At 68.5% G+C, this 219,084-nt stretch carries 226 protein-coding genes, 1 tRNA gene, 1 pseudogene and 3 riboswitches (1 of these 231 running past the window's edge); of the genes and pseudogenes, 116 read left to right on the forward strand and 112 right to left on the reverse strand.

Translation table 11 applies throughout. The features are described 5' to 3' along the window. Positions 1 to 35, reverse strand: the 5' portion of a protein-coding gene (locus tag KIH31_RS02195; RefSeq protein WP_214425410.1) for a nucleotide exchange factor GrpE. It extends 619 nt beyond the left edge of the window; the window shows 35 of its 654 coding nt (coding positions 1-35); the start codon lies at positions 33 to 35; the stop codon falls past the left edge of the window. Between the two features lie 5 nt (positions 36 to 40). Then, positions 41 to 1,906, reverse strand: a complete 1,866-nt coding sequence (gene dnaK / locus KIH31_RS02200; RefSeq protein WP_214425411.1) for a molecular chaperone DnaK — start codon at positions 1,904 to 1,906, stop codon at positions 41 to 43. Positions 1,907 to 2,125: 219 nt separating this feature from the next. On the opposite strand from dnaK, the gene KIH31_RS02205 reads away from it, so the two are divergent. From KIH31_RS02205 to KIH31_RS02220, 4 genes are all read left to right on the forward strand, one after another. Then, complete coding sequence (locus KIH31_RS02205) at positions 2,126 to 2,941, forward strand: class I SAM-dependent methyltransferase (RefSeq protein ID WP_214425412.1); 816 nt, start codon at positions 2,126 to 2,128, stop codon at positions 2,939 to 2,941. 15 nt (positions 2,942 to 2,956) lie between these two features. Beyond that, on the forward strand, positions 2,957 to 4,459 hold the full coding sequence (locus tag KIH31_RS02210) for an amidohydrolase (RefSeq protein WP_214425413.1): 1,503 nt from the start codon (positions 2,957 to 2,959) through the stop codon (positions 4,457 to 4,459). 78 nt (positions 4,460 to 4,537) lie between these two features. Then, positions 4,538 to 4,882, forward strand: a complete 345-nt coding sequence (locus KIH31_RS02215; RefSeq protein ID WP_214425414.1) for a cupin domain-containing protein — start codon at positions 4,538 to 4,540, stop codon at positions 4,880 to 4,882. 26 nt (positions 4,883 to 4,908) lie between these two features. Then, positions 4,909 to 5,529 carry a LysE family transporter gene (locus KIH31_RS02220; RefSeq protein ID WP_214425415.1) on the forward strand — a complete coding sequence of 207 codons (621 nt, stop codon included), beginning with the start codon at positions 4,909 to 4,911 and terminating at the stop codon, positions 5,527 to 5,529. Positions 5,530 to 5,556: 27 nt separating this feature from the next. Here the strand turns inward: KIH31_RS02220 and KIH31_RS02225 are convergent, their stop codons facing one another. Then, a complete protein-coding gene (locus tag KIH31_RS02225; protein WP_214425416.1) occupies positions 5,557 to 6,768 on the reverse strand; it encodes an MFS transporter in 1,212 nt (403 codons plus the stop codon). Between the two features lie 141 nt (positions 6,769 to 6,909). Between KIH31_RS02225 and KIH31_RS02230 the strand changes: the two genes are divergently transcribed. Both KIH31_RS02230 and pabB read left to right on the forward strand, forming a co-directional pair. After that, positions 6,910 to 7,419: a low molecular weight protein-tyrosine-phosphatase gene (locus KIH31_RS02230; RefSeq protein WP_214425417.1), complete on the forward strand. Its 510-nt coding sequence runs from the start codon at positions 6,910 to 6,912 to the stop codon at positions 7,417 to 7,419. Further along, positions 7,406 to 9,478, forward strand: coding sequence for an aminodeoxychorismate synthase component I (gene pabB, locus KIH31_RS02235; protein ID WP_214425418.1), 2,073 nt, complete (start codon positions 7,406 to 7,408; stop codon positions 9,476 to 9,478). The genes KIH31_RS02230 and pabB overlap by 14 nt, the downstream gene beginning before the upstream one ends. 25 nt (positions 9,479 to 9,503) lie before the next feature. Here the strand turns inward: pabB and cls are convergent, their stop codons facing one another. The 4 genes from cls to KIH31_RS02255 all read right to left on the reverse strand — a co-directional run bounded on the left by cls (position 9,504) and on the right by KIH31_RS02255 (position 15,705). After that, entirely contained in the window at positions 9,504 to 10,979 is a 1,476-nt protein-coding gene (cls, locus tag KIH31_RS02240; RefSeq protein ID WP_374224835.1) for a cardiolipin synthase, read from the reverse strand. Between the two features lie 209 nt (positions 10,980 to 11,188). Next, positions 11,189 to 12,136, reverse strand: a complete 948-nt coding sequence (locus KIH31_RS02245; protein ID WP_214425419.1) for a DMT family transporter — start codon at positions 12,134 to 12,136, stop codon at positions 11,189 to 11,191. 1 nt (position 12,137) lies between these two features. Then, the gene (locus tag KIH31_RS02250) at positions 12,138 to 12,980 is read right to left on the reverse strand and encodes a PhzF family phenazine biosynthesis protein (RefSeq protein WP_214425420.1); all 843 of its coding nucleotides are present in this window, start codon (positions 12,978 to 12,980) and stop codon (positions 12,138 to 12,140) included. 145 nt (positions 12,981 to 13,125) lie between these two features. After that, complete coding sequence (locus KIH31_RS02255; protein WP_214425421.1) at positions 13,126 to 15,705, reverse strand: ATP-dependent Clp protease ATP-binding subunit; 2,580 nt, start codon at positions 15,703 to 15,705, stop codon at positions 13,126 to 13,128. 98 nt (positions 15,706 to 15,803) lie between these two features. Between KIH31_RS02255 and KIH31_RS02260 the strand changes: the two genes are divergently transcribed. Then, on the forward strand, positions 15,804 to 16,700 hold the full coding sequence (locus KIH31_RS02260) for an aminodeoxychorismate lyase (protein ID WP_214425422.1): 897 nt from the start codon (positions 15,804 to 15,806) through the stop codon (positions 16,698 to 16,700). Here the strand turns inward: KIH31_RS02260 and KIH31_RS02265 are convergent. Together KIH31_RS02265 and KIH31_RS02270 are read right to left on the reverse strand one after the other, a co-directional pair. Then, positions 16,697 to 17,767: a putative sulfate exporter family transporter gene (locus KIH31_RS02265; protein ID WP_307857504.1), complete on the reverse strand. Its 1,071-nt coding sequence runs from the start codon at positions 17,765 to 17,767 to the stop codon at positions 16,697 to 16,699. The two genes, KIH31_RS02260 and KIH31_RS02265, sit on opposite strands and share 4 nt — an antisense overlap. A gap of 67 nt (positions 17,768 to 17,834) precedes the next feature. Continuing rightward, positions 17,835 to 18,422 (reverse strand): GNAT family protein, encoded by a 588-nt coding sequence (locus tag KIH31_RS02270; RefSeq protein ID WP_307857505.1) that lies wholly within the window; start codon positions 18,420 to 18,422, stop codon positions 17,835 to 17,837. Between the two features lie 89 nt (positions 18,423 to 18,511). Here KIH31_RS02270 and KIH31_RS02275 point away from each other — a divergent pair, with 89 nt between their 5' ends. From KIH31_RS02275 to KIH31_RS02295, 5 genes are all read left to right on the forward strand, one after another. Continuing rightward, positions 18,512 to 19,528 carry an App1 family protein gene (locus KIH31_RS02275; protein ID WP_374224836.1) on the forward strand — a complete coding sequence of 339 codons (1,017 nt, stop codon included), beginning with the start codon at positions 18,512 to 18,514 and terminating at the stop codon, positions 19,526 to 19,528. Positions 19,529 to 19,666: 138 nt separating this feature from the next. After that, a complete protein-coding gene (locus KIH31_RS02280) occupies positions 19,667 to 19,936 on the forward strand; it encodes a GlsB/YeaQ/YmgE family stress response membrane protein (RefSeq protein WP_214425425.1) in 270 nt (89 codons plus the stop codon). A gap of 170 nt (positions 19,937 to 20,106) precedes the next feature. After that, positions 20,107 to 20,664, forward strand: a complete 558-nt coding sequence (locus tag KIH31_RS02285; protein WP_214425426.1) for an NADPH-dependent FMN reductase — start codon at positions 20,107 to 20,109, stop codon at positions 20,662 to 20,664. A gap of 86 nt (positions 20,665 to 20,750) precedes the next feature. After that, positions 20,751 to 21,218, forward strand: coding sequence for a hypothetical protein (locus KIH31_RS02290; RefSeq protein WP_214425427.1), 468 nt, complete (start codon positions 20,751 to 20,753; stop codon positions 21,216 to 21,218). A gap of 64 nt (positions 21,219 to 21,282) precedes the next feature. Then, positions 21,283 to 21,768 (forward strand): hemerythrin domain-containing protein, encoded by a 486-nt coding sequence (locus tag KIH31_RS02295; RefSeq protein ID WP_214425428.1) that lies wholly within the window; start codon positions 21,283 to 21,285, stop codon positions 21,766 to 21,768. Positions 21,769 to 21,840: 72 nt separating this feature from the next. Here the strand turns inward: KIH31_RS02295 and KIH31_RS02300 are convergent, their stop codons facing one another. The 4 genes from KIH31_RS02300 to KIH31_RS02315 form a co-directional block, all read right to left on the reverse strand. Next, positions 21,841 to 22,413 (reverse strand): copper resistance CopC family protein, encoded by a 573-nt coding sequence (locus KIH31_RS02300; protein ID WP_214425429.1) that lies wholly within the window; start codon positions 22,411 to 22,413, stop codon positions 21,841 to 21,843. 152 nt (positions 22,414 to 22,565) lie between these two features. Then, complete coding sequence (locus tag KIH31_RS02305; RefSeq protein WP_214425430.1) at positions 22,566 to 23,186, reverse strand: hypothetical protein; 621 nt, start codon at positions 23,184 to 23,186, stop codon at positions 22,566 to 22,568. Between the two features lie 79 nt (positions 23,187 to 23,265). Next, positions 23,266 to 25,626: a hypothetical protein gene (locus KIH31_RS02310; protein WP_214425431.1), complete on the reverse strand. Its 2,361-nt coding sequence runs from the start codon at positions 25,624 to 25,626 to the stop codon at positions 23,266 to 23,268. A 6-nt stretch (positions 25,627 to 25,632) separates the two neighbouring features. Further along, positions 25,633 to 26,304 carry a peptidoglycan-binding protein gene (locus KIH31_RS02315; protein WP_214425432.1) on the reverse strand — a complete coding sequence of 224 codons (672 nt, stop codon included), beginning with the start codon at positions 26,302 to 26,304 and terminating at the stop codon, positions 25,633 to 25,635. Positions 26,305 to 26,615: 311 nt separating this feature from the next. On the opposite strand from KIH31_RS02315, the gene KIH31_RS02320 reads away from it, so the two are divergent. The 5 genes from KIH31_RS02320 to KIH31_RS02340 all read left to right on the forward strand — a co-directional run bounded on the left by KIH31_RS02320 (position 26,616) and on the right by KIH31_RS02340 (position 30,272). After that, positions 26,616 to 26,852, forward strand: a complete 237-nt coding sequence (locus tag KIH31_RS02320) for a PLD nuclease N-terminal domain-containing protein (RefSeq protein WP_214425433.1) — start codon at positions 26,616 to 26,618, stop codon at positions 26,850 to 26,852. 119 nt (positions 26,853 to 26,971) lie between these two features. After that, the gene (locus KIH31_RS02325) at positions 26,972 to 28,186 is read left to right on the forward strand and encodes a cobalamin-independent methionine synthase II family protein (RefSeq protein ID WP_214425434.1); all 1,215 of its coding nucleotides are present in this window, start codon (positions 26,972 to 26,974) and stop codon (positions 28,184 to 28,186) included. Positions 28,187 to 28,306: 120 nt separating this feature from the next. Further along, positions 28,307 to 28,419, forward strand: a riboswitch (SAM riboswitch). Between the two features lie 85 nt (positions 28,420 to 28,504). Further along, entirely contained in the window at positions 28,505 to 28,690 is a 186-nt protein-coding gene (locus KIH31_RS02330; RefSeq protein ID WP_214425435.1) for a DUF1737 domain-containing protein, read from the forward strand. Continuing rightward, positions 28,687 to 29,091 carry a rhodanese-like domain-containing protein gene (locus tag KIH31_RS02335; RefSeq protein WP_214425436.1) on the forward strand — a complete coding sequence of 135 codons (405 nt, stop codon included), beginning with the start codon at positions 28,687 to 28,689 and terminating at the stop codon, positions 29,089 to 29,091. The genes KIH31_RS02330 and KIH31_RS02335 overlap by 4 nt, the downstream gene beginning before the upstream one ends. Continuing rightward, positions 29,079 to 30,272 carry an O-succinylhomoserine sulfhydrylase gene (locus KIH31_RS02340; protein WP_214425437.1) on the forward strand — a complete coding sequence of 398 codons (1,194 nt, stop codon included), beginning with the start codon at positions 29,079 to 29,081 and terminating at the stop codon, positions 30,270 to 30,272. Before KIH31_RS02335 ends, KIH31_RS02340 begins: the two co-directional genes overlap by 13 nt. Positions 30,273 to 30,306: 34 nt before the next feature. Here the strand turns inward: KIH31_RS02340 and KIH31_RS02345 are convergent, their stop codons facing one another. The 3 genes from KIH31_RS02345 to KIH31_RS02355 are packed head-to-tail and all read right to left on the reverse strand — an operon-like array spanning position 30,307 to position 33,275. After that, positions 30,307 to 31,122 (reverse strand): energy-coupling factor transporter transmembrane protein EcfT, encoded by an 816-nt coding sequence (locus tag KIH31_RS02345; RefSeq protein WP_214425438.1) that lies wholly within the window; start codon positions 31,120 to 31,122, stop codon positions 30,307 to 30,309. Next, the gene (locus KIH31_RS02350; protein WP_214425439.1) at positions 31,119 to 32,672 is read right to left on the reverse strand and encodes an ABC transporter ATP-binding protein; all 1,554 of its coding nucleotides are present in this window, start codon (positions 32,670 to 32,672) and stop codon (positions 31,119 to 31,121) included. Before KIH31_RS02350 ends, KIH31_RS02345 begins: the two co-directional genes overlap by 4 nt. Next, entirely contained in the window at positions 32,673 to 33,275 is a 603-nt protein-coding gene (locus tag KIH31_RS02355; RefSeq protein ID WP_214425440.1) for an ECF transporter S component, read from the reverse strand. Positions 33,276 to 33,324: 49 nt separating this feature from the next. Beyond that, a riboswitch (TPP riboswitch) is annotated at positions 33,325 to 33,481 on the reverse strand. Between the two features lie 152 nt (positions 33,482 to 33,633). Here KIH31_RS02355 and KIH31_RS02360 point away from each other — a divergent pair. Then, the gene (locus tag KIH31_RS02360; protein ID WP_214425441.1) at positions 33,634 to 33,894 is read left to right on the forward strand and encodes a DUF4235 domain-containing protein; all 261 of its coding nucleotides are present in this window, start codon (positions 33,634 to 33,636) and stop codon (positions 33,892 to 33,894) included. Here KIH31_RS02360 and KIH31_RS02365 read toward each other — a convergent pair. Further along, complete coding sequence (locus tag KIH31_RS02365; protein ID WP_374224837.1) at positions 33,891 to 34,124, reverse strand: hypothetical protein; 234 nt, start codon at positions 34,122 to 34,124, stop codon at positions 33,891 to 33,893. The genes KIH31_RS02360 and KIH31_RS02365 overlap by 4 nt on opposite strands. Positions 34,125 to 34,282: 158 nt before the next feature. On the opposite strand from KIH31_RS02365, the gene KIH31_RS02370 reads away from it, so the two are divergent. The 11 genes from KIH31_RS02370 (at position 34,283) to KIH31_RS02420 (ending at position 43,798) form a co-directional block, all read left to right on the forward strand. Beyond that, entirely contained in the window at positions 34,283 to 34,720 is a 438-nt protein-coding gene (locus KIH31_RS02370; protein WP_214425442.1) for a universal stress protein, read from the forward strand. Positions 34,721 to 34,793: 73 nt separating this feature from the next. Then, positions 34,794 to 35,567, forward strand: coding sequence for a LamB/YcsF family protein (locus tag KIH31_RS02375; protein WP_214425443.1), 774 nt, complete (start codon positions 34,794 to 34,796; stop codon positions 35,565 to 35,567). Between the two features lie 2 nt (positions 35,568 to 35,569). Then, positions 35,570 to 37,192: a 5-oxoprolinase/urea amidolyase family protein gene (locus tag KIH31_RS02380; protein ID WP_214425444.1), complete on the forward strand. Its 1,623-nt coding sequence runs from the start codon at positions 35,570 to 35,572 to the stop codon at positions 37,190 to 37,192. Beyond that, positions 37,189 to 38,409, forward strand: a complete 1,221-nt coding sequence (locus KIH31_RS02385; RefSeq protein ID WP_214425445.1) for a biotin carboxylase N-terminal domain-containing protein — start codon at positions 37,189 to 37,191, stop codon at positions 38,407 to 38,409. The genes KIH31_RS02380 and KIH31_RS02385 overlap by 4 nt, the downstream gene beginning before the upstream one ends. 48 nt (positions 38,410 to 38,457) lie before the next feature. Continuing rightward, complete coding sequence (locus tag KIH31_RS02390) at positions 38,458 to 38,946, forward strand: TspO/MBR family protein (protein ID WP_214425446.1); 489 nt, start codon at positions 38,458 to 38,460, stop codon at positions 38,944 to 38,946. 87 nt (positions 38,947 to 39,033) lie between these two features. Next, a complete protein-coding gene (locus KIH31_RS02395) occupies positions 39,034 to 39,252 on the forward strand; it encodes a hypothetical protein (protein WP_214425447.1) in 219 nt (72 codons plus the stop codon). A 57-nt stretch (positions 39,253 to 39,309) separates the two neighbouring features. Further along, entirely contained in the window at positions 39,310 to 40,665 is a 1,356-nt protein-coding gene (locus tag KIH31_RS02400; RefSeq protein ID WP_214425448.1) for an MFS transporter, read from the forward strand. Beyond that, a complete protein-coding gene (locus KIH31_RS02405) occupies positions 40,662 to 41,144 on the forward strand; it encodes a cation:proton antiporter regulatory subunit (RefSeq protein WP_214425449.1) in 483 nt (160 codons plus the stop codon). The genes KIH31_RS02400 and KIH31_RS02405 overlap by 4 nt, the downstream gene beginning before the upstream one ends. Before the next feature lie 3 nt (positions 41,145 to 41,147). After that, on the forward strand, positions 41,148 to 42,326 hold the full coding sequence (locus tag KIH31_RS02410) for a cation:proton antiporter (protein ID WP_214425450.1): 1,179 nt from the start codon (positions 41,148 to 41,150) through the stop codon (positions 42,324 to 42,326). A gap of 24 nt (positions 42,327 to 42,350) precedes the next feature. Further along, positions 42,351 to 43,235 carry a tryptophan 2,3-dioxygenase gene (locus tag KIH31_RS02415; protein ID WP_214425451.1) on the forward strand — a complete coding sequence of 295 codons (885 nt, stop codon included), beginning with the start codon at positions 42,351 to 42,353 and terminating at the stop codon, positions 43,233 to 43,235. A gap of 131 nt (positions 43,236 to 43,366) precedes the next feature. After that, positions 43,367 to 43,798: an SRPBCC family protein gene (locus tag KIH31_RS02420; protein ID WP_214425452.1), complete on the forward strand. Its 432-nt coding sequence runs from the start codon at positions 43,367 to 43,369 to the stop codon at positions 43,796 to 43,798. Here the strand turns inward: KIH31_RS02420 and KIH31_RS02425 are convergent. After that, positions 43,795 to 45,216, reverse strand: a complete 1,422-nt coding sequence (locus tag KIH31_RS02425; RefSeq protein ID WP_214425453.1) for a CAP domain-containing protein — start codon at positions 45,214 to 45,216, stop codon at positions 43,795 to 43,797. The two genes, KIH31_RS02420 and KIH31_RS02425, sit on opposite strands and share 4 nt — an antisense overlap. 95 nt (positions 45,217 to 45,311) lie before the next feature. Here KIH31_RS02425 and dcd point away from each other — a divergent pair, with 95 nt between their 5' ends. Further along, the gene (dcd, locus tag KIH31_RS02430; RefSeq protein ID WP_214425454.1) at positions 45,312 to 45,893 is read left to right on the forward strand and encodes a dCTP deaminase; all 582 of its coding nucleotides are present in this window, start codon (positions 45,312 to 45,314) and stop codon (positions 45,891 to 45,893) included. Between the two features lie 10 nt (positions 45,894 to 45,903). On the opposite strand, the gene KIH31_RS02435 is transcribed toward dcd, so the two are convergent. Continuing rightward, positions 45,904 to 48,045, reverse strand: coding sequence for an MMPL family transporter (locus tag KIH31_RS02435; RefSeq protein WP_214425658.1), 2,142 nt, complete (start codon positions 48,043 to 48,045; stop codon positions 45,904 to 45,906). A 62-nt stretch (positions 48,046 to 48,107) separates the two neighbouring features. Here KIH31_RS02435 and KIH31_RS02440 point away from each other — a divergent pair, with 62 nt between their 5' ends. The 3 genes from KIH31_RS02440 to KIH31_RS02450 all read left to right on the forward strand — a co-directional run bounded on the left by KIH31_RS02440 (position 48,108) and on the right by KIH31_RS02450 (position 50,214). After that, positions 48,108 to 48,635: a MarR family winged helix-turn-helix transcriptional regulator gene (locus tag KIH31_RS02440; RefSeq protein WP_214425455.1), complete on the forward strand. Its 528-nt coding sequence runs from the start codon at positions 48,108 to 48,110 to the stop codon at positions 48,633 to 48,635. Positions 48,636 to 48,668: 33 nt separating this feature from the next. Further along, a tRNA-Gly gene (locus KIH31_RS02445) sits at positions 48,669 to 48,742 on the forward strand. Positions 48,743 to 48,867: 125 nt separating this feature from the next. Further along, positions 48,868 to 50,214, forward strand: a complete 1,347-nt coding sequence (locus KIH31_RS02450; protein ID WP_214425456.1) for an HNH endonuclease signature motif containing protein — start codon at positions 48,868 to 48,870, stop codon at positions 50,212 to 50,214. Here KIH31_RS02450 and KIH31_RS02455 read toward each other — a convergent pair. Beyond that, a complete protein-coding gene (locus tag KIH31_RS02455) occupies positions 50,211 to 50,693 on the reverse strand; it encodes a MarR family transcriptional regulator (protein WP_250545438.1) in 483 nt (160 codons plus the stop codon). The two genes, KIH31_RS02450 and KIH31_RS02455, sit on opposite strands and share 4 nt — an antisense overlap. Positions 50,694 to 50,828: 135 nt before the next feature. Between KIH31_RS02455 and KIH31_RS02460 the strand changes: the two genes are divergently transcribed. Further along, the gene (locus tag KIH31_RS02460; RefSeq protein WP_214425457.1) at positions 50,829 to 51,323 is read left to right on the forward strand and encodes a hypothetical protein; all 495 of its coding nucleotides are present in this window, start codon (positions 50,829 to 50,831) and stop codon (positions 51,321 to 51,323) included. A 31-nt stretch (positions 51,324 to 51,354) separates the two neighbouring features. On the opposite strand, the gene KIH31_RS02465 is transcribed toward KIH31_RS02460, so the two are convergent. Together KIH31_RS02465 and KIH31_RS02470 are read right to left on the reverse strand one after the other, a co-directional pair. Next, positions 51,355 to 51,585 carry a hypothetical protein gene (locus tag KIH31_RS02465; protein WP_214425458.1) on the reverse strand — a complete coding sequence of 77 codons (231 nt, stop codon included), beginning with the start codon at positions 51,583 to 51,585 and terminating at the stop codon, positions 51,355 to 51,357. 79 nt (positions 51,586 to 51,664) lie between these two features. After that, positions 51,665 to 53,017: an MFS transporter gene (locus KIH31_RS02470; protein WP_214425459.1), complete on the reverse strand. Its 1,353-nt coding sequence runs from the start codon at positions 53,015 to 53,017 to the stop codon at positions 51,665 to 51,667. 147 nt (positions 53,018 to 53,164) lie between these two features. Between KIH31_RS02470 and KIH31_RS02475 the strand changes: the two genes are divergently transcribed. Beyond that, entirely contained in the window at positions 53,165 to 54,016 is an 852-nt protein-coding gene (locus tag KIH31_RS02475) for a LysR substrate-binding domain-containing protein (RefSeq protein WP_214425460.1), read from the forward strand. Positions 54,017 to 54,047: 31 nt separating this feature from the next. Here the strand turns inward: KIH31_RS02475 and KIH31_RS02480 are convergent, their stop codons facing one another. The 3 genes from KIH31_RS02480 to KIH31_RS02490 are packed head-to-tail and all read right to left on the reverse strand — an operon-like array spanning position 54,048 to position 57,182. Beyond that, complete coding sequence (locus KIH31_RS02480) at positions 54,048 to 54,335, reverse strand: MoaD/ThiS family protein (RefSeq protein ID WP_214425461.1); 288 nt, start codon at positions 54,333 to 54,335, stop codon at positions 54,048 to 54,050. Then, positions 54,335 to 55,435, reverse strand: coding sequence for an exo-alpha-sialidase (locus KIH31_RS02485; protein WP_374224838.1), 1,101 nt, complete (start codon positions 55,433 to 55,435; stop codon positions 54,335 to 54,337). The genes KIH31_RS02480 and KIH31_RS02485 overlap by 1 nt, the downstream gene beginning before the upstream one ends. A 55-nt stretch (positions 55,436 to 55,490) precedes the next feature. Then, positions 55,491 to 57,182, reverse strand: a complete 1,692-nt coding sequence (locus tag KIH31_RS02490; RefSeq protein ID WP_214425462.1) for an alpha-amylase family protein — start codon at positions 57,180 to 57,182, stop codon at positions 55,491 to 55,493. A gap of 153 nt (positions 57,183 to 57,335) precedes the next feature. On the opposite strand from KIH31_RS02490, the gene panD reads away from it, so the two are divergent. Then, a complete protein-coding gene (gene panD, locus KIH31_RS02495) occupies positions 57,336 to 57,761 on the forward strand; it encodes an aspartate 1-decarboxylase (protein WP_214425463.1) in 426 nt (141 codons plus the stop codon). 15 nt (positions 57,762 to 57,776) lie between these two features. Here panD and KIH31_RS02500 read toward each other — a convergent pair whose 3' ends face one another. From KIH31_RS02500 to KIH31_RS02520, 5 genes are all read right to left on the reverse strand, one after another. Beyond that, complete coding sequence (locus KIH31_RS02500) at positions 57,777 to 58,622, reverse strand: NAD(P)-dependent oxidoreductase (protein WP_214425464.1); 846 nt, start codon at positions 58,620 to 58,622, stop codon at positions 57,777 to 57,779. 104 nt (positions 58,623 to 58,726) lie between these two features. Next, complete coding sequence (locus KIH31_RS02505; protein WP_214425465.1) at positions 58,727 to 60,268, reverse strand: alpha-N-arabinofuranosidase; 1,542 nt, start codon at positions 60,266 to 60,268, stop codon at positions 58,727 to 58,729. 35 nt (positions 60,269 to 60,303) lie between these two features. After that, a complete protein-coding gene (locus KIH31_RS02510) occupies positions 60,304 to 61,815 on the reverse strand; it encodes an alpha-N-arabinofuranosidase (protein ID WP_214425466.1) in 1,512 nt (503 codons plus the stop codon). 10 nt (positions 61,816 to 61,825) lie between these two features. Continuing rightward, positions 61,826 to 62,722, reverse strand: coding sequence for a carbohydrate ABC transporter permease (locus tag KIH31_RS02515; protein WP_214425467.1), 897 nt, complete (start codon positions 62,720 to 62,722; stop codon positions 61,826 to 61,828). After that, on the reverse strand, positions 62,719 to 63,576 hold the full coding sequence (locus KIH31_RS02520; protein WP_307857506.1) for a sugar ABC transporter permease: 858 nt from the start codon (positions 63,574 to 63,576) through the stop codon (positions 62,719 to 62,721). Before KIH31_RS02520 ends, KIH31_RS02515 begins: the two co-directional genes overlap by 4 nt. Here KIH31_RS02520 and KIH31_RS02525 point away from each other — a divergent pair. Continuing rightward, on the forward strand, positions 63,560 to 63,697 hold the full coding sequence (locus KIH31_RS02525) for a hypothetical protein (protein ID WP_214425678.1): 138 nt from the start codon (positions 63,560 to 63,562) through the stop codon (positions 63,695 to 63,697). The two genes, KIH31_RS02520 and KIH31_RS02525, sit on opposite strands and share 17 nt — an antisense overlap. Before the next feature lie 91 nt (positions 63,698 to 63,788). On the opposite strand, the gene KIH31_RS02530 is transcribed toward KIH31_RS02525, so the two are convergent. Continuing rightward, the gene (locus tag KIH31_RS02530; RefSeq protein ID WP_214425468.1) at positions 63,789 to 65,138 is read right to left on the reverse strand and encodes an extracellular solute-binding protein; all 1,350 of its coding nucleotides are present in this window, start codon (positions 65,136 to 65,138) and stop codon (positions 63,789 to 63,791) included. Positions 65,139 to 65,341: 203 nt separating this feature from the next. Further along, entirely contained in the window at positions 65,342 to 66,355 is a 1,014-nt protein-coding gene (locus tag KIH31_RS02535; protein ID WP_214425469.1) for a LacI family DNA-binding transcriptional regulator, read from the reverse strand. A 168-nt stretch (positions 66,356 to 66,523) separates the two neighbouring features. On the opposite strand from KIH31_RS02535, the gene KIH31_RS02540 reads away from it, so the two are divergent. The 3 genes from KIH31_RS02540 (at position 66,524) to KIH31_RS02550 (ending at position 70,184) form a co-directional block, all read left to right on the forward strand. Next, on the forward strand, positions 66,524 to 67,447 hold the full coding sequence (locus KIH31_RS02540) for an AEC family transporter (protein WP_214425470.1): 924 nt from the start codon (positions 66,524 to 66,526) through the stop codon (positions 67,445 to 67,447). Positions 67,448 to 67,533: 86 nt separating this feature from the next. Then, positions 67,534 to 69,126: a helicase HerA-like domain-containing protein gene (locus KIH31_RS02545; RefSeq protein WP_214425471.1), complete on the forward strand. Its 1,593-nt coding sequence runs from the start codon at positions 67,534 to 67,536 to the stop codon at positions 69,124 to 69,126. Positions 69,127 to 69,194: 68 nt separating this feature from the next. Beyond that, positions 69,195 to 70,184, forward strand: coding sequence for a hypothetical protein (locus KIH31_RS02550; protein WP_214425472.1), 990 nt, complete (start codon positions 69,195 to 69,197; stop codon positions 70,182 to 70,184). A gap of 70 nt (positions 70,185 to 70,254) precedes the next feature. On the opposite strand, the gene KIH31_RS02555 is transcribed toward KIH31_RS02550, so the two are convergent. The 6 genes from KIH31_RS02555 to rpmB form a co-directional block, all read right to left on the reverse strand. Next, the gene (locus tag KIH31_RS02555) at positions 70,255 to 72,174 is read right to left on the reverse strand and encodes an NHL domain-containing thioredoxin family protein (protein WP_214425473.1); all 1,920 of its coding nucleotides are present in this window, start codon (positions 72,172 to 72,174) and stop codon (positions 70,255 to 70,257) included. Continuing rightward, a complete protein-coding gene (locus KIH31_RS02560; RefSeq protein WP_374224839.1) occupies positions 72,174 to 74,249 on the reverse strand; it encodes a cytochrome c oxidase assembly protein in 2,076 nt (691 codons plus the stop codon). The genes KIH31_RS02555 and KIH31_RS02560 overlap by 1 nt, the downstream gene beginning before the upstream one ends. Positions 74,250 to 74,435: 186 nt before the next feature. Continuing rightward, positions 74,436 to 74,720 (reverse strand): HU family DNA-binding protein, encoded by a 285-nt coding sequence (locus KIH31_RS02565; protein WP_214425474.1) that lies wholly within the window; start codon positions 74,718 to 74,720, stop codon positions 74,436 to 74,438. Positions 74,721 to 74,944: 224 nt separating this feature from the next. Further along, on the reverse strand, positions 74,945 to 75,250 hold the full coding sequence (rpsN, locus tag KIH31_RS02570) for a 30S ribosomal protein S14 (RefSeq protein WP_214425475.1): 306 nt from the start codon (positions 75,248 to 75,250) through the stop codon (positions 74,945 to 74,947). A 4-nt stretch (positions 75,251 to 75,254) separates the two neighbouring features. Continuing rightward, the gene (gene rpmG / locus KIH31_RS02575; RefSeq protein ID WP_214425476.1) at positions 75,255 to 75,422 is read right to left on the reverse strand and encodes a 50S ribosomal protein L33; all 168 of its coding nucleotides are present in this window, start codon (positions 75,420 to 75,422) and stop codon (positions 75,255 to 75,257) included. After that, complete coding sequence (gene rpmB, locus KIH31_RS02580) at positions 75,422 to 75,658, reverse strand: 50S ribosomal protein L28 (RefSeq protein ID WP_214425477.1); 237 nt, start codon at positions 75,656 to 75,658, stop codon at positions 75,422 to 75,424. Before rpmB ends, rpmG begins: the two co-directional genes overlap by 1 nt. Before the next feature lie 421 nt (positions 75,659 to 76,079). Between rpmB and KIH31_RS02585 the strand changes: the two genes are divergently transcribed. From KIH31_RS02585 to KIH31_RS02595, 3 genes are all read left to right on the forward strand, one after another. Then, complete coding sequence (locus KIH31_RS02585) at positions 76,080 to 77,492, forward strand: ferric reductase-like transmembrane domain-containing protein (RefSeq protein WP_250545348.1); 1,413 nt, start codon at positions 76,080 to 76,082, stop codon at positions 77,490 to 77,492. Between the two features lie 89 nt (positions 77,493 to 77,581). Next, entirely contained in the window at positions 77,582 to 78,076 is a 495-nt protein-coding gene (locus tag KIH31_RS02590) for an FMN-binding protein (RefSeq protein ID WP_250545349.1), read from the forward strand. 1 nt (position 78,077) lies between these two features. Then, positions 78,078 to 78,875, forward strand: coding sequence for an FAD:protein FMN transferase (locus KIH31_RS02595; RefSeq protein ID WP_250545350.1), 798 nt, complete (start codon positions 78,078 to 78,080; stop codon positions 78,873 to 78,875). Here KIH31_RS02595 and KIH31_RS02600 read toward each other — a convergent pair. The 4 genes from KIH31_RS02600 to KIH31_RS02615 form a co-directional block, all read right to left on the reverse strand. Then, positions 78,872 to 79,684, reverse strand: coding sequence for an SGNH/GDSL hydrolase family protein (locus KIH31_RS02600; protein ID WP_214425479.1), 813 nt, complete (start codon positions 79,682 to 79,684; stop codon positions 78,872 to 78,874). The genes KIH31_RS02595 and KIH31_RS02600 overlap by 4 nt on opposite strands. Before the next feature lie 95 nt (positions 79,685 to 79,779). Beyond that, positions 79,780 to 80,271 carry a MarR family winged helix-turn-helix transcriptional regulator gene (locus KIH31_RS02605; RefSeq protein WP_214425480.1) on the reverse strand — a complete coding sequence of 164 codons (492 nt, stop codon included), beginning with the start codon at positions 80,269 to 80,271 and terminating at the stop codon, positions 79,780 to 79,782. A gap of 36 nt (positions 80,272 to 80,307) precedes the next feature. Further along, positions 80,308 to 81,222, reverse strand: coding sequence for an SGNH/GDSL hydrolase family protein (locus KIH31_RS02610; protein WP_307857507.1), 915 nt, complete (start codon positions 81,220 to 81,222; stop codon positions 80,308 to 80,310). A 70-nt stretch (positions 81,223 to 81,292) separates the two neighbouring features. Beyond that, a complete protein-coding gene (locus KIH31_RS02615; protein ID WP_214425481.1) occupies positions 81,293 to 82,330 on the reverse strand; it encodes a glutathione S-transferase family protein in 1,038 nt (345 codons plus the stop codon). A gap of 120 nt (positions 82,331 to 82,450) precedes the next feature. Between KIH31_RS02615 and KIH31_RS02620 the strand changes: the two genes are divergently transcribed. Both KIH31_RS02620 and KIH31_RS02625 read left to right on the forward strand, forming a co-directional pair. Then, entirely contained in the window at positions 82,451 to 83,341 is an 891-nt protein-coding gene (locus KIH31_RS02620; RefSeq protein WP_214425482.1) for a hypothetical protein, read from the forward strand. 156 nt (positions 83,342 to 83,497) lie between these two features. Continuing rightward, positions 83,498 to 83,863 carry a hypothetical protein gene (locus KIH31_RS02625; protein ID WP_214425483.1) on the forward strand — a complete coding sequence of 122 codons (366 nt, stop codon included), beginning with the start codon at positions 83,498 to 83,500 and terminating at the stop codon, positions 83,861 to 83,863. Positions 83,864 to 84,207: 344 nt separating this feature from the next. On the opposite strand, the gene KIH31_RS02630 is transcribed toward KIH31_RS02625, so the two are convergent. Then, complete coding sequence (locus KIH31_RS02630) at positions 84,208 to 84,747, reverse strand: GNAT family N-acetyltransferase (protein ID WP_214425484.1); 540 nt, start codon at positions 84,745 to 84,747, stop codon at positions 84,208 to 84,210. Positions 84,748 to 84,929: 182 nt separating this feature from the next. Here KIH31_RS02630 and KIH31_RS02635 point away from each other — a divergent pair, with 182 nt between their 5' ends. Next, complete coding sequence (locus KIH31_RS02635) at positions 84,930 to 85,367, forward strand: VOC family protein (RefSeq protein WP_214425485.1); 438 nt, start codon at positions 84,930 to 84,932, stop codon at positions 85,365 to 85,367. Between the two features lie 147 nt (positions 85,368 to 85,514). Here the strand turns inward: KIH31_RS02635 and KIH31_RS02640 are convergent, their stop codons facing one another. The 3 genes from KIH31_RS02640 to KIH31_RS02650 form a co-directional block, all read right to left on the reverse strand. After that, positions 85,515 to 86,084, reverse strand: coding sequence for a dienelactone hydrolase family protein (locus KIH31_RS02640; RefSeq protein WP_214425486.1), 570 nt, complete (start codon positions 86,082 to 86,084; stop codon positions 85,515 to 85,517). A 95-nt stretch (positions 86,085 to 86,179) separates the two neighbouring features. Next, the gene (locus KIH31_RS02645; protein WP_214425487.1) at positions 86,180 to 86,947 is read right to left on the reverse strand and encodes an EAL domain-containing protein; all 768 of its coding nucleotides are present in this window, start codon (positions 86,945 to 86,947) and stop codon (positions 86,180 to 86,182) included. A gap of 87 nt (positions 86,948 to 87,034) precedes the next feature. Continuing rightward, the gene (locus KIH31_RS02650; protein WP_214425488.1) at positions 87,035 to 87,598 is read right to left on the reverse strand and encodes a dihydrofolate reductase family protein; all 564 of its coding nucleotides are present in this window, start codon (positions 87,596 to 87,598) and stop codon (positions 87,035 to 87,037) included. 143 nt (positions 87,599 to 87,741) lie between these two features. On the opposite strand from KIH31_RS02650, the gene KIH31_RS02655 reads away from it, so the two are divergent. From KIH31_RS02655 to KIH31_RS02690, 8 genes are all read left to right on the forward strand, one after another. Beyond that, positions 87,742 to 89,001: a phosphatidylserine decarboxylase family protein gene (locus KIH31_RS02655; protein ID WP_214425489.1), complete on the forward strand. Its 1,260-nt coding sequence runs from the start codon at positions 87,742 to 87,744 to the stop codon at positions 88,999 to 89,001. A gap of 76 nt (positions 89,002 to 89,077) precedes the next feature. Next, positions 89,078 to 89,791 carry an HAD family hydrolase gene (locus tag KIH31_RS02660; protein ID WP_214425490.1) on the forward strand — a complete coding sequence of 238 codons (714 nt, stop codon included), beginning with the start codon at positions 89,078 to 89,080 and terminating at the stop codon, positions 89,789 to 89,791. A gap of 10 nt (positions 89,792 to 89,801) precedes the next feature. Continuing rightward, complete coding sequence (locus KIH31_RS02665) at positions 89,802 to 90,632, forward strand: enoyl-CoA hydratase/isomerase family protein (protein ID WP_214425491.1); 831 nt, start codon at positions 89,802 to 89,804, stop codon at positions 90,630 to 90,632. Positions 90,633 to 90,793: 161 nt separating this feature from the next. Next, the gene (locus tag KIH31_RS02670; protein WP_214425492.1) at positions 90,794 to 90,997 is read left to right on the forward strand and encodes a cold-shock protein; all 204 of its coding nucleotides are present in this window, start codon (positions 90,794 to 90,796) and stop codon (positions 90,995 to 90,997) included. A 100-nt stretch (positions 90,998 to 91,097) separates the two neighbouring features. Continuing rightward, positions 91,098 to 92,492 (forward strand): phenylacetate--CoA ligase family protein, encoded by a 1,395-nt coding sequence (locus KIH31_RS02675; protein ID WP_214425493.1) that lies wholly within the window; start codon positions 91,098 to 91,100, stop codon positions 92,490 to 92,492. A gap of 102 nt (positions 92,493 to 92,594) precedes the next feature. Beyond that, positions 92,595 to 93,569: an aldo/keto reductase gene (locus KIH31_RS02680; protein ID WP_214425494.1), complete on the forward strand. Its 975-nt coding sequence runs from the start codon at positions 92,595 to 92,597 to the stop codon at positions 93,567 to 93,569. A gap of 78 nt (positions 93,570 to 93,647) precedes the next feature. After that, positions 93,648 to 94,097 (forward strand): pilus assembly protein CpaE, encoded by a 450-nt coding sequence (locus tag KIH31_RS02685; protein WP_214425495.1) that lies wholly within the window; start codon positions 93,648 to 93,650, stop codon positions 94,095 to 94,097. 119 nt (positions 94,098 to 94,216) lie between these two features. Continuing rightward, positions 94,217 to 96,160, forward strand: a complete 1,944-nt coding sequence (locus tag KIH31_RS02690; protein WP_214425496.1) for an acyl-CoA dehydrogenase family protein — start codon at positions 94,217 to 94,219, stop codon at positions 96,158 to 96,160. 52 nt (positions 96,161 to 96,212) lie between these two features. Here the strand turns inward: KIH31_RS02690 and KIH31_RS02695 are convergent, their stop codons facing one another. After that, positions 96,213 to 96,908 carry a gamma-glutamyl-gamma-aminobutyrate hydrolase family protein gene (locus tag KIH31_RS02695; protein ID WP_214425497.1) on the reverse strand — a complete coding sequence of 232 codons (696 nt, stop codon included), beginning with the start codon at positions 96,906 to 96,908 and terminating at the stop codon, positions 96,213 to 96,215. Between the two features lie 164 nt (positions 96,909 to 97,072). Between KIH31_RS02695 and KIH31_RS02700 the strand changes: the two genes are divergently transcribed. After that, positions 97,073 to 98,509 (forward strand): DUF5129 domain-containing protein, encoded by a 1,437-nt coding sequence (locus KIH31_RS02700; protein WP_214425498.1) that lies wholly within the window; start codon positions 97,073 to 97,075, stop codon positions 98,507 to 98,509. Here KIH31_RS02700 and KIH31_RS02705 read toward each other — a convergent pair. Beyond that, positions 98,506 to 99,171 carry a metalloregulator ArsR/SmtB family transcription factor gene (locus KIH31_RS02705; protein WP_214425499.1) on the reverse strand — a complete coding sequence of 222 codons (666 nt, stop codon included), beginning with the start codon at positions 99,169 to 99,171 and terminating at the stop codon, positions 98,506 to 98,508. The two genes, KIH31_RS02700 and KIH31_RS02705, sit on opposite strands and share 4 nt — an antisense overlap. A gap of 92 nt (positions 99,172 to 99,263) precedes the next feature. On the opposite strand from KIH31_RS02705, the gene KIH31_RS02710 reads away from it, so the two are divergent. After that, the gene (locus tag KIH31_RS02710) at positions 99,264 to 99,695 is read left to right on the forward strand and encodes a hypothetical protein (RefSeq protein ID WP_214425500.1); all 432 of its coding nucleotides are present in this window, start codon (positions 99,264 to 99,266) and stop codon (positions 99,693 to 99,695) included. Positions 99,696 to 99,786: 91 nt separating this feature from the next. Next, positions 99,787 to 100,335: an Hsp20/alpha crystallin family protein gene (locus KIH31_RS02715; RefSeq protein ID WP_214425501.1), complete on the forward strand. Its 549-nt coding sequence runs from the start codon at positions 99,787 to 99,789 to the stop codon at positions 100,333 to 100,335. A gap of 74 nt (positions 100,336 to 100,409) precedes the next feature. Here the strand turns inward: KIH31_RS02715 and KIH31_RS02720 are convergent, their stop codons facing one another. Then, positions 100,410 to 101,186, reverse strand: a complete 777-nt coding sequence (locus tag KIH31_RS02720; protein WP_214425502.1) for an MBL fold metallo-hydrolase — start codon at positions 101,184 to 101,186, stop codon at positions 100,410 to 100,412. A gap of 130 nt (positions 101,187 to 101,316) precedes the next feature. Between KIH31_RS02720 and KIH31_RS02725 the strand changes: the two genes are divergently transcribed. Continuing rightward, positions 101,317 to 102,102: a sigma-70 family RNA polymerase sigma factor gene (locus KIH31_RS02725; RefSeq protein ID WP_214425503.1), complete on the forward strand. Its 786-nt coding sequence runs from the start codon at positions 101,317 to 101,319 to the stop codon at positions 102,100 to 102,102. Between the two features lie 6 nt (positions 102,103 to 102,108). Here KIH31_RS02725 and KIH31_RS02730 read toward each other — a convergent pair whose 3' ends face one another. Beyond that, positions 102,109 to 103,068, reverse strand: a complete 960-nt coding sequence (locus tag KIH31_RS02730; RefSeq protein WP_214425666.1) for a glycosyltransferase family 9 protein — start codon at positions 103,066 to 103,068, stop codon at positions 102,109 to 102,111. 111 nt (positions 103,069 to 103,179) lie between these two features. Here KIH31_RS02730 and KIH31_RS02735 point away from each other — a divergent pair, with 111 nt between their 5' ends. The 7 genes from KIH31_RS02735 to KIH31_RS02765 are packed head-to-tail and all read left to right on the forward strand — an operon-like array spanning position 103,180 to position 109,897. Continuing rightward, positions 103,180 to 103,767, forward strand: coding sequence for an HAD-IIIA family hydrolase (locus tag KIH31_RS02735; RefSeq protein ID WP_214425504.1), 588 nt, complete (start codon positions 103,180 to 103,182; stop codon positions 103,765 to 103,767). Then, a complete protein-coding gene (locus tag KIH31_RS02740) occupies positions 103,764 to 104,822 on the forward strand; it encodes a glycosyltransferase family 9 protein (RefSeq protein ID WP_214425505.1) in 1,059 nt (352 codons plus the stop codon). The genes KIH31_RS02735 and KIH31_RS02740 overlap by 4 nt, the downstream gene beginning before the upstream one ends. After that, positions 104,819 to 105,817: a glycosyltransferase gene (locus tag KIH31_RS02745; RefSeq protein ID WP_214425506.1), complete on the forward strand. Its 999-nt coding sequence runs from the start codon at positions 104,819 to 104,821 to the stop codon at positions 105,815 to 105,817. Before KIH31_RS02740 ends, KIH31_RS02745 begins: the two co-directional genes overlap by 4 nt. Further along, the gene (locus KIH31_RS02750) at positions 105,814 to 107,118 is read left to right on the forward strand and encodes a glycosyltransferase (RefSeq protein WP_214425507.1); all 1,305 of its coding nucleotides are present in this window, start codon (positions 105,814 to 105,816) and stop codon (positions 107,116 to 107,118) included. Before KIH31_RS02745 ends, KIH31_RS02750 begins: the two co-directional genes overlap by 4 nt. Then, positions 107,115 to 107,759 (forward strand): SIS domain-containing protein, encoded by a 645-nt coding sequence (locus tag KIH31_RS02755; protein WP_214425508.1) that lies wholly within the window; start codon positions 107,115 to 107,117, stop codon positions 107,757 to 107,759. The genes KIH31_RS02750 and KIH31_RS02755 overlap by 4 nt, the downstream gene beginning before the upstream one ends. Beyond that, a complete protein-coding gene (gene rfaE2 / locus KIH31_RS02760; RefSeq protein ID WP_214425509.1) occupies positions 107,756 to 109,144 on the forward strand; it encodes a D-glycero-beta-D-manno-heptose 1-phosphate adenylyltransferase in 1,389 nt (462 codons plus the stop codon). Before KIH31_RS02755 ends, rfaE2 (KIH31_RS02760) begins: the two co-directional genes overlap by 4 nt. 54 nt (positions 109,145 to 109,198) lie before the next feature. Then, positions 109,199 to 109,897 carry an SDR family oxidoreductase gene (locus KIH31_RS02765; RefSeq protein WP_214425510.1) on the forward strand — a complete coding sequence of 233 codons (699 nt, stop codon included), beginning with the start codon at positions 109,199 to 109,201 and terminating at the stop codon, positions 109,895 to 109,897. On the opposite strand, the gene KIH31_RS02770 is transcribed toward KIH31_RS02765, so the two are convergent. After that, entirely contained in the window at positions 109,886 to 111,022 is a 1,137-nt protein-coding gene (locus tag KIH31_RS02770; protein ID WP_214425511.1) for a glycosyltransferase family 9 protein, read from the reverse strand. The two genes, KIH31_RS02765 and KIH31_RS02770, sit on opposite strands and share 12 nt — an antisense overlap. 141 nt (positions 111,023 to 111,163) lie before the next feature. On the opposite strand from KIH31_RS02770, the gene KIH31_RS02775 reads away from it, so the two are divergent. From KIH31_RS02775 to KIH31_RS02790, 4 genes are read left to right on the forward strand one after another with little or no spacing between them, the layout of a single operon-like run. Then, the gene (locus tag KIH31_RS02775; protein ID WP_214425512.1) at positions 111,164 to 112,585 is read left to right on the forward strand and encodes an aldehyde dehydrogenase; all 1,422 of its coding nucleotides are present in this window, start codon (positions 111,164 to 111,166) and stop codon (positions 112,583 to 112,585) included. Then, entirely contained in the window at positions 112,582 to 114,156 is a 1,575-nt protein-coding gene (gene rfaE2 / locus KIH31_RS02780) for a D-glycero-beta-D-manno-heptose 1-phosphate adenylyltransferase (RefSeq protein WP_214425513.1), read from the forward strand. The genes KIH31_RS02775 and rfaE2 (KIH31_RS02780) overlap by 4 nt, the downstream gene beginning before the upstream one ends. Next, entirely contained in the window at positions 114,153 to 115,049 is an 897-nt protein-coding gene (locus KIH31_RS02785) for a glycosyltransferase family 2 protein (protein WP_214425514.1), read from the forward strand. Before rfaE2 (KIH31_RS02780) ends, KIH31_RS02785 begins: the two co-directional genes overlap by 4 nt. Next, positions 115,042 to 115,236, forward strand: a complete 195-nt coding sequence (locus KIH31_RS02790; protein ID WP_214425515.1) for a DUF2795 domain-containing protein — start codon at positions 115,042 to 115,044, stop codon at positions 115,234 to 115,236. Before KIH31_RS02785 ends, KIH31_RS02790 begins: the two co-directional genes overlap by 8 nt. A gap of 3 nt (positions 115,237 to 115,239) precedes the next feature. Here the strand turns inward: KIH31_RS02790 and KIH31_RS02795 are convergent, their stop codons facing one another. Both KIH31_RS02795 and KIH31_RS02800 read right to left on the reverse strand, forming a co-directional pair. Further along, a complete protein-coding gene (locus tag KIH31_RS02795; RefSeq protein WP_214425516.1) occupies positions 115,240 to 116,496 on the reverse strand; it encodes an MFS transporter in 1,257 nt (418 codons plus the stop codon). Continuing rightward, complete coding sequence (locus tag KIH31_RS02800) at positions 116,496 to 117,176, reverse strand: FadR/GntR family transcriptional regulator (protein ID WP_214425517.1); 681 nt, start codon at positions 117,174 to 117,176, stop codon at positions 116,496 to 116,498. The genes KIH31_RS02795 and KIH31_RS02800 overlap by 1 nt, the downstream gene beginning before the upstream one ends. A 238-nt stretch (positions 117,177 to 117,414) precedes the next feature. Between KIH31_RS02800 and KIH31_RS02805 the strand changes: the two genes are divergently transcribed. The 6 genes from KIH31_RS02805 (at position 117,415) to KIH31_RS02830 (ending at position 123,692) form a co-directional block, all read left to right on the forward strand. Beyond that, positions 117,415 to 120,291, forward strand: a complete 2,877-nt coding sequence (locus KIH31_RS02805) for an FAD-binding and (Fe-S)-binding domain-containing protein (protein ID WP_214425518.1) — start codon at positions 117,415 to 117,417, stop codon at positions 120,289 to 120,291. A gap of 101 nt (positions 120,292 to 120,392) precedes the next feature. Next, on the forward strand, positions 120,393 to 121,205 hold the full coding sequence (locus tag KIH31_RS02810) for a formate/nitrite transporter family protein (RefSeq protein WP_214425519.1): 813 nt from the start codon (positions 120,393 to 120,395) through the stop codon (positions 121,203 to 121,205). Between the two features lie 149 nt (positions 121,206 to 121,354). Then, on the forward strand, positions 121,355 to 122,587 hold the full coding sequence (locus KIH31_RS02815) for an MFS transporter (protein ID WP_214425520.1): 1,233 nt from the start codon (positions 121,355 to 121,357) through the stop codon (positions 122,585 to 122,587). Between the two features lie 35 nt (positions 122,588 to 122,622). Further along, complete coding sequence (locus KIH31_RS02820; RefSeq protein WP_214425521.1) at positions 122,623 to 122,817, forward strand: DUF6766 family protein; 195 nt, start codon at positions 122,623 to 122,625, stop codon at positions 122,815 to 122,817. An 82-nt stretch (positions 122,818 to 122,899) separates the two neighbouring features. Beyond that, positions 122,900 to 123,181: a hypothetical protein gene (locus tag KIH31_RS02825; RefSeq protein ID WP_214425522.1), complete on the forward strand. Its 282-nt coding sequence runs from the start codon at positions 122,900 to 122,902 to the stop codon at positions 123,179 to 123,181. 10 nt (positions 123,182 to 123,191) lie between these two features. Next, entirely contained in the window at positions 123,192 to 123,692 is a 501-nt protein-coding gene (locus KIH31_RS02830) for a DUF6328 family protein (RefSeq protein WP_214425523.1), read from the forward strand. On the opposite strand, the gene KIH31_RS02835 is transcribed toward KIH31_RS02830, so the two are convergent. Further along, positions 123,689 to 124,498, reverse strand: coding sequence for an SGNH/GDSL hydrolase family protein (locus tag KIH31_RS02835; protein WP_214425524.1), 810 nt, complete (start codon positions 124,496 to 124,498; stop codon positions 123,689 to 123,691). The genes KIH31_RS02830 and KIH31_RS02835 overlap by 4 nt on opposite strands. Positions 124,499 to 124,689: 191 nt before the next feature. Here KIH31_RS02835 and KIH31_RS02840 point away from each other — a divergent pair, with 191 nt between their 5' ends. Next, entirely contained in the window at positions 124,690 to 125,019 is a 330-nt protein-coding gene (locus tag KIH31_RS02840) for a hypothetical protein (RefSeq protein ID WP_214425525.1), read from the forward strand. A 38-nt stretch (positions 125,020 to 125,057) separates the two neighbouring features. Here KIH31_RS02840 and KIH31_RS02845 read toward each other — a convergent pair whose 3' ends face one another. From KIH31_RS02845 to KIH31_RS02855, 3 genes are all read right to left on the reverse strand, one after another. Then, positions 125,058 to 126,329 carry an MFS transporter gene (locus tag KIH31_RS02845; RefSeq protein WP_214425526.1) on the reverse strand — a complete coding sequence of 424 codons (1,272 nt, stop codon included), beginning with the start codon at positions 126,327 to 126,329 and terminating at the stop codon, positions 125,058 to 125,060. Between the two features lie 80 nt (positions 126,330 to 126,409). After that, the gene (locus KIH31_RS02850; protein WP_214425527.1) at positions 126,410 to 127,684 is read right to left on the reverse strand and encodes an MFS transporter; all 1,275 of its coding nucleotides are present in this window, start codon (positions 127,682 to 127,684) and stop codon (positions 126,410 to 126,412) included. Beyond that, the gene (locus tag KIH31_RS02855) at positions 127,681 to 128,136 is read right to left on the reverse strand and encodes a MarR family transcriptional regulator (RefSeq protein ID WP_307857508.1); all 456 of its coding nucleotides are present in this window, start codon (positions 128,134 to 128,136) and stop codon (positions 127,681 to 127,683) included. The genes KIH31_RS02850 and KIH31_RS02855 overlap by 4 nt, the downstream gene beginning before the upstream one ends. A 95-nt stretch (positions 128,137 to 128,231) precedes the next feature. Here KIH31_RS02855 and KIH31_RS02860 point away from each other — a divergent pair, with 95 nt between their 5' ends. Together KIH31_RS02860 and KIH31_RS02865 are read left to right on the forward strand one after the other, a co-directional pair. Next, complete coding sequence (locus KIH31_RS02860; protein ID WP_214425528.1) at positions 128,232 to 129,155, forward strand: hypothetical protein; 924 nt, start codon at positions 128,232 to 128,234, stop codon at positions 129,153 to 129,155. 334 nt (positions 129,156 to 129,489) lie between these two features. Beyond that, a complete protein-coding gene (locus KIH31_RS02865; RefSeq protein ID WP_214425529.1) occupies positions 129,490 to 129,783 on the forward strand; it encodes a hypothetical protein in 294 nt (97 codons plus the stop codon). A 25-nt stretch (positions 129,784 to 129,808) separates the two neighbouring features. On the opposite strand, the gene KIH31_RS02870 is transcribed toward KIH31_RS02865, so the two are convergent. Then, a complete protein-coding gene (locus KIH31_RS02870) occupies positions 129,809 to 130,030 on the reverse strand; it encodes a hypothetical protein (protein WP_214425530.1) in 222 nt (73 codons plus the stop codon). A gap of 106 nt (positions 130,031 to 130,136) precedes the next feature. Here KIH31_RS02870 and KIH31_RS02875 point away from each other — a divergent pair, with 106 nt between their 5' ends. From KIH31_RS02875 to KIH31_RS02890, 4 genes are all read left to right on the forward strand, one after another. Next, positions 130,137 to 130,943, forward strand: coding sequence for an IclR family transcriptional regulator (locus tag KIH31_RS02875; protein WP_214425531.1), 807 nt, complete (start codon positions 130,137 to 130,139; stop codon positions 130,941 to 130,943). A gap of 195 nt (positions 130,944 to 131,138) precedes the next feature. After that, on the forward strand, positions 131,139 to 132,185 hold the full coding sequence (locus KIH31_RS02880) for a zinc-binding dehydrogenase (protein ID WP_214425668.1): 1,047 nt from the start codon (positions 131,139 to 131,141) through the stop codon (positions 132,183 to 132,185). After that, entirely contained in the window at positions 132,182 to 133,363 is a 1,182-nt protein-coding gene (gene rhmD / locus KIH31_RS02885; protein WP_214425532.1) for an L-rhamnonate dehydratase, read from the forward strand. The genes KIH31_RS02880 and rhmD overlap by 4 nt, the downstream gene beginning before the upstream one ends. Before the next feature lie 46 nt (positions 133,364 to 133,409). Then, a complete protein-coding gene (locus KIH31_RS02890) occupies positions 133,410 to 134,264 on the forward strand; it encodes a fumarylacetoacetate hydrolase family protein (RefSeq protein WP_214425533.1) in 855 nt (284 codons plus the stop codon). On the opposite strand, the gene KIH31_RS02895 is transcribed toward KIH31_RS02890, so the two are convergent. The 3 genes from KIH31_RS02895 to KIH31_RS02905 form a co-directional block, all read right to left on the reverse strand. Further along, the gene (locus KIH31_RS02895) at positions 134,258 to 135,367 is read right to left on the reverse strand and encodes a serine hydrolase domain-containing protein (RefSeq protein WP_214425534.1); all 1,110 of its coding nucleotides are present in this window, start codon (positions 135,365 to 135,367) and stop codon (positions 134,258 to 134,260) included. The two genes, KIH31_RS02890 and KIH31_RS02895, sit on opposite strands and share 7 nt — an antisense overlap. A gap of 50 nt (positions 135,368 to 135,417) precedes the next feature. Beyond that, on the reverse strand, positions 135,418 to 135,885 hold the full coding sequence (locus KIH31_RS02900) for an acyl-CoA thioesterase (protein ID WP_214425535.1): 468 nt from the start codon (positions 135,883 to 135,885) through the stop codon (positions 135,418 to 135,420). Between the two features lie 63 nt (positions 135,886 to 135,948). Further along, positions 135,949 to 137,505: an alpha-amylase family protein gene (locus KIH31_RS02905; protein WP_214425536.1), complete on the reverse strand. Its 1,557-nt coding sequence runs from the start codon at positions 137,503 to 137,505 to the stop codon at positions 135,949 to 135,951. Positions 137,506 to 137,710: 205 nt separating this feature from the next. Between KIH31_RS02905 and KIH31_RS02910 the strand changes: the two genes are divergently transcribed. Beyond that, a complete protein-coding gene (locus KIH31_RS02910; RefSeq protein WP_250545352.1) occupies positions 137,711 to 138,106 on the forward strand; it encodes a VOC family protein in 396 nt (131 codons plus the stop codon). Positions 138,107 to 138,243: 137 nt separating this feature from the next. Here the strand turns inward: KIH31_RS02910 and KIH31_RS02915 are convergent, their stop codons facing one another. Further along, on the reverse strand, positions 138,244 to 138,597 hold the full coding sequence (locus KIH31_RS02915) for a TraR/DksA C4-type zinc finger protein (RefSeq protein WP_214425538.1): 354 nt from the start codon (positions 138,595 to 138,597) through the stop codon (positions 138,244 to 138,246). Positions 138,598 to 138,794: 197 nt separating this feature from the next. On the opposite strand from KIH31_RS02915, the gene KIH31_RS02920 reads away from it, so the two are divergent. After that, positions 138,795 to 139,805: a CapA family protein gene (locus KIH31_RS02920; protein WP_214425539.1), complete on the forward strand. Its 1,011-nt coding sequence runs from the start codon at positions 138,795 to 138,797 to the stop codon at positions 139,803 to 139,805. Here the strand turns inward: KIH31_RS02920 and KIH31_RS02925 are convergent, their stop codons facing one another. Further along, on the reverse strand, positions 139,806 to 140,195 hold the full coding sequence (locus KIH31_RS02925) for a DUF5997 family protein (RefSeq protein ID WP_250545353.1): 390 nt from the start codon (positions 140,193 to 140,195) through the stop codon (positions 139,806 to 139,808). It lies immediately after the preceding gene. 39 nt (positions 140,196 to 140,234) lie between these two features. On the opposite strand from KIH31_RS02925, the gene KIH31_RS02930 reads away from it, so the two are divergent. From KIH31_RS02930 to KIH31_RS02945, 4 genes and pseudogenes are all read left to right on the forward strand, one after another. Continuing rightward, a complete protein-coding gene (locus tag KIH31_RS02930; RefSeq protein ID WP_214425540.1) occupies positions 140,235 to 140,921 on the forward strand; it encodes a LysR family substrate-binding domain-containing protein in 687 nt (228 codons plus the stop codon). Between the two features lie 157 nt (positions 140,922 to 141,078). Further along, positions 141,079 to 143,516, forward strand: a pseudogene (gene ppsA, locus KIH31_RS02935) (phosphoenolpyruvate synthase). 75 nt (positions 143,517 to 143,591) lie between these two features. Next, on the forward strand, positions 143,592 to 144,446 hold the full coding sequence (locus KIH31_RS02940; RefSeq protein ID WP_214425541.1) for an IclR family transcriptional regulator: 855 nt from the start codon (positions 143,592 to 143,594) through the stop codon (positions 144,444 to 144,446). After that, positions 144,443 to 144,943, forward strand: coding sequence for a GNAT family N-acetyltransferase (locus tag KIH31_RS02945; RefSeq protein WP_307857509.1), 501 nt, complete (start codon positions 144,443 to 144,445; stop codon positions 144,941 to 144,943). The genes KIH31_RS02940 and KIH31_RS02945 overlap by 4 nt, the downstream gene beginning before the upstream one ends. Here the strand turns inward: KIH31_RS02945 and KIH31_RS02950 are convergent. After that, positions 144,940 to 145,896, reverse strand: a complete 957-nt coding sequence (locus KIH31_RS02950; RefSeq protein WP_214425542.1) for a hydroxymethylglutaryl-CoA lyase — start codon at positions 145,894 to 145,896, stop codon at positions 144,940 to 144,942. The genes KIH31_RS02945 and KIH31_RS02950 overlap by 4 nt on opposite strands. Then, positions 145,893 to 147,158 (reverse strand): CaiB/BaiF CoA-transferase family protein, encoded by a 1,266-nt coding sequence (locus KIH31_RS02955; protein ID WP_214425543.1) that lies wholly within the window; start codon positions 147,156 to 147,158, stop codon positions 145,893 to 145,895. The genes KIH31_RS02950 and KIH31_RS02955 overlap by 4 nt, the downstream gene beginning before the upstream one ends. Before the next feature lie 250 nt (positions 147,159 to 147,408). On the opposite strand from KIH31_RS02955, the gene KIH31_RS02960 reads away from it, so the two are divergent. Both KIH31_RS02960 and KIH31_RS02965 read left to right on the forward strand, forming a co-directional pair. Continuing rightward, complete coding sequence (locus tag KIH31_RS02960) at positions 147,409 to 148,779, forward strand: MFS transporter (RefSeq protein WP_214425544.1); 1,371 nt, start codon at positions 147,409 to 147,411, stop codon at positions 148,777 to 148,779. Between the two features lie 100 nt (positions 148,780 to 148,879). Beyond that, positions 148,880 to 149,953 (forward strand): alkene reductase, encoded by a 1,074-nt coding sequence (locus KIH31_RS02965; protein ID WP_214425545.1) that lies wholly within the window; start codon positions 148,880 to 148,882, stop codon positions 149,951 to 149,953. Between the two features lie 418 nt (positions 149,954 to 150,371). Here the strand turns inward: KIH31_RS02965 and KIH31_RS02970 are convergent, their stop codons facing one another. From KIH31_RS02970 to KIH31_RS02990, 5 genes are read right to left on the reverse strand one after another with little or no spacing between them, the layout of a single operon-like run. Beyond that, complete coding sequence (locus KIH31_RS02970; protein WP_214425546.1) at positions 150,372 to 151,100, reverse strand: SDR family NAD(P)-dependent oxidoreductase; 729 nt, start codon at positions 151,098 to 151,100, stop codon at positions 150,372 to 150,374. A 7-nt stretch (positions 151,101 to 151,107) separates the two neighbouring features. Continuing rightward, positions 151,108 to 151,875, reverse strand: coding sequence for an SDR family NAD(P)-dependent oxidoreductase (locus tag KIH31_RS02975; protein ID WP_214425547.1), 768 nt, complete (start codon positions 151,873 to 151,875; stop codon positions 151,108 to 151,110). Beyond that, a complete protein-coding gene (locus KIH31_RS02980; protein ID WP_214425548.1) occupies positions 151,865 to 153,250 on the reverse strand; it encodes an MFS transporter in 1,386 nt (461 codons plus the stop codon). The genes KIH31_RS02975 and KIH31_RS02980 overlap by 11 nt, the downstream gene beginning before the upstream one ends. Beyond that, a complete protein-coding gene (locus tag KIH31_RS02985; RefSeq protein ID WP_214425549.1) occupies positions 153,250 to 154,134 on the reverse strand; it encodes a polysaccharide deacetylase in 885 nt (294 codons plus the stop codon). The genes KIH31_RS02980 and KIH31_RS02985 overlap by 1 nt, the downstream gene beginning before the upstream one ends. A gap of 56 nt (positions 154,135 to 154,190) precedes the next feature. Further along, the gene (locus KIH31_RS02990) at positions 154,191 to 155,207 is read right to left on the reverse strand and encodes an asparaginase (RefSeq protein ID WP_214425550.1); all 1,017 of its coding nucleotides are present in this window, start codon (positions 155,205 to 155,207) and stop codon (positions 154,191 to 154,193) included. A 263-nt stretch (positions 155,208 to 155,470) separates the two neighbouring features. On the opposite strand from KIH31_RS02990, the gene KIH31_RS02995 reads away from it, so the two are divergent. Further along, positions 155,471 to 156,505 carry a LacI family DNA-binding transcriptional regulator gene (locus KIH31_RS02995; protein ID WP_214425551.1) on the forward strand — a complete coding sequence of 345 codons (1,035 nt, stop codon included), beginning with the start codon at positions 155,471 to 155,473 and terminating at the stop codon, positions 156,503 to 156,505. Here the strand turns inward: KIH31_RS02995 and KIH31_RS03000 are convergent. The 5 genes from KIH31_RS03000 to pxpA are packed head-to-tail and all read right to left on the reverse strand — an operon-like array spanning position 156,502 to position 160,715. Further along, complete coding sequence (locus tag KIH31_RS03000) at positions 156,502 to 157,494, reverse strand: biotin-dependent carboxyltransferase family protein (RefSeq protein WP_214425552.1); 993 nt, start codon at positions 157,492 to 157,494, stop codon at positions 156,502 to 156,504. The genes KIH31_RS02995 and KIH31_RS03000 overlap by 4 nt on opposite strands. Continuing rightward, positions 157,484 to 158,386, reverse strand: a complete 903-nt coding sequence (locus KIH31_RS03005) for an allophanate hydrolase subunit 1 (RefSeq protein WP_214425553.1) — start codon at positions 158,384 to 158,386, stop codon at positions 157,484 to 157,486. The genes KIH31_RS03000 and KIH31_RS03005 overlap by 11 nt, the downstream gene beginning before the upstream one ends. After that, on the reverse strand, positions 158,383 to 159,738 hold the full coding sequence (locus KIH31_RS03010) for an acetyl/propionyl/methylcrotonyl-CoA carboxylase subunit alpha (RefSeq protein WP_214425554.1): 1,356 nt from the start codon (positions 159,736 to 159,738) through the stop codon (positions 158,383 to 158,385). Before KIH31_RS03010 ends, KIH31_RS03005 begins: the two co-directional genes overlap by 4 nt. Positions 159,739 to 159,741: 3 nt before the next feature. Next, entirely contained in the window at positions 159,742 to 159,981 is a 240-nt protein-coding gene (locus KIH31_RS03015) for an acetyl-CoA carboxylase (RefSeq protein WP_214425555.1), read from the reverse strand. Between the two features lie 23 nt (positions 159,982 to 160,004). Next, positions 160,005 to 160,715: a 5-oxoprolinase subunit PxpA gene (gene pxpA, locus KIH31_RS03020; RefSeq protein WP_214425556.1), complete on the reverse strand. Its 711-nt coding sequence runs from the start codon at positions 160,713 to 160,715 to the stop codon at positions 160,005 to 160,007. On the opposite strand from pxpA, the gene KIH31_RS18280 reads away from it, so the two are divergent. Together KIH31_RS18280 and KIH31_RS03025 are read left to right on the forward strand one after the other, a co-directional pair. Further along, positions 160,714 to 160,839 carry a hypothetical protein gene (locus tag KIH31_RS18280; RefSeq protein ID WP_284675919.1) on the forward strand — a complete coding sequence of 42 codons (126 nt, stop codon included), beginning with the start codon at positions 160,714 to 160,716 and terminating at the stop codon, positions 160,837 to 160,839. The two genes, pxpA and KIH31_RS18280, sit on opposite strands and share 2 nt — an antisense overlap. Further along, positions 160,839 to 162,392 carry a PucR family transcriptional regulator gene (locus KIH31_RS03025; protein ID WP_214425557.1) on the forward strand — a complete coding sequence of 518 codons (1,554 nt, stop codon included), beginning with the start codon at positions 160,839 to 160,841 and terminating at the stop codon, positions 162,390 to 162,392. Before KIH31_RS18280 ends, KIH31_RS03025 begins: the two co-directional genes overlap by 1 nt. Before the next feature lie 100 nt (positions 162,393 to 162,492). Here the strand turns inward: KIH31_RS03025 and KIH31_RS03030 are convergent, their stop codons facing one another. From KIH31_RS03030 to KIH31_RS03050, 5 genes are all read right to left on the reverse strand, one after another. Then, positions 162,493 to 162,792 (reverse strand): DUF4193 domain-containing protein, encoded by a 300-nt coding sequence (locus KIH31_RS03030; RefSeq protein ID WP_214425558.1) that lies wholly within the window; start codon positions 162,790 to 162,792, stop codon positions 162,493 to 162,495. 133 nt (positions 162,793 to 162,925) lie between these two features. Beyond that, positions 162,926 to 163,903: a HAMP domain-containing sensor histidine kinase gene (locus KIH31_RS03035; protein WP_214425559.1), complete on the reverse strand. Its 978-nt coding sequence runs from the start codon at positions 163,901 to 163,903 to the stop codon at positions 162,926 to 162,928. Next, positions 163,903 to 164,574, reverse strand: a complete 672-nt coding sequence (locus KIH31_RS03040; RefSeq protein ID WP_214425560.1) for a response regulator transcription factor — start codon at positions 164,572 to 164,574, stop codon at positions 163,903 to 163,905. Before KIH31_RS03040 ends, KIH31_RS03035 begins: the two co-directional genes overlap by 1 nt. Before the next feature lie 6 nt (positions 164,575 to 164,580). Then, positions 164,581 to 165,192 carry a DedA family protein gene (locus KIH31_RS03045; RefSeq protein ID WP_250545354.1) on the reverse strand — a complete coding sequence of 204 codons (612 nt, stop codon included), beginning with the start codon at positions 165,190 to 165,192 and terminating at the stop codon, positions 164,581 to 164,583. Further along, positions 165,185 to 166,039, reverse strand: coding sequence for a phosphatase PAP2 family protein (locus KIH31_RS03050; protein ID WP_214425562.1), 855 nt, complete (start codon positions 166,037 to 166,039; stop codon positions 165,185 to 165,187). The genes KIH31_RS03045 and KIH31_RS03050 overlap by 8 nt, the downstream gene beginning before the upstream one ends. 175 nt (positions 166,040 to 166,214) lie before the next feature. Between KIH31_RS03050 and KIH31_RS03055 the strand changes: the two genes are divergently transcribed. Beyond that, on the forward strand, positions 166,215 to 166,736 hold the full coding sequence (locus KIH31_RS03055; RefSeq protein WP_214425563.1) for a hypothetical protein: 522 nt from the start codon (positions 166,215 to 166,217) through the stop codon (positions 166,734 to 166,736). 14 nt (positions 166,737 to 166,750) lie between these two features. Here KIH31_RS03055 and KIH31_RS03060 read toward each other — a convergent pair whose 3' ends face one another. Beyond that, complete coding sequence (locus KIH31_RS03060) at positions 166,751 to 167,233, reverse strand: thioesterase family protein (protein ID WP_214425564.1); 483 nt, start codon at positions 167,231 to 167,233, stop codon at positions 166,751 to 166,753. Positions 167,234 to 167,321: 88 nt separating this feature from the next. On the opposite strand from KIH31_RS03060, the gene KIH31_RS03065 reads away from it, so the two are divergent. Both KIH31_RS03065 and KIH31_RS03070 read left to right on the forward strand, forming a co-directional pair. Further along, positions 167,322 to 168,911: a Na+/H+ antiporter gene (locus KIH31_RS03065; protein WP_214425565.1), complete on the forward strand. Its 1,590-nt coding sequence runs from the start codon at positions 167,322 to 167,324 to the stop codon at positions 168,909 to 168,911. Between the two features lie 17 nt (positions 168,912 to 168,928). Next, positions 168,929 to 170,443: a S10 family peptidase gene (locus KIH31_RS03070; protein WP_214425566.1), complete on the forward strand. Its 1,515-nt coding sequence runs from the start codon at positions 168,929 to 168,931 to the stop codon at positions 170,441 to 170,443. Between the two features lie 132 nt (positions 170,444 to 170,575). Here the strand turns inward: KIH31_RS03070 and KIH31_RS03075 are convergent, their stop codons facing one another. Then, positions 170,576 to 171,607, reverse strand: coding sequence for a LacI family DNA-binding transcriptional regulator (locus tag KIH31_RS03075; protein WP_307857510.1), 1,032 nt, complete (start codon positions 171,605 to 171,607; stop codon positions 170,576 to 170,578). Positions 171,608 to 171,839: 232 nt separating this feature from the next. Here KIH31_RS03075 and KIH31_RS03080 point away from each other — a divergent pair, with 232 nt between their 5' ends. The 4 genes from KIH31_RS03080 to KIH31_RS03095 are packed head-to-tail and all read left to right on the forward strand — an operon-like array spanning position 171,840 to position 176,885. Next, positions 171,840 to 173,135, forward strand: coding sequence for a sugar ABC transporter substrate-binding protein (locus KIH31_RS03080; protein ID WP_214425568.1), 1,296 nt, complete (start codon positions 171,840 to 171,842; stop codon positions 173,133 to 173,135). Between the two features lie 15 nt (positions 173,136 to 173,150). Next, positions 173,151 to 174,086 carry a carbohydrate ABC transporter permease gene (locus KIH31_RS03085; protein WP_214425569.1) on the forward strand — a complete coding sequence of 312 codons (936 nt, stop codon included), beginning with the start codon at positions 173,151 to 173,153 and terminating at the stop codon, positions 174,084 to 174,086. Further along, entirely contained in the window at positions 174,086 to 174,916 is an 831-nt protein-coding gene (locus KIH31_RS03090; RefSeq protein WP_214425570.1) for a carbohydrate ABC transporter permease, read from the forward strand. Before KIH31_RS03085 ends, KIH31_RS03090 begins: the two co-directional genes overlap by 1 nt. Positions 174,917 to 174,965: 49 nt before the next feature. After that, complete coding sequence (locus KIH31_RS03095) at positions 174,966 to 176,885, forward strand: glycoside hydrolase family 127 protein (RefSeq protein ID WP_214425571.1); 1,920 nt, start codon at positions 174,966 to 174,968, stop codon at positions 176,883 to 176,885. A gap of 113 nt (positions 176,886 to 176,998) precedes the next feature. Here the strand turns inward: KIH31_RS03095 and KIH31_RS03100 are convergent, their stop codons facing one another. The 11 genes from KIH31_RS03100 to KIH31_RS03150 all read right to left on the reverse strand — a co-directional run bounded on the left by KIH31_RS03100 (position 176,999) and on the right by KIH31_RS03150 (position 186,266). Further along, positions 176,999 to 177,742 carry a dienelactone hydrolase family protein gene (locus KIH31_RS03100; RefSeq protein ID WP_214425572.1) on the reverse strand — a complete coding sequence of 248 codons (744 nt, stop codon included), beginning with the start codon at positions 177,740 to 177,742 and terminating at the stop codon, positions 176,999 to 177,001. Between the two features lie 190 nt (positions 177,743 to 177,932). Further along, positions 177,933 to 178,814, reverse strand: coding sequence for a type II secretion system F family protein (locus tag KIH31_RS03105; protein ID WP_214425573.1), 882 nt, complete (start codon positions 178,812 to 178,814; stop codon positions 177,933 to 177,935). 10 nt (positions 178,815 to 178,824) lie between these two features. Next, on the reverse strand, positions 178,825 to 179,793 hold the full coding sequence (locus KIH31_RS03110) for a type II secretion system F family protein (RefSeq protein WP_214425574.1): 969 nt from the start codon (positions 179,791 to 179,793) through the stop codon (positions 178,825 to 178,827). Between the two features lie 5 nt (positions 179,794 to 179,798). Then, the gene (locus tag KIH31_RS03115; protein WP_214425575.1) at positions 179,799 to 181,289 is read right to left on the reverse strand and encodes a CpaF family protein; all 1,491 of its coding nucleotides are present in this window, start codon (positions 181,287 to 181,289) and stop codon (positions 179,799 to 179,801) included. Next, complete coding sequence (locus KIH31_RS03120; protein WP_307857511.1) at positions 181,286 to 182,455, reverse strand: AAA family ATPase; 1,170 nt, start codon at positions 182,453 to 182,455, stop codon at positions 181,286 to 181,288. Before KIH31_RS03120 ends, KIH31_RS03115 begins: the two co-directional genes overlap by 4 nt. A 44-nt stretch (positions 182,456 to 182,499) precedes the next feature. Further along, entirely contained in the window at positions 182,500 to 183,138 is a 639-nt protein-coding gene (locus KIH31_RS03125; RefSeq protein WP_307857512.1) for an RcpC/CpaB family pilus assembly protein, read from the reverse strand. Between the two features lie 129 nt (positions 183,139 to 183,267). Then, positions 183,268 to 184,302, reverse strand: coding sequence for a pilus assembly protein TadG-related protein (locus tag KIH31_RS03130; protein WP_307857513.1), 1,035 nt, complete (start codon positions 184,300 to 184,302; stop codon positions 183,268 to 183,270). Beyond that, entirely contained in the window at positions 184,197 to 184,571 is a 375-nt protein-coding gene (locus KIH31_RS03135; protein WP_214425579.1) for a TadE/TadG family type IV pilus assembly protein, read from the reverse strand. The genes KIH31_RS03130 and KIH31_RS03135 overlap by 106 nt, the downstream gene beginning before the upstream one ends. 105 nt (positions 184,572 to 184,676) lie before the next feature. Next, the gene (locus KIH31_RS03140) at positions 184,677 to 184,877 is read right to left on the reverse strand and encodes a Flp family type IVb pilin (RefSeq protein WP_214425580.1); all 201 of its coding nucleotides are present in this window, start codon (positions 184,875 to 184,877) and stop codon (positions 184,677 to 184,679) included. 135 nt (positions 184,878 to 185,012) lie between these two features. Beyond that, complete coding sequence (locus KIH31_RS03145) at positions 185,013 to 185,927, reverse strand: slipin family protein (RefSeq protein ID WP_214425581.1); 915 nt, start codon at positions 185,925 to 185,927, stop codon at positions 185,013 to 185,015. Between the two features lie 39 nt (positions 185,928 to 185,966). Then, on the reverse strand, positions 185,967 to 186,266 hold the full coding sequence (locus tag KIH31_RS03150; RefSeq protein ID WP_214425582.1) for a hypothetical protein: 300 nt from the start codon (positions 186,264 to 186,266) through the stop codon (positions 185,967 to 185,969). 164 nt (positions 186,267 to 186,430) lie between these two features. Here KIH31_RS03150 and KIH31_RS03155 point away from each other — a divergent pair, with 164 nt between their 5' ends. Then, entirely contained in the window at positions 186,431 to 186,946 is a 516-nt protein-coding gene (locus KIH31_RS03155; RefSeq protein ID WP_214425583.1) for a GNAT family N-acetyltransferase, read from the forward strand. Between the two features lie 145 nt (positions 186,947 to 187,091). Here KIH31_RS03155 and KIH31_RS03160 read toward each other — a convergent pair whose 3' ends face one another. Further along, positions 187,092 to 187,457, reverse strand: a complete 366-nt coding sequence (locus KIH31_RS03160; protein WP_214425584.1) for a metalloregulator ArsR/SmtB family transcription factor — start codon at positions 187,455 to 187,457, stop codon at positions 187,092 to 187,094. A gap of 148 nt (positions 187,458 to 187,605) precedes the next feature. Here KIH31_RS03160 and KIH31_RS03165 point away from each other — a divergent pair, with 148 nt between their 5' ends. Continuing rightward, a complete protein-coding gene (locus KIH31_RS03165) occupies positions 187,606 to 187,824 on the forward strand; it encodes a DUF1508 domain-containing protein (RefSeq protein ID WP_214425585.1) in 219 nt (72 codons plus the stop codon). A 2-nt stretch (positions 187,825 to 187,826) separates the two neighbouring features. Here KIH31_RS03165 and KIH31_RS03170 read toward each other — a convergent pair whose 3' ends face one another. Next, entirely contained in the window at positions 187,827 to 189,485 is a 1,659-nt protein-coding gene (locus KIH31_RS03170; RefSeq protein WP_214425586.1) for an AarF/ABC1/UbiB kinase family protein, read from the reverse strand. A gap of 237 nt (positions 189,486 to 189,722) precedes the next feature. Between KIH31_RS03170 and KIH31_RS03175 the strand changes: the two genes are divergently transcribed. After that, positions 189,723 to 191,432 (forward strand): MDR family MFS transporter, encoded by a 1,710-nt coding sequence (locus KIH31_RS03175; RefSeq protein ID WP_214425587.1) that lies wholly within the window; start codon positions 189,723 to 189,725, stop codon positions 191,430 to 191,432. A gap of 93 nt (positions 191,433 to 191,525) precedes the next feature. Here KIH31_RS03175 and KIH31_RS03180 read toward each other — a convergent pair whose 3' ends face one another. Together KIH31_RS03180 and rraA are read right to left on the reverse strand one after the other, a co-directional pair. Then, positions 191,526 to 191,906, reverse strand: a complete 381-nt coding sequence (locus tag KIH31_RS03180) for a hypothetical protein (protein ID WP_214425588.1) — start codon at positions 191,904 to 191,906, stop codon at positions 191,526 to 191,528. A 171-nt stretch (positions 191,907 to 192,077) separates the two neighbouring features. Next, on the reverse strand, positions 192,078 to 192,539 hold the full coding sequence (rraA, locus tag KIH31_RS03185; RefSeq protein WP_307857514.1) for a ribonuclease E activity regulator RraA: 462 nt from the start codon (positions 192,537 to 192,539) through the stop codon (positions 192,078 to 192,080). Positions 192,540 to 192,714: 175 nt separating this feature from the next. Here rraA and KIH31_RS03190 point away from each other — a divergent pair, with 175 nt between their 5' ends. Both KIH31_RS03190 and KIH31_RS03195 read left to right on the forward strand, forming a co-directional pair. After that, positions 192,715 to 194,160 (forward strand): sugar porter family MFS transporter, encoded by a 1,446-nt coding sequence (locus KIH31_RS03190; protein ID WP_214425590.1) that lies wholly within the window; start codon positions 192,715 to 192,717, stop codon positions 194,158 to 194,160. A 131-nt stretch (positions 194,161 to 194,291) separates the two neighbouring features. Further along, on the forward strand, positions 194,292 to 195,011 hold the full coding sequence (locus tag KIH31_RS03195; protein ID WP_214425591.1) for a hypothetical protein: 720 nt from the start codon (positions 194,292 to 194,294) through the stop codon (positions 195,009 to 195,011). Here the strand turns inward: KIH31_RS03195 and KIH31_RS18035 are convergent, their stop codons facing one another. Further along, positions 195,012 to 195,173: a hypothetical protein gene (locus KIH31_RS18035; RefSeq protein WP_250545356.1), complete on the reverse strand. Its 162-nt coding sequence runs from the start codon at positions 195,171 to 195,173 to the stop codon at positions 195,012 to 195,014. A 264-nt stretch (positions 195,174 to 195,437) separates the two neighbouring features. On the opposite strand from KIH31_RS18035, the gene KIH31_RS03205 reads away from it, so the two are divergent. Further along, positions 195,438 to 196,289, forward strand: coding sequence for an SDR family oxidoreductase (locus tag KIH31_RS03205; RefSeq protein ID WP_307857515.1), 852 nt, complete (start codon positions 195,438 to 195,440; stop codon positions 196,287 to 196,289). Between the two features lie 51 nt (positions 196,290 to 196,340). On the opposite strand, the gene KIH31_RS03210 is transcribed toward KIH31_RS03205, so the two are convergent. The 5 genes from KIH31_RS03210 to gcvP all read right to left on the reverse strand — a co-directional run bounded on the left by KIH31_RS03210 (position 196,341) and on the right by gcvP (position 203,484). Beyond that, positions 196,341 to 197,738 (reverse strand): L-serine ammonia-lyase, encoded by a 1,398-nt coding sequence (locus tag KIH31_RS03210; protein ID WP_214425593.1) that lies wholly within the window; start codon positions 197,736 to 197,738, stop codon positions 196,341 to 196,343. Positions 197,739 to 197,759: 21 nt separating this feature from the next. Continuing rightward, positions 197,760 to 199,070, reverse strand: a complete 1,311-nt coding sequence (gene glyA / locus KIH31_RS03215; protein ID WP_307857516.1) for a serine hydroxymethyltransferase — start codon at positions 199,068 to 199,070, stop codon at positions 197,760 to 197,762. After that, positions 199,067 to 199,450: a glycine cleavage system protein GcvH gene (gene gcvH / locus KIH31_RS03220; protein ID WP_214425594.1), complete on the reverse strand. Its 384-nt coding sequence runs from the start codon at positions 199,448 to 199,450 to the stop codon at positions 199,067 to 199,069. Before gcvH ends, glyA begins: the two co-directional genes overlap by 4 nt. 68 nt (positions 199,451 to 199,518) lie before the next feature. After that, entirely contained in the window at positions 199,519 to 200,634 is a 1,116-nt protein-coding gene (gene gcvT / locus KIH31_RS03225; RefSeq protein WP_214425595.1) for a glycine cleavage system aminomethyltransferase GcvT, read from the reverse strand. A gap of 12 nt (positions 200,635 to 200,646) precedes the next feature. Next, a complete protein-coding gene (gcvP, locus tag KIH31_RS03230) occupies positions 200,647 to 203,484 on the reverse strand; it encodes an aminomethyl-transferring glycine dehydrogenase (protein ID WP_214425596.1) in 2,838 nt (945 codons plus the stop codon). 151 nt (positions 203,485 to 203,635) lie between these two features. Next, positions 203,636 to 203,736: riboswitch (glycine riboswitch) on the reverse strand. A gap of 339 nt (positions 203,737 to 204,075) precedes the next feature. Between gcvP and cycA the strand changes: the two genes are divergently transcribed. After that, positions 204,076 to 205,560, forward strand: coding sequence for a D-serine/D-alanine/glycine transporter (gene cycA / locus KIH31_RS03235; protein WP_214425597.1), 1,485 nt, complete (start codon positions 204,076 to 204,078; stop codon positions 205,558 to 205,560). Positions 205,561 to 205,711: 151 nt separating this feature from the next. Beyond that, positions 205,712 to 206,557, forward strand: coding sequence for a serine/threonine-protein kinase (locus tag KIH31_RS03240; protein WP_214425598.1), 846 nt, complete (start codon positions 205,712 to 205,714; stop codon positions 206,555 to 206,557). 23 nt (positions 206,558 to 206,580) lie between these two features. Here KIH31_RS03240 and KIH31_RS03245 read toward each other — a convergent pair whose 3' ends face one another. After that, complete coding sequence (locus KIH31_RS03245) at positions 206,581 to 207,423, reverse strand: universal stress protein (RefSeq protein ID WP_214425599.1); 843 nt, start codon at positions 207,421 to 207,423, stop codon at positions 206,581 to 206,583. A gap of 2 nt (positions 207,424 to 207,425) precedes the next feature. Next, positions 207,426 to 207,941: a universal stress protein gene (locus KIH31_RS03250; protein ID WP_214425600.1), complete on the reverse strand. Its 516-nt coding sequence runs from the start codon at positions 207,939 to 207,941 to the stop codon at positions 207,426 to 207,428. 241 nt (positions 207,942 to 208,182) lie between these two features. Here KIH31_RS03250 and KIH31_RS03255 point away from each other — a divergent pair, with 241 nt between their 5' ends. Continuing rightward, the gene (locus KIH31_RS03255; RefSeq protein WP_307857517.1) at positions 208,183 to 208,869 is read left to right on the forward strand and encodes a response regulator transcription factor; all 687 of its coding nucleotides are present in this window, start codon (positions 208,183 to 208,185) and stop codon (positions 208,867 to 208,869) included. Here KIH31_RS03255 and KIH31_RS18375 read toward each other — a convergent pair. Then, complete coding sequence (locus tag KIH31_RS18375) at positions 208,769 to 210,007, reverse strand: sensor histidine kinase (protein WP_307857518.1); 1,239 nt, start codon at positions 210,005 to 210,007, stop codon at positions 208,769 to 208,771. The genes KIH31_RS03255 and KIH31_RS18375 overlap by 101 nt on opposite strands. Positions 210,008 to 210,041: 34 nt before the next feature. Beyond that, positions 210,042 to 210,653: a GAF domain-containing protein gene (locus KIH31_RS18380; protein ID WP_307857519.1), complete on the reverse strand. Its 612-nt coding sequence runs from the start codon at positions 210,651 to 210,653 to the stop codon at positions 210,042 to 210,044. A 181-nt stretch (positions 210,654 to 210,834) separates the two neighbouring features. Here KIH31_RS18380 and KIH31_RS03265 point away from each other — a divergent pair, with 181 nt between their 5' ends. The 4 genes from KIH31_RS03265 (at position 210,835) to KIH31_RS03280 (ending at position 214,958) form a co-directional block, all read left to right on the forward strand. Continuing rightward, positions 210,835 to 212,784 carry a heavy metal translocating P-type ATPase gene (locus KIH31_RS03265; protein ID WP_214425601.1) on the forward strand — a complete coding sequence of 650 codons (1,950 nt, stop codon included), beginning with the start codon at positions 210,835 to 210,837 and terminating at the stop codon, positions 212,782 to 212,784. A 20-nt stretch (positions 212,785 to 212,804) separates the two neighbouring features. Then, positions 212,805 to 213,248, forward strand: coding sequence for a pyridoxamine 5'-phosphate oxidase family protein (locus KIH31_RS03270; RefSeq protein ID WP_214425602.1), 444 nt, complete (start codon positions 212,805 to 212,807; stop codon positions 213,246 to 213,248). A gap of 65 nt (positions 213,249 to 213,313) precedes the next feature. Then, positions 213,314 to 214,369, forward strand: coding sequence for a zinc-dependent alcohol dehydrogenase family protein (locus KIH31_RS03275; protein ID WP_214425603.1), 1,056 nt, complete (start codon positions 213,314 to 213,316; stop codon positions 214,367 to 214,369). Between the two features lie 34 nt (positions 214,370 to 214,403). Continuing rightward, a complete protein-coding gene (locus tag KIH31_RS03280; protein ID WP_214425604.1) occupies positions 214,404 to 214,958 on the forward strand; it encodes a flavodoxin domain-containing protein in 555 nt (184 codons plus the stop codon). Here KIH31_RS03280 and KIH31_RS03285 read toward each other — a convergent pair. Beyond that, the gene (locus KIH31_RS03285) at positions 214,955 to 215,818 is read right to left on the reverse strand and encodes a universal stress protein (protein WP_307857520.1); all 864 of its coding nucleotides are present in this window, start codon (positions 215,816 to 215,818) and stop codon (positions 214,955 to 214,957) included. The genes KIH31_RS03280 and KIH31_RS03285 overlap by 4 nt on opposite strands. Positions 215,819 to 215,972: 154 nt before the next feature. Between KIH31_RS03285 and KIH31_RS03290 the strand changes: the two genes are divergently transcribed. Next, positions 215,973 to 216,698 (forward strand): VIT family protein, encoded by a 726-nt coding sequence (locus KIH31_RS03290; RefSeq protein WP_214425605.1) that lies wholly within the window; start codon positions 215,973 to 215,975, stop codon positions 216,696 to 216,698. A 21-nt stretch (positions 216,699 to 216,719) separates the two neighbouring features. Here the strand turns inward: KIH31_RS03290 and KIH31_RS03295 are convergent, their stop codons facing one another. From KIH31_RS03295 to KIH31_RS03310, 4 genes are all read right to left on the reverse strand, one after another. Continuing rightward, on the reverse strand, positions 216,720 to 217,097 hold the full coding sequence (locus tag KIH31_RS03295; RefSeq protein ID WP_307857521.1) for a DsrE family protein: 378 nt from the start codon (positions 217,095 to 217,097) through the stop codon (positions 216,720 to 216,722). Positions 217,098 to 217,119: 22 nt separating this feature from the next. After that, positions 217,120 to 217,440, reverse strand: coding sequence for a metal-sensitive transcriptional regulator (locus tag KIH31_RS03300; protein WP_374224840.1), 321 nt, complete (start codon positions 217,438 to 217,440; stop codon positions 217,120 to 217,122). A gap of 5 nt (positions 217,441 to 217,445) precedes the next feature. After that, on the reverse strand, positions 217,446 to 217,760 hold the full coding sequence (locus tag KIH31_RS03305; protein WP_214425606.1) for a rhodanese-like domain-containing protein: 315 nt from the start codon (positions 217,758 to 217,760) through the stop codon (positions 217,446 to 217,448). Between the two features lie 116 nt (positions 217,761 to 217,876). Continuing rightward, positions 217,877 to 218,494 carry a bifunctional 2-polyprenyl-6-hydroxyphenol methylase/3-demethylubiquinol 3-O-methyltransferase UbiG gene (locus tag KIH31_RS03310; protein WP_214425607.1) on the reverse strand — a complete coding sequence of 206 codons (618 nt, stop codon included), beginning with the start codon at positions 218,492 to 218,494 and terminating at the stop codon, positions 217,877 to 217,879. Between the two features lie 67 nt (positions 218,495 to 218,561). On the opposite strand from KIH31_RS03310, the gene trxA reads away from it, so the two are divergent. Both trxA and KIH31_RS18040 read left to right on the forward strand, forming a co-directional pair. Then, positions 218,562 to 218,924, forward strand: a complete 363-nt coding sequence (trxA, locus tag KIH31_RS03315) for a thioredoxin (protein ID WP_214425608.1) — start codon at positions 218,562 to 218,564, stop codon at positions 218,922 to 218,924. A 35-nt stretch (positions 218,925 to 218,959) separates the two neighbouring features. Continuing rightward, positions 218,960 to 219,084: FAD-dependent oxidoreductase (locus tag KIH31_RS18040; protein WP_214428365.1), on the forward strand; the 125-nt coding region annotated here is incomplete at its 3' end.

A 219,084-nucleotide genomic window follows, 5' to 3' on the forward strand; every position in this document is an offset into this window, starting at 1 on the left:
CGGGGCTCGGACTGGGATTCGTCTTCGTTGGCCATGGCTGCTACTTCTTCGGCTCGTCTTCGTCAACGATTTCGGCGTCGACGATGTCTTCCTCCGGCGCACCGGACGCTGCCTGCTCGCCGGCCGCACCGGGGGCGGCGCCCTCGGCACCGGACTGGGACTGGGCGTAGATGGCCTCGCCGAGCTTCTGCTGGGACGTCTGCAGCTTCTCGAAGGCGGTCTTCACCGCGGCGTCGTCGGTTCCCTCGAGGGCGGACTTGAGGGCGTCGACGTCGGCCTTGACCTCGGTCTTGACTTCCTCCGGCAGCTTCTCGTCGTTGTCTGCCAGCAGCTTGCCGACGTTGTAGGCGAGCTGCTCGGCGGAGTTGCGGGTGTCGGCGGCCTCGCGGCGTGCCTTGTCCTCAGAGGCGTGCTCCTCGGCCTCGCGCACCATCCGGTCAATGTCCTCCTTGGAGAGGGCGGTGCCGCCGGTGATGGTCATCGACTGCTCGGTGCCGGTGCCCTTATCCTTCGCGGAGACGTGCACGATGCCGTTGGCGTCGATGTCGAAGGTCACCTCCACCTGGGGGACGCCGCGCGGGGCCGGGGCGATGCCCGTCAGCTCGAACGTGCCCAGCGGCTTGTTGTCCCGGGTGAACTCGCGCTCGCCCTGGAAGACCTGGATGGCCACGGACGGCTGGTTGTCATCCGCCGTGGTGAAGGTCTCGGACCGCTTGGTGGGGATGGCGGTGTTGCGCTCGATGAGCTTGGTCATCACGCCGCCCTTGGTCTCGATGCCCAGCGACAGCGGGGTGACGTCGATGAGCAGGACGTCCTTGCGCTCGCCCTTCAGCACGCCGGCCTGCAGTGCGGCGCCGACGGCGACGACCTCGTCCGGGTTCACGCCCTTGTTGGGCTCCTTGCCGCCGGCCAGTTCCTTCACCAGCTCGGAGACGGCAGGCATACGGGTCGAGCCGCCGACGAGCACGATGTGGTCGATGTCGGAGACCTTGATGCCTGCCTCGGCGATCACGTCGTGGAACGGCTTCTTGGTGCGGTCCAGCAGGTCCTTGGTCAGTTCCTGGAACTTCGCACGGGAGAGGTGCTCGTCCAGGTGAACCGGACCGTCCGGGGTCACGGAGAGGTACTGCAGGGAGATGTTGGTGCTGGAAGCCGAGGAGAGTTCCTTCTTGGCCTGCTCGGCGGCCTCACGCAGACGCTGCAAAGCGATGCGGTCCTTGGACAGGTCCACGCCCTTGGACTTGGTCTGCTGCAGCAGGTAGTCCACCACCCGCTGGTCCCAGTCGTCGCCGCCGAGGCGGTTGTCGCCGGCGGTGGCGCGCACCTGGATGGTGGAGAAGTTGTCCTCATCCTTGCCGACTTCGAGCAGGGACACGTCGAAGGTGCCGCCGCCGAGGTCGAAGACCAGGATGAGTTCGTCTTCCTTGCCCTTGTCCAAGCCGTAGGCCAGTGCGGCGGCGGTGGGCTCGTTGACGATGCGCAGCACGTTCAGGCCGGAAATTTCACCGGCCTCCTTGGTGGCCTGGCGCTCGGCGTCGTTGAAGTAGGCCGGAACGGTGATGACCGCATCCGTGACCTTCTCACCCAGGTAGCTCTCGGCATCGTGCTTAAGCTTCTGCAGGATGCGGGCGGAGATTTCCTGCGCGGTGTACTTCTTGTCATCGATCGCGATGCTCCAGTCAGTGCCCATGTGGCGCTTGACCGAGGAGATGGTGCGCTCGATGTTGTTGACCGCCTGGCGCTTGGCGATCTCGCCGACGAGGACTTCGCCGGTCTTGGAGAACGCGACGACGGACGGCGTGGTGCGGCCGCCTTCGGCGTTGGCGATGACGGTGGGCTCGCCGCCTTCGAGCACGGACACCACGGAGTTGGTGGTTCCGAGGTCAATACCTACTGCACGTGACATATTGCTTCCTTCTTTCCGGGAAACGGGATCCTTGCTCTGTCCAGCAACGCCGTCCAGCTGTGCCGGATTGAGCGTTCTGCACTCAACTTTACCCGCACCCCGGACGATGTCAAGCCAAAGTTGAGTGGACCAGACTCAACTTACTGATAGAGCCGGCCGATTCCCGGTGAACCGGCGTTGTGGGTTCCTGCGGTTACGCCCAGGGCGTACGCTCCCCCTATGTCGGAGCCGAACACTGAAGACGTTTACACCCACGGCCACCATGAAAGCGTGGTCCGCGCCCATGCCTCCCGCACCGCGGCGAGTTCCGCGAGCTACCTCGTCCCGCAGCTGCGCCCCGGACTTTCCGTACTCGACGTCGGCAGCGGCCCGGGAACCATCACGGCCGACTTCGCCGCACTGGTCGCCCCCGGCCCCGTCATCGGGCTGGACCGCTCCGCCGACGTCGTCGCCCAGGCGCGCGATCTCGCTGCCGAGCGGGGGCTGGAAAACCTGAGCTTCCGCACCGGGAACATTTACGATCTCGACTTCCCCGATGACGAGTTCGACGTCGTCCACGCCCACCAGGTGATGCAGCACCTGACGGATCCGGTGGAGGCGCTGCGCGAGATGCGCCGGGTCGCCAAGCCCGGCGGGATCGTCGCCGTCCGCGACGCCGACTTCCACGGCATGAGCTGGTTCCCGGCGGTCGCGGAGCTGGACGAGTGGATGGACCTCTACCAGCGGCTGGCCCGCGGCAACGGCGCAGAACCCGACGCCGGCCGGCGGCTGGTCTCGTGGGCGCTCGCGGCGGGATTCACAGACGTCGAACCGTCCTCGGCGAACTGGCTCTACGCCACGCCGGAGCAGCGTGACTGGCAGGCGGGTGTCTGGAGCGAACGCGTGCTGCATTCGGCGTTCGCGGAACAGGCGCTGGAGCGGCAGCTGGCGGACCGGGCCGCGCTGGAGCGGATCGCAGCCGGCTGGCGGCGCTGGGCGGCGGCGCCCGACGGGTGGTTCCTGATCCCCAACGGGGAGATCCTCGCCCGCGCCTGACGGTAGCCTCATCGCATGCCCCCCATCGCAACCGGCGGCCCGAGGCCGGACCTTGTGCTCACCTCTGCGCGCCAGCCCGGCGACACAGAGCTCTCCACCGTGCACCTCAGCGGTGGCCTCATCACCCGCATCGGCGCCGCCAGCGATCGTCCCGCGGGCGTGGCGGCGGTGGATCTCGGGGGCCGGTTCGTCATCCCGGGACTGTGGGACGAGCACGTGCACATGACGCAGTGGGCCCTGGGAACACAGCGCATCGACCTCTCCGGAGCGGCCTCCGCCGCCGCCGCGGCCGGGCTCGTCCGTTCGGGCCTGGAGCAGGCGGACAGGTCCGTGACCGCCGTGGGTGTCGGCTTCCGGGATGCCACCTGGCCCGACGAGCCCAGCGTGGAACTCCTGGACGAGGCAACCAGCGGGCATCCGACGGCCCTGATCAGCCACGACCTGCACTGCGTGTGGCTGAACAGCGCGGCCGCGCTCCGCTACGGCGTACCGTTGGACCGCTCGGGACTGCTCCGGGAGGAGGCCGCCTTCGCCCTGACCCGGGAGCTGGGACGGCTTCCCGACGACGTCGTGGACGGCTGGGTCAGGCAAGCCGGCGTGCGGGCCGCCGCACAGGGCGTCGTCGGCGTCGTCGATTTCGAGATGGCCTGGAACCGGGACCCGTGGCTGCGGCGTATCGCAGGCGGCTTCGGCTCGGTACGGGTGGAGGCAGGGGTCTATTCGCAGGATCTCGACCGGGCCCGCCGCGAGGGACTCTCGACCGGCTTGCCCCTCCCCGGAGGTGCGGGCCTGCTGCGGACCGGGCCGCTCAAGGTGCTGATCGACGGCTCCCTCAACACGCGCACGGCGTACTGCGTCGACCCCTACCCGCACGGCGGACACGGCCTGCTCACGGTGAGCGAAGAGGACCTGCTGGCCCTGCTGAAGGAGGCTGCGGCGGCGGATTTCCTGCCCGCGGTGCACGCGATCGGGGACGCGGCCAATGCGGTGGCGCTCGATGCTTTTGCCGCCGCGGGTATCAGCGGCCGGATCGAGCACGCCCAATTCGTCCGGCAAGAGGATTTCGCGCGCTTCGGCACGCTGGGCCTGACCGCGAGCGTGCAGCCGGCCCATGCGCTCGACGACCGCGACACCGCGGACGCCAACTGGGCCGGCCGGACCGGCCGTGCCTTCCCGCTCCGGTCGCTGCTGGACGGCGGCGCCGTCCTCGCCCTCGGTTCCGACGCCCCCGTCGCCAGGCTGGACCCCTGGCTGGCGATGTCGGCAGCCACCACCCGCTCGGGCCCGGACGGGCGGGAACCGTGGCATCCGGAACAGGCCCTCACCCGGAGCGAAGCGCTGGCGGCCTCGAGCCGCGGCAGCGGCCGGCTGCGGCCCGGCAGCCCCGCGGATCTGGCCGTGCTGGACGTGGACCCGCTCACCGCGCCGGATGACGTGTTTGGAGCGATGCCGGTGGCCGCCACGCTCGTCGCCGGCGTCTTCCGGCACCGCGACAGCGCCCTGGCAGGTCTTTCCTAAGTTTTCGCCCCAGGGGCTGTTGGGCAGCTCGCACCCGGTGTTAAGTTCCTCTGCAACAGGCTGACGAGGAGGAGCAGCATGAGCAACGATCAAACGGCCCCGGAGACCAAGGGCGTCTCCGTGGAGCTGCTCTCAACAGTGGACCTTGCCGGTGAAATCGAGGGGCTGGCGGGGCACCAGCTTCGCATGCGCATGGTGACCCTGGAACCGGGCGGCGTTTTCGGCCCGCTGCATGACCACAAAAGCCGGCCCGGCACGGTGTACATCGTGCAGGGGACAATCACCGACCACCGGGACGGGACCGCCACCGATTACGGCCCTGGGCCGGGCTGGCCGGAGGACCGGAACACGCTCCATTGGCTCGAGAACCGGGGGACCGTACCGGCGGTGGAGATTTCGGTCGACATCGTCAGCACGGAGTGAGCCGCCGCGCTGGCTAGGATGATCGGGTGGAATTCTCGCTTTGGCTGGCGCTCGTCGGCGCCGGTTGCCTCATCAGCCTCACCCCCGGCGCCGGTGCCGTCAACACGATGAACAACGCACTGAACACCGGCTTCCGCCGCGCCATCTGGGGCATCCTGGGCCAGCAGCTGGCATTGGTGGTGCACGTCGTGATCGTCGCGGCGGGCGTGGGCCTGCTGGTGGCCGGCTCGCCGTTGGCGTTCGCCGTCATCCGCTACGCGGGTGCTGCGTACCTGGTTTACCTCGGGGTCCGGAAGTTCCTGGCCCGGCCTGAGCTTGACGAAGGGCAGGCCGCGGCACTGCGGGGCGAAGGTGCCTGGTCGATGTTCCGCCGCGGGCTGTGGGTGAACCTGCTCAACCCGAAGGCGATTGTGTTCTTCCTGGCCTTCATGCCCCAGTTCATCCGGCCCTCCTTGCCGCTGCTGCCCCAGTACGCGGTGCTGACCGCAACGATTGTCGGCATCGACATCCTCATCATGTGGTTCTTCTTCGCCGCTGCCGCCCGCCAGTTCCGCAGGGTCACGGCCAGCGAGCGCGGGCAGGTCACCCTCAACCGCGTCTTCGGAGGGTTGTTCGTGGGGGTCGGCGCGCTGCTCGCCTTGGCGTAAGTGGCCCGCGCCGTAAGTGGCCGGCGCCTAGGCGGAACGCGAGCGGCGGGCGTGCACCGCGTCCACCGTGATGCTCAGCGCCAGCCCCGCGGCCAGGAAGCCGATCTCGACAACCGGCAGCACCCCGATGCCGGCCCGGTCCAGCAGCACCCCGCCCAGGACGGCGCCGCCGCCGATGCCCACATTGAACGCGGTGGTCTGCAGCGCCGCCGCCAGGTTCCGCAACCGGTAGGAAGCGGTGCGCAGCATTCGGGTCTGCAGCATGGCGGGAACGCCGCCGAAGGCCACACCCCAGATGACGAACGCCGTCACGACGACCACGGAGTTCGCGGAGACCAGGGACAGCGCCAGCACGGACGCCATCACAACCAGCACCGCCGCGGCGAAGCCGCGCTTCGGGAACCGGTCCGCCGCGAACCCTGCCAGCACCAGCCCGACGGCCCCGGCTCCGCCGAAGAGGAACAGCAGGAAAGCGATCGACGTCGGCTCGAAGTGGGCCTGCTGGATGAGCCACGGCGCGATGTAGGTGTAGAAGGTGTTCTGCCCGGTGATCAGGATAACGATGACGGCGCAGACCACCACCACCCAGGCCAGGTTGCGGTCCTTGTGCAGCGGCAGCGGAATCTCGCCGGTGGAGAGCGTGACCTGGTGATTGACGGGAGGCAGGAACTTTACGACGACGACGGCCAGGACCAGGACGACGACGCCGATCACCGTGAACGCCGTCCGCCAGCCGAGGGAGTGCCCCAGCGCCGTGCCCGCGGGCACGCCGAGCACGAAGGCCGCCGAGCCCCCGCCGGCGGTGATGGCAACGGCCCTGCCCAGCTGCTGCTTCGGCACGAGATGGGCGGAGTAGGCCGCGACGACGGCCCAGAACAGACCGTGCGCGAGCCCGCCCAGGATGCGGGCGCCGACGAGGAACTCGTAGCTCGGGGCGAGGGCGGCCAGCACGTTGGCGAAAGCGATGATGAGCAGCACCACCACGATCAGGGCCTTGCGGGAGTACCGACGGGTGAGCGCCGCGAGCGGAGTCGTCGCCACGACCACGGTGCCCGCGAAGATCGTCACCAGCAGGCCCGCGGTGGAAAGCCCGACCCCCAGCTCGTGCGCCATATCCGGCAGCAGGCCGGTGGGCAGGAATTCGCTGGTGACGGAGACGAAGATCGCCCCGGCCAGGGAGAGCAGGCCAATCCAGGGGAACGACGGGGACGCGGACGTTCCGGGCACAGGCGTGGACACAGGCGGAGACCAATCTGACGGGCGGGAGGAGGGACGCAGCAGAGCGCGGGCGGAGCGGGCCATGCGCGGCCGGACAGCTTCCCCGTCATTCTACCGAGCGGCTCCCTGCCTCGGCCGGCGGCGCGTGGCTAGACTGAACGCATGGCCGCTGCGTACCGCATCATGACCGTTTGTACCGGAAATATCTGCCGCTCGCCGATGGCGGCGCTGATGCTCACCGAGGCGGTCCGCGAAGCCGGGCTCGACGCGGAGGTGGCCGTCGACTCCTCGGCCACGAGCCACTGGGAGATCGGCAACCCGATCGACAAACGCGCCGCCGCCAAGCTGCGCCGCCACGACATCGACAGTTCCTCGCACACCGCGCGGCAGTTTGAACTCGCCTGGTTCAGCGAGCGGGACCTGATCCTGGCGCTCGATGTCGACCACTACGAACACCTGCTCGGCCTCGCCCCGGATGAGACGTCGCGGTCCAAGGTCCGGATGCTGCGCGAGTTCGATCCGGCCGCGGCCGGGAAGCCTGCCCGTGAGCTGGGAATCTACGATCCCTGGTTCGGCGACGAGGACGACTTCGACGCAACCTGGGACCTGATCCTCCCGGCCATCCCGGGAATCATCGACCACGCCCGCAAGGCCCTGCGTGCCAGCCGCTAACGGCGGCCCGGGCCGGCCGGTGATCATCGCCGTCGACGGCCGCTCGGGTTCGGGCAAGACGACCCTCGCCGTCGAACTGGCCGCCCGCCTGCGCGAGCACCGCTCGGTGTCCGTGTTCCATCTGGAGGACATCTATCCCGGGTGGAACGGGCTCGAGGCCGGCGTGGAACGCTATGTCAGCACGGCCCTGGCACCGCTGAGCCAGGGCCTGGCAGCCGAATGGCTTGCCTGGGACTGGTCCCTGAGCCACGACGGCGAGCGCCGCACCACCCGGCCGGCCGACGTCGTCGTCGTCGAAGGGGTCGGTGCCGGCGCGCGGGCCGCCCGGGAGCTGTTGGACGCTGTCATTTGGCTCGACGCCGCGGAGGATGAACGCAAGCACCGGGCCCTCGACCGCGACGGGGACACGTTCGCCCCGCACTGGGACGAGTGGGCCTGGCAGGAAGCGCAGTGGCTGGCCGCCGACGACGTCGCCGCTGCCGCCGATGTGACCGTCAGCTCCGGCGCCGACGCCGGAAATCCCGAGCAGGTACTCCGGGCGCTCGCCTCGCTTCCCCAGCTGGAACTGCTCCTTGCGCCCGAGCGCACGGCCAACAGGGCGGTGTCCCTGCAGGTGGAGCGCGTGGATGCGTACCCGGCCGCCGAGGAGCTCTTCCGGGCCCTGTACGGCGGCTCGGAGCACGCCGCGTGGCTCGACAGCTCGGACGCGGACCACCCGGGCACGCCGGGAGTCCGAGGGGAGGACGCGCGCAACCGTTTCAGCATCCTGGCCGACGACGGCGGACAGTTCGGCCGGCGGCTACAGCACCGGGGCGGCCTGTCCGAGCTGCAGTGCGGACCCGCCTGCGCCAGGATCCCGCTGCCGTTCTTCCGCTGGCTGGATTCGGCCTGGGGCCAGCCGGCCTTCGATGCTCCGGACGGGTACCCCTGCGAATTCACCCTCGGCTGGCTCGGCTACCTCGGCTACGAGCTCAAACGCGAGACCGGCGGAGCGGACCTGCCCACGCCCGGAGCCGACGCCGACCTCATCTTCGCCGGGCGCGCGGCCGTGCTGGACCATGCCGAGCGCTGCCTCTACCTGCTCGTGCTGGCGGACGCCTCCGGGAACCTCGACGAGGACGCCGCCGGCTGGCTGCAGCGCGCCCGCACCGCGGCGACGGGGACAGCTGCCGCCGGCGTCGCGCCGGAGGAAACCGGCCCCGCTGTGCCCTCCCAACCGCCGGCATTTACCGTCCGCGACGACGCGGCGCGGTACCAGGAGCGGGTGCGGGAGGCGCAGGAGGAGATTGCGGACGGTAATTCGTACGAGATCTGCCTGACCACGCAGCTGCGTGCCACTGTCCCGCAACCGCTGGACCCCTGGTCCACCTACCTGCGGCTGCGGCGCGGCAACCCCGCGCCGTTTGCTGCCTACCTGCGCTCCGGCGGCCGCACCGTCGCCAGCACCTCGCCCGAGAGGTTCCTGCGGATCGACGGCGAGGGCTTGATGACGGCCGAGCCCATCAAGGGCACCCGGCGCCGGCTGCCGGACCCGGAGGCGGACCGTGCCGCGCGGGAAGAACTGCGCACCTCGGCCAAGGACCGGGCGGAGAACACGATGATCGTTGACCTGCTCCGCAACGACCTGAGCCACTATGCACTCCCCGAGTCCGTGTCCGTCCCCAGGCTGTGCGCTGTCGAGAGCTACGCGGGCGTGCATCAGCTGGTCAGCACCATCCAGGCCACGCTGCGGCCGGGGGCGTCGAGGGCCGAGGCGGTCGCCGCGGCCTTCCCTGCCGGCTCAATGACAGGGGTTCCCAAGATCAGCACCATGGCGATCCTCGACCGGCTCGAGGGGGCGCCCCGCGGCGCCTACTCCGGGGCAATCGGTTACTTCTCGCTCAACGGGGCCACTGATCTGTCCGTCGTGATCAGAACCTTGGTGATGGACGGGACCGCTCTCTCGCTCGGCGTCGGCGGCGCGGTGACCGCGGATTCGGATCCGGCAGCGGAGTGGGACGAGGTGCGGGCCAAAGCCCAGGGGGTGCTTTCGGCGCTGGGAGCCGTGTTCCCGGAGTAGCGCCGGTGCCCGCTCCGGGAGGCCGCTACTGGACGGTCGCTGTGAGCCGCGCGACGTTGTCCACGTAGCGGTGTAGCCGCGGGCGCTGGCGCCACTCGTCGAGGTGCAGCTCGCGGGAACGCGACCGGTACAGGTCCTCCGTTTCGCGCAGCTGGCGCACGATCGGCTCGCCCAGCATCATCATGGAAACCTCGAAGTTGAGCGAGAAGGACCTCATGTCCATGTTGCTCGAGCCGAGCACCGCCACCTCGTTGTCGATCGTGAAGTGCTTGGCGTGCAGCACCATCGGGGCCGGGTAGAGGTAGATGCGGATCCCGGCCGCCATCAGCGCCTCGTAGTAGGAACGCTGCGCGTGGTCGACAAGGAACTGGTCGCCCTTCTCCGACACGAAGAGTTCGACGTCGACGCCGCGCTCTGCCGCCGTCGTGATGGCGTAGAGCAGCGAATCGTCCGGGACGAAGTACGGGCTGCAGATCGAGATGCGTTCGACGGCGGAGTAGATCAGGCTGTTGAACAGGCGCAGGTTGTTCTCCGTCGCGAACCCGGGGCCGCTGGGCACCACCTGGCAGGTCACGTTGCCCGCCTTCGTGCGCCACTGGTCCCCGACCAGCTCCTCCTGGAGTGTCTCGTCGGTTTCCGAGTTCCAGTCCGTGGCGAAGAGCACGTTCAGCGCGGCCACCGCAGGTCCTTCGACCCGGGCCATCATCTCGACCCACTTGCGGCCGACCTTCCGGTGCCGCTTGTTGTTGTAGGAGGGCTCTGTCAGGTTCTGCGACCCGGTGAACGCCACCCGCCCGTCCACGACCAGGATCTTGCGGTGGTTGCGCAGGTCCGGCCGGCGCCACTGCTTGTAGATCGGGCGCACCGGCAGCATCCGGTGCCATTCGATGCCGCTGCTGTTGAGCATGGCGACCAGCTTGCGGTAGCCGGGGATGCGCAACGTGCCGATGTGGTCGAAGAGCAGCCGGACCTTCACGCCTCGGCCCGCTGCCTCGCACAGCGCATCGAAGAAGTCCCGCGTCATGAAGTCGTACGCCATGATGTAGAACTCCACATGGACGTATTTCTCGGCTTCGCGGACGGCCGCCGTCATCGCCTTGATCGATTCTTCGTAGTCGCGGTGGAACTCGACCTTGTTGCCGTCCAGGACGGGCATTGCGCCCAACCTGCGGTTCAGCTCCGTCGCGGAGTGCACCCAGTCGGGCCCGGTGTAGCAGCTGGTTTCGGCAAGATCCTGGGTGTTCGCCATCACCGCCCGGTTGATGGCCTCCTGCTTGTGCTTGCGCCGGCCGGAAAGGCTGAACTTGCCGAACAGCAGGAACAGCGCGAGGCCGAGCAGCGGGATGAAGAAGATGGCCAGCAGCCAGGCCATCGCAGTGGTCGGGCGCCGGTTGCCGGGGACGATGCCCAGGGCGGCCACCCGGATGACCAGGTCCACGACGCCGAGAATGGTCGCGAGCCACGGCGGGGCCCAGCCCAGCCCCTCAATGGGCAAGAACACCTTGTTTGTCCCTCCAGCACGAAAATGATTGCCCCTAAGCGTAGCCGCCGAGGGGCCCGGGCCGAGCGCAGCGAGGTTTGGGAGGCGGCAAGCGGTAGCCGCCGAGGGGCCCGGGCCGAGCGCAGCGAGGTTTGGGAGGCGGCCCGCGGTAGCCGCCGAGGGGCCCGGGCCGAGCGCAGCGAGGTTTGGGAGGCGGCCCGCGGGGAGACCTACGATCGGCGCGGGCGTCGGAAGGATCGCGCATTCGTCACGATCACCCCGCCAATCACGATGGCGCCGCCGATCATCTGGGCTGCCGTGTAGGAGTGGCCGGCGAGGATGGTCAGGATGGCGGTGAAGACCGTGATGAGGTTGAGGAAAACTCCGGCTCCGCCTGCGGGCAGCACCGTCAGGGCCCGGTTCCACAACAGGTAGGACAGCACTGACGGGAAGACGGCAATGAACAGCAGGGAACCGAGGCCGGCATCCGTCGCCGGCAGCGTGGGACCGCCGGTTGCGAAGCTGATGGGTGCCAGGATCGCCACCGCCACCAGTGCCTGGACGGCGGTGGCGGTGATCGGCGGAACCTTCGGTGCGAGCCTCCCGGTGATGGTGTAGGCCGTCCAGACGCAGATCGCTCCCACCATGAGGAGTTCACCAGGGCCGAAACCCGCGCCGAGGAGCTTGGTGATGTTGCCGCCGCTGAGCACGATCAGGACGCCGACAAGGGCGGCGAGCACGCCGGCGATCGATACCGGTGTAAGCCGTTCCCTCAGGAAGACGGCGGCAGCCAACGTGATGAGCGCCGGGTTGAAGGCGTTGATCAGGGACGCATTGAACGGGTCGGTGTGTTCGAGCGCGACGTACAGCAGGAGGTTATAGCCGAGCAGCCCAAAAACGCCGAGCGTGGCCAGCCACGGCAAAGCGGCCAGCACCAGCCGCCAGGATGGCCTTTCCACCAGTTGCGCTATCACCAGCAACGGGACGACGGCGATCGCCCACCGTAGCAGCACCAGGCTCAGCGGGTCGATGCTTTGGACCGCACCGGCCCCGACGACATAATTACCGGCCCAGAACAGCGTTGCGCCCAGCAAGGAGAGGACGGCCACCGCCCGTCGGCGGGCGTGGCTGGAGGGCGACGCCGCTGGTGCGTCCGGTCCCGCCTCAAGGGATGGCATCCTAGAGGACCGCCGTGCCACGGAACAGGGTCGCTGTCGCGCCGCCGACCCACACTCTTCCGTCACGGTCCGCACTGATCGTGATGTCTCCGGCGCGGCCGAGCTTGGCCCCCTGGGAGACCCGGTATCCGCCGGTGACGGCCCCCGAGCCGAGGAGCCACTGCCCAACGGAGGCGTTCATGCTCCCGCACACTGGGTCCTCGGCCACCCCGATAGCGGGGGCGAAAGTGCGCATCTCGAAGGCGTGCTCCGATCCGTCCGGGTATGCGCCGATCGCGCCGACCATCACCGTCGGGATCAATGACAGGTCCGGTTCCAGGTCAAGGACTTCCTCCGCGGTGGCCAGACGTACCACGGCCCATCCAGGTCCGTTGTCCACCCACTGGTGGGAGAGCACCTGGTCGCGGCGGATGCGGAACGCGGCCACGACTTCGTTCAGGAAGCCTTCCTCCAGCTCTCCCGTCCTCCGCAGGAGCGGGGCAGCAAACGAAAAGAGGCCGTCGTGATGTGCCACCTCGATCAAGCCCGCAGCGCACTCCTGCACAATGAGGGACTGATCACGCGGGACGCCGACGTTTTCGACCCAGGCGTGGGCCGAGCCCAGCGTCGGATGCCCGGCGAACGGCAGCTCACCGCCCGGGGTGAAGATCCGCAGCCGGTAGTCAGCCTCCTCCGTGGTGGCGGGAAGCACGAAGGTGGTTTCGGACAGGTTGGTCCACCGGGCCACGCGAAGCATGGCCTCCTCGTCCAGCCCCTCACCGTCAAGAATCACGGCCACCGGGTTGCCTTGGTAGGGGCGGGCGGAGAACACGTCGACTTGGGCGTAGGGCCGCGAACGGGTCACTGGCAAAGCCTTTCATGGCTGGCGAGCAGGTACTGGGCCATTTTAGGGCGGCCGTTCCGCGGCTGGACGCCGACGGCGAGCGGCCCGGCGGGGTCGGCACCAAGGGTGCGTCGTCCGCCGGGCCGCCCGCAGGGTGGCCGGAAGGTTACGCGGCCGCGGGCACCTCTTCGCGGCCGGCTTCCACGATCAGCTCCTGCCCGTGAGCAGTGACGATCACCTGTCCGCCGTCGGCCAGTTTGGACGCAACCAGCAGGTCGGCGATGCGGTCATCCAGCTCACGCTGGATCACCCGGCGCATCGGCCGCGCGCCGTATTCGGGCTCGTACCCGCGCTCGGCAATCCAGTCCACGGCCTCTTCGCTGACCGTGAGCCCGTACCCCTGGGCCTGAAGCCGCGCTTCGGTGTCCGTGAGCATCAGGCGCACGATCCGGCGCAGCTGCGTCCGGTCCAGCTTGCGGAACAGCACGATCTCGTCGATCCGGTTGAGGAATTCCGGCCGCATCGACTCGCGCAGCCTGCCCAGGACGCGGTCGCGCAGGGCCTTTTCGGAGCCGAAGCCGTTGCCGTCCTCGGCCGGGGCGGCGAAACCGGTGGGGCCGGTCTTGCTGGCCAGGAACTCCGAGCCGAGGTTCGACGTCATGATGATGACCGTGTTGCGGAAGTCCACCGTGCGCCCGTGTCCGTCGGTCAGCCGACCGTCGTCGAGCACCTGCAGCAGCAGGTTGAACACGTCCGGGTGGGCCTTCTCGATCTCATCGAGCAGCACAATCGAGTACGGGTTGCGCCGCACCCGCTCGGTCAGCTGGCCCGCCTCGTCGTAACCGACGTAGCCGGGAGGCGCCCCGACGAGCCGGCTGACGGTGTGCCGTTCGCCGAACTCGCTCATGTCGAACCGGACCATGGCGTCTTCGCTGCCGAACAGCGAGTGGGCAAGGGACTTCGCGAGCTCGGTCTTGCCGACGCCGGTGGGGCCGAGGAACAGGAAGCTTCCAATCGGCTTGCCCTCGGCACCCATCCCCGTGCGGTTGCGCCGCACGGCCTTGGCAATCAAGGTCACGGCGTCATCCTGCCCGATGACCCGCTCGTGCAGCTCCTCCTCCAGCCTCGCGAGGCGTTCACGGTCGCCTTCGGTGATCCGGCTGGCCGGAATACCCGTGGCGCGCGAGATGATCTCGGCAATCTCCGCTTCGTCGACGACGTCGGAGACCTCGCTGGAAGCTGCTGAAACATCCGGGCTGCCCGCGGCGTCGATCTTCTCCTTCACGGAGATGATCTCGTCGCGCAGGCGGGACGCTTCCTCGAACCGCTCGGCGGAAACGGCGGCGCTCTTGGCTTCCTCGAGCCCGGCGAGCCGCTCCCGCAGGACGCCGACGTCGTCGCCCGAGCCTCGCTTGAGGTTCAGCCGTGCCCCGGCTTGGTCGATCAGGTCGATCGCCTTGTCTGGAAGGAAGCGGTCCGTCACGTACCTGGCGGAGAGCTCGACGGCGGCCCTGATCGCGCCGTCCGTGTAGCGGACGCCGTGGTGCTCCCCGTACCGCCCGCGCAGTCCTGTCAGGATCTGCACTGCGTCCTCAATGCTCGGCTCCCCGACCTGGACCGGCTGGAACCGCCGCTCGAGGGCAGGGTCCTTTTCGACCTTGCGGTACTCATTCAGGGTCGTGGCGCCCACAACATGCAGTTCACCGCGCGCCAGGCGCGGCTTGAGGATGTTGCCGGCGTCCATGCCGCCTTCTCCGGCACCACCGGCACCGATCACGGTGTGCAGCTCATCGATGAAGAGGATGAACTCGCCCGGGTGGGCGCTGACCTCGTCCATCATGGTGGTCAGGCGTTCCTCGAAGTCGCCGCGGTACCGAGTGCCGGCAAGCATGGCCGGCAGGTCCAGCGAAATGACCCGCTTGCCGCGCAGCTGCTGCGGCACGGAACCGGCCGCGATGGCCTGCGCCAGCCCTTCCACGATCGCGGTCTTGCCCACGCCGGCCTCCCCGATCAGCACCGGGTTGTTCTTGGTTCGGCGGGCCAGGATCTCAATCGCCTGGGCGGTCTCATCGGCCCTCCCGATCACCGGATCGAGCTTGCCGTCCCGGGCGCGGGCCGTCAGGTCGGTGCCGTAGGTATCCAGGGTGGGCGTCTGCGAAGAACCGGATGCTGCCGGCCGGTTCCCGGAGGCCGGGGCAGCCCCCGCCTCACCGGCGCGCGCCTCACGGCCACCTGCCTGGAAGGATTCCGGGGTGACTCCCGCGGCGGCGAGCACCTGCCCGGCCGGGGCTTCCTGGTTGAGCACCAGGGCGAAGAACAGATGCTCGGGATCGATATAGGTGGAGCCGAAAGCCCGTGCCACCTGGTACGCGTCGAGGAGGGCACGCTGCGCGGACTGCGTGAGCGCAGGTGCCGCTTCAGCCGTGCGGCCGGACTTCTCCGGCAGCCGTTCCTCGGCGGCCCTGGCCACTGCTGACGCGTCCGCCCCGGCCCGCTGCACGTAGCCGACGGCGGGTTCCGTTTCCGCCATCACGCGCAGGAGGTGCAGGGCGTCGACGTCGGCATGGCCGTGGTCGACGGCGAACTGCGCTGCGAGCGTGAGCACGTCGTGGGTACGGCGGCTCAGCAGCCGGGTGATGTCCGTGGGGCGCCCGGACCGGGCGGCGCGCTGACCCTGCAGATAGCGCGCAAGGAACTCATCGAACGAACCGCTGCCGGATCCGGCAGGCCCGAAAAATGTAGGCATTAAACCTCCGTAGAAAACTTGAGTGCATCTGACTCAAGTCTTTCGCATGAAGGATTATTCCCCCGAGCGGCGCTGGACCTGCTCACTATGCTGGGGACATGACCGCTGCCTCCCCCGTCCTTGTGTTCCTTGACCCCGCCCATCCGGAAGGCCGGATCGCCGATGCCGGGCAGCCGCAGCTGATGGCGACTGATCTGGGCGCCACCCGCGGAGACGGGGTCTTCGAATCCCTGCTCGCCGTCGACGGGCGCCCGCGCAAGCTGCAGGCACATCTGGACCGGCTGGCGCGCTCGGCCGCGACGATGGAGCTGGACATCCCGCCGGCTGCGGACTGGCGGGCAGCCATCGCCACCGCTGTCGCAGCCCACCCGGCCGCCGAGGAGCTGGTCATCAAGCTGCTGGTGACCCGCGGCGTCGAAGGTGCCGGCCGGCCCACCTGCTGGGTCAGCGCCGCCCTGCCCGGCCCGGCAGGCAGGGTCCAGCGCGAGAACGGCATTGATGTGCTGCTGCTGGACCGCGGCTACGACAGCACCATCGCCGAGCGCGCCCCCTGGCTGCTGATGGGCGCCAAGACCCTCTCCTACGCCGTCAACATGGCCGCCCTGCGCTACGCCCACGAGCACGGCGCCGACGACGTGATCTTCCTCAGCAGCGACGGCAAGGTTCTCGAGGGCCCCACATCAACAGTGCTGCTGGCCCACATAGAGGACGGCGTCAAGCGGCTGATCACTCCGCAACTGGACACGGGGATCCTGCCGGGCACCACGCAGGGGGCCCTGTTCGCCGCGGCCCGCAACGCCGGATGGGAACTCGGCTACGGACCGCTCGAACCCGAGGACCTCCTGGACGCCGACGCGGTCTGGCTCGTTTCCAGCATCCGGCTGCTGGCCCGCGTCAACCACATCGACGGCAAGCCCATCGGCAAGGACCCGGCGCTCGCGCAGGAACTCACCCGTGAACTCGCGGCCATGCTCGCCGAGGAGGACGGGATCTAGGACCCGGACAGTGCCTGCAGGCCGAGGCTCGTCAGCGACACCACCACCCACAGGGCCCCACCGAGCAGCAGCGGCTTCGCCCCTGCCCTGCGGAAGGCCCGAAGGTTGGTCGAGAGCCCCACACCGGCCATGGCCACCGTGATCATGAAGGTTGCGGCCTCCCTGAGCGGACCCTGCACCGGCGCCGGGACCAGGCCTGCGCTGTTCAGTGCAGCGACGACCACGAAGCCGATCAGGAACCACGGCACCAGCCGCAGCAGGCGGGGCTTGCGCGGAGTGTCGGCTGCAGCCGCGCCCTCCCCGACTGCGGCCGCGATCCGGGCGCGCCGGGCCACGAGGACACTCAAGCCCAGGCAGATCGGAATGATCATGAGCGTCCTGACCAGTTTGACGACGACGGCGTAGTTGGCCGCCTCCGGTCCGAAGGTCGTGGCCGCCGCAACAACGGAGGACATGTCGTTCACCGCGGTGCCGGCGAAGAGTCCGAACGCGTGTTGGCTCATTCCGAGCAGATGGCCGAGGAGCGGGAACAGGACGACAGCGGCGACATTGAACAGGAAGATCGTGGAGACCGCATAGGCGACGTCGGCGCCCACGGCCCCGATCACCGGGGTGGCCGCGGCGATCGCGGACGCCCCGCAGATGCCCGTGCCGACGCCGATGAGGGTGCGCAGGTCCCCTGTCACGCCCAGCAGTCGGCCGAGCCAGAAGGCGGCCGCAAGGCAGACCGCCAGGGTGCCCAGCATGACGGGCAGCGATTCAAGCCCCACCTGCGCCACCTGCGGGAGGGAAAGCTGCGAGCCCAGCAGGACGACGGAGAGCTGCAGGACGAAGCGGCCCGCGACGCCGATCCCGGGCAGCAGCCGTCCGCCCGGCTTAAGGAGCGCGGCAAGGAGCACACCGAGCACGATGGCGGCAACCGGGCCGCCGAGGACCGGCACCAGCCGGCCCGCCAACGTAGCAGCAATGGCGATGCCGACGGCGAGCGCGAGTCCCGGCAGGACAGCCGGAAGCCCGCGACCCGGGTTGCCGGCGCCCGTGTGCGCGTCCACAGTCTGAGTCTTCACCCCCATAACGTTGCCTGAGTGAACCATGCGCCGGTAGCCCCTGGTTTTCGAGCAGCCCATATCGAACTTATATGGGCTCGTCCCGCCATTCGGAGGCGAGCGCGGCCATCAGCGTGGCATCCACCCAGCCGTCATCGAACCGGAGCGCCTGGCGCAGCACGCCCTCCGCCACGAAGCCGGCTTTGTCGTAGACGCGGCGTGCACGCGGGTTGAAATCGTAGACCTCCAGGGACACCCGGTTGAGGCCAAGAACCGTGAACGCATGCCGGAGCATGAGCCTGGTCGCATCCGTTCCGAGGCCCTGGTCCCGCCCCGCCCGACCGATCAGGATCCTGAAGTTGCAGCTGCGGTTCCGCCGGTCCCAGTCGTTGAGGACGGCTTCGCCGACGCACTGCCCCGTGCGCCGGCTCACCACGGCCAGGTCCAGCCGGTCCGTCTGGTCGTTACGGCTGAGGTACCACTCCCGCAGCTTCGCCGCATCCGGCGCGGAAGCCTCCGCCTCGGCAGTGCTGTTGTAGCTCCCGGTGAGGCGCCCCACGTCCGGGTCCGAGAGCGCTTCAGTCATTGCGGGAAGGTCGGCGGCCCGGAAGGGGCGCAGCACCACCCTGGCCGAGTGCAGCGTGGGTTTGCGGGAGAAATCCGGGACCTGATCCACAATCTGCATCCTAATCCGCCGCCTCCAGGCGGGGCGCCGTGGGTAAGGTGGGAGCTGCATACCGCCGTCGAGCCCGAGGGAGCAGTTGCGTGCTCAAGCTCATCGCCCGCATTTCCGCCGCCATCCACGGCTTCCGCATGCAGCGGGCGCTCGCGGCCGGTTACGTGCCCACGATCCTCCCCTACCCCGGCTACGGGTCACCCGACACCATCCGGGTACTGGGACGGGTGCTGCTGACCAGGCGCCAGCCCCGGCAGACGGAGGCCGAGGAGGCGCAGGCGGAGCGACAAAGCCTGCGTGGTTGGCGCAGCTTCACCAGCGTCCCGGTCGGCGGAGCCGAGGTGGAGGTGCGCGCCGCCGGCCAGTCCTTCCGGATCCAGGCCGACCAGGGCGGCGTGTTCGACGCCCTGGTGGACGTGCACCTGCCCGCCGGCTGGCACCAGATCCCGCTCTCCACCGGATCCTCGGCGCCAGCGGAGGCACCTGTGCGGGTCGTGGACGGGGCAAGCACGCTGGGGGTGGTCTCGGATATTGACGACACGGTGATGGTGACGGCCCTCCCGCGGCCCTTCCTCGCGGCCTGGAACACCTTCGTGCTCAACGAGCACGCCCGCTCTCCGACCCCCGGAATGGCTGTGCTCATGGAACGCCTCGCGGTGCGGCACCCCGATGCCCCAGTCATCTACCTTTCGACCGGCGCCTGGAATGTCGCGCCCACGCTCACACGGTTCCTCTCCCGCAACCTCTACCCGGCGGGGGCACTCCTGCTGACAGACTGGGGCCCGAGCCGGGAGCGGTGGTTCCGCAGCGGGGTGGAGCATAAGCGGAACAACCTGCTCAGGCTCGCGCACGAGTTCCCCGCCATGCGCTGGATCCTGATCGGCGACGACGGCCAGCACGACGAACAGATCTATGCCGAATTCGCACGCACCCACCCCGAGCGCGTCGCCGCCGTCGCCATCCGGCAGCTCTCGCCAACCGAGGCCGTCCTTGCCGGCGGCCGCTCCGGCGCCTCGGACCGCGACGGCACCGGAGGCGTCCCCTGGGTGTACGCACCCGACGGCGCCGGTCTCTCCACCCAGCTCGAAGCCCTGAAACTGCTTTAATCTACCCGATTACTAAGCTGGCTGATCATTGGTATGCTGGGCGCCTGAACACCCCGAGGGGAGCGCTCGTCGCTGGGGTGTGCACAACGCCCGGGGCTCCCGGCCACGGGCGCTCGCATCAATGAAAGAGGCACCGTTATGGGATTTATCGCTTTTCTGATTCTGGGACTCATCGCCGGCGCCATCGCCAAGCTGATCCTTCCGGGCCGGCAGGGCGGTGGATGGCTGATCACCCTCGTGCTCGGCGTCATCGGCGCTTTCCTGGGCGGATGGATCGGCTCGCTGCTGTTCGGCGGCGGCCTGGCTGACTTCTTCTCGATCCGGACCTGGCTGCTGGCCATCCTCGGCTCGGTCATCGTGCTGCTCGTCTACGGTGCCCTCACCGGACGCAGCCGCCGTCGCGTCTGATCAGACGATCCGGGCGAGGGTCCCTGCTGCCACGGGCGGCGGGGGCCCTTCGCTTTAAGCAGCGCGTTAACCAGCCGCGGGAAGAACGGCGGCGATCGCGCTGTTAAAGTCTATGGACGCTTAAGTTCGATGACGCGCCAATGGTTCTTCCGGCAAAGGAGGCGGAGCACATGTTGCGCATCGCCGTGATTGTCGGCAGCACCAGGCCGGGCCGGCACGGCCGGCAGGTGGCCGAGTGGGTCCTCGACCGCGCCCGCAACAGGCCGGACGCCGAGTTCGAGCTCATCGACGTCGCTTCCTTCGAACTGCCGCTGCTCGACGAGCCGCTGCCGCCGTCGCGCGGCCACTACGAGCACAAACACACGAAGGCCTGGGCGAAGGCCATCAGCGCGTACGACGGGTACGTCATCGTGACCGCCGAGTACAACCATTCCGTTCCGGGGGCCCTGAAGAACGCGCTGGACTTCCTCTACGCCGAGTGGAACAACAAGTCGGTGGGGTTCGTCAGCTACGGAAGTGCCGGCGGAACCCGGGCCGTGGAGCACCTGCGGACGATCGCCGGTGAGCTGCAAATGGCCGACGTGCGCGCCCAAGTGGCCCTTCCGATGGCGACCGAGTTTGAGCAGTACACCACCTTCACCCCCTCCCCGCGGGCCGAAGAGGCGCTCCGGCTTCTCCTCGAACAGGTCACGGCCTGGGCAGGGGCACTGCGGGTGCTACGCACCTGAGCCGTATACAGCGGCGTCGTGTACATCGGGGGCATGCGCTGACACACTGAATTCCACCCCAACTCCAGCGGACCACGGAGGGCAAGATGGACGACCAGGCCGAAGCGCGCCGCGAGCTGTCCGCGCGGATCGACGAGCAGCGGGCGTCAATCCGGGAATTCCTGCGCCGCGCCCGGCCGCGCAGAACGCGCCTGACCAACATCAGCATCATCGGCAGCTCACTCGCCGCCGCCCTCACCGTCGGACCCGCGACCGGGGGGAAGAAGTTCACCGAAGCCATCCAGGGCCTCTTCTCACTCTCCGACGACTCCGTCGTGTGGCGGCTCCTGTGCCTGGCCGCCGTCGTGCTCTCTGTCGCGGCCGCTGTGGCGACCAACCTCGCGAACTCCACCAATGTTGCCGCCCAGGTTACCGCCGCGGAGACCTGCAACGCCGAACTGGAAGGACTGCAGCTCTCCCTCTCACTCGGCCAGCTTCCGCTCGAGGACGCCATCCAGGCCTACCGGCAGTCCGTGGCCAAGGTTTCCTTCCTCGACAGCGCCGGCGTCCGCTGACCTCCCGTCCGGCGGGGACCAACGGCACTGGCGCCCGGGCGCCGGGCCCGGCCAGCATCGAGGAATGGAGACTGACCCTGCCAAGGACACCGCCGCGGAAGCAGTGGCGCTGGCCACCGTAGAGCACCACCACGCCGGAATGCTGACGCGGCTTCATTCCCTGACCGGTGCCCTTGTCCGCGCCGTGACCGAGCACGACCAGTCCGCGGAACACGACGCCCACGCGGTGCTGGTGGAGTGGTGCGAAGACGACCTTCTTCCGCATGCCCTCGCCGAGGAGTCCTCGCTGTACCGGCCCGCTCAGCAGAAGGCGGAAGCGCGGTTGCTGGTGGAAGGGATGCTGAGGGAGCACCAGGCGATCGCGGACCTGCTCGAGGAACTGCGAGGGTCCGAGGGAGTGCGCGCTGCCGCCGCGGCGTCGACCCTTGAACGCATCTTTGCCCTGCATCTGGAGAAGGAAAACCGGCTGCTGCTGCCCTTCATTGCCGGCGCACCGGACCTCTCGCTCGCCGCCGCCGTCGAGGGCCTGCACGAGCTCACCGGGGAGTAGCCCTTGCCGAACGGCCGCTAACGGCGGCCTTTCGCGCCCTGAAGCCGCCGTTGGCGGCCGTTCGGCCGGGGACTACGCGCCGCGTTTGAGTTGCCGGCGGGCAAACAGGGCGAGGGCGGCCACCAGCAGCACGACGACGACGGCGCCGGCGATGATGCCCCAGGGGACGCCCTGCCCGTGCGGTTGGGCCGGAGCGGCTGCAGCAGGCGGGGACGAGACCGGCGCCGCGGCTGCCGCCGTCTTTCCGGAGGAGGCCTTCGCGGTGAAGGTGAAAGTGCCGTCGATCGGGTGCGAGTCGGAGGAGACAACGCGCCAAACCACGGTGTACTTGCCGGCCGGTGCGCCCGGCTTCAGCGGCTGGGACGCGACCTTGTCCGCCACCTTGACGGCGCCGTCGGCCCAGTTGGTGCCGCTGCTGTCGGTGACTTTCACCTCGGAGCCGATGGCCAGCGGAGTCTCCTCGAAGGTGAGGTCGACGTGCCCGGGCACGGTGGCGACTGTTGACCCGTCCGCAGGGCTGGTGCCCTCGACCGTGTCGTGGGCCTGGGCAGCAGCACCGGGCAGCAGCAGCGCCGCGAGCAGCCCGAGGACGCTGAGGACGCGCGGCAGCGCGGAGGAGGGTCGGCGGATGGCGGGAGTCTTCATGGTGAACCTTTCGGGTGCGCCGGCCCCGGACGTGTTCGGTCGACGGTGCGGGCGCTGGGTTTGTGGGTGCGCGGCTCCGGCACCCGGCAACAGCCTTGCTCTCACAAGGGACATTCGGGCGCGGCGGCAGCGCGGATGGGTGGGGCAGGCGCTCAGACGGCGACGGCGGCGGGTGGTCCGCGCCGTGCGGGAAGGCGCAGGGATCGCCAGGGCTGGGCGGTGAACCCCGCGCCGGGTGTGGCCGTCGGCCGGGGAACACCGGGCACCAGGAGGGCGCGGAACAGCTGCGCCAAGGGACGCAGCCACGCGGCCAGTGCCCACAATGCTGCCTCTCCCCTGGTCAGGAGCAGCGCGGTGATCAAGGTGGCGGCAGCGTGCAAAGCCAGCATGGCGAACCCGCTTCCCGCGGCGGGGTGTTCCAGGGCGCCGGGGGACGCCAGGTCCATGCCCGGCATGGAACCGGAAACGGGCATCGCCGTGTGCAGGTGGCCTCCGGCGGAGGGCGTGAAGCTCCTGGCCGAGGATAGCCGGTCCAGGCCCGCGTGGAGTGCGAACTGGCTGGCGCCGAGCAGGCACACCATCACGGCCGGACCCAGTTTGGCCCGGGTCAGGATGATCACCGGGAAGGCTGTCAGGGCGAGCATGGCGGCGACGACGGGAAGCGCAGGAAGTGCTCCGCCGGCAAGCATGTGGGCGCCCGCGGCCAGCAGGAACATCGGGACGGCGACGGCGGCGGTGCGGAGCAGGCGGAAGGGGCTCCGCTGGTGCTGCACGGCTCCTCCGACCTCTCGATGGTTCTGCCGTCTACCTTAAGGAGAAACCGCCGCCGGGCCAAACGGCAGCGGTTTCTCCTTATCCCCCAGCCGGGGTTGCCGTGCCCACGGGCGTTGCCGGCGCCGTGGGTTCAGCCGGGACCGGCGTGGCGGGCGCTGTCGCCTGTTCAGCAGGAGCCTGCTCGGTTGCCGGCATTCCGGCCGCCGGGGTTCCGGGCGCGGGGGTGCCGTCGGCAGGCGCGGCGGAGCCCGCTGGGGCGGAAGTGGCACCGGCAGGCTCTGTTGACGTCCCTGGTGACGGTACCGCCGTCGATGCTGCCGGATGCGCCGAGGGATCGTGCTCGATGATCTGCAGTATCTGCGCTTTGAAGGCGCTCAGCCGGGCTTGAATGTCCGACAGCGGGACGTTTTGAATGTTCGCGCCGAACGCCCGGATTTCGTTCCACAGCTTGGTGAGCTGCTCAGTACCGGCCGGGCTGAGCGGGCCGTCCAGGGTGAGGACCAGCTGGCTGGCGAGGGCGTAGGTCAGGCAACTGGCGCAGTTGTAGTTCGCCGCCGCGGAAAGGTTCTGCGGCACGACGACGTCGGCCTGCCCGGCTATCAGAATCACTTGGAAGCCGACGGCGACGGCACCACAATCCTTGCAGCTGGCAAAGGCGTAGGCCTCGTTGGTGTTCAGGGCTGATCCGTCCTCCACCCAGACGAGGGCCAGGGCGACGTCGTACACGATGGAACCGTCTTTCGTGTTGACGGCCAGCGCCTGGTTGTCACCCGCACCCGGAGGCAGGGGCTTGTCGAACGGGAACACCCAGGCCGGTGCGTGGGCCCCGGACGTCACTCCGTCACGCGTCCGCGTACCCCGGGGAGCCAGGACCATCGCCAGCTCAGGCTTGTCCGCCGTGGGGTGCGCGCTGCCCTGCGGCCACACGGCGGCGACACGGCCCTGCCGGCCCTCCTGCAGACCGCTCGAGAGCGGAGCGACAGAGCCCACGGCATCGATAATGGTGCCGCGCTCATAGGACTGGATGGGACGGTATTTGTCCCCGTTCGGCCATAGCATCGCAGCCAGGACCGCAATGACGGCCACGGCGGCGACGACGGCGGAAGCGCGCCGCAGCGGGCGCCCCTCGGTCCTTCGCCAGAGAGCCGCGGCCCCCTGGCGGATCATCCGGAACAGAATCAGCGCGGTTCCAAGGATGGGCAACGCCGCCGCCAGGATCAGCAGGGCACCGGCCGCGCCCCCGGCCAAGTCCCCATGGGTCCAGCTCTCCGCGACGGCCGCTTCCCGTCGGCCTATGCTCACCCAAGCCGTCGCGATCACCCGCGGAAGAGTCAGGACCATCATCACAAAACTGCAAAGAAGCATCGGCACGACGATCAGGACCCACAGGCTCACAACCGCCCGCGCCCACGGCTTGAGGATCTTTGCGTCGGCCGACCCCCACCTCCACGGCAGCAGCCCGAGCAGGGTCGGCTTGATGCGCTGGAACAGATCAGGAACCCCTGTGACATCAGCCAGAACGTGGTAGCCGTCGAACCGCACCAGCGGAGTAAGCTGCCGGAGCATCTGCAGGATCTGGGTCAGGACCACCAGCAACAGTGCGTCCCAACCCGTCGCCAGCCACGCCCCGGCGATCACCACGGTCAGCAGCGCGTTGAAGTAGAGGCCGCCCAGGTCGGTCCGGACCCGGCCCGCACGCCCGAGGCGGTATGAGTCGGTGACGTCTGTGTAGAACGCGGGCCAGAACAGATAGAGGCCCGCTCCCATCACCCCGGGTGTCGCTCCGCCGTAGCGCGCAGCCGCCGCGTGGCCGAACTCGTGGAAACCGGCTGACAGCACGGTCACTGCCACCACCAGCAGTAGCAGGACCGGATTCGCAAAGGCGTCGTGCGTCGCCGATGCCAAACCCTTCTGCGTCAGCACCCACCAGCACACCAGCGCGAAGACCGCGAGTACGGTCACTACGACAACGGGGTGAAAGAGGCGCGCGAAGGGGTCGGTCAGACGGCGAGTCTTCGCGGCATCGGTCACCGCATATTTGAAACGCAGGCTGAGCAGAGGGCTGGACCTCTTGACCTCCGGCTGCGAGCCGTCGGCGAGTTCCAACAGTCCCAGCGGCCTGAGCTGGGCGTCAATCAGGGACGCGACATTCCCGGCGGTAATCAACCTTCCGAAGCGCGCACTGGCTCGTTCGGCAATCCGCGCTTCGGTGCTCTGCCCGTCGATCTCGGACAGCACAGCATAGAGCAGCCGGGTGAGCTGGAGCGTCTGCCCGTCCGCTCTGCGGACCAAGGCCGGCGGCTCGCGGTATCCGGAGCCCTTCATCTCGCCGATCAACTCGACGCCCTCCGCCCGGGCCGGCAGCAGGCCCTGCGCGGCCGGTTCCCGCGGCGCCGTCAAACCGGCGGAGTCCGACGCGCCGCCGGGAATGACCGTCATCGCCGGTTAGTTCTGCTGCAGGTTGGACTGCTGGTTCGACGCCGCGCTCGCTGCGCCGTCGATGTGCTGGCTGATGACCGCGTCCTGCTGCGACACGGCGACCGCGTTGCTGTCGATCGAGCCGATATTGGCCGCGACGCTGGCGTCGATCGGTGCGGCAACATTCGCGTTGGCCGCAACCGCGCCGTTGATTGGCGCAGCAATGCCGGCGTTCGCATCCACGTTCACGTCCACGTTGAGCAGATTGCCGTTCACCGCAGCTGTCGGGTCGGTGGTCGCCGTGCCCGACGTCGGGTCGGTGGTCGCCCCTGCCGTAGGGTCGGTGGTCGCCCCTGCCGTAGGGTCCGTTCCCGCCCCCTGCCCCACGGTGCTGTCCTGCACCGAGTTGGCGGTGGCGTCGGCGTTGATGCCCTGGTCGATGAGCACCCCTTGGTCGGCCATGCCGGCAGCTGCAGAGCCGGCGGAAAGCACGTTGGCGGACGCACTCGCGTCAATGGGAGCGGCCACATTGGCGTTCGCTGCAACTGCCAGGTCGATGGGTGCTGCCGCATCAATGCCCAGATTCAGGTCAGCGTTCAGGTCCAGGATCGAGGCCACTTCCTTGTCCGGCAAAGCGGTCACCCCCTCGGCGGCCAGTTCCTCGTCAGTCAAGGGGGTAAGTTCCTGATCGTTGCTCACGACGTAGCTCCATTTCAGGGCGGAGAGTCAACTCACGCCCGCTCGGGTACCAATGACAAACACTGAACCCCGGACAGCAGCCGTTCCGGCCCGGGTACTACACGAAAGGTGATGCCGGGGCCCCGCAACTGGAACTTGCGACAAGAAAGAGCTCACCCCAGACATCTCGCTCCCGCTAAATAGTAAGGGTACTGTGCGATTTTGCGCGACCCCCGCTCTTCACGTGTGAAGAGCGGGACCTATGACGCTGGCCCGGGAGCCGCCGCAGCGGGAAAATCGGGTATCCATCAGGAAAGAGGAGGCGTCGGACCATGCGCAGGAAACGGATCGCACAGCGGAGGAAATCATGGAAGGACCTCAGCGGACAGCAGCGCAGGACCGTGGTGCTCGCCGGCACCCTTCAGCTCTCGCTGCTTGTGGCGGCGTTACGGGACATCGCCCGGCGTCCCGCGGAGCAGATCCGTGGACCCAAACCTGCCTGGGCAGCCGCCTGCTTCGTCAATTTCGCCGGGCCGATTGCCTATTTCCTGTTCGGCCGGCGCCGCTAAGCATGCGCCGCTGACCATCGCGCCGAAGCACCTACTCCACCGGACGCCGCATCGCCTCCGGCATCCACATGGCGGACGCGACAGGGCCGCCGCTGCCGTGGATGGGTAAGACTAAGCCCATGTTCAAAAGCACTGACTTCATCCGCACCACCCACGCCGGGTCCCTGCCCCGCACCCCCGAGCTGCTGGCGGCAAACGCCGCACAGGCGGAGAACCCGGAGGATTCGGACGCCTTCAACAAGCTGCTGACCGCCTCCGTGGTCGACATCGTCCGGAAGCAGGTCGACGTCGGGCTTTCCACGCCGAACGACGGCGAATACGGGCACACCATGTCCAACTCGGTGGACTACGGCGCCTGGTGGAACTACTCCTTCTCGCGGATGAGCGGGCTCACCCCCGGCGGCACCGACCGCTGGCAGCAGACGGAGCAGCGGCGCTCCTCGCCCGGGAACGTGGTGCTGACGACCTTCACCGACCGGCGTGACCGGCAGCGGTTCCGCGAGGCCTACAACGATCCGACGTCGGGCATCCTCACCGGCCGCAAGCCCGGTTCCCAGCCCACTGTCACCGGCCCGGTCACCTACACCGGCCAGCAAGCGGTGCAGCGCGACATCGCGAACCTCAAGGAGGCCTTGGCGGCCACCGGTGCCACCGAGGGCTTCCTGCCCTCCCTCTCCCCCGGGTCCGCGTCCCGCATTTCCAACGAGTACTACGGATCGGACGAAGAGTTCATCTACGCCTGCGCGGACGCCATGCGCGAGGAATACAAGGCGATCACCGACGCCGGCCTCGTCGTGCAGATCGACGATCCGTCCATCGCCGAGAACTGGGACATGATCAACCCCGAACCCACGGTTGAGGACTACCTGAAGTTCACCCAGCTGCGGGTCGAGGCGCTGAACTACGCGCTGCGCGGACTGCCGCAGGAGCAGATCCGGTTCCACCTGTGCTGGGGCAGCTGGCACGGGCCCCACACCACCGACCTGCCCTTTGCCGACCTCGCGCAGACCATGCTCTCGATCAATGCCGGCGCCTACTCCTTCGAGGCCGGGAACGTCCGGCACGAGCACGAGTGGAAGGTCTGGCGCGATTTGGACCTGCCGGAGGACAAACTGATCCTGCCGGGTGTGGTCAGCCACGCGACCAACGTCGTCGAGCACCCGGAACTGGTGGCGGACCGGATCGAGCGGTTCGCCCAGATCGTCGGCCGCGAACGAGTGGTGGCGTCCACGGACTGCGGCCTGGGCGGCCGGATCCACCCGCAGATCGCCTGGGCCAAGCTCGAAGCGCTGACCGAGGGGGCACGCCTGGCGTCCGAGCGGCTCTGGAAGTAGGCCCGAGGGTGTGCCGGCCCGGGCCGGCACACCCTCTTCCCGCGGTTACGCATTCCCGCGGTTACGCAACATTTCCGGCCCCCGCCGGAGGGCCCGGAACCCTGTGCTACGTTGGCAGGGAGTAATGAGTACCAGCACCAAGCCCTGACTTGCTGGTCGGCAACCCTCCGGTCCGGCGGGGTGCCTCAGGTGAATACTCGGCATAACGTTTCGACGGATTGCAAGCGTGAACCACCCGGCCCCGGCCGACGTTCCCCGGGGGACGGACGAGCCCCGAGGCCTTCCCGCTTGGTTCCGGCATGGACTGAGGAGCCCGCTTTGGCTGAAGACACCAGCAAACTCCGGTACCGCCTGCTGACGGGCCCGGACGACCGAACTTTCTGTGAGCGCATCAGCGCTGCCCTCGACGAAGGCTACGAGCTGCACGGCAGTCCCTCCGTCACTTTCAACGGGGAGCGCGTCATCGCAGCCCAGGCCCTCGTGCTCAAGGGGACGGGCGAATGAGCTACGTCGAGGATCTGACCCCGCAGCAGGCGTGGCAGAAGCTCGCTGACGGCGCCCTGCTGGTGGACGTCCGCAGCGTTTCCGAGTGGAAGCACATCGGTGTGCCGGACACCAGTGCGCTGGGCCGAAAGCCGCTCTTCGTGCAGTGGAACCTCAACGGCGGCGTGCCCAACAACGCGTTCCTGGACCAGCTCAAGGATGCGCTGGGCGAGGAGGACCGCGGCCGCGATCTGGTGTTCCTGTGCCGGTCCGGAGCCCGTTCGGCGGCGGCGGCGCAGGCTGCCGCGGCTGCCGGGTACACCGCCTACAACGTGCTGGAGGGCTTCGAGGGCGACGCCGACGAATACGGCGTGCGCAACGTCGCCGGATGGAAGGTCAGGGGATTGGCATGGACGAAGTGACCCGCGAAGACGGTGCCTGGGGGGCAGCCACGCAGGCGGTCCGCGGCGGCCTGGACCGCACCAACTTCCATGAGACCTCCGAGGCCCTGTTCCTCACCTCCGGGTTCGTCTACGAGTCCGCCGAGGCGGCCGAGGCGGCGTTCACCGGTAAGTCGGAACGTTTCGTCTACTCCCGCTACGGCAACCCGACCGTCGCGGCGTTCCAGGAACGTCTGCGCCTGCTCGAAGGCACCGAGGCCTGCTTCGCGACGGCCAGCGGCATGTCCGCCGTGTTCACCGCCCTCGGCGCCCTGCTGGGGGCCGGAGACCGGGTCGTGGCCGCCCGGTCCCTGTTCGGTTCCTGCTTCGTGATCCTGAACGAGATCCTCCCCCGCTGGGGCGTGGAGACCGTGTTCGTCGACGGACCCGACCTGGACCAGTGGCGCGAAGCGCTGGCGACGCCGGCAACGGCCGTCTTCTTCGAAACGCCGTCCAACCCGATGCAGGAAATCGTGGACATCCAGGCAGTTGCGGACCTCGCGCACGCCGCGGGGGCCACCGTCGTCGTCGACAATGTCTTCGCCACTCCGCTGCTGCAGCGCTGCGGGGATTTCGGCGCGGACGTCATCGTCTACTCCGGGACCAAGCACATCGACGGCCAAGGCCGCGTGCTGGGCGGCGCGATCCTGGGCACGAAGGAATTCATCGAAGGCCCGGTCAAGACGCTCATGCGGCACACGGGGCCTGCCTTGAGCGCCTTCAACGCCTGGGTGCTGCTCAAGGGGCTCGAAACGCTCTCGCTGCGGGTCAACGCCTCCTGCGGCTCGGCACTGAGCCTTGCGGAGTTCCTTGAGCAGCAGCCCGGGATCAACTGGGTCAAGTATCCGCTGCTGCCCTCCCACCCGCAGTACGAGCTGGCCAGCCGGCAGATGAAGGCCGGCGGGACCGTGCTGACATTCGAAGTCGCCGGCGGCAAGGAAGCGGCTTTCAAGCTGCTCAACGGCCTGCGCGTGATCGACATTTCCAACAACCTGGGCGATTCCAAGAGCCTGATCACGCACCCTGCCACCACCACGCATCGCGCCATGGGCGAGGAGGGCCGGGCTGCGATCGGCCTGTCCGACGGCGTCCTTCGGCTTTCCGTGGGCCTGGAGGATCTGGCAGACCTCACCGGGGACCTCGCCAAAGCCCTCGCCGGCTGACGGCCGCGGGCCCGGGTTTCAGTCCGGAGACGCCCTAGACGAAGACGAAGTTCCAGGTGCCGGCGGCAACGGCGGCCGCGACAGCGAGCGCGGCGATCGCCGTGCCGCCGGCCAGGACCCACAGGTCCCGCCTGGTGAAGACCGATTCCCGCGCCCATGTGCGGGGGGCAGCCTTGCCGTCGACGACGCCGCCGAAGCCTCGCGCCTCCATCGCCACCGCCAGCCGGGTGGCCCGCCGGATGGCCTGCACCATCAGGCCGAAGGCCTGGCCGGCGAAGGACTTCAACCGGGCCACCGGGTTGTTCCCGGCACCCACCCCGCGGGCCCGGCGGGCCAGGCCCAGGACGCGCCACTCGTCCACCAGCAGGCCCGCCAGCCTCATCCCGGCCAGGGCGCCAAGCACGAACCGGTGCGGCAGCCGCAGTTTCTGGGCGAGCCCGTCGGCGAGGTCGGTCGGATCGGTGGAGAGCAGCAGGAACACCCCGGGCAGGGCGATGGCCAGGCCGCGCAGCCCGATTGCCGCCCCGGACGCTACCGATCCGGCGGTGAAGATGACCGGACCGAGAGCGAGCAGCACCGCCCCGGTCTTCGGTGCCAGCAGCGCCGTCCCGTAGGCGGCCACTGCGGCGGCCACCACCAGGGGCCAGATGCGCTTGAGCAGCTGGAGCGGCCCCACCGCCAGCAGCGGCAGCAGGCACAGTTCGCAGGCCAGTGCTACGGACGCCGACACCCAGTCGACGCTAAGCAGCAGGGCCACGGTCAGCACGAGGGCGGCGAGCAGCTTCGACACCGGGTTCGCCCGTGCCAGCACGGAGTCCGCGATGGAAGGACCAAGGATGTCGACGCTCACCGGTCCGCTCCTGCCAGGGCCGCCTGGCCGCCATCGATGCGGATCACGGAATCGCTGAGCACGGCCGTGTAGTCCTCGTCGTGGGTCACGGACACCACTGTCCGTCCTTCCATGACCAGCCCGTCGAGCAGGTCCACCAACTCCGCCCAGGTATGCGCGTCCTGGCCGAAGGTTGGTTCGTCGAGCATCAGGATGTCCGGGCCGGTGGCGAGCATGGTGGCCACCGAGAGCCTGCGCTTCTCGCCGCCGGACAGCGTGAACGGGTTGGCTTGGAGCAGGTGACCAAGCCGCAGCCGGACAATCAGCTCCTCCACCTTCGCCCGCGCGTCGGCGGCCGACAGCCCGGCGACACGGCGCGGGCCGAATTCGAGCTCGTCGATCACCCGCGCGGTCAGGAACTGGTGTTCGGGTTCCTGGAACACGGACCCGATCCGTGTCACCAGCTCGGCGGAGCGCCAGCGGTGCGGCGCAGGTCCTGCCCCGCGGTCCAGCGGAGCGAGCGCCTCGAGCCTGCCGCGGGACGGCGGCAGCAGTCCGGCAAGGGTCAGGGCCAGCGTCGACTTGCCGGCGCCGTTGGGACCCACGATGCTCAGTGCCTGTCCGCGGCGGAGCTGCAGCGACACGTCCTGCACGACCGCAGCACCGCGGCGCAGACGCGCCACGGTCAGCTGCTCCGCCTCGAGCAAGGCTTCCCCGTGCGCCGCCGGCCCGGCGGAAGGCACCGGGGACAGCACGGCGCCGCTCCGGCGCTGCTCAGCTCGCGTCGCCGGCCGCACGCCGGGGACCCAGATGCCCGCACGTGCCAGTTCGTCCCGGGACGCGGCACGGCCGAGCACCTGCTGCGGAGTGCCGTCGGCCAGGATCCCGCCCCCGGCCGCCAGAACGACCACCCGGTCCACCACGTCCGCCCAGACCGCCACCCGGTGCTCGACGACGACGAGGGTGGCGCCGGTCCGGTCCACGACGCGCCGGACGGCGTCGCGCACCTCGGTGACACCATCCGGATCGAGGTTCGCCGTCGGCTCGTCCAGCAGGAGGAGCCCCGGTTCCATGGCCAGCGCCCCGGCCAGGGCCAGCCGTTGCTTCTGGCCGCCCGAAAGGGCGCTTGTGGAGTGGTCCAGCGGCAGGTCCAGCCCGACGTCGCCCAGCGCCGAGCGCACCCGCGGCCAGATCTGTTCCCGCGGCACCGCGAGGTTCTCCGCGCCGAAGGCCACTTCGTCCCCGACGCGGGCGAGGACCGTCTGGCTGTCGGGGTCCTGCAGGACCAGGCCGGCCCTGCCGCGCACACCGGAGGCCGGGGCGCCGTCGAGGGTCAGGGACCCGCGCTCCTCCCCCTCCTCGGCCGCACCGAGGACCCCCGCCAGGGCGTGCAGCAGCGTCGACTTTCCCGCCCCGGAGGCGCCCAGCAGCAGGACCCGCTCACCAGGGGCGATGTCCAGGTCGAGTCCGCTGACGGCAAAGGCCTTCCGTCCGGCATGCCGCCAGCCCCACCCGCGCGCGCGGATGGCGGCCGGCCGTCCCGGCGCCGGCGGGGCTGGGCGGGAGGTCACTTAGACGTCGGCGCTGCGGCCGGCGGCGAAGGCCGAGAGCGCGCCGGTCCGGGCGAGTCCGCGCACCGCGAGCCACGACAGCAGGCCAGCGATGATGACGCCCGAGACGGCGGCGAAAATGACGTACAGCAGCTGCCAGCCGAACTCCCACTCCACGAAGTAGAGCAGGACCTCGCTGACGCCGAGCGCGAGCCCCGACCCCAGGCCGGCCAGCAGCGCGACCGGCAGGGACCACCGGCGGTAGCGGAAGATTGCGAAGACGACCTCCGCACCGAGGCCCTGGACGAGCCCCGAGAGCAGCACCGCCACACCGAACTGGGACCCCAGCAGGGCCTCCACGACGGCGGCGAGGATCTCGCAGAAGATGGCGGCTCCCGGCTTGCGGATGATCAGGGCGCCGAGGACGCCGGCGATCAGCCAGCCGCCGGAATACAGCCCGCTCAGCGGCGGGAAGGCGGCCGTGACGGCTTCGACGCCGACGTAAATCTGGTCCCAGATCCAGAAGATGACGCCGACCGCGACCGCGACGACGGCGGCCACGACGATGTCCACCACGCGCCACTGGTAGGTGGGCTTCTTGGGAGCTGCTTCCTGGGCAGTCATTGGATTCCTCCTGAGCTACAGGAGGGGAGAGTTCCGCGCGGTGCGCGGCAGCTCTGAGAACTCGACTCCCTTCGCCGGTACTAGCCGGAGCAGGTTCGAGGGTCTGCGGTGGGCCGCACTCTCAGCGCCCAGTGTCTTTCCGGCCGTGACGGTCCTGGCGGATCCGTTCGGCCGGGCGGTGACCCGGCGCTCCCCTGTCGTTGATGCGCTGATTTTTCAGCACGCTCAGTCTATACCGGGCAGGTCAGCGCCGGGAGGGCCCGCAGCGCACGGACGTGGCTGAACCCTCACCCGCGCCGGCCGGCCTCTGGGTTACGCTGGAACCCGGATTGTAAGCCGGCTGAGGAACGGAGCAACAATGAACCTGCTGTTTAAGCTGCTGAGCACGGGGCTCACCATTGGCGCCGGTATTGCCGCCAACAAGGTGCTCGACGCCGCATGGGAGCGGGGCACGGGCAAGCGTCCGCCGAAGGACCTGGACGACCCCGAGAACAGCCTGCGCGCAGCACTGACGTTCGCGGTCGTGTCCGCCGCCGTCGCCGCCGTCATCCACGTCCTGGCCGGCCGGGGCGCCTCGCACGCCGCCGCCCGGTTCAAGAAGAACCGCGACGAGGTTTAACTGTCCCGGCCGTCGGCGTCGCGCCCCGCGCGCGCCCCGGCCTCGGACCGTGCTGCAGCTTCAACGACCTGGTCCAGGTCGTCGGCCGTAAGCAGGTCCTTGCGCAGCCGCTTCGTCCGGTAACCGGCGCGGCCGACCATGTGGGCGGACACCGGCACGGTGCCGAACCAGCGGAACAGGAAGGGCGCCCCTAGCGCCACCATGAAGTGGATGGTGAGCACTATCAGCACGATGGTCTCCGCACGCTTGGCCAAAGATGGTCAGGGGCTAGGAACACATTCCAGTAAAGGCATAGACGGCGGACCGGCCCGGTGACCTTCGGCCCTGCCGCGCTCTCCGGGGTGCGGGCGATGCTGAGGACGAAAACCCAGCACGGAGGAGCCCGGCCATGGACGAGCCAGCAGCGGCAGCCCGCGTCGTCGTCGGCGTCGACGGTTCCGCCGCGTCCGTGCAGGCGCTGCGGCTCGCCAGCCGGCTGGCGCCGGCGCTCGAGACGACGATCGAAGCCGTCGCCTGCTGGGATTCACCGCGTCCCCTCCCCCTCGGCCGCCTAGAGGAGGAGATGGAGCGCGTGCTCGGGGAGGCAGTGGAGCGCGCATTCGGCAGCAGTCCGCCCGCGGCCCTGACCTCTTCGGTGGTGCGCGGGCATCCCGCGGAGGTCCTGCTGGAGAAGGCCCGCGGCGCCCGCCTGCTCATCCTGGGCCGGCGCGGCCAGGGCGGCTTCCGCGGGCTACTGCTCGGGTCGGTCAGCTCGGCCTGCGTCGAGCACGCGGCCTGCCCCGTGCTGGTGGTGCATGACCAGCCGACGGAGCCGGCCGCGAAGTAATCAGCCATGATTGTTGAACAATCTCTGGAAATGCGTCATGCTGGATCCAAGTCCGTACGAGACGAGGATCACAATGAGTTCTACAACCAGCCACGGCATCGACCTTAACAGCGACGTAGGCGAGTCCTACGGCCGCTGGACCTTGGGCGACGACGCCGCGATGTTCTCCTCCGTTTCCAGCGCCAACGTCGCCTGCGGGTTCCACGCCGGGGATCCGGGAACGCTCCGGCGCACGGTGAGCGCCGCGAAGGCCGCCGGCGTGACCGTCGGAGCGCATGTGGGCTACCGCGACCTGGCCGGATTCGGCCGCCGCTTCATCGACATGGACCCGGTGGAACTGGCCGACGACGTCGTCTACCAGCTCGGTGCGCTCGCTGCGATCGCTGCCGTCCAGGGCGAAGCCATCCGCTATGTGAAGCCGCACGGCGGTCTCTACAACGCCATCGTGCACCATGAGGCGCAGGCCCGCGCCGTCGTCGACGCGATCCGGGCGTTCGATGCATCCCTGCCCCTGCTCGTGCTTCCCGACTCGGTGGTCGAGCGGCAGGCGGAGGCAGCCGGGCTGCGCACTGTTCCCGAGGCGTTTGCCGACCGCGCCTACAACCCGGACGGCACCCTGGTCTCGCGCAGTGTCGCAGGCGCCGTGCTGCACGATCCGACGCAGGTGGCCGAACACGTGCTGCGGATGGCCACCGACGGCAGGATCAGGGCCGTGGACGGGAGCATCATCCCGGTGCGGGCGGAGAGCATCTGCGTGCACGGCGACTCGCCGGGCGCCGTCGCCATGGCCGGCAGCGTCCGCGAAGCGCTGCTCGATGCCGGCCTGACCATCCGCAGCTTCGTCTAGCCATGGACCGCAGGATCCGCGGGGTGCGCCCGGTCGGCAACCGGGCGCTGCTCGCCGAGGTCGACGGACTGGCCGGCGTGCTGGCGCTGAAGGCCGCCCTGGCCGAACGGCCTCAACCCGGACTGGTTGACGCGGTGCCCGCCGACAGCACGGTGCTCCTGAAACTGTCCTCGCCGGCGGCCGCGGCGGCCATGGCGGGCTTCCTCCGCTCGCTGGAACTCGACGAAGTCTCCGCCGGGGACGGAAGCCTGGTGGAGATCGACGTCGTCTACGACGGCGAAGACCTCGACGCCGTCGGCGAGCTGACGGGCCTTGGCCGCGACGGCGTCGTCGCCGCGCACACCGGGCAGCTGTGGACGGCGGCGTTCTGCGGCTTCGCTCCGGGCTTCGCCTACCTCGTGGGAGAGGACGCCCGGCTGGAGGTGCCGCGGCGCCCCAGCCCGCGCACCGCTGTGCCTGCCGGGTCCGTCAGCCTGGCGGGCACCTACTCGGCTGTGTATCCGCGAACCTCGCCCGGCGGCTGGCAGCTGATCGGCCGCACCACGGCCGCGATGTGGGACCTGGACCGCCAGGACCCGGCCCTCGTGCGGCCGGGCAACCGGGTCCGCTACCGCGCCGTCCGGGCCACGGCCACGCTGGCGGCGCAGCCGTCCTCCGGACAAGCCCCGGCACAGACGGGTTCTGCTGCCGGCCCGGGTTTACTGGTGCACTCCCCAGGGCTTCAAACGCTGGTGCAGGACCTCGGACGCCCCGGCTTTGCGGACCTCGGCGTCGGCGCCTCCGGCGCCCTCGACCGCGCCGCGGCGGCCCGTGCCAACAGGATTGCCGGCAACCCCCCGGCTGAAGCCGTGCTGGAAACGGTCTACGGCGGCCTCCGGCTCGAAGCCTCCGGGGACCACGTCCTCGCGGTCTCCGGCGCCGTGGCGGACCTGACGGTCAGCGGCGACGACGGCGAGCGGACCGCGCCGCTGGATACGGCATTCGTGCTGCGCGACCGGGAGGTGCTCACTCTGGGCAGCCCGGCCGCGGGGATGCGGAGCTACGTCGCCGTGCGCGGGGGGCTGGACCTTCCGCCGGTGCTCGGCAGCCGGGCCACCGACACACTGTCCGGTCTCGGACCGGCCCCGGTGTCCGAGGGCACCCTGCTGGGCGTGAAGCCTGCCGGGCTCGGCGCCGTCGTGGGCGCCCCCGAGCCCCAGCCCGCCCCCGCAGCGGGACCGGTCGTGCTGCGGATCGTGCCGGGGCCGCGGCAGGACTGGTTCAGCCCGGACATGCTGGACCGGCTGTGCAGCCAGGACTGGACGGTGACGCCCCAATCAAACCGTGTGGGCCTGCGCCTGGAGGGAGTCGCCCTGGAGCGCCTGTCCGGTGCCGGGCTGCCCGCCGAGCTGCCCAGCGAGGGCACCGTCGCCGGGGCGGTCCAGGTCCCGCCGAACGGCCTGCCCGTCCTCTTCCTTGCCGACCATCCCGTCACCGGCGGCTACCCGGTCATCGCGGTGCTCGCCGACGAGGATCTGGACCGGGCGGCACAGGTTCCGCTTGGCGGCCAGGTGCGCTTTACCGTCGCCGACCACGACGCGGCAGCCGGAGCCACGGCACCGGCCATGGCAGGAGTACGCGCATGAGGACAGTGCTGGTGGCCGACCATGGCACCGCCGCCGTCCGGATCATCCGCGCCTGCCGCGCCCGGGGGCTGTGGACGGTCGCCGTGTACTCCGACGCCGACGCCGATGCCCCGCACGTCCTTGCTGCGGACGAGGCCTTTGCTCTCGGCGGGCCGGCCGCACAGAACGCCTATCTGGACCGCCGGCGGCTGCTCGCCGTCCTGCGCCTGAGCGGTGCCGACGCCGTGCACCCGGGAACCTCGGGGCTCGCGGCGGACCCGCTCTTCGCCGCAGCCGTCACCCGGGGCGGCCGGGTCTGGATCGGAGACCCATCCGGCAGACGCCCCCTGCAGGAAGACACCGCCCCTCTGGACGATGCCTGCTCACCGGACAGCCCCGCACCGCTGGCCGTCCAGGTGCAGCTCGCCGCGGACCGCACGGGCGCTATCACCAGCCTGGGCACGCGGAACGTCTCACTGCAGCGACGCGGCGCGGTGCTCGCCGCGGAGGCGCCCGCCGCGCTGGGCACCACCGCCGGAGCCCGGCTGCTGGACCTGGCGACCGGAGCCGCCCGGGGCCTGACCGGCCTCGCCACGGTGGAGGCGCAGGTCCATTGGGACCGGATCGTGCTGACGGGCGTCCGTCCGGGCCTCGACCCGGTCTTCGCACTCACCGAAGCGGCCGCGGGGGTGGACCTGGTCGGCCTGCAGCTGGACCTGGCCGGGGGCGCCCTGCTGGAGGCAGCGCTTCCCGAACCGGCGCACCGGCACGCGTTCCTGTTCGACATCTTCGCCGAGGACGCGGGCCGGGGGTTTCTTCCCGCCGCCGGCACCGTGGAGAGCATTGAGGGCGCCGATGAGGAGGCTGTGACCTGGGCGGTGCAAGCCGGGTCACCGGTCGTGCTCAGCCGTCCCGGGCCCGTGGCGCAGCTGGTCACCGCCGCGGGAAGCCGCGGCGCGGCCCTGGCGTCCGCCCGCCGCGCGCTGACGGGCGTGCGCCTAGCCGGCGTGGCGACATTGCTTCCGTTCTTCCGGGCGCTCGCCGCGGACGGTGCCTTCAGCGCCGCTCCCGCGGACACCCGCTGGCTGCAGGAAACGACCCTCCCGGTGCTTCCCGATCCGGCCTATTCCGACGTCGAGCCCGACACCGGGCGCCGCCGCCTCACCGTGGAGCTGGACGGCAGGACGGTCACTCTCGGCCTGCCCGCCGCATTGCTGGGGTCCTGGGCCCACGGCTGAAGCGGCTGAGGGCTGACGCGGGCGGCAGTGCGGGACTAGACTGCCCGCATGCGCCCAGCCACCCGCCATGCCGCCGCTGCGGCCGCGGCCGTCACCGCAACCGCCGTGGTAGGTTCCCTTGGCACCGACCCCGGGTCCCACTGGTACCGGCGCCTGGACAAGCCGTCCTGGCAGCCGCCCGGCTGGGCCTTCGGACCGGCTTGGACCACCCTCTACCTGCTGATGGCCGTGGCAGCGGCCCGCGCCCTGAACCGGGCGGACGCGGACTCCAGGCGACGGTTCGCTGCTTCCTTCGGGGCGAACCTGATACTCAACGCCGGCTGGAACTGGATTTTCTTCAAGGCGCGGAAACCCTCGCTGGCCTTGGCCGAGCTCGGAGCCCTGAACGCCTCCAACCTCGGGCTGGTCCGCCGCGCCGCGCGGATCGACCGGACGGCAGGCTGGCTGCTAGCGCCGTACGTGGCCTGGACAGCGTTCGCCACTGCCCTGAACGCGTCGATCGTCCGCCGCAACCCTGGGCTGCGAAAGTGGCCTTAAGCCGCCGGTGCTAGTGTTGCGCACTGGCGGAGCCGGTCCCCAGTCGTTAAGAATTTTCGGTACGGCTCCCCGGAATTGAGGGTTCCTATGAACTCGAATGAAAATGATGTCTGGCTGGCAGCTGCCCAGCTGGAATCGGCAGAACACGCAGCGGACCAGGCCAAGGAGGATCTCAGCATCGTCATTGGCAGTGCCATTGGCAGGGGCGAATCCGTCGCCGCTGTCGCCAGTGCGGCGAACATGACCTCCATTGAAATCCTTGCCTTGAGCGGAAGCTCGGCTGCAACCGAAAAGACCGCTTCGTAACACGCAGCCTCGCGCCCGGGGCCGGTGGGGGCCCCGGGGGCCGCTAGCATTCACGGTATGAGCGACGTCGCCCCGCCTGCCGGACCAGCCACCGAGCCGGTCGGCTTTTCCCCGGCCCCGCGCGCCGTGGCCACCAAGGCCCAGATTGCGGCATGGGCCGCCTGGGACTGGGGGTCCGCCGCCTTCAACGCGGTCATGACCACTTTCGTGTTCACCGTGTACCTGACCGGAGACCCATTTGGCGGCGCGGACCATGCCTCGGCCGTTCTCGCGTTCGGCCTCGGGCTCTCGGGCCTGGCGATCGCCTTGTTCGCCCCGGTCACAGGTCAGCGCTCGGACCACAGCGGCCGGCGCAAGTTCTGGCTCGGCGCCAATTCGGTGATGGTGGCGCTGCTGACGGCCGGCTGCTTTTTCGTTCAGCCGTCCGAATCCTTTTTGCTCCTCGGTGTGGCCCTGATCGCCGCCGGCCATGTGTTCTTCGAATTCGCGTCGGTCAACTACAACGCGATGCTGCTGCAGATCTCCACCGCGCGCACCATCGGCAAGATCAGCGGGCTCGGCTGGTCCATGGGCTATGTCGGAGGCATCGTGGCGCTGCTGGTCGTCTACACAGGGTTCATTTCCCCCGCCGTGGGCTGGTTCGGCGTCACCCACGACGACGGCCTGAACATCCGCGTCGTCGCGCTCTTCTCGGCCCTCTGGTTCCTGCTGTTCGCCATCCCCGTACTCATCGCCCTGCCGGAGAACCCGCGGGATCCCTCGCACCCGAAGCTCGGCTTCTTCGAGTCGTACCGGGAGCTGTGGCGGACGATCCGCCGGCTGGGCCGCACGGACCCGCGCACGCTCTTCTTCCTGCTCAGCAGCGCCATTTTCAGGGACGGCCTCGCCGCCGTCTTCACCTTCGGCGCGGTCATCGCCGTCGGAACCTTCGGCTTCAGCCGGGGTGACGTGCTGATCTTCGCCATCGCGGCGAACGTCGTGGCTGCCGCCGGCGCGGTCAGCGCTGGCTTCCTCGATGACCGGTTCGGACCGAAGACCGTGATCGTCGGCTCGCTGCTCGGCCTTCTGGTCTCCGGTACGGCGCTGCTGTTCCTGCGCGGAAGCGCCTCCTTCTGGGTCTTCGGCTTGCTGCTCTCACTGTTTGTCGGACCAGCCCAGTCCTCCAGCCGCACCTTCCTGGCCCGGCTGGCGACCCCGGGCCAGGCGGGGGAACTCTTCGGCCTGTACGCCACCACCGGCCGGGCCGTCTCCTTCCTCGCCCCGATGCTGTTCGCCCTGTTCGTGAGCGTTACCGGCGCCCAGCGCTGGGGCATCGTGGGCATCCTGGTCGTGCTCCTGGCCGGCCTGCTGGCTCTGCTTCCGGTGCGCTCTCCGCTGCGCGGCTCCGGCGCCGGCACTATGGTGGAGGGATGAACGTGGAGGAGACGCCGCTGCCCGGTATCGGGACGCGCAAGGACCTGGTCACCGAATCGGGCCGGCGGGTTGGCGTGGTGGCCTACCGCGACGGCGACACTGAACTGATCGTCTCCAAGCCCGATGACCCGGACGCGTGCGTCGCGTCGATCCCGCTCACCCGCGAGGAAGCATCCGCCCTGGGGAACCTCCTCGGCGGCCACCAGATCGTCATGCAGCTCACAGAGGAGCACTCCGAGTTTCCCGGCGTGGTCACACGCCAGTTTTCCATTATGGCCGGCTCGCCGTTCGACAACCGGCCCATGGGGGACGCGCACCTGCGCACCCGCACCAAGGTCTCCGTGGTGGCCGTGATGCGGGCCGGCCAGGTACAGCCCTCCCCCAGCCCGGACTTCGTGCTGCGCGCCGGGGACCTTCTCGTCGCCGTCGGCACGCTTGACGGCCTCGACGCTGCGGCCGAGATACTGCGGAACGGCTGAGCCATGGGGACCACCGCGCTCGCCCTGATTGAGCTTGGCGCGGTCATTTTCGGGCTGGCGCTGCTGGCCCGGCTGGCCGGTCGGATCGGCATGTCGCCGATCCCGTTCTACCTGCTCGGGGGGCTCGCGTTCGGTTCCGGCGGCCTGATGAAGCTCGAGGGCATGGCCGCCTTCAGCCACCTCGCCAGCGAGATCGGCGTCATCCTGCTGCTGTTGATGCTCGGCCTGGAATACACGGCGCGTGAACTGGTCACCGGGCTGCGCCGCTCCTGGCAGGCGGGGCTGCTCGACGTCGTCCTCAACGCTGCGCCGGGCGCCGCGGCAGCATGGCTGCTCGGGTGGGGCCCGGTGGGTGCGCTCGTCATGGCAGGAGTCACCTACATTTCCTCTTCCAGCATCGCGGCCAAGGTGCTCACCGACCTGGGCCGGATCGGCAACCGCGAGACGCCCGCGGTGCTGGCGGTGCTGGTGTTCGAAGACCTCGCTATGGCCGTGTACCTGCCGATCCTGACCGTCGTGCTGGCCGGGGTGAGCTTCGTCGGCGGACTGCAGGCCGTCGGGGCATCCCTGCTGATGATCAGCGCCGTGCTACTCGTGGCCCTGCGCTACGGCCGGCAGGTCTCCACGATCGTGGACAGCGAAAACGCCGAAGTCTTCCTGCTCAGCATGATCGGGGCAGCCCTGCTGATCGCCGGAATCTCCTCCGCGATGAACGTCTCGACCGCTGTGGGTGCCTTCCTGCTCGGCATCGCCATCTCCGGTGCCACCGCTCACAACGCATCGCTGATGCTCACGCCGCTGCGGGACCTGTTCGCGGCGATCTTCTTCGTAGTGTTCGGCCTCAGCACCGACCCCACCAGCCTGCCGCCGGTGCTGGGCTGGGCGGCACTGCTGATGGTCGTCACCACGCTGACCAAGCTGGCAACCGGCTGGTGGGCGGCGAAGCGGGCCGGCGTCGCCAAATTCGGCCGGGCCCGGGCCGGGGCCGCCCTGGTGGCCCGCGGGGAGTTCTCGATCGTGATCGCCGGCCTCGCCGTCGCCTCCGGCGCGGTCCCCGGCGAACTGGCCGCCCTCGCCACGACCTATGTGCTGCTCATGGCTGTCCTGGGACCGGTCGCCGCACGTACCGTGGAGCCCGTGATGCGCGCCCTGCAGCCGGGGCCGCGGACCAAGACAGCGTAAGCCCGCATCCGGACGGAGACATCAATGCCGATTGACCGCAACACCCGCGCGCTTGAGGACGGCATCGTGACCGACCTCGCCGGCAGAATGACCTATGGCGGTTACCTGCAGCTGGACCGGTTGCTCTCCGCCCAGCAGCCGGTGAGCAACCCGGAACATCACGACGAACTGCTTTTCATCATCGCGCACCAGACCAGCGAACTATGGCTCAAGCTCATGCTGCACGAACTCCGGGACGTCCGCGGCTCGCTGGCACGGGACGACCTGCGCCGGGCCATGAAAGGCGTCGCACGCATCAAGCACATCCAGCGGTCCATGACCGAGCAGTGGTCGGTGCTCGCCACGCTAACCCCGACCGAATACGCCGAATTCCGCGGCGACCTCGGCTCCTCCAGCGGCTTCCAGTCCTACCAGTACCGGGCCGTCGAATTCCTCCTGGGCAACAAGAACGCCGCCATGCTCAAGGTGTTCGACGCGGACCCCGCCGCCCGCGCCCTGCTCGCCGAACTGCTGGAAGCGAGCAGCATCTACGACGAGTTCCTCCGCCTGCTGGGCCGCCGCGGCTTGGACATTCCGCGGACTGTCCTCGGCCGGGACGTGACGGTGGCCCACGAATTCACCCCGGAACTCGTCCCGGTCTTCAAGCTCATTTACGAGCATGCCCGTGAGTACTGGGACCTCTATGAGGCGTGCGAGGAACTGGTGGACCTCGAGGAGAACTTCCAGTTCTGGCGGTTCCGGCACCTGAAGACGGTCCAGCGCACCATTGGCAGCAAGGCCGGCACCGGCGGGTCCAGCGGAGTCGGTTTCCTGCAGAAGGCGCTGGAGCTGACCTTCTTTCCCGAATTGTTCGCCGTGCGCACCGAAATCGGCCTCCCTGCCGGGGACGACCGCGCGACCGACCGGTAACAACTTGGCAAAGCCCGTGGCCCGGATGACGCCGCTGGGGGTGCCTCCCCCTACTCTTGGTGCTTGAGGCCGGCGTCCGGGGACCGCAGCGGCCGCAGTTGGTGTTGGTGTTTTGATCCTGGAGGTCGCGAATGGCTCATGCCGAATACGAGGTTCTGGTTGCCCGCGATGCGCTGCAGGTGTTCGGCTACCTGGCGGATGGCCTGAACAATGCCGAATGGCGCGACAGCGTCCGGAGCATCGCCTTGCGGTCCGGGGCGGCCGGGAGCGTTGGCGCCGTCTACTCACAAAAGGTGACAGGCGCCAGCGGACGTGAGGTGCCGGCCGATTACGAGATCACCGTGGCCAAACCCGGCGCCGAACTGCAGTTCAAGATCGTGGCGGGGCCCATCCGCTCGACCGGCGCCTACTACCTGAGCACCGAGGGTTCCTGCACGCGGGTCCGCTTCGTCCTCGACCACCAGCCGAAGGGGCTGCTGTGGCTGATGTCCGGCGTGATCCAGAAGGCCATGGAATCCGAGGTGGCCCGGCTCGAGGATCTGAAGCGGATCCTCGAAACCTAACGCGCCAGGCCCAGACCGGACCAGTTGCCGGGCAGCCTGCTCGGCGCGCCGAAGGCTCCCGCCCCGATCGGGTAGTAACTCACAGTTCCGTCCGGCGTTGCGAGCATGAGACCGCGAGAGGAGGGCCCGGTGAATCCGCTGACCGAGGCCACCGTCCCTTGCCAACCGGAGCCGACCGCGCGGCGGCTTTCGGCCACGAGCGCCAGGTTGCCCTTGGAGCGGTAGAGCGTCAGGGTCCCCGTGGCCGAACGGGCCAGAATGTCCTGGAAGCCGTCGCCGTCGAAATCCACCATCGTGATCGTCGCGCCGGCCAGCCCGGAGGCAAGCAGCTGCCGCGTGTTCAGATCCTGGTCCTGGCGGTTCGGGTAGAACCACAGGTTGCCCGCCGGATCCAGGGCTGCGATCTGCGGGAGCCGGTTCATCATGCACCATTGCCCGACGGCGAGCTGCATCGAGTCCCAGCCCGACTGCCCTAGGACGACGGCGGCCTGGAAGCCTCCGGACAGCAGACCGTACTGGACCGCGAGACGCCCGTCGGAGTACTGGATGAGCAGGTCGAACACGCCGTCGCGGTTCCAGTCGGTGGTGAAAATCTGTTGGACACCGGTATAACCGGTCCCGATGACGCGGGCGGCGCCAAGGCCTCCGCTGCCGGTGGCCGCTTGGTCGCGGAGGGTTCCGCCGGCGTCGACCGTCACCACGTCCGCTCCGCTGCGGATCGACGCCGTGCGCAGGTTCGCCGTCGGCGGCATCTGCTTGGCGGGCGGCTGGCAGGCGGGGTCGCCGGGACTGTAGCCGGGGTTGTTGCCCGAGCCGGAGGTTCCGGCAAAAGCTGCCGAAGGGTTCGCGAAGGTGGTTGCCGGCAGCGAGGAGTAACCGTAGAAGTTCACGACGCCGTACATCGCGTACCGGTTGGGCGTGGTGGAGGGGTTCCCGTCCGTGAAGGTGATGCCGATACCGACCACGTTCATCTTCGGGTTCGTCAGGATGGCGTTATGGGCCGGGGAGTTCTTCCACCAGTCCACCAGCCCGGCGGCATTGCGGTCCCAGCGGACCGCGATCACTTCGCCCGCGGCGTTCCAGCCGGCTGCCCGGCTGTCCGTGAGGAAGTTGGGATTGTGGTTGAAGGTCTCCTGGGCCGCGATTGTGTCCGACCACTGCTGGGTCATGCCCGAGACGGTGACGTTGTACTTGACGGCGGCCAGCCCGAGCGAGGCGCGGTAGGAGTTGATGGCGGCGAAGACGTCGATGATCTGCTGCTGGTTGTTGTCGGGTACCAGGTCACGGACGGACATTGGGGCCGCCCCCGCCCGGGCCGGCGCCAGCGCGGCAGAAGGGGCGGCCGCCCCGGTGAGACCCACTGCGGCCGCGAGCATGCCCGCGGCAAGGACGGCGGCAGCGCGCCGCACGATGCGCATCAATGTTGCCCCCCGGCGTTCAACGATCTACGCAGAAGACTAGCCCACCCGGCGGCCGTGGCGAAGGGCAGGGGCCGATAGGCTATTTTTAGAGGGTGCTGATCTCCGACCGCGACATCCGAGCCGAACTCGACGCCGAGCGGATCGTGCTCGATCCCTACGAGCCGGCCATGGTGCAGCCCTCAAGCGTGGACGTGCGTATTGACAGGTTCTTCCGACTGTTCGACAACCACAAATACGCCCACATCGACCCGGCCGAGGAACAGCCCGAGCTCACGCGCCTGGTTGAGGTGGATCCGGATGAGCCGTTCATCCTGCACCCGGGCGAGTTCGTGCTCGGCTCCACCTACGAAGCGGTGACCCTGCCGGACAACATCGCCGCCCGGCTGGAGGGAAAATCCTCCCTCGGCAGGCTGGGGCTGCTGACGCACTCGACGGCGGGCTTCATCGACCCGGGCTTCTCCGGCCACGTGACCCTGGAACTCTCGAACGTCGCCACCCTGCCGATCAAGCTCTGGCCCGGGTCGAAGATCGGCCAGCTGTGCTTCTTCCAGCTGTCCTCGCCCGCCGAACATCCCTACGGCTCCGGCGCCTACGGGAACCGGTACCAGGGGCAGCGCGGGCCGACGGCGTCGCGCAGCCACCTGAATTTCCACCGCACCGAGATCGAGCGCTGAGCAGCGGCCGTCAAGCCTTTCGACGCAGCTTCGACGGCCACCAGATCACGGACCCGGCGTCGTAGGCGAGCGCCGGTACCAGCAGCGAGCGCACGAGCACCGTGTCGAGCAGCACGCCGAACGCCACGATGAAGGCGATCTGCGCCAGGAACAGGATCGGAATAACCCCCAGCGCCGCGAACGTCGCCGCGAGGACCACGCCGGCCGAAGTGATGACGCCGCCGGTGGCGCCCAGACCGCGCAGGATCCCGCGGCGCGTCCCCAGGGCCAGGCTCTCCTCCCGGACCCGGGTCATCAGGAAGATGTTGTAGTCCACGCCCAGGGCCACCAGGAAGACGAACCCGAACAGCGGCACGGACGCGTCCGCGCCGGGGAACCCGAACACGTGGTTGAAGACCAGCGCCGAGACGCCCAGCGCCGCCCCGTACGACAGCACCACGCTGGCGATCAGCAGCACCGGGGCCAGCACCGAACGCAGCAGCAGCATCAGGATGAGCAGGATGACGCCGAGCACGATCGGGATAATCCTGGCCAGGTCCCGCTGCGCCGTCTCGTTGGTGTCCAGCGCGGTCGCAGTGACCCCGCCGACCAACGCCCCCGGGGCCGCGTCAGGAACCGAACTGCGCAGGTCCCTGACCACCTGTTCCGCCGCCGCGGAATCCGCCTCGCTGGCGAGCGTCGCGTTGATCAGCACCCGGCCGTCCTTGACGACCGGCGGCTGGGCGGCGCTCCCCGGCGCCCCGGAGGCCGGGCCGGTGTAGAACGATGCCGCCGCCACGCCCTTCGTGGCCTTGACCTTCGCCAGGGCTGCGTCGGCGTCGGCGGAGGGAACGATGACAACGGCCGGGCTGCCGGTTCCGGCGTCAAAGTGCTCGGCCTGCGCCTTCTGGCCGTCCACCGCCTCGGACTGGCGCAGGATCAGGTCCGTCTGGGCGACGCCGCTGGCCTTGAGCTGCAGCAGTCCCGCACCGCAGGCAAGCAGGATGACCAGGGACACGGCCCAGACCGTGCGCGGGCGGCGGGAAACCAGCAAGCCGGTGCGGCGCCAGAGCGGGCTCAGCCCCTCCAGCCCGGTCGCCGGTTCCTGCCGTGCGGTGTCGGGCTGAAGCTTGGGACGGAACGGCCAGAAAGCCGCCCGGCCGAAGACGGCGAGCAGGGCCGGCAGGAAGGTGAGCGCGCCGAGGAGGGCAAAAAAGATGCCGATCGCGGCAATCGGACCCAGGCTGCGGTTGGAGTTCAGATCCGAGAACAACAGGCACAGCAGCGCCAGAATCACCGTGGCGGCGGAGGCGGCGATGGGCTCCACCGCCGTCCGGAGCGCGCCGCTCAGGGCCACCCACTTTGACGGGGTGTGGTGCAGGGCCTCCCGGTAGCGGGACACCAGCAGCAGGGCATAGTCCGTGGCCGCGCCGATGACGAGGATTGAAAGGATGCCCTGGCTCTGTCCGCTGAGCTTGATCCAGCCCCAGCTCGCGAACGCGTAGACGACCAGGATGGAAGCCGTGAGCGCGAAAACCGAGGTGAGCAGGACCAGTACCGGCAGGATGATCGAGCGGTAAACCAGCAGCAGGATGACGAACACCGCCACCAGCGCCACCAGCAGGAGGATGCCGTCAATACCGGCGAACGCGCTCACCAGATCTGCTGTCAGGCCCGCGGGACCGCTGACGTAGGCGGTCGCGCCCGCAGGAAGGCTCCTCTGCACCGCACTGCGCAGGGACGCGACGACGGTCTTGATGTTTTCGGTGTCCGCGACAGGGACGATGAATTCGACGGCTTTGCCGTCCTTGGACGGAATCGGACCGGCGACGGTGGGCTGGTCGCCCTGCTGCACGCCGTCGACCTTCTGCAGCGACTGCCCCAGCGCGGCATACCTGGGAAGGTCCCGCCGGGGGATCCCGGCCTCATTCACCAGCAGGACGATGGCCGGGAGCGCCTTGGAGTCCGTGAACTTCTGCTGCCAGTCCCGCGCCTCGGTGGACTCCGCGCTGGCCGGCAGGAAGGAGGCCTGGTCGTTGCTGGAGACGCTTGAGAGCTTGCCGAAGGTGGGGCCGCCAAAGGAGGCGGCGGCCAGCCATGCCAGGATCAGCACGAGCGGCAGGAGGACACGCACTGGACGCGGCGGGATGCCGGGCGAGCGGCGGGACCCCATGCGCTCCCGACGCTTCTTTAGATCATCAAGTATCTCCATGATGGAGATACTACAATGGGTTCATGGCAGATCCAACAGACCGACCGGAAGGAACTGCAGGGCGCCTCCTGCTGCTCCTGCGACAGTTCACGGTCGAGACCGAGCGTTTCGTCGAGGACATGAGCAAACGCCACGGCCTGCACCGGACGGACCTCAATGCGCTCAACGTGCTCTCCCAGGCAAGCCGGAGCGGGCAGCCGATCACGCCGGGCCGGCTTGGCGAGGAGCTGCGGCTGAGTTCGCCGGCGACGACGGCGCTCATCGACCGCCTCGACCGTGCCGGGCATGTGCACCGGGAGCGGAATCCCCGGGACAGGCGGCAGGTGTCCTTGGCCATGACCGATTCAGCGCAGTCAACCGGGGGCGCCATGTTCGCGCCGCTCGCGCGCGAGATCGGGGCTGTGATCGCGGGCCACACCGAGGATGAGCTGGCGGTGGTGACCCGGTTCCTGGAGGAAGCAGTGGCAGCCACTGAACGCGCACGAAAGAGCGGCACCGCCGCAGACCCGAGCGGCCGCGCCGATATGCAGCCACCCGCGCCACTCATGTAAGCTGATTCCCGGTGACGGCGCAGGCCGTCCCGCGCGGCTGTAGCTCAATGGTAGAGCGCTAGCTTCCCAAGCTTGATACGCGGGTTCGATTCCCGTCAGCCGCTCCACTTCTTCCGCGCCGGGCACGGCCATTTTCCCTCCACAGGGCCTCCGGCTGGCACGATCATCCACATCTTCATCCCCGGTCTGACCCCGTCCTGAAACCGTCGGTGGCGGATGGCAGAGTGTGGTCATGGACGGTTCATTCGTTCCCCGGCACCCGGCATCCTGCCCGCCATCGGAGGCGGCGAGGGCCTTCGCCGCGGCGCTGGCCGTTGCGGGCCCGTGCCCCGATGACGCGGCCGTGATCGAGGAACTGCGGGCCTTGGAGGACCTGAAATCCGCGGCCGCGGCCCGGCAGGCCCGGATCACCGCCGCGTTCGACGCCTCCCAGCGCGGGGCCCAGGCCGACGCTGGGATCCCCGCCGTCCGGGCCGGCAAGGGCATCGCCACCCAGATCGCGCTCGCCCGCAGGCAGTCCCCGGCCCGCGGGAACATGCTGCTGGGGCTGGCCAAAGCCCTCACCACCGAGATGCCGCGTACCCTGACCGCCCTCGCCGGCGGGGACCTGAACGAATGGCGGGCAGCCCTGCTGGTGCGCGAAACAGCGTGCCTGTCAGCCGCGGACCGGTGCGCCGTCGACGCTACCCTCGCCCCCGATCTGGGCACCCTCGCCGGACACGGTGACGGGGCCCTCATCGCCGCGGCCCGCACGGCCGCCTACCGGCTGGACCCCCGCTCCGTGACGGACCGCGCCCGCAAAGCTGAGACCGAACGGTTCGTAAGCCTGCGCCCGGCCCCGGACACCATGGCGTGGCTCACCGCCCTGCTCCCCGTCTCCGCCGGAGTCGCCGCCTATTCAGCCCTGACCCGCGAAGCGGACTCCGCCCGCGCCGCAGGGGACCCGCGCAGCAGGGGCCAGCTCATGGCCGACACCCTCGTCCAGCGCCTCACCGGCACCCCCGGCGGGGCCGCCGGCATCGAAATCCAGCTCATCATGACCGACCGCACCCTGCTCCAGGCCGATAGCGAACCTGTGCGCCTGCCCGGCTACGGCATCCTCCCCGCCGCCTGGGCCCGCGCCCGCGTCAACAACCACCACCGGTCCGACGGCGGCGGGGACCGGGACGGCGAAGACAGCTTCCGGGTCTGGGTTCGCCGGCTCTACACCGCCCCCGGCACCGGAGACCTGATCGCCATGGACTCCCGCGCCCGGCTCTTCCCGCCCGGCTTGCGCCGCCTCATCCAGGTCCGCGACAACATCTGCCGGACCCCCTACTGCGACGCCCCCGTCCGGCATCTGGACCACGTCCGGTCCTGGCACACCGGAGGACCCACCACCCTCGCCAACGGCGCGGGACTCTGCGAAACCTGCAACCACACCAAGGAGACCCCCGGCTTCACCAGCCAACCGGTCCCCGGCCCACGCCACACCATCCGGCTCACCACGCCGACCGGCCACGCCTACCACTCCACCGCACCGCCCCCACCCGGAACACCACCAGCGGCTCCGGCAGCGGTTCCGGCAGCCGTTCCCTAGTGGGGAAGGTCCAAGGCGAAGCGGCCGTCCTCGGTTCCGGCCTCGCCCGCCGCCGCCGCGAAGGCATCCATCGCGCCGGCCACGGAGGCCCGCAGACCGGCGGGCATGCCGGCGAAGACCTCCGCAACCGCGTTCCTGCGGTGCGCCAGCACGGAGTTGACCAGGTTCGCGCCCCGCTCCGTCAGGTCCAGCCGCACATAACGCCTGTCGCGCGGATCGTCCGTGCGTTCGATGAGGCCGGCCTTGACCAGCCGGTCGGTGGTCCGGGTGGCGTTGGACGCGTGCACCCCAAGCTCCGCTGCGACCTCGCCGAGGTTTCGCGGCCCGTGCGAGGCAATCAGCACGAGGACCCTTAGCTGCGGGCTCGTGACGACGTCCTCAACCTCCACCACCGACCTCGCGGCAACCCGCAACAGGACGTTCGCCGCCCGCAGCACGGCATCGATCTCACCCTCGGCCCCCGGCCCGGTCGTATCCATCACACCGCCAAGTATCCCCGGACCATTGCGCCAAGGCAACGTTTGCGCACCATACCGCGGGCCTCTGGCGCGAACCGCTCCGGGAACGCATAAAGTAGCGAACAAAGGATCTGCCCGGCGCGCGAAAGGACCGAAGTGGAAGAGTTCGACCAGAAGGACAGACACAATCTGCTCAGGCAGCTCGCCATCCTCGAGGTCGCCAAGCGGGCCGAAGGAAAACGCACGCCGGAAATCCGCGCCATGCTGCGCGACGCCTTCGCCGAAAGAGGCGCGCCGGAAGGGCCCGACGGCTGGATGAACGCCGTCGCCACCGCGGCAGCCGGAGGCGAGCCCTACATCATCAGCCAGGAAGCAGCGGCCGCAGCCGCCGAGGAGCTGAACCCGCGGCCCAAGCCGCCCCGGCAGGTTCGGCAGGCGTCGCCCAAGCCGCTTCCGGGGCCGCTGGACCGCAAAGGACTGCGCAGCGCCGCGGGCACCTCGGCCCCTGACCGGCGGGCTCAGGCCGTCCGGAACCCCGTGCTCCTGGCTTTGGCTTGGCTCCCGGCGAAGATTGCCACCGCGGTAGTCCGGGTCGCAGCGGTCATCATGGCTAAGCTCCGGGCGTCCGGCAGGCGCGCGGGCCGCCCTTAACAACCGGCCTCGACAGCCGAGCGGGGGCCCGTCAGGTCACGCCGACGCGCATGGCGATCATGGCCGTGATGAAGCCTGCGAGGGCGGCAGCAGTGGCCAGCACCCACAGGCCGGTCAGCAAGCCGCTTTTGCGGCGCACGCCCGGCGCGTTCCCGGTGGTGATCGACTCGGCGCGGAACAATGCCGCCGCCGCCGAGATGATGGCCACCACCCAGAAGAGCCATTCCAGCACCCCGAAGATGAGTCCCTGAACCGGTTGCATCAGCTTCCCTCCCCTTCACGGGCGGCACCCGGCGGTGCCGTACCCGTATCTTGGCGCTGAAACGGCGCTCTGGCAAGGTTCAGGCCGCGTAAGAGCCCGGTGTGCTCCTGCGTTCGACGATCCGCACCAGGCCTCGCGGGCGCCGGAGGTTGAACGTCAGGGTCAGGTGCCCCTTGCGGGAGAGCACGAGGGCGACGACGACCGCCGCGACCGCGGGCACTCCCCCGGCGACCAGCAGCGCGGCGTGGGGGTCGATACGTTCCGCGAGGGACCCGATCAGCGGGCCACCGAGCGCCTGGCCGCCGAGCAGCACCATGATGTACAGGCTCATGACCCGGCCGCGGATTGTCAGGTTCGACGAAACCTGCACCAGCTGGTTGGCCGCTGTCAGGAACAGCAGGCTCGCGCAGCCGGCCGCCACCATGACGAGGCAGAACGACAACTCGTTCGGCGCAAAAGCCGCCAGCGCCATCAGGAACCCGAAAGCGCCGGCCGAACCCACGACAGTGCGCAGCCGCAAGGTCGTGCGGCGCGTGGAGGTCACGGCACCGGTGAGCGCGCCCACGGCGAGCAGCGTGTTGAGCAGGCCGTAGCCGCTGGCGCCGGAGTGGAACACATGGTCCGCGAAGGCCGCCATCAGCACCGGCGTGCTGAGCGCGAAGACCGCCACGAAGGCGGCCATGATGGCCGGGTAAAGGATCGTCGGCTTGGAGACTGCGTAGGCGAACCCTTCCTTTAGCTGGCCCTTGGCGCGCGGCGCCGCCGGGGTCGCCACGAGGCGTTCAGCCTTCAGCGAGCCAAGGCTGAACACGGTCACGCAGCAGGCTACGGCGTTGATCGCAAACGCCCAGCCTCCGCCCACGGTCGTGAGCAGGATGCCGCTGATCGCGGGGCCGAGCATGGACCCGACCTGGAAGATGGAGGAGTTGACGCTGATGGCGTTGCGCAGGTGCTGGGGTCCGACGAGCTCATGCACAAACACCTGCCGCGACGGGTTGTCGACGACGGTCACCAGGCCCAGGACGAGGGCCACGGCGTAGACATGCCAGACCTGGATCACCCCGGTGAGCGCGAGCACGGCCAGCACCGCCGCCATGAGAGCGGCAACCGACTGGGTGATCATCAGCAGCCGCCGCTTGGAGTAGCGGTCAGCCACCACTCCGCCCAGCGGACCGAGCAGGAGCATCGGGGCGAACTGCATGGCAACGGTGACACCCACTGCGGTCACACTGCCGGAGAGCTGAAGCACCAGCCAGTCCTGCGCGATGCGTTGCATCCAGAGGGCGACGACGGCGACCAGGTGCGAAGCGGCGAAGATGCGGAAATTGGGGACCTTCAGCGAGAGGAAGGTGTGGCGCCAGGGAAGACGCTCGGAGACGAGGGGGACGGGAGCGGTGGCGGTTTCAACGGCAGGTGCGGGCGGGGGTGTCACGGTCAGTCCTGTAATCAGTGGTGTCGGGAGTCGGGCGCTGCGGTTTCGTTCGGATGCCTCGGTTTTTCACCCTACGCGCCGCCTCTCCTATTGCGGCGGGCTATGGTGTCTATAAGTCTCATTGGGATTCGTAATAGGAGGGTGCGCATGTTCGACCCGGTGCTGCTGAGGTCCTTTCTCGCCGTCGCGGATACCCGCAGCTTCACGAAGGCAGCCGAACGCCTCAAGCTGAGCCAGCCAACGGTGAGCCAGCACCTGCGCAAGCTTGAGCAGGCCGCCGGGCGCATCCTGGTCACCCGCGACACCCGGGAGGTGCGCCTGACCGACAACGGGGACGCGATGGCGGGTTTCGCCCGGACCATCCTCGCCGCGCACGAAGCCGCCACCGCGTACTTCACCGGCACCGCCATGCAGGGCCGGCTCCGCTTCGGGGCGGCGGACGACCTGTCCATCACCCGCCTGCCCAACATCCTGCGGCACTTCCGCCAGCTCTACCCGCGCATCAACCTCGAACTCACGGTGAACCAAAGCGGGCAGCTGTACCGCAAGCTCAAGGCCGGACAGCTGGACATGGTCTTCATCAAGCAGAAGGCGGGCGACGGCGAGGGGACCCTGGTCAAGCGCGACTCGCTCGTGTGGGTCGGCCAGGAGAAGACAGTCCTTGAACCGGGCTCCCCGGTGCCGCTGATTTCCTACCCGGCTCCGAGCCCGAGCCGCCAGATGGCCATCGAGGCGCTCGAGCGGGCCGGCCGCACCTGGCGGATCACTTGCAATGTCCGCGAGGTGAACGGCATCCTGGCCGCCGTCCGTGCTGGTATCGGGGTCGCCGTGTTCAGCCAGTCACTCATCCCGGACGACCTGGTCATGGTGAACCAGCGCTTCGACCTTCCCCCGGTGGGCGACGTCGACATCACCCTCCTGAGCAACCCGGTGGCGAACCAGGAACTGGTGGAAGCTCTCACCTCGGCCATCCTCGGCAGGCCCCTGCGCAAGAGCTGAGACGCAAGCCGCCCGTGAAGCAGCCGTCGGGTCAGCCGCCGGCGACCGACTGGATAATGTCCACCTGCTGGCCCGGCCCGACGGCGGTATCCGTGCCCGCGAGCCGCCGGACGTCCTCCCCGTCGAGGTACAGGTTCACGAAACGCCGGATCGCGCCGGTCTCGTCCCGGATCCGGCGCCCCAGCACCGGGTAGTCACGGGCGAGGACATCCAGCAACTGCCCCACCGTCGCCCCTGCCGGGCAGTCGACGGCGATGGTGTGCTGGTTCCCGGCCGCCGGCTCCAACACCCCGGGCAGCCGAACCAACACGTCGCCCATCAGCCGGACACCACCGCTGCCCGGACGCAGAGGACGTCCGGCAGGTGCTCTGCCACCGTCATGAAATTGTCGCCTTCATCGGCGCTCGCGTAGACGTCGCCGCCCCGGGTGCCGAAGTAGACGCCGGCGGGCTCCGCCGTGTCCACCGCCGCCGCATCCCGGAGCACCACGTTGAAGTCCTGCGCCGGCAGGCCGGAGTCGAGCCGACGCCAGTTGCTGCCGCCGTCGTCCGTACGGTGCACGGCGAGCCTGCCCTCCGGAGGGATGCGTTCGCCGTCGGCCTTGATGGGGACCACCCAGGCGGTGCCGGAGCGCCGGGGGTGGGTGAGCATCACGAATCCGAAGTCCGACGGAAGGCCCTCGGCGATGGATTGCCAGGAGTCCGCGTTGTCGTCGGAGCGGTACACCCCGTGGTGGTTCTGCGCATAGAGCGTGGCCGGTTCCTCCGGGTCCCGGGCGATCTTGTGCACGCACTGGCCGAACTCCGGGTTCGGGTCCGGCATGAAGTAGGCGCTGATTCCCGCGTTGCGGGCCTGCCAGGAAGCTCCGCCGTCCGTGGACCGGTAGACACCTCCGGTGCTCATCGCCACGTGCACTGTGTCCTCGCCGTCCGGCGCCGGGAGGACGGAATGCACCGCCGCTCCGCCGTAACCGGCGCCCCACTGGTCGTGGTGGGGGTGGTCCCAGAGGCCGCGGTTGAGTTCGAAGTGTTCGCCGCCGTCGACGGATTTCCACACCGAGATGGGTTCGCAGCCGGCCCAGACGACGCCGGGACGCCCGGCGGTGTCCGGCTGGATCTGCCACACCCGTTCCAGGGCTGAGCCGGTGTCCTCGGGGAACCTGATGGCGCCGTTTTCCGGCTCGGTCCAGGTCCGGCCCAGATCATCCGAGTGGAAGACTGTCGGTCCCCAGTGCTCCGAGCGTGCGCCGACCATGATCCTGGTCCGGCCGCCGCGGGTGTCAATGCCGATGCTGGGCACCTCGTGCATGAGGAAAAGCGGCTGGGACAGCGACCAGCGTTGCCGGTCCCGGCTTTGCGCAAGCCAGAGTCCCTTCTTGGTTCCGATCGCGAGCAGCACTGATCCGTCGTCGGCCATCATGCCCCCCATTCGACCACCGAGCCGCAGCCGCCGCAATGGGTAGTTCCAGGAAACCTCAGGGGAGGCGGGAATCGTTGGGGTTGGGGACACGCAGCCACCGGTAGCCGTAACCGTCCAGCTGGAGTTCGATCCGTCCCTGGGCGGACACCGTGATGTCCTCCGTGCCGAGCAGGTCCAGCAGCACGACGCCGTCCAGCGCTTCGGCGGTCCGGTCCGGGGTGGCGAGGTCGAGCGTGACGGTGGCCGGCTGCGGGCCCAGATTGTGGGCCAGCACGACGCTGTCGGCATCCCAGACGCAGCGGTGTGCCAGCACCGCAGTCACGGGCTGTTCCAGCATTTCGAACCGGCCCCAGCCCAGCTCCGGGCATTCACGGTAGCGGCGGATCAGTGCCGCCATGAAGTTCCAGAGCGAATCGGGCTCGCGCCGCGCCCGCGCCGCGTTCACGTGCTCCGGCCCGAAGCCGCCCTGGACCACCGGCGAGATGAGCCGGGAAGCCGGCGCCGTCGAGAACCCGCCGTTGGGCCCATCGGTCCATTGCATCGGGGTCCGGACCGCCATCCGGCCTTCGGCATCGAGGTCCTCCCCCATCCCGATCTCCTCGCCGTAGTAGAGCACGGGTGTTCCCGGCAGGGAGAAGAGCAGCGAGTAGACCATCCGGATCCGCCGCGGATCGCCGTCGAGCATTGGCGGGAGCCGGCGTTTGAGCCCCCGCCCGAACAGTTGCATCCGCTCTTCCGGCCCGAAGGCGGCGAAGACCTCCGCCCGCTCGTCCTCCGAAAGCTTGTCCAGGGTGAGCTCGTCGTGGTTCCGCACGAAGGTTGCCCACTGGTTGTCGGGGTTGATCGGCGGGCGCCCGGCCAAGGTCTCGGTCAGCGGTCCGGCATCCTGGCGTGCCAGCGAAAGGTACATGTACTGCATCGTGTTGAAGTCGAACATCATGCTCAGTTCGTCGCCGCTGTCACCGCCGAAGAACTCCAGCTGCTGCTCGTAGGGCAGGTTCACCTCTCCGAGCAGGACGGCGTCACCCTGCCGCCTGCCTTGGAACCGCCGGAGGGCTTTGAGGTACTGGTGCGGGTCCGGGAACTGCTTGTCCGGCTTCTGGCCGATGGTCTCGAGCAGGAAGGGAACCGCGTCCACCCGGAATCCGTCCAACCCCAGATGCAGCCAGTACCCCATGGTTTTGGCGATCTCGTCGCGGACCTGCGGGTTCTCAACATTCAGGTCCGGCTGGAACTTGTAGAAGCGGTGCAGGTACCACTCCCCCGTGGCCTCATCCTGGGTCCAGATCGAATTCTCTTTGTCCGGAAAGACCACTTCGGCGGAGGTGTCCGGCGGCGGGTCCGCCCGCCAGACGTAGAAGTCACGGTACGGGTTGTCCACCGACTTCCTGGCCTCCTTGAACCATGGATGCCGGTCGGATGTGTGGTTCACCACGAGGTCCGCTATCACCCTTAGACCGCGGTCCTGCGCCGTCCGGATGAATTCCACCAGGTCCCCCGGACTGCCGAGCCGGTGGTCGACGCCGTAGAAATCCGTGATGTCGTACCCGTCGTCGCGGCGCGGCGACGGGTAGAAGGGCATCAGCCAGATGCAGGTCACCCCGAGTTCGCTGAGGTAGTCCACGCGCTGGGCAAGGCCCGCGAAGTCTCCGCAGCCGTCGCCGGTGGAATCGAAGAACGTCTCAACGTCGAGGCAGTAAATGACGGCGTTCTTCCACCACAGGTCCGAAGTGTCGGTGATCTTCATCTGGTGCTCCTCTCCACGACTGCGCCATGTCTACCGCGGATGCCACCGCGGTGTCGAGGATCCGGCAGGCCTGCGGGAATAAGCCGCACCCCCGGAACGCTGGAAAATGGTGAAACCGGCCCGCGTTGACCGGCTGGCTAAACTGGAGTCGTTATGAATCGAACAATGTTCAAGTCCAAAATCCACCGTGCCACCGTCACCCATGCGGACCTGCACTACGTGGGGTCAGTCACCGTCGACGAGGACCTGCTGGACGCCGCCGATATTCTCCCCGGCGAGCTCGTCTCGATTGTGGACATCACCAACGGCGCCCGGCTGGAGACCTACACCATTGCCGGCGAGCGCGGCTCGGGCGTGCTGGGCATCAACGGCGCCGCAGCCCACCTCGTCCACGAAGGGGATCTGGTCATCCTGATCACCTACGCTTCAATGAGTACCGCGGAGGCAAAGGACTACGTGCCCACAGTGGTCCACGTCGACGAGCGCAACCGCATCGTGAGCCTGGGCGACGACCCGGCCGAGGCACTGACCCCGGGCGTCATCACTCCCCCGTTCGCTACCCTCAAGCACTCCGGCTAGGCCAGTCCGGCAGGTTCAGTAGTCGTTGGGCAGGTTGTCCCGCCACGAATGCTCCGGCCGGTACCCCAGAATGTCGGCTGCTGCGCCGATCTCCAGCAGGGTTTCGTTGCCCCTGAGTTCGCGCGTGATCCGGACCCGCGGAAAGACCTCGGCCATCAGGTCCGCCGACGGGCGTTCCATGATGGTGTCCGCCGCGGCGATGATGAAGTTCTGCGAGCCGTGCGTGTCCGCCTCCAGCGCGAGCCGGAACGCCTGCGCGACGTCGCGGACGTCCACATAGCCCCAGAGATTCCACCGCCGCAGCTCGGCGTGGTGCTGGAAGCCGGGTACGCGGGCATAATCCGCGCCGCTGAAGATGTTCGAAAGGCGCAGCCCCACGAAAGGGATCCCGGACCATTCACAGACGTGGTGCGCCGTCTGCTCGCCCAGCACCTTCGAGAGCGCGTAGGTACTCGTGGGATGCGGAAAGTGGGCCTCGTCGATCGGCGCGAACAACGGGTCGACGTCGAACGGCAGTCCCAGCGTCGTCTCCGAGGATGCCCACGCCACGCGGTGCAGCTTCAGGTGCGCCGCGGCGAGGAAAACGTTGGAGTTCATCGCGGTGTTCCGGTTGATCGTCACGGCCGGCGGGTAGAGTCCGTCGGCCGGGATGTTCGCCAGATGCACCACAGCGTCCGCCCCCGCCAGCGCCTCCACTGCCTGGCCGTAGTCGGTGAGGTCTGCCCGCAGGAAGCTGCACCCCGGCGGTTCGGACGGAGCGTTCAGGTCCGAGGCGAGGACGTCGTAGCCATGCGCGAGCAGGTCCGCCACCACCGCTCGCCCGGCCTTGCCTGCGGCACCGGTAACGGCAACGGTCTTCATCTGCGCTCCTAGAGGTCGGCACGTGCTGAGCTAGCGTCCTCTAAAACGGTAGGGCCGCAGGGACGGAAACAACACGGTCTTCCGTCCCTGCGGCCCTTGCAGCTTCAGTTCTTGGCCACGTCCAGTTCGATCACGGCCCAGGACAGCGCCGGCAGGCTGGCCCGGAGCTCGCCGCCCTCGGCCTTCACGCCGTCGAGCGCCTGCAGGCCCACGCTGTTCTGCCCGGATTCGGTGTTGGTGAGGAAACGGTCCTTGCCGTCGGGTACCTGCAGCACCTCGGCACGGACCACCTGCCGCGCGTCGAACCCGCGGAGCGCCACCTCGACGTCGGCTGCGTCCTCAAGGCCGCGGTTGGCCAGGAACAGGGCCAGCCTGCCGGTCTCCTCGTTCCACGTCGCGGAGACGTCCACCAGGTCGGTGCTGCCGAAGCGCGCATTGTCGTACTGGTCCGAATCAACCGACAGCCGCAGGATCTGCCCGGTGGCCAGCTCCGCCATCCGCGCGAACGGGTGGAAAATGGTCTGCCGCCAGGCAGGACCGTTCTCCTCGCTCAGGATGGGGGCGATCACGTTCACCAGTTGGGCCTGGTTGGCGATCTTAACCCGGTCCCCGTGGCGCAGCAGGGAGTTCAGCAGCGTGCCGACGACGACGGCGTCCGTAACGTTGTAGTTGTCCTCGATGAGCCGCGGGTGTTCCCGCCACTTGCCGGCAGCCGTGATCTGCGCGAGCTGATCCTCGGTGTCGCGTCCGCGCTGGTACCAGACGTTCCACTCGTCGAAGGAGAGGTTGATGTGCTTCTTGTGCTTGCCCTTGGCCCGGACCGCGTCCGCCGTGGCAACCACGGATTCGATGAAGTAGTCCATGTCCACCGCGCTGGCGAGGAAGCTCTCCGCGTCGCCGTTGTGCTCCTGGTAGTAGGCGTGCAGCGAGACGTAGTCGACGACGTCGTAGGTGTGGGTGAGGACCGTCTGCTCCCAGGCGCCGAAGGTGGGCATGCGCGAATTGGAGCTGCCGCAGGCGACCAGTTCGATGCCCGGATCCACCAGGCGCATGGCCTTCGCTGCCTCCTGGGCGATGCGGCCGTACTCGTCCGCTGTCTTGTGGCCGATCTGCCACGGTCCGTCCATCTCGTTGCCCAGGCACCACAGCTTGATGTTGAACGGATCCTTGTGGCCGTTCTTCGCCCGCAAGTCCGACAGCTCGGTTCCGCCGGGATGGTTGGCGTATTCAACGATGCTGCGTGCCGCGTCCACGCCACGCGTACCGAGGTTGATCGCTTCCATCACCTCCACTCCGGCCTTGCGGGACCAGTCGACGAATTCATGCAGGCCGAAGGCATTGGTTTCAATCGTGTGCCAGGCACCGTCGATCCGGCGGGGACGGCTTTCCTGCGGGCCGATACCGTCTTCCCAGTTGTAGCCCGAGACGAAATTGCCTCCCGGGTAACGGACGACGGTGGCACCGAGCTCCTTTACGAGCCTGAGCACGTCCTGGCGGAACCCGTGTTCATCCGCTTCGGGATGGCCCGGTTCGTAGATGCCGGTGTAGACGCAGCGGCCCATATGCTCCACGAAGGAGCCGAAAAGGCGGCGCGGTACTTCACCGATGGTGAAGTCGCGGTCAAGCGTGATGCGTGCGCGGGACATGGTGGATCCTCCTTCAATGACGTTTCATCAAGTGTTCAGCCCAGGCTCAAGGCCGTCCAGGAGACCGGCGGAAGCGTGACGGTGACCGAACCGTCCCGCACCTCGGCGCTCTTGTTCCGGGACAGGCCGACCCGTTCGGGCTCCTCCAGCGTGTTCTTCGCGTAGAAGTCGGCATCGGAGAGCGTCTGCGCGTCCAGCAGGATCACGCCCTCCAGGGCGCCCAGGTCCACGGTGATGGTGGCTTCCTCGTCCTGCGACCGGTTGACGAGGAACACCGACGTCGTGCCCCTGTCGGCGTCGTGCGTGGCCACCGCGTCAATCAGCGGGACCGTGCCGTAGACGGCGGTGTCGTAGCCGGGCGACTCCAGTTTGGTGGCCAGCACCTCGCCCGCTGCCAGGCGGGAGGTCAGCGCAAACGGGAAGAAGGTGGTCTGCCGCCAGGCCGGGCCGCCAGGCTCGGTCATAATCGGGGCGATGACGTTAACCAGCTGGGCCAGGGAGGCGGAGGTGACCCGGTCCGCGTGCTTAAGCAGCGAGATCAGCAGGTTGCCGAAGACGACGGCGTCCGCCACCGAATAGACGTCCTCGAGCAGCCGCGGGGCGACCGGCCAGTTGTCCAGGCCCTGGATCTTGTCGACCTTTTCGAACCTCTCGAGGTACCAGACGTTCCACTCGTCGAACGAGATGTTGATCGTCTTGTCGCTGCCGTTGACAGCCTTCACGTGGTCCGCCGTGGCCACCACCGACTCGATGAACCTGTCCATGTCCACGGCGGAGGCCAGGAAGGACGCGAGGTCACCGTTCTTTTCCTCGTAGTAGGCGTGGCAGGAGATGTAGTCCACGTCCTCGTAGGTGTGCGTGAGCACCTCGCGCTCCCATTCGCCGAAGGTGGGCATGTGTGCACCGGAGGAGCCGCAGGCGACCAGTTCCACCGAGGGATCCATCTGGCGCATTGCCTTGGCGGTCTGCGAGGCGATCTTGCCGTAGTCCTCCGCTGAACGGTGGCCCAGCTGCCACGGCCCGTCCATCTCGTTGCCCAGGCACCACATCTTGATGCCGAACGGCTCGGCGCGGCCGTTCGCCGCGCGCTGCTCGGAGAGCGCCGTCCCGGAGCGGATGTTGGAGTACTCGAGCAGGTCCAGTGCCTCCAAGGTTCCGCGGGTGCCCAGATTCACCGCGAGCATGAGTTCGCTCCCGACCTTCTCCAGCCAGCTGCCGAACTCGTGCAGGCCGACTTCGTTGGTCTCGGTGGAGTGCCAGGCCAGGTCGAGCCGGCGCGGACGCTCTCCGCGGGGGCCGACGCTGTCCTCCCAGCGGAAGCCGGAGACGAAGTTGCCGCCCGGGTAGCGGACCGTGGAGACCCCGAGTTCCTTGACGAGTTCGATGACGTCCTTCCGGAAGCCTTCAGCGTCGGCAGCGGCATGGCCGGGCTCGTAGATACCGTCATACACGCAGCGTCCGAGGTGCTCGACGAACGAGCCGAACAGGCGACGGTTGACGGGGCCGACCGCGAAATGCGGGTCGATCGTGAGGCGTGCGGTAACCATGGTGATCTTTCTACTTGAGGCTGCCGAGGGAGAGGCCGCCCTGCCAGTACTTCTGCAGGGTCAGGAAGGCCACCACCAGCGGGATGATCGAAACGAGGGAGCCGATGATGATCAGGCTCCAGAGCGAGTGGCCGCCGCCGTTGTTGCCGGAAGCAAGCTGCTCCCACAGCCCGATGCCCACGGTCAGCGGGTAGAGCCTTGACGTGGAGAGCATGGCCAGCGGAAGGAAGTAGTTGTTCCAGGTCCCGACGACGGAGAGCAGCAGGACCGTCACGACGGCCGGCCGGAGCAGCGGCAGCGAGACCTGGAAGAACATCCGGTACTCGCCGGCGCCGTCCACGCGGGCGGCGTCGAGCAGTTCGTCGGGCACGGCGTCGGCGGTGTAAACGCGCATGAGGTACACCCCGAACGGGCTGAGCAGGGAGGGCAGGATCACGGCCCAGACGGTGTCCGTGAGCTTGAGGTTGGAGAGCAGGATGAATGTGGGGATGACCAGCGCGGTCAACGGGACCATGACCGAACCGAGCAGCAGGGCGAAGGCGAAGTTCCGGCCACGGAACCTGTATTTCGCGAAGCCGTAGCCGGCCAGCACCGAGATTGCGGTGGCGCCGAGGCCGCCGCTGAGGGCATACAGGAAGGAGTTGCCCAGCCAGTGCAGGTATTCGCCGCCGTTGTAGGTGAACAGGTCCTGCAGGTTCGCCACCAGGTTGAAGTTGCTGTCGAACCACAGCGCGCCGGCGGAACCGGAGAACAGGCCGTGGGCGTCTTTGGTGCTGGCCACAATCAGCCACCAGATGGGGACCAGGAAGTAAAGCACCAGGACCGCAAGGAACAGATGGGCAACGACATTCCGCCGCGGCCGGGGCCGGCGGGCCAGCTCCGGCGCAGTAGTGGTCAAGGCGCTCATGACAGGGAACTCCCTCGCTTGCGGGTGGCGAACATGAAGACGTAGACGGCGATGAAGACGATGATGCCGAGGGCGAACGAGATCGCGGAGGCGTAGTTGAACTGGGCGTAGCTGAACGCGAGGTTGTAGGCGTAAATGTTCGGAGTGAAGTCCGGGGTGATGCTGCCGTTGGCGATCGGCGCAAGGATCTGGGGTTCGGAGAAGAACTGCAGCGTGCCGATCAGGGCGAAGACCAGGATCAGCACCATGGCAGAGGACACCATGGGCACCTTGATCCGGAGCGCGATCTGCCAGACGTTCGCGCCGTCGATCCGGGCTGCCTCGTAGAGCGTGGGATCAATGCCCTGGAGCGCGGCGTAGATGATGATCATGTAGTACCCGGCCCACTGCCAGGTGACCGCGTTGAGCAGGCCGTAGAACACGTTGTCCTGGCTGAGCAGGAACGGTGCCTGGGCGTGCACGAGCGAGGCGATCTGCTGCAGGGGGCCGAACGTGGGGCTGTAGAGGAAGCCCCACATCAGCGCGCCGATTACCGCGGGGATCGCGTACGGCAGGAAGATCATCAGCCGGGAGAACCGGGCCAGCCGGGTGGTGAGGCTGTCCAGGACGAGGGCCGCCCCGAGGGACACCGCCATCTGCACCGGGATCAGCACCAGGGAGAACCTGAGCACGAACCAGACGCCCTTGAGGAACGACGGGTCGCTGAAGGCCCGCACGTAGTTGTCCAGGCCGCTGAACTTCGTGCCGGTGGCGAGTCCCTTCGTGAAGAGGCTCAAGTAGAGCGCGTACGCCAGCGGGGCGAGGAGGAAGGCAACGAAGACGACGGCGAAGGGGGCTATGAAAACCCATCCCACCCGCGCCCTGCGCGCCACCATCTTCTCGCTCCCCGATGCTGCCTTCCGGCGGGGCGACGGGGGTGCCCCCGCCGGCGCGGCGACGGCGGGGGGCGCCGACGTCGTCGTCATTGACCCGTGATCTGCCATGGTCTTTCCTGCATTTCCTTGTCGAGGTGTCCCTGCCGGCCCGGACCGTGCGCGTTGCAGCGCACGGCCCGGGAGCTGTCCGGCTACTTGACGGTGAAGCCCTGGCTCTTGGCGTAGGTCACCATGGTGTTCTGCAGCTCGGTCGCTGCCTGCTCGCCAGTGATCTGGCCCGCGTTGATCTTGACGGTCTCCGCCTGCAGCTGCGCGTAGTAGTAGACCGTGAACGGGCTGTAGCTGAAGCCCTTATAGGCCTTCTCCGCGGGGATGTAGATGTCCTTGTTGGCCGTCTGGCCGCCGAAGAAGTCCACATGGTTGCCGATGAACTCCTTGGAATTCAGCACACCCTGGTTCAGCGGGAAGATAGTCTGCGTCTTCCAGCCGTCCGTGAGCGAGGCGTCATCGGCGTAGAGCCCCTTGGCGACCTCCGCTGCGAGCTTCTGGTCCTTGGCCTGGGTGGTCACCGCGAAGGTGGAACCGCCCCAGTTGACCGAGACGGGGCTGCTCTTGTCCCACTGCGGGAGCGGGGCGACGGCGAACTGGCCCTTCTCGCTGCCCTTGCCCACGCCGGCACCGGTCAGGTAACCCGGGGCCCATGCCGCGGAAACGTAGGTGGCGTACTTGCCGCCGACGACGCCGGAGATGTAGTCCGTGGTGAACTGGTCCTGTTTGCCGACCAACCCCTTCTTGGACAGTTCGGCCCAGTAGTTGAGGACGTCCTTGGCCGGCTGGCTGTCCAGGTTGATGGAGATGTTCTTCTGGTCCGCCAGGTCGTATGTGAACGGAACCGCACCCTTCTGGGCCATCAGCGCGGTGAGCCACGCCGGCACATTGCTGCCGAGGTCGCCGAAGACGGGGCCGCCGGCATCCTTGACCTTCTGCGCCGCGGCCTCGTATTCGGCCCAGGTGGTGGGCGGGGTGATGTTGTACTTCTCGAAGATGTCCTTGCGGTAGATCATCGCCATTGGGCCGCCGTCGACGGGGATCGCATAGACGGCGTCGCCCTGGGAGACGTCCTTCCAGGCACCGGCGCTGAAGTTCTTCTTCACGTCGTTGGCGCCGAACTTGCTCAGGTCCACGAGCGCATTCTGGATTTCGTAGCCGGTCAGGTGGTCGGCCTCGAGCATGATCACGTCGGGCGCACCCTTGCCGGCCTCGATTGCGGTCTGGAACTTGGCGTACTCCGGGGAGCCCTGGCCCGCGACGGACCAGCAGACCTGCACATCGGTGTGCGCGTTGTTGAAGTTGTCCACGACCTTGTTCATGTTCGGATACCAGGCCCAGACGGAGACCTTCGGGGCATCCTGGTGGACGATCTTGTTGGTGCAGTTCTGGGCGGTGTCCGCCGAGGCATTGTCACCGCCGCCGCTGCAGCCCGCCAGCGTGGCCGCCAGCGCCGTGGCTGAAAGCGCTGCAACAAGTGCTTTCTTTCTCACTGTGTTCCCTTCGGTGGAGTTTCTGTAGGACTTCGTTGTCGGACAATCAGCTGCCGCTGCGGCAGGGGGAGATCAGCGTTGTGAACGCTAACAATGGCACCGGAACGATGTGTACATCGTTGTAGGTAATCGTTGTAGACCTATCTTGGTGAGAGCCACATCACAATGTCAAGGGTTGTCTGTAAAAAGGCCGGAGGCGCAGGTCAGTGCGCTGCAGTCCCCGTGGACTCCCGCGGAACGAGGCGGAATTGCGCTTCGTGCTCGCGCGGGGGGATGCCGCCGCTTTCGATCCGCTCCAGCAGCATGCGCACTGCGGTTTCGGCGATCTCCTCCCGCCCTGGATCGATAGTGGAAAGAGTAGGAAGGGTGTAGCGGGTCTCGTCGATGTCATCGAATCCGATGAGGGCGACATCCTCAGGAATGCGGCGCCCGGCCTCCTGGAGCACCCGCATCGCTCCGAGCGCGATCACGTCGTTGAACGCAACGACGCCGTCGAAGTCGAGCCCGGAGTCGAGCACCCCCCGCATGGCGGCCGCCCCGTCCGCACGGTGCCAGCTCTGCACGTTGACGGCGAGCGCTTCGTCATAGGAAAGGCCGCGGGCCTCGAGGGCGCGCCGGTAGCCGGCCAGACGCAACCCTGCCGAACCGATCACCTCGTTGGGGTGCGTACCGAAGGCCAGGACCCTGCTCCTGCCCAGCGAGAGCAAATGCTCCGTGGCCGCCTCGGCACCCTCAGTGTTGCGCATCGTTACGTGGTCCGTGGGCCCGTTGAAAATCCGCTCACCGAGCAGCACCATCGGCGTCGGGATCTCGATCAGAGCTGCATCCTCCTGGCCGAGGCCCAGGACGCTGTAGAGCACGCCGTCCACCATGCGCATCCGCGGTCCGTGCAGGATTTCCAGCTCCCGCTCCCGCTTGCCGCCGCTCTGCTCGATAATCACCACGAGGCCGTGCTTGGCCGCAGCGCGCATGACGGCGTCGGCAAGTTCCGCGAAGTAGGCGTTTTTGAGGTCCGGGATAATGAGGCTGATGACGCCGGTCCGCCCCGAGCGCAGGCCGCGGGCCGAGAGGTTGGGCTGGTAACCGAGCTCCTCGATCGACTTCAGCACCCGCTCACGCGTGTCCGGGCGGATGTAGGGGTAATTGTTGATGACGTTGGAGACCGTCTTAATCGACACCCCCGCGGCAACCGCCACTTCGCGCATCGTGATGGCCATGGCACCCCTTCTTTCGTGCCTGCCCCGCTGGCGGCATTGCTTGAATGGACAACTCTACAACGTTGGAAAGTTGAGCGGAACTGCCCTCGGCCCCGCGCGGCCTGCGGCCCGTCCGGCTGCTGTGGCAATTAGGGTAATGAGCATGACAAAACCGTCCAACAAATTCGCATGATCGGAGTCATCACCGGCTTTTCCGTCATCTGGGCCGTCATCCTGGGCGGGTACGTCATCGGCCGTTACAACCTGCTCGGCCACCATGCGCCCGTGGTGCTCAGCCGGCTCGTTTACTTCGTTGGCACGCCGGCGCTGATGCTGGTCAATCTGAGCCGGACCGACGTGCATGCAGTCTTCTCCTCCTCACTGGTTGTGGCGGCCGTCAGCGCAATCGCCTCTGCCGGGCTTTACCTGCTTATCGCCCGCGTGTTCTGGAGGCGCTCCGGGATCAGCGCCGTCGTCGGCTCCATGGGCGCCTCGCTGGTGAACGCCTCCAATTTGGGAATTCCGATCGCGGTCTACGTCCTAGGGAGTGCCTCGTTCGCTGCGCCCGTGCTGATTTTCCAGCTCGCCTTCTTCACCCCGTTGTTCTTTACCCTGATGGACGTTACGGCCAGCGGCCGGCCGGCTTCCTTGCGCGGCGTGGGGCGGCAGCTCGCGCGCAACCCGATCCTGATTGCCTCGCTGCTGGGCCTGACGCTCGCCATCACCGGCTGGCACCCGCCGGATCTCGTGCTGGAACCGTTCCAACTCCTGGGCGGCGTGGCGGTGCCCGGCGCCTTGCTCGCGTTCGGTGTGTCGATGTACGGCTCAAAGGTGCTTGAGGCCGGTGACTCCCGGCCCGATGTGCTGCTGGCCGCGATCTCGAAGCTCGTCTTCCAGCCGCTCGCGGCCTTCCTCGCCGGCCACTACCTGCTCGGGCTGGAGGGTCACGCACTCTTCTCCGTCGTCGTCATGGCAGGCCTTCCGAGCGCTCAGAATGTGTTTGTCGCGGCGGCCCGGTTCGAAAGCGGCGTCGCGATGGCCAAGGACATCGTATTGATCACCACGGTCGTCGCCATTCCGGCTCTGATGGGGGTCGCTGCGCTGCTCGCCTGAGCAGCCCCCGACTTCCTGCGGCCGGACCTTTCTGCGCGCAGATTTTTCCTGCGGCCAGGCCGGGGCGCCGTGTGTACGCTAACGGCATGGCGAACAACGCAACCAACGCCGCGGAGAAGCTCGCAGCGATCCAGCAGGGCTACACGTTCACGGGAGCCACGATCGAGCTCGGCGTCGCGGTGGTGGACGGCGAAGCGCACCCGGACGCCGGGGTCCGGCTGCCGTTGGCCATGATGAACCGGCACGGGCTCGTGGCCGGGGCGACCGGCACGGGCAAGACCGTCACCCTGCACATGATTGCCGAGCAGCTGTCCACCGCCGGCGTGCCGGTCTTCCTTGCCGATATCAAGGGGGACCTGACAGGGCTGGCCACGCCGGGGACCGCGAGCGAGAAGCTCATGGCGCGGGCGCAGAGCCTCGGCCAGGAGTGGTCCGCCATGAATTTCCCGGTGGAGTTCCTCTCCCTCGGCGGCGACGGCAACGGCGTCCCGGTCCGGGCCACGATCAGCTCCTTCGGCCCCATCCTGCTCTCGCGCATCCTGGAGTTGAACGAGACCCAGGAATCGAGCCTGCAGCTCATTTTCCACTTCGCCGACACCAAGGGCCTGGAGCTTTACGATCTCAAGGACCTGCGCGCGGTGATTAGCTACCTCACCTCGGAGCAGGGCAAGCCGGAACTGGAGGCGCTCGGCGGTCTTTCCAAGGCGACGGCGGGTGTGATCCTTCGGGAGCTCATCACCCTTGAGGCGCAGGGCATGGAGAAGTTCTTCGGCATGCCCGAGTTCGACTCCAGCGAGCTGATCCGCACGGCACCGGACGGCCGAGGCGTCATCTCCTGCCTGGAGCTTCCGACGCTGCAGGACAAGCCGCTGCTGTTCTCGACTTTCCTGATGTGGCTGCTCGCGGACCTGTTCCACGATCTGCCGGAGGTCGGCGACGCGGACAAGCCGAAACTGGTGTTCTTCCTGGATGAGGCCCATCTGCTGTTCAACGGCGCCTCAAAGGCGTTCCTCACGGCCATCACCCAGACCGTCCGGCTCATCCGCTCCAAGGGTGTGGGCATCTTCTTCGTGACGCAGACCCCCAAGGACGTGCCGGCCGATGTGCTTGCCCAGCTGGCCAACCGCGTCCAGCATGCCCTGCGCGCCTTCACCCCCGACGACGCCAAGGCCCTGAAGGCGACCGTGTCCACCTTCCCGGTGAGCGGATACGACCTCGAAGAGGTCCTGACCTCCATGGGCATCGGTGAAGCGGTTGTCACCGTGATGAACGAGAAAGGCGCTCCGACGCCGGTCGCCTGGACCCGGCTGCGGGCCCCGGAATCGCTGATGGGCCCCAGCGCCGAGGACCTGGTGAAGGGGACCGCCGCCAACTCGGCCCTGCTGCCCAAGTACGGGACCGCCGTCGACCCGGTCTCGGCGTTCGAGAAGCTCGCGGCGCCGGCCGTGCCTCCCACCGGCCCGGCGGCCCCGCCGCCCCCGCCTGCTCCGCCACTTCCACCGGCGCCCGCACCCACCCAGGGACCCGTTGGCGGCGGCATGGCAGGCGAGATCGCGGACGTGCTCGGCGGCGCGGTGGGCGGAGGTCTGCGGAGCATGGCACGGTCCATGGGCACCCAGCTTGGACGCGAACTGCTGCGCGGAATGTTCGGCACCGCGCCGCGCCGCAGGAGGCGCTGACCCCCTCCCCCGGGCTCCCGTTGCTCGTCACGGGAAAGGGATTGCGGCTGCCAGCAGGTAACGTAGATATGGTGCAGACGAGCCCCGCCCTCATTAAGATCGCAGCCGCCTGGCTCCTCGGTCTGATGCTCGCCATCGCCGCCGCGGTCATCGCCATTGTGGTCATCAACAACACCGTGGCCGGCCCGCAGCAGCCAGTCCGGGACTACCTCCAGGCGCTCAGGGACGGCGACGGATCCAAAGCCCTCGGCCTGCTCCACGCCAAGGTCCCCCGGGCCAACGCGGCCATGCTGGACGGATCCGCCCTGAAGAAGTCGGCGGAACGCATCAGCGACGTGAAACTGGGCAGCCCGCAGCAGCAGCCCGACGGACAGTCCAAAGTCACGGTGTCGTACACCATCGACGGAAGCCAGCTCAGCTCCGACTTCTTCCTCCAGCGCACCGGCACCGACTGGCTCTTCTTCAGCCGCTGGTCCATGGTCCCGACCACGCTGCCCACCCTCAACGTCTCCGTGGTCAACGAGAGCCAGGCCTCGCTCAACGGCGTGCCGGTCAGCATGCCGTCCGGCAGCAACTCCTTCAGCGTCTTCTACCCGGGCGAATTCCAAGGCTCCTACGAGGGGACGTTCTTCAAAGCCGACCCCTCCCGCGCCACGGTGACGGGCCCGCAGTCCCCGTCCGAGCCCCTTGCCATCGCGACCAAGGCAACCCCGGCCCTCGTGCAGCAGGTCGACAGCCGGATCCATGAATTCCTGGACGGGTGCGCCAAGCAGCAGGTCCTCCAGCCGGCGGGCTGCCCGTTCTACTTCAGCACCAACAACCGCATCATCGCGCCGGTCCAGTGGAGCATCGCCCAGTACCCGAAAGTCACGATCGATCCCTACAACGGCAAGTGGGTCATCGCTCCGCTGGCCGGCAAAGCGCAGCTCTCCACCAAGCAGATGGACCTGTTCACCGGGGCTGTCTCAGATCTGAAGCCGCTGCAGAACTTCAACTTCACTGCCCGGCTCGACGTCAGCGGTTCGGCCATCACCGTCACGCCCGTCGTCGACTACTGATCGAAACGCGGTCACTCGCCTCCGAGGGGAAGGGGGGAAGTGACGGCACTTTGAAGGCACTCGCCGCCGGTTAGTCCATGCCGCGCAGGTCCAGCGTCAGGCTGGTCTCCCCCGTTGCGTCAAGGAGCACCGGAATGCCCCAGTCCTGCTGGTACAGGTGGCAGGCCGCGTGGTCCGGGATCTCGCCGTCGGCATCGGCAGGACCGTCGCAGGCTGCGGCCCGGGCGGTGATGTGCAGGACGCCCTCGGGGATGTCCTGCGAGAGCGTTAGGGTGCGCTGCAGGCCCGTAGAGGTCCCGCCGCCGTCCGTCAGCAGTTCCGGCGGCGTCGAGGAGATCTTCAGTTGGGTCGGGTCCCCCCAGCGGTCGTCAAGCTTCTGGCCGGTGGGCGCGGTGAACCGCACGGTCAGCTCGAACTGCCCTGCCGCCACGGCGGTCCGCGGGCGCTGGGTCTGCGCGGCGCCTTCGTCCACCTGCTGGGCTTCCTTCGGGATCGGAAGGCGCACCAGCTGGTGCCTGTTCGCTTCCACGACAATGAGCAGCGGCTCCGGGCCGCTGGCGTCCAGCAGCACGTCGGACGGTTCGGCCAGGCCGCGGGCCAGCGTCGAAAGGGTCCTGGTCGACGGGTCGTACCGGCGGACGGCGCCGTTGTAGGTGTCGGCCACGGCCACGGACCCGTCGGGCAGCACCGTCACACCAAGCGGGTGCTGCAGGCGGGCCTGGCCGGCAGCGCCGTCGCGGAAGCCGAAGTCGAACAGCCCGGTGCCGACCGCGGTCTCCACGGTGGCCCCATCCTCGCCGAAGCGCAGCACGCGGACCGCGGACGTCTCCGAATCCGCCACCCAGATGTTGCCGTCGGCGTCCTCGGCAAGGCCGGATGACTGGGCGAACCAAGCCTCCGGGGCCGGGCCGTCGAGCAGGCCCTCCAGGGCGGTCCCGGCGATGATTTCCAAGGCCCTCGCCGCGGGGTCGTAGCTGAAGAGCTGGTGCACGCCGGCCATCGCGACGACGACGGCGTTCGCCTTGCGGGACCAGACGACGTCCCACGGGGAGGACAGGGCCACTTCCAGGGGATTGTGGTGGCGGTGGACCTCGACTGCGGGTTTCTCATCGAGCGGGGCGTCCGGGGAGGCAATGAGCCGCTGGACGCCGTTTCCGGCCACGGTCTGCACCTGGCCGGAGGAGAGCGAGACGGCGCGCAGGCGGTGGTTGACCGAATCGGCGACGATCACGTCGTACCCGAGCTGCCAGGTCAGCTCCGCGGGCAGCAGCACCAGACCCTGCGGCTCGTTGAACTGCGCAACCTCCGCCTGCCCGTCGCGGAAGCCCTTCGTGCCGGAACCGATCACCCGCTCCACCGTGGCCAGGTCCGGCCCAAGCTCCACGAGACGGTGGTGGCCGGTGTCGGAGACGAGGAAGTTGCCGTTGGGCAATGCGAGGACCTTGCCGGGGAACCGCAGGTCTCCCGCCGTCGGCTCCGGGGCAACGTAGGGGCCGGACCCGCGGTGCAGCGTCCCTTTCGCGTCGTGTTCGGCGACCAATTCCTCCACGAGGGACTCCAGCCCGTTGGCATGGCCCTCACCGGAGAGGTGCGCCACGATGTACCCCTCGGGGTCGATCACCACGAGCGTGGGCCAGGCGCGGGCGGCATATGCCTGCCAGGTTGCCAGCTCGGGGTCATCCAGTACCGGGTGGGTGATTTCGTAGCGCTCGACGGCGGCCGCAAGGGCCACCGGGTCCGCTTCATGCTCAAACTTCGGCGAGTGCACGCCCACGGTGACGAGCACGTCCGAGTACTTCTGCTCAAGCGGCCGCAGCTCATCCAGGACGTGGAGGCAGTTGATGCAGCAGAAGGTCCAGAAGTCCAGCAGCACGATCTTGCCGCGCAGGTCCTCAAGGGAGACCGATTTTCCTCCCGTGTTCAGCCAGCCGCGGCCCACGAGCTCGGAGGCGCGCACACGGTAGTTGGTTCGAACGGTTTCCTGGGGCACTAGGGGCGCTCCTTCAGCTTCTCGTCGCGCTGGGCGAGTTGGGCAAACATATCGTTGTAAGCGGTCAGGTCGGCGTCGTTATTCCGGTCCGCTGCACGGTCCCGGCGCTTGGTTTCCCGTGCGTCGGAGCGGGACCAGGACACGGCGACCCCGATTGCGACCAGCACGGTGGGGATTTCGCCGATGCCCCAGGCAGCGGCGCCGCCGAGCTGTTGGTCCGCGAGGGCCGAGGGCCCCCAGGGTCGGCCGAGGTTTCCGAAGTACGAGGCCTCGAGAAGGGTGGTGGAGCCCATGATGGCGACGCCGAAGAAGGCGTGGAACGCCATGGTGGCGAGCAGCAGCACCAGCCGCAGGGGGTACGGCGCCCGGCGCGGGACCGGGTCGATGCCGATCAGTGAGAGCACGAAGAGGTACCCGGTGATCAGGAAGTGCAGGTTCATCAGCTCATGGCCTACGTGCTCGCGCATCGCGAAGCCGAAGGCGTCCGAGTAGTAGAACAGAATGATGCTGCCCGCGAAGTTCGCAGCGGCGAACAGCGGATGCGTGACGACGGCGGAGAACCGTGAGTGGACGATGACCAGGACCCACTCGCGCAGGCCGCGGGAACCGTCGCTGCGCGGAGTCAGGGCGCGCAGCGCCAAGGTGATCGGCGCACCGAGCACCAGGAAGATCGGGGCGACCATGGTCAAGGCCATGTGGTCCACCATGTGCGCGCTGAACAGTATCCGGCCGTACACCGCCGGGGGCCCGGACGTGATGTAGGTGAGCGCCACGAGGCCCACCAGCCACGGCACGGTGCGCAGCCACGGCCAGCTGTCCCCGCGCCGTCGGACCTTGGCGACGCCGGCGAGGTAGCTGGCGGCGGCGAACACCGCGAAGGCGACCCACAGCCAGTCCAGCCGCCACTCGGTCCACCAGCGGCTGGCCGTCAGCTCCGGGGGCAGCGGGTAGCCGCTGAGCAGCACCGCCGGCGGGGTGTCCGGAGCGAACGTGGCCGGCTGCGGCGGCGCGGACCGGCTCAGCGCGACGGCGATGCCGCTGGTGGCCCCCATGACGGCAAGTTCGACGAGGATGAGCTGCCAGAGCACACGCGCGGCCGAGCCGTTCGAGCCGCCGAGCTGCGGGATCACCCACTGACGGTGCATGAACCCGACGGCGCCAAGCACCAGGGTGGCGACCGTCTTGGCCAGGACCAGCTGGCCGTAGGAGGTGTTGAACAGATCGTCCCAGCTGGTGATCCGGATGGCGGCGTTGACGACCCCGGAGGCGAAGACCGTGAAGAACGCGGCGAGGGCGAGGCTCGAGAACCGCTGCACCACCGGCCGGGTGTGCTCGCCGAGGGTCCGGGACACCGCCGCGAGCGCGATGATGCCGCCCACCCAGAGCGCAACGCCGACCAGGTGCAAACCAAGCGAGTTGATGGCACCCTCGTGGTCCGCGGCACTGGCCGAGTGCCCGATCAGGGCCATCGGCACCAGGCCCCCGACGGCCAGCAGCAGCGTCAGCCCGAGCCCGGTGAGGCTGCGGACACCGAAGACCAGGGTGGTGACGATGGCGGCGATGATCACGATGGAGAGCCAGGCCCGGCCGGTCGGCAGGTCCGTCATGTAGTACACCAGCTGGCCGGTGTACTCCTGGCCGCCGCTCAAGGGCTGGCCGGCAATGTCCGAGTAGGTCAGGACGAGCACTGCGATGGCCGAGACGGTCCAGACGGCGGCGGCTGCCGCGGCCAGCGAGAGCGCACGGGTGAACGCGGGGTGCTCGGGCCCGTCCTCGCGCCCGGCGCGTCCGCTGCGGGCGCCCCGGGCATTGCGCGGCAGGATCACAACCGCGAAGACGAGGGCGCCGATTACGCCGGCGACAGCGATGTTGTGCACGGCCTGGGCCACGGGAAGGCCCCAGCGCACCAGGGCGCCCGGGTCGGACACGGCGCGGGCGGCAGCCGCCCCCGAAAAGAGCAGTCCGCCAACGAGGCCAAGGACGAGTGCGGCGAGGCCAAGCAGCAGCCACGGGTTGGAGATCCCGGGCCGGGAGCTGCGGGCAGGGAGTTTTCGGTCGGCTACTGCTGAGGGCACCTCTCCATTGTCCGCCAGCGGCGCGCACGCACCCAATCGCCCCGGCCCGTTGGGCGGCCGAGCGGCCAGTTGCGGTGGCCTGCGCGCGCAGGAAGCCGCCGCGACTGGCCGCTCGCGCTCCACCGCGGAGACGGCAAAGGGCGGTGACCATGCGGTCACCGCCCTTCGAAGTTCGCGGAAGAAGAGTTACTTCTTGGCGACAGCAGCCTTCAGCTTGGAGCCGGCGGTCAGCTTGACGCTGTGGCCCGCGGCGATCTGAATGGTCTCACCCGTCTGCGGGTTGCGGCCGGTGCGTGCAGCGCGGTCGGTGCGCTCGACGGCAAGCCAACCCGGGATGGTGATCTTCTCACCCTTGGCGACGGACGTCTCGAAAACCTCGAACAGGGCGTCGAGCACACCGTTGACGGCAGCCTGGCTGTTGCCGGACTTCTCGGCGACGGAGGCGACGAGTTCGCTGCGGTTGATAGCCATATTTGTCCTCCTGGACTTTCAGGTTGGATGAGCCGGCACGCAAGCCGCGTACAGGCCACTGGTCGAAAACTTACCAGCTTGGCACCCATAATCCGGCAAATTTGGCGGAATTTGGGGGTTTTTCCCGTGATTTCCCGCCCACGGGGCCCCAACCGAGCCCTGCCGGGAATGCAAAAGGGCGGCAACCGTATGGTTGCCGCCCTTTTGGAATCCGTTGCCGGGATTTACCAGCTGGACTTGGTCACGCCGGGGAGTTCGCCGCGGTGGGCCATCTCACGGAAGCGGACACGGGAGATCCCGAACTTCTGGAAGGTGCCACGCGGGCGGCCATCGATCTGGTCGCGGTTGCGCAGGCGGACCGGAGAAGCGTTGCGGGGCAGCTTCTGCAGGCCCAGACGGGCAGCTTCGCGGGCCTCGTCGGTCGCGTTCTCGTCGACCAGGGTCTTCTTCAGCTCGGCGCGCTTCGCGGCGTAGCGCTCCACGATGACTTTACGCTGTTCGTTCTTAGCGATCATTGACTTCTTAGCCATGTGCTTAGCGCTCCTCTCGGAATTCGACGTGCTTGCGGATCTTCGGGTCGTACTTCTTCAGGACCAGGCGGTCCGGGTCGTTACGACGGTTCTTGCGGGTGACGTAGGTGTACCCGGTGCCCGCGGTAGACTTCAGCTTGATGATCGGACGGACGTCCTGCTGCTTTGCCATTAGAGCTTCACCCCGCGTGCCAGGATCTGGGCGACGACGGCGTCAATTCCGCGCACGTCGATGGTCTTGATGCCGCGCGCGGAAACCGTCAGCGTGACATTGCGGCGCAGGGACGGAACCCAGTAGCGCTTCTTCTGGATGTTCGGATCGAACCGGCGCTTGTTGCGGCGGTGCGAGTGCGAAATGCTGTGTCCAAAGCCCGGCTCGGCTCCGGTCACCTGGCAGTGTGCTGCCATGACGACTCTCCTCTAAAGAATGAATAAATAAGTGCAGAGCTACCTGCGGTTGGTTGCGGCCAGGGGCGTCCTGTCACCAGAGGTGGACCCGTTGCTGCCGCAGCTTGGCTGCGGGAAACGGCGGAAGTCGGAAAGCTGACGAGCTATGCTGCGAAAGTCTCTTCACTCCAAGGCAGACGGAAGCACGCAACCTGAGCCCCTAACTACCGGCCCGCGGGACGTGAGTCACCGCCAACCGGAGCAATTGCGCACGCTCCGCGCCACCTAGCGCCCTCCTATCCTAGATTCCCGGGCCGATTAAGGCCAATCCGGACGGTTCGGGAGGGCGGCGGCACCGCACGACGACGGTGAATTATCAGTCATGCGGGCACTACAGCGCATTCACAGCAAGTAAACAGGATCCGTCAGCAAGATTTAATCCATGAGCACCCGTCTACTGCAGCAGCCCGTACGCAGCAGCGCCGTCGAGCACCGGATCCGTAACCGGTTCCGCGTTCGCATGCTCCGCACCGATTTCCTCACCGTCCTGTGCTGGGGTTCGGTTGCGGCGGCCCTGGCGCTGTTCCTCGCCGACGGCGGAGCACGCAAGTTCGCGACGATCCCGGACGCCCTGACCTCCATCGGGATCGTCGCCGGCCTCGTGGGCACCGACCTGGTGTTCGTCATGCTCCTGCTCGCTGCCCGGCTGCCCTTCATCGACCACACCATCGGCCACGACAAGGCCATGGCGTTCCACAAGAAACTCGGGAAGCCCTCGCTGTACTTCCTGCTCGCGCACGGCGCGTTCCTGCTGCTGGGCTACGGCGCCGCCGCCAAAATGAACCCGCTCGCGGAGGCCGTAGACCTGTGGAACACGGTCGGAGACATGCCGCTGGCATTCATCTCGATGGCGCTCTTCATTGCCGTCGTCGTGTCCTCCCTGGTGGCGGTCAGGCGCAAGTTCCCGTACGAGTTCTGGTACGCCATTCACCTGCTGACCTACGCCGCCGTCCTGACGGCGCTTCCGCACCAGTTCAGCGTCGGCAGCCTGTTCGCTGAAGGAACGTGGCAGCGCTGGTACTGGATCGGGCTGTATGTAATAACCGGTTCGGCCCTGGTCATCTTCCGGGTGATCGCCCCCATCGACCTCACCCTGCGTCACAAGCTCACGGTGTCCCGGGTCACCCTGGAGGCCCCCGGCGTCGTCAACATCGAGATGACCGGCCTTGACCTCGCCTCCCTGCAGGCGGAGGGCGGACAGTTCTTCATCTGGCGCTTCCTCGCCCCAAGGCTGTGGTGGCATGCCCACCCGTTCTCGCTTTCGGCCGCGCCCGGGGCGAACAGCTTGCGCATCACCGTCCGCGACCTGGGCAGGGGTTCGGCGAAACTGGCAGGACTGCGGCCCGGAACCCGCGTCGTCGTGCAGGGACCCTACGGGCTCTTCACCGAACGGGCCCGAAGCCGCCGCCGGCTGGTGATGATCGGCGCCGGAATCGGCATCACGCCGATCCGTTCGTTGCTGGAGCGTTCAGCGTTCGACCCCGGCGAGGCCGCAGTGGTGCTGCGCAGCGGCAGCGACGAGCACCTCTACCTGTACGACGAGATCTATAACCTGTGCGCCAGCCGCGGCGCCAGGCTCTACGTCGCGATGGGCCAGCGGGCCCGCGGCGTCGACTCCTGGCTGCCCGAAGAGGCACTGCGCGCCGGTTACGAGCTCCGCTCCTACGCCCCGGAAGTGGCCGATGCCGACGTCTACGTCTGCGGGCCGCGCAACTGGGCGGACCTGGTGGTCCGGGACGCGAAGCTGGCCGGCGCCTCCGACGAACAGATCCACTACGAAAGGTTCGACTGGTGAGAAGACGAGGAATAGCAGCAGCAACACTGGCTTCCGCAGGCATCCTCGCCGCCGGATTGCAGCTCGGCGCACACTCAGGGACGTCAGTATTGGCCGGACAGGCCGCCAGCAGCAACGGCGGCGGAGAAAAGCCCGGCACGGGGCCCGCCACCGGCAGCAGCTCCTCCGGTTCCGGGGCAGCATCCGGTTCCGGGTCCGCCTCGACCGGCTCCTCCGCCGGTTCGGGCAGCACGGGTTCGGGCAACGCCAGCTCGGGAAGCAGCGGGTCGGGAAGCAGCTCATCGTCAGGCTCGACGGCGAAGAGTGGCACCTTCACAGGCCAGAGCGTCTCCACCCCCTACGGGAACGTGCAGGTACAGGTGACCATTGCTTCCGGCAAGATCGCCGAGGTTACCCCGCTTCAGCTCACGGACGCGGACGGCCGCTCCCAGATGATCAGCTCCCAGGCCGCACCGATGCTGCGCTCCGAAGTCCTCCAGGCCCAGTCCGCCAATGTGCAGTCCATCGGCGGGGCCACCTACACCAGCGAGGGCTACCTGACGTCGCTGCAGTCGGCGCTGGACGCCGCAAGCTACAAGGGCTGAGATGGAGCAACCCGACGGCGGCGGGACGCCCCTCTCCACCAACACCTTCAGTTCCATGGGAACGGTCGTGAGCCTCTCGTTTCCGGCCGCCGTCGACCCGCTCTTGCAGGACGCCGCACTCGCCGCGGCCGACGAAGTCTTCCACGCCCTGGATGAACGGTTCAGCCTCTACAGGCCCGCATCCGAGCTGAGCCGGCTCAACGAGGGCACGCTGCGGCTGGCCGAGGCGTCCCCCCAGCTGCGCGCCGCCTACCAGCAGGCCGCGGACTGGCGTCTCAGGACGGACGGGGCCTTCACACCGGACCGCCCGGACGGCGCGCTGGATCTGTCCGGCATCGTCAAGGCCCTCGCCATGCAGGACGCGGGCAACGCCGTCCGGTCCTTGGGGCTGGCGGACTGGTGCCTGAACGCGGGAGGCGACGTGCTTTGCGCCGGCCGCCCGGCCGAGGGCTCGGACTGGACGGTCGGCATCGTGGACCCGGCGGACCGTTCCGCGCTCGTCACCGTTGCCCCGCTCGACCCCGCCGCCGGACGCGCGGCGGTGGCAACGTCAGGCACTGCGGAGCGCGGCGAGCACATCTGGGCGGCCGGTGCCGGCGCCGGGGCGCGAACGTTTGCCCAGGTGAGCGTGGTCGCGGCCGACATCGTCACGGCGGACGTTCTCGCCACGGCGGTGATCGCCGGGGGCCAGGCCATGCTGGACAAGGCCGTCGGCGGCTGGGACGTCGAGATCTTCGCCGTCGACCGTTCCGGCCAGTTGCTGGCGACGCCACTCTTCCGCGCGCCGGCGGCCGGCTAGTCCCCCGCCGGGGCGCCCTGCGGCTGAACGGCCGGGCGGGCAACCGGATCGAATCGTGTCAGCCGGGGATACCGGGGCGACAGCGCGTCCCCCGAGGACACGCCGCGCAGCCGGCGCCCCAGCCATGGCCCCACGTACGTGCGCGCCCAGTCCGCGTTCGCCCGGATGCTCTGCAGCGCCGTCAGCACGGGCAGGTCCGGCAGTGCCGGGTGCTCGGTGAGGTCCTCGGCTTCGATCAGCGCCAGCACCTTCTTCGCCATCAGCAGATGCCCGGCCGCGGACATGTGCATCCTGTCCTGGCCCCACATCCGCCAGTCGCGGAACTCCCTCATCCGCCAGTAGTCAACGATCAGGGCGCCGTGGTTGTCGGCGATTTCGCGCACCAGCTCGTTGTAGATCGCTGTCCGGCCGCGCATGGTCCCGAATACGGCGGAGGCGCTCGCGTCAAAGCCTGTGAAGAGGAGCACCGTCGCGCCCGAGGCCCGCAGCCGGCGCACGCCGTCGTCGTACCGGGCCATCAGGGCGTCGATGTCGATCCGCGGCCGCAGGATGTCGTTGGCACCGGCATAAAGGGTCACCAGGGTGGGCGCAAGGGCCAGCGCGGCGTCCACCTGCTCGTCCATGATTGCGCGGAGCTTCCGGCCCCGGATGGCCAGATTGGCGTAGCCGAACGCCGGATCGGCCAGCATCAGCTGCTCGGCCACCCTGTCGGCCCAGCCCCGGACACCGTTGGGCAGCGAGGCATCATCGTCCCCCACGCCCTCCGTGAACGAGTCGCCCAGTGCCACGTATCTGGCCGAGAATTCCATCGCTTTGCTCCTCACGCGTCCGTCGTCCGGCGTCAATTGTTCCACGCCGCTGACAATGGGCCGGCGGTCCGTTCGTTGTGCCCGGTGGCGGAGAGTCAGGATTCCTGGTCCGCCGGGCGCAGGATCCAGTGTTTCGGATCGAGGCCGGCGACAATCCGCTCGCCGATGCGGCGCAGGTCCTCGACGTCGCCCTCCTCCAAGGTGTCAAAGACCAGCTGGCGAACGTTCTCGACGTGGTCCGGCGCCAAGGAGACGATGGCGTCCATGCCCGCCTGGGTGATCGACGCCGTCGTCACCCGACCGTCCCCGGGACTGGACTGCCGCTCCACCCAGCCGCGGCCTCCGAGTTTGGTCACCACATGGGAGAGCCGGGACAGTGACGAGGAGGTGCGTGCCGCCAGCTCGGTCATGGGCAGGGCACGGCCGTGCGCCTCGGAGAGCATCGCGAGCACGGTGTAGTCGAAGAGCGTGATCCGGGCGGCCCGCTGCAACTGCGCATCGAGCGCACCGGGCAGGACTGTCATAACGGACAGCAGCGCGAGCCAGGCCTTGCGTTCCTCGGGGGTGAGCCAGCGTGCGTCCGTCATGGGCACGAGTCTAATGTCACCGCCGGCGGCGTTCCCTCACGCCTGTCCGGCGACGACGGGCCGCAGCAAGGCCGCTGCCGGCACCGGAACCGCGGCGGGCGTGACGGCGGTTTCCGGCACGGCAGCCGGGGCGACGCGGGCGGCAGGAGCGGACAGCCCCGCGAAGCCGGTCGTAAGCCGCGGATCGACCGGGCCCAGTACCGGCCAGCGAGCCGAAAGCCCGTCCCCCGATGTCCTGCCCCGGGCGCGGCGCACCAGCCAGGGCCGCACGTCGCGGTAGAGCCACGTCGCCCCGTCGGCCGCGCCGCGCCACCCCGAAGCGCCGCGTTCGGCTCCTTCAAGTGCAGCGGCGACGGCGTCGTCAAGAGCATGCGGCACGCGGAGCACCTCAAGGACCTTCGCCGCCAGATACAGATGGCCAGCCGTGGACATATGCAGCCGGTCCGCGGACCAGAGCCGCCAGTCCTGGAACTGCTCGAAGCACCACGAGTCCACCAGCAAGGCACGGTGCCGGGAGGCGATGGCACGGATGTGGCGGTTGTAACTCTGGTTGCGAGCGCGCAGCGGCGCCAGGCCAGCGGAGAGCGGTGCGTCGAAGCTGGTGAAGAGCAGCATGCGCGCCCCGCCCGCGGACAGCCGGGCGACGGTGTCCTCGAACTGCGCGGCGAGCGCACCCAGGTCGACGCGGGCATGCAGCAGGTCGTTGCCGCCGGCGCACAACGTCACCAGGGTCGGCTCCATCGCTACCGCAGCGTCCACCTGCTCTCCCACGATCTGGCCCAGCTGCTTGCTGCGCACGGCGAGGTTGGCGTAGCTGGTGTCCGGGGCGAGCTGGGCGAGCCTGGCGGCGACGAGGTCCGCCCACCCGCGGACGCCGTTCGGCAGGCCGGGGTCGGCGTCACCGACTCCTTCGGTGAACGAGTCGCCCAAGGCCACAAAACGCGTGTTCACGGCATCAGGGTAGACCCGGGGGAGGGCGGACGGGAGAGTATTCGGTAACGCCGCGCTGAACAGCGGATGACTAGGCCGCTCCGTGGCCCTCGGCCACTTCTTCGCCGGGCTTGACCGGGCCTGGTGGGGTTCCGTCGCCGAAAGGCCTGCCGCCGAGTTCTTCCCGCCCGTGCGGGGTCAGCCAGCCGCTCAGAGCCGGGCCCTTGGGCACGATCCCGGTCGGATTGATGTCCTCGTGCACGATGTAGTAGTGCTGCTTGATCTGCACGAAGTCGGTCGTGTCGCCGAAGCCGGGCGTCTGGAACAGGTCCCGGGCATAGGCCCACAGCACCGGCATTTCGGAAAGCTTCTGCCGGTTGCACTTGAAGTGGCCGTGGTAGACGGCATCGAACCGGGCGAGCGTGGTGAACAGGCGCACGTCGGCCTCGGTGATCGTGTCCCCCAGCAGGAAGCGGCGTGTGCTGAGCCGGTCCTCCAGCCAGTCCATGGCGGTCCAGAGCCGGTCGTACGCCTTGTCGTAGGCTTCCTGGGAGCCGGCGAAACCGCACCGGTAGACGCCGTTGTTCACTTCGGTGAAAACCCGGCGGTTGACGCTGTCAATTTCCTCGCGCAGCGGTTCCGGGTACAGCTGCGGCGCTCCGTCCCGGTGGAACTCGGTCCACTCGGTGGAGAAGTCCAGGGTGATCTGCGGATAGTTGTTGGTCACCACGGCGCCGGAAGCGATATCGACGACGGCGGGCACGGTGATGCCGCGCGGGTAGTCGGGGAATCGCTTGAAATACGCTTCCTGCAGGCGTTCGATGCCCAGCACAGGGTCCCGTCCGTCCGGGTCCAGATCGAAGGTCCAACTGCGGGCGTCGTGCGTGGGTCCCGGCATCCCGACCGAAATCGCGTCCTCGAGGCCGAGCAACCGGCGGACGATGAGCGTCCGGTTAGCCCACGGGCAGGCGCGCGCCGCGATCAGCCGGTAGCGGCCGGGCTCGACGGGCCAGCCGTCCCTGCCGTCGCGTGTGATGCGGTCTTCGATGTAGTTCGTGTCCCGGTTGAACTCCTGGCCGCCGGTGACGTAGGCGCCGCGGGTGCTGTGTTCGCTCGACTGGGTTGCCATGCCCCCACCCTATGCCCGCCGTTGCGGGGACAGGCAACACCGGCCATTCTCTTCCTAGGGCGCCGTCTTGTTGGGCGCGGCCTTGTTGCGGCGCCGTCGGGCGCATGTTTTCCTGATCCCGTGAGCACCGACCAGCTGTCCGACGCCGCGCGGGAGCTGTATGCGCTGCCCCCGGACGAGTTTGTCGCCGCCCGCAACGAGCGGTCCAAGCGGGCTGCGCGGGAGGGGGATAAGGAGTCAGGCGCCAAGATCAAGGCGCTGGCAAAGCCCTCCGCCGCCGCCTGGGCCCTGAACATGCTGGCACGGCAGGAGCCGGGCCTGGTCGGGTCAGTCGTCGCACTCGGCGCCGAGCTTCGGGCCGCGCAGGAGCACCCGGACCGGAAAAAGCTGACCGAGCTGGGCCGACGACGTCACGAGGTACTCAAGCAGACGGTCGACCGGGCGGGAGAGCTGTCCAAGGAACTGGGCCACCCGCTCAGCGCTGCGGCGGTCTCCGACGTCGAAAGATCACTCTGGGCCGTCCTGGCCAGCGCGGGAGCGGCCGCCGCAGTGAGTGCTGGCTCGCTCGTCAAGACGCTCTCCCCCACCGAGCTCGAGCCGCCGGACGTGCAGGCCGCGGTGGCGGTCCCCGGGGTGCTGGAGTTCAGCGCACTGCAGACAGAGCCGTCGGCCGCGCCGGTTGAATCGAAGAGCCGCCGCAGCAGCGCGGAGGCGGCCCGCCGGGCCAAAGCTGAGCGCCGGGCCGAGGACTCGGAACGCCGGGCACACGACGCGGACGCCGAGCTGGCCGCCGCCGACCATCATCTGGAGGACCTTGAGCGGCGCCGCGACGGGATGACCGCCGAACTTGAGGAACTGGAGGCGAAGATCGAAGCCGCCGAGCGCGACCTGCTCGACATCGACCGGCGTGTGCGGGCCCTCCGGCGCGACCGCGAGCGCGCAGCCCTCACCGCCGACGACGCGCGGGCGGCCGCCGACCGTGACCGGGACGAGCTGGACAGGCTTTCCTGAGCTCGTTGATGACGGCGCCCAAAGGTTCCGTGCACGGTAAGGGACCGGCTAACGGGCATCGCGAGAAAGGCATACCTATATGCCTTGTCCGTGGATGCAAGGAGTATGTCCGGTGAAGCTGGATCGGCGCTGAGCCCAACGGAGTAGAAGACAACCATGAGATACCGGCAGACAGATGAATTCACTGTTACGGCGGCACGGGCCAGCGCCGTCGAGACTCTCAGTCGGCGCCTCCAAACGTCCGGATATCGCGTTGAAGAAACCGAGTGGGGACTCGCGGCACGAACCGGCTCCGACCTTATTTTTCGCATCATGGGCCTGTTCAGCCCAAACACCGTTCCAGTCGGGCTTGAGGTTGTGCTTGAGGATGCGGGTTCCGGGACGAGGATCCAGTGCACGGCTTTTGACCGCATGGGGTGGTACATCAATGCGAAACCGGCCTTAGGGGCAGACAGAGTTCTGGACTGCAAGCTTTCGGCGGCGTTGAGCGAAGTCAGGGATGCTTTTGGCAATACGCACTAGTCCATGTCACAGTCGAGCGCCCGTCCTACGGGTTAGAGAGGATCCGCGATGAGCTTGCGATGGCCGCCCCCCTTAGTTTTCGAAATTGTCGGAACCATCGCGCTGACATTCGCTGTACTGCTTCTTTCTAAGGGAGCGGTTTCCCGAGCGGTTTCCCCCCCCCCGAAACGTAGGGAGCAGGGCGCCGAGGTGATCGAAGCTCCGCGCCACGACGTCGTACGCCTTGCGCGTCATCGACAAGTGTTCCTCATCCACGAATCGACGGTACCGCGCCGTGTTGCCTCATCCCTTGTGACGCGCACGGAACGGGATCGGCTATCGGGCACCGTTGCGGCGGACTGGAGTCACAGTTTCCTTCTTGTGAACAGAGAATCGCCGTGGACTTCGTCAGGTACTACTTGCCCGGTTTCGACAAACCCGAGTTTGGCCAGTACACGGCGTGAAGCGGTGTTCCAGTCACGGACCGTGGCCCATAGGCATCGATACCCCGACGCCTGCGCCCGCTCGAGGACGGCCCAGGAGGCCTCAGTCGCAAACCCCTGGCGCCAGACTTTGCGGAGGAACTCGAACGCCAGTTCCGGCTCTCCTTCCTGGCCGTATCCGTTGGGAATCAGTCCGCAGTATCCGATGACCTCGCCCGAGCTCTTCTGCTCTGCGGCCAGCAACCCCGGGGAGAGGTCACGGTCGCCACGACGGATCCATTCCTCGATGTCTTCCAGGGTGGGGTGTCCGTCGGGACTGATGCGACGATGCGGAAGCACCCGCGGATCACGCTCGCTCCACAACTTGCGCCGGGTGGCCGCGTCAGACACGCGCCATGGCCGCAGCAGCAGCCGCTCAGTTTCGAGGACGATCTCGAGGCGAGGTACGGATCCCTGGTCCATAGCGACAAGTATGGCGGAGCCGCCTCATCATCCTGTATCCCGTCGGGCTAAAGGGCATCGTTCCATGCACGCTGAGCGACCGGCATACGGGATACGGGCAACACGCTAACCAGGGTCAGTACCGAGGACTAGTGGTGCCTGCACCCTGGAGCCGATGGTGCCGCCTTGGTAGCTTTCAACACATGGCCATCAAACTGGAGAATGTCGGTATCGCCGTTCGCGACATCGAAGCAGCAATCGCCTTCTTCACCGATCTCGGTCTTACGGTCATCGGCCGTGACACAGTCAGCGGCGACTGGACCGATACTGCCGTCGGGCTCGACGGAAACCACGCCAACATCGCGATGCTCCAAACCCCGGACGGTCATGGTCGACTTGAGCTCTTCGAATACATCCATCCCGCGGCGATTGAGACGAACCCGACGCGCCCCAACGACATTGGCATGCACCGCGTGGCCTTCTCGGTAGACGACATCGATAAGGCGCTTGAGGTGGCTGTAAAGCACGGGTGCTATCCGCTACGCGGCGTGGCGACCTACGGCGACGTCTACAAACTCACGTACCTCCGCGGGCCCAGCGGGATCCTCGTCATGCTCGCCGAGGAACTGCAGAAAGACTGACGCCGAATCGGCCCAGTCGGCACGTATCGGTGTACGAGACGAACCATGACCTCAGGCTACCCAGACCACGACCAACGGAACGGAACGACCGACCTCCCCACCAGCCAACCGGTGCACGCTGAGGGATCCGCCGGTGTGCAGCGCCGGTCAGACGGAAGCGAGGAACGCGTGCACCCGTTCCCTGAGCAGCGCTGACGCCTCCGGGTCGTAGGCGCCGAGCGAGGAGTCGGCGAAGAGATGCTCATCGCCGGGATAAACGAAAAGCTCCGCGGCATCTGCGGACCGAACGAGCTCGCGCGCGGCAGGCAGGTCCTCGTCGAAGAATTCGTCGCCCTCTTTGCCGTGGACCTGCACCGGCACGTCCTGCGGCCATGCCTCCCCGAACTCCGAGACCGGGATGCAGGAGTACATCAGCAATGCGCCGCGGGCGCCGGGCCGGGTCTGCGCAAGCCGCTGGGCGATCGTCACGCCAAAGGAGAATCCTGCGTAAACGAGTCCGGCGTCGAGCTCGTCGGCCGCGGCGGCGCCGCGCTCCCGGATCGCGTCGAACCCCGTGCCACGCGCGAATTCGAACCCCTCCTCGATGCTGCCGAACGTGCGGCCGGCGAACAGGTCCGGGGTGTGCACCGTGTGCCCGGCTTGCCGCAGGTCGTCGGCAAAGGCCCGCACTCCGTCCGTCAGACCCTGAATGTGGTGGTAGAGCAGCACCTCGGCCATGCCGGCAATCCCCCCTGTTGGTCGATCCCCTTTGAACGTTCCGTGATGCTAGCCCGTCCCGCCGTGACAGACAACCGCCTCGACAGCCATCCCTGCTAAGCGATGGCGGGGACGCCCACAACAGATCCGGAAGATATCTGCGGAAGCTCCTCGAATGCCGGCTTCGCGAACCAATATCCCTGGAACAAACGGATGCCCATTGCTTTCAAGACCAGAAACTCCGCCTCAGCCTCGGTGCCTTCCGCGAGTACCGTAATGCCAAGCTCCCTGGCGATACCGGCGACGCCGGCAACCACGGCTTGCCGGGCCGGGCTCGTGTCGATTCCCCGGATGAGCTTCATATCAATCTTGATCAGGTCCGGCTGGAAATCGACCAAGAGCCCCAGTCCGGCATGGCCGGCGCCGAAGTCGTCGACGGCGGTGGTGAAGCCATGCTTGCGGTATTCGGTGATGATGTCGGTGAGATGGGCGGTGTCCGAGACCTCCTCATTCTCCGTGAACTCGAACATGATCGACGACGTCGGAAAGCTGCAGCGCTCGGCGGCCCGCAGCGTCGCACGAAGGCATGCAGCGGGTTCGTAAACGGCGTTGGGCATGAAGTTGATCGACAGCTTCAAGTCCTCATCCGCAGGGAACAGCTGCGATGCCAGTTCGATTGCCTTGACGCGGCAGGCCTGGTCGAAGCGGTACTTCTGCTCCGGTGAAACCTTGGACAGGACGTCAAAAGCGCCCTCACCCGACAAGCCTCTGACCAACGCTTCGTAGCCCCATACCCGGCCGGCAGCGGCGTCATAGATCGGCTGGAACGCCATGCTGAAGTCGAAGTCGAGCTTGGAAGCCGCCGTGCAGCCTTCGCATGACATATGTGGTCCTCTCGCTGGTTAGGTCCACCGTATGGCACGCGCGTTGCCGACTCCGGCATGCCGGGCCGCCCGAATACGAGATCCTGCTCAGCGTCTCTTCCGGTATCTGGTCAGCACCACGCCGCCAGGAAAGGTCCGTGTCTCCACCAGGTCCAGGTCCACCCAGCCGTCCAGCGCGGTGAAGAACGGCGTGCCGCTGCCCACCAGCACCGGACAGACGGCGAGTACGTACTCGTCGATCAACCCGGCCCGCATGGCGGCACCGGCGAGTGTAGCGCCGCCGATGCTCATCGGGCCGCCGTCCTCGGCCTTGAGCCTGGTGATCTCGGCGATCGCGTCGCCGCTGACCAGGCGGCTGTTCCAGCCGACCTGATCGAGCGTCGAGGAGAACACGACCTTCGGTGTGTCCCGCCAGTTCCGCGCGAACTCGATTTCCGCCGGAGTGGCGTCGGGCTGCTTATCACCGGTCGGCCAGTAGGAGCTCATCGTCTCCCACAGTTTGCGGCCGTACAGCGACAGGCTGTTCGCCCGCTCCTGGTCGAGCCACCACTGGAACAGTTCCTCGCTCGGCGTGCTCCAGCCGATGTCGTCGCCGGCCGCGGCGATGTACCCGTCCAGAGTCAGGTTCATGGCGTAGATCAGTTTCCGCATGGCGCCACCGTACCGGCCAGTGGTCCTGATGCCAGAGCCTTCGGTCCTCGTTTATCCGGGCGGTCCGGTCAAGGATGCCCAGCCGCCTCGTCGGGGCCGAGGCCTCTCTGGTCGGCGCTGACGAGGCGGGTAGGCTCGGGGCTATGACCTTAAATTCTTCGTCCGACCGTGTCCGACGTCCCGGAGGCTGGCTGCCCGAGCAACAGGACGAACTCGAGGAATGGATCGCCGGACACCGGGAGCGGGTGGAAGCACGTGGTGAGGATGTTCGGCTGCATCCCGTGATCGTGGAGTTCCAGGAGCTGATTGCCAGCGATCCCGTTGTCCGTTTCTACATGACGGAGATGATCGAGCAGGTTCCGAAGTCGAAGCCCTACCGCAAACGGCACCTCACGAGCGTTGACCAGCTGCTCCGGCTGATCAACGAGGTCCTGACGATGGCGCCGGAGTTCAGCGAAGGCGGCATGGTCACCACGCCGCTGACTGCGATCCTCGACTGGACCATGGGTACCGAGGCCGGTTTCGCGGCACACCGCGATCCGCGGATTGTCGCCATGTTCCGCAAGGTTCTGGATGCCTGGTGCGAATTCCTGACCAGCGAGGAGTCGCTGTATGTGCTCAATGACTCGCCCTCCGGATGGATGTCCGAGAAGGCGCAGCAGGTTGTCGGGATCGACGACTACCAGCACGACCCCCTCGCCGAGCACTGGGGCTTCACCTCGTGGAACGACTTCTTCGCCCGCCGTCTCACCCCGACGTCCAGGCCCGTCGCTGAACCCGGCGACGACAAGGTCATCGTCAGCGCCTGCGAGTCGACCCCCTACAAGATCAGTTCCGACGTTGAGCGCAGCAGCCGGTTCTGGGTCAAGGGCCAGCCCTACTCGCTCGATGACCTGCTCGCCCGGGACGAGTCAGTGGACCAGTTCGTCGGCGGAACGGTGTACCAGGCGTTCCTCAGCGCGTTGAACTACCACCGGTGGCACGCTCCCGTCGCCGGGACCATCGTCCGCGCGTACCTCAAGGACGGCACCTACTTCTCGGAGGCGGAATCGGAGGGGGCCGAGGCGGTCGAGCCGACGGTCTCGCAGTCGTATTTGGCCCACGTGTCGGCCCGGGCAATCATCCTGATCCAGGCGGACGACCCCGTCATCGGGCTGATGGCATTCGTCCCCGTGGGCATGATTGAGGTGTCTTCCTGCGTCATCAATCCGGAGATCGTCCCGGGCCACCATGTGAACAAGGGCGACGATCTCGGGTACTTCCAGTTCGGCGGGTCAACGGAATGCCTCGTCTTCCGGCCCGGGGTCATCGACCAGTTCGCCTTGGACGCCATCCCGCAGCCGCAAAATCCGCACGCACGCGCCGTGCGGGTCCGGTCGAAGCTGGCGACCGCCAGGCACTGAGGACGACGGCGCCTTTCCGGTCATCGTGCCTATGATGGCCGGGGACGGTCCCACGACGGCTCCCGGAAAGGCAGTCATGGCCAAGCTTCGCGGCGTGCTCTTCGACATGGACGGCACCCTGGTGGATACGACTTACCTGCACACCGTCGCCTGGTGGCAGGCCTTCCGGCGGGCCGGGCACGACGTCGCCATGCACGCGATCCACCGCGGCGTGGGCATGGGATCCGACAAGCTGCTGGACCACCTGCTTGGCGAAGACCGGGACACCGACCAGGACGAGGTCCTCAGCCAGACCCACGACGGGGTCTTCTCCACCTACTGGCCCGCACTGCGCAGCTTCGACGGCGCCCGGGACCTGCTGCGACAGTGCCACGACGCCGGGCTCACCGTCGTGCTGGCCTCCTCCGCCAAGGACGAGGAGCTCCAGGCGTTGCGGGCGGCTCTGGACGCGGATTTCGCCGTCGACGCTTCCACCAGTTCCTCCGACGCCGAGGAATCGAAGCCCTCGCCGGACATCCTGGAGGCCGCGCTGAAGGCGGCCGGGCTGGGCTCCGACGAGGTACTGTTCGTCGGCGACGCCGTGTGGGACGTCAAAGCCGCTGCCAAGCTGGGCATTCCGACCGTGGGGCTGGTCTGCGGCGGCTACAGCGACGCCGAGCTGCTGGACGCCGGAGCGGTCGAAGTCCACAGGTCCCCGCGTGAGCTGCTTCAGGACTTCGCGGCGAGCGCCATCGGCCGGGGACTCACCCAGGGGTGGCCGCTCGGCGGGGCTCCGGCGCCGCGAGACTGAAGCACCGGCGATGGACACACACGCAGGGCTCGGCCGGTTCGATACTCTCCTGGTGGAGGTGCTCGACGGCGTCGCCACCGTCTCGATCAACCGCCCGGATGCGCTCAACGCCCTCGCCCGTGCCGTCATCGACGACCTGGCCGAACTGGTGCGGCGGCTCCGGCACAACGTGAACCACGCGCCGGACACCGGCTGGCCGGTCCGCGCCGTGCTGCTCACCGGAGCCGGAGAGAAAGCCTTTGCCGCCGGCGCCGACGTGCGCGAGATGGCCGGCATGACGCCCGAGCAGGCGTTCGACTACAGCCGGAGCATGCAGGAGGTCACCCTCGCGCTCGAGGAACTTCCGCTGCCCGTCATCGCCTGCGTGCACGGCTACGCCCTCGGCGGCGGCTGCGAGCTCGCCATGGCCTGCGACTTCATCTACGCCTCATCGTCCGCGGCGTTCGGCCAGCCGGAGGTTGACCTCGGGCTGGTGCCGGGCTTCGGCGGCAGCGTCAGGCTGCAGCGGCTCGTGGGGCCCGCCCGCGCGCGCGAGCTCATCCTCACCGGGCGGCGCATCGGCGCAGAGGAAGCCGAGCGGATCGGGCTGGTCAACGCGGTGCTCGGCTCCAAGGAGGAGCTGCTGGCGGCTGCCCGGGCGACGGCGCTGAAGATTGCCGCCAAGTCCCCGGTCGCCGTCGGGCTCGCCAAGGAGGCGGTGCGCACGGCGCAGGGCCTGGACACCGCGGCCGCGCTGCAAGGCGAGGCAGCCGTGTTCCGGCGCGCCTTCGGCACGGCCGACATGCGCGAGGGAACGGCTGCCTTCCTCGCGCGGCGGCCACCCGAATTCCCCGGACGCTGAAGACCGTGTAGACTGAACGCAGTTGTAGTGTTGCGCATTTAGTAATTCGGACGGCTGGACCCAACCGGGTCGGGCCGTTGTTTTCTGTAAAGCGGGAAATGAACGCCGCGACTGAGACCCCCGAAAGTCGGGGAGCGCCTCACCCAGAAGGATGAATAAAAATGGCAACAGGTACTGTCAAGTGGTTCAACGCGGAAAAGGGCTTCGGCTTCATTGAGCCGTCCGACGGCTCGGCCGACGTTTTCGCTCACTACTCCGCGATCAACTCCAGCGGCTACCGCTCCCTCGAAGAGAACCAGACGGTCAACTTCGAGACCGAGCAGGGCCCCAAGGGTCTGCAGGCCGTGAACATCACGATTGCATGATCTAAAGTCCACGTGACTTTGGCAGGGCGGGAAGCAATTCCCGCCCTGTTTGCGTTTAACGGGCCTTCCCGAGGCGACCGCCAAGGTCCAGAATGAGCGCATGCGTGCATCCGGCCGCCTGAGCGCCCTCGGCGTCGCGTGGGACGCCCGTCGGACAGCGCGCGGCGGCGTCCCGGCAATCGAGGCCCGCCGCGCGGAGCGGCTGGCCGCCCTGGTGCAGCACGCCCGGACGCATTCGCGCTTCTACGCCCAGCGCTACGCGGGTTTGGATCACGACGCGGCGCTGGAATCCTTGCCGGCTGTCACCAAACCCGAGCTGATGGCGCATTTCGACGACTGGGTAACGGATCCGCAGGTCACCCGAGAGTCACTGCTGCGCTTCACGGCCCGGGCGGACACCATCGGGGAACTGTTCCTGGGCCGCTACGTGGTGTTCACTACCTCCGGATCCACCGGTGAACCCGCGCTGCTGGTGCAGGACAAGCGTGCGCTCGCCGTCATGAACGGTCTGGCCTACGGCCGGCCGCCCCATCTGAGCCGGCGGGCCGCAGGCCGAATGCTGACGCACGGAATCCGGGCAGCACTGGTTTTCGCGACCGGCGGCCATTTCCTCACGACGGTCATGTTCGCGCGGAGGGTGCGTGCGGCGCCGTTCCGCCGCCGCTACCTCCGGTTCTTCTCGGTGCTGGAGCCGCTGCCGCAACTGGTAGAGGAGCTGAACTCCTACCGGCCGGCACTGCTGGCCTCCTACACCAGCGGCCTTGAGGTGCTGGCCAACGAGCAGGCTGCGGGACGGCTGCGCATCGCTCCCGTCCTGGTCGCCAGCGGCGGCGAACAGCTGCTGCCCGCCGTCCGCCGGCGGATCGAGGAGGCGTTCGGCTGCGCCATGATGGATCTGTACAGCGCCTCCGAGGCGACTCCCCTGGCGCTGCCCTGCCGCTACGGCGAGCAGCACCTGAATACGGACTGGTTCATCCTCGAGCCGGTTGACGCAAACGGCAACCCGGTTCCCGCCGGGGTCCAGTCCCACTCGGCGCTGCTCACCAACCTGGCCAATTTCGTCCAGCCTGTCATCCGCTACGAGCTCGGCGACGCGATACGCATCGATGCCGAACCGTGCCGGTGCGGCAGCCCGCTGCCTACTGTGCAGGTGGAGGGACGCACCGACGAGATCCTCCGGCTCGAATCTCCGTCGGGGACAGTGGCTCTGCTGCCAATGGCCCTGAGCACGGTGGTGGTGGGAACCACCGGCGTGCACCGGTTCCAGGTGCTGCAGACGGCGCCGGCCGCTCTGGCCGTGCGCATCGAGGTGCTGCCGGGCCAGGACCAAAGCGGTGTCGAGGCGCAGGTCCTTGACCGCCTTCGCCGGTACCTGGGCGCGCAGGGCCTTCCGGACGTCGCCCTCGCCGTCGACCCTGAACCAGTGCAGGTGCAACCGACCGGCGGGAAGCTGCGCCATGTGCTCCGGGCGGCGGGCACCCCCGGATCAGCCTAGGACTGGCAGGACCACCCTTCCGGCGGGGAACGGGCCACACTGTGGCATAGGTTGGAAGCAGCGCACGCTTCCGATCCGCACGCTACCTTCCGGAGGACAACCATGGACTACATCAAGCTGGGCAACACCGGCCTGGACATTTCTCCGCTGGCCTTGGGCTGCATGACCTACGGCGAGCCGCAGCGCGGTCCGCACCCGTGGACGCTCCCCGAGGAGCAGAGCCGGCCGCTGATCCGGCAGGCCGTCGAGGCCGGAATCAACTTCTTCGACACCGCGAACGTCTACTCGAACGGCTCCAGCGAGGAAATCGTCGGCCGTGCCCTGGCCGAGTACACCCGCCGTGATGAAACGGTGATCGCCACCAAGGTGCACGGCGTCATGCGCCCCGGCCCGAACGGCAAGGGGCTCTCCCGCAAGGCCATCTTCACAGAGATCGATGCGAGCCTGAAGCGGCTGGGCACCGACTACGTCGACCTCTACCAGATCCACCGCTGGGACCCGTCCACCCCGATCGAGGAGACGCTCGAAGCCCTGCACGACGTGGTGAAGGCGGGCAAGGCGCGCTACATCGGCGCCTCGTCGATGTACGCCTGGCAGTTCAGCAAAGCCCTGTACCTGCAGCAGCTCAACGGCTGGACCCGCTTCGTGACGATGCAGGACCACTACAACCTCATTTACCGCGAGGAAGAGCGCGAGATGTATCCGCTCTGCGAGGACCAGAAGATCGGCGTCCTGCCGTGGAGCCCGCTGGCGCGCGGCAAGCTCACCCGAGACTGGGACGAGAAGACCAACCGCTCGGAAACCGACGAGTTCGGCAAGACCCTGTACACCACCGAGGACAGCGACAAGGCGGTGGCCGAAGCGGTGCGCGTCATCGCCGAGCGGCGCGGCGTGCCCCGCGCGCAGGTCGCCCTCGCCTGGGTCTCGGCGAACAGCGTGGTCAGCGCCCCGATCGTCGGCGCGAGCAAGGCCGGACACCTCGAGGACGCCGTGGCCTCCCTGCAACTGACCCTGTCGGCAGATGAGAAGGCCGAGCTCGAGGCGGCCTACGTGCCGCATCCGGTCGCCGGGTTCTAGGGGTCTTCGGACACCGTCCTGCGGCCCCGCCCGTGCCGGCCCATGGCTTTCCGGGGGCGGCACGGGCGACAATGGGGAATGATCTCCACCGAGCTTGCCCGTGCCCTTTACCGCTCCGGTCTGCGCTGGACTCCGGCCGCCGGGGACAACTTCTGCATCGAACGCCTCATCGACAGCGACGACGTCATGGACTCCAACGAAGTCTTCACCGTCAGCGATATGACCATTGAGGCCCATGCCTACCCGACAGGAACAGTGCTCGGCATGAACGGCACCACCGAGTGGGCCTTGGACTCGGTGGCTTTGGAGGATTCGCTCTGGCTCCCGCGCGAGGACCAGCTCCGGGACCTGCTCGGGGGCACCTTCCGGTCGCTTCGCCGCGAAACCGGCGACGACGGCGAGCCCGTGTACCGCGTGGAGCTGCGGATCCAGGGCACCGCACAGGTCTTCGAGGACGCGGACCCGGCGGAGGCGTACGGCCATGCGCTCTTCGCACTCATGGCGGCGGCCGGCACCTCCGGACGCTGACCAGCCCCGCTCCGCCAGCACTGCTGAAAACACCGTCGACCGAACGGCTACCACGGAGTAACATTCGAGCCATAGTCGACGGGTCCGCACCCTCGCGAGCCCCGGCGGAAGGGGTTCCCATGAGCGCCGATCTGAGCAACCAGCCAGCCCCCGCGGATGTCTCCGAGCGGGAGGCTCGTGCCGTGGCCGAAGCAGCCCGGGAAAAGGAATGGAACCGGCCCAGCTTCGCCAAGGGCCTCTACCTGGGCCGGCTCGACCTGGGCCTGATCCACCCACACCCGCTTCCGGCACCGGAGGACGTGGCGAAGGGCGAGGCCTTCCTGGAGCAGCTGGCTTCCTATTGCAGAACCCTGGACGGGGCGCGCATCGAGCGCGAGGCCCTCATCCCGGACGAGTATCTGGCCGGGTTCGCCGAGCTGGGGGTCTTCGGAATGAAGATCCCGCAGGAGTACGGCGGGCTCGGCCTGTCTCTGGCCTATTACGGCCGGGCCCTGATGCTGCTGGGGTCGGTCCATCCGAGCATCGGCGCCCTGGTCTCGGCCCACCAGTCGATCGGCGTGCCGGAGCCGGTGAAGGTCTTCGGCACACCGGAGCAGAAACTGCGCTTCCTGCCGCGCTGCGCCGCCGGTGCCGTCACCGCCTTCCTGCTCACCGAGCCCGACGTCGGCTCCGACCCGGCCCGCATGGGTGCCTGTGCGACCCCCGTCGAGGACGGGGACGCGTACCTGCTTGACGGGGTGAAGCTGTGGACCACCAACGGGGTGATCGCCGAGATCATGGTGGTCATGGCCCGGGTCCCCGCGCACGACGGGCGCACGGGAGGGATTTCCGCGTTCGTCGTGGAGGCCGACTCCCCCGGCATCACCGTCGAGAACCGCAACGCGTTCATGGGCCTGCACGGCATCGAGAACGGGCTCACGCGTTTCGACCGGGTCCGGGTCCCCGCGCAGAACCGGCTCGGCAACGAGGGCCAAGGCCTGAAGATCGCTCTGACGACGCTGAACACCGGGCGGTTGTCGATCCCGGCGCTCTGCGCGGCTGGCAGCAAGTGGGCGCTGAAGATCGCCCGCGAATGGTCGGCCGAGCGGGTGCAGTGGGGCCGGCCGATCGGCCGGCACGAGGCGGTATCCCGGAAGCTGGCTTTCATGGCCGCGACCACGTTCGCCCTCGAGTCGGTGTTCGAGCTCTCCGCAGCCCTCGCGGACGCCGGGCTGCGCGACATCCGGATTGAAGCCGCCTTGGCCAAGCTCTTCTCCAGCGAAATGGCGTACCAAGTGGCCGACGAACTGGTGCAGATCCGCGGTGGCCGCGGCTTCGAGACGGCGGATTCGCTGGCCGCGCGGGGCGAACGGGCCGTTCCCGCCGAGCAGCTGCTACGGGACATGCGCATCAACCGCATTTTCGAGGGTTCGACCGAGATCATGCACCTGCTGATTGCCCGCGAAGCGGTGGACGCGCACCTCGCCGCGGCGGGCGACCTCGCCTCCGCGGATGCCGATCTTGCCGCCAAGGCACGCTCCGCTGCGAAGGCCAGCGGTTTCTATGCGCGCTGGCTCCCGCACCTGGTCTCCGGCAAGGGGGATCTGCCCGGATCCTTCGCGGAGTTCGGCGAACTGGCGCATCACCTGCGCTTCGTTGAACGCTCGTCCCGGAAGCTGGCCCGGCAGACCTTCTACGCCATGGGCCGCTGGCAGGCAGGGCTTGAACACCGCCAGGTGTTCCTGGGCCGGATTGTGGACATCGGGGCGGAATTGTTCGCCATGTCGGCCGTCTGCACCCGGGCCCAGCTCCTGCGCCAGCAGGAACCGGCGGAGGCGGAATCAGCCGCCGCCCTCGCCGCGGCCTTCTGCGCCCAGTCCCGACTGCGCATCGAGGCACTCTTCCACGAGCTGTGGAACAACAACGACGAGGCCGACCGGGCGCTGGCGTCCAAAATCCTCGACGGCAGCTTCGAATGGCTCGAGGCGGGGATCATCGACGTTTCGGAAGGCACCGGGCCGTGGATCGCCGACACGGCCGCCCGGGCCGCGCCCGCGGAAAACCGGCACCGCACGTACCGCTAGGACTCCCGACAGGCTCGGAGGCCGCTAGGAGTCCCGGCAGGCTCGGAGGCCGCTAGGAGTCCCGACAGGCTCGGAGGAACGCAGCGAGGAGGGCCTGCAGCTGGCCCGGGGGCGCGGCTACATCTTCGGGGTGGAACTGCACGCCCAGCAGCCAGGCGGTTTCATGCTCCACCGCCTCGATGACGCCGTCGTCCGCCGTCGCGACGACCCGCAGCCCGCGGCCCAGCCGGCGGACGGCCTGATGGTGGCCCGAAGCCACGGGGACGCGGGTGGCGCCGAGGGCGGCGGCAAGCCGGGAGCCGGGAACGATGTCGACGTCGTGCACGGCCATCGGTGCCGCGTCGACGTGGATGCGGTGAAAGGAATCCTTCCCCAGGTCCTCGATGAGGCTTCCCCCGAAGGCGACGTTGGCCAGCTGCAGCCCACGGCAGATGGCCAGCACGGGGGTCCCCGCGGCCGCGGCGTCCTCGATCAGGCGGATTTCGAACTCGTCGGCCGGCCGGTGGACCCCGTCCAGGGCCGGTTCGTCCGTATCCCCGGCATACAGCGCAGGGTCCACGTCACCGCCGCCGAGCAGGAGCACGCCGTCGAACGCCGCCGGATCAGCCGGCCCGGTCTGGGCCGAGGCATCGAGGACCTCGCTCTCGGCTCCGGCGTCGGCCAGGCCGCGCAGGGCCCCGGCTGCCAGTTCCCGCAGCTCGGCTTCGAAGGCGGGAGTGTGGCAGGGGGCTGCCCGAGAGTCGCTCACCAGGATACGCAAGGGAATCGGGTTCTCCTTTGATAACTGCTGATAATTGCGCGGTCTGCTTTAGATGCTAACCGGCCCGGCGTGCCCCGACGGCAGGTACGTACCGCGCCGGACGGATGCGGGAGTAATCTCGGTGCACTGACCCACGCCGCCGAGGGGGAACTATGCAGAAAGCACTCGGCATCTTGTTGCTGCTTGCCCTGGGGCTGCTCGGCGCCGCCCCGGCCGCATCGGCACTCACGCCGGCCGCCGTCGTGGTCGAGGACGGCGCCGGAGTGCTGGATACGAACACGCTGCTGCCTGCGGTCAGGTCGGTGGACTTCTACCAGCCCACCACGGTCGCAATCTTCACCTACCGGGGCAGCGCCGGCGACAACCTCAACGAGGAGGTGCTGCGGTTCGCCCGGGCCAAGCACCCGGAGTGGATCAGCCCGGACGGGCAGAAGTGGGCCGACGGCCTGTTCATCTTCGCCCTGGATCCGGTGGGCCGGCACGTGGGCACCTACTTCGGCGAGGACCGAAAGGTACCCCTTGACCAGCAGCAGAAGATCCAGGACGCCACGAAACAGCTTTTCCGCGAGGCCCAGTGGACCGAGGGCACGATAGCGGGCATCCGCGCCGGGGCGGAGCTGATCAACCAGCCCTGGTACCGCTCCGCCGCGTTCATCGCGACCGTCGTGATCGGCGCCAGCTGCCTCGTGGCCGGCGCCGCGGCGTGGCTGCTCGTCCGGCTCCGGACACGCACGGCCAGCCGTGCGGCCTTGGCCCGCGGGGACCGCGGCTACGCAAACGTCAGCATGGACCTGGATGTGACCGAGCTTAACGCGCGCACCATACCTGCAGCGTCCAGCTACGGCTCGATGGTCCTGGAGAAGTACCGCACCTTCCTCAGCCGGTACAACGCCGCTACCGCGCTCTCCGCCCAGGTCCACGCCCTCACCGGGCGCGAACTGAGCCGGCGGAGGAACCTGAAGCTCACCCGCCAGTACGCGGACTCGACCGCCGAGCTGGATTCGCTCGACGATGTCATTGCGGACAGCAACGCGCTGCTCAACCTGGCCAGCGGCTGGCCGGAAGCCTGGGACAGGCAGGTCGCCCCGCTGCGCAGGGAGTTGGACGGGCTTGAGCAGTTCTTGGCCGACGGCGACGCGCAGGGCGGCTCGGCAACGGCTGCCGCCCTGCGCTCGTTCCGCGACGGCACGTACAGCCGGTGTGAGCAGTGGGCGGCGGAACTTCAGTCCGGGTCCCTCACCCCGGAGGCGGCCCTGGACCGGCTCCGGGATGCCCGCGAGGAGTTCTCGACGTTGCTCCGACGCCACAGCGAGACGGTGACCGCGGCCTATGCCCGGAACGACCGGGAAGCGGAGCTGCTGCGCAAGGGCATGGCCGGCGCTGCGGCACCCAGCGACCGCAAGACCGGAAGGAGCTTCGAACCGAGCATCATCGGCACCGTCTATCCGGCGAACACTTTCTTCTCCGTGCATGCCTTCACCGCCGGGTGGACCGCCGGGCAGCACAGCGTCGCCCGCGCCCGGGGCACCACGGGTTACGGCAGCAGCGGCGGCAGCTTCTCCGGAGCCGGCAGCTCCTCGGGCTTCTAGGAGCGGCGGATCACCACACAGCACCGGCCCGGCGCCGGGTCCAGGTCCGCACGCAGTTGCGGATCACTTTCGACGGCAGCGCCCAGCAGGTCGCGGTTGAGTCCGCAGACGACGTCGGTGTGCGCCCGGGCGAGCCGGTGGAACGGGCAGTTGCGCAGCACGATGTTCCCGCTGCCGTCGGATTCCGGCTCGTAGCCGTAGTCGCGCAGCACGGCGTGCAGCTCCCCCGCCGCCGCCATCCGCCGCCCTGCTGAGGCTGCCTCCCGGCCAAGGCAGGCCGCTACGGGAGAGCCCGTCGCCAGGCTTTCCTCGACCGCCGCAGCAAGGACCTCGGCTGCGACGTCGTAGCGGCGCTCCGGCACGCTGACCGAGAATTCTCCGGCAGCCGCTGAGTACAGCTTGGTCGGGCGTCCCGATCCAGGGCCGGTGCGGCCGGTGAGCCGCTGGTAGGAGACAGCCAGCAGGCCTTCCGCGGCAAGGCGGTCCAGCTGGAACGCAGCCGTGGCGCGCACCAGCCCGAGGGCCTCGGCGGTCCGGTCGCGGCTGACCGGCTCCCCCTCGGCGAGGACGAAATCGTAGACGGCACGCCGCGACGGGTCGGCCAACGCCGCGACTGCCGCCAGCGCACCGGACCGGTCCTGGGGGCGGATTTCTGCGCTCATGCCTCCAGCGTACTCTAAAACGAAAAACTATTGATGGAAGAACTCTTCCGGTTCTAAAATGGCGCTCACCTACTTTTAGAAAGGCACCCGCCATGGTTACCCACCAGCACCGTTCAGCATCCCCGACCCTCCCGCAGGTCTCCTCACGCCAGGCCTTTTTCCTGCTCCGCACTGTCTTCACCCTCGCCCCCGCTCTCTTCGGCCTCGACAAGTTCACCAACCTGCTCACGCACTGGACCATGTACCTTGCCCCCGTCGCCACCCAGGTGGTTCCCGTCCCGGCCCAGCAATTCATGTACGGGGTCGGGGTGGTGGAGATCGCGGCCGGCCTGCTGGTCGCGTGGCGGCCGCGCATCGGCTCACTTGTGGTCGCCCTGTGGCTGGCCGGCATCATCGCGAACCTGCTGCTCCTGCCCGGTTTCTACGACGTCGCACTGCGCGACTTCGGCCTCCTCATCGGCGCGCTGGCGCTCAATCGGCTCTCTCCCGGCGGACGGGACCTAAGGCCTCTTGCGCACGCGTAACGAGGGTGGTATCAAGGAAGTTGAGCGGGGAACGCTCAACTTGGATGGCACCGCACCCTAAGGGGCGGCCGACGTGAAGGAAGTGACGACAATGGCCATGAATTTCGATCCGTTCCGTGAACTGGACCGCGTCGCCTCTGCGCTGCTGGAGAACCGGCAGGGCCCGCGACAGATGCCGATGGACCTGTACCGCGAAGGCGACAGGTACATTCTCAACGCCGAACTGCCCGGCATCGATCCGGGTTCCGTGGACATCGACGTCGACGGGGATCTCCTGACCATCCGCGCCGAGCGAAACGTGCGCGGCAGCGAGGGCGTGCGCTGGCTCGTGCGCGAGCGGCAGAACGCCCAGTTCCTGCGGCAGCTCAACCTGGGCCGGGACATCGATATCGAAGGCATCACCGCGCACTACGACAACGGGGTGCTGAATGTGGTGATCCCGGTCAGCGAACGGGCCAAGCCGCGCCGGATCGCCGTCAGCGAGGGCTCGACACAGTCCTCGGTGGAGGCAGGGTCCGCGGAACAGCAGGCGGCCGGCACCCAGGCCGTCACCGGCGGCCACACAGCCGCCCGTGGCCAGACCGTCACCGGCGGCGAGGCCTCCGTGGACGAGCAGACCGGCAGCCAGAACGCAGACTGAGCCGGCCGTGGACCAGGCGCCAGGGCTTCGCCGCAGGGCGGGCCCTGGTGCCGCGCCTTGGCCCGGGCCGGAGCTTAGAGTCCCCGCAGGTACTCCAGCTGCGCCCTGACGGACTTCTCCGCCGCGCCCCGCAGCGCCGGCTCAATGCCGCGGTAGACCACCGAGGAAACCTCTTCGACGCTGGCCTCCGCTCCGATCTCGGCCAAGGCGCCCCGGATCTCCTCCAGGCGGTGGTGGCGGTGTTCCCGGTACCGCTGGCAGGCCTCGGCAAGGTCAGGCAGCACAGGCCCGTGCGCGGGCAGGACCGTGGCCGGACCCAACCGGCTGAGCCGCTCCAGCGAGGCCAGGTACTCCCGCAGGGTCCCGTCCGGATGGTCCAGGACCGTCGTGCCCCGGCCGAGGATGGTGTCCCCGGTCAGGACCGATCCGGCCGGCCCGTCCTCCGGGAGCCGGAAACAGACCGAGTCCGAGGTGTGGCCCGGGGTCGCCAGCACCTGGATCTGCAGCCCTGCGGCCTCAATGAGCTCGCCGTCGACGACGGGAGACCCGCCGAGACAATGATCGGGGCTGAAGGCGCGCACGGGCGCGCCGGTGAGCCGGTGCAGTTCGGCGCTTCCGGCGGTATGGTCCGCGTGCCGGTGCGTGATGAGGATCAGCTCAACGGCTTCGGCTGCGAGGGCGCGCAGGTGCCCGCCGTCCAGCGGCCCGGGGTCGACGACGACGACGCGGTCCAGCCCCCCGAGCAGGTACGAGTTCGTGCCCTCGAGGCTCATCACACCCGGGTTGGGGGCCAGCAGGGAGCGGGTCAGCGGGCTGGTCCGGACGATGCGGGCAGCGGCGGTCGGTTCCATGGGCACATCCTATGGCGGGGCGCAGGGCGGGCTGCCACCCGGGCGGCCCCCATTGCTTCTCTCGAGCACTTCTGCTTCTCTGGGAGAAGTGCTCGAGTCAAGGGCCGGAAGTTATCCGCAAGGACCTCCGATGAACCGTCAACCCCGTGTCCCCCCAGCCGCCCGCCATGGCGGCCGCACCAACCGGCGGCCCTTGGGGCATGCCCCCGGCCCCCGCCCGACGGGCATCAGACCAGCGCAGCAGCAGCTCGTCGTCGAGCATCTCAGCCTCGCGGATTCGGTCGCCTGGCGCTACCGCGGGAGCGGCCGCGACTGGGCCGACCTGCGGCAGGTGGCCCGGCTGGGACTGGTCAAAGCAGTCTCCGGTTTCGACGCGGCGAAAGGTGACAGCTTCGCCGCCTACGCCCTGCCGACCGTCTCGGGTGAGGTGAAACGGTACCTGCGGGACCACGGCTGGATGATCCGGCCGCCGCGGCCCCTCCAGGAGCTGCGCGCCCGGGTCAATGTGGCGAAGGCGGAGCTGGCGCACACGATGGGGCGCGAGCCGTCCGTTGCGCAGCTGGCAGACGAGCTGGAGGTGGACCGCAAGGACGTGGAGGAAGCCCTCCAGTGCGAGGGAGCACTGCGCCCTTCCTCCTTCGAGGCGCGGACCTCCGAGTCGGACCTGCGGAGCCTCTCCGACACCCTCGGGGCACATGATCCCAACTTGGACCGGGCGGAGCAGCGGGCGAGTCTCGCGTCCGCGCTGCGGGAACTCACAGCCTGGGAACGGCGCCTGTTGTTCCTGCGCTATTTCGAAGAGCGCAAGCAGCAGGACATCGCCGATGAGCTGGACATCAGCCAGATGCAGGTGTCACGGGTCCTGGCGAAGCTCCTTCAGCGGCTGCGCGCGCAGCTTGAGGAACCCGCCGGCTAGTCCGTCTCAGAAGACCCCAAGGGAGCCCAGGGCGTCGAGGACGTCGGCCGGCTGCACAGCGAGCAGGGCCGGATCCGGCTCTGCCGAAAAGGTTTCGCCCCGGCGCTGGGCGGCGTCGGTGAGCACCACGTGCGGTCCGGGCGGAGGCCCCCACTCCTCCGGCGGAGCGGGGCCAAACAACACGACGGACGGTACGGCGTAGGCAGAGGCGAGGTGTGCGGCCCCGGTGTCGGCGGAGACGACGAGCCGGGCGTGCGCGATGACCGCGGCAAACTCCTGCAGGCCCAGTCTTCCGGCCAGGATGCTTTCCGCAGGCAGCCGCGCGGCCTGCGCCACCGCCTCGGCCCGGGGCCGTTCGGACTCGCTGCCGGTGAGCACCACGTGATGCCCGGCAGCCGTCAGCGCGGCGGCCACCTCAGCGAATCGGCCCACCGGCCATTGGCGGCTGCCGTAGAAGGCCCCGACGTGAACGACCGCAGCTCCGGGTGCCGCGCTGGGAACCTCCGGGGTCCGCAACGCGAAGTCAGCCGGATCGGCGTCGATGCCGTGCCCCTGCAGCAGCCGGGCCCAGCGCACGCGCTCGTGGATGCCGTCCTGCCAGACGGGACCGTCCCACCCCGCTGCGCGGTGGCCGATCCGCCGCCGGGGCCGGAGTGCTTCCAGGGCGCCCCTGCTCTCGGGCCCGTTGCCGTGCAGGTTCACCGCCACGTCCGCACTGCCCGGCGCCAGCGCCAGCGGACCATCGAGCCCGGGCGTGGGCAGCAGCTCGTCGACGCCTCCCACGAGTTCCACGATCGGTGCGAGCCACACCGGCGCGGCGAAGACAAGATCATGATCGGGGAAGGCACGCCGCAGACCGCGCAGCGCCGGAACCGCGACGAGCAAATCGCCAAGCTTCAGCGCGCGCAGGGCGACGACGACGGGCCGGCTGTAGCCCGCGGCGGCCGCCCCAAGGCGCCCGGACATACCTGGCTGCACCACTTCAGCCTGCCTTTCCTGCCGCGCGGGACCGCCGCAAAGCCCGCCGTCCCGCAACCCGATGTTTATGATCAGCATACTGAGGGAACAGTTCTTCATATGGAAGCGCAAACCTCCCGCCCGCCCCTGGGCATGCTGTTCGATCGGGACGGCACGCTGGTCACCGATGTGCCGTACAACGGTGATCCTTCGCTGGTGAGCCCCCTCCCGGGCGCGAAGGAGGTGCTCGCCGCGCTGCGTGCCGCCGGCATCCCGACGGGAGTCGTGAGCAACCAGTCCGGCATCGCCCGCGGACTCCTCACCGCCGGACAGGTCGAGGCTGTCAACGCCCGGGTGGACCAGCTGCTGGGCCCTTTCGATGCCTGGTGCATCTGCCCGCACGGCCCCGACGACGGCTGCGAATGCCGCAAACCGAAGCCCGGCATGATCTTCCATGCGGCGCGCCAGCTGGATATCGCGCCCTGGGACCTGGCCCTGGTCGGCGACATCGGGGCCGACGTCGAGGCGGCCGCGGCAGCGGGCTGCAGGTCCGTGCTGGTTCCTACGGCGGTGACGCTCCCGCAGGAGGTCGCCGACGCGCCCGAGGTCGCGGCCGACCTCCGGGCAGCTGTGCTGGCGCTCTTCCCGGAGGGCACCGCCGTGCACCATCTTCTCGATGCGCCTGTCCCGGCCGAGGCGCGGCGATGAGCCGCCGCGTGCTGGTTGCCCGGCTCGACAGCCTCGGCGACGTTCTCGTCACCGGCCCTGCTGTGCGCGCCGTGGCCTCGGGCGCCGACGAGGTGGTCATGCTGTGCGGGCCCGAGGGCACCCCCGCCGCGGAAATGCTGCCCGGGGTCGACCGCGTCTTCACCTGGGCGGCGCCCTGGATTGTGGACCCGAGCCCGGCCGCCACCCCGAAGCATCTGGAGCCGCTGCAGGCCTTCCTGGCGGCAGAGCAGTTCGACCAGGCCGTCATTTTCACCTCGTTCCACCAGTCGCCGCTGCCCCTGGCCTTGCTGCTCCGGCTGGCCGGCGTGCCGCTGACGGCCGGCGCGTCGGTCGACTTCGCCGGCTCGCTGCTCGACGTCCGGCTCAAGCCCGGCGAGGACCTCCCCGAGGATCTGCCCGAGCCCGAGCGCGCGCTGGCCATCGCGGAGGCGGCAGGCTACGAGCTTCCCGCCGGCGACGACGGCCGGCTCGCCGTGCAGGCACCGCCCCCGCCGCCGGCCTCCGTCGGCGGCCAGCCGTATATCGCGGTCCATCCCGGCGCCTCGGTGCCGGCCCGGGAGTGGCCGGCGGCGCACCACGCGGCAGCGGTCGAGCTACTGGCGCAGGCAGGCCACCGCGTGGTCGTGACAGGCGGCCCCTCTGATGCCGGGCTCACGGCCCAAGTCGCCGGCAGGGCAGGGCTCGACCTGGGCGGCCGCACCGGCATGCGGACCTTGGCCGGCGTGCTGGCCGGAGCCGAGGTGGTCATCACCGGCAACACCGGCCCGGCGCACCTGGCCGCAGCCGTCGGCACTCCCGTGGTCAGCCTCTTCTCCCCCGTGGTGCCCGCGGTGCGGTGGGCACCGTACGGCGTGCGCAGGGAGCTGCTGGGCGACCAGGACGCGCCCTGCCGGAACACCAGGGCGCGCGTCTGCCCGGTGCCCGGCCATCCCTGCCTGGCCTCGGTCACGCCCCGGGAGGTGGTCGACGCCGTGGAGCGCATCCTTGCCGATCCGGGGCGCCCGGCTGCCCCCGAACGGAAGGCCCAGCGGTGAGGGTCCTGTTGTGGCATGTGCACGGAGGTTGGACCGACGCGTTCGTGCGGGGACCGCACGAATACCTGCTGCCGGTCGGCGGAGGCGGCGCCTGGGGGCTCGGCCGCGGCGGCCGGGACTGGCCGGCGAGCGCAGTCGAGGTTCCGCTGGAGCGCCTGCGCGACGCCGAACCGGACGTCGTCGTCCTGCAGCGCACGGAGGAACTCGCCGCCGTCGAGCGGCTGCTGGGACGGGTGCCGGGCCGGGACCTGCCCGCGGTCTTCCTGGAGCACAACACCCCCAAGGGCGACGTGCCCAACAGCGTGCACCCGCTGTCCGGCCAGTCGGAGATTCCCATCGTGCACGTCACCCACTTCAACGAGCTGTTCTGGGACAACGGCAGGGCGCCGACCACCGTCATCGAACACGGCATCGTCGATCCGGGCCCGCTGTACACCGGAGAACTCCGACAGCTGGGCGTGGTCGTGAATGAGCCGGTGCGCCGGTGGCGGGTCACCGGAACGGACCTGCTCCCGCGCTTTGCCGCCGCCGGAAGGCTTGAGGTGTTCGGCATGGGCGGGGACGGACTGGCCGGGAAGCTGGGGCTGGGCGAGCAGGAGCTCTCCATCGGAGGGGACCTGCCCACCGGCCTGCTGCACTCACGCCTGGCCCGGAACCGCGTGTACCTGCATCCGCTCCGCTGGACGTCCCTGGGGCTGTCGCTGCTGGAGGCCATGCACCTGGGGATGCCGGTCATCGCCCTTGACAGCACCGAGGCCCGCCGGGCGGTACCTCCCGAGGCAGGGGTCGTTTCCACCGACATCGAAGAACTGTGCCGCGCTGCCCGGCGGCTGCTCGAGGACCCTGACGAGGCGCGGAAGCGCGGCCAGGCGGCCCGCGAGACCGCCCTGCAGGGGTACGGCCTCAAACCGTTCCTGACCCGGTGGGACGACGTACTTGAGCACGCCCGCTCCCCGCGGGTGTTCCCCGCATCCACAGAAAGGAGGACGCAGTGAAAATCTCCATGGTTTCCGAACATGCCAGCCCGTTGGCCGCCCTGGGAGGGGTGGACGCAGGTGGCCAAAACGTCCATGTTGCGGCCCTCTCCACTGCGCTCGCGCGCCGCGGCCACGACGTAACCGTCTACACCCGCCGTGACAGCCCCGACCTTCCCCGGCGGGTGGAGGTCGCGCCCGGCGTCGCCGTGGTGCACGTCGACGCGGGCCCTGCCCGTCCCGTCCCGAAGGATGACCTGCTGCCGTACATGGGCGCCCTCGCCGACGGCATCGCCGCCGACTGGGGCTCCGCCCCGCCCGACTTGGTGCACAGCCACTTCTGGATGTCCGGCCTGGCCGCCCTCGACGCGGCCCGCCGGACCCCGGCCTGGGTGCCGGTGGTGCACACCTTCCACGCCCTCGGCACGGTGAAGCGCCGGCACCAGGGCAAGGAGGACACCAGCCCGGCGGACCGGACCTGGCTCGAGCCGTGGGTGGGCGCCAACGCGGACCGAGTCCTGGCGACCTGCTCTGACGAAGTGTTCGAGCTCAAGTCCATGGGGGTGCCGCCGGGCCGGATCGCTGTCGCTCCCTGCGGGGTCGACCTTGGGCTGTTCGAGCCCGTCGGACCCGCGGAGCCCCGGACACATACCTACCGGGTCGCCACCGTCGGACGGCTCGTGCAGCGCAAAGGCGTGGGGACCACCATCAGCGCGCTGGCACTGCTGGCGGACATGGGGCTGGACGACGTCGAACTGCTGATCGTCGGGGGCGCCGGTGCCGCCGAGGACCTGGCCGACGACCCCGAGGCGTGCAGGCTCCGGAAACTGGCGCAGGCGCTGGGCGTCGCGGACCGCGTCGTGCTGCGCGGCCAGGTGCCCCGGGATGAGATGCCGCAGGTGCTGCGCGGCGTCGACGCCGTGGTGTGCGCCCCTTGGTACGAGCCCTTCGGCATCGTCCCGCTGGAGGCGATGGCCTGCGGCGTCCCGGTGGTGGCAGCCGCGGTCGGCGGCCTGATCGATACCGTCGTCGACGGCGTAACCGGCGTGCACGTGCCGCCGCGGGACCCCGAAGCCATCGCCAGCGCGCTCGAACTGCTCCTCACCAAGCCCGAGCTGGCGCGCCGGTTCGGCGCCGCCGGCAGCAAACGCGTCCGGGCGCGGTATTCCTGGGACCGCGTCGCCGCCGACACCGAGAAGACCTATGCCTCCCTGCTGTACGGCCGCGCCTCCATGGCCTCCGGCACCCCGCGGCTGGACGTGGCGCGTGCGATGCGCAGCAGCGAGCCGCTGACCGGAGCCTCCGGAGGGTCGAACTCATGACCATTGAACACACTCTCGAAGGCGATCCGCGGCTCCCGGAGCCCGCAACCGTCGCGACGCCATCGTCCCGGGCGGTGACGGACCACTTGCGCAACGTCCTGCCCGCGCTGGCCAGTCTCCAGCGCGAGGCGTCCCACCTGGCTGCCTGGGGCGACGAGCTGGCCGAGCGCATGCTGCGGGGCCAGCGGCTGCTCGCGGCCGGAAACGGCGGCTCGGCGGCCGAAGCCCAGCACCTAACGGCCGAGCTCGTGGGCCGCTTCGACGGCGAACGCCGCCCGTTCTCGGCGATCGCGCTGCATGCGGACACGTCGGCCTTGACCGCCATCGGCAATGACTACGGGTTCGATGAACTCTTCGCCCGACAGGTGCACGGACACGCCCGCGCCGGCGACGTGCTGGTGCTGATGTCCACCAGCGGCCGCAGCCCGAACCTGCTGCGCGCCGCCGAGGCCGCCCGCGACGCAGGTGCGGTGAGCTGGGCGCTGACCGGGCCCGGTCCGAACCCGCTGTGCCGGGCCGTGGATGACTTCGTCACCGTCGAGGCACTCAACGCCAACGTGCAGGAAGCACACCTGATCGCCCTGCACGGCATCTGCCGGGCGTTTGACGCGGCAGTGGCCAGGGCGGAGGGCCAGAAATGAAACAGCCAACGATCGTGGTCGTCGGCGACGTCCTCCTCGACGTCGACCTCGGCGGGGAGGCCACCCGGCTGTGCCCCGACGCGCCCGTTCCGGTCGTGGACGTCTCCTCGGTTCAACGGCGTGCCGGCGGCGCAGGGCTCGTCGCGGCGATGCTGGCCGCCGACGACGTCGACGTGCGGCTGGTGACGGTGCTGTCCGACGACGAAAACTCCGAACTGCTGCGCGAGGCGCTGGCCGGCATCCCGCTCACCGCGGGACCCTCGGGCGCACCGACACCGGTCAAAACCCGGGTGCGCGCCCACGGCCAGCCCGTCGTCCGCTTCGACGAAGGCTGCGCCCCCGCGCCCCTTCCCAGGGTGACGGACGAGATGCTCGCGGCGCTCGCCGCAGCCGACGCCGTCATCGTCGCCGACTACGGGCGCGGCCTGCCCGCCAACCCCGAGCTGCGGTCCGCGCTGGAGAGCCTCACCGCGCGAGTCCCCGTGGTCTGGGACCCCCATCCGGCCGGCGCCGAACCCGTGGCCGGCGTCCGCGTGGCCACCCCGAACCAGGCGGAAGCGGGACGCGCTGCCGGTGCGGGCACCGCCGGACCCGACGACGCGGCAGTCGCCGCAGCGGCGCTGCTGAGCCGCTGGGGCAGCCTGAGCGTCGCCGTCACGCTCGGAGCGGACGGTGTGCTGCTCCTCGACGAGGGCGGTGCCGCGCCCCGTCTCCTGCCCGCCCCGAAGGTACCCGCCGGTGACACCTGCGGTGCCGGGGACCGGTTCGCCGCGACCCTCGCACTCGGCCTGGCAGCCGGCGCCGGCCTGGACGCCGCCGCGGGCGGAGCGGTGGAGGCGGCGGCGGCCTACCTCGCTGCCGGCGGAGTCAGCGCGCTGCGGCCGCCGGATGCGCTGCCCGGTCCGCAGCCCGCCGCGCTCACCAGCGACCGGGTGGATGCCCGGCGCCTGGTACGCCAGGTCCGGCAAACCGGAGGCTCGGTGATCGCCACCGGCGGTTGTTTCGACCTGCTCCACGCCGGGCATGTGCGGACGCTGGCAGCCGCACGGAAGCTCGGCGACTGCCTGATCGTCTGCCTCAACTCGGACTCCTCGGTCCGCCGGCTGAAGGGCCCGCAGCGCCCGATCATCGCCGAACACGACCGGGTCGAACTCCTGGAAGCCCTCGAATGCGTTGACGCCGTCGTGCTCTTCGATGAAGACACGCCGGAGGCCGTGCTCGAGTCCCTGCAGCCCGACGTCTGGGTCAAAGGCGGCGACTACTCCCCCGAGGACCTTCCGGAGGCCGCCCTGATGAAGAGTTGGGGCGGCCGGACCGTGACCGTCCCGTACCACCCGGCCCGCTCGACGACCGGCCTGGCCTCCGCACTCGCCCGCGTCGGCTGACCGCCGGCCGGCCCCTCCAGCCACCACAACCCGAAGAACGAGAGGAAGTTCCCCGTGAACCAGTCCCAAAACCCCCGCCGCATCCTGGTGACCGGCGGCGCGTCAGGCCTTGGCGCCGCCGTCGTCGAGGCAGCCCTCAAGGCAGGCGACCAGCCCATCGTGATTGACCTCGACACGAGCGCTGTCACCGGCGCCAAGGCATACCAGGCGGATGTCTCCGACACCGCTTCGGTCACCGCCGCGGTGACCGAAGCGGCCGAGGCTGCCGGAGGCCTCGACGCGGTCGTCACCGCAGCGGGCATCGACCGGTGCGGCAAACTCGAGGACGTCGCGGCCGAGCAGTGGGAGAAGGTGATCGGAGTGAACCTGCTGGGCACCGTCTCCGTCGTCCGCGCTGCACTCCCCTACCTGAAGCAAACGCACGGCCGTGTGGTCACCGTTGCCTCTTCCCTGGGCATCCGGGCGCTGCCGGAGGCTACCGCCTACTGCGCCTCGAAGTTCGCCGTGGTCGGGTTCAGCCGCTCGCTGGCCGCCGAAACGAAGGGCGAGATCGGAGTGACCACCCTGATCCCGGCCGGCATGAAGACGCATTTCTTCGACGACCGGGACGAGAAGTACAAGCCGCAGGACGATTCCCGGCTCAACGATCCCGCCCGCGTGGCCGAGGCTGTGCTGTTCGCCCTTTCACAGCCCCGCGGCTGTGAAGTGCGCGAACTCGTCATTTGCCATGAGGAAGAGGATTCATGGCCGTAGGCCCTCCAGCAGGGCTTTGGCATCCTCGTAGACCGGTCCCGGCTGGATGGCCGCAACGAACGAGTCGTCGTGCTCGCACCGTTCGGCCGTCCAGCCCACCTGCGTCACGTCCACCCCGCAGACCGGGCATTCGCTCTGCCACGACATCTGCAACCGGTGGCGTGCGCGGCTCAAAGGCCCGGCGTTGACCACGTTGCCGAACCAATAGACACCGACCGTAGCGGCTCCCACGGCCTGGGCCAGATGCCGGGGGCCGCTGTCATTGCCCACCACGACATCGCAGCGGGCAAGCAGCCCGGCGAGCCCGCCCAGGTCCAGCCTCCCGGCGGTGCTCGTCACCAGGGAGGCCCCCGGATTGCCGGCGCCATTGACCCGCGCCAGGATCTCTTCTGCCGCTTCCTCATCCGACCGGTCGCCGACCACCAGCACCTGGTAACCGTCTGCTGCCAGCCGCCCGGCTACGTCCGCGAAGTGCCGTGCGGGCCACCGGCGGCGGGGATCCGTCGCGCCCGGATGGATGCCGACCACCCCTTTGACGCCGTCGAGCAGGAACCGGGCCGCGGCAGCGCGTTCCGCCGCAGTGGTTTCCAGCACCGGCTCCAGCATGGCCGCAGGGGCGCCGGCAAGGGACACCACCTCGAGCGCCCGCAGGACTTCGTGCTGGTAATAGACGTAATCGAGATTGCGTTCCAGCGGTTCCGCGTCCGGTGTCCGGCAACCGACGGAGTGGGTGGCCCCCAGTTCCTTGACGAACGGGTTTGAGAACCTGCCCCCGCCGTGCAGCTGCACGGCCAGATCGAAACGGTTCCCCCGCATCCGGGCGAGGAACTCCCGCACCGCTGCCGGGTCCTCCGCGACGCCGCCCGGTGCGGGCCGGACTCCCTCCGCGAACGGCAGCACCTCAACCGTGCTGACCGGGCCCGGCCTGCCGTCAAGCAGGGCCGCATGCAAGGGCGTGCCCAGCAGCGTGATGTCGGCTCCTGGGTAGGCAGCGGCCAGCGAGTGGATGGCCGGGACCGCGAAGATCAGGTCCCCCAGGCCGCCGCCGCGAAGCACGGCGATGCGCCGGACCCCGTCGAACACAGGTGCGGGAACCCCCAGGGCCGGAACAGGTGTGCCGTGCATGATCCTCCTTCCCCGGGCCGGGCCCGGACCTCATCCCACTCTATTTTCCGCGGCCGCTCTGTGTAAGCACCTCCCGCAGTGGGTACGGACAAGTCAGAACGCAAAACAAACGTCAGTGCCGAGGCCACCGTGAGGAGCCCCATGACCACCACCACCGATCCGAGCACCATTGCCGCCCCCGCGAACGCCGACGGCGGCTCCATCAGCATCTTCGATCCCTCCGACGGGAGCCTGGTGGGGACGGTGGCCGCAGCCGGCCCGGAAGAAGTGGCGAACGCGGTCGGGCGTGCCCGTGCAGCGGCGCCGGACTGGGCTGCCACCTCCCCGCAGGATCGCGGCACCCTGTTGAAGCAGGCTGCCCGCGCACTGGCCGCCCGCGCCGGGGAACTGGCCGAGTGGAACCAGCGGGAGACTGGCAAACTCCTCGAGGAGGCCCTCGGGGGCGTCCTCGCCGGGGTCGCCACACTGGAGCAGTACGCCGAGCTCGGGCCGGTGCACCGCGGCCGCAGCCTGCGCGGGGCGCCCACGGCAACCGACTACACCGTGGCCGGGCCCCGCGGGGTGGTCGCGGCCGTGACACCCTGGAACGACCCGGTGGCAGTGGCCTGCGGCCTGCTCGGGGCGGCAGTGGTTACCGGAAATACTGTCGTGCACAAGCCCAGTGAAAGGTGCCCGCACACCGGGGCCCTGCTCGGCAGTGTCCTCGCCTCCGCGCTGCCTGAGAATATCCTGGTCACCGTGACCGGCGGCGCGTCCGCCGGCGCGAGCCTGGCTGCGGGTGACGTCGACGTCGTCGCCCACGTCGGCTCCAGCGCGACCGGAGCAGCGATCCACCGCGCCTGCGCGCAAACAGGCGCCCACACCGTGCTCGAGAACGGCGGCAACGACCCGTTGCTGGTCGACGGCGACGTCGACCCCGCCTGGGCAGCCGGCCAGGCGGCGCTCGGCGCGTTCGCCAACACCGGCCAGATCTGCACCTCGGTGGAACGCATCTACGTGCACGAGGCGGTTGCCACGGACTTCATTGCGGCGCTGGAGACTGAGGCACGCCAGCGAAACGAGACCGGCTCGCTGGGCCCGCTGGTGGACGAGCGGCACCGGGCAGCCGTGCACGCCCACGTCGCCGACGCCGTGTCCGCCGGCGCCAGGGCGACGGTCGGGGGGACGGTCCCCGACCGGCCGGGCACGTGGTACCCGGCCACCGTGCTGCTGGACTGCACCGAGGACATGGACGCCATGCGCGAGGAAACCTTCGGCCCGGTGGCCCCGGTCCGGGTCGTCGAGAGTTTCGAGGAAGGACTGCGCCTGGCCGCTGCCGGGCGCTACGGGCTGGCTGCTACGGTGCTCACGGGCAGCCTGGCCCACGCCCAGCAGGCCGTGGCCGCGCTCCCGGTGGGAACGGTCAAGGTCAACCATGTCTTCGGCGGAGCCCCCGGCGGCTCGGCCCAGCCCCGCGGAGCAAGCGGCCGCGGGTTCGGGTACGGACCGGAACTGCTGGACGAGATGACCACTGTCAAAGTGGTGCACCTGGAGGCTCCCGGTGGCGGGACGGCAGCGCCGTGAGCGGCGAAAACCTTGCCGGGCTGCGCGCCCTTACCGCCGATGTGCCGGGCCGGCTGGCCGCGCTCGCACCCCGGGTCGCCGTCGTCGGGGACGTGATGCTGGACGGCTGGTGGGCCGGCACCGTCGACAGGATGTGCCGGGAGGCTCCGGCCCCGATCGTGGACCTCAAGCGCCGCGACTTCGCCCCCGGCGGCGCCGCCAACACCGCCATGAACCTCGCCGCGATGGGCGCCCAGGTCAGTCTCGTGGGAATCGTGGGCCGCGACGAAGCGGGCACGACGCTGCGCAGCCTCTTGGACGCCGCCGGCGTCGACACTTCGGGTCTGATCGAGCACCCCGCTGCGCGGACCGTGACCAAGTACCGCATCATCAGCGGCGATCAGGTGATGATGCGGCTTGACGACGGCGGCGATGCGCCGGTTCCGGAGGAGGCCGCCCACGCCCTGGCCCGCGCCGCCGCTGCAGCAGCGGCGCGCGCCAATGCCGTCGTCGTCTGCGATTACGGATCCGGCGCTTTGGCACGCGGGACCGCCGATGCCCTGCGTGCGGCGCGGCGGCCGGAGCGGGGCGCTCCCGGGCTCCTCATCGTTGACGCCCACGACCCGCGCCCCTGGGCCGCGCTTCGGCCTGACCTCGTCACGCCCAACGCGGCCGAAGCGGCCACCGCCCTCAATCTCCCGGCCCAGACCTTCACGACGGGCCCCCGGCGCGCGGAAACAGTGCGCGGGCACGGCCCGGCGCTCCTGCAGGCGACCGGCGCGGAAGCCGCCGTCATCACGCTCGACAGGGACGGCACGGTGCTGCTCCCGCGCGCGGCCTCCCCGCACCGGACCTGGGCGCGTCCGGCCTCGGAAAAACAGGCCTCCGGCGCCGGGGACACGTTCGTCGCCGCGCTGACCATGTCCCGGGCGTGCGGCCTGCCGCTGACCACCAGCCTGGACCTTGCCCAGGCAGCGGCGGACATCGTGGTGCAGCGCTTCGGCACTTCGGTCTGCTCCCGGGAGGACCTCGCCGCGCACCTTGGCAGCTTCAGCGACAGGGCGGTGGAGCACGCCGAACTCGCCCGCAGGATCGCGGCCGACCGTGCCGCGGGACGTCGCATTGTGCTGACCAACGGCTGCTTCGATGTGCTGCACCGCGGCCACACCAGCTACCTCAACCAGGCCAAGCAGCTCGGCGACGTCCTCATCGTGGCGGTCAACGGAGACGAGTCCGTCCGCCGGCTCAAGGGGCCCGGGCGGCCGATCAATCCGGCCACGGACCGTGCCGGCGTGCTCGCCGCGCTCAGCTGCGTCGACTACGTCACCGTCTTCGACACGGACACTCCCATCCCGCTGCTGGAAGCCCTCCGCCCGGACGTCTACGCCAAGGGAGGGGACTACACCGCGCAGATGCTTGAGGAGAGCGAGACGGTGTTCGGCTACGGCGGCGAAGTCCGCATCCTCGACTACGTGCCCGAGCGGTCCACCACAGCGGTAGTGGACCGGATCCGCCGCGGCGACGGGCCCGCAGCTCCGTCGCCGGAACGCCCGGCCGGAGACCCCGCACCGCTGCCGGGAGGCGGGCCGTGAGCAGGCGCTGGTCCGGGGACTGGGGCCGTGAGGCGGCGGCCCTGCCGGCCGCGGTGGACGTCCTGGTCCCGACCCGGAACAGGCCGGCCGAACTAGCCGTCACGCTCGCGGGGCTGGCGGCCCAGGACGAGCCCGATTTCGCCGTCGTCGTCAGCGACCAGTCCGACGGGACGCCCGGCTGGGAGCACCCGGCGGCAATGGCAATGGTCCGCGTGCTCCGCGCCGAGGGGCGACAGGTACGGCTCGAGCAGCATCTGCCCCGCCGCGGGCTGGCCGAGCACCGGGCCTACCTGCTGGGGCTGGCCTCGGCGGAGGCCGTGCTCTTCCTCGACGACGACGTCTGGCTCGAACCCGGCGCACTCGAGCGGCTTCACGCAGCCCTCGACGAGCTGGGCTGCGGTTTCGTCGGCTCGGCCGTCCAGGGGCTGTCCTACCTCGGCGACGACCGCCCGCAGGAGCGCGCCGGCTTCGAGCCGTGGGAGGGCCCGGTGCAGCCCGAGCGCGTGCGCCGCGGCTCGGAAGCTTTCGACAGGCACCGCTTGCACAACGCCGCCAACCCCACGCATCTGGCCGCCGGGACCGATCTGCGGCCAGGCCAGTGGCTGCCGTACAAGATCTCCTGGTTGGGCGGCTGCGTCCTCTACGACCGGCAGGCGCTGCTGGAGTGCGGCGGCTTCGACTTCTGGGACCAACTGCCGGCCCAGCACTCCGGGGAGGACGTCGCCACCCAGTGGCGGGTGCTCGAACGGTTCGGCGGCGCGGGCATCCTGCCGTCGGGAGCGGTCCATCTCGAGGCGCCGACGACCGTGCCGGACCGTCCCGTGGACGCCTTCGACGTGATTCTTCCCTCCACCGACGAGGGAATCCCCAAGGAAAGGAAAGACAGTGAGTGACACACCCAACCCCATCCAGCTGCAGAAGTTCCTCGGCGGCATCGACTACCCGGCAGGCAAGGACGAGCTGGTCAAGAAGGCCGAGGAGTCCGGCGCGGACGAGAATGTGCTCAACGCGCTGCGGAACCTGCCGGACAAGAAGTTTGAGGGACCAACCGGCGTCAGCGAGGCCGTCGCCGGCGGCTGACCGCTACCGCCCCTGCCGTTCCTCCCCGACGAACCGGTCTCGGCCGGCACGGAACCCGAAGACGGCCCCCAGCACTCCCACCAGCAGGAACATCGCCCCGGCGGCAGTGAAGGAACCGGTGGAGCTATGCAGCTGCGCCACCAGCAGGGTGCCGGAGGACCCTAAGCCGTAGCCCACGCCCTGCATCATGCCGGAGAGGCGGGCGGCGACATGGCTGTCCCGTGTCCGCAGCACGATCATGGTGAGGGCGACGGCGGTCAGGGCGCCCTGGCCCACGCCGAGCATCCCGGTCCACACCCAGATCCCGGACATCGGACCGAAGATGCTCAGCGCGAAGCCCGTGCCCGTCAGCAGCGCCACAAACGCATTGATGAAGCGCTGGCGGCGCATCCGGACCGCTAGCGCCGGGCCCACGAAGGAACCGGCCATCTGCAGCACGATGCACACGGCCACGATCACCCCGGCCGTGCCGCCGTCGACGCCGCGCTCACGCAGGATCGGCGCCAGCCAGGCAAAAACGCTGAAGGACATCATGGACTGGAACACCATGAACAGGGTCACCTGCCAGGCGGTGCCCGAACGCCAGACGCTCGGTCCGGCGTGGGCCACTGCCCGGCGCTCGTGCTGCTGGCGGACCGCGGCCGGCGCCCACAGCAGCGCGACGAGCGCCGCGGGGAACGCCCAGAACAGCAGGGAGAACTGCCAGGAACCGGAGAGCTCGAACAGCGGGTGGGTGAAGCCGGCGCCCATGGCGGCAGCCGCACAGATCGCCATCGTGTAGAGGCCGCTCATCAGGCCCAGCCGGTGGTGGAAGTCCCGCTTCACCAGTCCCGGCAGCAGCACGTTCACGACGGCGATCGCCGCGCCGCTGGCGAAGGTGCCCGCCAGCAGCGCCGGTACCGCGCCGATGCCGCGGACGGCGAGCCCGGCCGTGAGCAGCAGCATGGCTCCGAGGATCACCCGTTCGGCCCCGAACCGCCTCGCCAGCGCCGGAGCCGCGGGCGCGAAGATCCCCAGGAACGTCACCGGGACCGTGGTCAGCACTGTGACGAGCAGCGGGCTCAGGCCGCTGTCGGCGCGGATCTCGGTGAGCACCGCCGAGAAGCTGGAGAACACGGTGCGCAGGTTCAGCCCGATCAGCACGATGCAGACCGCGACGTAGATGAGCCCGCGGCGGCCGCCAAGCCGGGTGGAGTCGGGCGCGGGCACTTCCTCGTCTTCGACGTCGACCAGCAGGTCCACGTTGTTGCGGGCCGCCATCAGCCCTGGTCTCCCAGCGCCTGGAGCATCGGGGCCATGAACCGCCGGACGGCGGCATCAGCATCGTCCGGATTTCCCGCGGCGATGGCGTCCACCAGGCCGAGATGCTCGGCCAGATCCGGCTCCGGCACCTCCACGCCAAGGGTCGAGGCGATGGTCTGCTGGATCGCGTCCGCGAGGAACCGGTAGGTCGCGGCCAGCGCCGGGTTGTGCGAGGCGGCGACGATGCCCTGGTGGAAGCGGAAGTCCGCGGCCACGAAGCTGTCGTGGTCCTCGGACCGGCCGGAATAGACGCCGCGCTCACCCAGCAGGGAGCGCAGCTTCTGCAGCTCCCCGGGCTCCGCGCGCACAGCTGCCAGCCGCGCCGCCTGCGCTTCCAGGGCGCAGCGGACCTCGAACTGGTCCCGGAGCGCGCTGCGCCGGATCCGCCGGCCCGTTTCAGCGGCGTCGACGGTGCCGCTGACGAAGGTCCCCGCTCCCTGGCGCACAGCCAGCAGCCCGGAGGCCGCGAGCGCAGCCACGGACTGGCGCACGGTGCCCTTGCTCACCCCGAACCGCTCGGCGAGGGCGGCCTCCACGGGCAGCTTGGCCCCCACCTTCCAGGTCCCGGCCGCCAGTTCGGCGCGCAGGCCCTCGGTTACGGCGTCGACCAGCGACACCCTCCGGACGGTCTGCTCCACGGCGCTCCTCCCCGGGCCACCCCGGGCCACCCCGGGCCACCCCGGGATAAAGATTGAATGATTGAATGAATTGTTCCCGGCGCAGATCACGGCGTCAAGAGCCGGCCCTGGCGGCGGCCGGGCCGCCGGGACCGGCCGAGCGGCCGGTTGTGGCGGCTTCGCGGGCGCCGAGGCCGCCGCAACTGGCCGCTCGCGGGGCAGGAACCCCGCCGGGCGGGCGCGTGGCTACACTGCAAAGGTGCAGACCAACACCCGTGAGGCCGGCAGCGCCGAAGCTGCGGAACTTGCCCGCCGGCTCAGCCGTGCCGGCGTCCGACACGTCGAATCCTCGGAGCTCTACCGCTCCCTCTACTCCGCCGACGCGTCGATCTACCGGGTGCGGCCGCAGGCCGTCTTCTTTCCGCACGACGCCGGCGAGGTCCTCGCCGCGCTTGAGGTCTGCCGCGAACTCGGGGTCCCGCTGACCGCCCGCGGTGCCGGCACCTCGATCGCCGGCAACGCCGTCGGCCCCGGCCTGGTGATGGACTCCAGCCGGCACTTCAACCGGTTGCTCGAACTCGATCCGGAGGCGGGCACCGCCGTCGTCGAACCCGGGCTGGTCCAGGTCGACCTGCAGCGTGCCGCCCTCCCGCACGGGCTGCGGTTCGGCCCGGATCCGTCCACGCACAATCGGGCCACGCTCGGCGGGATGATCGGCAACAATGCGTGCGGCAACCGTGCCATGGGCTACGGGCGCACCAGTGACAACGTGCTTTCCCTCGACGTCGTCACGGGAACCGGCGAGCGCCTGCGCGCCGGCACCGGACAGCAGGCCAGCCCGCTGCTCGACGGACTCGAACGGCTCATCGCCGGGAACCTGGGGACTGTGCGCACCGAGTTCGGGCGTTTCGGACGGCAGGTCAGCGGGTACTCCCTCGAGCATCTGCTGCCGGAGAACAAGTTCAACCTGGCCGGCACCCTCGTCGGCTCCGAAGGCACCCTGGCTGTCACCCTCGGCGCCACCGTGCGGCTGGTGCGGGACGCCCCGGTCCGGCTGCTGGTCGTCCTGGGCTACCCGTCCATGGCAGATGCCGCCGACGCCGTGCCCACCGTGCTCCCGTTCCGCCCGATCGCCTGCGAGGGCCTGGACTCGCGGATCACCGACGTCGTCGCCCGCAAATTCGGTTCGTCCGCGCTGCCGCCGCTGCCGCGCGGAGGCGGCTGGCTGATGGTCGAGCTAGCCGGCGACTCGCTCAATGCCCTCACCGCGGAAGCAGCACGGCTGGCCGCGGACACCGCCCCGCTCGACTTCCTCGTCCTCACCGACCCTGCCGCCATGGCACGGCTCTGGCGCATCCGCGAGGACGGCGCGGGCCTGTCCGCCCGGACGGCCGCCGGGCACCCGGCGCACGCGGGTTGGGAGGACTCGGCCGTGCCGCCGGAGAACCTTGGCCGCTACCTGCGGGAGCTGGATGCGCTGCTCGACGGCTACGGCCTGACCGGGCTGCCCTATGGGCACTTCGGCGACGGCTGCCTGCACATCCGCCTCGACTTCCCGTTCGAGCGGCCCGGCGGCACCGGCGTGTTCCACGACTTCCTGCTCGACGCCGGCCGCCTCGCTGCCCGGCACGGCGGCTCCATGTCCGGCGAGCACGGCGACGGGCGTGCCCGCAGCGAACTGCTGCCGCTGATGTACAGCCCCGCGGCGCTGGAGCTGTTCGGCGCCGTCAAGGAGCTCTTCGACCCGCAGGACCTGCTGAACCCGGGCGTGATCGTGCGGCCCGCACCGGCCACGGCGGACCTCATCCCGGCAGCCGCTCGTCCGGTCACCCGCCGCTCCCTGCCCTTGGGATTCGGCTACCACGACGACGACGGCGACCTCTCCAAAGCGGTGCACCGCTGCACCGGCGTCGGCCGCTGCCGGGTGACGACGGGCAACGCCGGGGTGATGTGCCCCTCGTTCCAGGCCACACGGGACGAAAAAGACTCCACCCGGGGCCGCGCCCGGGTGCTGCAGGACGTGGTGACCGGCAACCTGGGCCCGGACGGCTGGCGGTCCGAGGCGCTCCACGACGCCCTGGATCTGTGCCTGTCCTGCAAGGGCTGCGCCTCCGACTGCCCGACCGGGGTGGACATGGCGCTCTACAAGTCCGAGGCGCTGCACCAGAAGTACCGGGGCCGGCTCCGCCCGCTCGGCCACTACGCCATGGGCTGGCTGCCCCGCTGGCTCTCGCTCGCCTCATCAGGCCCGGCCGCCCGGCTGGCGAACGCCGTACTGGGCTCGCGCCTGCTGCACCCGCTGCTCACGGCAGCAGCCGGCATCGACCGGCGGCGCCCGCTGCCCGTGCCGGCAATCCGGACCCTCCGTGCCTGGTTCGAAGGCCGAGCCGCCCCGAAGCCGGCCCCCGACGCACCCGAGGCCGTGCTTTTCGTGGACACGTTCACCAACGCGTTCTCCCCTGAGGTCGGGCGCGCCGCAGTGGCTGTCCTTGAGGACGCCGGCTACCGCGTCAGTATCACCGGCCGGGACGTCTGCTGCGGAATCACCTGGATCACCACCGGGCAGCTCGATGAGGCGCGGCGGCGGCTTGCACGCTCCGCCCGGGAACTGGCCGCCCACGCCGCCCGCGGCGCCGTCGTCGTGGGCCTGGAACCGTCCTGCACGGCCGTGCTGCGCGGGGACGCCCTGCACCTGCTGGAGGACAACGACCTGGCCAACGCCCGCGCCGCGTCCGCGGCCACCCGGACCCTGGCCGAAGCACTCCGGGAGGCGCCGGCCTGGCAGCCGCCGGACCTGGCCGGCTACGCCGCCGTCGCCCAGCCGCACTGCCACCACCACGCTGTGCTGGGCTGGGAGCCGGACCGTCAGCTGCTCGCCGACGCCGGCGCGGAGGTGACCAGAGTCCCTGGCTGCTGCGGCATCGCCGGCAACTTCGGCATGGAGAAGGGGCACCACGATGTTTCGGTCGCCGTCGCCGAAGTGAACCTGCTGCCGGCGCTGGCCGCTGCCCCCGACGCCGATGTCCTCGCCGACGGCTTCGGGTGCCGCACCCAGCTGGACCACCTCACCGACCGGCAGGGGCGGCACCTGGCGCAGCTGCTGGCCGACGCCAAGGGGCTCGACGCCGGCGCCTGAGGCGGCACGGCAGCATGGCGGTGCGCGGCGCTGCGGCGCTAGATTGGACTCTCCGCCGCAATGACCGCAGCGGCGGAGAGTCCGACGCGGAAGGCTGAGGCATGAGCGACGAGGACCGCCGACGGCAGCTCGGCAGCAACGACGCGCCCGTCGAGGAGGAAATCGAGCAGTCGTTCGACCGGATCGTGGCCGAAGGGGCGCAGCGCCTGCACCGCACCTGGCGCTCGGTGCTCATCACCGGGTTCTTCGGCGGCCTGGAAGTCGGGCTCGGCGTCATGGCCTACCTCGCCGTCGAGCACGGCACCGGCAACAAGCTCCTGGCCGGACTCGCCTTCGGCATCGGGTTCATTGCCCTCCTGCTGGCCAAGAGCGAGCTGTTCACGGAGGGGTTCCTGGTGCCCATCACCGCGGTGGCGGCACGGGAGGCGCGCCTGGGGCAGCTCGTCAAACTATGGACGGGGACGCTGGCGGCGAACCTGGTCGGCGGCTGGTGCTTCATGTGGCTGGTCATGCAGGCCTTCCCCGAATGGGGCCCCGCCGTGATCGAATCCGCCCGTCACTTCGCACTGGCACCGCCCACCCTTCAGTCCCTGTGCCTGGCCGCCCTCGGCGGTAGCACGATCACCCTCATGACGCGCATGCAGCAGGGGACGGAATCGGTTCCCGCCAAGATCGTTGCCGCCGTCGCCGGAGGCTTCCTGCTCTCGGGGCTGCCGCTGTTCCATTCCGTGCTGGATTCCCTGCTGATCTTCGGCGGCCTGCTGGCGGGTGCGCCCTTCGGCTACGCGCAGTGGCTGGGCTGGTTCGCCTACACCGCCGTTTTCAACGTGCTGGGGGGCTTGCTGCTGGTGACTGCGCTCCGGCTGCTCCGCAGCAAGGAGCTGCTCCACGAACGGCGCGCCGGCTCCTCCTGACGCGGGCGGCATCAGCGGGCGGCACCGCGGCCGCGTCACGGCCGTGAGCAGGGGGCGTCATCCGGGGACGGCGGGACAGGCTGCTGGTAACGTTGCGCGAAAACGATTTCCCCGGTCCGTGCACCGGTTCTCCCTCCCAGGTCAGGCGCATGAGTAGAAGAACCCGAGAAGATCCGCTCCCGCTGCCCGCGCTGGTGACGCTCGCCGCCGTCGGCTTCACGGCGATCACCACCGAGCTGCTCCCGTCGGGCCTGCTCCCCCAAATCGGCCAGGGTTTCGGCGTGAGCGAAGCCGAGGTGGGCCACCTCACGGCCGGTTATGCCCTGGTGATCGTCGTCAGCGTGATCCCGCTGACCAAGTTCCTGGGCAGGGTTCCCCGCAAGGCCCTGCTTTTCGCACTCATCCTGATGTTTGCGCTCAGCAACGTCCTCATCGGCGTCAGCCCCAGCTTTCCACTGGCCCTCACCGCCCGGCTGGTCGGCGGCGTCGCGCACGGACTTCTTTGGTCCACCATGGCACCGTTCGTTGCGCGCATCGTGCCGGCGCGGAAGATGGGCCGCTCGATGGCGATCGTCTTCAGCGGCAACAATCTCGGGCTGGCGATCGGGGCACCGGTCGGCACAGCACTGGGAACCTTTCTTGGCTGGCGCGCCTCGTTCATCCTGCTCGCGGCCGCCGGAGGCCTCCTGGCCCTGCTGGCCCTGTGGCTGCTGCCGGCCGTCCCGGCGGGGGAAGCCTCCGAGCGCCCCTCGGTCCGCAAAGCGATCCGCCAGCCCGGGGTGAAGACGGTCGTGACGGCGTGGCCGCTGCTGCTGCTGGCGCGTTTCTCCCTCTTTACCTATATCGCCCCGTTCGTCATCGCGGCCGGGCTTCCCGCCTACACCATCGGCCTCTCCCTGTCGGTCCTGGGCATCGCCGGCCTGCTGGGGATCTGGCTTGCCGGCTTGTCCGTGGACAGGAGGCCGCGCCGCTCGATGCTGATTGCGACGTCGGTCATCCTCGTGTGCTACCTGCTGCTGCCCGTGGCCGGCCGGAACCTGGCCACGGCTTTGGTGCTCCTGTGCCTGTGGGGCGCCGGACTGGGAGCGGCGGGAATCTACAACCAGTCGGCCATCCTCCTGGCCGGGGACAAGCAGCGCGACGCGGCGAACAGCCTGATGGTGCTGACTACCCAGCTGGGCATCGCCGTGGGAGCCACGTACGGCGGGTTCGCGCTCAACGGCGTGGGGGCACTGCTCATCCCGCTGGCGGCGGCTGTGCCGTCGGCGGTCGCCCTGGCCATGGTGGTCGCCGGCCGCAGGGCGGGCTATCCCGCAGGGCCGGGCGAAAAGCGCCAAAGCGGCAAACCCGCCCCCGCGGAACCGGCACGCGACGCCGGGTAGGCGCAGGGCCGCGCAGGGAGTCGGAGGTCCTCCAGATGGGCACGTACGTCGTGCTCACCGCGGGGCGCCGCCGCCTACAGCGACGAGCAGGCAGCGCATGGCCAGCCGCCCGTGACGGTCTGGCAGTACCTCTCGTGGCGCTGCTCGTTCTCGGTTCTGTCTACCTGCGCCAACGCGGCTCGGCCAAGTCCAAACCGGTGACCGCGTCCAACCGCGAGACCGGCGCGTGAGGCCTGCCCCCTGTACTATGGGGAATCACACCAGGGCTTAAGACGCTAGGTCCATCAGTGGCGAAAGAATTGAGTGCTCCCGATGGAAAATGTTGAGAACCCGATGGACGGTCTCGAAAAGGACATTTGGCTTGCGGCTGCTGAAGTCGAGCAGCGCCAGTTCGCGTTGGATGAGGCGACGTTGACGTTGCGCAACACCGTCCTCCAGGCGCTGGATGCCGGCGCGGATATCACCACAGTCGCGGAGGCCGCCGGAGTCACTCCGTCGGATCTGGTCTCCACGGTCGGCTCCGCGGACCCGGTGCTGCCCGCCGTGGCGCCGGAGGGCGCCAGCGAGGGCGACGACGCCTCCCTGGTTTCCTAGTTCGGACGGCATGGCAAGCAAGGACGGGGAAGCCGTCGTCGGGGACGGCCGTGAGGAGACCGACGCCGAGCGGGCGGACCGGAACTGGAATGAGCTGCTGCAGGAGATGCGGGTCATGCAGACGGGCACCCAGATCCTGGCGGCTTTCCTGTTCACGCTGCCGTTCCAGCAGCGCTTCACCAGCCTCGACGACGTGCAGCGGACGGGCTACCTGGTACTCGTCGCCCTCGCCGCGGCAGTAACCGCCCTGATCCTGACGCCGATCAGCCTGCACCGGTTCCTGTTCCGGCACGGGCTCAAGAAACGGCTGGTGGACAACAGCACCTGGTTCGTCCGGGCCGGATTGGCGGGCGTGGCCCTCCTCGTTGCCGGCACGGCGGCCCTCGTGTTCGACATTGTGCTGGGCAGGACGGCTGGCACGGTGGTTCTGGTTGCCCTGCTGGCGCTCGTCTTCTCGCTGTGGTTCGCCTACCCGAAGCTCGTCGAGCGCCGCGGGCGGGAAGAGCGCTAGCCCGCCTCCGTCCGGCGCCATGCAACGAGTTTCTTCAGGCCGCCCTTCGGCGGCACCCGGACCGGCGCCGGCCAGCGCGGCGGCAGGTTGTCCCCCAGGGTGACGCCGCGCAGCTTGCGGCCAAACATGGGCAGCACCCATTCCCTGGCCCATTCCCTGTTTTCCCGCAGCACCTGGCGCAGCGGCCGCGGCTCCAGCGGCCCGAGGTCCTTCGGCGTGAGGGAATGCCCGACGTCGAGCAGGTCCAGCACCCGGGCCGCCAGGTAGCGATGCCCTGCCTTGGACATGTGCAGCCGGTCCGGCCCCCACATGCGTCGGTCGCGGTAGGCGTCGAACGCCCAATAGTCCACCAGCAGCGCCCCGTGCCGCAGCGCTGCCGCGCGGACCCGCTCGTTGTAGTAGGCGTTGCGACGCCTGAACGGCGTCAGCAGCGGGGACACGTTCACATCGAAACCGGTGAACAGCAGTAGTGTCGCGCCGGTCGCGGCGAGCCGGGCGACGGCGTCGTCGTAGCTGTCCATCAGCCGTTCCATGTCGGTGCGCAGGTCCAGGATGTCGTTGCCGCCGGCGTAGAAGGAGACCAGGGTGGGGCCCATCGCCTCGGCTGGCTCAAGCTGGTCCGCCACGATCTGGCGCAGACGCTTGCTGCGCACGGCAAGGTTGGCGTACTCCCAGCCTGGCTCCGCGCGGGCCAGCCGCTCAGCTACTCTGTCGGCCCAGCCGCGCACGCCGTTGGGAAGCTTCCGGCTCGGGTCACCCACCCCTTCGGTGAAGGAGTCCCCGAGTGCCACGTAAAGTCCTGCCATGGTTCCACGCTAGGGGCGGCGGACAACGTACCGGCGAACGGCAGGTGAACAGGCCCACGGTGGCGTCGGATGGGTTATACCACAGGGTGTTATCCCTGTCACGGAAATCGTCCCCAGAGGAGCCCGCGAGATAAAATCGTTACCGGAAGCAACGGTGCTGCTGACCTAGAACGACTCTCACGGAGGTACCGGTGCGTATCCGGCAAATGCATGTAGGCGAAGACATCCTGCTGGCCCGCCACGGGCAACGCATCGAACGGCTCAGGCTGGACCGCCGCACCAATTCCATGTTCGCAACCCTCACGGACGGCAGCTGGGACTTCGCCTCCAACGTGATCCTGCCGCCCGCAGCGGCCGCCGACGACTCCGTCTTCAGCGCCTCCGACGCCAGGATCCTCGTCCGCCTGATCCTCGGCTGGGTCGCCTTCAGCGCCCTCCTGATGATCGTCGGTTTCTATGTTGCCAGCTCGGTGAAGGACCCGTCGCTGCTGGACTCCTCCCTGATGTACAGCGCGTACTGACCGTTCCCGGCACAGCGGACCCCGGCTAGCGGACCCAGCTAGCGGACCCCTTTGATCTTGTAGACGAACACAGCGCCCAACAGGCCGACGACACCGGCCACCACGTACAGCGTGATGTAACCGCCCAGCAGCACCAGAGGAGCGGCCAGCGCCGGTGCCACCACCTGCGGCAGCGAATTGGCCACGTTGATCACGCCGAGGTCCCGGGCGCGGCTGCCGGCGTGCGGCAGCACCTCGGTGAGAAGCGCAAAGTCCACCGCCAAATACGCTCCGAACCCTATGCCGAGGACCGCCGCGGCAATGAGCGCCGCGGGCCAGGTCTGGAACAGCCCGAGGGTGAGCGCAGCCAGCGCAATGATCGTTGACGACGCCGCCACCAGCGGCTTGCGGCGGCCCATTCTGTCGCTCCACGGCCCGCCAAGGACTGCCGTGATAATCACCATGACCGCGTACAGCCCGGTCAGGACCAGGACCCCGGTGGCCGGCTGGTCGTAGTGGACGGCGTCCTGGAGGTAGAAGAACAGGTACAGCGTCACCATGTGGTTCCCGAGGTTGACCAGGAACCGGGTCAACCAGGCCCAGCCGAAGTCCGGGTAGCGCCGGGGACTGATGTAGAACCCCCGCAGGAAACGGCCCGGGCTGAACGGCTCAACCGCCGCACACGGCAGCCTGCCGTCCTGGCTCCGCAGCGCGTACGGCACCACGCTCAGCCCCAGCACCGCGGCGCTGATGAGATAACCGGCCACGAACCCGCCGGCCGCTGCGGCGATCACCGCCCCCAGAAGCACGCCCGCCGTCTGGCCCATCGCAGCCAGGCCGCCGACCGACCCGCGCTGGCGGCGAGGTACTTGGTCCGGGACGGCCGCGGTAATGGCGGCGTAGGCGGCATTACACCCGGCCTGCACCAGGCACCACAGCAGCGTCATCAGGGCTACGCCGGGTGCCCCGGCGAGGGCGATGAGCGCGGCCGCGCCGACGCCCGTGCCGCCGACAACCCAAGGTACGCGGCGCCCCCAGGCCGACGTCGTCCGGTCACTGAACGCGCCGAAGAGCGGATTGGCGACCAGGGACACAGCGGCGCCGAAGCCGGTGACGAGTGCCAGGATGGCTTCCTTGTGCCCCGGGTCGAATTGCTGCGCCTGTTGCGCGAGCATGACCTGCAGGGGCCCGAAGAAGGCGGCATTGATCCCAAGGTTCACCAACACGACGCCGATGATCCAGCGCGACCGGACCGGTGAGTGGGGTTCGGCGTCCGGAGCCGCACTGGAGGGAATACCGCCGGGCGCGGACGCCGGATCGGAAATGGCCACGCCTCCCCCTTCGATGACGCAGACACCGGTGCGCCTGCCGTGCTGCAAGGCTACTGCGTCACACCGACAAACACCGGGGATCAGGCGGTGCTTCGGCGCGTGAAGCGGCCGACGGAAACCCGGGTCACCGTCCGCACCTGGTCCCGCAGCCCGACGCCATTGCGCCGATTGACCGCGACCACCGCCGCCAACCCGGCGACCAGGACAATGGCGCCTCCAAGCCCCACAGCCCAGCGGGGGCCCAGGGCGGTGCCGATCCAGCCGATCAGCGGCGCCCCGATCGGCGTGCCGCCCTGCATGATCGCCATGTACAACGCCAGGACGCGGCCACGCATCGCCGGCTCCACCGACAGCTGAATGCTGGTGTTGGCGGCGTTCATGAAGGTCAGCGATGTTAGGCCGACCAGTACCAGCGAGACCGCGTACAGCAGGTAGCTCGGCATCAGGCAGGCCACCAGGGTGAAGATTCCGAACCCGATGGCGCCCCCGAGCACATAGCGCAGCCGGGTGCCTTGGCGGCGGGCGGCGAGGAACGCGGCTGCGAGGGTCCCAATCGCCATGATCGAGCCGAGCAGGCCGTACTCGCCGGGGCCCTTGCCGAAGACGCTGGTCGCCATCAGCGCGTTCGTCACCTGGAAGTTGAGCCCGAAGGTGCCGACGACGCCGACCAGCACCAGGATCAGCACCAGGTCCGGGCGGCCCTTGACGTAGCGGACGCCCTCCCGGAGCTGGCCCTTGCCGCGCGGCACCCGGGTAGTGGGCCGGAGCTCGGCCTCGCGCATCCCGAGCAGAGAGAGGATGACGGCGGCGAAGCTGGCGGCGTTGAGCAGGAACACAGGGCCCGTTCCGATCCAGGCGATCAGCAGGCCCGCCACGCCCGGACCGGCCAGGCGCGCCATGTTGAAGGAAGCGCTGTTGAGCGCCACGGCGTTGGGCACGTCGTCGCGCGGCACCACCTCGGAGACGAACGCCTGGCGGGAGGGTGCGTCGATCGCGCTGGCGACGCCGAGCGCGAGGGCGAGCAGGTAGACGTGCCAGAGCTGCACCGCATTGGTCACGACGAGCAGGCCGAGGACCAGTGCGGTCAGGCCCATCGCGGTCTGGGTCCAGAGCAGCAGGCGGCGCTTGGTGACCCTGTCTCCCAGCAGTCCGGCGTAGGGGCCCAGGAAGAGAATCGGCAGGAACTGCAGCCCGGTGGCAATGCCGACCGCTGTGCCGGAGTGGTTGGTGAGCACGGTGAGCACGAGCCAGTCCTGCGCGACCCGCTGCATCCAGGTGCCGATGTTGGAGACGAGCGCTCCGCTGACCCAGAGCCGGTAGTTGTAGATCTGCAGCGCGCGGAAGGTCCGCCTCATTTGGCGCTCATCCGCTGCAGGATGGCCGTGGCCTCGCGCAGGGTGTCCTGCTCGTCCGGCGGCAGGGCCGCGAGGCGCTCGGCGAGCCATTCCGTGCGGCGCGTCCGCGCGTCGTCGAGCGTCTGCCGGCCGTCCTTGCTCAGATGGACCAGCACCTGGCGGCCGTCGGTCGGGTGTTCGGACCGGGTGACGAAGCCCAGCTCAGCCAGCGCGTTCACGATCCGGGTCATCGAAGGCGCCTGGACGTGCTCACGGTCCGCCAGCTGCCGGAGCGTCAGCGGCCCCTGCTGGCTCAGACCGGCGAGCACCGAGTACTGGCCGGGGGTGACGGCGTCACCGCTGGCTTCCACCCGCAGCTTCCGTGACATGCGCATGACGGCGATGCGGAGTTCGACGGCGAGGGCGGGCACTCCGCCTTCGGCAGGTATCAGGGTTTCAAGGGCAGCATCCACAAGTACTTAGCATAAGTCATTAACTTTGCTAAGTAAACTTTGAAGTAAGCTTACTTACGAACAATCAATGATTGCGACAATGAGGGAGACCCCCGATGAGCGAGAACCAGCACTCACCTCTTCACCGCGGCGAGGGGCCGGCGGACGGCGCCTCCCCCGCAGAGCCGGCGCCGACCGAAGCGATCCGCTCCGAGAACGTGCGCGAGGACGCGGCCCGCAGCGAGTCGCCGCGCACCGAGGCGCTGCGGCGCGACACCGCCGCCGAGCCGGGCAACGAAACCCGCGTGATCCGGCGCCAGGTACCCGCCGAGGGCGTCGGCGCGGAAAACGCCGCTGGCGGCGGCAGCACCATCCGCGGGGAACGGTCCGGGCGCGCCGCCGGAGCGCACAGCCCCGCCCCGTACGCCGGCGATGCGGCCCCGGTGCTCGACCGGGAGACCTTCAACGCCCGCGCGAAGGAGCGCTTCGGGGGCGTGAAGGCGGGGTCGGCGTTCTTTGGCTGGGTCACTGCCATGGGCATGGCTGTGCTTCTCACCGCCCTTGCGGCGGCGGCAGGGATGGCGGTCAGCCTTTCCACGAACACCTCGATCAACCAGGCTGCCACCGGGAGCAACGCCGGTTCGGTCGGCATCACGGGAGCGATCGTGCTCGCGGTCATTCTCTTTGTGGCCTACTACTGCGGCGGCTACGTCGCTGGCCGGATGGCCCGGTTCAACGGCCTCCGCCAGGGCCTCGCAGTCTGGCTGTGGGCCTTGGTGGTAGCCGTGCTGGTCGCCATTCTTGGGGCCTCGCTCGGCAGCCGGTTCAACGTACTCGCCAACCTGAATTCCTTCCCGCGCATCCCGGTGAACGAAGGTGATGTCACCACCGTCGGCATCGTCGCCATCGTCATTGCCGCCGTCGTCGCGCTTGTCGGCGCCATTCTTGGCGGCCTGGCCGGGATGCGCTTCCACCGCCGGGCGGACCGCGCCGGCTTCGAAGACCGCTACGACGAGGACGGATACGAGGAACGGGCCTAACCCCTCCCGACGTCCTCAGCGTCATTCCAGCCGAAGAGGGCTGCCGTTCCCGCCGGAACGGCAGCCCTCTCTTCGCATGCAGCCCTGGTGCCGCCGGCGTGACGGTTCCGAGACCACGGTCACGGAATCATTCCAATGACGTGGCTCGCCGCGTCACATGACCCTGCCGGCGCCGGACACCCGTAATCTGCTGGAACAACTGGTAGTCGATCAACGGCGATTCCGCCGCGGAAGGACAGACCTATGGCGACGGCGTTCTAATCCCACCGACCCGGGCGGGTTGCGGCAGGACGCTGCGGACCGCCAAGCTTCCCTGAGTCCCTGAGGGAGATCCATGTTGTCATCATTCAATCCCGCCAACGAGACGCTCGTGTTCCTGGGAACCCTTGCCATCGCTGCGGTCCTGTTCGCATTCATTGCCACCGCCTTCCTCGGCGCCCTCGGCATCCTGGGCATCGCGAGGCTGCTGGTCTTCGGGGTGGGTTCGTTGCTGCGCAGTGCGCCGCGCGCGGCCCGGAAGGTTCCCGGCGTGCTTCACCTGAACCGCCGCCGGGGCGGCACCACGGCCGACGTCCTGCCTGAGTTTGATGCCCTCCCGGATCCCGGAGCGGTCCGCAGGACCGCCTAGCCGCGGCGGCTGATCGGGCGCAGGGTCAGCGCCGCCGCCGCAGCAGCCCCGCAATCAGGAGGCCCAGGCCCGCCAACAAGGCCAGGAGGGTGTACAGCGTGTGCGTACCGCCGATCAGGCCCATCACGATGATGAACACGAAGACGACAGCCAGGATGACAAGGCCCGCGAGCATCAGGCCCTTACCCCGCCGCGGCGGCGGGGGCAGGGGCGGAAGCCACGGGGGTACCTTGTCGGTCCAACTCACCGGGTTATTCTAAGCCTGGCCGCCGGGGCTGGCCCGTGGGCATGCCGGCTGACGGCCGTCTCCCCCAGGGGCAAGCGTAGGATTCCGCACGATATGAGGAGCGTCCATGAGTGTGCAAACCGAGCGCCAAAAGGTGAAATCCGCCGATCGCGCCCTTGCGGTAGTTGAGTTCGTTGCCGCAAAGGGATCAGTCAGCTTCACCGAAATTCTGGACGGTCTCGCGCTGCCCCGCTCCAGTGCCCACGGCCTGCTCAGTACGCTGTGCACGGCCGGCTGGCTCGATCACAATGCCGCCAGCAAACAGTATTCCCTGGGCCTGCGCGCCTGGCAGGTGGGGCAAATGTATACCGGCCATGAGGATCTGGCGAACGTCGCCAAGCCGGTAATGGATCGGCTGTCCCGGTCACTGGGCGAAACGGTGCAGCTGGCCCGTCTGGACGGAGTGGAGAACGTCTACATCGCCATCAGCCACTCCGGCGGCATGCGCCTGGGCTCCTCCGTGGGGATGCGCCTGCTCGCCCATGCGACCGGGATCGGAAAAGCACTGCTCAGCACCCTCGAGCCAGGGGAAGCTGCCCGGCGACTCAACTCCGTCGCCTTGCCCCGGTTGACGGACAAGACGGTCACGGACGTTGCGAAGCTGTCCGAGCTCGTGGCCGCGGCCAAGACCCGCGGGTACGCCCTCGACGACGAGGAATACCTCGACGGCTGCCGCTGCGTCGCCGTGCCTCTGACCACCGAGGCCGGCGGCGGTATGGCGACTGCACTGTCGGTGACAATGCCCAGCGCCCGCACGGGGGCCGGATGGCCGGGAAATATCGTCCGGCCGCTCGCCGCTGCCGCCCAGGAGATCAGGGCGGTCCTCGGGGTGCGAGAACCGGGAATTGTCCTCCCGTCCGAGGTCCGCAGCTAGAAGCGGGCCAGCCTTTGCGCGCCTTGCCACGCGCGCGGGACAGATGCCATACTCCTCTTGTTCGCGTGCGTGAACTCCGAATTCACACTTATGAACTCGATGGGGAGTTATTGTGTTCCATTCAGCGCCAACGGCCTCCAGCGAAGGGCTTCTACCCGCCACCGCAGAAGAGGCAGAAGAGAAGGTACATCCGTGATGCAGGCCCTAGAACTGAAGGATTTCGGCCAGTTGGCGGTCGTGGACCGGAAGAACCCGACCGCCGGGCCGGGCCAAGTGCTCATCGATGTGGTGGCGACCGGCATCTGCGGCTCCGATATCCACGGTTACACCGGTGAAAACGGCCGACGGCACCCCGGGCAGGTGATGGGCCACGAATCGGTCGGGCGCATCGCGGCCCTCGGCCCCGGAACGGAAAACGGCGGCCTGGTGCTGGGCCAGCCGGTCACTTTCAACCCGCTGATCAGCTGCACCAAGTGCGAAGCGTGCCGCGCCGGACAGCAGCAGCACTGCCCGGAAAGAACCGTCATCGGAGTGGACCCGTCCATCGTGTCGGCCTTCGCTCAACAGCTGGCCGTCCCCGCAGCCAACGTGGTCCCGCTCTCACCCGGGACCCCGATCGTCTACGGCGCGCTGATTGAGCCCCTCGCCGTCGCGTTCCACGCCGTGCGCAGGGCAAGAGTACACACCGGACAAAAAGTCCTTGTCATCGGCGGCGGCCCCATTGGCCAGTCGGTTATCCTCGCTGCCCTCCAGGAAGGGGCTGCACAGGTCCTCGTCTCGGAAATGGACCCCGAACGCCGCGCTCTTTGCGCACTGCTGGGAGCCACTCCCCTTGACCCGTCCACAGCTCCGTTGGAGGAGCAGGTCAGAGCGGCCTTCGGGTCCCTGGCCGACACCACCGTGGACGCCGTCGGAATCAAGCCCACGATTGCCTGCGCATTGGCTGCCACGAGATTCGGCGGCGTCGTGTCCCTTGTCGGGATGGGGTCACCGGAACTGGTGATCAACGCGTACCGTGTCTCAACCGAGGAACGCGAGATCGTGGGCAGCTTCTGCTACACCAACCAGGACTTCCGGGATGCTGCCGCGTGGGTCGATCAGGGTTCCCCGGTGCTTGCCGAACTCATCACCCGCGAGGTCTCGATGGAGGACGCCAACGCTGCGTTCGCCGGGCTTGCGGCGGCTGACGGTACGCCCGGAAAAGTACTTGTCCGACTCGACTCCTCAAGGAACAGCCAGTGAGCATCGAAAACCGCATCAGCCAGGTCCGTGCCTACACACTTCGCGGCGGGGGCGCCGACTACCACGACCAAGACGCCGGTCACTGGATCGATGACCACATCGCCACTCCCATGTCTGTCTACCCGGATTTTCGGCAGTCGCGCCAAAGTTTCGGCCTGAACGTCCTCGGCACGCTGGTGGTCGAGATCGAGGCCGACGACGGCACAGTGGGCTTCGCCGTCACCACCGCCGGCGAGCTGGGCGCGTTCATTGTCGAAAAACACCTCGCCCGGTTCATCGAAGGCGCTCGGGTCACGGACATCGAAAAGATCTGGGACCAGATGTACAAGTCCACCCTCTTCTACGGCCGTAAAGGCGTAGTGCTCAATGCCATCAGCGCTGTGGACCTGGCTCTCTACGACCTGCTCGGCAAAATCCGGCAGGAACCCGTCTATGCCCTCTTGGGGGGTCCGGTGCGGGACGAACTGACCATGTACGCCACGGGTGCCCGGCCCGACATCGCGAAGGACCTCGGGTTCATCGGCGGAAAAATGCCCCTGCACCACGGACCCGCCGAAGGCGAAGAAGGCCTCCGCAAGAACCTGGACATGATCCGGGACATGCGGGAGAAAGTCGGCGATGATTTCTGGCTCATGCTCGACTGCTGGATGTCCCTGGACCTCGAGTACGCCACCCGGCTGGCCCACGGCGCCGCGGACTACAACCTCAAATGGATCGAGGAAGCGCTTCCCCCGGACGACTACTGGGGGTACGCCAAGCTCAAGAAGCAGGTCCCGCCCAAGATGCTGGTGAGCACCGGCGAACACGAAGCAACCCGGTGGGGTTTCAAGCTGTTGCTCGACATGGACTGCGCAGACATCCTCCAGCCCGACGTCGGATGGTGCGGAGGGATCACCGAACTCACCAAGATCTCCGCCATGGCAGACGCCAACGGAGCGCTCGTCGTTCCCCACGGATCCTCGGTGTACTCCTACCACTTCGTCATCACCCGGACGAACAGCCCCTTCGCCGAGTTCCTCATGATGCACCCCGCTGCTGAGGAGGTTGTGCCCATGTTCTCGCCCATGCTGCTGGGCGAACCGGTCCCCGTGAACGGCAAACTCAAGCTTCCCGATACGCCCGGCTTCGGCGTCGAGCTTAACCCGGAGCTGCCCAAGCACCGTCCCTACTCACACTGACGATTCGCCACCGCGCACAGATCAAATCCAGAAGGAACCCTCACACATGGAACTCATGCGTCTCGGCGAGGCCGGCAAGGAAATTCCGGTCGCCACAGCAGACGGCAAATTCTTCGACCTCCGGCCCGTCACGGCCGACATCGATGGCGGTTTCCTCGCCCGCGGAGGCATCGCCCAGGCCCGTGCCGCGCTCGCCGCGGGGCTGCCCGAGCTCCACGGCGCAGAACAGCTGCGCGTCGGAGCGCCGGTCGCCAAGCCCGGAGCCGTGCTCTGCATCGGACAAAACTACGCTGCACATGCAGCGGAATCAGGTGACGTTCCCCCGTCGACGCCAATTCTCTTCTTCAAACACCCGAACACCGTCGTCGGACCATATGACAAGGTGGTCATCCCGCCGAATGCGGACAAGGTCGACTGGGAAGTCGAGCTGGCTGTGGTCATCGGGAAGCGGGCCTCCTACCTTTCGTCGCCGGAAGAGGCCCTGGACTACGTGGCCGGCTACGCCGCAAGCAACGATGTGTCCGAGCGCGCCTTCCAAGTGGAGCACTCGGGTGGCCAGTGGTCCAAAGGGAAATCCTGCGAGACCTTCAACCCCCTAGGTCCCGCGCTGGTGCCCGCCGAGGAAGTCGGCGACCCCCAACAGTTGCGCCTGCGGTCAGCCGTCAACGGCGAAGTCCGGCAGGACTCCAGCACGTCGGACATGATCTTCAGCGTCGCCCACATCGTCTGGCACCTCTCCCAGTACCTGGTGCTCGACCCGGGCGACATCATCAACACGGGCACACCTCAGGGTGTGGCGCTTTCCGGAAGGTTCCCCTACCTGAAACACGGAGACCGAATGGAGATCTCGATAGAGAAGCTTGGCCACCAGGAACAGGAACTGGTGGGGGCCGGTCAGTAGTTGGCCAGCACGGCACGGCGGACCGCGGCGGTCAGCGCATGGCTGCGGGCTGCCCCGTCCTCGACCCGCTGCGGGACATAGCCGAATCCGATCCCGTACACCGGGTCCGCCAGCCCGAGCGAGCCGTTGGCGCCGTCGTGCCCGAAGGCGCGGTAGCTGCCAAACGGTTTGCGCTCGATCGGCCGCATGAAGACGACCCCGAAGGCGCCGGTCAGGCCGGAGGCGCGGTCCAGGCCGTAGACCTGTTCCTCGGACATCCGGGCTACCGTGTCCTCGGTGAGCAGCGGGGACGAGCCTTCCACTCCGGTGACCGCCGCGGCGTACAGCCGGGCCAGTCCCCCGGCGTTGCCCACTCCCCCGGCGGCCGCCATGCCCGCGGCGCGCACCTCGCGGATGTTGGGCAGGTCAAGGATGGACCCGTGGCCGGCGTTGACGGCCAGGCCTGCCAGGCTCGAAGGGTCCAGCCATGGCTCGGCCGGATCCGCGGACCAGAGGACGTCCCGGTAGCGCGGCTCCAGCGCCTCGGGCAGCCCCAGATAGAAGTCCGCCCCGAGCGGTGCGCGCAGCCGCTCTTCGTAGACCTGCTGCAGTGTGCAGCCGGTGATCCGGCGGCACAGTTCCTCCATGAACACGCCGATGGTCAGCGCGTGGTAGCTGAAGGCGCGCCCCGGCTGCCAGCTCGGGCGCGCCAGGGCCAGGCGTGCGGCGGCCAGCTCGGAACGGTGGTACTCCTCCGTGCTGAACCCGCCCTCGACGCCCAGCAGGCCGGCCTGGTGCGAGAGCAGCTGGCGGACGGTGACGGCTTCCTTGCCGGCCGCTCCGAACTCGGGCCAGTACCGGATGACCGGCGCGTCGAGGTCGAGGAGCCCGTCCTGCACCAGCAGGGCCAGGACGAGGGCGCTGACCCCCTTGGAACAGGAATAGAGGCCGGTGAGCGAGTCCGCGGCCATGTCGGGACCCCCGACGACGTCGACCACCTTGGTGCCGCGGTGGTAGACCGCCAGCTGGGCGGAGTAGTCGGGGTCCTCCGCCAGGAACCTGTCGAACAGCTCGACGACGGACTCGAAGCCGGGCGCCACGGCACCGCTGGAAAGTGAGGTCATGCCTGGCACTCTACCCAATCCCCCTTAACCCGCATCCGGCCCCGGCCTGGTCAGCCCCGGTCGGGGGTCGGATGCGGGCGGACGTGCGTCGTCGGGATCCGGTCGCGCACATAGGTGGTCTCGGTGTAGCCGTGCGGCAGCGGGTTGCCGTCCTGGTCCAGGTTGACGAACACGATCTTGTCGATGGTCAGGATGCTCTTGCGGGTGATCATGTTGCGCACCTCGGCCCGCATGGTCAGCGAGGTCCGGCCGAAGTGCACCGCACGCAGGCCCATTTCGATCAGGTCCCCCTGCTCCGCTGAACTGACGAAATTGATCTCCGAAATGTACTTCGTCACCACGTAGCCGTTCCCGAGCTGCAGGATGGCGTAGATGGCCGCTTCTTCGTCGATCCAGCGGAGCAGGCTGCCGCCGAACAGGGTGCCGTTGGCATTCAGGTCCTCCGGACGCACCCATTTGCGGGTGTGGAAATTGATGTCCGTCGTGCCGCTGGCCGTACTGTCGTCAGCAATGGTCATGGGGGCCTCCCGCGGGTGCTCAGGCTTTTGGCGTCGTCTCCGCCAGCCTAGCCCCGGTGCCGGTTACTGCCGAGTCAGCCGGGTGCCGGCGTCGAACGCCACGGCATCCTTGGCCGGCACCGTGACGGTCGCCGTGCCGTGGGCGTCCACCCGCACGCCCGGTCCCGAGCAGCGGCCGCGCAGGTCGGCACCGTGAATGATGTCGCAGTACGTGCCCGGAGCCATGCCGGTGGCGAACGTCCTCGTCTGCGCCTGGGCGCCGTTGTTGAGGGCGATCCATGCCTTGTTGCCCCGGCTGAACGAGACCAGGTTCGCGCCGTCGTCGAACCAGTTGGCGAGCTTCGCGTCCCCGGCGGCGTTGTGCCAGGCCACCATCCGGGCGACCGACGGAATGCGGTCCGTGCAGACCCAGGTGGTAGCGCAGTTCGTGTCGGTCACGTACCCGTTGGCGTCCGACGGCGGGGAATCGTCGCCGCCGGCGAACCGGAAGCCCGCGTACACCTGGGGCGTGCCGTGGCCGCGGGCGAGCATGAATTCGGCGGCCAGGGTGTTGGTCGCGCCGTCCTTGTAGCTGAGCGTGGAGCCGTTCCGCTCGGTGTCATGGTTCTGCGCGAAAACGAGTTCCTTGCTACCGGGTAGCAGCTGCGAGTCCATTGTCTTCAGCTGCGCGATGTTGCCGTCGAAGGCGCTCTTGAGCTGGTCGGCGTAGTCAAAGCCGAGCAGGCTCCCCTGCCCTTCGAAGGCTTCCGGGGCCAAGGGGCCTGTGCCGCCGGGCATCACCTCCAGCGCCACGTAGGGGGCTTCGCCGTCGACCGTCCTGTGCAGTTTCGCCTCGATGGCGGCCAGGTCCGTCTGGCCGATGTGCTTGGCGGCGTCGACCCGGAAACCCGAGACGCCGTAGCCCAGCAGCTTGTTCAGATAGCCGGCGAGGGTGCTGCGGACCTTGTCGGACTCGGTGCGCAGGTCGGCCAGTCCGACCAGCTCGCAGTGGGTGACCTCGAGGTAGCTGTTCCAGTCGCTGATGCCGCCGTCGGGCCGAGGGCAGTCCGCCGGGTAGTGGTGGAAGTCCGCGTCGCTGTACAGGCCGGGGTAGTCGTACTTGGAGTAGCTGACCCCGCCGTAGGACAGGTCTCCCTGCCCGGTGGTGTGGTTGATCACCGTGTCCACGTAGACCTTCACGCCCGCCGCCCGGCAGGTTGCCACCATCTGGCGGAACTGCGCCTCGTTGCCCATCCGGCTGGTGAGGTTGTAGTCCACCGCCTGGTAGACCTCCCACCAGGGGTGGCCGTCGCGGGTGAGCGAGTCCTGCGGAGGGGCAACCTGCACGCCGCCGTACCCGGCGGGGCCGAGCACGGTGGTGCACTCGTTGGCGACGGATTTCCAGTTCCATTCGAAGAGGTTGGCCATCACGTCCTTGCGGTGCTGCGCCGAACTCGTGTCGGCAGCGGCATGGAGCGGCGGCGCGGATGGTGCGGGCCCCGGTTCCCGGGCCGCGGCGGCCGGGGGCGAGCCGAGGAAGGGCAGGGCCGCGCAGACCGCGGCGAGGGTTCCCAGCGCGCGCAGCCTTTCACGGGCACGCCGGGCAGAGGACCGCGGGGCGGAGGACCGCGAGGTGGACATAGGGGTGGTGTTCCGGAGCATCATAGTGAGACCTATCTGGCCCGCCGCATTGCGGGCCGATACTTGCTGGACGGCTTCCGCTCTCCTTCTTAGTGATGCTGATCACCTTGTGTCAATGGATGTGTCAATTGGATGGCGGGGCCGCCGGGACCGGTTGGCCGAATCGCGGCAACCGGTTTTTGGGAGCGGAATGCCAGGAGGCACCTTGATCAAGATCGCAGTGACCAGCGTTTACGTGGACGACCAGGAAAAGGCCCACCGGTTCTACACGGACATTCTGGGCTTCGAAACCCGGCAGAACATTCCGCTCGGTGCCGCCAGCTGGCTCACGGTGGGGGCGGCAGGCGGGCACGACGACGTCGAGCTGCTGCTCGAGCCGGGCGACAGCCCGATCGCGCAGGGCTACCGGCAATCGCTGCACGCCGCGGGCATCCCGGCCATCGTGCTCTCGGTCGACGATCTGCGCGCCGAGTTCGAGCGGCTGACGTCGCTGGGCGTGAAGTTCACCCAGGAGCCGGTGGAGGACGGCCCGGTGATCTCCGCGATCCTGGACGACACGGTGGGGAACCTGATTTCCCTCATGCAGCCCGTCACCCGGTAGGCGGCATCAGTCCGCGCCGTCTCCCTCGGCGAGAGGGCACTTACGGCGGGCTCCGGGCGGAAAAGGCCGCCACGAGTGGCCGTTCGCGGGGAGGGAAGGAACTCGGGACGGAACCAGCGGACGAGCCTAGGCCGTGCCTACGCCCTGCCGCGGGCGTGCTCGATGCAGTACGGCGTCCAGGGCCGCGCCTCGAGGCGCCCCTCGGCAATGGGGCCGCCGCAGACCGCGCACACGCCGTAGCTGCCGTCCTCGATCCGGGCGAGCGCCGCGTCGATTTCCTCAAGCCGGGATGCGCTGCCCTTGGCCAGCGTGGTTGCCTGCGAGAGCTCGAACGCAATGGTGGACCCTTCCGGGTCATGCTCGTCGTCGACGTTCGAGTCGCGCCGGGCTTCGCTCACCGAGGCGATGGCGCCGCGCTGGCCGGCGATCAGCGCGAGCGTCTCACCGCGCACCGCCAGCAGCAGCGCACGGAAGCGGTCGACGTCGGGCATGGCCCCACGCTAGCGCACCCGGGCTCCCCACCCAGTGCGACAGGGCTCCTCTCCTCAGCGCGAGCGGCCAGTTGTGGCGGCTTCGGGCGCCGGAAGACCGCCGTTGGTGCCCGTTCGGCGGGGTTGAAGGCCCGGACCAAGTCCCCTTGCCGGCGACGCCGGGGCCGGAGCAGCATGGTCCCGCGAAGGAGCGGACAGTGAAGATAGTCCTGATCGGTGACGTCATGCTCGGCCGGCTCGTCAATGAGCAGCTGCGGAGCGCCGACGCCGCCTTCCCATGGGGTGACACGCTCGAGCTGCTCCGCGGTGCGGACCTGTGCGTCGCCAATCTTGAGTGCGTCCTCGCCGACGACGGCGCGCCCTGGCCGCACAAGGTGTTCCACTTCCGCTCCGACAGCAGGAACGTCGCCTGCCTTGAAGCCGCCGGGATCGACGTCGTCACCCTGGCCAACAACCACGTGCTGGACTTCGGCAGGCAGGCCCTGCGGGAGATGCTCCCGCTGCTGGACGCGCACGGCATCCTGCACACCGGAGCCGGCATGGACCGTCCGGCCGCGCGCCGCGCAGCCTTCTTTGCCCCGGCGGCGGGCAGCGGGGGCAAAGGACCAGTCGCCGTGCTGGCGTTCACCGACAACGAGCCGGGCTGGGAGGCGACCGCCGGCGCGGCCGGCGTGCACCACGTGCCGGTGGAGCCGGCGGACCCCCGCGCCGCCGCGCTCTTCGACCTAGTCCGGCAGACGGCGGCGGCGGAGGGGCGCCTGCTCATCGTCTCCGCGCATTGGGGGCCCAACTGGGGCTCGGAGGTTCCGCCCGTGCACCGGGAATTCGCCCGGGCGCTGGTCGATGCGGGCGCCGACGTCGTCTTCGGCCACTCGGCGCACATCTTCCGCGGCGTCGAGGTGTACCGCGGCCGGCCGTTGATCTTCAGCGCGGGCGACTTTGTGGATGATTACGCCGTCGACCCGTACGAACGCAACGACGAGTCCTTCATCTTCGAGCTGGAAGTCCACGGCGGCGTCCCGCAGCTGCTGCGGCTGCACCCGACGGTGATCGAGGACTTCCATGCGGCGCTGGCAGGCCCCCGCGCAGCGCGCATCGGCGGCCGCATGCAGCGGCTCAGCGCCGAGCTCGGGACGCCGTGCCGCTGGCTGGAAGAGGAGTCGGTGCTGGAGGTCAGGCTCGCCGGCACCGGGCCCCCGGCGCGCTAGTCAGCGCTGGGCAGACTCCTGTGCGTCCTGTTCCTTGACGCGCCTGGCCTCTTCGCGGACCTTCGCCTGGGTGGCCCGTTCCGCCGTAAGCCACTCGGGCCGTTCCTCGAGCAGCCGGTCAATCTCCGCCGTCGTCAGCGCGTCGGTGATGCCGCCGCGTGCCAGGCCGGAGTTGGAGATGTTGAGCTTGTGCGCAATCACCGGCCGCGGGTGCGGCCCGTCGCGGCGCAACTCCAGCAGCCATTCCGGCGGGTTGGCCTGAAGCTCATTGAATTCCTCACGGGTGATTTCCCTTTCCCGGAAGGCCGTAGGCGTCGCGGGCAGGTAAATGCCCAGCTTCTTCGCAGCCGTCTCGGGCTTCATCGTTTGGGGTTTCTTCGCGGAACTCATGCCCCAAGCGTAGCCGGGCGGGTGGGTTAGGGTGAGTGCATGGACGCCGGGACCGGCCCGGAAGGGCAGCTGAAAGTCGCGTTCGTCGCCGGCGTCACCCCGGGCAAGTGGTTTCGGCGGTGGGAAGAACGCCAACCGGGCATCCCGCTCTCCTCCTTCGAGTGCGACGCCGCCGCCCAGGTCCAGGTGCTGCGCGACGGCCGCGCGGACGTGGGGTTCGTCCGGCTCCCGGTTGACCGCGAGGGCCTGAGCGTCATCCCGCTCTACGAGGAGCAACCGGTCGCGGTGGCATCGCGGGACCATGAACTCAAGGTCTTCGACGAGGTCTCGCTGGCGGATCTGTCGGAAGAGAACCTCTTGGACGACGGCGGGGACGTGGCGGCCGCACTGGACCTGGTGGCCGCGGGTGTGGGCCTGCTCATCCTGCCGATGGCCGTGGCCCGGCACCACAACCGCAAGGACGTGCTCTACCGGCCGGTCACCGGGGCGGAGCCGACACGGGTCGCCGTCGCCTGGCTCAGCGACCGCACCAACGAGCTGATCGAGGAATTCATCGGGATCGTCCGCGGTCGGACGGCGAACAGTTCCCGGCAGCCCTCGGCCCAGGAGGCGAAGCCAAAGACGGCGAAGAAGCCCCGTCCGGCCGCCCAGCAGGGCCGGCCCCGCAAGCCGGCAGGCAAACAGCAGGGCAAGCAAGCCGGCAGGAAGCCCGGCCGCCGCCGCTGAGCCGGCCGCCGAGCCCGCCCGGCCGCCGCCGCCGCCGAGCCTGCCCCGCAGCCCGCGGCGGGACCTTCGGCCATAGTTCCACCGGGAAGCCGGACGCTAGCATGGCGGCGGACCGTGGCGGCACGCCGCCGCTGCGCTCGGCGGAGAGGCGGGGACCATGGACCAGCGGCACGTGGTGTGGTTTGAAGACATCGGCATGCAGGACGTGCCCCAGGTGGGCGGCAAGAACGCCTCCCTGGGCGAGATGGTCCGCACGCTCCGCGCCGAAGGAGTCCGCGTGCCCGACGGGTTCGCCACGACGGCGGCCGCCTACCGGTCCTTCCTCGCCGCCAACGGCATCGAGGAGGCCATCCGGGCCAAGGTCGAGCAGTACCAGGCCGGGGACGAATCGCTGCGCTCCGCCGGGGAGGCGCTGCGCGAACTGTTCCTGGACAGCGAATTCCCTGACGAGCTGGCGGAGGCCATCCGGGCCGCCTACCGGGCCCTCGGCGAGCGCGAAGGCCGCAGCAACGTGGCGGTGGCCGTGCGCAGCAGCGCCACGGCGGAGGATCTGCCGGACGCGAGCTTCGCGGGCCAGCAGGAAACGTTCCTGAACATCACGGGTGAGCGCGACCTGCTGGATGCCTGCCGGCGCTGCTACGCCTCGCTGTTCACGGACCGCGCGATCAGCTACCGGGAGGTCAAGAACTTCGACCATCTGGACGTGGCGCTCTCGATCGGCATCCAGCGCATGGTCCGCTCCGACGTCGGCGGATCCGGGGTGATGTTCTCCATCGACACCGAGACGGGCTTCCCGGGTTCGGTGGTGATCAGCGCCGCGTGGGGGCTGGGCGAGACAGTCGTCCAGGGCACGGTCAACCCGGACAAGTACCAGGTCTTCAAGCCGCTGCTGGACTCCCCCGGCTGCTCGCCCATCATCGAAAAGAGCCTCGGTGAGAAGGCCCGGAAGATGGTCTACAGCCAGGGGGGCAGCGCGCGCACCCGGATGGTGGACGCCTCCGTTGCCGAGCGGCAGTCCTTCGTGCTCGACGACGCCGACATCCTCCGGCTGGCGCGCTGGGCGGCGCTGGTGGAGCGGCACTACGGCCGGCCGATGGACATGGAGTGGGCCAAGGACGGCGAAACCGGCGAGCTGTTCATGGTGCAGGCACGTCCGGAAACCGTCCAGGCCCGCAAGAGCGCGAGCCGTTTCACTGTCCACCGGCTTATCGGCAGCGGGCCGCTGCTGGCCACCGGCGCCGCCATCGGGGACTCGATTGCCTCCGGGCCTGCCTGCGTGATCCGCGACCCGGCGGACATCGCCGGTTTCCGGCCCGGTTCCATCCTGGTCACGGAGATGACCGACCCGGACTGGGTGCCGGTGATGAAGCTCGCCGCCGGCATCGTGACCGACCATGGCGGCCCCACCAGCCACGCCGCAATCGTCAGCCGTGAACTCGGCGTGCCCGCCGTCGTCGGCACCGGAAATGCGACGGCGGTGATCGCCGACGGCGGTGCCATCACGCTCTCCTGCGCGGAAGGCGACCTCGGCCACGTCTACGAGGGCGAACTCCCCCACGAAACCGAGGAGATCGACCTCGGCGAACTGCCGCACACGCGCACCGCCGTGATGGTGAACATTGCCAGCCCCGCCGCCGCCTTCCAGTGGTGGAGGCTGCCGGCGGACGGCGTCGGCCTGGCCCGGATGGAGTTCATCATCAACAACCTGATCAAAATCCATCCCATGGCGCTGGTCCACCCCGAACGGGTGACGGACGACGGCGCCCGCCGGCAGATCGCCGACCTCACCAGGGGGTACGCGGACCCGCAGGAGTACTTCGTGGACACGCTCGCGCTCGGCATCGCCAAGCTCACCGCCCCTACCATCCGCACCCGGTGATAGTGCGGCTGAGCGATTTCAAGACCAACGAATACGCACACCTGGTGGGCGGGAGCGCCTTCGAGCAGGCCGAGGAGAACCCGATGCTCGGCTTCCGCGGCGCCTCGCGCTACTACGATCCGCGGTACCGGGAAGGTTTCGCCCTTGAGTGCCGGGCGCTTAAGCGGGTGCGCGAGGACATCGGGTTCGGCAACGTGATCGTCATGGTCCCGTTCTGCCGCACCCCGGCGGAGGCGGACAAGGTGCTGGAGGTGATGGCCGAGAACGGGCTGGTGCGCGGCGAGAACGGCCTGCAGGTCTACATGATGTGCGAGATCCCGGCCAACGTGGTGCTCGCCGAGCAGTTCGCGCGGCGCTTCGACGGGTTCTCCATCGGCTCCAACGACCTGACCCAGCTGGTGCTCGGCGTGGACCGCGACGCGGGGGATCTGGCCGGGCTGTTCGACGAACGCGACGAGGCCGTGAAGCGGATGATCCGCGACGCGATCCGCAAGGCGCACGCTGCCGGCATCAAGATCGGCATCTGCGGTCAGGCCCCCAGCAACTACCCGGACTTCGCGGCCTTCCTCGTCGAGGAGGGCATCGACTCGATCTCGCTCAACCCCGACACCTTCCTCAGGACGCTCCGGAGGATTTCCGAGGCGGAGCAGCAGACCGACGCCCGGGTGGCACAGGAAGCAGCGGAGGTTGCCCCCGCCAGCGTGACGTCGCTTTAGCGTTGCCCCACCGAGGGGCCCCCGGAGCGTCGCGCGCCGAGGGGGACGGAGCGGGCAGCAGGGCATAATCGTCCTATGCCAACCGAAGAGAACGCTGCCGCCGGCCTGGATACGGCGCTGTCCCCGGACGTGGACCGCTTCCAGGACACCGGGCGGCGCCTCTCCCCAGGCGTCAAACCGCTCCTGGTGCTCTCCAAGATCCGCGGCATCCTCGATTCGTTCACCCTCGCCGAGCCGGCGCTGACGCTCTCGGAGATCCGCGCACGCACCGGCTACCCCACCTCCACTGTTCAGCGGCTGGTCGCAAACCTGGTGGCGGAGGAGTTCCTGGACCGCGAGGCGGACCGGTTCCGGCTGGGCGTGAATTTCGCCTACTGGGCAGCCGCCGCAACGCAGCAGTTGGACATGCTGGACGTCGTCGCTCCCATCCTGAAGAAGGTCCGGGACGAGACCGGCGAAACCACATCCTTGTTCCGGGTGGAACGGACCTTCCGCGTGTGCGTGGCAATGGCCGAAACCCGGCACGCGATCCGCCGCGAGATGCACGTGGGGAAGATCCTGCCGCTGCATGCCGGCTCTTCAGGCAAGGTCCTGATGGCTTGGGACGATGCGCTAGCGGCCCGGGTGGCGGCCGAGCCGTTGGAGAAGCTCACTCCGGCCACGGTGACGGAGCCTGCCGCGCTGCTGGAAGAGCTCAAGGAAGTGCGCAGGACAGGATACTCCGTTTCCCGTGACGAGCGTGACGACGGGGCGGCGGGAGTGTCGGCGCCGGTCTTCAGCGTTTCCGGCGAAGTGATCGGGGCACTGGGCATCAGCGGCCCGGGGTCCCGGATCAGCGAAGCGCAGTGCCATGCGTGGGCGGAGAACCTCGTCGCGGCCGCACAACAGGTCACCCGGCTCCTCAGCGGCCGCTTCGGCGTCGCCGGGTGAACGCTGCGCCCGTCATCGAACTCGAGACGCCGCCCGGCGACGACGTTCGGCAGTTGCTCACTGAACACCTCGCGGACATGCACGCCACCTCGCCGGCAGGAAGCGTGCACGCCTTGGAGCCCTCCGCGCTGACGCGCCCCTCCCTGAGCTTCTGGACAGCACGGCAGGCCGGGGAGCTTCTGGGCTGCGGAGCGCTGCAGGAGCTGGGCGCGGCTGAGGGGGAGATCAAGTCAATGCGCACCGGGGCCGCGGCCCGGCGGCGCGGGGTGGCTGGTGCGCTGCTTTCCCGGCTCGTCGCGGCCGCTGTCGAGCGCGGCTACATCCGGCTCTACCTCGAAACCGGGTCCCACGACTACTTCGCACCCGCGCGGCGGCTCTACCTCCGGCACGGGTTCACCGAGTGCGCGCCGTTCGGTCCCTACCGGCCGGATCCGAACAGTGTGTTCATGACGCTCGACCTCGCGGCGCCGGGCGCCGACCGGGGCACCGCATTTTAGGAACCCAGCCCCCAGCGGAACGGCCCTGCCGTGGCGAGCGCCGCGTGCGCGGCCCGGGACTGGTTCGGCTCGCCGACGTCGCGCAGCAGGCCTGCTGAAAGCTCCACCAGCGAGGCCAGCGTTGCCGGGGTGAACCACTCCGGCTGCAGGGCGAAAAGAATGTCTTCGGTGGCGGTGTTGCCGCTGGCTCCCGGCGCGAACGGGCAGCCGCCGAGCCCGCCGAGGGCCCCGTCAACCGTTCCCGCGCCCGCGCCGACCGCCGCGAGGGCGTTCGCCGCTCCAAGGCCCCAGGTGTCGTGGCCGTGGAAGACGATGTCCCTTTCCTGCGGGGTTTCGGCCGCAACCCGGCCGATCAGCGCCGCGACCTGGCCCGGCGTGGCCTGGCCGAGGGTGTCGCAGATGACGATGCTGTCCGTGCCGTCCGCCCGCCGGTCGTTGGCGATGGCGATGACCCGGTCCGGGTCGATGGCGCCGTCGAACGGGCAGGTGAAGGAGGTGGCGATCGTCAACTGGATCCGGGCGCCCGCAGCCCGGACGGCTTCGACCGCCTCCGGCATCGCCGCCAGGCTCTGCTCCGTCGTGCGTCCCACGTTGGCGAGGTTGTGGGCGTCACTGGCCGAGAAGCAGTACTGAAGGTTCCGCGCACCGGCTTCCAGCGCACGCGCCGCGCTGCGCGGGGTGGCCACCCACACCCAGCACTTCTCCCTTTCCTCGGGGGTCAGGCCGGAGATCACCTCGAGGGTGTTCGCCATCGGAGGCACCTTGTCCGGCCGTGCCATCGCGCCGATCTCGACCGAGTCCACGCCGAGAGCCAGCAGTGCACGGGCAATCTCGATCTTGCGGGCGGCCGGAAGCAGCTTGCCGGTCAGCTGTAGCCCGTCGCGGAGGGTGACATCGCGGAGCGCGAACCGCGGGGGCCCGCCGGGCCGCTGCGGCTCTGCCGGGGCGGTCATCGTGCAGCCTCCGCCGCGGCGCGCCCGGGCTTGGGCTGCCCGGGCGCGCCGGGCGGCGTCGGTCTGCGGCCCAGGAGCCCGGCGAGCACCTCGTCGGTGTGCTCGCCCAGGTCGGGACCCAGGTTCCGGATCCGCCGCGGCTGCGCGCCGATCTGCGGCACGACGCCGGGAAAGGCGACGTCGTCGATCACCTTTTCCCCGGTCGATACCGGCAGCCGCTGGACCATGCCGCGTTCGAGGTACTGCTCGTCGGCGCAGATGTCCTCAGCGGTGTAGATGGGCCCGCACGGCACCCCTACGGCGTCGAGCACCGCCACGACGTCCTCGACAGTGCGGTGCGAGGTCCATTCGGTGATCGCGGCATCCAGTTCTTCGCGCGCGGCCCACCGCAGGGCGTTGGAGGAGAGGTCTTCGCGGGCCGCAAGATCCGGCCGCCCGATCGCCGCCATGAGCCGCTGGTAGATGCCGTCGCCGTTGCCGGCAATCACCACGGAGCGCTCCCCCTCGCACAGATAGGCGTTGGAGGGCGCGATTCCCTGCGTGCGCCCGCCCAGGCGTTCGCGCGAGACGCCGTACGCGCCCAGGTCCGGCAGGAGGGATTCCATCACCGAGAGCACGGACTCGTTGAGGGCGACGTCGATGGTGCGGTCGGCCAGCGGTAGCGGCTGCTCCGCGGCCTGGGCACGGACCCGGGCCTGGTAGAGCGCCATCACCACGCCGTAGGCCGCGTACAGCCCGGCGATGGTGTCGCCAATGGAGATTCCCACACGGACCGGTGCCCTTCCGGGCTCCCCGGTCAGCTCGCGCAAACCGCCCAGCGCCTCCGCGATGGCGCCGAATCCCGGGGTCCTGCTGCGCGGCCCGGTCTGGCCGAACGCCGAAATGCGCGCGAAGATCAGCTCCGGATTGCGCTCGGACAGCCGCTCCGGCCCGAGGTTCCATTTCTCAAGCGTCCCGGGGCGGAAGTTCTCCAGCACCACGTCGACCTGGCCCGCGAGCTCGGCAATGGTCTCCTGGCCCTCCTCGGTGCGCAGGTCCACGGTGATGGACTTCTTGTTGCGGTTGATGGTCCGGAAAAGCATCGACGTAGTGCCCTCATAGAGCCGCCAGTTGCGCAGTTCGTCGCCCACTTCGGGACGTTCCACCTTGATGACTTCGGCGCCGAAATCCGCCAGCAGCCGTCCGGCCGTGGGGGCCGCAATGAAGTTGCCGAGCTCGAGCACCCTGATCCCGGCCAACGGTTGGGACTGGTCGTGTTCCATGGAGTCCGCCTTTCACCCGCCGGGGAGTCTTCCCCGCCTCATCGGTAACCACAATATAGTCAGCAGCCCACATCGTAAGCAATGACAACGACGTCGAAACATTGCCGAAGGGTTTCTCCGGTCTCTTGACGAACTCCCCGGCATCCCTTAAAAGTGGTGTTAGCCAAATCACACAATGGTTTACAACTCACATCGTGGATCAGGTTCTCCGGCCGGTCCGCGGCACGATCCGCCCGACAAAGGAGTCCCCATGGAATCGTCGACGCCCGCCCGCGTGGGCCACCGGGAAGCGCTGTCTTCCCAGCTCGACCGGCTGCCGGTCGGCAGGCTGCACCGGAAGATTGTCGTCGCCGTCGGGCTGGGCCTCTTCTTCGACATGTACGAGGTCTTCCTGTCGGGGTCCATCGGCACCGCACTGACCAAGGACTTCGCCGTCTCCGGGCTGCAGCTGAAGCTCCTGCTGGCCTCGGCCTTCATCGGCATGTTCTTCGGCGCCGCCTTCCTGGGCAGCCTCGCGGACCGGCTCGGCCGGCGCAAGGCCTTCCTGTTCAACCTGCTCTGGTATTCGGTCTGGTCCCTCATCGGAGCCTTCTCCCCGAACGCCTGGTTCCTGGTCTTCGCACGGTTCATGGCAGGAATCGGCGTCGGGGCCGAGTACCCGGTGGCGGACGCCTACCTCTCCGACACCATGCCCAAGGACAAGCGGGGACGCATGGCGTCCTGGGCCTACACCTGCTCGTTCATCGCGGTGCCGGCGGTCGGCTTCCTGGCACTGTGGCTGAACAGCTACAGGATGCTGGACATTTCCGGGTGGCGCTGGCTGCTGGCCTTCGGCGCGATCGGAGCCGTCGTCGTGCTCTTCCTGCGCCGCGGGCTGCCGGAATCGCCGCGGTGGCTGCTGTCCGCCGGCCGGCACCAGGAGGCGCAGACCACGCTTGAAGCCTTCGCTGCAGGCAGCGGCGTCGAAGTGAACCCGATCGAGGAGGAAGCAGCACCGGCCGAGTCCAACATCGCGATCCTGCGCCGGGAGCCGTACCGCAAGCGCCTCGGGATGCTGGTGATCTTCCACCTGCTGCAGACGTTCGGCTACTACGGGTTCGGCACCCTCGCCGCGCTCACCCTGGTCCAGCGCGGATACGACGTGCCCTCGTCGCTGCTGTTCACCGCGCTTTCGTTCCTTGGCTATCCGCTCGGTTCGCTGATCTCCACGCCGCTGATCATCCGGTTCGAGCGCAAGTACCTGCTGATGTCCTCGGTGGTCCTGCTGGCCCTCTCCGGCATTGCCTTCGCCACCTCCACGGCGCCGGTGGCCATCGTCCTCTTTGGCTTCCTCACGACGATCGTGAGCAACATCTTCTCCAACGTCTTCCACATCTACCAGGCGGAGATCTTCCCCACCTCGGTGCGGGCGACGGCGGTCGGGTGGACGTATTCGCTCTCCCGCATTTCCAGCGGGGCGCTCCCGTTCGTGCTGCTCCCGGTGCTCGATGCGTTCGGCGCCGCCCCGATGTTCATCGTGGTGGCCGTGGCACTGCTGATCATCTGCGCCACGGTAGGTGCACTCGGGCCGCGCACCACACGCCGGAGCGTGGAGGAGATCAACTCCCTCCGGCCGGAGTGAAGTTCCTCTCACACCGCCGGGGACCGAAATAGTATGGCCCTTCCCGCGGTTGGCGCCTAGTGGAACAAGTTTCCCAGCCGACCGAAAGAAGGACCTGCTTGTGAACCTCTTTTCCCCGTTGACCCTTGGCGACCTCGAACTGTCCAACCGTGTCGTGATGGCGCCGCTGACCCGCGTGCGCGCCGGCGTCGAGGGAGTCCCCGGCCCGCTGGTGGTCGAGCACTACCGGCAGCGCGCGTCGTTGGGCCTGATCGTCAGTGAGGGCACCTACCCCAGCCACGCCGGCCAGGGATTCCCCGGCCAGCCCGGACTGGTGGAGCCCGAGCAGTTCGAGGGTTGGAAGAACGTGGCGGACGCGGTGCACGCCGAGGGCGGCCGCATTGTCGCCCAGGTGATGCACGCGGGACGGGTGACCCACGAGGCCACCACCGGCGGGTATGAGGTTGTCGGGCCGAGCGCCATCGCGATCGACGGCGAGACCCGCACCTACGAGGGCAAGAAGCCCTTCCCGGTCCCCCGCGCGCTGGGGACCGGCGAGCTGGCCACGGTGGTTGAAGAGTTCGTTCAGGCGTCGAAGAACGCCGTGGCCGCAGGACTCGACGGGGTGGAGCTCCACTCCGCCAACGGCTACCTGCTGCACGAGTTCCTGTCGCCGGCCTCCAACCAGCGCACCGACGCCTACGGCGGCTCGCCCGCGAACCGGGCCCGCTTCGTCGTCGAGGTTGCGTCCGCCGTCGCCGAGGCGATCGGCGCCGGACGCGTCGGGATCCGGATCTCCCCGGAGCACAACATCCAAGGTGCCCTGGAACTGGATGCCGCCGAGACCAAGGCCACCTACGATGCCCTGGTCGACGGCATCGCGCCCCTGGGGCTGGCATACCTGAGCATCCTGCACAAGGAGCCCGCCGGCGAACTCGTGCAGGACCTGCGGACCCGCTTCGGCGGCCCGGTCCTGATCAACAGCGGTTTCGGTGTCATCACCACCCGTGAGGAAGCCCTGGCGCTGATGGAGGCCGGCCACGCGGACGCCGTCGTCGTGGGCCGCCCGGCCATCGCCAACCCGGATCTGGTGCGCCGCTGGAAGGAAGACCTGCCGCTGAACGCCCCGGATCCGCTCACCTTCTACAGCGACGGAGCCAAGGGGTACACCGACTACCCCGCCCTGCAGAACTAGGCGCCTGCGCACGAAACTGTGCCCCGTTCCGGTCCGGAACGGGGCACAGTCTCGCTAAGGGACGGATTCTGAAGGTTGGAGCCCGGCGAGCACTGCACCTCTTGCGCGTACTCTCCCTGCGAGGCCCGTCCCGTCGTCGGCAGGAGCGGGACGGCGAAGCCGGTCGGCCACTGCAGGGCAGCCGCTAAGTGCTGCTTCCCACAGCTCGTCCACCGTCAGGCACAGCTGCACGCCGCCGGTGGCCCGGGAGACCGACCAGCCGTCGCCGGACCTCGCGACCTTTGGGGCTCCCGGAACGCCGCAACAGGCCTCGTTCACGGCCGCCGCCACCTCCACAAGGTCACGCGTGGTCCGGGTCCGGCCCAGCACCTCATCCGGCACCACCTGCCTGCCGCACGCTCCGCACATCCCCGCCTCCTCAGGGCATCACGTCGCCGGAATTGGGCCCCAGCGTCTGCCCGACGAAAAGGTTCCCGCCCGGGTCGCTGGCCAGGAGCAGGGCCGCCGGGGCCACCTCCTCCGGGCGCCCGAACCGGCCCAAAGGCAGCTCTGCACGCTTGGCTGCCTTCCAGTCTTCCGAAATGCCGTCGACCAGCGGCGTCTCGATCGGTCCGGGGGCTATGGCGTTGACGAGGACATTGTCCTTGGCCGCTTCCAGTGCCAGGGACTTCGTGAGACCGACCACGCCCGCCTTCGCCGCACTGTAGTGGCTCAGCCCCGTACCTCCCTTGATGCCCAGTTGGGAGGCGATGTTGATGATTCGCCCCCACTGCCTGTCCCGCATGCCGGCCACCACTTCACGGCAGCACAGGAACACGCCCGTGAGGTCCACCGCGAGGGTCTCGTTCCACATCGCCAGGCTCATGTCCTGCAGCGGAGATTCGGTGAGCAGGCCCGCGCTGTTGACCAGCACGTCGACCGGACCCACCTGGCCAGCGGCGGCTGCGAACGCTTCCCGCACGCTCTCCTCGCGGGCGACGTCTACCGGCACCACCCCCTCGCCAGGGGTCCTGTCCAGCACCACCACCCTGTCCCCGTTGCTGCGGAACGCCTCCGCAATCGCCAGGCCGATGCCGCTGGCCCCGCCGGTCACCACGACGGCTCGACCGGTGCTGAAGGGCGCGCTTCCTGCCGCTGTATTCCCCATCCCGGCCTCAGGCACGCATCTTGACGGTCAGGCCGCCGTCCACGACCAGGGACTGGCCGGTGACGTAACCGGCCGCCGGGGACGTTAGGAACCCGATCACGCTCGCCACTTCCTCCGGGCGTCCCACGCGGCCCCACGGGATGTCGTGGCCCGCCCGTTCCAGACCCTCCGGGCCGAGCGAGTTCACCGGGTCCAAGGACTGCGGGGTCTCGATGAGGCCGGGAATGACGGCGTTGGCCCGGATGCCGCGCGGGCCAAGCTCGACGGCGACACTGCGGACCAGGCCCAGCACCCCGGCTTTCGCGGCTGCGTAGTGGGCGTGTTCCTCCCAGCCGTATACGCCGCCCGCGATTGACGACACAGCGACCATCGCGCCTCCGGATCCCATGTGCGCCGCGCCCGCACGCAGCGTGCGCAGCACCCCGGTGAGGTCGACGTCGAGCATGTCCGCCCACTTGTCGTCGCTGAGCTCGGGCAAGGAAGCGTTGCGGAGGATACCTGCGTTGGCCACGGCGTAGTCGAGGCGGCCGAATTCGTCCACGGCGCGCCGGGCGAAGGCGTCCACGGAGTCGGTGCTGCGCACGTCCACCTCGTGGATGACGGCGTCGCCGCCGGACTTCTTCACGAGCATGAGGGTTTCTTCGGGATCGTGCGGGTCGCCGGGGAAGGTCCCGATGACGGTCTTCACCCCGCGGCCGGCATAGTGCACGGCGAGGGCCCGCCCGATCCCGCTGGCTGCGCCCGTGATGATCGCTACCTCGGTCTCAGACGGCATGCGGGTCCTCCAGGGCAGCTTCGGCTGCCGGCTTTGCGGCGATCATCAGAATGCCCGAAAGCAGGGTCCCCAGCGCTCCGACCCAAAGGGCGGCTGTGCCGGTGCCTGAGGCGGCGGCGATTCCGGTGAAGAGCGCGCCGCCGATGATCGTGCCCGGCTGGCTCATCGCACCGATGAAGGACGTGCCGGTGGCCCGGCAGCTCACCGGGTAGCACTCCGCCATGAAGTACTGGATCGCTGCGTACGGCCCGACCAGGAAGAACAGCCCCGCACCATAAGTGAGAATGATCAGGAACGGATTGGACGCGATCGGGCTCAGCATGACAGCAAAGGACAAGCCCGAGATGATCCAGCCCGCAATGATCGTGCGCTTGCGCCCGATCCGGTCACCCAGCCAGCCGTGGAAGACGTAGCCGAAGTAGGCCAGCAGGTTGATGACAATCAGCATCCAGAAGGCGTCGGAAAGCTCGACGCCCTTCGCGTTCTTCAGCACAGAGCTGCCCAGGACGCTGAAGACGCCGATCCCGAAGAAGTTCACGATCCATGCCAGCGAAAAGACGATGGTGTTGCGGCGCAGGTGCGGCTCCCAGATGCGCTTCAACGGAGCAGCGGAGGAGTGTTCGACGCCGTAGGAGCGTGCGAGGGCGTGCGCCTCGTCAGACCTGTTGTCCTTCTCCAGTTCGGTCAGCTTGTGATGGAGCTCGAACTGCGGAGTCTCCTTCAGCTTGCGGGCAATGACCCAGACGATGATTGCGGCCGGGACGGTTGCCATCAGGTAAAGCGCCCGCCAGCCAAGGGAAGGCAGGAATGCGAGAGCGAGAGCGCTGGCGAGCAGGAAGCCAAGCGGCCAACCGCCCTGGATGAAGGAGTAGTGGAAGCCCGGCCGACGCCGCTTCCTCTCGTCCTCGGTGACCTGGTAGACCTCGTTCATGTAGGTTGCGTTGACCGCCTGTTCGGAGAACCCGAGGCCGCCGAAGGAGCGAACGATCGCGAGCAGTCCGTTGCTGACCACGCCGAGTCCGGACGGGATCAGGGCAGTCAGGCCCGAGACCACAGCGGTGCCGCCGATCGTGAACATCATGCCCTTGCGCCGGCCCAGCCGGTCGATGATGGGGCCGATGCCGAAGGCAACGACGGCCGTGCCCACGGCAATCCACGTGTTGATGGCGTACGCTTCCGGCGCGGACCACCCGAAGGATTCCTGCATGGCCGGCAGCAGGGTGCCGAACAGTCCGTAGTCGAAGACCGCGACGGTCCAGGCGAGCAACGCCAGGACCGTGGCGATGCGGGTGTTGCGTGTGGAGAAGACCGGGAAGCGCCGCTTCTCGTTCTCCGCCGGCGTCGTGAGGTCGACGCCCAGCTGGTTAGTGCTCATCATGCTTCCTTTCGGGGGCTGCGGGCGAGGAAGGAATCGGCGATCTGGTCAAAGGTGAGCCAGCGGACCCCTTCGTGCGAGTTGATGTGTTCGATCAGGCGCTCGAGCATCAGGAGCACCTGGGGGCGGCCGGAAACGTCGGGGTGGATGGTCATGGTGAAGACCCCGGTCTCCATCTCCCTGTACACCCAGTCGAACTGGTCCCGCCACATTTGCTCGATATCCCGGGGGTTCACGAAACCATGGGAGTTGGGGGACGCCTTGATGAACATCATCGGAGGCAGGTCGTCGAGGTACCAGTTGGCCGGAATCTCGACAAGGTCCGTTTCCTTGCCGCGGACAAGCGGTTCCATCCAGGTCTCGGCGGGCTTGCTGTAATCGATCTTCTTCCAGCTGTCGCCCACCCGGACGTAGTAGGGCTCGAAGTCGCGGTGCATCAGGGAGTGGTCGTACTTGATGCCGCGTTCGAGGAGGATCTCGTTGGTCACCGGGGAGAACTCCCACCACGGGGCCACGTACCCGGTGGGGCGGCGGCCGGAGACTTTTTCGATCAGCTCGATGGAACGGTCAAGGATCGCGGTCTCCTGCTCACGTGTCATTGCGATCGGGTTCTCATGGGAGTACCCGTGGACGCCGATTTCGTGTCCGGCCTCAACGATCATGCGGGTCAGATCGGGGAAGGTTTCAAGAGAATGTCCGGGGACGAACCACGTGGTGTTGAGTCCGTACTTTTCAAACAGCCGAAGGAGCCGAGGTCCGCCCACCTCGCCGCTGAAGAGGCCGCGGGAGATGTCGCAGGGCGAATCCTCCCCGCCGTACGAGCCAAGCATGCCTGCAACCGCATCAACGTCGACGCCGAATGCAACCTGGATGTCCTTTGTCATGATCTGCCTTTCGATTGGGTTCTGTGGCTGGTAGGAGTGGTTGGTCTAGGCCGCGCTCATGGGAAGGAACCCCATTTGACGAACTGCTCGGCGATTTCCTGCCGCTCTGCCCCCAGCCGGAGCAACAGGCTGAGCAGGACCAGCGACTGTGAGGGCCGGAGCAGGCCGGACGGGATGGCTCCCGCTGCAAGCAGGTCCCTTCCGCCGCCTGCGCCGTAGACCGGCTTCACCGGGCCGGCATACACCCTCGTGCTGGTGACGACGACAACGCCGTCGGCGACGGCACCCGCGACGGCCTCGCAGAGCGCCGGGTTGGCGTTGCCGCTCCCGGTGGCTTGGAGGACGATCCCTCGCGCACCGGCCGCAACGGCGGCGCGAAACGGCTTGGCGTCCGCCCCGGGATACGCTGCAATGACGTCCACACGGCAAAAGGGAGCGTCCGGTGCCGGCAGCGGGAAGGTGCCCGGCCGCGCCGTCGCCGGTCCCATCTCGACGTCGTTTCGAGCGGAGACCGACCCGGCCAGACCGAAGTCGGGGTTGGCGAACGCGCTGAGATCGAAGGTTTGGCTCTTGCGGACGCCTCGGGCCGGATAGATCCCGCCGGCAAATGCCAACAGAACTCCGCGTCCGGCAGCCGCGGGGGACGCGGCGACGGCGATGGCGCGGGCAAGGTTGTCCGGTCCATCCGGCTGCTCCGAATCCGCCGCATTCTGGGCGCCGGTGAAGACGACGGGGCGGGGGTCCTCGTGCGTGAGGTCGGCAAGGAACGCCGTCTCCTCCATGGTGTCCGTCCCGTGGGTGACTACGGCTCCGGCGGCATCAGGGTCCGCGAGAGCCTCTCGGATGGTCCCGCAGAGCGCGAGCATGTCGTCCACAGTCAGAAGGTACGAGCCCTTCCGGAAGACGTCGATGACCCGCACCGGGCACGAAAGCGTCGATTCGATGCCCTTCAGCACCTGCACGCCGGTGTCGGACGCGACCGTGGCCCCGCCGGCGTCGGCCTGAACCCGGGACGATATCGTCCCTCCGGTTGCCAACAGCACCACGTGCCGCCGGCCCTCGGTTTCGGTCATGCTCGCTCCGCTCCTGGTTGGCAGTACCCAATCGATTGGGTACGTCTGCGAATCTATGCCCCGACTGTTACTCGAAAGCGGGGGTTGTGTTGGCTGCATGTAAAAGATCCCTCACTGGGATTGCCTTACCCAATCGATTGGGTTGCATTGAAAAAGACTCTAGGATGTGAGGTGCGACACGTCAAGAGCTCTCTGGTTCGGACTTTTGCAGCACGCGACGTTCGAGAAGATAGGCTTCCGGAGTGGCTGGGGGTAAGGAACTGATGAATCCCAAAGGGTCCGCCGAGCGGGCAGTAACACTGAAAGACCTCGCTGCCAGGCTCGGAATCCACCCGTCGACCGTGTCGCGGGTGCTGCATTCCGACTCGGCGCAGGCACGCGGCGCCGCCTCCGCCGAGACGGCTCTGCGCGTCCGGGAGCTGGCGCGCGAACTCGGCTACTCACCTGACCCTCAGGCGACCAGCCTGCGCACCCGCCGAACCCGAATGTTCGGCGTCATTGTGCCCCGTCTCTCGGACCTCGTGCTGGCAATCATGTACGAGGGCATCGAGGAAGCCGCCGCGGAAGCGGGCTATTCCACCTTCGTAATGAACTCGCGCGATGACCCGGAGGAAGAACGCCGCAAGACGGAGATCATGCTGGCCCGCCGGGTGGATGGTCTGATCATCGGGGACGCGCATCTTGATGGCAACCTCCTGCACGACCTGACTAACCGCGGCGTGCCTTTCGTACTGATGAACCGCCGCATCGAGGGATATCCCTCGGCGACCTGCGACGACGCCCTGGGCGGGCGCCTCGCCGCAAGCCATCTATGGGAGAAGGGGCACCGACGCGTTGCAGTGATCGCCGGGGAGCCCTACGCCAGCACCGCCGTCGACCGGACTGCAGGTTTCGTGGACCGTTGGCGGGAACTGGGCGGGGCCATCAGCGAGGACGCCATCGTCTGGTCCCGGTTCGACACCGTCGGCGGCCGCGATGCCACCGAAAAGATCCTGCACGCGTGCGCTCCCCCGCCCACGGCACTGTTCGCCGTGAACGACTTCGCGGCGATCGGCGCCATTGGAACGCTGCGCTCGCACGGTCTGCAGGTGGGCCGGGACATGGCGCTCGTTGGCTACAACGACACTTCGCTGGCCTCCCAACTGCCGATCCCCCTCTCCTCGGTTCATTCGCCGATGAACGAGATCGGCCGGACGGCCGTGCAGCTGCTTCGGAGAGTGCTCAAGGGAGAGCACGTGCAGGCCGTCCAGCTCAGGCCGACGCTGTGCGTGCGGGAGAGCAGCGCCCTTCAGCTCTAGCCGCTCCCGGCATCCACCCGGCCGCCCCAGATCCGTTCGCGGACGAAGGCTCCCTCCTTGCGTGCGGCCAGCGCCTCATCCATCGTCACAGCCCGGAACCGCGTCTTCGTGCCCGGTGCGCTGCGGGCCAGCAGGTCCATGTCGGCGCTGATCACCGTTGCGACCATGGCGTAGCCGCCGCCGGATACCGCGTCACGGTGCAGCACAATCGGTTCTTTACCGCCCGGTATCTGAATGGAACCGACCGCGTAACCGGCGTCGACGATGTTGGACGGGTCCGAGCCGGCACCGAACGGCTGCTGGCGTTGCTTCCACTCGATAGCCGGACCGGCGTACCGCAGGCCGGTCCTGTCGGCAACCGGCGTCAAAGTCCACGTTGAGTCCAGCAGCGTCCGCAGGCCCGCGTCGGTGAGCCGGTGGTCATACAAGCCGACCATGACGCGCACCTCCACCTCCCTGTCGAACGATGGGCGAAGCTCCGGTTCGATGGTGTTCGGGCCGCCCGTTGGGGCGCCTTCGGGCGGAGATCCAATGGGGACAACGTCGCCGGCGCGAAGCGGCCGCCCCTCGAAGCCGCCCATGGCCCCCAGCCCATAGGTGGACCGGCTGCCCAGGACCTGGGGAACGTCGATTCCTCCGCCGACGGCAATATAGAACCGGGTTCCTCCCCTGATCACCCCGAAGGACAGCTCATCGCCCGCGGCCAGCTCCAAGCGCGTCCACTCCTCCCGCGGTTCGCCGTTGACCTTCACCTCCACCGGGGCGCCGGTGACAGCGACGACCGCAGCGGAATCCGTGCGAAGCTTCGGCCCCAGGTAGGTGCACTCGAGCACGGCTTGCGCAGGTGTGTTGCCCGCAAGCGCATTGGCCATTTCGGCGCTGAGCTGGTCCATCGCGCCGCCTTGCGGGATGCCGACGTTGTAGTAACCCGGACGGCCCCGGTCCTGGACAGTGGTCGAGAGGCCGGGTTCGAGAATTTCAAACGCCATTGAGCTGCTCCATGATCTCCTTGTTGTAGCCGGCCGGGTCCTCCAGCGCCCGCTGGAGGTCGAAGGTGATTGGTGCCTGCCGGTACACGTAGGTTCCCGCTTCAACCTGCTGTTGTATCTGCCGGTATTCGTCCTCCGTGACCGGCTTGAATTTCACGATGTCGCCCGGCCGGAAGAAAACCATGAAGTCCTTGAAGTCCGGCAGCGACTGGCCCGGGTCGAAGATCGGCGCGGCCGCGATGCCGAACATCTGGTAGCCGCCAGCTCCACGGACCGAGTAAATGCAGGCGAAGCAGCCGCCGTGCCCCACGGTCAGAGCCGGCGTGTCCGTGCGGGGGCTCAGGTACTTGGGGACCTCAAGCTGCTGTTCCTGGGGCACGATTTGGAACATGAACGGCAGTCCGGCGACGAAACCGACCATGGACACCAACCACGGTGAGCTGTGGTGCCGTTCGATGAATTCCTGAACCGAGGCGAGATGATTCTCGGCTGCCGCGAACTCAAGATCGTTTCCCTCGGGGCGCTGATGGCCGCTACGGAAACGCGCCGCAGTCTCGTTGGTGTACGGATCGTCGTACCAGACCGGGACCTCGACCACGCGCGTCTGCAGAGTGGGATGGGTCGCCCGCGCTACTTCCGCCTCGGTGCGGCGGACAGCTGCCTCGAGATCTGGCGGCGGAAGGACGTCGGGATTGAAGCGGATGAGCAGCGACGCGTTGGCAGGGCAAATGTCCGTCACCCCGTCGAGCGCTTCGGCCCCCAGTAGCTTCGCCATGGCATTGGCTTTGAAGTTCGCGCCCAGGCTCATTGCCTCGGCGATTTCGACAAAGAGGAATTCGTCGCCGCCCCAGGTGTAGCGGGCGCCGTTGAGGGCTTCGGTGGTCGAGCTCATGCACTGGCTCCCGTCAGTTCCGGGGTGGTCTCAATGAATTTCGAGTGGTGTTCGACGGCACGCAGGGCCGGGGCACGCAGAAGCGACGAAAGCAGCGGCAGGGTCGTCTTCACGCCCTCCACCCTGACCTCCGCCAGCGCCCGGACCGAGCGGTCGATCGCTTCGTCCCGGTCAGCGGCCCACACAATCAGCTTGGCCATCAGGGAGTCGTAGAAAGGGGCAACGACCGAGCCGGTCACGACGCCGGAATCCACCCGGACCCCCGGGCCTCCGGGCCACTCCAGATGCTGGAGGGCCCCCGGGCTCGGCATGAATCCGTTTTCCGGGTCCTCGGCATTGAGCCGGAATTCGAAGGCATGGCCGGTGAAGCGCACGTCTTCCTGGCTCAGGCGGAGTTTGCCGCCCGCGGCGATCAGCAACTGTTCCCGCACCAGGTCGAGTCCCGTGATCATTTCCGTCACCGGGTGCTCGACCTGCAGCCGCGTGTTCATCTCGATGAACGCCGCTTCGTGCGCCTCGGGATCGTAGAGGAATTCCACCGTTCCCAAACCTTCGTATCCGCATTCGCGGGCGAGCTCGACGGAGGAGAGACGGATCTTCTCGCGCACGGCCTCGGGCAGATCCGGGGCCGGCGCCTCTTCGACAATTTTTTGCTGCCTGCGCTGCATGGAGCAGTCCCGGTCACCCAGGTGGATCACGTTCTCCCCGTCGCCGAGGATCTGGACTTCAACGTGCCGGGCGCGTTGCACGAACTTCTCCAGATAGACGTCGGAGCTGCCGAAGGCGGCCTGTGCTTCGGCTTGGGCAACCTCCACGGTCGCGAGCAGGTCCTGTTCGGACGTCACGAGCCGGATGCCCCGGCCCCCGCCGCCCGCAGCGGCTTTGACGACGAGCGGGTAGCCGATCCAGTCGGCGACCGAAAGCACGTCGTCTTCCTTCCGCAGTGCGCCCGGTGTGCCGCGAAGGATGGGAACGCCCGCCGTCTCTGCGGCCTGCCGTGCCCTGGACTTATCTCCCATCAGGCTGATGGCGTCGGCCGAGGGCCCGACCCAGATCAGCCCTGCTTCGACCACCGCCCGCGCGAATGCGGCGTTCTCGGAGAGAAAGCCGTATCCCGGGTGGACCGCGTCGCACCCCGCGTCAAGGGCCGCCTTGAGCACCGCCTGCTGGTCGAGATAGCTTTTGCTGGCGGGAGCCGGTCCAATGACGACGCACTCGTCGGCGAGGCTGGAGGCATAGGACGCCGCGTCGGGCTCGCTGGCCACAAGCACTGTGCGTATGCCCATTTCCCGGGCAGTGCGGATCAGGCGCACAGCTATTTCGCCCCGGTTGGCGATGAGCAGCTTCTCCACTAGCTACCCCTCGTCCACGGTGGCGATCACATCGCCCGGGTTCACGGTGCCGGCGTCTTCGACGCTGAACCTTGCGAGCGTTCCCGCCACGTCGCTGCGGACTTCGGTGAACTGCTTCATGATTTCCACGACGCCGATGGTCTGGCCGGCCACGACCGGGTCGCCCTCGTTGACGTAGGGCTCTTTGTCGGGTCCGGGCTTGCGGTAGAAGATGCCTGGCAGGGGGGAAATGATGTCAGCCACGAATGATTCCTTTCGGATTGGGGTCAGGATGCCGCGCGCGGCGCACCGTCGAGGACGTCGCGCACAGCCGCCGCGACCTGGACGGAGTTGGGGGCGTCGGAATGGACGCAGATGCTCTCGAACGCGATGGTGAGAAGGGTCCCGTCGACCGCTTCGACGACGCCTTCCTGAAGGACCCGCCGGACGCGCTCCGCCGCCGCCTGCGGATCGGTGGGCTCGGGACGGCGCTGGATCAGCAGTTCTCCTCCAGGGCCGTAGTTGAGGTCCACGTACAACTCCCCCACGAACGGAACACCTTGGCTTTCACACACCTTCTGGTGCTCCGTTCCGGCCAGACCGTAGAAGGGCACCTCGAACCGCGCCGCGACCGCGGCTGCGGCGGTCATAAGTTCCGGATCCCGGGCGAGCATTCCGTATAACGAACCGTGCGGCTTGATGTGGTTCAGCGGCACCTCAGCCGCACGGAGGAAGCCCGTCAGAGCTCCCACCTGATAGGTCAGCAGGTTTTCCACCTCTTGGGCAGTGAGCTTCATTTCACGGCGGCCGAATCCGACGAGATCGGGCAGTCCCGGGTGCGCCCCGATCTTCACGCCGCGGGCCGCCGCTTCGCGCACCGTCTCTGCCATCGCCTCCGGATCGCCGGAATGGAACCCGCAGGCGACGTTGGCGACGTCCACATAAGTCATCAGGTTCAGGTCGTTGCCGAAAGTGTGAAGGCCGAAGGCTTCGCCCATGTCCGAATTCAAGCTTGGGACGGACACGGCGGTGCGCGGCTCAGGAGAGGAGGAAAGCATGGGCTACACGCTACCGACGCCGTTCCAACCGCGTGAAGTGGGCATCTGCCTAAAATCGACCTAGTGAACTGTGCAGCCTGCACCAGGAGGTTGCCGTGGCTGACGGGAGGAACCATCGTGATCGTCGCGGACCTGCTAGCGGAGGACAGCCTCCAGCTGCGCCTGCATACGCCTTCCTCGAGCCAACGCCTCGGCTGCAGGATCAGCTGGTGCGCCCCTACCGAAATCCTGGATCCAACCCCCCTGCTGAGCAGCAATGTGCTGCTGCTGACGAACGGGATTGGCCTGAATATCGAGGACGACAGGACCTGGGACGCCTACGTCGAGCGCCTGGCCCGCGTCCCGGTCGCAGCGATCGCGTTTGGAACGGGCACCGCCCACCGCCTCCTGCCGTCGGGTCTGGTGCGTGCGGCCGCGGCACATGACGTCCCGTTGCTTGAAATCCCGCGAGCAGTCCCGTTCCTGCAGGTGCACCGGCATGTCTCGAATGTCCTCCAAGCCGAACGGTTCGCCGCAACCACGCGCTCGTGGGAAATTGCCGACAGGTGTGCCCATCTCGCAGCATCCGGGGCGGCACTGGGACCGATCCTGGCGGAAGTTTCCCGGGCGGCGGCCGGGCCTGTCGCAGTCCTCGATGCCGCCGGGTCGGTGATAGCCCGGTGGCCTGAGTCCTCGAAGTGGAGCCGTGATGACCTCCAATCCGCCGCGAGCGACGAGCTCGGCAGCAGCGTCCCCCTGCCGTTGGGCAACGGCGACAACCTGCATCTGGTCGTCCGGAGAACCGGGTCCGACTACCCTCTGTCTTCCCTGTTGGCCCCCGCGGCGTCGATCATCGCGATGCAGCTCAAGGGCGCGGTCCACACCACCTCACGCAAGACGGCCCAGCTGGAACTGCTGCTCTCCCAGGCTCCCGACTGGCCCGGCGTGTCCCTGAAGGAATTCACGCGGACGTTCCGGTCGACGGGCCTGGACCCGGAGCAGGACACTCTCACTGTGGTCAGCGCCCTGCCCCCGGGGGCGCTGGCGGAAACCTGGCGGATCCGCTTGATCCTGCAGGAGCGTTTCGGGATCGTGCGCGTTATCGTCAGCAGTGGTGTGCTCTACGCCTTCGCCCAGCGCGCCGACGATGGGGATCGTGAGGGCAGAGCACTGGCCCGGATGCTCTTGGAACGGTTCCGCAATGAAATTCCGGATCGGCCACTGGTACTCAAGTCGCCTTCCGGCAGCGTGGACGAATTCCGGCTGGGGCTTGCACAGGCCTCGACGCTGGTGCGCGACACCGCGGGACCCGTCATCGCGCCCGAGCTCAGCCTTGAAGCGCTGGTCGCAGCCACCGCGGGCCAGGGCGCGCGTGTTGCGGCAACGAAGCTGCTCGCCCCGGTGATTGAGCACGATCGCGAACACTCCGCCGGGCTGCTGCGCACGCTGGCCATCTTCCTGGCTTCCGACTGCCAGCCTTCACGGGCCTGCCGCGCCCTGTACATCCATCGCAATACGCTCAGCTACCGGATCCGGAAGCTGCAGACGCTGCTGGCGTTGCGGCTGGACACCCTTGAGGGCCAGTCCACCGCGCTGATGGCTCTTCGCATCACCGGCCACGAAAAAACAGGTATTTAGGCCCCGTCCGGGAGGAACCTGCGGGCCCTAAAATCGAGGCCACGTGGAAAGCGAGGAGCCTTGTCGGGTCGACCCTCGCTTTCCACGCTGGCGTGGTTGGCTAGCCTTCGCAGTCGCTGCAGTAGACCTGCCCGTTGCGCTCGGCGGCCTTCTGGGACCGGTGGCGGACCAGGAAGCAGGAGCCGCAGGTGAATTCGTCTTCCTGGACCGGCACAACCCGGACCAGGAGTTCTTCGCCGGAGAGGTCGGCTCCCGGCAGTTCCACGCCCTCGGCGGTGTCCTGTTCGTCCAGGTCGATGATCGCCGTCTGGGCCGCGCCGCGCTGCGACTGCAGCTCTTCCAGCGAGTCCGTGCCCTGCTCGTCGTCCTTGGTCCGTGGTGCGTCGTAATCTGTGGCCATGTGCGCTTAGCTCACTCCTGCTGCTTATTGTGCGTCGCTGATTCAGCCACTGATAATAACGGATAGAACAGGGTGCCACGTGCGCGACGAGTCCCGCGTCACACCCGGCGTCCGCTGGCGGAGCGCAAACCCTTCAGGAACGGGCGCGGGGAAGCTTCATCAGCATGAGCGTTCCATCGGGTCCGGTGCTGGCGACCTCCACCGTCCCGCCCGCGCCGACGGCGATTTCGCGCACCAGCGCGAGCCCGATGCCGAAGCTCCGGCGGCCGGCGCCGGCGGGCCCCTCGTTGCGGACGAACCTGTCGAAGATCCGCTCCCGGTCCACCCCTGCGATGCCGCTGCCGGTGTCCGCGACGCTGACCGTGGCGTGCCCTCGGTCCCCGCCCACCGTGACCGTGATCCGTCCGCCGGTGGGTGTGTGAGCCAGGGCGTTGTCCGCGAGGGCGAGCACGGCGCGGCGGAGGCTGTTTTGCTGCACGGCGGACCGGGGCCGTTCAACGGCTTCGAAGTCCAGGGTGATTCCGCGGTCGCGGGCGAGCGCGCGCAGGTCCTCGACGGCGCGTTCCACCACGTCGGCGACGTCGACCGCATGGGCCGGCGGCGCGGCATGCTCGCCGGTGGCCGCGACCAGGAGTTCCGTCACGGTGTCACCCAGGGCCGCGGTGTCCTGCCGGATCTCGGTCAGGCTCCGCTCAATGTCGGAGCCCGCGGGCGCCTTCCGCAGTGCCAGCTGGACACGGGTATCGAGGATCGTCAACGGGGTCCGCAGCTCGTGGCTGGCGTCCTGGACGAACCGGCGCTGCGTGGCCAAGGCGCGGCCCAGCGGCCGGATGGCACTGCGCGCGCTCAGCCAGCCCACCACCCCGGCCAGCAGGATGCCGGCCACGCCGCCGGCCACCATCGCCCCGAGCAGGTCCACCGAGTCGAAGTAGACGCGGACGCCACCGGGGCGGCCCGGATCCGGGATGCCCGTGCGCTGGGCCTGGTAGACCATGTACAGGGACGCCGCGAGGATGACGGCGACGACCATCACCGCGCAGGCCGCGGTGATGAGCAGGCCCACCTTCAGCGAGGCCCGGCGCAGCGCCTGCTGGTCCGGGTTGCGCGCCATCAGTCCGGCTCCCCGAGCTGGTAGCCGGTGCCGTGCACGGTGCGCACCACGGATTTGGCGATCTTGCGCCGCAGATAGTGCACGTAGGTGTCCACGACCCCTGGCAGGTCCTCGGGGCTGAAAGCCGCCGCAATCAGCTCCTCCCGCGTGAAGACGCGGTGCGGAGCGCCCGCGAGCGCAGCCAGCAGCCCGGCTTCCTTCGCGGTGAGGAAGACCTGCTCCCCGTACGGCGAGGTCACCGTGCGCACGGCCGGCTCGAAATCCCACTCCCCGACCGCGAGCCGCCCGGCAGGGGCTTCGTAGCGGCGCGTGAGCGCGCGCAGCCGCGCCTCGAGTTCGGCCAGGTCGAACGGTTTGGTCAGGTAGTCGTTCGCGCCGGCGTCGAGGCCCTCCACCTTGTCCGCGGTGGCGCCGAGGGCCGTGAGCATCAGGACCGGCGTTCCGATGCCCTTCTTCCGCAGTGCTGCCACCAGGGAGAGCCCGTCCATCACGGGCAGACCGCGGTCGACCACGATCACATCCCAGGCGCGAACGAGGCCCAGGTGCAGTCCTTCCTGACCATTGGCGGCCAGGGTGACGTCATAGTCCCCGGCAAGGACGTCCGCGATCATCGGCCCGAGGGCTTTGTCGTCTTCAACCAGCAGCAGGGTCGGCCGCTCGGCGGTGCTCATGGATCCTCATTCTGCCATTGCCTCACGGCGCGCCTTCAGGCGGCGGCGCAGGAGCTCAACACCAGAGGGCAGCACGGAAGCCAGCACCAGCACGACGGCGATGGCGTCGATGTTGCGGGCAATGAAGTCGAAGCCGCCCAGCCAGGTTCCCAGCAGCGTGACCGAGGCGGCCCAGGCGACCGCACCCGTGATGTTCCAGAGCGTGAACTTGCGGTGGTCGTAGCGGGCGATCCCCGCCGTCAGCGGAGCGAAGGTGCGCACGATCGGCAGGAAGCGGGCCAGCACGAGGGCGCGGCCGCCGCGGCGGTGGAAGAAGTCCTCCGTGCGTTCCAGATGGGCGGTCTTGAGCACCTTGGCGCCGGGCTTGAACCAGCGCCGGCCGAACCTGCGTCCCAGAAGGAATCCAGCCTGGTCCCCCGCCGCGGAGGCAGCGGCCACCACCGCGATCAGCACCGGCAGCGCCAGGTTCAGCTGATGGTGCAGCAGCCCCGCGGTGAAGAGCAGGGAGTCCCCGGGCAGGAACGGGAAGAGCAAACCGGATTCGATGAAGATCATCAGGGCGATCACACCGAGGGTTGCCGGTCCGAGGCCCTGGAGGAGGCTGGACGGATCAAGCATGCTGGTCGTTCCGGGAAGGTGCTGGCCGGGACGGCGCATGCTTGGACGGCGCATGCTTGGACGGCGCATGCTTGGACGGCGCATGCTTGGACGGCGCGGAGACGCCCGGTACCGGCCCGAAACGGGCGAGCAGGGGGATGCGGTGCAGGACGGCTGGCGAGTACCGGTTCCAGAGGCCCGTGAAAAGGATGACAATCGCTGTCGACGCCACGAAGGACGCGGCCACGTCCGTGGGGTAGTGCACCCCGATGTAAAGCCGCGACAGGGCCACGACGACGGCGACCACGGACGCTGCGACCGCCGTCGCCCGCTGCCACTTGGTGCCGCGGGCGAGGAAATAGAGTGCGAAACCGAGCGCGACGGCAAAGGCCGTGTGCCCGCTCGGGAAGCTGTTGGAGCCCGTCTCCGGCGCCAGCGGGTTGAACAGCAGGCTCTGGTCCGGGCGGTGCCGGGCCACGATGAGCTTGAAGAATTCGCTCGCGACCCAGCCCAGGCAGCTGAACAGGCCGACGGCCACGGCGTTGACCGGTGAACGGCGCACCAGGAGCAGGTACAGGCAGATCAGGGCGATGATCGCCACCCCCGCGACCGGGGCAAAAGCATAGTTCAGGGTCATCGCCACCGCGTTGAGCACGCTGTCGTGGCTGCGGCTGAGGTCCTGGTCGACCACCAGTTCCTCGGTGGTGTAGCCAGGCGCCAGCTTCGCGGTGAATCCGAGCGCCAGCACGACGGCGGCGAGGACCGCCGGCCACAGGAGCCAGTGCCGGGGCTGCGGCAGCACGGCGAGACGGGCCTGCGCGGGAATGGACACGGCACCGGAGCGGTGGGCGGGGACTGGTCTGGACATTCGTTCCTCGTCATGGTCGCTGGACCGCGGATGCGGCCCAGCTTCCACAATGGAGGGACCGTTCTAAGAAACTGTTAAGAACCGGCGCCCTCCCGACAGCCGGACGCGGCCGCACGCCGCCGGCATCTTCCTGCCAGAATGGGGAGGTATTCGTTGACCCAGCGCAGGAGGAAGCATGAGCGAGAACCCCAACGCATCCGCGGCGGCTGACAGTGACGCCCTCGCCCGCTACCTGCACAGCCACCAGATTGCCGCTGCGTCCGGTGAGCGGCTGTTCGAGCAGGCCGCGAAGGTGTGGAAGGACACTCCCCAGTACGAGGCGCTCGCCCGGCTTGCCGTCGAGGTGGACGAGGACAAAGCCGAGCTGGACGCGCTCGCCCACCGCTTGAATGCGGGTATTTCCGCGCCGAAGAACGTCATTGCGTGGCTCGGATCCCAGATCTCCAAGGTGGACCCGATCAACCCCTTCCGGACGCCGCATGGCGCCACCGGCCAGCTCGAGCTGGAAGCGCTCGTCACCGCCGTGACGGGAAAATCGCTGCTGTGGGAAACGCTGCAGCTGGTGGCCCGGAGCGACAGCCGCATTGACGCTGGCAGGATGCAGGAGCTGCTGGACCGCGCCGACCGGCAAATCCGGGAGCTGAAGGACATCCTCAACGCCTCGTCCGCGGCCCGCTTCCTGCCGACGGAGGGCTGACCCGGCACGGGCGCTCAGCGGAAGTTGGGCTCGCCGAGGAACGGGGCGAGCATGGCCTTCTTTCCGGCCGAGACCCGCAGCAGCCTGCCGGTGTTCTCCTGGAAGAACGCCAAAGTGGTTTCAGCGATGACGCAGCGCGTGCCGGTCACCGGATCGTGGATGGCGTAGGCCATGGTCAGGCTGGCGCCCTTGACCGAGCTCACCCAGACTTCCACCCTGGCCGGCACGTTACGGTAGTTCAAGGGCGCGAGGTATTTGACGCGGTGTTCGACGACGAGCGCCTGGGTGCCCGCGGGGAGGTCGTTGAAGACGGGAAGATCCACATCGACGCCGGGCATGCCGGTGCCGGCGGGCGGCCCGAAGGCGTGGATGCGTGCCTCTTCGAGGATGCGCAGGATCTCCACGTTATTGATGTGCCCGTAGGCGTCCATGTCACCCCACCGCATGGGGACCTGGCAGGTCAGGCGCTGTCCGCCCTGGTCACTGGTATCCGTCATCGCTTTCTCACCTCGGTTCCCAACGCTACCGCGGCGCCGGGGGCCGCACTTATTCTCGAAGCAGCAGTGACCGACAAGGAGAGCATCGATGCAAGGCCTGGAACTCGTTGTCGTGCTCGGCGCCGTTCTCCTTGCCGGCGGCGCGGTGGCCGGCTGGCTCCGGCTCCCCGCCCCCCTGGTCCTGCTGGTCCTGGGGGCAGCACTCGGGTTCCTGCCGCTGATCGGCGGGACGCAGCTCCCGCCTGACGTGGTCCTGCTGCTGTTTCTTCCGGCGCTGCTCTACTGGGAGTCCTTGAACACGTCGCTGCGGGAAATCCGGAGCAACCTGCGGACCATAAGCCTCCTGGCCACCGGCCTGGTGTTCGCCACCGCGGCAGCCGTGGCCGTCGTCGCCCACGCCTTCGGCCTGCCCTGGTCAATGGCGATCGTGCTCGGCGCGATCCTCGCCCCGACGGACGCGACGGCGGTCAGCTCCGTCCCGGTGCGCTTGCCACGCCGGGCCCTGACCACGCTTCGCACGGAAAGCCTGATCAATGACGGGACGGCGCTGGTGCTCTACTCCGTCGCCGTGGCAGCGGCGGTCGCGGAGAAGGAAATCGCTCTCGGCGCCACCTTCGTCCGTTTCCTGCTTTCCTACGGGGTCGGAATCGCCATCGGGCTCGCCGCCGGGTTCCTCGTGGTCTGGCTGCGGCGCTGGATCACCGAACCGCGGCTGGAGAACACGCTCAGCGTGCTCACCCCCTTCATTGCCTACCTCCCGGCCGAGCTGCTCGAGGTCTCCGGGGTGGTCGCCGTCGTCACCTGCGGCTTGACCCTGAGCCAGGCCGCCCCGCGCGTCATTTCCGCCCGGACGCGCACGCAGGCGTTCGGCTTCTGGCAGGTGACCACCTACATCCTCAACGGGGCACTGTTCGTGCTGATCGGGCTGCAGCTGCACCGCATCACGGACGTCTTCGGCTCCCAGGAGATCACCGGGACGCTCCTGCTCTGCGCGCTGGTGATCGTGGCGGTGATCGGGATCCGGATTCTCTGGATGAACACCCTGCCCTACCTGATCCGGCTGCTGGACCGGCGGCCGGCCCAGCGCGGTCGCCGCGTCCCGTTCCGGCAGCGCGTGCCGCTGGCGTGGTCCGGTTTCCGCGGCGCCGTCTCGCTGGCCGCGGCTCTGGCGGTGCCGGCGCACACGGACGCGGGGGCACCGCTGCCGGGCCGGGACCTGGTGATCGCCGCCACCTTCGCCGTCATCCTCTTCACCCTGCTGGTGCAGGGCCTGACGCTGCCCGCGGTGGCGCGCTGGGCAAACCTGCCGGAGGATCCAACGGAGCTCGAGGAGGAGATCCTGGGCGAGGAAAAGGCCCTGGAGGCGGCGCTGGAGGCGCTGCCGGACGCTGCCCGTGAGCTGGACACGCCGCCGGACGTCCGGGACGGCCTCCGGCACAACTACGAAGAGCATCTGGAGCGGATCCGCAGCAAGGCCGGCAGCGATGACCTGGCGGCGGAAATCGAAGCCGAAACCGACCACGACGCCGAGCTGCGCCTGGCCCTGCTTCCGGCGAAGCGGGAGGCTCTGATCCGGCTGCGGGACGAGAAACGCATTGATGATTTCGTGCTGCGCCGGCTGCAGTCCAGGCTCGACCGGGAGGAGCTGCGGCTGTCAGCCGAGGAGGAAACCGAGTAGCCGGTAGGCTCTGCTCCATGAGCGAAGAGGAGCCCCGGACCAGCGCACCCGAGCCCGGTCCCCGGGACGGTGGGTCCGCACCCGTGAAGGACGTCAGCGACGACTTCGTCACCCGGGAGCACAGGCTGCCCTCCGGCCTGGCGTACACGACGACGGCTGGCCGGCTGGTGCTGCGCCAGGAGTCGGTCTCCGACGGGAAGGTGGAAGGGTTCAAACCCAAGGCGGAAATCTTCGTTGTCGCCTACACCGGCAACCCGGACCCCGGCACCGCCAACGACTCGAAGGCCCCCAACCCGCGGCCGGTCACCTTCGCCTTCAACGGCGGCCCGGGATCCAGCAGCGTGTGGCTGCACATGGGCCTGCTCGGGCCCCGGATCGTGGATTCGGGGGACGTGCCGGAGCTGACGCCCCCGCCGTACGGCCTGGTCGACAACCCCGCCACCTTGCTCGAGCACAGCGACCTGGTGCTGATCGACCCGGTGAACACCGGCTTCTCCCGCGTTGTCGAGGGCGGCAAGTCCGACGAGTTCCACGCCTTCGCCGAGGACCGGGACCTCGTGGCCGAGGTGATCCGGCTCTGGGTCACGCGGAACAACCGCTGGCTTTCACCCAAATACCTCGTGGGCGAGTCCTACGGGACGCTCCGCGCCGTCGCCGTCGCCCGCCGGCTCTTCGACGCCTACGGCATGGCGGTCAACGGACTCGGGCTGATCTCCACCGTTCTGAACCTCGGCACGCTGGAGTTCCAGCCCGGCAACGACACCCCGTACGCGCTGCACCTGCCCACCTGCGCGGCGATCGCCCACTACCACGGGCGCCATCCCGGCAGGAGCCTCGCTGAGGTGCTGCGCGAAGCAGAGGAGTACGCGGCCAAGGATTTCGGCTACGCCCTCACGCAGGGATCGCGGCTGACCCGGGACGAGCTCGACGACGTCGTCCGGCGGCTCAGCGAGATCACGACGCTCAGCGAGGACTTCGTCCGCAACAGCAACCTGCGCTGGGAGTACCACGAGTTCGCCGCTGAACTGCTGCGGGCGGACGGGCTCGCCGTCGGACGCATCGACGGCAGGTACACCCAGCGGCCGGCAAAGCTGCACGTTTCCACCAACTGGGACGACCCGTCCATCCAGGCGATCGCCGGGCCGTATGCCGCCGCCGTGAACCACTACCTGCGGGCCGAACTCGGGTACGAGAACGACCTGCCCTACGAGATCCTCACCGCGCGGGTGCACCCGTGGAGCTACAAGGACTTCGAAGGCGCGCCGGTGGACGTGACGGGCGACCTGGAGCGCCTGCTGGTCTACAACCGGGCCCTGCGCGTGCATGTCGACTACGGCTACTACGACGGCGCCACGCCGCACTTCGCCGCCGAGTACGTCTGGGCGCACCTGCCCATGGAGGAGGCCGCGCGCGCCCGTTTCACGCACCACTACCACGAGGCCGGGCACATGATGTACCTGCAGCCCGAGGCGCGCGACAGGCAGCTGGAGGCCCTGAAGCAGTTCGTTCTCGGCGGCGCCGCCGGCTCCTGACACGGCACCGTCCGGGCCGGCCGGATCACGATCCTGCGACACGGTTTCCCGTTTATGACACGTTTTTCCGCGTGTCATAAACGGGAAACCGTGTCATAACCGGGGCTGCACGGAACGCCGGCGTCGGTGGCCTCAGGCGCCGTCCATGGTTGAGCCCCTGACCACCAGGCGGCACGGGAGGTGCTCCACCCCGGAGCCCTCCGAGCCGTCGATGGCCGCGAAAAGCCGCTGCGCGGCGGTGCGCCCGAGCGTCTCCAGGTCCATGTCAATGCTTGAGAGCTGGGGGCGGGACCCGGTGGTCACGACCTGCCAGTCGTCGAACCCGATCACGGCAACATCCCCGGGCACGGACAGCCCGCGGTCCCGGATCGCGTCGATCGCTCCCCGGGCAATCTGGTCGTTGCCGCAGAAGATGGCGTCCACGGTCGGATTCTGCTCGATCAAGGCCGACGCGGCGCTCCGGCCCCAGGCCTCGGACCAGTCCCCGTACAGGACCCTCCCGCCGGCCAAGGCCAGCCCCTCCTCGGCGAGCCTCTTGCTGGCTCCGGCCGCCCGGTCCTGGGCGGCGAGGTAGCCTTCCTGTCCGGTGATGTGGGCGATGTTGCGCCGGCCGAGGCTGAGCAGGTGGTCGATGGCGAGGGCCGCGCCCGCCACGTTGTCCGGCACCACTGACACATCACGGGGGTCCTGGGACGGCCCGTACGCGTACACCACCGGCACCGGCAGGTCATGCCCCAGCGAGGGCCGCGGATCCGTGCTGCTGCCCACGACGATCAGACCGTCCACCCGCCGGGCGAGCAGTGCCTGCAGATGGTAGGACTCCCGGATCGCGTCGCCGCGCGCGTCGCAGAGCAGCACCGACATCTTGCCCGTGCCGAACGCGTCCTCGGCGCCCATCAGCACCGGGATGCTGAACCGGCCGACCAGGTCGTTGGTCAGCAGCCCCACGGTGCCGGTACGGCCGGCGAGCAGGCCCCGCGCAAGCGAGTTGGGCGTGAACGAGACCTTCTTCGCGGCTTCCACGACCCGCTCGCGGGTCTGCGGGTGCACGTACCCCCGGCCGTTGAGGGCTTTCGAAGCCGTCGCGATGGACACGCCCGCCAGCGCAGCGACGTCCTTGAGGGTCACGTTCCTCGGCCTCGCGGGCTTCTCGCTGGTGGTCACATTCCTGCCTTCCCTAGCCTCAACAGTGTTTCCGATATTTTCACACACCAGACCCCTTGACGTCACGAATTTCCCGCATTTACAGTTAGGAAAAGCTTTTCGGGCTGTTTCACAAAAGCCGCCGGACGAACCCCAGTCCGGCCCAACGGGACCGCCCCTCCCGCCCCGCACCCGCCAGATCCGGCAGGCTCCGCACAGCCGCGCAGCCCCGGACCGTCCCGAAGGAATCAGCATGAAGTTCCCGTCCCTCCCCAGCACCCCCAAGACGCCGGGCGCCAAGCGCCGCGGCACCCGCACGATCGCCGCCGTCGGAGCTGCCGCCGTCGTTTCCGCACTGGCCCTCACCGGCTGCGGCTCCGGTGCCGGCTCCAGCTCCGGGGGCTCGTCGAAGGAGATCACCGTCTGGCACTACTTCAGTGACCCGAACCAGGTGAAGGTCATGACGGACTATGCCGACACGTTCCAGAAGAACAACCCCGGCACGAAGGTCAACAACGTCTACGTCCCCTACGACCAACTCGATTCCAAGCTCATTGCCTCGGCAGGCGCCAAGTCCGGCCCCGACGTCGTCGTGTACAACGGCGCCGACGCCAGCAACCTCGCGCTGGCCAACACGCTCGCGCCGCTGGACGACAAGTGGGGCACCTTCGCTGACAAGTCGCAGTTCCCGGAGTCCGTGGTGCACAAGGTCAATGGCAAGACCTACGGCGTGCAGGGCTATGTGAACCTGCTCGGTCTTTGGTACAACAAGGACATCCTCACCTCCCTCGGGGTCCAGCCGCCGAAGACTCTCTCCGAGCTGGAGGACGCCATGGGCAAGGCCGTAGCCGCCGGCAAGCAGGGCATGACCCTCTCCGGCCTGCCGCAAAGCCAGGGCGAGTGGCAGGCCTTCCCGTGGCTTTCCAGCGCCGGCTTCAGCTACGGCTCCCCCGACGCCGGAGCACTGGAGAAGGGCCTCGGCATGGCCCAGGACTGGGTGAAGAAGGGCTACGTCTCCAAGGAGGCGGTGACCTGGGACCAGACGGTCCCGTTCCAGAAGTTCGCTGCCGGCAACGTGGCGTTCGCCGAGAACGGCAACTGGCAGATGGGCACCGCGAAGTCGACCGCCAAGTTCAGCTACGGCGTTGTCCCGCTGCCGGTGGGCTCCGGGAAGGTCTACCTGGGCGGCGAAGCGGAAGGCATCGGCGCGTTCAGCAAGAACCCCGATCTGGCCTGGAAGTACCTGCAGCAGACCTACTTCGACAAGGCCGGCCAGCTGACCGCCATGAAGGACGCCGGCAGCATCCCGTCCCGCAAGGACTCCGCCGCGGATCCCGCCGTCACCGGCAATGACCTGCTCAAGCCCTTCGCGGACTCGATCGCCAAGAACGGCGCCACCTACCCGGACGACGCGGTTCCCGCCAAGAACGTTGCCAACGTCCAGCTCGCCGTCGGCCAGGCCTGGAGCGCCGCCCTCGGCGGGCAGTCCTCACCCTCGGACGCAGCCCAGGCGCTGAACAGCAAGCTGTCCTCGCTGCTGCAGAAGTAACCCATGGAGACCGCCGTGACCTCAGTTCAAACCCGCACCGCCGCCGGCGGCCGCGTGGCATCCCCGGCCAGGAGGCCGCGGCGCCGCGGGCAGGGACGTCTGCTGTACGTCCTGCCCGCGGCAGTCTTCCTCGCCGTCCTCTCCTTTTACCCGCTGGTCCAGCTGGTCCGGATGAGCGTCAGCAATGTCACCGCCTCCACGCTCAACGCCAGCTGGGACTTCGTCGGCACGGCCAACTTCACGGCCGGGCTGGTCCAGGGTGACCTCGGCAAGGCGTTTTGGAACACAGCCGTCTTCGTCATCGTCGTCACCGTCATCGGCCTGGTGGGCGGCCTCGCGGCTGCCATCGTGCTTCGGCACTCGGGCCGCATCTCGGGCCTGCTGCTCGGGGTGATGGTTTTCGTCTGGGCCCTGCCTCCCGTCGTCAATGGGAGCGTCTGGAAGTTCCTGCTGGGCGACAACGGGCTGATCAACGGGATCGTGCACGCCACCGGGCTTGCCGGAGCACCCATCCCGTTCCTGTACGACGAGCACTTCGCCCTGATGTCCGTGGCACTGGTCAATTCCTGGGCCATCATCCCCTTCAACGCGCTCGTCTTCCGGGCCGCCGTGCTGGGCATCCCCGCCGAGACCTTCGAAGCAGCCCAGATCGACGGCGCCGGACCGTGGCAGGAAATCCGGCACGTGCTCCTGCCGGCTGTGCGGCCCACCTCGCTGGTGCTGGCGGTGCTGACCATTGTGTACGCGTTCCGCAGCTTCGACTTCATCTACGTGATGACGTACGGCGGCCCGGGCACGTCCACGAACACGCTGCCCTTCCTGGGCTACCTGCAGGCGTTCGTCCGGTTCGACTACGGCCTCGGATCCGCCACCGCCGTCCTGACCGTCCTGATGGTGCTGGTCCTCGCCGTCGTCTATGCGCGCAGTGTGCGTAAGGAAGAAGCAGAGTGATGAGAAAAATCCGCAAGACCGGTCCCGGACCGGTGACCTGGGCCCTCCGGGCTGTCCTGTTCCTGCTCTACGGCGTGCCGATCCTGTGGATCGTGCTCACGTCGCTGAAGGAACCGGGCGATGTGCTCTCCTCGCAGGCCTCGCTGATCTTCCGTCCTACCCTGAGCGCCTACACGGATGCCATCAGCAACGGCGGCCTGCTCGACGCCGGCATTCAGTCCTTCGTGATTGCCGCGGGGACCACCATCCTGACCCTGCTCGTCGCTATCCCTGCCGCCTACGGCCTGGCCAAGGTAGGGGGCCGGATCACCACGGTGGCGCTGGGGCTGCTGATCGTGCTGCAGATGACACCGCAGACAGCCACCGTGATCCCGCTCTTCCAGATCTTCGGCAGCTGGGGCCTGCTGGACCAGCGGATCGGCGTCATCATTGCGGACACCGCGCTGCTGGTTCCGTTCGCCATCCTCCTGCTGCGGCCCTTCTTTCGGGCCGTCCCGGACGCCCTCGAGGAAGCCGGCGCCATTGACGGGGCACGGAACTGGAAGATCTTCACGTCCATCGTGCTGCCGGTGGCCCGCAACGGCGTCGCCACCACCGGAACCTTGGTGTTCCTGCTCAGCTGGGGCGAGTTCCTCTACGCGATCAACTTCCTGCTCTCGCCGGGGAGTTACCCGCTCAGCGCCCTGCTGGCCCAGCAGGTGTCGGCCTTCGGCATCAACTGGCCCGGGCTGATGGCCCTGGCGGTCATCACGTCGATCCCCATCCTCATCCTGTTCGTCTTCACCTACCGCCTGCTCAAGGAAGGCCTGACGCTCGGCGCCGTGAAATAGCCGGGCCCTGCGCCGCTCCTTCGATCCGATCCACTAGTCAAGGAAATCCATGAACACCACCGTTACCCGCGCCGATTTCGGCCTGCCCGTCGCCCCCGCCCGCGGCGCGCTCCGGCCCCTGAGCATCGGCGACGTCCGCATCGCCGGCGGCTACTGGGGCCACAAGCAGACCGTCAACGGGACCGTCAGCATCCGGCACGCCGAGGAGTGGATCGAGAAGGTCGGCTGGATCGGCAACTTCGACGCCGCCGTCGAGGGCCGCCTGCCGCAGGACCACACCGGACGCTCCTTCGCCGACTCGGATGTCTACAAGCTGATGGAGGCCATGGCCTGGGAGATCGGCCGCACCGGCGACGCCGGGATGGAACGGCGCCTGCAGGCGCTGGTCGCACGGATCGCCCCGGCCCAGGAAGAGGACGGCTACATCAACACCTACTTCGGCCGTCCCGGCCAGGGTGCCCGGTATAGCGATCTTGAGTGGGGCCATGAGCTTTACTCCTTCGGCCACCTGATCCAGGCCGGCATCGCCCGCGGGCGTACGCACGGCGAGGACGAGCTGGTCCGGATCGCCCGCCGCGCCGCGGACCACGTTTGCGAGGCCTTCGGCGAGAACGGCCTGCAGGGCGTCTGCGGCCACCCCGAAATCGAGGTGGCGCTGGCCGAGTTCGCCCGGTACACGGGGGACCGCAAGTACCTCGACCAGGCGCTGCGCTTCATCGAACGGCGCGGCCACGGCACGCTGGGGCAGATCGAGTTCGGCCAGTCCTATTTCCAGGACGACCAGCCCGTGCGCGACGCCAAAGTCATGACCGGGCACTCCGTGCGCGCGCTGTACCTGGCCGCCGCCGCCGTGGACGCCGCCGTCGACACCGGCGACGGCGAACTGCTGGACGGGATGATCGAGCAGGTCGCGAACACCGTGGCCCGGCGCACGTATCTCACCGGCGGCATGGGCGCCCACCACGAGGGCGAGTCCTTCGGCGTCGATTACGAACTGCCGCCGGACCGCGCCTACTCCGAGACCTGCGCCGGCGTCGGCTCCATCATGGTCAACTACCGGCTGCTGCTCGCCACCGGCGAGGCCAAGTACGCGGACCTGATCGAGCGCACCCTGTTCAACGTGGTCGCCGCTTCGCCGGCCGAGGACGGGCGTTCCTTCTTCTACACGAACACACTGCACCAGCGTGAGCAGGGCCAGGAGCCGTCCGCCACCGAGCCGAGCCCGCGCGCGTCGTCGAGCCTGCGGGCGCCGTGGTTCGAAGTCTCCTGCTGCCCGACGAACGTCGCCCGCACCCTCTCGTCTCTGGGGGCGCTGCTGGCCACCACCACGGACAACGGCGTGCAGCTGCACCAGTACGCTGCCAGCGGGATCAGCGCCCGGCTGGCGGACGGCAGCCCTGTGGTGCTCCGGGTGGAGACTGACTACCCGCGCTCCGGCGGCATCCGGATCGTGGTGGAGGAAACCGGCGCGGCCGCCTGGGAGCTCAGCCTGCGGATCCCCGCCTGGGCCGGTGACGACGCGCGGCTGGCCTGCGCGGGCGAGTCGTATGACGCCGCTCCCGGCACCGCGCGGATTTCCCGCACCTTCTCTCCCGGGGACGTCGTCGAGCTGGAGCTGCCGGTGCAACCGCGGTGGACCTTCCCGGACCCCCGGATTGATGCGGTGCGCGGCGCTGCCGCCGTGGAGCGCGGCCCCGTGGTGATGTGCGTGGAATCCACCGACCTGCACGGGCACGACGTGAACGGAGTCCGGGTCGACACTTCGGCGCCGCTGCTGGACGAGGAGGGGGCCGCGAGCGTTCAGGTCCGGTTCGGGCAGTTCGACGACGGCACCTGGCCCTACGGCGCGTGTGCTCGGGCGCAGGAGGATACTGAGCCGGCGTCCGGTGAGCGGGTAAAGCTGATCCCCTACGCCTCCTGGGCCAACCGTGGGCCCTCCACCATGCGCGTCTGGATGCCGACGGCGTGAGCGCCACAGGCTAAGGCCATCACACTTCCCCGGGGATTTCTGTTTCCTTCCCCGGGGACACCGGCCGGTACCGCTTCGGGTGCGGTACCGGCCGCAGGTGTCTCCGGGTCGGCTCAGTCGGCGAAGTTCTTCTCCAGGAATTCGAGGGTGCGGCGCCAGGCATCGCGGGAGGCGTCCTCGCTGTAGGTCCACTGGTTGGTGTCGTTGAAGAACGCGTGCCCGGTTCCCGGGTAAACCACCGGGGTGAAGTCGACGCCGGCCTCCGCCATCAGCCGCTCCAGCCCGGGCAGCTTGTCAATGAGGGCAGTGTCCTTTTTTCCATAGAAGGCAAGCACCGGGCAGCTGATGCCGCGGAGCTGCTCGAGGCTGAAGTCTGCGTGGCCGTAGAACGGCACGGCCGCCCGCAGCCGTGGCTCGTGGACCGCCAGCGAGAAGCTGTACGTGCCGCCAAAGCAGAAGCCGGTAACGGCGACCCGCCCGCCCGTGCCGGCGAGGTCGTAGAGGTGCTCGAAGCAGGCCCGCACCGCTGCCGTCGTTTTCTCCGCGAAGCCTGGGGCGCGCAGCGGGGCCATCAACTCGCGGAGCTGCGGCTGGGCCCTGGCACGCTGCTCGGGATCGAACAGCGTGGACTGCAGCTCAGCGGCGAGCTCCGGCGTCATCCCCGTGTCAGCGAGCAGGTTCGGTGCGAGCACGACGTACCCTTCCGCAGCGAAGCGGTCTGCCACGTCCTTGGTATGGTCCACCAGCCCCCAGACTTCATGGATGACCACCAAGCCGCCCTTGGGCTTGCCCGCGGGCTCGCTCAAGTAGGCCTCGACGGAGGTTTCGCTGTTTCCGATCTGCACCATTTCTCCCATGGCACCCAGCCTTGCACACGTTTCCCGAAGAACAGTGGGAACGGAAGTCGGCGACCTCGGGGATCTTGAGGGTTTCTTAAGGCAAGGACACAGGGCGCCTTAAGTTTCACCCGCGAGGATCGATGCAGGGTCGGCGGCGGATGAGCCCCTTGAGACCGGGCTTCGGGTCCGTCGCCGACCACGACTTCAGCTAACCGCTGAGGGTCTGGACGATGTTGATGATTGCCGGGCCCAGAATCACAATGAACAGCACCGGCATGATGCACACCATCAAGGGGAACAGAACCTTGACGGGAATTTTCATTGCCTGCTCCTCGGCCCGCTGGCGCCGCTTCATCCTCATTTCGGCGGCTTGGGTCCGCAGGACACCCGCCACAGAGATCCCGTACATATCCGCCTGGATGATGGAGCGCACAAACCTGCGCAGGTCGACGGCGGTAGTCCTGGCCGCCAGGTCCTGGTAGGCCTCCCGGCGCGATTTGCCGACCTGCATGTCCTGCAGCGTGTGCACAAGTTCCTGTGCGAGGGGGCCTTTGCCGTTCTGGCCCGCGCGGGCCATGGCCGCCTCGAAGCCGAGGCCGGCCTCCACCGCGATGGTCATTTGATCCAGGGTGTCCGGCAGTGCCAGGGTTATCGCCTCCTGCCGCTCGATTCCCCGGCTGTAGAGCAACAGGTCCGGAACGAAGTAGGCGAGCAGCATGAGGCCGAGCGCCAGCAGGAGCCGGGCCATGCCTGGGTCACCGAGCAGGAAGAGCAGACCGACGGCCGCCCCCGTTACGGCGAGGACGAATTTGGCCGCCAGCAGCCGCTTCATCGGCCATCCCGCCGGGCGTCCCGCCAAGGCCAGAAGCCGGTCCAGCCGCGCCACGAAGCTCGCGGGAGTGAGGCGCCGACCCAATGCAGCGATCAGCTGGCCGCGCTCGGCCTCGGGTTCGGCCGTCACAGTCAGACCGCGGCTCAGGTTCTCCTGCGCATTGCGGTCGCGGTAAAGGCGCGGCCCCCATATCGCCCACGCGAACAATGGCGCCGCGCAACCGACTGCGACCGTCGCGAGCAGGATGAAAATCGGCAACTGAGGACCCCTAGAATTTGAAGCTGACGACTTTGCGCAGCCAGAGGCTGCCGATGACGAGAAGCACGGCCCCGATGGCTAGCAGCACCAGACCGATCGGCGTTTCGACGAGCTTTGAGATGTAACTCGGGCTGATGACAAAAAGGACGGCGCCCATACCGAACGGAAGGCCGCCAAGGACGACAGCGGACATTCTGCCTTCGGCGCTCAGTGCTTTGATCTGGCGGCGGATCTGGTTCCTTTCGCGGATGGTCTGACCCACCTGGTCGAGGACTTCCGCGAGATTGCCTCCTACTTCACGGTGGATGGCGATTGCCTGCGCCACCCAGAGGAAATCCTCGCTCTGCATCCGCGCCGCTGCCGCATCCAGGGCCTCGCCCAGATCGCGGCCAAGCCGCGTTTCGTTGATGATCCGGGCGAACTCTTCCGACGTCGGGGCGTCCGCTTCAGTGGCAAGGGCATCGACGGCGCGGAGCAGGCTGTGGCCGGCGCGGAGGCCGCTGGCCATCAGCTGCAAGGAATCATCGAGCTGGTCGTTGAAGGCCGCGCGGCGCCGCGAGGCAAGGACTCCAAGAACGAGCTTGGCCGCTACGGCGGCAAGGATCGCGAACAGCAGGCCTACCAGAGGACCCCCCAGGGTCACGCCGACGAGCGCCAGCACCACCGCCGGAGCTGCCACGATTACGATGAAGTCCGCCGGCCGCAGTTTCAATCCTGCGATTTCCAGCGCCGAACTGAGCGCCGGAGCCCCCTTGAGCTGCCGGAGGATTGTCTCCGCCAGATGGGTAGCCACCGAGGTGATGCCCGTCAGGCGCGATTTTGGCTCCGCTTCGGCGCCCGATTGGAGTTCCAGCGTCACTTTTGGGCGTGGCGGGAACAGGACCAGCAGGACTGCCGCTGCCGCCGCATAACAAAGGACCAGTCCCAGCACGAGGACGGCAGGCTCGGGGCCGGCCGATAACGGAACTTGAAGAGGCATTGGAGTCATCGCAGCGGCCGTCCTGCCGGCGTTGCGCCGAATACCTGGGGAGAGAGTTCGATGCCCAACTCTTGGAACCGTTCCACGAACCGCGGCCGCACACCGGTGGGAACCGGTTTGCCGAGGAAACGCCCGTTGCTGTCTACTCCGGCGCTGTAGTCGAAGACAAATGCGTCCTGGAGCGTGACGATTTCACCCTCCATCCCCTGCACCTCTGTGACGTGGGTGACCCGCCGCGTGCCGTCGCGTAGGCGCGTGAGCTGCACGATGAGATCCACCGCCGAGGCGATCTGTTCGCGCACTGCACGCAGCGGAAGGTCCATTCCTGCCATCAGGACGAGTGTTTCGAGACGGGAGATCGCATCGCGCGGCGAGTTGGAGTGGACGGTGGAGAGGGACCCGTCGTGCCCGGTGTTCATTGCCTGCAGCATGTCCAGGCTCTCGCCGCCGCGGCACTCCCCCACCACGATGCGGTCGGGCCGCATGCGCAGGGAGTTACGCACCAGGTCGCGGATCGTGATCTCGCCCTTTCCTTCGATGTTCGCCGGCCGGCTCTCCAGGCTCACGACGTGATCCTGCTGAAGCTGAAGTTCGACGGCGTCCTCGATCGTGACGATGCGCTCATCGTGCGGAATAAAGGAAGACAGCACATTCAGCAGAGTGGTCTTGCCTGTGCCGGTGCCTCCCGACACGATGATGTTGAGCCGCCCCTTCACACAGGCGTTGAGCAGCTCCGCCATTTCCGGGGTCAAGGTTCCGAACCCGATCAGATCCCGTACCTGGAACGGATCCGTCGCGAATTTGCGGATGGTTAAGGAGGAGCCGTGGACGGCCAGCGGTGGAATCACGGCATTGACTCGGGAACCGTCCGCGAGCCGCGCGTCGACGAGCGGGGACGACTCGTCGATACGGCGTCCCACCTTGGAAACGATCCGTTCGATAACCCGCCGCAGGTGCTCCTCAGAGGAGAAGCGCACGCCGGTCAGTGTCAGTTTTCCCCGATACTCGGCGTAGATCTTGTTGTGGCCGTTCACCATGATTTCGGTGACCTCTTCATCGTCGAGCAGCTGCTGCAGGGGCCCGTAACCCAGGACGTCGTCGCTGACCTCCTTGATCAGGCGCAGCCGTTCCTCGCGCGTCAGAAGAATTGCTTCTGCTTCGACCACGCGAACCAGTTCTTCGTGCACGAGGTCGCTGAGAGCTTCCTCGGTCAGGGAAGAGTCGAGCAGACGCGTGCCCATACGCTCAAAGAGATCCTGCCCTGCCCTTTGCTTCAGCTTGCCGAGCGCATCGTGGGGCTCCTCTACGGGGGCTGGCACCGTCTTCTTTGGCGTTGTAAGCGGTCCCGGTGGTCCCGGTATTTTCGGCACAGGTGTCAACGCCGAGTCCGGAGCGCCCGGACGGCTAGCCGGGGCAGACTTGGGCTCCGGCGTTGCCAGCTGTTCCGCGGGGACGGGTTGACCGTTGGCCGCAGCCAGGCGCTGAGCGAGGTTCATAGTGCTCCAATCCGGTGCCGTGCCTTGCTCCTGCGCTTCGGTGCCGCCACCGGGGCAGGGGTGAACCGGCTAATGAGCCGACGAAGCTCTTTCGTGGCGCGGTCCTTCTTCCTGCTGAGCAAGAGCGGCACACCCTGGTTGGTGGAGAGACGTACGCCGCGGCTGAACGGGATGACGACGTCGGGCTTCTGACCCAGAGTCTGTTCGACGTCCGCGGCCGACAGGCCGTCCCTCGGATCGGCCCCGTTGAGGACGATGTGCTTGGCGGCCGGGATCATGCCTAGGGCACGGAGCACGTCAAGTTCCTTGCGGAGCCCGCGGACGCTGGGAACATCGAGACCGCCAACGAACACAAAATCCGTCGAGCGGTCCAACGCCGCCAAGGTGTGCTCGGACAAGCCCGGCGCAGTGTCGACAATGATGAATCGGTACTGGGCCGCCAGCTGCTCCAGCAAATGCGCCACGTCTGCCGGACTGATGTCCGCTTCAGCAGCCGGCGAATCCGGTGCCGCCAGAACGTACACGCCACTGGGGTGGGCGCTGAGGTAAGACTTCAGCACCATGGTGTCGCTCCGGGCGGCTCCGCGAACCGCCTCCGCGAGGGACTGCTCGGAAGCAATGCGCATGGCGCTTGCCACATCACCAAACTGCAGGTCCAGGTCCACGAGGACCGTCGAGTGCGGTGCGGACGCGGCGAGACCGACGGCCAGGTTAGTGGCAACCGTCGTCTTTCCCGCGCCTCCCTTTGGTGAGACGACGGCGATGATCCGCCCCTGCACTCCGCTGTTATCCATGCCGCCGGGCAGCGGAGCTGCCGCACGGCGCCTGACCTGCGAGGCTTGCACGGCGCGGTGAAGCACCGCGGTGAGGTCCTGCAACTCGGCATCCGGGGTCAGCACGTCGCGGACCCCGGCCCGCATCGCCGCGAGTGCTGCTTGGTCCGCCTCCGGCGTGATCAAGAGGACACTCACGTCCGGGTGCAGCCGGTCGACCCCGGACGCAAGCTGAAGTGCTTCTTCCAAGGGAACACCGGGACCGAGCAGCACGACTTCCGGCAGCGCGCCTCCAGGGAGCTGAGCGAGCAACACGCCGGGCTCGTGAGGGAAAGCCTCTCCCTGCCAAAGATGGATCTCCCCTGCCAGCTCACCCGTTGCGGCAGAGGCCACCCTCTGGGAATAATCCGGATCGGTTGTCACCGTCAGGTACCGGCTCATCCGAACACCCCGTACCTTGTCAGTGGACGGGTCCCCGACGTGTCCGCATTGGACGGCTCTTTGGTAAGCCAGATCTTGCCGAACTCGGCACCGAAGACGATCTTCTCGATGTCGGCGGCCTTTCTGGCAACAGTGACGAGGATGGTCCCGGTGGGTGCCGCGTTGGTCGGCGCCGCGGAATTCTTTGCGCTGGAGGCTGGCGCCGCTTTCGCTGCTGCGGTCTGCACATTGGTTACCAGGACCTTCTGCAGGGTCATATGCGTGACCGGACCCGGCGGATTGCCAGTGACTGAGCTATCAAGCGAGATGACAATCCCTACCGTGTCCCCTGCCGCGACCTGGCCTCCTACGACCCTTTCGGGGTCGAGCGAGATGGTGACCTCCTGCATACCCGCTGGCACGGCCTTCTTTCCCTCGTCCTTCGTTAAAGCAGCCGGGTCGACGAACCGGCTGCTCAACAACTGCTCGCCCTGGACAAGGTCTACGGACGCCACCTTGCCCTTTAGCGAGTCCAGGTTTGTGACGGCGTCTGCCGGCACCGCTTTCGCGGGCATCAGTTCCGATTCGACATAGTCGCCCACCTTGTCCGCCGCGGTGGCCGCCGGTATTCGCGTCTTCACCACATAAACGCTCACGGCGTCGACACCCTTGAGTGCACGCCGGTCCGCCCCGCTGACGTATGACGCGAGAAGCATGGTGCCGACAATGGCTAGGACTACTGCAGCGACGGCACCAAGTACCCGGGCTTTCAAGGGGAGCTACTCCTACTGGCTGAGACTAACGAAACTGGCATTGAGGGTTGGGCCGCCCAGCCGGTGGATTGACCAGTTCTTGACGTCGTCAATGGAAACGAGCTGGGTGAAGTAGCCCTGGACGCCGGTGCACTTGTCGCAGTCGGCTGAGGGGTGCGTGGTGAAGCTGCCGGGCCAACTCCAATCCGTCAGGTGGAAGGCAGCGAACCCGTAAATGGTGTAAACGGCATTCTGGCCCTGGCCGGACGCATAGGCGTAAACAGGGATGAGGATCGTGGTGTTGACAATCTTGTCCATTGAACAGGGCGGCCCGCTCTTGCCCGGTTCGCTGCCGATCTCGGAGGTGATGTCCACGTCTGCGGCGCAGGGGCTGGTCTCGTCGAGCCAGCCGAAGCCGCCTGGCACGACGTTGCCATTCGCGTCGGTGCAGGAAGAACTTGCCTTCAGCCAAACCGTCGTGTCGGGCGCGATCTTGTCGTAGATGCATTCCGGCGTGGTGAATGGGAAGACGGTTGCCGCGGCCGGGCTCCCCCACGTGGCACTCGCGGAGGCGCGGACACTGCTGGTGGGGAATCCGAGAATGGGCGCAAAGACATTGGCCAGGGCATGCTGGCCGCCACTGGTCAATGTGCCCGTATTGACGGACACAAGATTCTGGGAGGCGTCCACTGATGCGTCTGCGGCAGACGCACCGTCGTTGGCATTGCCACCAGCCAACGACGTCGCAGTAGCGGAAATGTCACCGCAGTCGCCCTTGGCACAATTCTGGGCAATCGCGATTGCGGCTGCATCAGCGCCAGTCTGAAGCTGGGTGCGCTCGAAGTAGATAGCTCCCACGTCGATCACGATGGCCGCCATTCCCAGGAGCGTCACCATCGAAATTGCTGTTATGACAGCGACTGCTCCACGTTCGTCACGCGCCTCGCTGCTCGTTCTGAACCCTAGCCGCCGCATTGCATCGTGCTCTTCCCAGTCAGGTCGACGGTGCTGCCGAACAAGCCTGTAAGAAAATTCATTGGATAAGAGGCGGTAACGACGACGGTGCATGGGCTGCCACCGGACGAGACTGCTATCTGTCCGTCCGTCAAAGCAGGGTTCAGCGAGGGTGCCCCTTGGCGGGTCGCCGCACGCGCCGCCGCCGGGTCGTTATGTATCGCCATGGTGCGCGCGCCTTCGCGAACTGCCCCCGAAAGTTCAATCTGAGCGTTGTAGACCCGCCCGAACTCGATGATCCCAATTAGGAGCAGGAGCAGAAGCGGAACAACAAGGGCAAATTCGACTGCCGCGGCACCTTTTTCAGACCGTTCCTTGGCCATGAGCGTGCCTTCCGCGTGCCTGGGACTCAGCGACGCCGTCCCCCACGGCGCCGCTGAGTTTATCCGAGGATCCGGCAAAAACCGGAAACAGACATCCCGGCTGGATTAGAGCCCGAGCTGGGCGCCCAGGCCGCCGAAGAAGGCGCTGAGCTGCTGCCCGAATGCGGTGACCACACCCACGATGGCAACGGCGATAAGTGCCACCATCAGGGTGTATTCAACAGCGGTGGCCCCGGTTTCTTCACGGCGCAGGCCGTCAACGCGGGAAAGGAAGAAGGTGTGAAGGGTTGCGAAAAGAGAAAGCATGGCTGAGACCTTTACTGTGTTCGGTAGCCCGGCGAACCTCATCGGTTTCGTAGCTGAGTGAGACCCCCAGAAATCACTGGGCTGCGCTTGTCGAGGAGCGGCTGCTCTCTTCAATGCAAAAGTAGGATAACAGAGTTAAGCGCGTTGCAAAGGTGATTTCTGTGACATTTGGGATAGGGTTTGCCCCACAGCCTCTCCGAACCCGCTTTCCACGACCGGTAACGAGGGCTCCGGCGCGTTCGGCACCGCCTCGATTCCGGGCTCCTGCGCCCCGGCCGCCCTGCTTTCGCGGGAGAGGAAATTGGCCAGTTCACCGATGGTGCTCATCAGCGGGGCCGGGAAAACGATGGTGGAATTCTTGTCCACCCCGAGCTCCACGAGGGTCTGGAGGTTCCGCAGCTGCAGGGCCAGCGGATGCTCCATCATCACGTCCGAGGCGCTGCCAAGGGCGGCGGCCGCAATGGCTTCGCCTTCGGCGGCGATGATCTTGGCCCGCTTCTCCCGCTCCGCCTCGGCCTGCCGGGCCATGGCCCGCTTCATTGTTTCGGGCAGCTGGATGTCCTTCAGTTCCACCAGCGTCACCTCCACGCCCCACTCCACCGAGAGCACGTCGAGGATTTCGCGGATGTCCGCGTTGATCTTGTCCGTTTCGGACAACGTCTGGTCCAGCGTGTGCCGGCCGACGACCTTGCGCAGCGTAGTCTGCGCGATCTGGTTGATGGCGGCCGCAACGTTCTCGATGGCGACCACCGATTTCACGGCGTCGACCACCCGGTAGTACGCCACGGCGGAGACGTCGACGCTCACGTTGTCCTGGGTGATGATGCCTTGGGACTGGATCGGCATCGTGACGATGCGCAGGCTTACCTTGGAAAGGCGGTCCACCACAGGGATGATCGTGCGGAGCCCCGGGCTGCGCACCCCCACCACCCGCCCGAGCCGGAACAGCACGCCCCGCTCATACTGCTGCACGATGCGCACCGACATTCTGGCCAGAACGACGACCAGGATGGCAAGGACAACAATGACGACGGCGGCCGCGGCATCCATGGGACCAATTATCCGCCCTGCGCCCTCCGAAAGCGCCCCCTATTCGGATCCGGCGCCCGGGGCGAGATCGGCCAGCGGGACGACGAGCTGGAAGCCGCAATCGCAGCGCAGCAGCACGCTGTCCATGTACACCTGGATGGTGGGTTCGTCGTCGGGATCAGTGCTCATCGGCGCGTAGATGGACGACACTGTCGCATCTTTCGGCTTCATCGGCACGCCGCAGTGGGCGTACGCGTCTTGCTGGAAGGTCAATTGGGGTCGTTCCTCCACCTCGACCGCAGCGGGTGCCGGCAGGCCGAGGCTCATTTCGTCGGGCAGCGCCCGGGGGTATCCTCGCATTCGATAAACTCCTGGAGAGAACTCATTCACGCGGTTGCTCAATTTGTAAGCCTACTGATCGTACCGGGAGCAGCAGGCACAACGCCAGCCTCGGCCAGCTCACCTGCAGTAGCTCAGCCGCTGAACGGCCCTAAAATGGGAGCGGGGGGAAGGAGTATTTTCGCTTGCTGCCGATCCAGGATTCCGTCCACATCCGGGACGCCACCCTTTCCGACAATGTCGGCATCTGCCGGCTCATGGCGGAGTGGCCCCAGGGTTCCGCCGCAACGGCTGCAGCTACCGGCGCGGGAACGGTCAAGGTCCGCCGGGTGGCTGAATGCAACGGTGAGATCGTCGGCCTGCTCGTTGGCCATCACCACTTCAACGGCTGGCGGATGCTGGCCGGCTACGCGGACACTCCCCCCCACGTCACCGGCTCACTCATCACCGAGCTTTACGTCCGCCCGGACTGCCGGCGCGCCGGCATAGGGCGCGCACTGATTGCATCATTCATCGAGGAGTCCGCGGCGCTGGGCCGGAAAATGGTGGTCGCCCAGCTCGATGAAAGCGAGTCCCACCTCCCGCATCAGGCCAGGGTGGACTTCTTCCGCGCCGTCGGCTTCGCCTGGCTCACCCCGACGTCGGCGTTCCTTCCCGCCGGCCGGCAGTTGATGGGGCGGGAGCCCTCAGCCGCACTCTGAGCCCGGACCACCAGCAAACCTCCCCCAGCAAACCTCCGCCGGCAAACCTCCACCGGCAAACCTCCACCGGCCGGACCGCCGGCGCGCGGCCCGCCACAGCCGCACAAGTGCGGCAAGCCGGGTACGGCCAGCGCAGGTACTGCGGCTACTCGGCGCCGCGGGAGGTGGCGTCCGCCACGGACTGCTGCAGATTGAGCTGGTTGGCCTGGAGAATGTCAACGAGCAGCTTCCGGGCGGACTTCAACAGGTCGGCCACCGCCGGCTGGGCCAGCGTGTAGAAGACCTGGCTCCCCCGCCGGTCCGCTATGACGAGGTTCTGGCGTCGGAGCACGGCCAGGTGCTGCGACAGGTGGGACGCCTCCAGTCCGGTCGCGGCAAGCATTTCAGCCACGGACACGGTGGGCGAGGCAGAGAGGAGCTCCAGCACCCGGATGCGCACCGGATGCCCGAGACTCTTGAACAGCTCCGCCTTCACTTCATTCAGCGGAGCCGGGAATAACGCGTCAGCCATGGGGGAACAACTTTCGACGTCTTCGGGGGCGAATATTAACTTACCAGTCAGTAGGGCTACCCCACCCGCTCACCGTCCCGATACACTCATTATGGCTTGATGGAAACATAAAGTCATCAAGTTTTGCCGCATTAATATCGACGTCACGATGAGGTGCCAGGTGGCCGGTAGGTTCGAGATTTTCAAAGACAACAACCCCGATGCTCCGTACAGCTTCCAGCTTACGGCGGAGGACGGAACCGTCGTTGCCGTCTCGCGCCGGTTCCCTCACCTGAAGAGTGTCGTCGCCGGGATCATCGCGGTGCGGGAAAATGCGGCGACGGGCTTCGTCGTCGACCGGACCGGAGGCGCCGCCGGGGCGGCGTGACCTCATGAGAACCGCCCGGGACGCTTCCCGCGGCGGGCCGTGTAGGCAAGGTAGCCGCTGAGGACGCCCGCCGCACCCAACCCGGCCCGCATCAGCGGCACCTCCCAGTCGCGCCACTTGTCCTTGTCACCCACGGTCAGCTCGCCGACGCCGCGGATGAACGCCGAGACGATCATTCCCGCCACCAGGCGGTTGCCGATCTTTTCGACCCGGCCGATCAACGGCTCCAGTTCCGCCGCCCGCAGATGCACCTCAACGCCGCCGGCGTCCACGAGGTCGAAGAGGCGGCGCAGGCGTTCCGGAAGCTCCACGCCCAGATCGGCCGCGTCCATGCCGGCTTGACCGAGCCGCTTCGCGAAGACCTTGGGATAGAAACGCTCGAGCACCAGCCGCCGGGCATAGGGCTCGAAAACCTCCGCGAGGCTGAATTCGGGGTCCAGCTGCACACCCATGCCCTCCACCATGACGACCATCTTCAGCAGCATCGCCATTTGGCGGGGCAGCTGGAGATGGTGGTCGCGCAGCAGGGCGAGCATCCTGGTCACCAGGGCCGCGAAATCAATCTGGCCAAGCTGGCGCCCCTGGTACAGGGCCATGAAGGGAACCAGGTCCGCGCGCAGCTGCGCGCGGTCCGCCGGCCGTTTGGTGACCGAAATGTCCACCAGGGCCGTGCCGATCCGGTCGGGATTGCCGCGGGCGAGGGCCACCAGCAGCACACCCAGCTTGTCGCGCAGCTTCTCGTCGACCTCGCCGACCATGCCGAAGTCGATCAGCCCTATCCGGCCGCCGGGCTCGATGAACAGGTTTCCGGGGTGCGGATCCGCGTGGAAGAACCCGTCCTCGAAGACCATCTTCGCCGCAGCCCCCGCCGCGCGCACGGCGAGCGCCCGCCGGTCCACCCGCGTGCGCTCCAGCCCGTCGAGGTCGCTGACCTTCACGCCCCGGATGCGTTCGAGGGTGAGCACCCGCGACGTGGTGCAGGCCCAGACCACCCGCGGGATGTGCACGCCGTCGTCCGCGGCGAAATTCTCGGCGAAGCGATCCGCGTTACGGCCCTCCTGCAGGTAGTCGAGCTCCGCGCGGAGCGTCTCCGAGAACTCCTGGGTGATGCCGGCGACGTTGTAGCCTGCAGCGGCCTCCCAGCGCCGCGACGCCTGCGCCGCGAGATTGCGGAGGATCTCCAGGTCCTCGTTCACGCGTTCGACGACGCCGGGCCGGCGCACCTTCACCACCACTTCCGTCCCGTCCGGCAGCACCGCCGCGTGGGCCTGCCCGATCGAGGCGCTGGCAAGCGGCCGCGGATCGAAGCTCTTGAACACCTCCTCCGGGGCGGCCCCAAGCTCCTGCCGGATCAGCTCCCGGACGGTGTCGCCGTCGACGGCCGGCGCAGAATCCTGCAGCTTCGAAAGTTCCGCCTGGTACTCGGGCGCCAGCAGGTCGGCGCGGGTGGAAAGCAGCTGCCCGAGCTTGATGAAGGTCGGTCCGAGCTCCTCGAGCGCGAGCCGGAGGTGATCCGGCGCCGTCCTGCGCTCGGCGGGATTTCCCGCCAGGGCCCCCAGCGGCGCCCACCGGTCCAGGCCCGAGATGCCCACGAGGGCGCCAAGTCCGTGCCGGGCCAGCACTTCGGCCACCTGCCGGTATCGATCCAGATGGGTGCTCATCGGCGTCAGCGGCTCCAGGCTGTGGCAATCGGCGCCGGGTCCCGGGCGGAACCCGGCGGAAAGGTGACTCGATTCTAACGCCCCGGGAATATCCCGCCGGCGGCGGGCGCTGAACGGCATGAGAGCTGCGCCACATCCTCCGTCTTCGGCCCTACCCAAAGGGCCGGTTATGCATATACTTGTTTCACCAAAGCAACTATTCTGTTTGCGAATCCCTTTTCTTCATTGGAGCCACCCATGTCCCACGTGAGCACCGGGGCCCGGTCCCGCACCCCGGAGGCATCCAAGGTCTTCACGCACCGCGAAATCATGACGGTGCTGGTAGGCCTGCTGCTTGGCATGTTCCTTGCCTCGCTCGACCAGACCATCGTGTCCTCGTCGATCTACACCATCGCCAACGACCTGGACGGGCTCTCGCTCCAGGCCTGGGCCACCACCGCCTACCTCATCACGTCCACGGTGAGCACGCCGCTGTACGGCAAGTTGTCCGACATCTTCGGGCGCCGGCCGCTCTACGTCACTGCGATCGGAATCTTCCTCGCCGGCTCCATCTATGCAGGGTCCGTCCACTCGATGACCGAACTGGCGATCGCCCGCGGCATCCAGGGCCTGGGTGCAGGCGGCCTGATGGCGCTCGGTTTGGCAATCATCGGCGACATCGTCCCGTTGAAGGACCGCGGCAAGTACCAGGGCTATTTCATGTCGGTCTTCGGGGTCTCCTCGGTCCTCGGCCCGGTGGTCGGCGGCTTCTTCGCGGGGACCAGGACCCTGATGGGAATCGACGGCTGGCGCTGGGTCTTCTTCGTCAACGTCCCGATCGCCGTCGCCGCCCTCACCGTCGTCTGGATCTACCTGCATCTGCCGGCGAAACACCAGAAACAGCGCATCGACTACTGGGGCGCCGGCGCCGTCACGCTTGCCTTGGTGCCGCTGCTCCTCGTCGCTGAGCAGGGCCGCAGCTGGGGCTGGGCGTCGTCGAACTCCTGGATCTGCTACGGCCTGGGCGCCTTGGGCATCCTGCTGTTCATCCTGGCCGAGAAGGCAGCCGGAGATTCAGCACTCATCCCGCTTCGGTTCTTCCGGATCCCCACGTTCGGTCTGTCCTCGCTGCTGAACTTCATCATCGGCGTCGGGATGTTCGGTGCGATCGCGATGCTGCCGATGTACCTGCAGCTGGTGAAGGGCCTGACCCCCACCGAGGCCGGCCTGATGATGATCACCTTCACCATCGGCATCCTCACCGGGTCCATCACCAGCGGCCAGGCCATCTCGCGGACCGGTACGTACAAGATCTTCCCGGTGCTCGGCACGGCCATCCTTGCCGGAGCTGCCGTCATCATGGGCCTGTCGCTGCACGTGGACACCGGCCTGTGGGTCCCCGGTGCCATCGCCGTCATGTTCGGCCTCGGGCTTGGCTTCTGCATGCAGCCGCTGACCATCTCCATGCAGATGGCCGTTCCGCCGAAGGACATGGGCGTGGGCACCTCGACGGCCGCGTTCTTCCGCTCGATGGGCGGCGCGGCCGGCACGGCAGTCTTCATCTCGCTCCTGTTCGCCCAGGCGGCGGACAAGATCAGCGGCGCCATGAAGACCGCCATGGCGGATCCGAACTACCAGAAGCTGCTGCGGGATCCGGCGATCGCGGGGGACCCGGCGAACAAGCCGCTCTTCGATTTCTTCAAGAACGGCGCCGGAGACAACTCGCTCAACGACACCAGCTGGCTCAAGAACGCCAATCCCACGCTGACCTTCCCGATCAGGGACGGGTTCGCGCAGGCGATCGACGTCGTCATGCTCACCGCCGCAGCCCTCGTGGCGCTGGCCTTCCTCGTCTCCTGGCTGCTGCCCAACGCGAAGCTGGTGGACCCGAGAGCGGCGAGGGCGCAGAAAGACAACGCCGAGCTCGAGGACGAGACCGCGCCGGAGGTCTCCGCGCCGCTGCACTAGCTGTCCGGACGGCGCCGCCGGCGCCAACGAAACGGGGCCCCTGGATTCTCCCCGGGGCCCTGTTTCGTTGCCGGTTGCCTATTTGCCGGTTGTCTATTGGCCCGAATCCGAGCCGGAGGCTCGCGCCTTCCGTGCCGGCGGGCGCTCCCCCGCTTTACCGTAAGAGCCCTCCGTGTAACGCCCGACGGCGTCCGCGGACGTGCGCCCCGGCACGGTGCCCTCACGGCCATAGTCCGCCTCGATGAACCGGCCGGACTCCTCCTGCTCCTCGCCTAACGGCTCGGGAAGGCCGCCGCGTTCGCCTGCTTTGCCGTACGAGCCCTCCGTGTAACGGCCAACCGTGTCCTCGGACGTGCGGCCCCGCTGGCCCCCGGCCGCACCATAGGATCCTTCGACATATCGGCCGCGGACTTCCTCGCCCTCGGACGGGGCCGGACCGTTCTCCTCGGGCTTCTTGCTGCTGTGCTTGTTCATGGCGTCGCCTCCATTGGACTGAATGCCGCCACTTCCAATTTTATCGGTCGGAGGCCGGTCCGGACAGGGCCGCACTCCCCCATCGAGGGGCCAGTTGCGGCGGCCTCTTCCGCGCGGAGCCCGCCGTTGCCGGCCGTTCGCGCGCTGGAGGGGCGTCGGGAGGGGCGCGGGTTAGCGCTCGACGAGGATGCCGTCGTCGTCGCTGTACAGCATCGCTCCGGGCCGGAACGTCACGCCGGAGAACACCACCTCGACGTCGGCCTCCCCCGCGCCCGTCTTGGCGCTCTTGCGCGGGTTGCTGCCGAGGGCCTTCACCCCGAGCGGCAGCTGCGCCAGCGCGAGCCGGTCCCGCACGGGCCCGTTGATCACGACGCCGGCCCAGCCGTTGCGCACGGCGGACTCCGCGATCATGTCCCCCATCAGGGCCGAGGCGAGCGAGGCCCCGCCGTCGACGACGAGCACGGCTCCGCCGCCGTCGCCCTGCAGCACCGACTTCAGCAGCGCGTTGTCCTCGAAGCAGCGCACTGTGCGGACCGGACCGCTGAACTCCCTCGCTCCGCCCAGGTTCAGGAACTGCGTCGGCACGGACTGCAGCTCCTCGCCCCGCTCGTCGTACAGATCGGCAGTGCTCACGCCCACTGGATGCTCCCTCGCCTGCGGTTTTCGGCAAGTCTAACCAGCCGCCGGGGGCAGCACCGGATTTGACCCCTACTGCCGCATGAAGAAGACTGTCCGGGCGGGATTCGTGCGTTGAAGCAAGTCTCTGCACCTGAAGATCCCGCCTTACGGGTATATCCGAGGGAGCATAATGTCCACGACCACCTCCGGCCGGACGGCCGGCACCAATGCGAAGGTCATCGGCCTCTCAACCGCGGGGGCGGTCGGCGGATTCCTCTTCGGATTCGATTCCTCAGTTGTCAACGGCGCCGTCGACGCCATCCAGGGGCAGTTCGCCCTCTCCAAGACGCTCACCGGCTTCGCCGTCGCCGTCGCCCTGCTTGGCTGCGCGGCGGGCTCCTACGGCGCCGGACGGCTCGCTGACCGGATCGGCCGCATCAAGGTCATGCTGATCGGCTCCGGCCTGTTCCTGATCAGCGCCCTGGGCACCGGGCTGGCCTTCGGCGTCTGGGACCTGATCCTGTGGCGCCTCATCGGCGGCCTCGGCATCGGCGTCGCCTCCGTGATCGCGCCGGCCTACATCGCCGAAATCTCCCCGCGAAAGCTGCGCGGACGGCTGGGCTCCCTGCAGCAGCTCGCCATCACGGTCGGCATCTTCGCCGCCCTGCTCTCCGACGCGGTGATCGCCAACTCTTCCGGCGGCGCGCACCAGCAGGGGCTCTTCGGCCTCCAGGCCTGGCGCTGGATGTTCCTCGCCGGCGTCGTCCCCGCCGTCGTCTACGGCGCCATCGCCCTGAAGCTGCCCGAATCCCCGCGCTACCTCGTGATGACCAAACAGGAGGACAAGGCACGGGAGATCTTCACACGGATTGCCCCTGCCGAGGACCCGGACCGCTCCATCAGGGAAATCCACGAAGCCGTGCACGCGGACGAGCTGGCCGGGCTGAAGGGTTCCCTGCGCGGCAAGAGTCTCGGCCTGCACTCCATCGTTTGGGTCGGCATCCTGCTCTCGGTGTTCCAGCAGTTCGTCGGCATCAACGTGATCTTCTACTACTCGACCTCGCTCTGGAAGGCCGTGGGCTTCCACGAATCGGACTCGCTGACGATCTCCGTGGTCACTTCCATCACCAACATTCTCGTGACGCTGATTGCCATCGCGCTGGTGGACCGCGTCGGGCGGCGGCCCATCCTGCTGGCCGGTTCCATCGGCATGGCCGTCTCGCTGGCCACGATGGCCGTCAGCTTCATGAACGCCGCTGTGGTCAACGGGGAGCCGAGCCTGCCCGGCGGCTGGGGCCCGACGGCGCTCGTCGCCGCGAACGTCTTCGTGGTCTGTTTCGGTGCCTCCTGGGGACCGCTCGTGTGGGTGCTCCTGGGCGAAATCTTCCCGTCCCGCTTCCGCGCCAAGGCCCTGGGCCTGGCTGCTGCCGCCCAGTGGGTCGCCAACTTCGTGATCACGCTCAGCTTCCCCCCGATGGCTGCGCTGTCGCTGCCGGTGACCTACGGTGCGTACGCACTGTTCGCCGCCGCGTCCTTCTTCTTCGTGCTGTTCAAGGTTCCCGAAACCAACGGCATGTCGCTGGAGGAGGCGGACACGCTGTTCGTCGCCAAGAAGTCCGCCAAGGCGAAGGCCTGACGCCAGGGGCCCTCACGCCAGGAATGCCAGTGCCGTCAGGGGCAGGACAGTGGTCCTGCCCCTGACGGCGTTAAGGGGCGATTCGCTAGGATCGGAAGCAGGCGCGGATGGAAGGAGATGACCAGCGGCGGATGAGTGAAGCCATCAAATGGATTCCGCTGGCGCTGTGCCTGCTCATCGCAGCCAGCCGGTTCCGCGCTGTGACGCGGGGCGAGTCGCGCAGCATCTTCGCGGTCTTCATGCTGACTTCCGGAGTGATCGCGCTGAACATTTCCGACATCTATCTGGCGGTCGACCGGGTCCTCGGAGAGCGGAACTACGCCTACCTGCTGCTGCGGCTGATGCTGCTCGGCGTGTTTGCCCTGCTCGGCATCAGGACGGCCGCCGGCTACCAGCACCGTTCGACCGCGCGGCTGGTGGCTGCTCCCGCCGGATACGCGGTCCTTGGCGTCTCCGCCGTCGTGCTGGCCGCGGCCTTCCTGCTGAGCGATCTGCCGGTGTCCTCCCCCGGCCTCTCGCTCTACCGTGATGCTCCGGGCGTGCTGTGGCTGACGAAGGCCGGCCTGCTCTATCCGGCGTTCGTCGCTGTCTGCCTGCTCCGTCCGACGGCGGAGGCCGTGCTGCGCGCCCGGCGCGTCCCGGTTCGGGTCTCATCGGCACTGCTGCTGCTCGGTTTCGTCCTGGTGCTGGTGATCACGGCGCTCCCGATCGAGGGCAGGCGGGTCGAGGATGCAGCGACCGTTCTGAGCTACACCGCGACCCTGTCGATCGCTGCGGGCATCACCGTCCTCTGGGCCGCGCGGCGGCGGGAACACCGCATGCCGCCGCCCTCGTTGCGCGAACCGGACTGATCAGCGCCCGGGCGCGTGGCGCCGGGACGCTGCGGAGGACGCCTGGCGCTGGCCCCGCGTCGCACACAGATCCGAAATGAGGCCCGTGCCGGCGCACTCGCGCACTGCATTGATGGCGGCCACGGCTGCCTGTCTCGTGGCGTAGTCCTTCGAAACGGCCATCACGGTTCCGTCCCCGGACCGGAGACGGAACCTGTACCTCGCGTCGGCATCAACGAACAACTCAACCTGCCGGCCATGACAGCTCCCCTCCCGAGCCCCGCCCTGCGGGCGTGGTGTTGGAATTATGAACCGCCCCGAAGCGCTGCCGCAAGACTATTAAGCGCGCCTGCGGCGCCTGCTGAACCCGCTGCGGAAACCCTAGGAGAACGGGGCGGCAGCGCCCATAATGGGACTGCGCACCCGGCGCCGGCGAGGAGGTCCGCAGTGAACCACGAGCTGTCCGTGGCGGTCACCGGCTCCACCGGCTACGTGGGCGGGGCCGTCGCGCGTTTGCTGGCCGCCGCCGGAGCCCGCCAGCGTCTGCTCGCGCGTTCCCCGGAGCGGGCGCCCGCGTTCCCCGGGGCCGAGCCGGTCCTTTCCGGCTACGCCGACCGGGGCCTGGCTGCCGGCTCGCTGGCCGGCATCGACCTGCTCTTCATGGTCTCCGGGGCGGAGGCTCCGGACCGGCTGGCCCAGCATTTCAGTTTCATCGACGCCGCCGCCGACGCCGGGGTGGGGCACATCGTGTACACCTCGTTTTACGGCGCCGCCCCCGACGCGTCCTTTACGCTCGCGCGGGACCACTTCGCCACCGAGGAGCACATCAGGGCCTCGGGCATGGCTTACACTTTCCTGCGCGACAACCTGTACCTGGATTTCCTGCCGGCGATGGTGGGCGAGGACGGCGTCATCCGCGGTCCTGCAGGCGACGGGGTGGCGTCCGTGGTGGCCCGGGACGACGTCGCCCGCACGGCGGCGGCCATCCTGCAGGACCCGGAGCGGCACCGCAACGCCAGTTATGACCTGACCGGACCGGAGGAACTCTCACTGGCGTCGGCCGCCGCGGTGCTCAGCGAGGAGACCGGCCGGCCGGTGTCGTTCCACAACGAGACGACCGCAGAGGCCTACGAGTCGCGGCGGGGGTACGGCGCGCCGGAGTGGCAGCTGGATGCCTGGGTGAGCACATACACGGCCATCGCGCGCGGCGAGCTGGCAGGGCTGAGCGGCGCCGTCGAGGAGATCACCGGGCAGGCTCCGCTCACGCTGCGCGCATTCCTGCGCGCGAACGGCCGCTAACGGCGGGCTCCGTGCGGAGGAGCCCGCCGTTAGCGGCCGTTCGGCCGGGTCTCAGCACTCGACGACGTTGACGGCGAGGCCTCCCATGGCGGTCTCCTTGTACTTGGAGCTCATGTCCTTGCCGGTCTCGCGCATGGTCACAATCACCTCGTCCAGCGATACCCGGTGGTCGCCGTCGCCCCAGAGCGCCATCTTGGCGGCATTGATGGCCTTCGCGGCGGCGATCGCGTTGCGCTCGATGCACGGCACCTGGACCAGGCCCCCGATCGGGTCGCACGTCAGGCCCAGGTTGTGCTCCATCGCGATCTCGGCCGCGTTCTCGACCTGCTTGGGCGTTCCGCCGAGCACCTCGGCCAGGCCCGCCGCAGCCATGGACGACGCCGAACCGACCTCGCCCTGGCAGCCCACCTCGGCGCCGGAAATGGAGGCCTGCTCCTTGTACAGCACGCCAACGGCCCCGGCTGCGAGCAGGAACCGGACAACGACGTCGTCCTTCTCGCGCTGGGAAGCGGTGCGGATGCCCGGCAAGTAATGCGTCGCGTAGAACATGACGGCGGGGATGATGCCCGCCGCCCCGTTGGTCGGGGCGGTGACCACCCGGCCGCCGGAGGCGTTCTCCTCGTTCACGGCAAGGGCCACCAGGTTCACCCACTCCTGCCAGAACTTCGGGTCCCGGTCCGGGTCTTCCTGGCGGAGGCGGGCGTGCCACGCGGGTGCCCGGCGCCGCACCTTCAGGCCGCCGGGAAGCTCGCCGGTGCGGCGGAGGCTGGCGTTCTTGCACTCCTCCATCACGTCCCGGATGTGCAGCAGCCCCTCCCGCACCTCCTGCTCGGAACGGTCCGCCGTCTCGTTCGCAAGCATGATGTCGCTGATCCCCCGCCCGGTGGCGTGGCAGTGCGCCAGCAGCTCCGCCGCTGTCCGGAAGGGGTACGGCAGCTGCGCCTTGCTCGCCTGCAGCTGCTGCGCAGCGGCCTCCTCTTCGCCTTCACGGACGATGAAACCGCCGCCGACGGAGAAGAAGGTCGCCCCGTGCAGCACTCCCCCGGCCTCGTCCAGCACTTCAAAGGTCATCCCGTTGGTGTGCCGGTCCAGCACAGTCAGCGGGTGCAAAACCATGTCCTCGACCGCGTACTGCAGCGGCCGGACCCCGGCGAGGCGCAGGACGCCGCTCGCGGCCAGGTCCGCCAGCCGGTCCTCGACTTCCTGCGGCAGGATCAGCTCCGGCTCATACCCCTCCAGGCCGAGCAGCACCGCCGTCATCGTGCCGTGCCCGCGGCCGGTGGCCGCCAGGGAACCGTAGAGGTGGACCCGCAGCCCGGCCACCCGCTCGAGCAGGCCGGCGCCGGCGAGCTCATGGGTGAAGGCTGCCGCCGCCCGCATCGGGCCCACGGTGTGCGAGCTCGACGGCCCGATGCCGACGGAGAAGAGGTCGAAGACGCCAACAGCCATTGCCGGTCCTTTGCTCGCTGCTCAGCCCGCGGACGCCGTGTCGGCGACCCCGGGGTAGAGCGGGTGGGCGTCCGCGAGCCCGCGGACGCGCGCGGCCAGGGCGGAGAGATCGGCACCGTCGGGGGCAACCAGGGCCTCCGCGATGATGTCGGCGACCTCGCGGAACGCCTCCTCGCCGAAACCGCGCGTTGCCAGGGCGGGGGTGCCGATCCGCAGGCCCGAGGTCACCATGGGCGGCCGGGGGTCGAACGGGACGGCGTTGCGGTTGACCGTGATGTCGATGGCGGCGAGCCGGTCCTCGGCCTGCTGGCCGTCCAGCTCGCAGTTGCGCAGGTCCACCAGCACCAGGTGGACGTCGGTGCCGCCGCTGATGACGGAGATGCCGGCCGCGGCGACGTCGTCGCGCATCAGGCGTTCGGCCAGGATGCGCGCCCCGGCCAGGACCCGCTCCTGGCGTTCACGGAACTCTTCCGTCGCGGCGATCTTGAAGGCCACGGCCTTGCCGGCGATGACGTGCTCCAGCGGGCCGCCCTGCTGGCCCGGGAAGACGGCAGAGTTGATCTTCTTGGCGATGTCGGCGTCGTTGCTGAGGATGATGCCCCCGCGCGGACCGGCCAGGGTCTTGTGCGTGGTGGAGGTGGCCACGTGGGCGTGCGGCAACGGGGACGGGTGCAGGCCGGCCGCCACGAGCCCGGCGAAGTGGGCCATGTCCACCATCAGGTAGGCGCCCACTTCGTCGGCGATGCGGCGGAATGCGGCGAAGTCCAGTTGCCGGGCATAGGCGGACCAGCCGGCGACGATCAGCTGCGGCTTGTGCTCGCGGGCGAGCCGGGCCACCTCCTCCATGTCCACCCGGTGGTCCTCTTCGCGGACCTGGTACGGGATGACGTTGTAGAGCCGGCCGGAGAAGTTGATCCGCATGCCGTGCGTCAGGTGGCCGCCGTGGGCGAGGTTCAGGCCCATGATGGTGTCGCCGGGCTTGAGCAGTGCGTGCATCACGGAGGCGTTCGCCTGGGCGCCGGAGTGCGGCTGCACGTTGGCGTACGCCGCACCGAAGAGCTCCTTGGCCCGGTCGATGGCCAGCTGCTCGATCACGTCGACGTGCTCGCAGCCGCCGTAGTAGCGCCGGCCGGGGTAGCCCTCGGCGTACTTGTTCGTCAGCACCGACCCCTGGGCCTGCATGACGGCGACGGCGGTGTGGTTCTCGCTGGCGATCATCTCCAGCCCGTGGCGCTGGCGGGACAGCTCGTCGTCGATCTTGGCGGCGACCTCGGGGTCGACCTGCGCCAGGTCCCCGTCCAGCAGGTTCTGCACGGCGGCGGGCGCGGTCACAGCTCGGCGCCGTTCGCCGCGGCGTATTCCTCGGCGCTGAGCAGGGGCCCGTCGGCGGTGACGGCGACCTTGAACAGCCAGCCGGCGCCGTACGGGTCGTTGTTGATCAGGGCCGGGTCCTCGATGACCGCGTCGTTGATGGCGACGACCTCGCCGCTGACAGGGGCGTACAGGTCCGAGACGGACTTGGTGGACTCCACCTCGCCGCAGGTCTCCCCCGCCGTCACGGTCGAGCCGACCTCGGGCAGGTCGACGTAGACGATGTCGCCGAGCGCGTCGGTGGCGACGGCGGTGATGCCGATGCCGGCGGGGCCGCCGCCGTCACGGGAGACCCACTCGTGTTCGGCGGAGTACTGGAGCTCGGGAACGACCTTGATCATGGGGGAATGCCTTTCGGGGAAGAAACGAGGGAAACGCGCGGGCCCGCTGCTGCGGGCCCGCGGCGGGCTTATTTGGCGCGCTTGTAGAACGGCAGCGGCACGACCCGGAACGGTTCGGCCTTGCCGCGCAGGTCCACCTGGAGCTCGGTGCCGGGCTCGGCCAGTGCCGCGTCGACGTAGGCCATCGCGACCGGGTAGCCGAGGCTGGGGCTCGGGGCGCCCGAAGTCACCTCGCCCACCGTCTGCCCGTCCTGCAGCACCGGGTAGTGCGAACGGGCAGCGCGGCGGCCGAGGCCCTGCAGCCCGACCAGCTTCCGGGCCGGGCCGGCGGCCTTTTTCCGCTCCAGCGCGGCACGGCCGACGAAGTCGCCCTCCTTGGACAGGGCGACGACGGGACCGAGACCGGCGGCGTACGGGTCCACGCCGAGCGAGAGCTCGTTGCCGTAGAGCGGCATCCCCGCCTCGAGCCGCAGCGAGTCGCGGCAGGCCAGGCCGGCCGGCACCAGGCCGTGCGGCGTGCCCGCGCGCAGCAGGGCGTTCCAGAGCACCGCGGCGGATTCGTTGGGCACGTAGAGCTCGAAGCCGTCCTCGCCGGTGTACCCGGTGCGGGCCAGCAGGATGTCCAGCCCGGCGACCGTCACCTCCGTGGCGGCGTAGTACTTCAGGGACCGGACGTCGTCCGCCTGCCCGGCGGGCACCAGGTCCAGCAGGATCTGTTCGGCGTGCGGCCCCTGCACCGCGATCAGCGACGTCCGCGAGGACTGGTCGTCCACCGTGACATCGAAGTCGGCGGCGCGTTCGGCCAGGGCGGCGGCGACCGCCTTGGCGTTTCCGGCGTTGGGCACCACCAGGTAGTTGTCCTCCGCGCGGCGGTAGCTGATCAGGTCGTCGATGATCCCGCCGTCGTCGGTGCAGATCAGCGAGTACTTCGCCTTGCCGACGGCGATCGCCGAGAGCCTGCCCACCAGCGCGTAGTCGAGGAACGCGCCGGCGTCCGGCCCGCTCACCTCCACCTCGCCCATGTGGCTCAGGTCGAACAGCCCCGCGGCGGCCCGTACGGCCTTGTGCTCGAGGAGTTCGCTGCTGTACTTCAGCGGCATCTGCCAGCCGCCGAAGTCGGTGAAGGACGCGCCGAGGGCCCGGTGCTGGTCGTACAGGGCGGTGTGGCTGCTGGTCTCGCTCATGGTGCCGCTCTCCTAGTTCGCGAATTCTTCGATGGGCGGGCAGGAGCAGACGAGGTTCCGGTCCCCGGCCGCGCCGTCGATGCGTCCGACCGGGGGGAAGTACTTGTCGCTGCGCAGCGAGGCCACCGGGAAGGCGCCCTGCTCGCGGGTGTACTTGCGCTCCCAGCTGCTGTCGATCAGCGCCGACGCGGTGTGCGGCGCGTTCCGCAGCGGCGACTCCTCGACGCTGAAGTCCCCGGCGGCAACCTGGTCGATTTCGGCCTTGATTGCGATCATCGCGTCGATGAACCGGTCGATCTCGCCCAGGTCCTCGGACTCGGTCGGCTCCACCATCAGGGTGCCCGCGACGGGGAACGCGAGGGTCGGGGCGTGGAACCCGTAGTCGATCAGGCGCTTGGCCACGTCCTCGGCGGTGACGCCGGTGCGCGCGGTCAGTTCGCGCAGGTCCAGGATGCACTCGTGGGCCACCAGGCCGCCCTTGCCGGTGTAGAGGACCGGGAAGTGCGGGTCCAGCCGCGCCGCGACGTAGTTGGCGGCCAGCAGCGCGCTCCGGGTCGCCTCGGTCAGGCCCTCGCCGCCCATGAGCTTCACGTAGGCCCAGGAGATGGGCAGCACGCCGGCGGAGCCGAAGCGGGACGCCGAAATCGGCACCGCGTGCTCCCCGGCCTCAGCGGGCGCAACCGGGTCCGAGGGCATGAACGGGGCCAGGTGCGCCTTGGCCGCAACCGGGCCGACGCCGGGGCCGCCGCCGCCGTGCGGGATGCAGAAGGTCTTGTGCAGGTTCAGGTGCGAGACGTCGCCGCCGAACCGGCCCGGCTGGGCCAGCCCGACGAGCGCGTTCAGGTTGGCGCCGTCGATGTACACCTGGCCGCCGGCCTCGTGGACGGCGCTGCAGACCTGGCGGACGTCGTCGTCGTACACGCCGTGGGTCGACGGGTAGGTGATCATGATCGCGGCCAGGTGCTCGCGGTGGGCCTCGATCTTCGCGGCGAGGTCAGCGTGGTCGATCGAGCCGTCGGCCGCCGTCGCCACGACGACCACCTTCATGCCGGCCAGCACCGCGGACGCTGCGTTGGTGCCGTGTGCCGAGGCGGGGATCAGGCAGATGGTGCGCTGGTCGGCGCCGCGGGAGAGGTGGTAGCCCCGGATTGCCAGCAGGCCCGCGAGCTCGCCCTGCGAGCCCGCGTTCGGCTGGATCGAGACCTGGTCGTAGCCGGTGATGGTCGCCAGGTCCGCTTCGAGGTCGGCGATGAGTTCCCGCCATCCCGCCGTTTGGTGGTCCGGCGCGAAGGGGTGGATCGAGGCGAACTCGGGCCAGGAGATGGCCTCCATCTCGACCGTGGCGTTCAGCTTCATGGTGCACGAGCCCAGCGGGATCATCGTGCGGTCCAGCGCCAGGTCCCGGTCCGAGAGGCGGCGCAGGTAGCGCAGCATCTGCGTTTCGGACCGGTGGGTGTGGAACACCGGGTGGGTGAGGTAGGCGGAACCGCGGACGACGGCGGCGGGCAGCTCGAAGCCCTCAGCTGCGGTGACCGGCACCCCGAAAGCCTCGGCGACGGCGGCAACGATGGAATCCGTGGTCGTCTCGTCGCAGGAGATGCCCACGTGGTCGGCGTCGATCCGCCGCAGGTTGACGCCGCGGTCTTCCGCGGCCTCGATGAGGTCCGCGGCACGGCCGGGGGCCTTCACGGTAAGCGTGTCGAAGAGGGTGTCGTTGAGGACCTCGAATCCGCCGGCCTTGAGGGACGCGGCCAGCGTCCGGGCGTGGCTGCGCGTGCGCTCCGCGATCGCCTTCAGCCCCTCCGGACCGTGGTAGACCGCGTACATGCTGGCGACAATGGCCAGCAGCGCCTGCGCCGTGCAGATGTTGGACGTCGCCTTCTCCCGCCGGATGTGCTGTTCGCGGGTCTGCAGGGCCAGGCGGTACGCCGGGGTGCCGGCGGAATCCTTTGAGACGCCGACGAGCCGTCCCGGCAGCGAGCGCTCAAGCCCCTTGCGGACGGACATGTACGCGGCGTGCGGGCCGCCGAAGAACAGCGGGACACCGAAGCGCTGCGCGGAGCCGACCGCAATATCGGCACCCTGCTCGCCGGGCGCGGTGATCAGGGTGAGGGCGAGCAAGTCCGCCGCGACGGTGACCATCGCGCCGCGGTCCTTGGCGGCGGTGATCACGCCGGCGTGGTCGAAGACGCGGCCGGAGACGCCGGGCTGCTGGAGCACGACGCCGACGATGTCGCCGTCGGGCAGGCCGGCGGACAGGTCGGCGACCCGGACCTCGAAGTCCAGGGCTGCGGCCCGGCCTTCGACGACGGCGATGGTCTGCGGCAGGCAGTCGGCGTCGAGCACGATCATGCCCTCGCGCTTGTTGGCACGGCGCATCAGCAGGACCGCCTCGGCCACCGCCGTGGCCTCATCCAGCAGGGAGGCGTTGGCGATGGGCAGGCCGGTCAGGTCCTCGACCATGGTCTGGAAGTTGAGCAAAGCTTCGAGCCGGCCCTGGGAAATTTCCGGCTGGTAGGGCGTGTAGGCGGTGTACCAGGCAGGGTCTTCGAGGACGTTGCGCAGGATCACCGGGGGCGTGACGGTGTCGTAGTAGCCCTGGCCGATCATCTGGACGGCAGTGGTGTTCTTCGCAGCGAGGCGGCGCAGCGCGGCAAGCACCTCCACCTCGCTTTGCGCCGGTTCGAGCACCAGTGCCGACTCTTGCCGGATGTCCGCCGGCACGGCGGTGTCGACCAGCGAACCAAGGCTGTCGTAGCCGACCGCCTTGAGCATGCTGGCCACGTCGGCCTCACGGCGCGCGCCGATGTGCCGATCCACGAAGGGGAAGGAGGAATGTTGAACCGTCATGAGGAACTCCCGGTTTGGTCCGGTGCAGGGCACCGCAAATGATCGAGTTCCTCCCCGCACTGTATTGGACCTGAGAGTTTCCGCGTCCCCGGAGGGTCCGCTTGCACCGTCGGTGAGCCACGGCCGGAGCCTGGCTGCTTTCCAGAGTTGCCTGGTCGCTGCGGTACAGGGGCCTGAGAGATTCCCGGGGAGGATTTGCTCCTACGGCGCCTGCTCCGGTGGTGGCGGGCAGGACTCTCCCGCAGCGGTTCGGAGGCATGTTCAGTTGTGGGTGATTCGTCTCACAGGATATCGGGAAGGCGGCGGCCAAGGCAAAAGGAGGCCGCCGCGGGCCCGGCCGGCCGGTTTTGACTTTCATTCGTGATCGTGGTCACACTGGTCCCCGTGGCCGCGCCAATGATGCCGCTGCCACCCCTTTTCCTTCGGCGGCCGCCCAGCCACGGTGTGTCCGCACGGAGTTGAAGTTCCACGCTGGCCGCACCCCTGCGTTAGTGTGAAAACCCGATCTGCCGGCGCCGCTCCACCGCGCTGCGCCGGTGCTTCCGCGCCCCACTTCGGTGCGGAAGCGGCGTCCATCGAGGAAGAAGACCCATGCCAGACCAGCAGTCCCCGTCCGCGGCGAAGACCGCCCCCAGGGTTTCGGCCCGCGAGCAGCAGCCCCACCTGCAGCGGCAGTTGAGCAACCGTCACATTCAGCTGATCGCCATCGGCGGCGCCATTGGCACCGGGCTCTTCATGGGCTCGGGCAAGACCATTTCGGTCGCGGGACCGTCGGTGATCTTTGTCTACATGATCATCGGGTTCATGCTGTTCTTCGTGATGCGGGCGATGGGCGAACTGCTGCTCTCGAACCTGAACTACAAGTCCTTCAGCGACTTCTCGGCTGATCTGCTGGGGCCGTGGGCGGGCTTCTTCACCGGCTGGACCTACTGGTTCTGCTGGGTGGTCACCGGCATCGCGGATGTGATTGCCATTTCCGGCTATGCCAGTGAGCTGTGGCCGGGCATTCCGCTGTGGATTCCGGGTCTGGGGACCATTGCCATCCTCCTGCTGCTGAACCTGCCAACGGTCAAGTCCTTCGGGGAAACCGAATTCTGGTTCGCGCTGGTGAAGATTGTCGCGATCGTCGCGCTGATCGTCGTCGGCCTGGTCATGATCTTCACCGGCTTCCGCTCCGGCGCCGGCACTGCCGGCTTCGCGAACCTCTGGTCGCATGGCGGCTTCTTCCCGAAGGAGTTCATGGGCTTCGTAGCCGGGTTCCAGATCGCCGTGTTCGCCTTCGTCGGCATTGAACTCGTCGGCACGACTGCGGCCGAGGCCAAGGACCCGGAGAAGAACCTGCCCAAGGCGATCAACTCCATCCCGGTCCGCGTGATGCTGTTCTACGTCGGCGCTCTGGTGATCCTGATGGCGGTGACCCCTTGGACCGAGTTCAAGGCAGGCCACAGCCCGTTCATCGCCATGTTCTCGCTTGCCGGACTGGGCATCGCCGCCACCGTGGTGAACCTTGTGGTGCTGACCTCGGCCATGTCCTCGGCGAACTCTGGCATCTACTCCACCTCGCGGATGGTGTTCGGGCTCGCCCAGGAGGGTGACGCACCGGAGGTGTTCGGCCGGCTTTCCTCGCGCAAGGTGCCCCGGAACGCATTGTTCCTCTCCTGCGTGCTGCTGCTCTCGGGCGTGGTGCTGCTCTACGCGGGCAAGGACATCGGCAAGGCTTTCGACATGGTGACCACGGTCTCTGCCGTCTGCTTCATGTTCGTCTGGACGATCATCCTGGTCAGCTACCTTGTGTACCGCCGTCGCCGGCCGCAGTTGCACGCGGCTTCGGCTTACAAGATGCCCGGCGGCACGGCCATGGTGTGGGTCGTCTTCGCGTTCTTCGCTTTCCTCATCTGGGCCCTGACGACGCAGCTGGACACGCTGCAGGCCCTGTTGGTGACGCCGTTGTGGTTCGTGGTGCTGGGCGGAGCGTGGCTGGTGCTGCGCCGCCGGCCGTTCCACACGGCGCGCTACGAGGCGTTCAAGGCGGAGCTGGCCGCGGACCTGGCTGCCGCGGAAGACGCCCGCCGCTGACCGGCCGCGCCAAACGGGTCGCAGGCCGACGTCAAACGGGGTCGCACGCCCCGCGACGGGCCCCGGGACGGCTATGCTTCAAGTGACAGAGCATGACCTTCCAGTGCCTGGCTTCTAGCGTGCGGGTTCGCTTCCGCAGAAATCGGGACCCATGGACCCCTCCGCGGCGCCAGCGCCTTCCCTCCTTGCCGGCAGGTACCAGCTGCGGGAACTGATCGGCCAAGGCGCCGCCGGGCGCGTGTACCGGGCGCGGGACGAGTTCCTGCAACAGGACGTCGCGGTGAAGATTTCCCGCAACGGGGCCGCGGATTCAGCGGACGCGCGCCGGCAGCAACGGGAACTGAAGATCCTCCAGCGGCTGGCACACCCGGGGCTCGTCGTCCTGCTCGATGCGGGGGTTGATGTCCAGGAGATGGCGAACCCGCGGACCTATCTGGTGATGGAGCTCGTCGAGGGGTCCAACCTGCGCCAGCGGCTGAAGAATGGCTTGGTCCCGCGGGGTGACGCCATGCAGTGGAGCGTTGATCTGCTGCAGTCGCTGGCTTATGTCCACGCTGAGGGCGTCGTGCACCGGGACATCAAGCCGGCCAACATCCTCATTCCCGCCGGCGACGCCGGAACGGGGCGCAGCGCACGGCTCTCCGACTTCGGCCTGGCGATCGTCCTGGGCAACACGCCGCTGACGATGCAGGGCACCACCACGGGCACTGCGGCCTACCTCAGTCCCGAGCAGGCCACGGGCGAGCTGGTGGAGACGCCGAGCGACATCTACTCGCTGGGGCTGGTCCTGCTGGAGTGCCTTACCGGCGTTGTCGCTTTTCCGGGGCCGCCGTTGGAGTCCATCGTGGGCAGGCTGGTCCGTTCCCCCGCGGTACCGGAAGACCTCGGCGCCTGGGTTCCCGTCCTGCGGGCCATGACGGCGCGGCTGCCCCAGGACAGGCCGTCCGCCGCCGAAGCGGCCGCCATGCTGGCGCCCGGTGTGGCCGTCCCCGCCTGACTGCACCGCCCGAGTGGGGCCGCCTAGCTGTCCGGGGCCGCCGGGATTGTGGCGGCGGCCCTCGCATGGCCGCCGACCAGCACCGTTCCGGCGGAGTGATGCAGGACGCGGTGCACGGTGGAACCCGTCTGGCCGCCGGCGGCGTGGCGCCCCTTGGCCCCCACCACGACCGCGCGGGCTCCCCGCGCGGCGTGCAGCAACCCCTCCGCGGCCGTCCGCCCCGGCACGGTCTGTGTGCGCACGGCCAACCCTGGGCTGGCGGCCTTCACACGGTCGGCGGCGGCATCCAGCGCCTCGGAGGCCTGCCCCACGTGCACCAGCACCAGCTCCTCCCCCCACAGCTGTGCGAGTTCACGGGCGTCCTCGACGGCGGCAGCGCTCGCGGCGGACTCGTCGACCCCTGCCACCACCGGCCCGCGGGCATCCCACGCCGAGCGCACCACCGCGACAGGACAGTGTGCGCTCGCAGCGAGCGTCAGGCTGGTGGAGCCGACCAGGAATCCCAGCAGCCCGCCGAGCCCCCGGCTGCCCACCACCAGCATCCGGGCGTCCTCCGAAAGCCCCGGCAGCACCGACGCCGCCGCGCCGACTGCGAGCGCGGTGTCCACCTGCAGGTCCGGGGACGCGCCTCGGGCTGCTGCGGCTCCGTCCTCCAGGATCAGTTCCGCGGCGTGCTTCAGCCCGCTGTCCGCCACTCCTTCCACCGGGCCCAGATCGTGCGTGAACAAGGGCCAGAGCCAGCAGTGCACCACGAGCAGCCCGCGCTGCTCGGCCGTCGCCTGGCGTGCGGCCCAGATGACGGCACCCCTGGCTTCCTCGGATCCATCGAATCCGACGACGATCTTTCCCTCCGCGGAGACAGCCATTGTCAGAGGGCCGCGGCGCTGTCGGGGGCGGATTGGGCGGCGGAGCTGCGCTCGGCTTCCTCCTGCGCTTCGAATCCCGGGATGTCGTGCCCGTGGGCGATGAGCACGGGGCACTTGGCGTGTTCAGCCACCGCCGAGCTGACGGACCCGAGCAACAGCCCGGCGAACCCTCCGTGGCCACGGCTTCCGACGACGACGAGCGCGGCGGTACGGCTCTCCTCGATGAGGACCTGGGCCGCCTGTCCCCGGCAGGTCTTCGTCTCGACGGGGCACGGCGGGTTGTCGCCGAAGGCCTGCACGATCGCTTCCGCCAGGATTGTCTCGGCGATTTCCTCCGGGTGCCAGTCCACGGGCGTATAGGTGCCGAAGGCGAGCTGGAACTGCCAGACGGCCACGGCGGTGATGGAGGTTCCGACCTCCGGGACCAGGCGCCCGGCCCACTTCAAAGCCAGCACGGAGGACGGGGATCCGTCGACGCCGACGACGATGCGGGGCTCTGGGGTAGCGCTCTCGTTCACTGCTCGGTCCGATCATTCAGGCCGCTCTTGGCTGCACCGCCGCGCGGCTGGGGTTCCAGCTTCCCTGCGGCCGGTCCCTGTTTCAAGAGGCTTTAGGCCCGCGGGCCCGATGGACCTTAGGCCCTAGCGGGGCCGGCGCCGCGCAGGGAAGAATGACGGAAACGTACAGCGGCGCCCACTGCCGCTGGCAACACCCATTCATGGGCGGAGACGGTCTCACTCCGCGCCGGACAGGAGCACCGTGGAAAAGGAATTTCCGGGGGGAACCCACCCGAACGGCTCGTCGCGTCCCGTCAGGGTGTTCATTCTTGACGACCATGAGCTGGTTCGCAGGGGCCTGCAGGAGCTGCTCGAAGGCGAAGGGTTCGAGGTGCTGGGCGACACAGGATCCGCCGTCGAAGCGACTCGCCGGATTCCCGCGCTGCAACCGGACGTGTCCATCCTCGACGCGCGCCTCCCGGACGGGACCGGCATCGAGGTGTGCCGCGATGTGCGCTCGGTCGACCCGTCGCTGCGCTGCCTGATCCTGACCAGCTACGACGACGACGAGGCCCTCCGCGGGGCCGTGCTCGCCGGGGCGGCCGGCTACGTGCTCAAGGAAATCCGCAGCACCGACCTGCTCGACAAGATCCGGCGCGCTGCCGGCGGGGAGTCACTGTTCGATCCGAGGGTCGAGGCCCGGGTGATCGACGGACTGACCGCGCCGGACCCGGAAGACCCGCGGCTCGCCGCGCTCACGACGCAGGAGCGCAAGGTCCTCGCCTACATCGGGGAAGGCCTGACCAACCGGGAGATCGGCCAGGCGATGTTCCTTGCCGAGAAGACGGTCAAGAACTACGTGTCCTCGATGCTGGCGAAGCTGGGTTTCCAGCGCCGGACCCAGGCCGCGGTCTACGTGGCGAAGGGCGTCCAGGAGCAGCATTCCTGACGGGCGGCTGTTCCTCCTCCGCCTCCTCCGCCGGGCCGGGCACAAACCAGCTCAGCCGGGTGCCGTTGCCGGGGCTGCTCTGCAATTCCATCCTGCCCCCGCAGATCGCCGCACGCTCGCTCATCGTCGCGAGCCCCCCGCGCCGGGACGGCGTGGAGAACCCGACGCCGTCGTCGACGACCTCCAGTTCGACGCCACCGAGGCCGGCGCTGACCGAGACTTCGACGCTGCGCGCCTGCGAATGCCGCGCCGCGTTGCTCAGGCCCTCCGTCAGGACAGCGAGCAGATGCCCGGCCAGTTCGTCCCCGACGGCGACGTCGATGGGCCCCGCGAACCTGAGCCGTGCGGCCCCGTGGACGGTCGGGTTGTCCTGCACCACCCGCAGGATCCGGCTGCTCAACGAGGTCTCGGTGCTCCCCGTACCGCGCAGCGAGTAGATCGTGTCCCGCAGCTGGCGGATGGTGTCATCGAGTTCACCGGTGACGGTCGCGATGCGGTCAAGGGCAACAGCGTCATCGGTGAAGCGGCGCAGGCTCTGCATGCTCAGGCCCGCGGCGAACAGCCGCTGAATCACCAGGTCGTGCAGGTCGCGGGCGATCCTGTCCCTGTCCCCGAAGACCGCCTGCTGCTCCCGGAGGCGATGGGCGCGCGCCAGTTCCAGTGCCAAGGCCACATGCGACCCGAAGACCTCGCTCATGCCGATCTCCGTCTGGCTGAAGGCGTCGGCCCCTGGCCCGCGGACGAGCACCAGCACGCCCTGTCCTTCGCCTGGCCGGCCCAGCGCCGCCAGGAGGGTCGCCCCGCGCCCGACCGCCGGTTCGTCCCCATCGGGCGGTGCCGGTGGCACGTAGTTCTCCACGTCCTCGATCACCGCTGACGGTGACTCCATCACGATGGACTTGCCGTCCTGCCGCAGCGTGCAGAGGGCCCCGGGCACGACGCCGAGGCTTCGTCCGAGCAGTGCCTGGGCGCCGTCACCGTCGGCCGCCACGCAGAAGAGTTTGTCGGTGCCCAGGGTGGGCACCCCGATAATCGCCAGCGTGGCCGCGGACTCCCGCCGGGCACGCCGGGCGACCGCATCGAATCCGGAGCGCTCGTCGGCATCGGGAGATTCGAGCAGTGTCCGGCCCACGTCCATACAGGCTTCCAGCCACCGGCTGCGCAGCCGTGCTTCACCGAACAGCTGCGCGTTTCTCGATGGCGACGCCCGCGGCGGCGGCGAGCGCGACGACGAGTTCCTCGTCCATGGCCGTGAACCCGTCGCCGCCGGACTTCTCCGTCAGGTAGAGGTTGCCAAAGACCTTGTCCCGCACGCGCACCGGCACTCCGAGGAAGGAGCCCATCGGCGGATGCTGTTCCGGGAAGCCCTCAAAGGCCGGGTGCTCACGCAGGTCCGGCAGCCGCAGCGGGCGCGGGTCCTCAATCAGCAGTCCAAGCACGCCCCGGCCTACGGGTACCTTGCCGATCCGCTCGGCGACGCCGTCCTCGAACCCCACGGAAACGAAATGGTTCATCCCGCGCTCGTTGCCCATGACACCCAACGCGCCGTAACGCGCCCCGGAGAGCACGCAGGCCGAGCTGACAACGCGCTCGAGTACCGCTTCAAGGCTCAGGTCCTCCGCGACGGAGATGACGGCCGTGAGCAGCGCCTGCAGCCGTTCCTGCGCCAGCACCAGTTCGTCGGCATTGGCCACGAAGTCCCGCAGCAGATCCTCGACGTGCCGCGCAGAGGCACCCGGCAGGACTGTGCCAGCCGTGCGCGGATGGTCGTGGCCGGGTCCCATGGTTGCCTGCCTAAGGTACTACGCTGGTGCTGCTCGTGGAGGGCTCCGCCCTCAAGGCATTTCTCAATTTCTCATGCCGTCAATCCACTCTGGCACGAATTGCGCCGCGCGTCAGCCCCTCCGAGGGGTCGAATTTGGGAAGGCCTAGCCGGGCCCGTTCCCCGGGCCTAGGCTCGATGGCATGAGACGCAAGCCCGCGGCCAACGGCCACGCGCCAGCGCGAGCACGCATGCCGTCGCAATACCTCGTGGTCGGCGTGACGCTGGTCGTGGGCGCAGCGGCATTGATCCTGCAGGCCGCGCGCCTGCAACCCGTGCCGCTGCTGCTGGTCAGCGGCTACGTGCTGGTCATCGCGCTGCTCCGCGGCTGGGACATGGTGCGGGACTTCGCCCGCCGGCGAGGGGGCGTGGACGTACTCGCGGTCGCCGCGATTTTCAGCACCGTGGCGGTTGGCGAATACTGGGCCAGCCTGGTCATCGTCCTGATGCTCTCGGGCGGCGGCGCGCTGGAAGAGTACGCCCAGCGCCATGCCAAGGCGGAGCTGACGTCGCTGCTCGCACGGTCCCCGCAGGTGGCCCACCGCATTGACGGGGGGACGACCGCGGACGTCCCGGCCGAGGATGTCGAAGCGGGCAACGTGCTGCTGGTGAAGCCGGGCGAGATGGTGCCGGTGGACGGAGTCCTGCTTTCCCCTGTGGCCACGCTGGACGAGTCATCGATCACCGGCGAGAGCCTGCCGGTGGAACATGCCCTGGGCGACGCGCTGTTCAGCGGGAGCGTGAACGGCGAACACGCGGTCACCGTGCGGGCAACCAGCACCGCCGCCGACAGCCTCTACCAGCAGATCATCGAACTGGTGCGCGCCGCTTCCGAAAGCCGGGCCCCCTTCGTCCGGCTCGCGGACCGGGTCGCCCTCCCCTTCACCCTTGCCGCGTTCGCGCTCGCCGGCGTCGCGTGGCTGCTCAGCGGCACCCCCACACGCTTCGCGGAGGTGCTGGTCGTCGCCACGCCGTGTCCGCTGCTGCTCGCTGCGCCCGTCGCATTCATCGCGGGCATGAGCCGGGCGGCCCGCAACGGAATCATCATCCGCAACGGCTCCGCGCTGGAGATGCTTGGCCGGGTCCGGACTGCGGCATTCGACAAGACCGGCACGCTCACCCACGGCCGCCCGGTGCTCAGCGACATCCGCTGCGCCCCGGACCGCACCCCTGCCGAGGTTCTCTCCCTGGCAGCCACCGCCGAGCAGTATTCGCTGCATGTGGCGGCCCAGGCCATCGTCCGTGCGGCCGAGCAGCAGCACTGCAGCCCCGAACCGGCGACCAATGTGCGTGAGGTGACCTCGCAGGGGGTGGTGGCCCACCGGAACGGGACCCGGATCGTGGCTGGCAGGCGGACCTTCGTGGAGCAGGAAGGCGGACCGTTCGACGCCGATGGACCCGGAGGCGGCGAGATGGCTGTCTACCTCGCCGCGGACGGCCGGTACGCGGGCACGCTCGTGCTGCGCGACGCGGCGCGTGCGGAGGCCCGCGCCACCCTCGATGCCCTGCGGTCCCTGGGAGTGGCCAGGTTCCTCATGCTCACCGGGGACGGCACCGCGGCCGCCCAGCAGGTGGCCTCCGAGCTCGGCATCGACGAGGTGCGCGCGGAGTGCCTGCCCAAGGACAAGGTGGACGCCGTCAGCTCGGCCCAGCCGCGGCCGGTCATGATGGTCGGCGACGGCGTCAACGACGCGCCGGTCCTGGCGGCCGCCGACATCGGGGTGGCCATGGGCGCGAAGGGAGCCACAGCGGCAAGCGAGTCCGCCGACGTCGTCGTCCTCGTGGACGACCTCGCCCGGACGGCGACCGCGGTGTCCATCGGCAAGGACACCATGCGCACGGCCATGCAAAGCATCTGGCTGGGCATGGGGCTGAGCGCGCTGCTCATGGTCATCGCGGCCTTCGGCTATCTGCCCGCGATCCTTGGCGCGGGATTCCAGGAGGTGGTGGACCTGCTCACGATCCTCAACGCACTGCGTGCCCTCCGGGACCGCCCGCTTCCCGGCCGCGCGGCGGCTTCCGTGACCAAAGCCCCTAGCCCCGCCGGACCGGCGGATGGCACGTTGGGACGGACCCGAGCAGGCCGGACCTGAAAAACCTCAAGGAGCGCCCAGTGCCACCGACAGAGACAGGGTTCCAGGGCATGCCCGGCTCCCGCCATATCACCGAGGAACTCACCCCGGACAAGTGCTGGGAACTGCTGACCTCGCACCAGACCGGCCGGATCGGGTATGTCGATGACGGGACCGTGCAGATCTTCCCGGTGAACTACATGGTGCACCAGGACGCGATCTACTTCCGCACGGCGGAGGACGGCGCCCTGGGACGGATCATGCCGCAGGCAAGGGTGTCCTTCCAGATCGACGCCGCGGACCCGGTAAAGCTCGCGGGATGGTCCGTCCTCGCCAGCGGCACCTTGGAGCACGTCCAGGATCCCGCGCTGGTCACTTTCCTCGCCGGCCGGGTGATGGAAGAGCCATGGGCAGCGGGCCTGCGCACCGCATTCATCGCCGTGCACCCCGAGACTCTGACCGGCCGGCGCGTCTACATGGCCTGACCGGCCCGCATCACGCCGGAGGCACACACCAACAGCGCACAATTCCAGCGGCCCAGGGAGGACCCATGAAAGCCCTTGTCTACAACGGTCCCGGCCAAAAGGCCTGGCAGGACGTCCCGGACCCGGCGATCCTCAAACCCACCGACGCCCTCGTGCGCGTGGACACCACCACTATCTGCGGCACCGACCTGCACATCCTCAAAGGTGATGTGCCGGCGGTTCAGCCGGGGAGGATCCTGGGCCACGAAGGGGTGGGCACGGTCACCGAAGTCGGCGCATCCGTGACGAGCATCAAGCCCGGGGACAGGGTCATCATCTCCTGCATCAAGTCCTGTGGGCACTGCGCCAACTGCAAGTCCTCGCTCTACTCGCACTGCCTCGGCGACGAGGGAGCATCCGGTACCGGATGGATCTTCGGCCACCTCATTGACGGCACCCAGGCGGAATTCGTCCGCGTGCCGTACGCCGAGAACTCGCTCTACAAGCTGCCCGAGGGCGTCACGGACGAGGAAGCGGTCATGCTCTCGGACATCCTGCCGACAGGTTTCGAGATCGGCGTCCAGTACGGCGGGGTGAAACCGGGCGACGTCGTAGCCGTGGTCGGCGCGGGCCCGGTGGGACTGGCCGCGATCACCACCGCCGGTCTCTACGGCGCGGCCACCATCGTCGCGATCGACCTGGACGGCAACCGGCTGGAACAGGCCAAGGGATTCGGGGCGACGCACGCCGTCCTCTCCAGCGCGGCCGACTGGAAAGAGCAGGTTCTCGCCCTGACCGACGGGGCCGGCGCGGACGTTGCCATCGAAGCCGTGGGCATACCCGAGACCTTCCAGATGGCTGTCGACGTCGTCCGGCCCGGCGGCCGGGTGGCCAACGTCGGCGTCCACGGAAAGCCGGTGCAGCTGCACCTGGAGGATCTGTGGATCCAGAACATCTCCATCAGCATGGGCCTGGTGAACGCCAACACCACACCCATGCTCCTCAAGCTCGTAGCCCAGAAGAAGATCCACGCGGCGAACTTCGGCACCCACCAGTTCCGCCTCGACGACATCCTCGAGGCTTACGACACGTTTTCCCGGGCATCCGAGACCAAGGCGCTGAAGGTCGTCATCCGCCGTTGACAGGAACCCGGCCCAACCAGGAAGGAGACCGGCAATGCGCGCACTGATCGTTTACGAATCGATGTACGGCAACACCCGCAAAATCGCTGAGGCAGTAGCCCGCGGGCTTGGCGACGGCAGTGAGGTCCAGGTGGTGCCGGTCGGCGACGCAGCTGAAGTGGACCCTTCGGACTGGGACCTGCTCATCGTGGGCGGCCCCACGCACGCCCACGGGATGACCCGGGGGACCAGCCGGGACGCCGCCGCCGAGGCAGCCGCCAAACCGGGCAGCGGGCTGACGATGGAACCCGCGGCGGACGCGGGGGGCCTGCGGGAGTGGCTGGACTCGCTCGGCCGGCGTGCCGGCAACGCCGCAGCCTTCGACACCCGCATCGACGCCGCGGCGTTCCTCACCGGCCGCGCCTCGAAGGGTATCGGCCGGAAGCTTGAGCACAGCGGCTTCACCCTGGTTGCTGAGCCCGAAAGCTTCCTCGTCACCTCACATAACGAGCTCGTGGCGGATGAGGAAGAACGGGCCCGGGCCTGGGGCGGCCGGCTGGCCTCCGGCGTCGGCGGCCGGCCAGCCAGTCCCGGACCCGTAGCGGACTAGTCCCGGATCCGCGTCACGACCGTGGGGCACGGGATGTGCAGCAGGACCTCATGGCTCACCGACCCCATCAGGAGCCGCTTCAATGCGCCGCGTCCCCGGCTGCCGACAACGAGGAGCTGGGCGTTCGCCGCAGCCGTCACCAGGGCCTTCGCCGGGAACTGCTCGGTCTCCAGATGCTGGTGCACGACGAGGTCCGGATACCTGTCGGTGAGCCCCGCAACCGATTCCGCCAGCACCACCTTCTCCTCCTCCTCGATCCGCTTCGTGATGCTCTCCTCGGGGATGTCCCGCAGGATCCACGGGTTCGGAATCCGGCAGGCGTAGACCACGTGCAGGTCCTGGCCCGAACGGTCCGCCTCGGCGGCTGCGAAGGAAACCGCGTCCAGGGAATGCTCGGATCCGTCCACGCCAACGACGACGCCGGAGCGGGCATCCGGCGGCATCAGCGGGATGACCGCCACCGGGGAAAGGCTCATCGTGGCGACCTGCAGGCTGACGGTGCCGAATATCTCGCCCTCGATCCGGCCCTTCTTGTCCGTCCCGACTACCACGAGGGCCGCGTCCTCGGACAGGTCGCTCAGCACCCGCACGATTTCGCCGTTGCGCAGCTCGGTGCGGACGGACACACCCGGGGCGATTTCGCCCGCGCGGGCGGCGGCCTTTTCCAGCAGACCCCGTGCCGACTCCATGACCCTGTCGTAGTACGCGTACTCCTCGGCCACCCAGTAGTCGTTGACGACGTGCACGAGCGTGACGTCGGACTTCATCCGCTCGGCCCGGCGCATGGCCCAGTCAAGCGCGGCCTGGCTGGGGGCGGAATGGTCGACTCCGACCACGATTGACCTATTCACGAGGTTCACCTCGTCCTTTCGTCGGGTGCAGCTGTTCCCGCAGGACGGCCGCATGCCGCGCCTGCCGTCCCCACGGTTTCGCATCCCGCCGGCCGCAGGCTAGAGGCGGAAGTCCCGCCGGCAAACGCTGGCGCCGGGGCGGGCTGAATGGTTAGCTGGTGCCATGAGCGAGGATGCTGCCGCTGTCCATCCGGACGAACCGCACAATCCCAACATCGCTTCGAGGCTGAACTGGCTCAGGGCCGGTGTGCTCGGAGCCAACGACGGGATCGTATCGGTGGCGGCCACCGTGGTTGGCGTCGCCGGTGTGACGAATGAGGTCCCACCGATCCTGACGGCTGGCATGGCCGCTGTGGTTGGCGGAGCAGTCTCGATGGCGTTGGGCGAATACGTCTCGGTGAGCAGCCAGCGCGACAGCCAGCGCGCGTTGATTGCCAAGGAACGCAGGGAACTCGCCGAGGACCCCGAATTGGAGCTGGCGGAGCTCACCGGAATCTACCGTGCCAAGGGCCTCAGCCCGGAAACAGCAAAACAGGTGGCCGTTGAGCTCACCGAGCACGACGCTCTCGCGGCGCACCTCTCGGCGGAGCTGAACATCGACGAAAACGACGTGGTCAGCCCCTGGCACGCCGCCTACGCCTCCGCCGCGGCCTTCGCCGTCGGCGCAGTGCTGCCGATGCTCGCCATCCTGCTCCCGCCGGCGGCAGTCCGCATTCCCGTCACCTTTGTGGCCGTCCTGATTGCTCTCGGGATCACCGGCGCGCTGAGTGCCTACATCGGTGGCAGCTCGAAGCGGGTTGCAGCGGTCCGGCTGGTCGTCGGCGGCGCGCTGGCCCTGGCCGCGACGTTCATCGTGGGCCGGCTGCTGGGCGCCTCCGGCGTCGTCTGACCAGGGGCGCTGCCGCCGGCGTCAGATGCGGACGTAGGCCCAGCCCGCCCACTGCTGGCGGGCCAGATGGCCCACGGCCGCCGGCACGGTATCGATGCCCGGCGCGAGGTCGGCCGCGCTGAGGCCGGCCGACCTCAGACTGTTTCCGCAGGCGAAGACGCGCACACCGGCCTCGAGCAGCGTGCCGAGCTGTTCGCCCGGGCCTCGCCCCTTCGCCAGCAGTGCGACGCCCGGGCCTTGGACGACAACGTGGATGTCCCGGCCGGCACCGAGGTCCGCTGCCGCGTTGGCGGCACTGCGCATCAGGTTGGGCAGCCAGGTCTCGGCGTCGCTGCCGGCGCCGTGGAGGAGCAGTCCCGGCAGGGGTCGGGTCGACGTTTCCGCGGTGTTGGTGCTCACGGCAGTAGGATCCTCTCGTCGGTCAGGTCAGGCTCAGGAACAGCTTCCGGAGTTCCTCAAGGCTAAGCGGTGTGCGGCCGGGCGCAGCGGAAGCACCCGGAGTGAGGCAGTCCTGCATCGCCGTGGAAATGATCTCAAAGCCCGCCTTGTCCAGCGCTCCGCTCACGGCGGAGAGCTGGGTGACGATGTTCCGGCAGTCGGCCCCGGACTCGACGGCGGCGATGACGGCAGCAAGCTGGCCCTGGGCGCGCTTGAGCCGGTTGGCAATGCGGCGTGAATTCGCTGCCGGCGAGTTGGTCGGCGGCTCGTCGGCCGGGAGCGGAGCCATGGCGGCGGTGCTCATGCGGCTCACCGGCCTTCGGGGTGGTAGCTGACGGGATGGCCGTTGCGGTACCACTCGGTGATACCGCCAAGGACGTTGACGGCGTCGAAGCCCTGTTCGGTCAGGTAGGCCGTCGCGCGGGAGCTGCGCCCCCCGGAGGCACACATCACGTAAACCGTGCGCCCGGCAGGCACATCACCGATAGAGCCGGCAAAGCGCGAGAGCGGAATGTTCTTCGTCCCCGGCACGCGGGCCTCGGCGTACTCCTCGTCCTCGCGGACATCGATGATCGGGACGTCGGGCCCCAGCGCTGCCAGGTCGTCGACGGTAATGCTGTTCATGCTCGTGTCCTTTCATCGATCTCCGGGGGCTTCCGGTGGGCATGCAGTACCCCCATGATACCCCCGTGGGTATATTGAAGCCAGACCAGGGCAGGCCGCCGGCTCACTCCGCCGGCTCAGGCCGCCGGAGCCGCGGCCAGGACAACGCAGTCCAGCGCGGGGCGAAGCGCCCCGCGCACCGGGCGGGAACGGGTCTCTGCCGCCAGGACGTCGAGCCCCGCGGCGCGCAGCCACGCGGCGACCTGTTCCGGCGTCTGGAGCACAAGGGGATCCTGGGGGCCGCCGGAGCCTTGCTTGAGGTTGGCCGCATCATGGTTCACAAGCAGGAACGTGCCGCCAGGCGCGAGCGCGCCGGCCGCTGCCGTCACGGCGGTCCTGAGCTCCGGCTCCGGCAACTGCAGGTAGGCGACCAACACAAGATCAAGGCTTCGCGGCGCCGGCTCGATCCGGGATGCGTCCGCCACCACCCAATCGATCCGGTCGGCAACCCCTTCAGCATCGGCGCGCCGGCGGCCGGAATCCAGGCCCTTGGCCGAAAAGTCCACCGCCTGAACCTGCCACCCACGCCCGGCCAGCCATACGGCATGCCGCCCTTCCCCCGCCCCCAGGTCCAGGGCCCGGCCCGGCACCCTGCCGTTGAGCTCGGCCGCAACCCACATGTTGGGCTCGGCACCCCAAACCCCGACGGGGTCGCTGTAGCGGCGGTCCCAGCCCGCGGCATCCATGGTGTTCATCGGTTGGCCTCCTTGATTCCTGGCAACATCGCTTGTTGCAATACCCCTAGGGGTATATTATGTCTTCATGGCAACTATTGATATCACCGAAAAGACTTTCAACGACACCGTCTCCGGCAACGGCATCGTGCTGGTGGACTTCTGGGCAGCCTGGTGCGGCCCGTGCCGCATGTTCGCCCCCACCTTCGGGGCGGCGTCGGAGAAGCACCCCGACGTGGTGTTCGCGAAGGTGGACACCGAGGCAGAGCAGTCCCTGGCGGGGGCCGCCGGCATCACTTCGATTCCGACGCTGATGGCATTCCGCGACGGCATCCTCGTCTTCTCCCAGCCGGGAGCGATGAATGCATCCTCGCTCGAACAGTTGATCACGGCAGTCAAGGACCTGAACATGGACGAGGTGCGCAAGGAAATCGCCTCACAGGCGTCCTGAGCCCGTCCCCGGCGCAACCAAGCGGAGGAAGTTCCATGTCTGAGAAGTTGATCATTGTTGGTTCGGGTCCGGCTGGTTACACGGCGGCGATTTACGCGGCCCGGGCCGGGCTGGAGCCGCTGGTGATTGCCGGGTCGGTGACGGCCGGCGGCGCGTTGAT

The sequence above is a fragment of the Paenarthrobacter sp. DKR-5 genome, assembly GCF_018531425.1.
Classification (GTDB): Bacteria; Actinomycetota; Actinomycetes; order Actinomycetales; family Micrococcaceae; genus DKR-5.

Coding starts and splice junctions, on each gene's coding strand:
- KIH31_RS02340 (WP_214425437.1), top strand. CDS start 29,079: ATGGACGAAGTGACCCGCGAAGACGGTGCCTGGGGGGCAGCCACGCAG.
- KIH31_RS03300 (WP_374224840.1), bottom strand. CDS start 217,440: ATGAGCACCGCCGCCATGGCTCCGCTCCCGGCCGACGAGCCGCCGACC.
- KIH31_RS02670 (WP_214425492.1), top strand. CDS start 90,794: ATGGCAACAGGTACTGTCAAGTGGTTCAACGCGGAAAAGGGCTTCGGC.
- KIH31_RS02595 (WP_250545350.1), top strand. CDS start 78,078: ATGGAGCAACCCGACGGCGGCGGGACGCCCCTCTCCACCAACACCTTC.
- KIH31_RS02980 (WP_214425548.1), bottom strand. CDS start 153,250: ATGAGCACTAACCAGCTGGGCGTCGACCTCACGACGCCGGCGGAGAAC.
- KIH31_RS03165 (WP_214425585.1), top strand. CDS start 187,606: ATGAGGTGCCAGGTGGCCGGTAGGTTCGAGATTTTCAAAGACAACAAC.
- KIH31_RS02500 (WP_214425464.1), bottom strand. CDS start 58,622: ATGAAGACCGTTGCCGTTACCGGTGCCGCAGGCAAGGCCGGGCGAGCG.
- KIH31_RS02675 (WP_214425493.1), top strand. CDS start 91,098: ATGCGTGCATCCGGCCGCCTGAGCGCCCTCGGCGTCGCGTGGGACGCC.
- KIH31_RS02435 (WP_214425658.1), bottom strand. CDS start 48,045: ATGGGGTCCCGCCGCTCGCCCGGCATCCCGCCGCGTCCAGTGCGTGTC.
- KIH31_RS02440 (WP_214425455.1), top strand. CDS start 48,108: ATGGCAGATCCAACAGACCGACCGGAAGGAACTGCAGGGCGCCTCCTG.
- KIH31_RS02635 (WP_214425485.1), top strand. CDS start 84,930: ATGGCCATCAAACTGGAGAATGTCGGTATCGCCGTTCGCGACATCGAA.
- KIH31_RS02260 (WP_214425422.1), top strand. CDS start 15,804: ATGACCGCTGCCTCCCCCGTCCTTGTGTTCCTTGACCCCGCCCATCCG.
- KIH31_RS02725 (WP_214425503.1), top strand. CDS start 101,317: ATGAACCGTCAACCCCGTGTCCCCCCAGCCGCCCGCCATGGCGGCCGC.
- KIH31_RS03130 (WP_307857513.1), bottom strand. CDS start 184,302: ATGCACCGTCGTCGTTACCGCCTCTTATCCAATGAATTTTCTTACAGG.
- KIH31_RS02820 (WP_214425521.1), top strand. CDS start 122,623: ATGGGCACGTACGTCGTGCTCACCGCGGGGCGCCGCCGCCTACAGCGA.
- KIH31_RS02650 (WP_214425488.1), bottom strand. CDS start 87,598: ATGCGGAAACTGATCTACGCCATGAACCTGACTCTGGACGGGTACATC.
- KIH31_RS03305 (WP_214425606.1), bottom strand. CDS start 217,760: ATGAACAGCATTACCGTCGACGACCTGGCAGCGCTGGGGCCCGACGTC.
- KIH31_RS02770 (WP_214425511.1), bottom strand. CDS start 111,022: ATGCACGGCACACCTGTTCCGGCCCTGGGGGTTCCCGCACCTGTGTTC.
- KIH31_RS02285 (WP_214425426.1), top strand. CDS start 20,107: ATGTTGCGCATCGCCGTGATTGTCGGCAGCACCAGGCCGGGCCGGCAC.
- KIH31_RS02425 (WP_214425453.1), bottom strand. CDS start 45,216: ATGCGCATCGTGCGGCGCGCTGCCGCCGTCCTTGCCGCGGGCATGCTC.
- KIH31_RS02545 (WP_214425471.1), top strand. CDS start 67,534: ATGGCGAACAACGCAACCAACGCCGCGGAGAAGCTCGCAGCGATCCAG.
- KIH31_RS03210 (WP_214425593.1), bottom strand. CDS start 197,738: ATGGCTGTTGGCGTCTTCGACCTCTTCTCCGTCGGCATCGGGCCGTCG.
- KIH31_RS02875 (WP_214425531.1), top strand. CDS start 130,137: ATGAGTGTGCAAACCGAGCGCCAAAAGGTGAAATCCGCCGATCGCGCC.
- KIH31_RS02905 (WP_214425536.1), bottom strand. CDS start 137,505: ATGTCCACCTCGCGGTCCTCCGCCCCGCGGTCCTCTGCCCGGCGTGCC.
- KIH31_RS02755 (WP_214425508.1), top strand. CDS start 107,115: ATGACCATTGAACACACTCTCGAAGGCGATCCGCGGCTCCCGGAGCCC.
- KIH31_RS03045 (WP_250545354.1), bottom strand. CDS start 165,192: ATGCTTGATCCGTCCAGCCTCCTCCAGGGCCTCGGACCGGCAACCCTC.
- KIH31_RS02860 (WP_214425528.1), top strand. CDS start 128,232: ATGAGCGAGAACCAGCACTCACCTCTTCACCGCGGCGAGGGGCCGGCG.
- KIH31_RS02280 (WP_214425425.1), top strand. CDS start 19,667: ATGGGATTTATCGCTTTTCTGATTCTGGGACTCATCGCCGGCGCCATC.
- KIH31_RS02700 (WP_214425498.1), top strand. CDS start 97,073: ATGCAGAAAGCACTCGGCATCTTGTTGCTGCTTGCCCTGGGGCTGCTC.
- KIH31_RS03310 (WP_214425607.1), bottom strand. CDS start 218,494: ATGAACACCATGGATGCCGCGGGCTGGGACCGCCGCTACAGCGACCCC.
- pxpA (WP_214425556.1), bottom strand. CDS start 160,715: ATGGGCGAAGCCTTCGGCCTTCACACTTTCGGCAACGACCTGAACCTG.
- KIH31_RS02215 (WP_214425414.1), top strand. CDS start 4,538: ATGAGCAACGATCAAACGGCCCCGGAGACCAAGGGCGTCTCCGTGGAG.
- KIH31_RS02865 (WP_214425529.1), top strand. CDS start 129,490: ATGTTGTCATCATTCAATCCCGCCAACGAGACGCTCGTGTTCCTGGGA.
- KIH31_RS03145 (WP_214425581.1), bottom strand. CDS start 185,927: ATGGATGCCGCGGCCGCCGTCGTCATTGTTGTCCTTGCCATCCTGGTC.
- KIH31_RS03135 (WP_214425579.1), bottom strand. CDS start 184,571: ATGGCCAAGGAACGGTCTGAAAAAGGTGCCGCGGCAGTCGAATTTGCC.
- KIH31_RS02380 (WP_214425444.1), top strand. CDS start 35,570: ATGGACCGCAGGATCCGCGGGGTGCGCCCGGTCGGCAACCGGGCGCTG.
- KIH31_RS02485 (WP_374224838.1), bottom strand. CDS start 55,435: ATGATGGCCGACGACGGATCAGTGCTGCTCGCGATCGGAACCAAGAAG.
- KIH31_RS03150 (WP_214425582.1), bottom strand. CDS start 186,266: ATGCGAGGATACCCCCGGGCGCTGCCCGACGAAATGAGCCTCGGCCTG.
- KIH31_RS03100 (WP_214425572.1), bottom strand. CDS start 177,742: ATGGGAGAAATGGTGCAGATCGGAAACAGCGAAACCTCCGTCGAGGCC.
- gcvT (WP_214425595.1), bottom strand. CDS start 200,634: ATGAGCGAGACCAGCAGCCACACCGCCCTGTACGACCAGCACCGGGCC.
- KIH31_RS02655 (WP_214425489.1), top strand. CDS start 87,742: ATGACCTTAAATTCTTCGTCCGACCGTGTCCGACGTCCCGGAGGCTGG.
- KIH31_RS02690 (WP_214425496.1), top strand. CDS start 94,217: ATGAGCGCCGATCTGAGCAACCAGCCAGCCCCCGCGGATGTCTCCGAG.
- KIH31_RS02715 (WP_214425501.1), top strand. CDS start 99,787: ATGGCCATGAATTTCGATCCGTTCCGTGAACTGGACCGCGTCGCCTCT.
- KIH31_RS02680 (WP_214425494.1), top strand. CDS start 92,595: ATGGACTACATCAAGCTGGGCAACACCGGCCTGGACATTTCTCCGCTG.
- KIH31_RS02815 (WP_214425520.1), top strand. CDS start 121,355: ATGAGTAGAAGAACCCGAGAAGATCCGCTCCCGCTGCCCGCGCTGGTG.
- KIH31_RS02950 (WP_214425542.1), bottom strand. CDS start 145,896: ATGACCGCCCCGGCAGAGCCGCAGCGGCCCGGCGGGCCCCCGCGGTTC.
- KIH31_RS03280 (WP_214425604.1), top strand. CDS start 214,404: ATGCGCGCACTGATCGTTTACGAATCGATGTACGGCAACACCCGCAAA.
- KIH31_RS02660 (WP_214425490.1), top strand. CDS start 89,078: ATGGCCAAGCTTCGCGGCGTGCTCTTCGACATGGACGGCACCCTGGTG.
- KIH31_RS03240 (WP_214425598.1), top strand. CDS start 205,712: ATGGACCCCTCCGCGGCGCCAGCGCCTTCCCTCCTTGCCGGCAGGTAC.
- KIH31_RS03275 (WP_214425603.1), top strand. CDS start 213,314: ATGAAAGCCCTTGTCTACAACGGTCCCGGCCAAAAGGCCTGGCAGGAC.
- rpsN (WP_214425475.1), bottom strand. CDS start 75,250: ATGGCTAAGAAGTCAATGATCGCTAAGAACGAACAGCGTAAAGTCATC.
- KIH31_RS02420 (WP_214425452.1), top strand. CDS start 43,367: ATGGCTCATGCCGAATACGAGGTTCTGGTTGCCCGCGATGCGCTGCAG.
- KIH31_RS02895 (WP_214425534.1), bottom strand. CDS start 135,367: ATGACCTCACTTTCCAGCGGTGCCGTGGCGCCCGGCTTCGAGTCCGTC.
- KIH31_RS03095 (WP_214425571.1), top strand. CDS start 174,966: ATGAACACCACCGTTACCCGCGCCGATTTCGGCCTGCCCGTCGCCCCC.
- KIH31_RS02355 (WP_214425440.1), bottom strand. CDS start 33,275: ATGACTGCCCAGGAAGCAGCTCCCAAGAAGCCCACCTACCAGTGGCGC.
- KIH31_RS03080 (WP_214425568.1), top strand. CDS start 171,840: ATGAAGTTCCCGTCCCTCCCCAGCACCCCCAAGACGCCGGGCGCCAAG.
- KIH31_RS02205 (WP_214425412.1), top strand. CDS start 2,126: ATGTCGGAGCCGAACACTGAAGACGTTTACACCCACGGCCACCATGAA.
- KIH31_RS02310 (WP_214425431.1), bottom strand. CDS start 25,626: ATGACGGTCATTCCCGGCGGCGCGTCGGACTCCGCCGGTTTGACGGCG.
- KIH31_RS03140 (WP_214425580.1), bottom strand. CDS start 184,877: ATGCTTTCTCTTTTCGCAACCCTTCACACCTTCTTCCTTTCCCGCGTT.
- KIH31_RS03190 (WP_214425590.1), top strand. CDS start 192,715: ATGTCCACGACCACCTCCGGCCGGACGGCCGGCACCAATGCGAAGGTC.
- KIH31_RS02835 (WP_214425524.1), bottom strand. CDS start 124,498: ATGGCAGGACTTTACGTGGCACTCGGGGACTCCTTCACCGAAGGGGTG.
- KIH31_RS02540 (WP_214425470.1), top strand. CDS start 66,524: ATGATCGGAGTCATCACCGGCTTTTCCGTCATCTGGGCCGTCATCCTG.
- KIH31_RS02550 (WP_214425472.1), top strand. CDS start 69,195: ATGGTGCAGACGAGCCCCGCCCTCATTAAGATCGCAGCCGCCTGGCTC.
- KIH31_RS02300 (WP_214425429.1), bottom strand. CDS start 22,413: ATGAAGACTCCCGCCATCCGCCGACCCTCCTCCGCGCTGCCGCGCGTC.
- KIH31_RS02535 (WP_214425469.1), bottom strand. CDS start 66,355: ATGGCCATCACGATGCGCGAAGTGGCGGTTGCCGCGGGGGTGTCGATT.
- KIH31_RS18280 (WP_284675919.1), top strand. CDS start 160,714: ATGTCCGAATTCAAGCTTGGGACGGACACGGCGGTGCGCGGCTCAGGA.
- KIH31_RS18375 (WP_307857518.1), bottom strand. CDS start 210,007: ATGGACGTGGGCCGGACACTGCTCGAATCTCCCGATGCCGACGAGCGC.
- KIH31_RS02830 (WP_214425523.1), top strand. CDS start 123,192: ATGGCAAGCAAGGACGGGGAAGCCGTCGTCGGGGACGGCCGTGAGGAG.
- KIH31_RS02320 (WP_214425433.1), top strand. CDS start 26,616: ATGCGCAGGAAACGGATCGCACAGCGGAGGAAATCATGGAAGGACCTC.
- KIH31_RS03000 (WP_214425552.1), bottom strand. CDS start 157,494: ATGGCGTTTGAAATTCTCGAACCCGGCCTCTCGACCACTGTCCAGGAC.
- KIH31_RS02705 (WP_214425499.1), bottom strand. CDS start 99,171: ATGAGCGCAGAAATCCGCCCCCAGGACCGGTCCGGTGCGCTGGCGGCA.
- KIH31_RS02630 (WP_214425484.1), bottom strand. CDS start 84,747: ATGGACCAGGGATCCGTACCTCGCCTCGAGATCGTCCTCGAAACTGAG.
- KIH31_RS02890 (WP_214425533.1), top strand. CDS start 133,410: ATGGAACTCATGCGTCTCGGCGAGGCCGGCAAGGAAATTCCGGTCGCC.
- KIH31_RS02360 (WP_214425441.1), top strand. CDS start 33,634: ATGAACCTGCTGTTTAAGCTGCTGAGCACGGGGCTCACCATTGGCGCC.
- KIH31_RS02720 (WP_214425502.1), bottom strand. CDS start 101,186: ATGGAACCGACCGCCGCTGCCCGCATCGTCCGGACCAGCCCGCTGACC.
- rpmG (WP_214425476.1), bottom strand. CDS start 75,422: ATGGCAAAGCAGCAGGACGTCCGTCCGATCATCAAGCTGAAGTCTACC.
- KIH31_RS03090 (WP_214425570.1), top strand. CDS start 174,086: ATGAGAAAAATCCGCAAGACCGGTCCCGGACCGGTGACCTGGGCCCTC.
- KIH31_RS02930 (WP_214425540.1), top strand. CDS start 140,235: ATGGACGCCGGGACCGGCCCGGAAGGGCAGCTGAAAGTCGCGTTCGTC.
- KIH31_RS02625 (WP_214425483.1), top strand. CDS start 83,498: ATGAGATACCGGCAGACAGATGAATTCACTGTTACGGCGGCACGGGCC.
- KIH31_RS02395 (WP_214425447.1), top strand. CDS start 39,034: ATGAACTCGAATGAAAATGATGTCTGGCTGGCAGCTGCCCAGCTGGAA.
- KIH31_RS03040 (WP_214425560.1), bottom strand. CDS start 164,574: ATGAGCACCGCCGAGCGGCCGACCCTGCTGCTGGTTGAAGACGACAAA.
- KIH31_RS02525 (WP_214425678.1), top strand. CDS start 63,560: ATGAAAACCCATCCCACCCGCGCCCTGCGCGCCACCATCTTCTCGCTC.
- KIH31_RS02825 (WP_214425522.1), top strand. CDS start 122,900: ATGGAAAATGTTGAGAACCCGATGGACGGTCTCGAAAAGGACATTTGG.
- KIH31_RS02410 (WP_214425450.1), top strand. CDS start 41,148: ATGGGGACCACCGCGCTCGCCCTGATTGAGCTTGGCGCGGTCATTTTC.
- KIH31_RS03290 (WP_214425605.1), top strand. CDS start 215,973: ATGAGCGAGGATGCTGCCGCTGTCCATCCGGACGAACCGCACAATCCC.
- KIH31_RS02210 (WP_214425413.1), top strand. CDS start 2,957: ATGCCCCCCATCGCAACCGGCGGCCCGAGGCCGGACCTTGTGCTCACC.
- rfaE2 (WP_214425509.1), top strand. CDS start 107,756: ATGAAACAGCCAACGATCGTGGTCGTCGGCGACGTCCTCCTCGACGTC.
- KIH31_RS03245 (WP_214425599.1), bottom strand. CDS start 207,423: ATGGCTGTCTCCGCGGAGGGAAAGATCGTCGTCGGATTCGATGGATCC.
- KIH31_RS02385 (WP_214425445.1), top strand. CDS start 37,189: ATGAGGACAGTGCTGGTGGCCGACCATGGCACCGCCGCCGTCCGGATC.
- KIH31_RS03175 (WP_214425587.1), top strand. CDS start 189,723: ATGTCCCACGTGAGCACCGGGGCCCGGTCCCGCACCCCGGAGGCATCC.
- KIH31_RS02455 (WP_250545438.1), bottom strand. CDS start 50,693: ATGGATACGACCGGGCCGGGGGCCGAGGGTGAGATCGATGCCGTGCTG.
- KIH31_RS02775 (WP_214425512.1), top strand. CDS start 111,164: ATGACCACCACCACCGATCCGAGCACCATTGCCGCCCCCGCGAACGCC.
- KIH31_RS03170 (WP_214425586.1), bottom strand. CDS start 189,485: ATGAGCACCCATCTGGATCGATACCGGCAGGTGGCCGAAGTGCTGGCC.
- KIH31_RS02605 (WP_214425480.1), bottom strand. CDS start 80,271: ATGACGGACGCACGCTGGCTCACCCCCGAGGAACGCAAGGCCTGGCTC.
- gcvH (WP_214425594.1), bottom strand. CDS start 199,450: ATGATCAAGGTCGTTCCCGAGCTCCAGTACTCCGCCGAACACGAGTGG.
- KIH31_RS02665 (WP_214425491.1), top strand. CDS start 89,802: ATGGACACACACGCAGGGCTCGGCCGGTTCGATACTCTCCTGGTGGAG.
- panD (WP_214425463.1), top strand. CDS start 57,336: ATGAATCGAACAATGTTCAAGTCCAAAATCCACCGTGCCACCGTCACC.
- KIH31_RS02400 (WP_214425448.1), top strand. CDS start 39,310: ATGAGCGACGTCGCCCCGCCTGCCGGACCAGCCACCGAGCCGGTCGGC.
- KIH31_RS02230 (WP_214425417.1), top strand. CDS start 6,910: ATGGCCGCTGCGTACCGCATCATGACCGTTTGTACCGGAAATATCTGC.
- cycA (WP_214425597.1), top strand. CDS start 204,076: ATGCCAGACCAGCAGTCCCCGTCCGCGGCGAAGACCGCCCCCAGGGTT.
- KIH31_RS03035 (WP_214425559.1), bottom strand. CDS start 163,903: ATGGCGCGCAACCCGGACCAGCAGGCGCTGCGCCGGGCCTCGCTGAAG.
- KIH31_RS03030 (WP_214425558.1), bottom strand. CDS start 162,792: ATGGCCACAGATTACGACGCACCACGGACCAAGGACGACGAGCAGGGC.
- KIH31_RS02645 (WP_214425487.1), bottom strand. CDS start 86,947: ATGTCATGCGAAGGCTGCACGGCGGCTTCCAAGCTCGACTTCGACTTC.
- KIH31_RS02505 (WP_214425465.1), bottom strand. CDS start 60,268: ATGTCCCGCGCACGCATCACGCTTGACCGCGACTTCACCATCGGTGAA.
- KIH31_RS03005 (WP_214425553.1), bottom strand. CDS start 158,386: ATGAGCTCGACCACCGAAGCCCTCAACGGCGCCCGCTACACCTGGGGC.
- KIH31_RS02850 (WP_214425527.1), bottom strand. CDS start 127,684: ATGAGGCGGACCTTCCGCGCGCTGCAGATCTACAACTACCGGCTCTGG.
- dnaK (WP_214425411.1), bottom strand. CDS start 1,906: ATGTCACGTGCAGTAGGTATTGACCTCGGAACCACCAACTCCGTGGTG.
- KIH31_RS03115 (WP_214425575.1), bottom strand. CDS start 181,289: ATGAACCTCGCTCAGCGCCTGGCTGCGGCCAACGGTCAACCCGTCCCC.
- KIH31_RS03160 (WP_214425584.1), bottom strand. CDS start 187,457: ATGGCTGACGCGTTATTCCCGGCTCCGCTGAATGAAGTGAAGGCGGAG.
- KIH31_RS03055 (WP_214425563.1), top strand. CDS start 166,215: ATGAGCGAGAACCCCAACGCATCCGCGGCGGCTGACAGTGACGCCCTC.
- KIH31_RS02585 (WP_250545348.1), top strand. CDS start 76,080: ATGAGCACCCGTCTACTGCAGCAGCCCGTACGCAGCAGCGCCGTCGAG.
- KIH31_RS02985 (WP_214425549.1), bottom strand. CDS start 154,134: ATGACAAAGGACATCCAGGTTGCATTCGGCGTCGACGTTGATGCGGTT.
- KIH31_RS02730 (WP_214425666.1), bottom strand. CDS start 103,068: ATGTCCGGGCGCCTTGGGGCGGCCGCCGCGGGCTACAGCCGGCCCGTC.
- KIH31_RS03065 (WP_214425565.1), top strand. CDS start 167,322: ATGCAAGGCCTGGAACTCGTTGTCGTGCTCGGCGCCGTTCTCCTTGCC.
- KIH31_RS02975 (WP_214425547.1), bottom strand. CDS start 151,875: ATGCCGTCTGAGACCGAGGTAGCGATCATCACGGGCGCAGCCAGCGGG.
- KIH31_RS02375 (WP_214425443.1), top strand. CDS start 34,794: ATGAGTTCTACAACCAGCCACGGCATCGACCTTAACAGCGACGTAGGC.
- rpmB (WP_214425477.1), bottom strand. CDS start 75,658: ATGGCAGCACACTGCCAGGTGACCGGAGCCGAGCCGGGCTTTGGACAC.
- KIH31_RS02245 (WP_214425419.1), bottom strand. CDS start 12,136: ATGCCATCCCTTGAGGCGGGACCGGACGCACCAGCGGCGTCGCCCTCC.
- KIH31_RS02995 (WP_214425551.1), top strand. CDS start 155,471: ATGAATCCCAAAGGGTCCGCCGAGCGGGCAGTAACACTGAAAGACCTC.
- KIH31_RS03195 (WP_214425591.1), top strand. CDS start 194,292: ATGAGTGAAGCCATCAAATGGATTCCGCTGGCGCTGTGCCTGCTCATC.
- KIH31_RS02335 (WP_214425436.1), top strand. CDS start 28,687: ATGAGCTACGTCGAGGATCTGACCCCGCAGCAGGCGTGGCAGAAGCTC.
- KIH31_RS02490 (WP_214425462.1), bottom strand. CDS start 57,182: ATGAAGATCACCGACACTTCGGACCTGTGGTGGAAGAACGCCGTCATT.
- KIH31_RS18035 (WP_250545356.1), bottom strand. CDS start 195,173: ATGGCCGTTTCGAAGGACTACGCCACGAGACAGGCAGCCGTGGCCGCC.
- KIH31_RS02255 (WP_214425421.1), bottom strand. CDS start 15,705: ATGCCTACATTTTTCGGGCCTGCCGGATCCGGCAGCGGTTCGTTCGAT.
- KIH31_RS02290 (WP_214425427.1), top strand. CDS start 20,751: ATGGACGACCAGGCCGAAGCGCGCCGCGAGCTGTCCGCGCGGATCGAC.
- KIH31_RS02480 (WP_214425461.1), bottom strand. CDS start 54,335: ATGGGCGACGTGTTGGTTCGGCTGCCCGGGGTGTTGGAGCCGGCGGCC.
- KIH31_RS02465 (WP_214425458.1), bottom strand. CDS start 51,585: ATGCAACCGGTTCAGGGACTCATCTTCGGGGTGCTGGAATGGCTCTTC.
- KIH31_RS02955 (WP_214425543.1), bottom strand. CDS start 147,158: ATGGAACACGACCAGTCCCAACCGTTGGCCGGGATCAGGGTGCTCGAG.
- trxA (WP_214425608.1), top strand. CDS start 218,562: ATGGCAACTATTGATATCACCGAAAAGACTTTCAACGACACCGTCTCC.
- KIH31_RS02880 (WP_214425668.1), top strand. CDS start 131,139: ATGCAGGCCCTAGAACTGAAGGATTTCGGCCAGTTGGCGGTCGTGGAC.
- KIH31_RS02900 (WP_214425535.1), bottom strand. CDS start 135,885: ATGACCATTGCTGACGACAGTACGGCCAGCGGCACGACGGACATCAAT.
- gcvP (WP_214425596.1), bottom strand. CDS start 203,484: ATGACGGTTCAACATTCCTCCTTCCCCTTCGTGGATCGGCACATCGGC.
- KIH31_RS02475 (WP_214425460.1), top strand. CDS start 53,165: ATGTTCGACCCGGTGCTGCTGAGGTCCTTTCTCGCCGTCGCGGATACC.
- KIH31_RS02450 (WP_214425456.1), top strand. CDS start 48,868: ATGGACGGTTCATTCGTTCCCCGGCACCCGGCATCCTGCCCGCCATCG.
- KIH31_RS18380 (WP_307857519.1), bottom strand. CDS start 210,653: ATGGGACCCGGCCACGACCATCCGCGCACGGCTGGCACAGTCCTGCCG.
- KIH31_RS03070 (WP_214425566.1), top strand. CDS start 168,929: ATGAGCGAAGAGGAGCCCCGGACCAGCGCACCCGAGCCCGGTCCCCGG.
- KIH31_RS02810 (WP_214425519.1), top strand. CDS start 120,393: ATGAGCGACGAGGACCGCCGACGGCAGCTCGGCAGCAACGACGCGCCC.
- KIH31_RS02640 (WP_214425486.1), bottom strand. CDS start 86,084: ATGGCCGAGGTGCTGCTCTACCACCACATTCAGGGTCTGACGGACGGA.
- KIH31_RS02970 (WP_214425546.1), bottom strand. CDS start 151,100: ATGGGGAATACAGCGGCAGGAAGCGCGCCCTTCAGCACCGGTCGAGCC.
- KIH31_RS02390 (WP_214425446.1), top strand. CDS start 38,458: ATGCGCCCAGCCACCCGCCATGCCGCCGCTGCGGCCGCGGCCGTCACC.
- KIH31_RS03060 (WP_214425564.1), bottom strand. CDS start 167,233: ATGACGGATACCAGTGACCAGGGCGGACAGCGCCTGACCTGCCAGGTC.
- KIH31_RS02370 (WP_214425442.1), top strand. CDS start 34,283: ATGGACGAGCCAGCAGCGGCAGCCCGCGTCGTCGTCGGCGTCGACGGT.
- KIH31_RS03050 (WP_214425562.1), bottom strand. CDS start 166,039: ATGTCCAGACCAGTCCCCGCCCACCGCTCCGGTGCCGTGTCCATTCCC.
- KIH31_RS02615 (WP_214425481.1), bottom strand. CDS start 82,330: ATGGCAACCCAGTCGAGCGAACACAGCACCCGCGGCGCCTACGTCACC.
- KIH31_RS02600 (WP_214425479.1), bottom strand. CDS start 79,684: ATGGAATTCTCGGCCAGATACGTGGCACTGGGCGACTCGTTCACGGAG.
- KIH31_RS03265 (WP_214425601.1), top strand. CDS start 210,835: ATGAGACGCAAGCCCGCGGCCAACGGCCACGCGCCAGCGCGAGCACGC.
- KIH31_RS02990 (WP_214425550.1), bottom strand. CDS start 155,207: ATGACCGAAACCGAGGGCCGGCGGCACGTGGTGCTGTTGGCAACCGGA.
- KIH31_RS02405 (WP_214425449.1), top strand. CDS start 40,662: ATGAACGTGGAGGAGACGCCGCTGCCCGGTATCGGGACGCGCAAGGAC.
- KIH31_RS02940 (WP_214425541.1), top strand. CDS start 143,592: ATGCCAACCGAAGAGAACGCTGCCGCCGGCCTGGATACGGCGCTGTCC.
- KIH31_RS03180 (WP_214425588.1), bottom strand. CDS start 191,906: ATGAACAAGCACAGCAGCAAGAAGCCCGAGGAGAACGGTCCGGCCCCG.
- KIH31_RS02565 (WP_214425474.1), bottom strand. CDS start 74,720: ATGGCTATCAACCGCAGCGAACTCGTCGCCTCCGTCGCCGAGAAGTCC.
- KIH31_RS02295 (WP_214425428.1), top strand. CDS start 21,283: ATGGAGACTGACCCTGCCAAGGACACCGCCGCGGAAGCAGTGGCGCTG.
- KIH31_RS02795 (WP_214425516.1), bottom strand. CDS start 116,496: ATGGCGGCCCGCAACAACGTGGACCTGCTGGTCGACGTCGAAGACGAG.
- KIH31_RS02740 (WP_214425505.1), top strand. CDS start 103,764: ATGAGCCGCCGCGTGCTGGTTGCCCGGCTCGACAGCCTCGGCGACGTT.
- KIH31_RS02515 (WP_214425467.1), bottom strand. CDS start 62,722: ATGAGCGCCTTGACCACTACTGCGCCGGAGCTGGCCCGCCGGCCCCGG.
- KIH31_RS02915 (WP_214425538.1), bottom strand. CDS start 138,597: ATGCCCGACGTCGACCGCTTCCGTGCGCTGCTGCTGGCGGTGCGCGGT.
- KIH31_RS02925 (WP_250545353.1), bottom strand. CDS start 140,195: ATGAGTTCCGCGAAGAAACCCCAAACGATGAAGCCCGAGACGGCTGCG.
- KIH31_RS02510 (WP_214425466.1), bottom strand. CDS start 61,815: ATGGTTACCGCACGCCTCACGATCGACCCGCATTTCGCGGTCGGCCCC.
- KIH31_RS02710 (WP_214425500.1), top strand. CDS start 99,264: ATGGTTACCCACCAGCACCGTTCAGCATCCCCGACCCTCCCGCAGGTC.
- KIH31_RS02325 (WP_214425434.1), top strand. CDS start 26,972: ATGTTCAAAAGCACTGACTTCATCCGCACCACCCACGCCGGGTCCCTG.
- KIH31_RS02685 (WP_214425495.1), top strand. CDS start 93,648: ATGATCTCCACCGAGCTTGCCCGTGCCCTTTACCGCTCCGGTCTGCGC.
- KIH31_RS02960 (WP_214425544.1), top strand. CDS start 147,409: ATGGAATCGTCGACGCCCGCCCGCGTGGGCCACCGGGAAGCGCTGTCT.
- KIH31_RS03110 (WP_214425574.1), bottom strand. CDS start 179,793: ATGCCTCTTCAAGTTCCGTTATCGGCCGGCCCCGAGCCTGCCGTCCTC.
- KIH31_RS02735 (WP_214425504.1), top strand. CDS start 103,180: ATGGAAGCGCAAACCTCCCGCCCGCCCCTGGGCATGCTGTTCGATCGG.
- KIH31_RS02415 (WP_214425451.1), top strand. CDS start 42,351: ATGCCGATTGACCGCAACACCCGCGCGCTTGAGGACGGCATCGTGACC.